Consider the following 230,686-nt stretch of genomic DNA (forward strand, 5'->3'; position numbering starts at 1 on the left):
ACGAATACTGGGTTGAAGCCGAGCTATCAGAGGTTCGCGAGTCAAAAGGACATTGCTATATGGAGTTGGTACAGAAAGACGAGTTTTCCAACACCCCTATAGCCAAAGCATCTGCCAAATGCTGGCGTTCAACATGGAGCATGATTCAACCCCACTTTGAGCGCGTCACCGGCCAGCACCTTCATGCAGGTATGAAAGCGCGACTGAAAGTGTACGCCCAGTTTCATGAGGCTTTTGGCTTTTCCTGGATTGTTACCGATATAGATCCCAACTTCACTTTAGGCGATTTAGCCCGACGCCGTCAGGAGATTATTGCAAAATTGAAGCAAGAAGGCATCTTCGACCTGCAAAAAGAACTTTTCCTCCCCTTATTCTGTCAACGCATTGCAGTTATCTCGAGTGCTTCCGCAGCTGGCTTTGGTGATTTTTGCAAGCAGCTTTCGGAAAGCGGTTTCTGCTTTGAGCCCGTTTTGTTCCCTGCCATCATGCAGGGTGAACAGGTTGAGCAAAGTATTATCGAAGCACTTGAGCATATATATCAAGAGTGCGAAGGCTCTGGAGTAATAGGATATGATGCTGTTGTCATCATCCGTGGTGGAGGTGGAACGGCCGACTTAAGCGGCTTTGACACGTTGGCCTTAGCAGAGCATGTCGCCCAATTTCCCATACCCATTATCACAGGCATTGGTCACGACCGCGACGAATCGGTGCTCGACATGGTATCCCATCTGCGGGTAAAAACGCCCACTGCTGCTGCTGCTTTTCTCATTGAGCGCCTTCAACAGGTCATGAACCGAATAGACCATGCCGAGCAACACATCGCACTGTCTGCCCAAAACAGAATTTCAAATCTGAAACTTCAGTTCTCAAATCTTGCTCAACGTATTCCGCCCCTTTTCTCTTTAGTAAAGACACGCCATGAAGCAAGTTTACAGCAGCTGTCCACCCGACTATCAAACATCCTTTTCAACCGTTTGGAAAAGGAATCTGTCAAAATACAGTCTTACGATACCCAACTATCAAACGCCGTCAGTCAGCAATTGCTAAAAGAACAACATCGACTAGAGATGCTTGAACAACGCACAAAAGCACTCGATCCACAATTACTACTGAAACGCGGCTATAGTATCACCTTGCACAATGGAAAAACAGTCCGCAATCCAATAGAATTGCAGAAAGGTGACGAGATAGAGACAAGACTAGAAAAAGGAATCATCAAATCCGTTGTAAAATGAAATACGAAGAAGCACTTCAACAATTAGAAACCATCGTTCGCAAGATGGAACAAGGCGAGTTTGACGTGGACGAACTCACCGAGCAACTTAAAACGGCACAACAGCTCATCAAGCTTTGCCGCGACAAGTTAACAAAAACTGACGCAGAAATCAAGAAGATTTTAGACAAATGCGAATAAAACAGTAGAAAATTTGGTCATTTCGCTTTTTTCGTCTACCTTTGCGCAACAAATTGTTACAAGAAACGTAAGCAACAACAACAATTGATATGAAGAACTTAGATTGGGCAAATCTGTCTTTCGGTTACATGAAGACAGATTACAATGTGCGGTGTTATTACCGCGATGGTAAGTGGGGCGAGATTGAAGTCTGCTCCGACGAGTATCTGAAACTTCACATGGCAGCCACCTGTCTGCACTACGGTCAGGAAGCTTTCGAAGGTTTGAAAGCTTACCGTTGTAAGGATGGTAAAGTGCGTGTCTTCCGTGTAAAAGACAATGCTGAGCGTTTACAGAGCACTTGCCGTGGCATCCTGATGCCTGAAGTTCCCACCGAGTTGTTTGAAGAGATGGTAAAGAAAGTGGTTCGTTTAAACCAGGAGTGGATTCCCACCTATGAGAGCGGAGCCACACTCTATATCCGTCCGTTGCTCATCGGCACCAGTGCACAAGTAGGTGTTCATCCCTCAAAAGACTATTGTTTCCTTATATTTGTAACTCCCGTAGGTCCATACTTTAAGGGAGGTTTCTCTTCAAACCCTTATGTCATTGTTCGCGACTATGACCGTTCGGCTCCTCTCGGCACAGGTAAGTACAAGGTAGGTGGCAACTACGCCGCTTCTCTCTTTGCCAACAACCTGGCTCACGAGAAAGGCTATGCCTGCGAATTCTATCTTGACGCAAAAGAAAAGAAATACATTGACGAATGTGGTGCCGCCAATTTCTTTGGTATCAAAGACAATACCTATATCACACCGAAGTCAACCTCTATCCTCCCCTCTATCACCAACAAGAGTCTGATGCAGGTAGCTGAAGACTTAGGATTGAAAGTAGAGCGTCGCCCCATCCCCGAGGAAGAATTGGAGACCTTCGAGGAAGCAGGTGCCTGCGGAACAGCTGCTGTTATTTCACCTATTTCTTATATTGACGACCTTGAAACTGGCAAGCGTTACGATTTCGGAGCTCAGCCTGGTCCAATCTCAAAGAAGTTGTTCGACACCCTGCGTGGTATTCAGTACGGCGAAATTGAAGACAAGCACGGATGGACAACCGTAGTGATTGAATAATATCGCTATAGAATATAATAAAAGGACGCAATCCTATGAATCATTCAGGAATGCGTCCTTATTTTTTATAATATGTATCCTATATCTAAAGGATCATCTAAATCTAAAGGCTCGTCCAAGCGTTCCCTGTTCACTCAGCTTCAGCCTCGTCTGCTACATACTTTGGAGAATCACCATATTCATTGGCTTCACGTTTGCCATCAAGACAGCAGAAAATCACTACAATCAGTGAAACGATTGAGAACAGCAAAGATAAAAGTCCAATAATGATAAAAGGAGAGGGATCCTTTTCTATCATCTTTTCCAATCCGTTTGAACCGCTAACCAAAAAAGTGGTCATTATCTGTGTACCAGGAATAAAGATTGCCATATTCATCATTATTCCAAAGGCAAAACTCAAATAGACCCAAATAGCGCTTTTTCCAACATCATGCAATCGACGGGCAGTAGCGCTAAGCCCAAAACACATCACTAAAATTTGAGCAAGTGCCGAAACCATTGGTATAACAGACAAAACGCTGCTCACCACATAATTGACAATCATAATGATGAGCATCCAATACCAGAACTCAGACCGGCGGCTGCGTCCGCTAAAGTCTGTCAATCTGTGAGATGCCAATTTAATAGCATCAGCAAACTCCAAAGTGGGAATAATTTTGTAATTTGACATTGCAGTATATTATTAAAGTTAAGATTCATTGAATGACTATTGCAAAAGTAACAAAAAAAGCGTACCTTTGCAGTCAAATTGCATTTTTTAACTATGGGTAAAGGGAAATTAGCCAAGTTTGCCGACATGGAAACTTACGAGAACGTATTCCAGTATCCGTTCTCAGTAATTTCTGACGTACCTTTTGAAATGAAAGGGCATTGGCACGAACAATATTTTAAGAACAACAATCCCATTGTTCTGGAATTGGGGTGCGGCAAAGGAGAATATACAGTAGAGCTGGCTAAGCTCTATCCTGACATGAACTTCATTGGCGTCGATATCAAAGGAGCTCGCATGTGGACAGGTGCCACTTTAGCTTTGAAAGAAGGGCTAAAGAATGTTGCTTTTCTTCGCACCAGTATTGAGATTATCGACCGTTTTTTTGCTGAGGATGAAGTACAGGAAATCTGGCTCACCTTCAGCGATCCACAAATGAAGAATCCACGCAAGCGACTCACTTCAACCTACTTCATGGAACGCTACCGTCATTTCTTGATTAATAATGGTATCGTTCACCTGAAAACAGATTCTAATTTCCTTTTCACCTATACTACCTACATGGTGGAAAAGAATGAACTACCTGTACTTTTCCGTACCGAAGATTTGTATCACACTGAAGGTATAGACGAAGAGACCCGAAAGATTCTCTCCATCCAGACCTATTATGAATCGATGTGGATAGCCCGTGGACTGAACATCAAGTATATGAAGTTCAACCTGCCTCGTGAAAAAGAATTGCAGGAGCCTGACGTTGAAATAGAACTCGATGACTACCGTTCCTACCATCGTACCAAGCGAAGCAGTCTTGACAAAGCAAAATAAATCATTATGACACTATATCCAAAACTTATTATGGATGCGCTGGCTACTGTAACGTATGCCGGCACGAAGAAAAATCTTGTAGAAAGCGAGATGGTGGCTGATCAGCCCACTGTCACCCCACTCAATCCCCCTGTTGAGGGAATGAACTGGAAGGTGAACGTAGTCTTGCTATTCCCTCGTGACACCGATCCGTTCCTGAAATCTACGGTAAAAGCAGCTGAGGCTGCTATCAAGTATCATTGCGGAAAGGATGTAGAAATCAATATTGAGACCGAATTTAAGACGAAGCCACGTCCTGAAGTAGGCAAACTACTCCCTGGAGTGAAGAACATTATTGCAGTGAGCAGTGGCAAAGGAGGCGTTGGCAAGAGCACTGTATCAGCCAATCTGGCTATTTCGCTGGCTCGATTAGGCTACAAAGTTGGACTACTCGACACAGACATCTTTGGTCCTTCAATGCCCAAGATGTTTAATTGCGAGGATGCTCGTCCGTATGCTGTAGAAGTGGATGGTCGCCAACTGATTGAACCTATCGAACAATACGGGGTGAAACTACTCTCTATCGGATTCTTTGTAAATCCCGAAACAGCCACCCTTTGGCGTGGCGGCATGGCCACCAACGCTTTGAAACAGCTTATAGCCGATGCTAACTGGGGCGAATTGGACTATTTCATCCTCGACACTCCTCCAGGCACCAGCGACATTCACCTCACTCTTTTACAAACATTGGCCATCACAGGCGCCGTCATTGTGAGCACTCCACAGCAGGTGGCTCTTGCCGATGCCCGAAAGGGAATAGACATGTATCGCAATGATAAAGTCAACGTGCCTATCCTTGGACTCATTGAAAACATGGCATGGTTCACTCCCGCTGAACTGCCCGAGAACAAATACTACATTTTCGGCAAAGAGGGATGTAAGAAGCTGGCTGAAGAAATGCAGGTACCCCTCCTCGCACAGATTCCACTTGTACAGAGTATCTGTGAAAGTGGCGACAATGGTGCCCCAGCAGCCACCAACATCGAGACCATGACAGGCCAGGCCTTCCTCAATCTTGCCCAGGCTGTTGTCACAGTAGTGAACCGCCGCAACAAGGAATTGCCCAAGACACAGATTGTTGGTTTAAACAAGAGTGAATGAATAAAAGAATAAAGGTTGACGCTTGGTCAACCTTTATTCTTTTTCATTATTTTGTTCTTGCTTTGCCATTCGCTGTTCTTTCTTCTCTGACAACCGCTCCAGCATATTCTTACGAGATTGGTTAATCTGATGGCGATAGACCATTGTAGCTACAAAGAAATAGATAATTGTATGAATCCAAAGAATACGGTACTCATCAATCACATCATACAAAGAAGCCCCCATAGAGCATAGACGCACATAGGCTCGGGCAGCAAAGGTTGATGGGAAAATCCACGACACGCCTTGCCAGAAGCCCGGGATATTGGATTGCGGCCAACTGACACCCGTCATAAACAAAAGCGGAATTGACACAAAGACCATCATCAGCATAACGTTCTCACGATATTTCACCATACACGAAACCGTCATTCCAAAGAACACACAAGCAAGGGTATATGGCAGCATAATCATAAAGATGGACCATGCAGAAGCCAGATGCGGGAAGTTAAACATGCGCGGAACGGCAATGGTAAGCCAAGTACCCATTACGGCATAAATCATGAAATAGCACAGCGCCTTACCCCAGACAATACGCATCACGCCATGATAGTGACGGCTCACAGGCACGAGCCAACCGTAGCGGCTCTTCTCGCGTGTTGTTCCTGCAGAAAGACCAATGCCCAATGCCATTGTCTGCTGCAGAATAAGGATAAGTACCGCCATCAAAATAGAAGAGCCATAACCGCCAGAAGGATTGAAAAGCGCCACCTCGTCATAATCCAGAGGTTTCGTCGCTATCTCTGCCTCGCGATCCGTATAGCTACCACCCAACTTTTTCTTTAACTCCGTGCCCAATTCCATGCTGACCATCTGGGCCGTTTGGTACACCGCTTTATAGGCCAGCATCAAACTCATGTCACAATAAACACTTACCGTGGTCTGTTCCATACGGCCTAATTTCTCATCGAAATCTGGCGGGAAATAATAGATACCACGAACAAGTTGTCGGGAAATCAGTGATTTTCCTTCATCGATATCCTGCGCATAATAGGCAATTTTCACATCAGGCGAGGCATCGCACATGCGGATAAACTGGCGTGAGAGTGAAGAATGGGAATCATCCACCACTACAACAGGCACCTCACGTACCACCTCATTATTGTATATCCACGAATAGATAAGCGGATAAGCCAATGGTGTCACGAAGAAAAAGATGACCACACCCTCATCGCGAAACACCTGCTTCATCTCTTTCCACCAAACGTAGCAGATATCAACCAATCCTTCGTATGCTTTATGGAATATAGACATAATAGAGCATTGCATTTTTAATCTTCTTCACCACGAGCCAAGGCAACATCATAAAGGCTACCAGCGCCACGAAATGGAACCAAGCCTCCAACAGCGGATAGCCGTTGAACACGCAAATCTGATAGAGCATGAAATAATGGCGCAGAGGAAATAGCCACGACAAACTCTGCAGAGGCGCATCCATCGCCATCAGCGGAAAAGCAGCGCCACACATAGAAAAACTCAATACGCTCCATAGTGAACAGACACTCATGGACATACGCAACGATGGCATCAGTCCGAAGACGAAGATACCGAAACCCTGAGCTGCCAACACCTGCATGAGAGCCAGCAGTACGAGCATAAACGCAGAACCATTGTGAGGGAAGCCTAAGTGCAGGAACACATACCATTCATAGAAGAACACCATAGCCAGATAGACCAACAATTGTGGCAGGAATTTTCCTATCAGCGCTACCAACATGTTTCCGTCGGCCATTTTCACCCATTCCTTTGAAGTATTAAATTTCAACTCATTACCCAATGAATAGGCTGATATCAAAGAAATGAACAACATGAATAGTCCCGGCACCATCATAGTGGTAAGATAGGAATTATAGCTGGACCACGGGTTACTTATCTGATGAAGATCAACAGTGATTGGTTGCAATGCTGTCTGAATCTGAGCATCCGTTGCTCCACGTGCCTTCAGCATAGCCTGTCCCACTGCTGCCGACCCCAGCGTTGAAATGGTCTTCAAGTCCTTCATCACCATAGAACCGGCCGACAGTGATGTATTTGAATAGTAGAATGATATCTTTGGCTGACGGTTCGCCAGCAAATCATCGGTTGTTCCTTTCGGGATATAAAGGAAACCATATATCTCATTGCGCTGCATGGCATTGCGGGCCTCAGCCACACTTGGATAATGAGCCACAACATCCGTCATCTGGAATCCATCCAGTCTGTGTGCCAGCGAACGTGTTGTAGAAGTATTGTCCAGGTCAACAACAGCCACTGGGAGCGACTGAGGCAGTCCTTCGTCGAGCAAGGTTGTGAAGAACACAACTGTCAGCAGCGGGAAAAAGACCATACACATCCCATAGATACGATTATGATGTATAATCTGTATCTCGCGCATCATGACATCAAAGAGTCGTTTCCACATAGGCTCCTTCAGAACTTATATTTCTTAACCCCTACCCTCAGTAGTCTTAGTTTTTAATAATCAAGGACATGCCTGGACGCAGACCTTCAAGTGTCTCAACAGGACGAGCTTTCACCTCGAAAGTCTTCAAATCAAACTGTCCATTAGCCTTGGTAGCTTTCCAAACGGCATACGAGCCCTGATCCTTCAAATAGTACACCTTCATCTTGATGGTCTTGTCGAAAGCGGGTACGAAAGCCTCAAACTCAGTACCGATCTGCATGCCATTCAACTGGTCTTCACGTACATTGAATGTGCCCCACATATCGTCCATCATAGAAATGGTCATAATAGGACTACCCGTTCCCACGAGTTCACCGACCTTAGGATAGATACTGCTCACTTCGCCTTCCATCTGAGCCAGCTGGACAGTCTCACCAATGTAGGAATTAACCTCGGCAACAGCACCTTTTGCACGACTCACCTGAGCCTGGGCGGCCATTTTCTCTTCACGACGAGCGCCGTTGACAGCCATTTCATACTGGCTCTTGGCTGCTTCATAAGTAGCCTCCATTGCCTTGTAGTTGGCATACACCTCGTCACGTTTCTGAGCACTCATCACGCCTTCATCGAACAAGCGCTGTATTCGATTATATGATTTTTCAGCAATCTCCAGACCAGCCTTTGCCTTCTGCAACATCTGATAGGCACCCTGAACCTGTTCCTGACGGGCACCGTTCTGCGCCATCTGCTCCATGGCCGAAGCTGCACTCTCTGCCCCTTGTGCCTGCTGCATCTTGGCCATCACCTCTGGAGCATCGAGAATGGCAAGCGTATCGCCCACTCTCACATAATCGCCTTCTTTCACTCTGATTTCAAGAATACGACCAGGAACTTTACTTGACACACGATATTCCGACACTTCTACCTGTCCCTGAACAAGTTCGGGATCACGGCCTAATGCAAAGAAGCCAATAAGTCCCATTAAAATAACGACAATCACAAAACCGAGGATTGCGTATAAGATATTCTTATGTTGTGTAGTTGCTGACATGATTATTATTGTTTAATTGTTAAAGTTCCTTGTACTTTCTGTAAATCAACGGCGCTCATCAACACATCAATCTGTGCATCTATCAACTGCGATTTTGCCTGAAGCCATGCAGTCTGAGCTTCCATTACCGTTGCAGGAGTGATAACGCCCTCAGCAAATCCCAGGTTTGCCATGCGCAGGTTCTCGTCGGCCTTTTCAACGCTTGTCTTGGCCATCGTCAAACGCTTGTTTGACTCTTCTGCCTTGAAAGCAGTCTGATTGGCCTGCAGTTCAACCTTTTCCCTGGCTTCATCCAATTCCAGCGTAGCAATGGCTGAAGCCCCTTTTGAGGCACGCACCTTATAGGCCACATCGCCCCAGTTCCATAATGGTACGCGAACCAGCACGCCAACATTCCAACAGCCCTTGAACTTTTTCTCAAAACCGTTGTACACGCTTGGATTACTGATGAGATAGCCACCCGTCAAGGCAACCATAGGCAGATTGCCAGCCTTTAGTATATTGGTAGCCTGACGACTCATATCAACAGTATTCTCAAGCATTTTCAGTTCAGGACGATTTGAAATGGCTCCTTCCACATTGAGTTCAGGCAGTACAGTCTCTACGTTCAAGTCATCAGCATTCTCATCGGCCAAGACGATTTCTGAATTCATGGGAAGGCCCACAGTCTGACAGAGAAGCATCTTTGACAGCACCAGTCCATCATTAACCTTCTGGACAGCCATCTCGGCCTCGTTTACCTTCACGCTGACAGTCAATCCGTCACTTCTCGTGGCCACACCTTCAGCAATCATCTTCTGCACATCGCCATCCAATTTCTGCACAACCTCAAGGAAACTCTGAGCAAGGCGTTTCTTATGGTTCAGCGACACAACCTGCCAATAGATCTGGTCAACAGAATAAATCACACTTTGTTGACGTGCCTCCGCAGAGTTGCGGGCAAAATCTTCACCCAAATTTGCCAGTTTATTCAAAGCGACGATACTTCCGCCCATAAACAGCGGCTGAATAGCCATCACCGAACCGGCCCACACATTGCGCGTATCAGTACGGAAAGCATCTACAATCTTCTGTCCTTCGGCATTGATGGCATTTCGGGCAGGATCCATTCCAGACATCACCTGGTTCTGCAGTCCCTTCAGGTCATTACCAACCTTTGCCATTGCTGCGGGCGACAGTCCCATATCCGAAAGAATAGTGGTCACGCCATTATTCAACGAAGTAAGGCCATTGCCTGCCACGCCCACCAAGCCATCGCCCAATCCTGAGAGCGTGGCTTTCTGATCATCGTTCAGGATCGATATTTCCTCGCTTGTAAACTGGTATGTTCCCATAGCCGAGATATGCGGCAGATACTTTGTCCGTGCCGATTTTCTCAGATTTCGGGCAACGTCCTGTTTGATGCGCGACACATCCATCTGCTTGTTGCTACGCAAAGCCATCGCTCGGCAACTGTCGAGCGTCAGCACCTGCTGAGCTGTTGCAGTAAGAGGCATGAGTGTCAGGAAGCATAAAGGCAACAGCCTCAATGCTTTCTTTTCTATTACCTTCTGATTCATTTTCATTAGCATATTGTTTTTAAGTCTCGCAAGTATCTATTTAAAGGTGAAAGTCCGTGAACCGATCATATTTCCGTCAGAGAAGATACTGATGCGATAGTCGCCGGCAGCAAGGAACTCATTCACATTCCAGTATGCAGCCACAGCCACTTCTTCACCAGTGTATTCAACAGATTTTTTCATGGAGTACTCAATCTTCTTATTCTCATAGTCGAAGAGACCACCATTCAAGACAGTACCATTCGGTGTCTGAATCCGTATGTAAACAGTACGCATGCCATTGGCAGCAGTCACATTCTTGGTAATACGGAAGCTCACTTCTATCTGCTTGCAGTCCTTTACTTTCTTAGCAACCTTTCCGCGTTTGTTCAGCAGACTCATATTGATACCTGTGGCATCCAATTGGGCAGCAATAGCAACTTTCTCGCTGAGGGTAGCTTTCTCATTCTGAAGTCCGGCCACCTCACGGTTGCTCTGAGCCAGCTCGCCTCTTATCTGCTGATTCTCATTGCGGAGTGTCTCATTCACCTGATTCAACGAGTCAACCTGACGGATAAAACTACGCAACACCTCGCGAACAGTAGCCAGCTCCTTTTTCAGTCGGGCAATCTCTCGTGCGTCAGCCGCTTTTGTCTGCTTCAACTCTTCCAACAACTGTTGGGTGCGTAATTGTTCCTGTGTCAACTGGGCCACCAGCGAGTCGTTGTTGATCTGAGTCATCATTTCACTATATTGCAAGGTAAAACGCTCATACTCGTTTTCCATCTCCTGCTTGTCCAATTCAGCAAGTTCCATCATCTCCTCGTTCACCTGTTTCTGCTGCTGCAATCCAACAAACGACCATACGGCAACAATGGCAAACAAAACTACAGCCACAACGGCTGCTGCTATCCATATTTTCTTCATCAATTACTATTATTTCTGTAAAAATTGTGTACAAAAGTACATTATTTATAATGAATCACAAAAGAAAAACGAAATAATCCGCAAAAAATATCAATTCTTTTTGTAATAATTCAGTTTTTTGTTCATTTTGTCGACTAAAATTTGGTTGTTTAAAATAAAATAAATATCTTTGCGACAGTAACCTCAAAACAACTATTTTTATGCGCAAAGACAATATTCTTTATCGCGCCTTTGATCTCTACTACGATGGATTCCGCCACATGACTTTAGGAAAAAAACTTTGGGCAATTATTATAATCAAACTTTTTATCATTTTTGCCATACTGAAAGTATTCTTCTTTCCCAATTTCATTGGTCAGCATGCCGAAGAGGGAGAGGAGGATCAGTTTGTTGCTACTGAATTAATAAATCGTTCTACTGCTCACTAACTACAATCTAAGCATATGCAAAACATTATTCTCAACATCGACGCAGGAACCATTGACTGGAGCCGCGCGCAGTTTGCCCTTACAGCTATCTACCACTGGATATTCGTTCCGCTCACACTGGGCTTGGCTGTTATCATGGGCATTGTTGAAACATGCTATTATCGCACTAAGAAGCGTTTTTGGAAAGACACGGCCAAATTCTGGCAGAAACTCTTCGGCATCAATTTCGCCATGGGTGTTGCCACAGGCATCATCTTGGAATTTGAGTTTGGTACAAACTGGTCTAACTATTCGTGGTTTGTTGGCGACATTTTCGGTGCGCCCCTTGCCATTGAAGGCATTCTGGCCTTTTTCATGGAGAGCACCTTTGTAGCCGTCATGTATTTTGGTTGGAAGAAAGTTTCTCCCGGATTCCATCTGGCTTCCACCTGGCTCACCGGTCTTGGTGCCACAATCTCTGCCTGGTGGATTCTCGTGGCCAACGCATGGATGCAAAATCCTGTGGGATGTGCCTTTAATCCTGATACCATGCGACACGAGATGGTTGATTTCATGGCCGTTGCCTTTTCGCCTTTCGCCATCGGCAAATTTTTCCATACAGTAATATCCAGTTGGATAGTAGGTGCGGTATTTGTGATAGCCGTATCTTGCTGGTACCTGATGAAGAAGCGTGAACAGAAGCTGGCTGTCGAGAGTATCAAGATTGCCTCACTGGTAGGCCTTTTCGCTGCGTTGGGCGCTGCCTTCACCGGTCATATTTCTGGTCAGCAGGTGGCTAAGTGCCAGCCTATGAAACTGGCTACAATGGAGGCCCTTTACAATGGTGGCACCGAGCAGGGGCTGACGGCCATTGCCTTGATAAACCCGTTCAGCCAGCCCGACTACGAGCACGAAAAAGAGCCTGCGCTAAAAATCGACCTGCCTTTTGCCCTGAGTATCATGGCTACAAACAGTCCTCATGGATATGTACCCGGCATCAATGATCTGTTGAACGGCTTTACTCGTCCTGACGGTACACAGGAGCCTTCGGTTGAAGAGAAGATGGAACGAGGACGGATGGCTATTCAGGCTCTGGCCAGTTACAGGCGTTCGAAAGCAGAAGGCGCCCCTAAAGATGTGCTCAACTCACAGTTATCTATTCTCAATGCCAACATGGCTTATTTTGGCTATGGATATATTCGTGACAGGAATGAGGTAGTCCCTTCTATTCCTGTGAATTTCTGGGCATTCCGCATCATGGTAGGATTAGGTTGTCTGTTCATCCTTTTCTTTGCAGCCCTTGCTGCTTCTTCATGGAAGTTCCCCAAGAAGTTAATGTCCAGTCGCGACATCACAGCCCTCCCCTCTTGGCACTATTGGCTGGCCATCATCATGGTTCCGCTGGCCTATATAGCCAGTGAGAGCGGTTGGCTCGTGGCAGAGTTCGGGCGTCAGCCATGGACCATTCAGGACATGCTGCCCACCTGGGCTGCCGTAAGCGATTTGCACTCCAGCAGTGTGATCACCACTTTCATCATCTTCCTAGTTCTCTTCACCACCATGCTGGCTGTGGAGATAAGTATTCTGCTCAAGCAAATCAAAAAAGGACCGGGAGCAAACTGATTATTTACCGATAATAGTTTTTAGTTATGATTACATACACCTTTTTGCAACACTACTGGTGTTTCATCGTATCACTATTAGGAGCGCTGTTGGTTTTTCTGCTTTTCGTTCAAGGAGCCAATTCAGTAGCGCGCTCGTTGGGCTATACTGACGAGGGAACGAGACTTGTCTATAATTCCACAGGCAGAAAGTGGGAGTTCACATTTACTACACTCGTCACCTTTGGCGGTGCTTTCTTCGCGTCTTTCCCATTGTTCTACTCTACCAGTTTCGGAGGTGCCTACTGGCTATGGATGCTCATTCTTTTCACTTTCGTCCTACAGGCAGTGAGCTATGAGTTCCAAAACAAGATAGGTAATTTCCTTGGTCCAAAGACATTCCAGTTTTTCCTCACCTTGAATGGCATTTTCGGTCCATTCCTTCTGGGATGTGCCGTTGCCACTTTCTTTGAGGGGTCAAACTTCATTGTAGAGAAAGACAACCTCATTGACGCAAATGCCTTGACACCTGTCATCAGCCATTGGGCCAACGCTTCTCACGGCCTTGACGCCCTTCTCAATCCATGGGTACTGGTGTTTGGACTGGCGGTGATGTTCCTGGCAAGAGTATTGGGTATTCTCTATATTATAAATAATGTGAACGACGAGAATATACGCTCACGCGGCACTGCCCGCCTTATCGGTGCGGCCATCCCCTTCGTCATGCTGTTTGTAACCTATGTGATACACCTGCTACTAAAAGACGGCTTTGCTGTTCATCCCTCTACTGGGACCATCTATATGGAACCCTACAAATATCTGAACAACTTTCTGGACATGTGGTATCTCTTGGCTGGTTTCCTTCTGGGTGTGTTATTGGTACTCTTCGGAATTGCAAGGACTATATTCAGCAAAAAGGACATTTGTGGAATATGGTACTCTGGCATCGGTACTGTTCTCACCGTTCTCTCGCTGTTGCTCTGCTCAGCCTGGAACAATACGGCTTATTATCCCTCTACAGCCGATCTTCAGTCATCGCTGACGCTGACCAACAGCTGTAGCAGTGAGTTTACCCTGCGCACCATGTTCTACGTATCGTTCCTGGTACCGTTTGTACTGGCATATATTGTTTACTGCTGGCACAAGATTGATGCGAAGAAACTTGACCTGGAAGAAATCCAAAACGACCACGCCTATTAACAAGTGGACATCTCTATGAGGACATGTTATTGAAGCGTTTATTTGGTAGTTTAATAATAATGTATTAATTTTGTCGGGCATAATTGCATCCGACATAATTACCAATAATTATCTAAAAAAAAAGAATTTAGAACTATGAAGAGACTATTGTTCATGCTAATGGCCGTGATGAGCCTGACAGCAAGTGCACAGAATGCCGACAGGCTCTATGACGAGGGTAAGAAGCTATACGATGCCAAGAACTATACCGAGGCATTCCCCAAACTAAAGGCTGCTGCCGAGAAAGGTCACAAGAAAGCCCAATACCGACTGGGACGCTGCTACGAGAAAGGGCGCGGAACGGCTGAGAACGAAAAATTGGCTTTCCAGTGGTACGAGAAGTCGGCCGCTCAAGGGTATGCCAAGGCTCAGTACGAGCTGGGCGACTGTTATAAAGACGGCGATGGCGTGGCCAAAGACCGCAAGAAAGCTGTCGAACTGTTCAAGAAGGCTGCTGCCCAGGAATATGCAGAAGCAGAATTCGCACTTGGAAAGGCCTACCTGAAAGGAAAAGGCATTACCGCCGATCAGGCCCAGGCCAAGAAATGGCTGAAGCGTGCCGTTAGCAACGAGAAGGGGGGCAGCGAGATTCTTACTGAACTGCGCAAAGAAGCTGCTGATGGCGATGAAGACGCCAAGGCTATTTTAAAATTATTAGGAAAATAGCGAATTTTTATTCGGTTTGTTTTTCGAAAATCAAGACAAATAAAAATCGCAAACTAGAACGGCGAGATTACGACAATTCACTTATTTTGCCTTAAAAATCCCCGTTCTACTGCAACTGAATACATCTTATACTGCAACTGAATACATCCTATACTGCAACTGTTTTTATCCTATACTGCAAGGTAACGTCTATTGTACCATAACGGAATAACAGTTACAGTATAGGATGAATGCAGTTATGGTATAATAGAAGTTCTATTGCAGCCTATATTCAGGAAGTATTATCCCCAAAAAAGCTCCATTTTGAGCTAAAAAAGCATAAACGCTTAATTATCAATATGTTGCGAATTATTCGCAACACGCTCCATAATTCGCGTGTAGAAGTCCAAAGATGGAGTTGGTGATTTTCGTGCGATTCTCACGCGTTTTGACGTAATAAATATGCAGTAAAGAAGTGCATATACATACACGAAACGTAAAGTTCTGTTAATTCACAGACAACAAACCATTTATTTGTCATTGTAATGCCCTTCCACCTCAACTATCAGCACGGTGACGACATCGTCATAGATGTCATAGATGATGCGGTCATGAGCCGTGACGCGACGAGACCAAGTAATATCATTGCCACCCTTTAATGCCTCAGGATGTCCCGTGCCTGTCCGTGGATGTTGTTCCAGTTCTGGAAGAATCTTATATAGTTTCTTGAAGGCATCTGGATTAGATTTCTTCCACTTCTTTATAATTTTCTGAACTTCTGCTGAGTAATCTATACTGTAACTCATAGTTCATCCATCCATTTCTGCGCTGCAGCTGCATTCTCAAAATGCAATGTCTTACCTTCACGAAACTCCTTCCTGGCCTTCTCTATTTTTGCAGCCAATGCAGGAGTGATTGTCAAGTCACCGTCCTCAATAGGAATGATAGCATATGTCTTCCGACTGCCACGACTGATATACACTTTTTCCCCTGCATCCACAAGGTCGAAAGAGCTGGCCATGTTCTTTCTGAAATCTGAGAATGTTAATGATGTCATAATCGTTGCTTTTATTGTTTCAGGGGACAAAGTTAATAATATTTTGTGAAACCACCAAATAAAATGTACTTTCATGTGTACATTTACATATGAACAAGAACCAAAAAAATCTCCAATTCTCTCATTCCTGCCATAAAACTTCAAGAAGATGAGAATTGGAGAATTTTCCTTATCAGTTATTCAGCTTTTACTTACTCTGCTTTGCAGCTACTAAAGTATAGAAAGCCTGTAAAGCCTCATCAGTGCTCTTAACCTTAATCAGTTCAGTCTTTTCGCCAACAGCCTGACCATTTTCATAACGCTGAATCATGTACTTGCCGTTTTCTTTGTAGATATCACCAGAGTAAGGTGCTTCATTGAACTTCATGGTCTTACCGTCAAAGGTAAAGGTCAAAGCCATTGGCTGATCAATATCAGGGTTCCAGCGATCCTTTGCCCTGGCTTTCAGCTCGGTCTTAAGCAGATGTTCCTTGTCAATGAACTGAATAATATCAATGCCCACCTTTTCGGAAGAATTTTCATCAACCAGATACCAAGTACCAACCAATTCATTAATTGTAATCACCTCAGAAGATTGGCCTCCCTTATCAGAATCGTCATCATCATCTCCACAAGCTACAAATGCAAATGATCCCAATACTAAGCCTAAAATAAGGCTCAAAAATTTAAATTTTTTCATATAGTTGTTTGTTTAAAAGTTAGGTTGCTGCAAATATATAGATTATTATTATAGTCACCAAACTTTTATACATATTTTTTAACCAAGTATAAACGTTTTAACGCTTCAACCTAAATACGACCACTTTAGTTATAGCATTCAAAAATACGTTCCACGCTGTCACGATTCATTTTGGGCGTAAACAGACTCACCAACCAGACAATGGGGAAGCCGCCCAACATGGCTATAGCGCCGCAATTGATGGGATTGATAGGATTGCCGAGCAACATGTTGACAACCGTGAGTCCTACACCCCATACGAAGCAGGCCCATACGGAAGCAGTGGTAACGCCACGCCAATAGAGCCCCAACATGAAAGGAGCGAGGAAGGCACCAGCCAAAGCGCCCCACGAGATGCCCATCAGTTGGGCAATGAACGTTGGCGGATTCAAGGCTATCATCAGCGAAATGACGATGAAGAACACGATCAGCACGCGCATCACTACCACTTTGCGGCGCTCCACTTTCTCTGAAACCTCGGCATCAATCTCACTGTCCTTTACTTCGTCGGGCTCGGCTTTCTTATCACGATAAATCAAGTCGAGGGTCATCGTAGAACTGGAGGTGAGCACCAGCGAGGCCAGTGTTGACATGGAAGCCGAGAGCACCAGCAGTACCACCAGTGCAATCAACACATCGGGGAGTGTGACCAACATAGCCGGCACTATAGAATCGTAGGCTATTTTTCCATTGACCACTACCGGATCGTACAGACGACCGAACCCGCCAAGGAAATAACAGCCACCTGCCACGATGAAAGCAAACACGGTAGAGATGATGGTGCCGCGTTTAATGGCACTCTCATCTGTAATAGAATAGAACTTTCCCACCATCTGTGGCAGTCCCATCGTTCCAAGCGATGTGAGCACTACTACGCCAAGCAATCCCCACGGATCGGGGCCAAACCAAGTGGCAAACATACCGCTACCGGGTTCGACAGAACCGTCGGATGGCAGTTCTGCCAATTTAGAAACGGCAACTGTGAGTCCGCCCTGTGCTGCTATCACAGCCATAATCACCGCCACGATACCAAAGAGCATGATGATGCCTTGAATAAAATCGTTCATGGCGGTTGCCTTATAACCTCCCAGAATTACATAGACAGCCGTGAGCAGTGCCATCAGCACTACGCAGTATTCATAGGGAATGCCAAAGCCCATTTCAAACAATGTTGAGATGCCTTTATAGACACCTGCTGTATAGGGAATCAGAAACACGAAAGCAATCACCGAAGCCACCACGCGCAGCCCTTGGTCATCGAAACGTGTTCCAAAGAAGTCGGGCATAGTGCGCGACTCAATATGCTGGGTCATCAGTTTGGTGCGTCTGCCCAACAACAACCAGGCTAATAACGAGCCTATCACGGCATTGCCAATGCCAATCCATGCACTCGACAAGCCATAGCGCCAACCAAACTGGCCGGCATAGCCTACGAAAACGACGGCCGAGAAATAACTTGTACCGAAAGCAAATGCTGTGAGCCACGGACCTACGGAACGTCCACCAAGAACAAATCCGTCCACACTATTGGCTTGTTTGCAGGTATAGACACCCACACCGATCATAACAATCAGAAAAACAATCGTCAGTAATACCTTAATAACCATATTCAGAACTATGAATTATGCATTATGAATTATGAATTATGAACTATGAACTAAAACGCCACCTGCACTTGTGCCTGCAGCCAGTTATAATCCTTGTTACTAATGTTCTCGCCACAAAGACAACGGGTGTACTGCAACTGTAACCGGCATTTTTTGTAGAACCAGTATTGTACTCCCAAAGTCAGATTGGTCTGATCCCATCCCTCTATCTTTGTGTTGCGGTCATAGGTCTCGCCACTGGCCACCACATCGAGGGCATCGACCACTGGCACACAAACCGTTACATATCCGCCTCGGCTCTTCACATCGCCATCTTCACCTCCCAACCATTCGGCACGCAGACTGGCAGGACGGGCATCCTTGTACTGAGCTGCTGAATAAGCGTGTGTTTTGTATTCCACACCGGCACTATAGCGGTTGCGCTTATAGTTATCGCCCGTCTTCACACCGGGGTTCCATGCTGCTTCGCCCACAGCATTGCCTGTTCCCAGATAGCCCGAACCGACAATACGGAAACCGTCAAAGGGGCGCACTTCCAGTTTTGCGATAAAGTCTTTCTGATTGTTGGCATCTTTTCTGTTAATACCCTGTCCACTCATCAGCGCCAGCTCATAATGCAGGAAGTTTTTAAACAAGTCGCCATAAACCATGAGGCCTTGGTCACGACCATAGTTCACGCCATTCAGGGGATCTGGCCCCTCGCCAGCCAGATAGAGCACAGCCTGTGAATAGACATCAATGAGTTCCAACTGTGTGGGCGACAGAGGATTTTCCATCGTATAGGAATGCTTGAACTGTCCGAAGCGCACGGTTAATGCCTTATCATTCGTAACACGATAGTCGGTATAGAACTCCTGAACAACGCTATTGAAATCGTGCATGAACAGAAAAGACCAACGGTCGGTGATTCTGGCCTTGGCCCAAAGAAGGGTACGCTTCAAGTTATATGAATTCACTTTCTGACTATTCACATCCTGATAGGACCAGCCTGCCTGCGCATAGCCATTGAAAGTGACACGACTGCTAAAGTCCTTCATCCAGTCAATTTCCTGCGACGATTGCTGAGCCATACATTCACTGATGCCAGCGAGTGCCATCATCATAGCCAACGAAGTATTCCTAAAGAGTTTATTCATCCTAATAGGTTATTAGTTTTGTGCTTAAAGTTTGTGGTAACGCATGCAAATATACAACTTTAAATGTAATAATATGCACTTATCCTTGTTTTTTTATCATTTTATTCCAAAAATAGAAAGTTTATGCATATTATTTCCGTGATTCGGAGAAAATGCGTACCTTTGTGGCTCAAAAGCCTTAAAACAATGATTGTTTGCATAGCAGAGAAACCCAGTGTAGCGAAAGACATAGCACGCATCATCGGAGCCACGGCTTCACACGATGGATATATGGAAGGAAACGGCTATCAGGTGACGTGGACTTTTGGTCACTTGTGTGAGCTGAAAATGCCGGAAGACTACACCCCGATGTGGAAATCATGGAGCCTGTCGGCTCTTCCCATGATTCCTGCCCGCTTTGGTATTCGCTTGAAGGAGGACCAAGGTATTAAGAAACAGTTTGCCACGATTGAAAAACTGATGTCGGAAGCTGAGAGCATCATCAACTGTGGTGACGCCGGCCAAGAGGGTGAACTGATTCAGCGCTGGGTGATGCAAAAGGCACAGGCTAAGTGTCCGGTAAAGCGTTTGTGGATTTCATCGATGACCGATGAAGCCATTCGTGAAGGCTTTGCCCAACTGAAAGATCAGGATGAGTATCAGACACTTTATCTGGCCGGACTCTCACGTGCTGTTGGCGACTGGCTGCTGGGTATCAACTGTACCCGCCTTTATACTATTAAATATGGTCAGAACCGTCAGGTGCTATCTATCGGACGTGTTCAAACTCCTACCCTTGCACTGATTGTAAACCGTCAGAAAGAGATAGACAATTTCAAACCCGAACCTTATTGGGTGTTGGCCACCGTCTATCGCGACACTACGTTTACGGCAACATCAGGCAAGTTCACATCGAAGGAAGAGGGCGAAAAGGCTTTTGCTACGATAGAAGGGAAGCCATTCGAAGTGACGAAGGTTGAAAAGAAGAACGGCAAGGAAAATCCGCCATCCCTCTACGACCTGACATCACTTCAGGTGGATTGCAACAAGAAATTCGGTTTCTCGGCAGAGATGACGCTGAACGTGATCCAACAACTCTACGAACAGAAACTGGCCACCTACCCACGTGTGGACACCACTTTCCTTCCCGACGACGTTTATCCGAAGTGTCCGCAAATTATGAATGGTCTGTTCCAAGTACGTGTGGCAGGAACTCCGCTATATGCCGACTTAGTAAAGACTCTTGGTGGAAAGCCTTTGCAGAAATCGAAGAAGGTGTTCGACTCCTCAAAAGTCACCGACCACCATGCCATCATTCCCACAGGCGTCGTACCACAGAATCTGCCTGATATTCAGCAGAAAGTGTACGACCTTATTGCACGCCGTTTTATTTCTGTATTCTATCCTGACTGTCAGTTTGCGCAGACCACCGTATTGGGAAAAGTTGACGAGATTGAATTCAAAGTCACTGGTCGCACCATATTGGATCCGGGATGGCGTGCTGTTTATGCCAAAGACGTTCAGAACGATGACGATGAAAAGAAGCCTGACGAAGAAGAACGCACCCTGCCCTCGTTCACCAAGGGTGAAAGTGGTCCTCACGTTCCTACGCTGACAGAGAAAATGACCACCCCACCACCGTATTTCACCGAGGCTACCCTACTGCGTGCGATGGAGACTGCCGGCAAACTGGTTGACGATGAAGAACTGCGTCGTGCCATGAAAGAGAATGGCATCGGGCGACCATCTACACGAGCCGCTATCATCGAGACACTCTTCAAGCGTCACTACATCCGTAAGGATCGTAAGCGTTTGGTAGCCACGCCTACTGGCATAGAGCTCATCGACCTGATTCATGAAGAACTATTGAAAAGTGCAGAGCTAACAGGTATCTGGGAGAAGAAGCTACGCGATATTGAAGCAAAGAAATATGATGCCCAGGCATTCATAGAGGAACTGAAGCAGCAGGTTTCTGAGATTGTTCGTGAGGTGATTACGGATCCCACCAATCGCCGTATCACGGTAGTTGAAGAACCGAAAAAAGCAACTTCCAAACCTAGCAGCGATTCTTCTGCCGAGGGCGAGCAGAAAGCAGAGAAGCCCAAGAAGAAACGAGCCACAAAGAAGAAGGGCGACATCCAGCAAAAGGCTGTTGAGGCTGCCGAGGCAGTACGTGACGAACTCGTAGGAAAGCCCTGTCCCCTCTGCGGAGAAGGTCATATTATCAAAGGAAAAACGGCTTACGGATGCTCCCGATGGAAAGAAGGATGCACATGGAGACAACCTTTCGCTGCGGAATAACAACTCATTAAGAATCTTCCTAACAGAATTACCACTTTTCGCTATAAAGACAATAAAAGTCTGCCATACATCGTTATTTAATACGTATGCGCAGACTTTTCACCATATTATATATATGTATCATTGCCGTTCTACTAACCGCTTGCGGTGCCGATACGGCAATGAAGAAGGGCGATAAATTCTTTGCCCTTGGCGAATACTATGATGCCGCTGGGCAATATAAAAAGGCCTATACACAGACACGGGCAAAGGACAAACCACTCCGCGGACAACGGGCATTGAAAATGGCCGACTGCTATCGCCGTATTAACTACACGCAGAAAGCGATAGCCGCTTACAACAATGCTGTGCGCTACAAACAAGCGGATTCAACAAGCATTTTCTATTTGGGCAAGCTGCAACTGAAGAACGGCAATTACAAAGATGCTGAAAAGACTTTCACACTGCTGCTCGACTCGATGCCCAACAACCCTTTAGTGAAGAATGGATTGGAGTCGGCACGCATGGCGCCGAAATGGAAAGCTGATGCTGCTCTCTCCGGATATGAAATAAAAAAACAAGAATTGTTTAACTCTCGCCGAGCAGAATTCTCACCCATGCTGGCAGGCGAAGACTATGACCAGTTGTACTTCACCTCTACGCGCAATCAGGCTGTTGGCGATGAACTGAGTGGTATCACAGGTACCAAGCCAAGCGATATCTTTGTGGCCTACAAAGACGAGAAAGGCAACTGGCAGAAGCCGGAAGTAATGGAGAGTGAACTGAACACGGAACAGGACGAGGGCGTAAGTTGCGTAACACCCGATGGCAAGACGATGTACCTCACCGTTTGTAAGTCTGACCCAAGCTATCCCCGTTACGCCAAAATAGCGACCAGCACACGCAGTGACGCTTCGTGGGGAAAGGCGCAGGAGTTTGAGATAACAAAAGACACGCTCTCGCTCTTTGCCCATCCTGCCGTTTCACCCGATGGCATGTGGCTCTACTTTGTCAGCGATATGCCTGGCGGTTTGGGAGGACTGGACATCTGGCGTGCCCAGCTTACTACCTCTGGAATTGGTGCTTTGGAGAATCTTGGCACCCCCATCAACACACCTGGCAATGAGATGTTCCCCACGTTTCGTCCCAACGGCGATCTCTATTTTTCGTCTGACGGACACCCCGGAATGGGAGGACTGGATATTTATATTGCAAAACCCAACGAAGAACCCTCGCCCAACCCCTCCGAGGAGGGGAGTTTGGCTACTTCCTATGGAGGGTCTGCTCCCCTCCTCGGAGGGGTCGGGGGAGGGTTATACACTCTTGAGCACCCCGGTTTCCCATTGAACTCTCAAGGAGACGACTTTGGCATGACATTCGAAGGACTGCACAACCGTGGCTTTTTCTCATCGAACCGTGGCGATGCGCGCGGATGGGATCACATCTACTCGTTTGAGAAACATGAGATAGTGCAAACGGTGAAAGGATGGGTATATGAACAAGACGGCTACGAACTGCCGGAAGCGCTTGTCTATATGGTGGGAAATGATGGAACGAACCAGAAACTAAGTGTAAAAGGCGATGGCTCGTTCACACAGGAGATTCATCCTGGAGTTGACTATGTTTTCCTGGGTACTTGTAGAGGATTCCTGAACCACAAAGAGCAGCTGAAGGTAGATACCGTCAAAGAATCTCAAGAGTACGTACTACAGTTTCCCTTGGCTTCGATTACTGCTCCTGTACTCATCGACAACATCTTCTATGATTTCGATAAGGCCACACTACGCCCAGAATCGACAGAAGCGCTTGACAAACTCATAGCCCTTTTGGAAGAAAACCCGAATGTGACCATTGAGCTTTCGGCACATACAGACTATCGTGGTTCGGCTGCCTACAACCAACGACTGTCGCAACGACGTGCTGAAAGTGTAGTCAACTATCTCACAGAACATGGCATTGCAGCCGACCGTCTGTCGCCAATGGGCTATGGCAAAGAGAAGCCAAAGACCATCAAGAGGAAACTGACCGAAAAATATCCATGGTTGGCAGAGGGTGATGTGCTCACTGAAGAGTTCATCACCGCCCTAAAGGATGAAGAGAAGCAGGAAATATGCAACCAGCTCAACCGCCGAACTGAATTCGTAGTGCTTCGCACCACTTATGGATTGTTCGACAAGCCTGCTGAGGAGACTACTTCTTCTCAGGCATCAGAAGCAAAAGAATAACATAGACGATAACACCACTGAATGCGGTAAAGAAAGTCAGTAGTGCATAAGCAATGCGTACGATGGTGACATCAAGGTCAAAATAATCTGCTAAACCAGCACACACGCCGCCAAGTAAGCGATCTTTCGAAGAACGGCATAATTTCTTTTCCATTTTAATATCGTTTATTTGTTGATTATTTGTTGCAAAGGTGCACATTTTTTTTTAATTTTGCAAACGAATATGCAATTACCTGACAATTTTATTCATCTTATTCGTCCCGTTTTCGGTGAGGAACGCTTCGAGCACTTTCTCAAAGCGCTTGACGAGGAGTGTCCGGTAAGCATTAGAGTAAACCCGAGATTAGTTCATGGGGCACAGGGCACAGGGCATAGTTCTGAAATGCAGTCCAACTCTGAACTATGCACTGTGAACTATGAACTTCCCAACGTTCCCTGGTGTCCTAACGGCTGGTACCTCCCCACCCGTCCCAATTTTACTTTCGATCCCTTATTGCATGCAGGCTGCTACTATGTGCAGGAAGCATCGTCAATGTTTCTTGATGAAGTACTGCGCCAACACCTTCCCAACCGTCCTTTAATGGCTCTTGACCTATGCGCTGCACCAGGAGGAAAATCGACACTGATGCGCTCAGCCTTACCAGAAGGCAGTATTCTTTACAGTAACGAGCCTAACAGGAAACGAGCAAGCATCCTCTTAGAGAATGTTGAGAAGTGGGGGTACGAAAAACATTACGTTACTAATCTCTATCCTAAAGACTATCGGAAGTCGAAAACGAAATTCGACATTATCCTGTGCGATGTGCCTTGCTCTGGCGAAGGTATGTTCCGCAAAGATCCTGACAGCATCAACGAATGGAGCTTACAGAATGTGGAACACTGTTGGCAACTACAACGGGAGATTGTGAATGACGCCTGGCAGTGTCTCGACGATGGCGGTCTATTAATATATAGTACCTGTACTTATAATATTAAGGAGGACGAAGAGAACGTACGCTGGATAAAGGATGAACTGGGAGTAGAGATACTCACTGTAGAGGTGAAGGCTGAATGGGGCATTACGGGTTCACTGCTGAAAGGATTCAACGAGCCGGTTTATCGGTTTATTCCTGGTTTTACCCAAGGCGAAGGTCTGTTCATGGCAGTAATGAAGAAGCTCGGTAGTGAGACTACAAAGGTACGGAAGTGCGTGTCGAGTTCTGTTCTTGAAAAGTCTATTCTCGAGTCTCCATTACCCCACGCCTCTGAATCTTCGAAAGTAGAACTCACCTACCCACAGGCTATTTCCTACCTTCGCGGCGAGGCACTTGTTCTTCCCCCCGACACACCTCGGGGCATAGTCACCGTTACGTTCATGGGACAGTCGCTCGGACCTGTAAAGAATATTGGAAATCGTGCCAACAATCTCTATCCAAAGGAATGGCGCATCAAAAGCACGCACGTGCCAAATGCGTACGAGCCAATTGTCTTACTTCATCATACTGAATAGTAGTAGAACTAGTGAGACTAGAAAAACTAGCACCCCAACGTCCCTCAAGAAGAAACAACAACAAATAAAAAAACATGAAACAATATTTAGAGTTACTGGACCGCATATTGCGCGAAGGCGTGGAAAAGGGCGACCGTACAGGTACAGGCACACTAAGCGTGTTCGGCCATCAGATGCGGTTCAACCTGGAGGAAGGATTTCCTCTACTTACCACCAAGAAACTGCACCTGAAAAGTATCATCTATGAGCTTTTATGGTTCCTGCAGGGCAACACCAACGTACACTGGCTACAAGAACATGGTGTGAGAATATGGAACGAATGGGCCGATGAGCAAGGTGAACTCGGTCCTGTCTATGGACACCAATGGCGTTCATGGCCCGACTATGATGGCGGTTCCATCGACCAGATAAAGATTATCCTCGACCAGTTGAAGAACAATCCGAACTCACGTAGAATGCTGGTATCAGCATGGAATGTAGCAGAAGTAAACAAGATGGCCCTACCTCCCTGCCACACGATGTTTCAGTTCTACGTAGCCCCACCTCGTGAGGAAGGCGACAAGCCCCGTCTCTCACTACAATTGTATCAACGCAGTGCCGACACTTTCCTCGGTGTTCCTTTCAACATTGCGTCTTACGCATTGCTGTGCATGATGGTGGCTCAGGTTTGCGATATGAAACCAGGCGACTTTATCCACACTACAGGCGACACTCACTTGTATTTGAACCATCTTGAACAAGCCCGTTTGCAGCTGACACGTACCCCACGTCCACTGCCCAAGATGCGCATCAATCCAGATGTGAAAGACTTGTTCTCGTTCAAGTATGAGGATTTCCAATTAGAGGACTACGATCCTTGGCCACATATCAAGGCCGAGGTAAGCGTGTAAATAAGAAAACTCGTACCGTTTCTTATAGAAAACAAGAGTGCCATTAGCTTTGGCACTCTTGTTTTTTAATCCGAATTTGGAAAGGGAAATGATTATTGAGCCTTGTAGAAAGGACCTTCCTCAGTCCATCCCTGACGACCATCCTGAATGTAGTAGCGTTTTAGGAACATACCAATATCACCTTTTTCGGGATACATGATTTCAGCCTCATCAGTACCAAGTTCATCGGCATCCAGATCATGTCTTACACCAGAACCGCCATCATACCAAGTCCCCTTAGTCCAGTTCATCACCAGTTTCAAATTAGTTACTGTAAAGGTACCTTCCTTACTTTTCTCTTCCATCAAGACTCGGTTGTCATCTATATAATCATAAAAGCGTTCATAATACTTACATTGGCCATTGTCCTGGAACACATAGCCAGCAGCATGGTGCCCTTCATCAACAGGCTGTCCAGGCTCTCCCCAAATCCAAGTTCCTACAATACGATCATTTATAACAACAGTCGGTTCACCTGATTTGCCATTGTTATCATTAGAATCGTCATCATCACCGCAAGCCACAAAAGCCAGCGAACCTAATACTAAGCCTGCCAAGAGGCTGAAAAACTGAATCTTTTTCATTTCTGTTACTATTAGAAGATTAAACTTTACTGAATAATTACTCTTTGTACAGAGTTTTTAAATAATACGCTTTCTTACCATACGCGAAAATAAGTCATATTAAACGGTGTAAAGTTAAACCTTTTATTACATGCCATCGATTTCATATTCGCAGAAATATCTTTCATATTCACAGAAAAACGTGTCATTATTCATTATTACAAAGATATTCTCATTATTTTCAGCAAATCGGCTAATAAAAGCAACCTAAAACCAATAAAATACCAAAAATAAAAAGGGCGCGCTCGCTGACGACTCAGCTGGCGCGCCTTCACATAATAAGATCAGTAGTCTGTTGAAAAAGGTATTTATATTAAAGGTCAATATTTCGTCAAGAAAGATTTCTATCACTTTTTGTAAAACGGTCCTTCTTCGGACCAACCTTGAGGGCCTTCATGCGTTGGGAAATAACGCTTTAAGTACATCCCCCGAGTTTCCTGTTTTGGATACATTATTATAATTTCGTCTATATCATTAACATTTTCTTCATATCTTCCACTAACTGCATCATAATAGGACACGTGGTTCCATGTGATAACCAGTTTGATACCATTCACAGTATAAGCACCTGTTTCATTCAGTTCGTAATCAAGCTTTTGCGTACCTGGCACTAAAAACCGTTCATAATGAACAACTTTTCCATTGGCCTCGAACACATAACCTGCCGCACAATCAGTTTCTGTTTCTTGTATCTCAGAGCGCTCTCCAATCCAAGTACCAATTATACGATCACTCACATCTATATTATTATCATCGTCGTGACTACAAGCCATTAAAGCCTGTGAGCCTACAACAAAGCCCATTAAGAGGCTTATCAATTTACCTCTCTTTTTCATAGTAGAATAATTTTAGTAATAGTTTGTCGTTTGCAAAGATACAAATAAAAATGTGAAAACTTGTTTATATTTTCGCATTTTTGTCGTTCAAAATCACAATTTTTTCATTCAAATTCACAATTTAGGCTTTCATAATCGTAAAATGGTCATAAAATAGTCAACATTCTCACTAAAATGCCTTACATTTGCAAATATGAAAGCGATTATATTTACAGTAATGCCAATGTTCGTATGCCTGTTTTGGACAGTCATGCTGACAATCTCTTTACGTGAACGTTTCAACAAGGCTCGCGCCCATCTGCTCGTATTCATGATTGTAGCGAGCATACTTTATTGGGGACATTATATATTTTTCAACCATGACAAAGCGTTGGTTCCACTGGCAGACACGCTCTATTCCGTCGCCAACCTGTCGGTTTATCCACTCTACTACCTATATATATGTTCACTCACCAAACGTGATTATACCATTCATCTGCAATGGATGTGGCTAACACCAGCCATTTTTAGTGGTATTATAATTGGTTCGTTGTATCTCATGATGGATGCCACTCAAACCGAGCGATTTATAGAAAACTATCTTTATCGCAATCATTTTGAAGGTATTTCCAACTTGGAAGAGATACAAGCCATCACCCACTCATTGTGTAAATTCATCTTTGCTTTACAGATTATTCCTGTATTTGTATTTGGCTGGCACCACATAAAGAAGTTTAATGAAACAGTAGCAAACACCTATGCCGATACAGAAAATAAGGTGTTAACTCCGCTCCACTCACTGCTCATTTTCTTTGCTGTAACCTCAATAGCCTCGTTTGTGTGCAACCTCATAGGCCGTTACCGTTTTGCCGATTCTATCATACTGCTGGCTATTCCATCCATACTATTCTCTATATTACTTTTCGCCCTTGGGTATGTGGGCTACAAGCAAGAATTCTCTATCACTGACATTGAAAAAGATGAGGTAGAGGCCGATGAATCAATGGTTGAGCAAGCCAATATGCAGGAATTGCGCCAACGCATTGAACAACTCATGCATGACGAACAGTTATTCCGCCAGCACAACATGAAGATTATCGATTTAGTTCATCGCTTAGGCACCAATCGCAATTACATCTATCGTGCCATCAATCTTGACATGGGTATTTCATTCACAGAATATGTCAACCGCATGCGCATCGACTATGCCATCGAGCTCATCAACCAGCAGCCCACTCGCCTACTCTCTGAAATAGGTGAAGAAGCCGGTTTCAGTAGTCCCACGTCATTCTATCGCAATTTCAAACTATACAAAGGCATCAGTCCCAAGGAATACCAACAGAACGTTAATCTTCCCTAACAGAACATTCAATACCACGTTTTTTTCGTAATTTTGTGGCACTGTTATGAAGAATACCCAAAACATTTTCAAAATACTATTGCCCATTATTTTGGGAGGAGGCATTCTCTATTGGATGTATAGAGGTTTTGACTTCCAGAGCATTCGCCATATACTAACCGACGAGATGGACTGGACATGGATGTTACTATCCTTCCCTTTTGGCATTTTAGCCCAAGCCTTCCGTGGATGGCGCTGGCATCAAACACTGGAACCGATGGACGAGCATCCAAGAAAAAGTGTTACCCTCAACGCTGTTTTCCTAAGCTATGCCGCCTCATTGGCCATTCCACGTATAGGCGAATTCACTCGCTGTGGTATTTTGAAACGTTGGGAAGGCATTTCCTTTGCCAAAGCCTTAGGCACGGTGGTCACCGAACGCGCTGTTGACACGCTCATGGTGATACTCTACTCGGGACTGATTCTATTGTTCGAGTTGAGCACCTTTGGCACATTTTTCAAAAAGACAGGCACATCAGTTGACCATATACTGAGTAATTTCTCACTGACAGGATGGCTGGTAACGGGCATTTGCTGCATAGCCGTACTGTTATTACTTCATATACTGCTGGGCCGTCTGTCAATATACAATAAGGTAAGAATGACGCTACACAGTATCTGGGAGGGAGTACTCTCGCTAAAGGGTGTAAAGAACCTTCCTCTATACTTACTTTTTTCCATCGGAATCTGGGTGATGTACTTTCTGCATTTCTACCTTACCTTCTTCTGCTTCGACTTTACCAAGACATTAGGCATCGGCTGTGCATTGGTATGTTTCGTGGTGGGCAACTTCGCCGTCATCGTTCCTACGCCTAATGGAGCTGGCCCTTGGCACTTTGCCGTGAAGACCATGCTCATTCTATATGGCGTTGCCGACGAGCAAGCCCTTTACTTCGTACTCATCGTACACACAATCCAAACCCTTCTGGTCGTTGCGCTTGGCATATGGGCATGGATAAGACTGTCTTTTACCACATACCAGATTCCACATTCAACAGATAATAACTAACCGGTATGTCGAGTGTAGTATGACAAACCTCACACCACATTTCTCATTCCACATTTCACAAATAATATGAACGAAATTCAGAACCTATCCCCAACGTGCATTTGGAAAAACTTCTACGCACTGACACAAGTTCCACGTCCAAGTGGACATTTAGAGAAAATTCAGCAGTTCCTGCTCGATTTTGGCAAGCAGGCTGGCGTGTATGCAGTAAAAGATCCTGCCGGCAATATCCACATGCGCAAAGCTGCTACTCCCGGTATGGAAAATCGTAAGGGTATTATTCTGCAGGCCCACATGGACATGGTTCCACAAAAGACACCTGAGTCTTCTCACAACTTCGAGACCGATCCTATCCAACCATGGATTGACGGTGAGTGGGTGAAAGCCAAAGGAACCACACTGGGAGCCGACAACGGTCTGGGTGTTGCTGCCATTATGGCCATCATGGAAGACAAAACCTTGAAGCACGGTCCCATCGATGCACTGATTACTGCCGATGAAGAAACTGGTATGTATGGTGCCAACGACCTGCCTGAGGGCCAGTTGCAGGGTGATATTCTCTTGAATCTCGACTCAGAACACTGGGGAAAATTCGTTATCGGTTCAGCAGGTGGTATTGATGTTACTGCAACCCTCGACTACAAAGAAGTAGAAACAGACAGCGAAGATGCTGCCGTTCGAGTCACAGTGAAAGGTCTTCGTGGCGGTCATTCAGGCTTAGAGATTCATGAAGGTCGTGGCAATGCCAACAAGCTTCTGGTACAGATGGTACGTGAGTTCATTGAGGAATGTGAAGCCCGTCTAGCCTCTTGGCATGGCGGCAACATGCGCAATGCCATTCCTTTTAAGGCTGAAGCCGTTCTTACCCTGCCTAAGGAGAATGTTGAAGCACTGAAAGAGCTGGCTACTGAATGGCAGAACGATTTCCGCGACCAGTACAAACAAATTGAAACACTGGGCATTGAAGTGACAGTAGAGGAAGTTGACACTCCGAAGACAGAAGTGCCTGTTGAGATTCAGGACAACTTGATCAACGCTATCTACGGCTGCCATAATGGAGTAATCCGCATGATTCCAAGTTATCCCGACGTAGTAGAGACTTCCAGCAACCTGGCTATCATTGACATTGAAGAAGGTAAAGCCTCCATCAAGATTCTGGCCCGTTCAAGTCGCGAGGACATGAAAGAATATATCGTCAACACCCTCGAGAGTGTGTTCAACATGGCAGGGATGAAGGTAGAGACCGCTGGTTCATATGGAGGTTGGGACCCCAATCCCGATAGCGAGATTCTTCACCTGCTGCTGAAGGAATACAAAGAACTGTTCGGACAGGATGGCATCATTCAGGTTGATCATGCCGGACTGGAGTGTTCTGTCATCTTAGGCAAGTATCCTCACCTCGATGTGGTGAGCCTTGGCCCCACGATGAAGTCACCACACACTACTACCGAGCGCGCCCTCATCGCCACCGTAGAGCCGTTCTGGCAGTTGTTGAAGAAAACACTTGAGGACGTTCCCGTTCGCTAAACGGTTCTCAAAGCAAGAAGACATTAAGGAGTTTAGGTTTCTGTCAAGCCTAAACTCCTTTTATTTACTACGCAAACGTTTTCGTACTGTTTACTATAAGGTAATCAATACTGTATTACTTATAATCTATAATTTTGCAACGAGTAAGTAATAATGATATTATTCAACAGTAAACTATCACATGAAAAAAAATTATTTATTAACAATTGCATTGGCGCTATCGATGACCTGTAAAGGGCAAGAGTATAGCGTATTCCATGATGGACTCATTGGCAATATTTCCCCAAAAGGGTGGTTGTTAGAATTCCTTCAACGACAGAAAAATGGACTCACCGGTCACCCTGAAGCGATGGCCTATCCCTACAACTCATGTCTATGGGCAGGAGAGATTCCACGTGTAAACGAGAATCCTGATGCAAAAGACTGGTGGCGTTATGAGCAAACGGCTTATTACACTGACGGACTATTGCGCTTGGGGTATCTGATCAATGACGACTCCTTCATCCAAAAGGGCGAAGAAGGCATCAGTTATACCATTGAGCATGCCCAAAGTAATGGCCGACTGGGAAATTCCAAGATTGAGTCGCTTTGGCCAATGGCAGTATTCTTCCGTGCCATGCAAGCCAACTATTGGAAAACGGGCGACATAAAAATTGTGGAGGCACTGGAAAAGAACTATCTGAGTCTGAACTCCTCACTGCTCACCAATGGGCGCCGCCACATTGTCAATATCGAGGGAATGCTCTGGGTGTATGGCATCACTGGCAACCAAACATTGCTGAACCTAGCAGAAACAGCTTATAACGCTGGTGGATTCGAACTTGATGCCTCTGTAGCCGGTTCGCCATATCTCATCGACATGCATGGCGTTACCTATGCTGAGATGCTGAAAATTCCCCTTTTGCTCTATGCCTATACTGGCAAACAGAACTATCTGGACTTAGCCATGAATGCTGAACGCAAATTGGAACGAGACCATTTGCTGCCCGACGGACTCTATACCAGTGCCGAATACACATTGGGACTCGATGTTGACGTGGCTCACGAAACTTGCGACATCACCGACTACACCTGGTCATTGGGCTACTTCCTGCAAGTAACAGGCGATGCCGAATGGGCCGACCGTTTGGAACGTGCCGTATTTAATGCTGGTTTGGGAGCTATCAGCAAAGACTTCAAGGCACTTCAGTATTTCTCTTCTGTCAACCAGCTCATCTGCACAGGAACATCCGACAACAATGCTTTTAAGCGCGGAAGCACATGGATGGCCTATCGTCCTGTACATGAGACAGAGTGCTGTGTAGGCAATGTAAACCGAATGATGCCCAATTTTGCTTCCCGTCTGTGGATGCGTGGCAAAGATGGAGATATCGTGGCCACACTCTATTCGCCCAACACCACTGCATTTGACATTAATGGAAAGACTGTCACCATTAAGGAAGAAACCTCCTACCCTTTTTCAGATATCATCCGATTCACCATCAACAGTGAAGGTTCAACTGATTTTCCCCTCACCCTCCGTATTCCCGGTTGGTGCAAAGAGGCCAGCCTCAGCATAAACGGACAGGCAGCAAACATAGAACTGACTCCTTCCACCTTCGTCACACTGAACCGTTCATTCAACAACGGTGATATAATTGAGCTGCGCCTGCCTATGGAAGTACGCCTACAACAGGCTGCTGAAGGTCAGGGATGGTATGTAGAGCGTGGTCCATTACTGTACAGTTATGCCATTCCACAGAAGAAAGTTGAGGATACCAAGACCTATTCCAACATGAATGGCAAACATTCTGAGAATCCCGACTTCAAATGCTGGAGCATCACTCCCGACGGTCCTTACAACTATGGTTTTGATCCCTCACTGCTCAACGGAAACAAAATCATCGTTTCTACAAAGACATTGAACGAAGGCTCCTACCCCTACGACTTGGCCAATGCACCTGTAAGCATCACGATTCCTGTTCGCAAGATTCAGTGGAGCGTACAGAATGGACGTAACACGCCTCTGCCTGGCGCTGGAAATGTGATAGCTACAGAAGACACCGAGAACATTACTTTGGTTCCCTATGGCTGCACCGAACTGCGTTTGACTGTTTTCCCTGAAGCTACGGTCAGTGACATTCCCGAAGAGACACTGATTGTAAATCCAGACTTTGAAAAGCTCGATGCCAACACTTACAATGCCGGTGGTGTGGAACACAAAACATGGGTGCCTTATGGATGGAGTGTGCAAGGCCAAATCAATGGTGTGTCATACGGTATCAACAACGATGCCCTTAATCATCATGGCGACAATGTATGCTGGTTTCGCCTACTCCCTTTTTCAGAAAACTTTGAGCTTTATCAGGTAGTCCCTGCCGAAAAACTCGGTGCAGGAACCTATCGAGTTTCTTGTCTTCTGTGGAATAATGTCAATCAGAAAGGCAATTGCCGTCTGTTTGCCAACCAGTCTGTACAGTATTTTGGAAGTCCTCATGAATATATAAACAATCGTGTGAGCGGCGAAAAAGCCACCTACGCCGGTTATCCAGGAACCCCCGATGGTACATTTGAGTTGAAGAATATGCAAGTCCTCGTCACCCTCGCCGAAGGTGAAGACCTACGTTTAGGTATCCGTTCCGACGGCAGAAGGAGTGATGGTACCAGAGTCAGCGATGGTACTGGATGGTTCAAGGTTGACTATTTCAAAATAGAAAAGGTTGCCGATGAAGAGAAGCCAGTAGAGAACACAGGTGCGGCGCCAGTGTTCATTGTCTGCGGACAGTCAAACAGCGATGGTCGCATACCAGCTTCTGACTTTCCCTCCTATCTAAAGACCGACCTCTGCAACTATTGCTACGACGACGGTTCACACTTCCAGAATGGCGTATTCTCACCTTATACCCCTCATACCTACGAGAATGGCCGTACCGATCGCTTTGCCTACGATGCCTTCGTTTATCACTATCTGCAGAAATCACTGCAAGAACCTTTCTATGTAGTCAAGCTCACCTTGGGTGGCACTGCTATTGACCCATCGTGTCCTAATTCCAATAGTGGGCATTACTGGTCGTGCAACCCTTCTTGGTACAACAACCAGACAGCTACTTCTCAAGGAGGCCATTCGCTGATGAAGTCTTTTGAACGCGCATTTGAAGCCTGCAAACAAGAAACTCTCCAAAGCTTGAAGAAAGGCTATGCAGTAAAAGCCATCCTATGGCATCAGGGCGAAGGCGACCGCCAGGCGCAAGGGCCGGCCAACTACTACAACAATCTGAAAACCCTTATTGCCCACATGCGTCAGTTCCTTTTTGAGCAGACGGGCGACCAGCAGTGCCAGTCACTCCCATTCATACTTGGCACCGTTCCTCCTCATAGCACACAATACAATGCCGACGTAGAATCTGCACAAAAGCGCATTGCCGAAGAAGACAGCAACGTATATCTCATCGATTTAAGCAAGCAACCTTTGCTGGGCGACGATCTGCACTTTGGTGTAGAGGCCGGTGAATATTTTGGCAAGAAAGTTTTCCAGCAACTTGCCGCCCTTGACATCTGCGAACTGGTAGAAGAAGAAAAAGCGCTTCCTGAAATCACCAATGAGGTTATGAATAACCCCAATTTTGAATTGGCTACCGACGGTAAAGAGAATCCCCGTGGCAACACCAACCGCGGTATTCCTTACGGATGGCAGTCAGAAGGTACACTCACGGGCAATTCTTTCGGTGTGAACAAAGATGCCTATAATTTCAATGGCAACAATGTATGCTGGATAAACGCCACCCCCATGCCTAATGACTTCACACTCTATCAGACTATTCCTGCCAGCAAACTGGGAAAAGGCACCTATACCCTGACGTGTAAGCTATGGGTTGAGGTAAACAAGAAGACCAACTGCCGACTGTTTGCCAAAGGTTCGAAGAGTGATAAAACACTGGTACAATACTATGGAACAGAGAGCGACTACACCAACCTGTTGACAGAGGGTGAAGAGGCCACTTATGCTGGATTTGCCGGAGGCGAAACAGGTCAGATCATTCTTCGTCCGCTGAGCATTACGCTGAATCTTGACGAAGATGAAGATCTCACCATTGGCATCAAAACTGGCAACATGCGCAACAACCGCCAACGTGCTACCGACAATGCCGGATGGTTTAAAGTTGACTATTTCCGCCTGTTCAAAGAAAACGAAACAGAGCCTACCCACATTGAAAACACCTGTATTCGCACTAAGCATAGCACTTCAACGCTCTACGATCTCATGGGGCGCCCAATAGCAAAAGGCCAGCATCTTACTGCAGGAATCTACATCAATGAAGGACGCAAAATCGTTATCAAATAATTGAAAGAAACAAGAACAAAAAAGTGGGCCGCCTCATTCAGAAGCGGCCCACTTTTTGTTTAGAAAATATCTTTTTGCACTGATATTATTGAATTTCGATGAATTCAATAATTGTTTTCATCTTCATCATCCCATATATCCTGCCTACGAGACTTAGAAGAAGTATCAACATTCTCATCGGTGGTAATAGACACTGTTGGATGTAAAGGATCAGATGCTGCTATACAGTCTTCAACATCTACAGTAAAGCAACAAATATTGGGCTGATTATAACTCTTTTTCATTGCTATTGCCTCCTTGATTATTTCAATACGACCTTCTTTACTTTACCGTCAGACATCTTAACGATGTTCAAGCCTTTAACCAGTTGGTTTTGACGGCCCAGCAAGTCATAGCTTTCAACCATCTTACCACCAGCAGAATACTCCTTGATGCAAGTAGGATCATTTTCATCCCATACGATTGACAGTTCGTGAGCTTCACTTACTGCGTCCAGATATGCGCGGAAAGTATTAATCATACCTTCAGCGGTAGTAATACCAAAAGCAGTACCCGCATCATTCAGTTTGTATTTACCTTCTCCGATTTTGTCTGAAGTAAATGAACCTTTCAGCGTACCTTCATTCAGAGGAGCCGATGCCAACTCTGTGTTGGTATTTACCGTCAAATCCCATGAGCCAGTATAATTGCTGGGGAAGCGAACCAGACAAGGCTCACCAGCCTGAACACTCTCAGCAGTCTTCAACGAAACAGAGGTTGCATTAATTGCATCGAGAACAAAGAGATTGGCTCCTTCAGGCAACTGGCTGGCAGCAAAAGCGAAAGGCAGACAAACAGTATTGAAACCGGCCACGTCGCTACGGCTGTAGTTAATCTCCTGGATGTTGACAGTTACGTTGGTAGGTGTATAGAAGTTCTCCCAGTTGTCATCAATCTTAAGTTCGTTCAGTGCGATAGTGGCACTGTTGTCAGCAACGATGGTAGCGGCAGTGCCGTCCCAGGCATGTCCATATACCTGTGCGCTGGTGTTGAAGGGCAATGGATAAGCGTCAGTGCCGATGGTCTGGAAGAAAGCATCCTCATTCTGATTGTCGTTAGAATTCAGGAAGAAAGCCAAGTTTCCGTTAGCCACATCTGCTGCTGTCAGTCCATCCACAACACCTTGATTTATATTCTCAGTAGCACTCAAGTCAACAACGTTCTTCCAAGCATTCTCATTACCGAAACGGCCGATATTACCACCGTTATGACCAGTAATAGTACCCAAGTTAACAAAGTTCTCTACCGTTCCACGCTCCTGATAGCAGAACAATGCACCCGCATAGGGGAACTCGTGGGTAGAAGTGATGTTACCAAGATTGATCACGTTTTTGATTTCATAAGTAGCCTTATTTCCAGACTCACCACCTACGATACCTGCAGCATCCTGTCCAGATACAGTTACGCTAGCTCCATTTATCACATTCTGAATAATAATCTTGCTACCTTCGTTCTGAGATGCGCCTGCCAGACCGCCGCATTTATTACTACCAATCACAGAGCAAGAAGAATCGATAATCAGGTTTTTGATAGTCACAGGTGAGTTGCCCTGCAGCCATCCGAAGAAGCCCTGAGCCTCTTTGTCTGGACGATTGATTATCATATTCTTGATTTTATGACCTTGTCCATCGAACTCACCCTTGAACTTACAACCGGTTGAAGGACCGATGGGTGAGTGCAGGTTCTCAATATTCTCAAAATCGATGTCGGCCGTCAGCTTAGCCTTAGCCACATAGCTGCCCAATGTACCGCCATTGCCTGTAGCAACAATATTCGAGAACCACTCTACATTACCGGCATTGGCCAGAAGTGTCCATCCCTCACCATCTTCCTCAGCTGGCTGGAAAGGTTTGGTGCAACCATCGTTCTGACAAAGTCCGTTGGTACTGTAATTGTGGGGAGGAATAACGCCTTCACCAGGAGTATTATCATAAATGGTGCCAGGGAGAAGCACGCCATCGCAACGATAGGTGCCGTGAGCATACACCTGACCGCTGGTGCTGAAAGGTACGGGAGCGGCATCGGCAGTTTCGCCCAGGTTCTGATAGAAAATCTGTTTGCCGGCAATCTGATTGATATGGAAAGCCAACTCACCGCTTGCTACAGGATCATCAGAAGTCCAGGAATAGCTGACGTTCTGACTGTTGTTAGCAGCATTCGAACCAAAGTCGTACGAATTGGTTACACTGAAGCCCTCTGCTCGGATAAAACCTCTTTTATTACCATCAACGCTCACTGTACCAGTATTATAGCTATTCTCAACTATATGGCCACTACCATTTGCCCAACCGACAAAAGCACCGGCTTCATTCTTATCGCACAGAATATTACCATGATTGGCACAACCAAAGATAATAGCCTGTGGAGTATCCTGATTGTCCGGGTTACGGCATCCGATGAAACCGCCCGTAGCGCCGGTATGCCCCTGAACATTTGCCTCATTGATACAGTTCTCAATGCGAACCGCACCACCACCAGCTACCTGAGTAACGCCGACAAAAGCAGCCACACGCACTCTTCCTTCGAAATAGCAGCTCTTATCCATAATCATGTTCTTAATTGTAGAACCGCCACGCACCCAGGCAAAGAATCCAATGGCAGTCGGAGTATCCGGAGTATCGTCACTACCATAGTTGAGAACAAGATTTGTGATACGATGACCCTGGCCATCCCAAATGCCATTGAACTTTCTGGCAGCGTTACGACCAATCATCGTATGAGAGACCCCCGTAAAGTCGATGTCGCTCACCATCTTTACATTGGGATTAATGGACTCATTCTGCACATAGTCACCAATCCACTCCACGTTGCCGGCGTTGGCCACCTCATACCAACCATCTACAAGAGCAGGCGCCTGGTACTTGTCGGTACACCCTTCAATGGTACAGATGCCGTTCACGTAACTGTGGTCTCCGTCATGAGCCCATGATTGAACACTCGTTGTCAATGCTCCCAGCACGACAACACATCTAAATAGTCGCTTAGTTTTCATTGTTTTTAGTTTAAAAATCATTATTACTAAAAAAAAACAGGTTTAGGCTAAAATTATGTTTTCGAGGGCAAAAGTAAGAAAAAACGCCAATACACTTTTTCAGAAAATCCAACAGAATACACGTAAACGTTTTCGTAAAATTTTCGTAAACACAGATTCTCAATATGGCATACAATAATTAATTTTGCAGAGGAAATAACCCTATTAGCATGTCTAATAATAGTAAGTAAATAACTAAAAACAATGTTCGTAAAAAGATTATCATTCCTAATGTTGGGCACTCTATTGGCTTTAGCAGCCATGGCCCAGACAGAGATTGCTATCAGCACCAAGCCGTCGGCCGACAGTTTTGTACTGGTAAGCAACACTCAAAAGGCTTCCATCGTAGTGAGCGACAACGATGCTGAAGTAGTGAAAACCGTTGCCCAGTGTCTGGCCGACGACGTTAAAGCCGTGACCGGTCAGCAACTGAGTGTCACCACAGGAACGGCCGATGAGTCGGCTATGACAGTGATAGCCGGCACCATCGGCTCTTCAACACTCATTGACGCACTTATCGCCAATGGGAAAATTGATGTTAGCGCCATCAACGGCAAGTGGGAGACCTACCTGCTGCAACGCACTGGCAACTGGTTGGTAGTGGCTGGTTCAACTCCACGCGGAACCGCTTACGGTCTTTTCGAAATCTCTCGTCAAATGGGAGTATCACCTTACATTTGGTGGGCCGATGTAGCTCCTGCAAAGAAAGAACAACTCTTTGTGACCGGTGAGAAGACCGTTTCTAAAGAGCCCTCAGTGAAATATCGCGGTATCTTTATCAACGACGAAGACTTTGCTTTGTTCCCCTGGGCAGCAAAGGGTATAGACAAAAAGTACAACAACATTGGCCCCAACACCTATGCCAAGGTGATGGAACTGCTGCTTAGACTGCGCGCCAACACACTCTGGCCTGCCATGCACTTATGCTCAGAGGCTTTCTGGGCCAACAAAGACAATCTTCCTGTAGCCAAGAAATACGACATCATGCTGGGTTCAAGCCACTGCGAACAGATGTTGCGCGACAATGAATGGGAATGGCGTCATGCTCCTTGGAACGGTAACAACGATAACTGGAACTATGTGACGAACAAAGCACAGATACAGCAATACTGGGAAGAGCGTGTAGCCGAGAGCGTTGGCTACGACGGCATGTACACCATGGGTATGCGAGGCGTTCACGATTGGGGAATCTCTGGTTATCCTTCAACTCAAGACAAGGTAAGAGGACTGACCGAGATTATCGGTTTCCAGCGCGAGCTGCTGGGCAAGTACTTTGACGATGTGACTAAGGTTCCGCAGTTGTTCATCCCCTATAAGGAAGTGCTCGATGCCTACAACGCCGGTTTGCAGGTGCCCGAGGATGTAACACTCTGCTGGGTTGACGACAATCACGGTTACATCCGCCAGTTGCCACTTCCCAGCGAACAGGCTCGCAGCGGTGGTAACGGTATCTACTATCACCTCAGCTACTGGGGCTCTCCCCACGACTATCTGTGGATAGCCTCTCACTCTCCCTCACTTATCAGCTATGAATTGTCACGTGCCTACGACCAGGGCATCCAGACACTTTGGGTTATCAATGTAGGCGACATCAAGCCTGCAGAGTCTGAATTGGAATTCTGCATGGACTTGGCATGGGACATCAATGCCTGGACTCCTGAAAAAGCAATCGAATACAACCGCTACTGGGCAAAGGAAACCTTTGGTGAAGAACTGGCCGACCGCATTGCTGACATCAAGAAAGAATACTACCGACTGGCTGCCGGCGGTAAGCCCGAACACGTATTCGACATCAAATTCACAAATGCCGAGAAAGATCAGCGCATAGCAGACTACAAGGCTCTTGTAGAGAAGGTCAACGAGGTGAAGGGAAGTGTACCAGCCGAACTGCTGGATGCCTACTTCCAACTGATTGAATATCCTGTGAAAGGTGCTTGCAACATGAACATCAAGACCTTCCGTGCCGCACAGAGCATGGAGTTGGCTAAGGCTGGCGAACGCGACAAGGCATTGGCCTATGCTGCAGAAGCTCGTGAAGCCTTCCGCACTATCAAGGATCTCACCACCTATTATAATAAATCACTTGCTGGTGGAAAATGGGATGGCATGATGAGCTACAAGCCTCGTGACCTGGCTCAGTTTGGAATGCCCGAAACTGCTACGCTCTCAAACATCAACAGTGTGAAGGTGACTGCCAAGCCAGAGCCCAATATCACCGTGATTCCTGCCACACAGTTTGTCAACAGCAAGGGCAACTTCACTACACTTGAGGGTATTGGTGTGAGCGATAAGGGCGTTACCATCTGGCCACTCGACATGACCAAATACAGTACAGCACAGGCCCCCTACCTGGAATATGAGGTTCCTGTAAAAGCAGGAAAGAACACCATCTCGGCCCGTGTACTCCCCACCTTCCCCATCAATACCACCTACGATATGCGCGTGGCTATTAGTATTGACGGCGGAACAGCTCAAACTATTTCCCTGAAAACTACCGCCATGGCAGGCAAGTGGAACCTGACTGTACTGCAGGGCTATAACGACGCCACAGTAGAATATACTGCCGACAAGGACAAGACCATCAAAGTAAAGGTTATGATGCTTGATCCAGGCATCGTACTCAGCGATATTTACGTATCGCTGCCCATCGAGGAAGATAATACACTTACTGAACAGCTAATAAATAACTACGATTTCGAATTGAACCATGATTGCCAGCCCAATGAGGCTGGCAACATTGGTCGTGGGATTCCCTGTGGATGGACTTCAGTAGGCGAACTGAAGAAAGGTGCCAACGGTTTAGACTCTTACGGAGTGAATCAGGATGCAACAAATTTTCACGGCTCCAATGTATGTTGGATCAACTCTGTGCCCATGCCCAATTACTTCGAACTGTCACAGACAATTCCTGCTGAGAAACTTGAGCCAGGCGTATATCGTGTCACCTGCATGCTATGGGTAGAAAACTCCAAAAAGACCAACTGCCGTCTGTTTGCCAACAAGAATGTGCAATATTATGGCTATGAGAGCGACTACACCAACCTGCTTGATCCCGCAGAGATCAACACCTATGCTGGCTATGCCGGAGGTACTACGGAAAATATCGTGCTGCGCGATATGGAAGTATATGTAACAGTGGCCGAGGGTGAAGACCTGACCATTGGTATTAAGAGCAGCAACCGAAAGAATGACGGAACAAAAGCCAGCGACAACTCAGGCTGGTTCAAGGTAGATTACTTTCACATTGAGCGCGTGAGTGAGGCTCCCAAACCTGTAGCCGAAGACCTTGCACTCACCGAAGAACTCATCACAAACTACGATTTTGAATTATATAGCGACCAGGGCACTGTGAAAGAAAATACCTCTGGCGAAACACGCCGCTACACTCCCTACGGATGGAACATCGCTGGCACCTTTCCCGGTCAGAGCTATGGCATCAACAAAGACGCCGCCAATCCCCACAAAACAAACATAGCATGGTGCCTGCCACAAGGCGGGCATTTTCCTGAAGGTTTCGAACTCTATCAGGAGATTCCTGCCGAGAAGCTGAAGGCCGGCCGCTACCTCGTAGAGTGCAAACTTTGGGTAGAAGACAACTATCTGGCCACCACCCGACTGTTTGCCAACAACGATGTGCAGTACTATGGCATGCCCATCGACTACGAGAACAATCTGACCGACGGTGAGACAAACACCTTTGCCGGTTATGTGGGCGGTGTAATCAACAACTTCATTCTGCAGGACATGTACGTCTATACAGATATAGCCGAGGGACAGTCGTTGCGCTTAGGCATCCGTGCTGATGGCCGTCAGAGCGACGGAACCATGCACCCTGAGCAGAAGAACGGATGGTTCAAAGTGGACTATTTCCGCATTCACAAGGTAGATAATGATGGTTCTGTTGATGAGGTGAAACTTCCCAAGGCCAACATCAAAGAGTCCAACCGATGGTACACATTGGGAGGTCTGGCTGTGGAGAATCCCCACAACGGCATCTATGTTCAGCAAGGTGGACGCAAAGTTATCGCAAAGTGATAGAGAATTAAAACTTCTTTAATCAACTATTCTATTAAAGGGCTTAGCACTTCCAACGTGCTAAGCTCTATTCTTTAGGGGGGCTCAATTTGCGCAGTTCAGAAAAACATATTATCTTTGCACTAGCATATACACCAGAAGCAGCACTGCTGCTCGGTCTTGTTGTGTTGTGATTTGCTGAAAAATTAGTATCTTTGCACTAGCATATACACCGATGTTGTCGAAGGCTATGCAATCTGTAAGGTTGTGATTTGCTGAAAAATTAGTATCTTTGCACTAGCATATACACCATAATTGCACAACATCATTATTGTGTGCGAGTTGTGATTTGCTGAAAAATTAGTATCTTTGCACTAGCATATACACCACTTTTCTACGCCATTCCTTGTTTTCAATCGTTGTGATTTGCTGAAAAATTAGTATCTTTGCACTAGCATATACACCTTGAATTGTTTGTGTTCATTAACACGTTTGGTTGTGATTTGCTGAAAAATTAGTATCTTTGCACTAGCATATACACCGAAAGCAGATGTTAATATGTTCTTTAATTGTTGTGATTTGCTGAAAAATTAGTATCTTTGCACTAGCATATACACCATCTTGCCAACGTATTCTTGAGGATGTAGAGTTGTGATTTGCTGAAAAATTAGTATCTTTGCACTAGCATATACACCTTATCTTACTGAGGTCAACGTTCACGATGTGTTGTGATTTGCTGAAAAATTAGTATCTTTGCACTAGCATATACACCCACGCCTTTTTATCTGTGAAGTCGTAAGCGGTTGTGATTTGCTGAAAAATTAGTATCTTTGCACTAGCATATACACCATACATGCGAATGGTAGAATCTGCAAGTTAGTTGTGATTTGCTGAAAAATTAGTATCTTTGCACTAGCATATACACCGGCCATTGCGTATGAGCAGTTGGCGAAAGAGTTGTGATTTGCTGAAAAATTAGTATCTTTGCACTAGCATATACACCCCAGCCTTCCGCGTGAACAACATCATTATCGTTGTGATTTGCTGAAAAATTAGTATCTTTGCACTAGCATATACACCTTATCTTACTGAGGTCAACGTTCACGATGTGTTGTGATTTGCTGAAAAATTAGTATCTTTGCACTAGCATATACACCGTATCAGACTACTGGAAATCCCCTACACCGTTGTGATTTGCTGAAAAATTAGTATCTTTGCACTAGCATATACACCTATCGCCTGCAAAGATATGTTGCGTTCTTTGTTGTGATTTGCTGAAAAATTAGTATCTTTGCACTAGCATATACACCACATCAGCGGCAAAACCTAATGTCCGCCTGTTGTGATTTGCTGAAAAATTAGTATCTTTGCACTAGCATATACACCCATATTCAAAGGAAGGTGAATCATGCTTATGTTGTGATTTGCTGAAAAATTAGTATCTTTGCACTAGCATATACACCCGAATTAAGAGCGGGAGCCACATCGGTTCTGTTGTGATTTGCTGAAAAATTAGTATCTTTGCACTAGCATATACACCTATGACAACATTCACTCTCAACGGAAAACTGTTGTGATTTGCTGAAAAATTAGTATCTTTGCACTAGCATATACACCTTACGTCGTGGTATGCGTATTCTTTGTGATGTTGTGATTTGCTGAAAAATTAGTATCTTTGCACTAGCATATACACCAGAACCCAAGACAGCATTCATGTTAAACTGTTGTGATTTGCTGAAAAATTAGTATCTTTGCACTAGCATATACACCAAATCGTGATCGGAGAAGACACACGATTGTGTTGTGATTTGCTGAAAAATTAGTATCTTTGCACTAGCATATACACCTCTTAGCATTGAGCTTATCAATCTCATCCTGTTGTGATTTGCTGAAAAATTAGTATCTTTGCACTAGCATATACACCCGCACTGACCTTAAAGAGGCCGAGAGGGTGTTGTGATTTGCTGAAAAATTAGTATCTTTGCACTAGCATATACACCATTTTGTTCAGGGTAATGGTGCTTTTGGTGTTGTGATTTGCTGAAAAATTAGTATCTTTGCACTAGCATATACACCGCCGCCCGAATACGTCTGCTAAGTCTTGGTGTTGTGATTTGCTGAAAAATTAGTATCTTTGCACTAGCATATACACCATTATTTAATTTAGTTTTATTAATTATTAGTTGTGATTTGCTGAAAAATTAGTATCTTTGCACTAGCATATACACCTGTTAGTTATTTTAATCTTTATATTTTAAGTTGTGATTTGCTGAAAAATTAGTATCTTTGCACTAGCATATACACCCTTAGCTTTATCTGTTTTACTTTCATTTTGTTGTGATTTGCTGAAAAATTAGTATCTTTGCACTAGCATATACACCACAAATGGTGAAAAAAGCTGGAAACCAGAAGGTTGCAAAGGAAATTAGAAAAGAAAAAATGTATATGCAAAAAAGAGGAGTCTTGCAGAAAAAGCGAGATTCCTCTTTTTAATTGCACCCCCCACGCGCGTACATACTTAGTTCTTGTCAGAACAGCTCTAATTGCTGGCCTGGAGCATTCGTCTGCTGAGGTTTGGTACCATAGAAAATCTCAATGTTACCAAACTGTTTGTCAGTTATGCACATGATGCCAACTTTACCAAACTCAGGAAGTATGGCTTTTACTCGTTTGCGATGCACTTCAGCATTTTCCATACTGGCACAGTGGCGTATGTATATAGAGAACTGAAACATGGTGAACCCATCTTGTATAAGTCGTTTGCGAAACAAAGTGTATTCACGTATGTCTTTCTTTGTTTCTGTCGGTAAGTCAAACAATACCATGAGCCACATAACCCTATATTCACTAAATCGTTCTGCAATCATGACATTTCCGGATAAGCTATTTTTCGTAGTTCACCACTGAAACATTTATAAAGAGAGGCAGTAGTTTGAGAAGTTGCCACCATCAAAGGACTTCGTTTGCCACCAATCACGACATCGAGAGTAGGAATAGACAGTAACTCCGCTTTTATATCTTTAGATAGTTCTACGTCAACTCCATATTGTTCTGTGATTTCATAAACCAAATGATCTACATAAGGCCGATATGGCTCCATTATGTCATCAGCCAGACAGTAGGCATTATACTTATTGTGATGATGAATGCCAAAAGTCGGGAGAAGACCACTGGCCACTAACGAACGAGCTACCACAGCGCGCAATATGGCATAGCCATAGTTCAGAAGATTATTTGGAGCTATGCCCTCTCGGTCTCTAATGAAACCAGGAATATGGCCAAACAGATTCTTCCAATAATAAGCGGCTGCTCGTGCTTCCATATTTTCAGGATCACCACTGCGCACATCATTAGCCCATACCTGCATGCACTTCGTCTCTGCATCGCTGCATTTCTTAAGTACGGCAGCTTGGTTGGCAATCTTATATTGCATGGTCTGTTGCCACAGTTGTTTGCGAAGAGGCTGTGAAGCATCAATTTGGTCTCGGAAGCGTTCGCTTTGGGTTGTGTTACCCACCAATGGAAGGAACAGGCCAACAGGCATGTGGTTAGAGTCGCAAGTGATAACTGCGCTATTGTTTTCTAATAGAGCTTCCAGCGCTCCTTGGGTGATGGTGATTTGTTTATTATCGAGCACTACCACCCCAATGTCCTCGATAGGTCGTGTCACTGTCTGAGCACTCTTGAAATCCTCAGACAGATTAGTAGCTTTCTCTACCTCAGGAAGCTTTATCACCAATTGGGCATCTCTTAGCGAGAGATAAGCAGGATTGCTAAAACATAGGGTCTTTTTAATCATAGGCTAAATAGTAACTAATATTCACCGATTGAAACTATTTGTCCGATATGGTCTATGCGGACCTTCACTATATGTTCTGTGAATGCTAGAGTTTTAAATTGTTGGTATGTCACCCCACGTAGCTTTGATGATACCGTTGTCTCTAAATGATGCCTAAAGATATAATCTCTCACTGCGGAATTTCCATACATAACCTTAGACATCGATTGCACCCTAAATAAATTCGGACTAATCACAGCATAGTTCTCCGGATTGCGATACCAGTCTTCGTCATAATCCAATGGGTTAAATATCATCTTTCCATTGTCGTCATATCTTGGGAATACAAAATACTCATTCTGTTTCATGGTAAAGAGGAACTGCCATCCATCTTCTTTTTTGTATTCTTTGTCAATTATCGGATATCTAAAACCTGCGCGTGATGTCGCCTCAAAGAATGAAACAACCTTTTCGTCTAATTCGTATAATGGTTCTCCATCTTCTCCAAACATCTGTTTATCATTTCTATCTACTTTGGGCTTACGATAAATGGCCACATGGTGATTGTTTCCAGTGCTGACATAATCTGTGGGCAGTTTCTTTCCATCTTTATCAAGAATAAGATTTCCATCTTTATCCCTTTTGTCATGTAGTGCGATGGCATTGCTTATACCAGTTATGGTCACTCGCTTAATGGAAATCCCTTTCTCTTTATTAAGCCATATTGGGTTCTTATCAAGATCTGAGAATGCCTTTTTGCTATCACCTTTATATTGGGCAAGTCGTTCCAGAAGTATTTCCTTTATTCTGCTATCAATAACTTTTTCTATTTTCAGATCTGGCGTTATTTCTTTTCTAATGGTAAAGATCTCTTCATAGGCGATTGTCTTTACTATTTCAGGGACTTTTTCCGGGTGTTCACTATTTGTCCAAACTGGATTCTTTTCTAAACTATTTTTTCCAGTAAATGCTTTCTTAGGATCATCTCCAAACTGATGTAGTCTCTTGATAAGAGCTTCGCGATATGCCTTCTTACAGACAGAGAGAATTTTACTCATGTCGAAAGAAGCGTTTATCTTTTCCTCTCTGAAGACAGGAAGCTGGCTCTTTCCATAAACGGTTTCAAGATGCAGCTGGCCACGAGGTGTTAGTTGAGTGGCACTCTTCGCCCCATTCTTATTCTTCGTAATATTGGTATTACGTGTGGTAACCTTGTTTTTAGCTTTGTTCGAAACAAGGATATGCTCCAGATGCCACCTTGCTTCTGTTCTGAACTCATCAATAGGCATGGGAGCAATAAAACGTAGTCTGCCGTGTCTGTCACGCTGTAGCTCTTTCTTTTCAATAGCATACATTACTTCCGAGCGTTGCTCCTTATCTAGTGTAGCAAGATTAATCTTGTCTAAATCGATATAATCTTCAACGCCCTTTTGCACTCTTGCATTCAGATTGTTCAGATACTGGATATAACTATGTTTCGTGAATGCAATTGTCAAGGCATCCATTGCATGATGGCGATGGTCATTTCGTTTCGTCCAGTCTTTGATGCGAGTAATGCGCTGACCGTCACGACCGATTTTGGTTTCAGTCATTCCGAGTTTATTATACTTATCCCAGTTCAGTTCTTGCATGATGTTTACAAGTTGCCAGTCTTCACGCAAGCGGTCGGTTACACTTCCTGTTGTTGGTACAACGACAGCTACGTATTCTTCGAGAATCTCTCTAGCTTTTTTGGCAATATACTGAGAGTCACGAAGATCACGGTTAATGAATCCACTGGGAATATCAGCTTCCTTCATTAGTAGTTTTTCTCTCTTAGTCTTGCTAATTGCGCCGTTGTTGAATAGGTCTTCTATCTTACTAGAATAATTCGCAGCATACTCTTTACCATAATTACTTTCAATAAAGTCGTAGGCTGTCATATCTCTTTTGTCCAGATTGACTTGACGAGCTTCAAGCGTCTTATTGGAGAGAGAGTCATCAAATAGTTTGGCTTTGGGTATAATATGTTCAATCTCAAATTCTTTTGTAAACAGTTTCTCCTTGGCTATATAAGTATCCGAATACAATGTCTTATAACCATTTTTCTCCAGTTCCAGGTATAACTTATATCGAATAATGTCGTTGCGACTAACGTGTGTAAGGAAGAACGGAGCTTCCTTTAGTATCTTGATGTACTCTTCGTGTAACTTTGTTGTTGCGTTGATTGACTTTGTCATCTCTTCTCGTTCGCGGGCTGACTTTTTGAGTTCACGAGCAAGTTCGACGCGAATTTCATCCGGCTTCCCATATGTAGCAGAAACACTATTGACCACGTTAATCATTTGGTTTAGGATTTTCTCGACGACAGGATTACGCAAACTATTACGTGGCAGAAGGTCTAATTTGTCCTTTAAGACCTTATTGTCTATTTCTTCTTTTGTGAGCGATCTTGCAGAATGACGGTAACCTGCATATTCACAAGCAACACTGTAGTCATTACCATCCCTCATATAGGGAAGAATCTTACGTATAGCTTTAGCACTTAAATTGGCATAGTCAGTCTTAAACACAACATTAGATAAAACCGTAGCACATTCCTTATCTAAACCAAACTGATCAGACAACGTCTTTATCAACTGCTCATTTCCCATAACAGAATCATCTCCCTCAAACGAATAAAGTAGATGCCACAAACGGTATAATGCCTGTTGCTCAATAGCATGCCCGCCTATAGACGAATCAAATGTGAGGATATCAGTATTAAATCCAAGAGCAGAGAAGATTTCCTTAACCATATTGACAACATCGCTCGAGGGCATCTTCGCAAAGTCATATGTGCCGTGTCCCGTCAACTCTATAATAGTTTGATAGGCCTTAAAGAGTTCTGACAGGGTCGTGTTTCCATCCAATGATTTAAAGTTCATATCATACTCATTTGGCTTATCAAATAGTATTCTTAGAACATCTGTTTTTGATAACTTTTCCTTGTAATTTAGCTCTTCAAATAGCCTTTCCTTTTCTTCTTGATATAATGGACGCTTGCCATTTGTGTATGATACCTCTGTGTTAAATAAGTCATGTTGCGCCACAGGCACAACCTTTCCTGATACGATAACATCATTAAGTCTTTGCCAGATCTTAAACTCCTGAAAGAGAGGTGAGGACTTCGGGCATCCCCTTAGTCCAATAGTCTTTTTCTTGGATTTTCCTTTGATGTTAATTGTAATTTGTTTGCTTTCAAATTCACAGAACGAAATAAGTCCCTTTTGTGATTTTAGCGGTCTTTGATAGAAGATGACAACATCTCTGATTTCTTTCCTTAATTCGTCTGTCAACTCTTTGTGATACTGAGCCTGTGTCTCCCAAATCGTTTCAAATTCATTGAGATAGTCTTGCCTATAGAATACCTTGTTTTTCAGACTGAAATTTGAATTCTTTTGTAATTCTGACATCAGGTATTGACCGACAGTCTGCTTGTTGAAGTAAAGGATTTTACTACGGTCGCTAATACCTCCAAGATATCCACTGGCACTGTTGATTTGTCCGTTGATTTCCTGTAGTACAATAGCAAGCTCCTCCAAGTTCATTCTCTGTGAGAGAGCGGATACACGCCACTGGTATGTTTCTATCTTCTGTTCAAACCCTTTGGTCTGCCGCTTGACACCTACAATCATGAATGGCTTTGCACAAATTGCCCATGTCTGGCTTTTGTTCTTTCCATTTAATTCATCTTTCAGCTGATCTGTCAGAATCTCTGGGTAGAATTGTTGCTGTTTATTCCATACCTTATTGAACTCGTCAACAAGGTCTGAGCGATAATACTCAGGAAGATACTTCTTTCCGTTCTGGAGTAGGTGCAAAGATAGCTGTCCGGGTGTTATGTCCTCGTTGTGAAGCTTCATGGCAATCTCCATTCCGTCAATAAGTTGCCCTTCTTCTGTTGATTTGGCTTTGCGGCTGCTTTTAAAGCCGCGTTTCTTGTTTATCTGCAGTAAGATGCGACTAAACTCAGACAAGCTAACTTCTTCAGTTGCAGCCTTTGCCCTTAGCCGATAGGTCTCAAAAGTTGTGCCGTTGCCATGTTCTGACAGAATGGTCTCATCGTTGATAAAACCATGTTGCTTCAAAATGGATATCAAATGGTCACGACGTAACTTGTATCTCTGCAGGTTTCTGCGCATGCTACGCTTTAAGGTCCTATTGGCATTTGTAGTAATGCTCTTACCCTTTTCGAAGTTCATGCTCTCATCTATGGTCAGGGGATTAACTCTGACGCCTAATCGTATGATGGATGACTTTTCTTTGTCATTCTTCTCTTTTTCCTTAACCACTGCCCATCCTATACTATTTGTACCCAAATCGAGGCCAAGAATCTTTTTCATATTTATAGTTTTTTGGTTATTCTGCCACAAAAATACGATTTTATTTCGAATTATTTGGAAGAACAGAAGAAAAACCATATCTTTGCATCACTAATTTTTAGCAAATCACAATAAGGATTATTCCGTTGTGAAAACATTAGGTCCCGGTCCATCGTCCTCAACGGTGGACTTTTTTTTCTTTATCGACTGCCATTTGTTTTAATGCTAATTGAGCAACAGTTCTCATATTTATAACATTGCCTACACAGTACCTTTTGGGCATTGTAAGATTTAATAAGAGATTTAAAAAAATTCGGGGACGAAGCATACGAAAGTGCTTCGTCCCCGAATGATGATTAACTATGATACAAATAGTTACCAAGCTTCTTCCCAAACATTGCCACTTTTAGGCTCTTCGTCCTCGGGAAGAATCAGGTCGTCGTCAAGGCCAGAGGTCGTCAAGTTCGTAACAGACTCGGCCAGAATCTGTTGCTCAATGTCAGCCTCTATGACCTCCATCACGGGCTTCTGATATTCTTGCTTAGGCAAGCGATTAAAATCGATTACTTTCTTTGTCATATCTGAGTTCTCCTTTCTTTACTTCTTGCTCTGGCAAACGTCTCCTTGCGTCGCCGAGCGGATGATTACCTTTTTACCATTCTGAATATAGACACCCTTCTGTGTGGCCTTGCTGATGCGGCGGCCGTCCAGTGTGTAGGTGGCATTGTCGGTGCTGGCTGCTCTGTCAGTGCCAATGGCAATGATGCCCGTGGTCTCGCCGTCGCCAAAGTCTATGCTGAAGGCGCGGGCAAGACTGGCTGTCTCGCCCTTCAGCTGGAAGTAGGCGCGGAAGCCCTTGATATTGGCGGGCAGTGCCGAGGGGTTCAGCAGCGTGTTGCCTGCTGCCAGGAAGAGCACGGCCTTCGTGTTGCCGTCGGGAATGGTCGTTGCGCCCAACGTGGGGATGAAATCGACATCGGTCGAGGTGAAGGGCTGTGCATCCTTGCTCACGATGGCTCCCGTGAAGGGTGCTGTGGAGAGGTCAGTGTTGGCAGCGACCTTCACCAGATAGGGCTTGCCGGCCTCGATGCTGGCAGCATTGGCGAAGTTTAGGGTCAGCGTTCCGTCTGCGAACGTTGCGCTGGTGAGTTCCTTCACGGTCCAGCCCTCGGGGATGGCGGTGCTGAACGGAGCAGCAAACGTATTCCACGAACCTGCCTGCAGTGTGCGCGTCAGGGTGATTTCATATACCTGGCCGTCGTTCTCCGTGAGCCATGCCTGGTTGTCTGTGGCTGTCTCTGCCAATATCTTCGTGTTCTTCGTCCACGTAGCACTGATGGTAACATCGGCATCAGGCATCGTAAGCGTCGTACCGCTCAGTGTTCCGGCCGACGCGGTGTACTGGTCGAAGGAATAGCCCGTAGCAGCGTCGCCGTGGCTCAGTGTGAGGCTCACGTTGTCGGCGCTGCCGGCATAGTACACATCATTATACTTGAGGCCCGTGGCGTAGGCAGTGATAGCACTGACGTCGTACTCTGTGCCGTCACCACTGATGACGAGGCTGGTCACGTCGGTGCCGGCGGTGATGCAGCGCATCTGCTTGGCTTCCTTGATCAGTCTTGATGCTGCGGCCACATCGTTGTAATAGCAGTTTGTGAGGGTTCCAAGTACCTTGCCGCCGACAAACATTTTGTGTCCGCTGTAATTCTGGATGCTGATGGCAGAGGGTGCAAACACGCAGTTGTTCAACGTGGCGGAAGAGCCCGCTTGGGTATAGCCGACCATTCCGCCACCCTCGTAGCCTTTGGCATTGCTGTAGGTGATGCTGCCGGTGAAGAGGCAACCATTGAGGGTGAGTGATTTGTTCTCGTTGACTCTACCTACGAAGGCGCCACCATCAATGTCACTGCCATTGCTTGAACTGATGGCAACCTCACTCCAGCAGTTGGTGATGGTGCTGTTCTCGCAGAAGCTTGCAATGCTTGCAGGACGCAGGCCTGTGGTGCTGATACTACCTGTAATATGCAGGTTCTTGATGGTTGCACCTTGAATACAACCAAACGGGGCTGTGCACTGACCGGAACCGTTTAAGGTCACGTCGAGGGTCTTTCCGTTGCCATCATAGATTCCGCCGAAAGGTTTGTAACTGTTATTTGTGGTACTTGGACCCAAAGTTGTGGTCACGCTGATGTCTTTGGTCTGACTGAAGTACACCCCGCTGTACGTATTGCCATTGTCGACATTTGCTGACAGCGTGTTCCAGTCGGCTGTTGACGTGATCAGATATGGGTCGGCCTCTGTGCCGGCACACTCGCGGTATGTAGCACCAATGGTCACATCGGCATCGGGCATAGTCAGTGTCGGACCGTTGGAGGTAGTATTGGCGAGGGTGCCGCCCGATGCAGTATAGGAGGTGAATACGCAGCCTGTCTTGCTAAAATTCAGGTCAAGCGTCACCGACTCACTATTGCCGGCACAGAATGTGTCGCCATACTTGAGGCCTTTGCCGTAGACGGCGATGCCGCTGACGTCGTAGGTGGTCGTGGCAGCACCGAGGCCGTTGATGATCACGCCGTCGCCGGCAATGATGTTACGAGCCTGCTTACCCTGAACGGTCAGGCTTGATGCTGCGGCCACTTCGTTGTAATAGCAGTTTGTGAGGGTTCCGCTTGCATTGCCGATAAACATGTTGTGACTCTGATATTTTGTGATGGTAATGGCAGAAGGTGCAAACACGCAGCCGTTCAGCTTTACAGTACCTTTTGCCCAGCCGACCATGCCGCCACCCTCGTAGCCATTGGCATTGCTGTAGGTGATGCTGCCGGTGAACAGGCAACCGTTTAGGGTGACTGTAGAGCCAGACTCCGTACGGGCGACGAATGCACCGCAGTCTATGTCTTTGGCACGACTTGACGACAGCGCCACCTCGCTCCAGCAGTTCGTGATGGTGCTGCTCTTGGCGAAACCGGCGATGCTGGCAATGCGCATGCCTGCCGTGGTCTCAGTGCCGGTGATGTGCAGGTTTTTGACGGTTGCATTTTCGATATATCCGAACGGGGCCGACGTGGCATCAGAAGTTGTCACGCTGATGTTGAGGTTCATAGTGTGACCCTGCCCGTCGAAGGTGCCGCAGAAGGGATTCTTCAAGTCATTGCTCGTCCTTGTGGTGATGCCGCTGATGTCGGCAGTCAGCTTCACCGTCTGGCCGCTGTAGGTGCTGCCGTTGTTGATATCGGAACAGAACTTCTCCCAATCGGCTTTCGAGGCAATAATGAAATCGCCCGTTGCATCAGTGGACAGACTGTACTCCTTCACCAAGCGTACTGAGAAACCGAAGGCTCGACTGTTAGTATCACTTAGATCCAGGCCTCCGGCAAAGAACATGCGTTTCGCGTCGGTCGTAGTAGCCGGCGTACTGGACCAATAGAAACCACGGTCGTTTATATTATCGATTGTCGTTCCGTTACGCCAGCCTGCCGCAGGCAGAAATACACAACCGGCGGCCTCAAACGAAGCCCAGTTGCTGCCGGAATATACCGCTCCTGTGTAGTTGTCGGGATAAATAACCATACCCTTCTTTCCATTCACACTCTGATTTAGTGTGTAACTCTTGCCAGCACCTTTGCCGCCATTAACCGTGCGGGTAGTGAGGAGATACGTCCACTCGGCCATGGACAGTGTGCGCCAGCCTAAGCCGATGAGTGCGCCCCAGTCAGACTTCAACGACTCAGAAGCAACTTTGCCGTAGCCGTTGGTGTTATTGGTGGCACTTGAAGAGGTAATGCCATACTTGTTTACCGCAGTCCAGGTGCTGGAGGCTCCCACCCAGCCAAAGAGGTCAACGGTGGCATTCTCGCTGATGTAAGGAGAAGATGCTGTCACCTTGGTGTTGCCTGCGGCGTTGCCGATGTAGTCCCACTGATGCTCGGCAAAGGCCCAACTCCAGTTACTGCCGTTGTAAGTTGCCTGCAGGTTGCCCTGTGCGAAGCTGACCTTCTTAGTGGCGCTGACGCTGAACACACCGTCCAGCAAGTTTTTCTGCGCCCATGTTCCCTGCGTCACTGCCGTAAGAAGCAGGGCGAGAAGCGAAAGAAGTTTTGTTTTTCTCATTGTTTTGTTTTTAAATGATTAAACTTATTTGTTAATGATAAATGTTTGTTTCCTAATGCCTGTCGCCGAATCACAAGGGACAGTCCCCTATCAAAGCTGATGTTTATAAACTGTCGATTGGGATGAGCTGGTACTCCTTCTCCACGTCCACGTCGTCGAGGGCATTCCCACATGCAGGCGCGGAAAAAGGGCGCCTGTAGCCGATTTTAAGGGGGGGGGGGGGGGTAACTATGCCGCTCACCACCAAGCAGTTACGGCCGCTCAGAGTCAGTGTCCGGGCGGTGTCGGGAGTGTGGGGTATGTGGAGGTAGCGGGGCATGAGTGATTTGTTATTCGATTTGTGGGGTTAGATTGTTTGTTTTGAGAGGTAAAGAGAGGGGACTGGGGGCGTGAGAGGTCAGAATAGGTCTGAGTGGGTGCCGGTCTGCAGGAAGAGAAGCGTCAGCTGCGTGTCGCTCTGTTCCCATGTGATACCGTATATGCCATCGCTATAAGCCCATTTCCTTATAAAAGTCCTTTAGCGAGTCGTAATGTGTCACTCTTCCGTGCTTCACGTCGTCCATCGCCTCGCGGTAGCCCGCGGTCTTGGTGACGTCGTACTCCTTGGGCTTGGCATCCTTCTGTACCTTGACAGAGGTGACGCCCATAAGCATCTTGCAGGCCTGCTTCACCTTCGAAACGAGGCTCTCGTCGGGGACTTGTAATACTAACGTTGCCATAATCTATATTGTCTTTTGAATTGTCTTTTATTGTCTGTCTGTAGTTTCGCAGCCTTTCGGCTGACAAAACTGCGGTTGAGCGAGAGCAATGATGCTTGCATCAATTGCCGAGCGTGAGCAGTTTCGCGGCTTTCACGCCGCAAAGGTACAAAAAAATTATACAAAAAACCGCATTTGGGGAGGATATTAACACGATTTCTGTGCAGAATACTATTCAATTTGTCAAGATAAGTTGTATCGCCCACGTTTAGTTTCTTCGGCATTTACCACTGCCCCACCCTATACTGTGTGTGCCAAAACCCATGCCAGGAATCTTGATTTTGGGTGTTATCGCTTTAGAGAGTTCTGAGAGTTCTGAGGATTCTGAATATTCTGAGGATCCTGAGGATTCTGAGGATTCTGAATATTCTGAGGATCCTGAGGATTCTGATTTTTCAGATTATTCCGATAGTTTAGCCGACTTTGGAACATTCTTTCTTTGATACCTCCTTCGGTGACAAAGCGATTTTGCATGGTGATAAGGAGCTTGTGGAGCATGAAAGAGGCCTGATGGATGAGGGTGATACACAGATTGGCAATCTCTTCGTCGTTCATGCGACGGATGGTCTGGCCATAATCCTTGATAATCTGTTGGCTTCTGGCATATTGCCTCATCTTGTCGTATCGGGGATGGAGATTACTCCATTGCTGCATGTCGCGAACTCTAAGGTAGTCTTCATAGTCGTCGAGCAGTTCTTCCAAACTGGCTTTCGCCACGTTGGTTAGCTTAATCTCTGTTTCACTGGACGTAGCTGCCGCCTGGTTTCCTTCTGCGATATTTTGCTTGCCACTGCGTGCTGCTTGTACCATTTGGTCAACAGTCCGATCGCCTTTTTGCAGATAGTGTTGTGTGAAGTAATAGGTGATATCGTAGATAATCTCGGTCACTTTATAGACTCTTAAATGACGATAGTGCCCATGTTGGGGAAGAAAGGTCAAGGGGGAAGAGGACTGAGAGGACTGATTGCTCTGAGTATTCGGAGTGTTCGGAGTATTCTGAATATTCTGATTATTCGGAGTATTCGGAGAATTCTGAGAATTCTGAGAATTCTGAAAATTTTGAGTGTTAGGGTTCATTTTGTGGCTTATAGTTTTTCTGCTACAAAAGTACAATATTATTTCGAGATATTGGAAGAACAGAAGAAAAACCATATCTTTGCATCACTAATTTTTAGCAAATCACAATAAGGATTATTCCGTTGTGAAAACATTCAAGGAGGGGTAGGCAACTACCTCGCCTTTTTTATTAATCCTGGGTACATTATTTTTTCAGTAACCATGGAATGGATTTCAAAAAGCAGTCCACATGGTTAGCTGCTGACTGTCATTCAATTCTTTTTTAATGCAAATTGAGCAACAGTTCTTATCATTTTGGATGATAAGTGGAGGAGCACTGAAACAAATTATAGCTATAATTGCGAAAATTATAGCTAAAATTCAAATAATTATAGCTATAATTTATTTTATTTGTTCATTTATCTCATTGCAATACAATTGAGGTTATTTCCCAATAGAATGAATTTTGGCCATTATTTTCCGAATTTTGGCCAAAATTAAAAAAATAATGGCCAAAATTTAAAATGAATGCCATTATAATGTTCTTTAATTGAAAAAGAATCGCTACCTTTGCACTCGAATAATGTATAACTAAACAACAACAATTATGGACGATTACCCGGCGGATACATGTAAACGTTAGCCAGGGGGACCGGTGGCAAGGCTGCTAATCCCCTTGCCAATATTCAATTAAGAGAGTATATAGTTAACAGTTAATAGTGGAACATACTATTCACTTTTTGCTATTCACTAGTCACTATTCATCATTAAAGGATTAGCAACAATGAAGACTTATTGGAACACCCAGAATGGGCTGAACCAGCTGAGCGAGTGGCAGGAGAACTGCTGGATTCAACTGACATGCCCAACAGAAGACGAGCAACACGAACTGGAAAAGCAGTTTGGCATTCCCGATTATTTCATTTCAGATATTAGCGATACCGACGAACGGGCCCGTTATGAATACGACGATGGCTGGATGCTCATTATTCTGCGCATTCCCTATGTCAAGGAAATAAGAAGCCGCACGCCATACACCACCGTGCCATTGGGTATCATTCACAAGCGGAACGTTACCATCACGGTGTGCTACTACGAAACAAATATGATGATTGATTTCGTGAGCTATCAGCAGAAACGTGCAGTGGGCTTTACCGACCATGTGGATATGATTTTCCGCCTGTTCTACTCGTCGGCAGTGTGGTATCTGAAGCGACTCAAGCAGATCAATTCGCTCATAGACAAGGCCAAACGGAATCTGGACCGGGACGTGAACAATGAGAGCCTGATTGGACTTTCACGTCTGCAGGACTCACTCACCTATTTCCAGACATCTATTCGTGGCAATGAGACCCTGTTGTCGAAACTGAAGTTCAAACTGCAGATTGACGAACTTGATGCCGACCTTATTGAAGACGTAAGCATCGAGATGACGCAGGCCCGAGAAACAACCAGTATATACTCAGACATTTTGGAATCGACGATGGACACCTACTCTTCCATCATCAACAACAACATGAACACCGTGATGAGAACGCTGACCTCGGTATCGATTCTGATGATGTTTCCAACGCTGATTGCCTCATTGTTCGGAATGAACCTGATCAACGGAATGGAGAACCACCCCTTGGGATTCCCATTCGCCTTGGTTCTCTCAGTAGGAGTGTCGGCCTTCGCATGGTGGCTGCTGCACAGAAAGGGACTCGTATAGTGTAGGATTACACCTGTATGATGCCTTATACGGAGAATATAGAACGTAAAATGGTTAAATAATGCAAAATGGCTTTGTTTTTATCTTTATACCTTTTAGCAATTAACCTTTTTTACGTAACTTTGACCGCAATTTATGATTGAACAAAACCATTTCAGTAACTAAAAAGTTAAATGATGGACTCTCAAGAGAATGCCCTGATTAAGGGAGAACAGCAAGAGGAGAAAGTTGAAGCAACTCAGCAGAAAGAAACTGTAGCCGTTGCCGAGACACCTCAAGTGGAAGAAACAGAAGAAAATGCAGCCGCAATGCAGATTGAAGGCGATGCAGCAGTCGGAGAACGCAAGATTTATCAGACCAAGAAAGAGGTCTTGGAGCGCGTGAAAGAGATTGCTCATGCCGACGAAATCCCCCAGAAAGACGAGGTGGACTATCTGAAGACAGCATTCTACAAACTGCACATTGCCGAACGCGAAGCCCAGCAAAAAGCCTATCTGGAGGCTGGCGGCGATCCTGAAACCTATCAGGTGGTTCGCGATGAGGACGAGGAAGCGTTCAAGGCCGAAATGGGCATCATCAAAGAACGCCGTCAGCAGCAGTTCCGTGAGCAAGAGGCTGAGAAAGAGAATAATCTCAAGAAGAAATTAGATATCATTGAGAAACTGAAGGCTATGGTTACCTCGCCCGAGGAAGCTTCCAAGACCTATCAGGAATTCAAGACCCTCCAGCAGGAATGGCGCGAGATAAAGTCTGTTCCGGCTGAGCGTGCCAACGAACTGTGGCGCAACTACCAGCTCTATGTAGAGCAGTTCTACGACCTTCTGAAGCTGAACAGCGAGGCTCGCGAACTGGACTTCAAGAAGAACCTGGAGGCAAAGACCCACCTGTGTGAGGCTGCCGAGAAACTGGCTGAAGAGGAAGACGTGATCAGTGCTTTTCACCAGTTGCAGAAGCTGCACCAGGAATATCGCGAGATTGGCCCTGTAGCCAAAGAACTGCGCGAAGAGATCTGGCTGCGCTTCAAGAATGCCTCAACAGTCATCAACAAGCGCCATCAGCAGCACTTTGAAGATTTGCGTGCACGCGAAGAGGAAAACCTCAAAAAGAAGACCGCACTCTGCGAAAAGGTTGAAGCCATCTGTGCAGAAGAGAGCAAGACCAGTGCTGACTGGGAGCGCCAAACCAAGGAAATTATTGACATACAAACAGAGTGGAAGACCATCGGTTTTGCTCCACAGAAGATGAACGTCAAGATTTTTGAACGTTTCCGTGCTGCTTGCGATTCTTTCTTCGCTGCAAAAGCCGAGCATTTCAAGAACATGAAGGACACCTTCAAGGAGAATGTTGAGAAGAAACGTGCCCTCATTGAGAAAGCCAAGGCATTGCAAGACTCTACCGAATGGCGCTCTACCAGCGACAAGCTGATTGCCCTGCAGAAAGAGTGGAAGACCATTGGCATGGTGCCCAGAAAACTGGGCGACCAGTTGTGGGAGGAATTCCTTGGTGCCTGCAACAAATTCTTCGAGGCCCGCAACGCACAGGGTGCCGACCAGCGCACTGAAGAGCGCCTGAACCTGGAGAAGAAACAGAACGTTATTGAGCGTTTGAAGAAAGCTGCCGAAGAGGGCGGTGACGAACTCCAGGCTCGCGTTCAGCAACTCGTTGAGGAATACAACTCAATTGGCCATGTGCCCTTCAAGGAGAAAGACAAACTTTACCAGAGCTACCACGAAGTGCTCGACAAGTTGTATAAGGAACTGAACGTGAATGTGGCCAAGCGCCGTCTGAGCAAGTTCAAGGACAACCTGAAGCAGGTGGCCGAGCGTGGCGAACAGGCTCTCGACAACGAGCGCACCCGCTTGATGCGCCAGTACGATGCCATCAAGCAGGAAGTGCAGACCTACGAGAACAACCTGGGATTCCTCAGTGCTTCGTCAAAGAAAGGCAATTCGCTGATTGACGAGATGAACCGCAAGGTACAGAAGCTGAAAGACGACCTGCAGCTGGTAAAGGAAAAAATCAAGGCCATCGATGCCGAGAACACTGCACAGGAATAGTTTTTTAAAAGACGATAAAACAAAAAGACTTCCATCGCGAAATGCAATGGAAGTCTTTTTTTGTCTCACGCTATGAGCGCTGCAATTACTGCCTACCGCTCATAGTCAACGAAGGAATAAGGATAGTCGTGACGCTCGTCTGTCTGGTGGTCTTCACGCCACACTTCTTTCCAATCACTATAGTCGGGGAAAAAGGTGTCGGCCTCTTTGGGAGTATCGGCAATCTCTGTAAGGCACAGGCGGTCGGCCTTGTCCAGCAATGAGCTGTAAAGACTTGCACCACCTATTATATATATATGCTCATCGGCCTTGCATGTTGCGACGAAATCTTCCCACGAAGCGAAACACTCACAGCCAGGCAACTCGCCAACACTCTTGGTCAACACACAGTTGCGGCGATTGGGCAGTGCACCTTTCGGCAGACTCTCAAACGTGCGGCGCCCCATCACTATCGTATGACCGGTAGTGAGTTGCTTGAAACGCTTCAGGTCGTTGGGCAGCCAGTAAATCAACTTGTTATTAAAGCCAATGGCCCTGTTACGGGCCACTGCTGCTATGATAGAAATTGTCATAAACTACTATCTTAATAAAAAAATCTACTGTTCCTTTTAAATCATCTGAAGTGATCCCATCAGATAGAGCAGTCCATATCCCAATATCATAGAGATAATACCTATGATGATACCGGTTTTGGCCATATCATTCTGATGAACAAGGTTGGTAGAGAATGCCAAAGCATTGGGAGGAGTTGACACAGGAAGAATCATGGCACTCGATGCAGCGATGGCAACACCAATCAGAACGGTAGGAGTACCGCCAATAGGAGCCAGCTTGTCGCCCATAGCCGTGCAGACCACTGCAAGGATTGGCATGAGCAGGGCTGCTGTTGCAGAGTTTGAAATGAAGTTACTCAACAGATAGCATACTACACCTGAGATGAGCAGGATGATCAGTGGGGAGAAGTCGCCGAAAGGAATACTCTTTACAGCCAATTCGGCCAAACCAGAAGCATTCAAGCCATATCCAAGGGCGAAACCGCCGGCAACCATCCAGATAACAGACCAGTTGATTTCTTCCAGATCATATTTTGTAATAATACCGGTCAAAGCAAAGACCACGAAAGGTACCAAGGCAACAGTATAAGAGTTGATACCAGTCCATTTTTCACAAATCCAGAGCAGTACAGTGATGATGAATGTTATAATCACGATGTAAGTCTGGGTATTTTTCTTCATCTCACCCTCGATTTCCAGTTCTACAGTTTTCTGTGAGAAGGGGAACATGATTCTCAGCAGCCACCAGCCAATAAAAATCAGCACAGCTACCAAAGGCACCATAAACATCATCCACTCACCGAAGCCCAAACCGAGGTTCAAGCCTTCTGGATCGTTCAGATATTTCAGAGCAATAGCATTAGGAGGTGTACCAATAGGAGTACCCATACCACCCAAGTTTGCTGCTATAGGAATGCTCAATGCCATGGCAATACGGCCTTTACCCTCGGGAGGCAACTGCTTGAACACAGGAGTAAGGAAGGTGAGCATCATGGCTGCCGTAGCAGTATTACTAACAAACATTGAGAACAATGCGGTGATCAAAAGGAAACCCAAAAGCACATTCTCACTTTTGGTTCCGAAAGGCTTCAGAAGTACTTTTGCCAACTGGGCATCAAGACCGGTCTTGGTGGCTGCAATAGCCAAGACAAATCCACCGATAAAGAGCATAATCACGGGGTCGGCAAAGCACGACATGATGCCCTTATAGCTAAGCAATGGGCCAACCACCTCTTCATCACACATGAAATTGACACCACTATTTGAAGTAAACAGGAGCATCAACACAATAATGGCAACCGATGTGGCCCACGAAGAAACCACTTCCATCACCCACATCAGTGTGGCAAAAGCAAAAATAGCGATAATACGTTGTTGAACAATGTTAAGTCCATCAATACCAAATGCCGAAGTAGGAAGATTCCACAACAGAAGTGTAACAAAGAGGACAATGAATGCTTGGAAAGACTTCTTGAATACTTTCCCGGGTTGGTATTTCTCCTCCTGACGCAACTTATGATAGGTCTCTACGAGGTGAAATCCTGTAAAACTCTTGAACATAGAAAAATTACAAAAAAATTTAGAATTTATTAGGTCGGTAATAATTTACCTTTAACGGAGTGCAAAGGTACAACTTTTTTTGTTTCTACAAGTTTTATTCCGCACTTTTCATACTTATTCTTCTGGATTTTTATTCAAAAAGCGCGAGAATCGTCACAAACGGTCTTGACACAACACATAAAATAAGGTAAAAAGAACAAAAAGTGCATTCCATTTGATGTTATTCTATCTGTTTTTTTGTAACTTTGCAGCCCTAAAGTTCGACACATTATTATAACGTTATAAAAATACAAAAAAAATGGCAGACGCAAAGAAAATCAAGACTGCACTCATTTCAGTATTCCACAAGGACGGATTGGACGACTTACTCAAGAAATTGAACGAAGAGGGTGTTAAATTCTTATCTACTGGCGGTACTCAGACCTTCATCGAATCTCTGGGCTACGAATGTCAGAAAGTTGAAGACGTTACCACCTACCCTTCTATCCTTGGTGGCCGTGTAAAGACTCTTCACCCCAAAGTATTCGGAGGAATCTTGGGCCGTCGCGACAATGAAGGCGACCGTGAACAGATGGCCAAGTATGAGATTCCTGAAATTGATCTTGTCATCGTTGACCTCTATCCTTTCGAGCAGACCGTTGCCAGCGGTGCATCTGAAGCCGACATCATCGAGAAGATTGACATCGGCGGTATTTCATTGATCCGTGCAGGAGCAAAGAACTTCAAAGATGTAGTGATTGTACCCTCTAAAGCTGAATATAGCGTATTGCTTGACATCCTGAACAAGAAAGGTGCCCAGACCGATATCGAAGACCGTCGCATGTTTGCAACACGCGCCTTCGGTGTAAGTTCGCACTATGATACTGCAATTCACACTTGGTTTGCTAATAAATAATCAGAATGGGATTTTTCAGTTTCCGACAAGAGCTGGCCATGGACCTTGGCACAGCAAACACTATTATCATCTGCGACGATAAGATTGTGGTTGACGAGCCATCTGTCGTTGCTCTGGACCGTCGTACCGACAAGATGATTGCCGTAGGCGAGAAGGCCAAGATGATGTATGAGAAAACTCACGACAATATCCGCACCATCCGTCCTTTGCGCGACGGTGTGATTGCCGACTTCTCTGCCTGTGAGCAGATGATGCGTGGTCTGATTAAGATGGTTCACACCGGACGTCATTTCTTTTCACCATCATTGCGTATGGTAATCGGTGTACCCAGCGGTTCTACTGAAGTGGAGTTGCGTGCTGTACGCGACTCAGCCGAGCATGCCGATGGCCGCGATGTTTACCTGATTTTCGAGCCAATGGCAGCTGCTATTGGTATAGGTATTGACGTAGAAGCTCCTGAAGGCAACATGATTGTTGACATTGGTGGTGGTTCTACCGAGATTGCAGTTATCTCGCTGGGTGGCATCGTATCGAACAACTCTATTCGTACTGCAGGTGACGATTTGACTGCCGATATTCAGGAATACATGAGCCGTCAGCACAATGTAAAGGTGTCTGAGCGCATGGCCGAGCGTATTAAGATTCACGTAGGCTCTGCACTTACTGACCTTGGCGATGATGCTCCTGAAGATTATATCGTACATGGTCCTAACCGTATCACCGCACTGCCCATGGAAGTGCCTGTCTGCTATCAGGAAATAGCCCACTGTCTGGACAAGACCGTTGCCAAGATTGAGAATGCTGTGCTCTCAGCACTTGAGAATACACCACCCGAACTGTATGCCGACATTGTAAAGAACGGTATCTACCTCAGTGGTGGCGGCGCTTTGCTGCGCGGATTAGACAAGCGTCTGGAAGACAAAATCAACATTCAGTTCCACGTGCCCGAAGATCCCTTGCACTCAGTGGCAAAGGGTGCTGGCATTGCATTGAAGAATGTGGATCGCTTCTCATTCCTGATGCGATAAAACTCTGAGTTCTGAATTTGTTATTCATGGACAATCTCTGGTCGTTTATCGAAAATCATTTCCACTGGCTGCTCTTCATCATTTTGGAGGCAGTCAGTGTTGTCATGATATTCAGTTACAACAGTTATCAGGGAAGCGTATGGGTTTCTTCGGCCAACGCTTTCGCAGGCAAAGTCTATGAATGGCAATCAGGCGTAGAGCATTTCTTTTCGCTCACAGACCAGAATGCGATACTCACCCAAAGAAACATCGCACTGGAACATGAGTTGGACTATTTGCGCCAACAACTGACCGACAAAGAGGTTGCCGACAATGGTACAAAAAGCTACACTCCTGGTATGGACAGCGTAATGAGAGAACTTCACCTGATTCCTGCTAAGGTGATAGCAAACTCAGTGACGAACTCGGAGAATCTGATCACTATCGACAAAGGCAGTTCCAACGGTATAAGACCTGACATGGGCGTGATTTGCGGTTCAGGTGTTGTGGGTGTCGTTTACCTGACAAGTTCCCACTACTCAGTAGTAATTCCAGCCTTGAACAAGCGTTCGCGCATCAGTTGTTCCATCCGCGGAAGAGACTATTTCGGCTATCTCACATGGACAGGTGGCGATCCTACGAAAGCCTATGTTGAAGATATGCCCCGCCATGCCAAGTTCAAACGTGGCGACTGGGTTGAGACAAGTGGTTATTCCAGCATCTTTCCCCATGGTGTTGCTGTAGGTAAGATAGAGAAAATCTTCAATTCAAAAGACGGACTCTCCTACAGACTGCAGATAGGATTGTCAACCGACTTTGCCCGATTACGCGATGTATGCGTTATCAATGACAGCACCATGGTAGAACGCATGCGCCTCAATGAGGCCACCAACGATTCGCTGATGCTGATGCCTATAAAAGAATAAGGAACGAAAAGTCTATGAACATCGACACACTGAAACGACTACTGCTCTTCTTCCTGCTCGGACTGACACAGGCACTGGTATTCAACCGCATACTACTCTTTGGTTGCGGAATGCCTTTCTTGTATATTTATTTTGTGCTGATGTTTCCTCGCAGCTACCCGAAATGGGGCATGTTGCTGTGGAGTTTCTGTATGGGCTTGGTGGTCGATATGTTCTCTAACACGCCAGGTCTGGCCTGTGCATCGCTCACCCTGATAGCAGCACTGCAACCCTACCTGCTGGAACTTTTCCTGCCACGTGATGCCGATGACAACATCATACCTTCCGCCCACACACTTGGATGGGATAAGTTTGCATCATTCACTTCTATTCTCACTGTCATATTCTGTGTCACCTTCTTCACACTTGAGGCCTTTACCTTTTTTAACTGGCTTCAGTGGCTTCAGTGTGTAACGGGTAGCGCCATTCTCACTATTCTGCTGATTCTCACACTCGAAAATATCCGAAAGTGAAAGACTACTCACTGGAAAACCGTAAATACGTGATTGGTGGTGTGGCCGTACTCATTGTTGCGGTCTATATCATCCGACTGTTTGTTCTCCAGCTGATGAGTGACGACTATAAGAAGAATGCCGACTCAAATGCTTTCCTAAAGAAAGTCGAATACCCCTCTCGAGGTGTTATCCGTGACCGTAACGACCAGTTGCTGGTGTACAATCAGCCCGCTTACGACGTGATGGTAGTGATGAACGAAGCCAAGGACCATCTGGACACGCTTGAATTCTGTGAGGCTCTTGGTATCACACGCATGGAGTTCGACAGCCGTATGGAAACCATTAAGGACCGTTCGCGCAATCCCGGCTATTCCCGTTTCACAGAACAGATGTTCATGAGTCAGCTCAGCGACAAGGACTTCTCCGTGTTTCAGGAAAAGATGTATCGTTTTCCCGGTTTCTACATCCAACGCCGTAGCATCCGCCAGTATCAATATCCCTATGGCGCTCATGTATTGGGCGATGTGGCTGAAGTGTCGCCAGACGATATTGAGGCAGACGATTATTACCAGCCTGGCGACTATATCGGAAAGCTGGGTGTTGAACGCAGTTATGAGAAACAGCTACGTGGCGAGAAAGGTGTACAGATTTTGCTTCGCGATGCCCACGGCCGTATCAAGGGAAGTTATAAGAATGGTGAACTCGACCGTCGTCCTATACCTGGCAAAGATTTAACGCTGGGTATCGACTATAAACTTCAGGCACTTGGTGAACGACTCATGGAAGGCAAGATAGGAAGTATTGTTGCTATTGAGCCAAAGACGGGTGAGGTGCTCTGTATGATCAGTTCTCCTTCCTACGATCCGAGAATGATGGTGGGCCGCAAACGTTCGAAGAGTCATCGCGAGCTAAGTCGCGACACATGGAAACCGCTGCTGAACAGAAGTATCATGGGCCAATATCCACCGGGCTCTACCTTCAAGACCTCGCAAGGACTGACTTTCCTGAGTGAAGGCATCATTACCCCACAGACGTCCTACCCTTGCTATCACGGCTTTGTATTCAAAGGTCTGCGCGTGGGTTGTCACGGTCACGGATCGCCTCTGCCTTTGGTTCCCGCTCTGAGTACATCGTGCAACGGTTTCTTTTGCTGGGGACTCTACTACATGATAAGCAATAAGAAATACGGTTCAGTACAAAATGCAATGAACGTATGGCGCGACTATATGGTATCCATGGGATTTGGCTACCGTCTGGGTATCGACCTTCCCGGCGAGAAGCGCGGTCTTATTCCCAATGCGCAGTTCTACGACAAAGCCTATAAAGGATCGTGGAATGCATTGACCATTATCTCCATCTCTATCGGACAGGGCGAGGTAAACCTCACACCGCTCCAGATAGCCAACCTCGGTGCTACGATTGCCAACCGAGGCTATTACATCACTCCTCACGTGGTGAAGAAAGTGCAGGGCGAGCCCCTCGACACCCTCTACACCAAGCGACACTATACAATGGCCAAGCGTGAAGCCTACGACTATGTGGTTCAAGGAATGCGCGCTTCAGCACTTGGCGGCACTTGCAGTGCACTGGCCCATTACGATTTCGAGGCATGCGGCAAGACAGGAACAGCTCAGAACCGCGGTCATGACCACTCGGTGTTTATGGGCTTTGCTCCGATGAACGACCCGAAGATAGCGATTGCCGTATATGTAGAGAATGGTGGTTGGGGCGCCACCTACGGTGTGCCTATCGGCGGTTTGCTCATGGAACAATATCTGCATGGCAAACTGTCGGAAGCTTCAGAAGCCAAGGCACAGTCTATTCAGGAAAAACGAATTAACTATGGCACGGACAGTAGGTAGTAGTAATAAAGAACGCGGCGTACTTCGCTCACTTGACTGGTGGACGATTTTCATCTACGTGGCCCTGCTCGTCTTCGGATGGCTCAGTGTGTGCGGAGCCAGTTACACCTATGGCGATACCGACCTCTTTTCTTTGTCAACCCGTTCTGGCATGCAGATTGTATGGATAGGCACCTCACTGATGCTGGCACTTACGCTGCTACTGCTTGACGACAGCTACTACGACACCTTTGCCTATGTCATTTTCGCCATATTGCTCTTGTTGCTCTTTGCTACTATTTTCAATCCCCACTCCATCAAAGGCTCCAGGTCGTGGCTGGTATTAGGCCCGCTCCGACTCCAACCGGCAGAGTTTGCCAAGTTTGCCACTGCACTGGCATTGGCAAAATTCATGAGTAAATACAATTACAATATAAAGAACTGGAAGCACTTCGTCCAGACCATTGCCATCATCCTCACCCCTATGCTCTTCATCGTGATGCAGCGCGAAACAGGTTCGGCACTGGTCTATCTAAGTTTCTTCCTCATGCTTTACCGTGAAGGCATGACGGGAAGTATCCTATTCACCGGAGTAGCGATGGTCATCTATTTTGTGGTAGGTCTGCGATTTGATGAAGTAATGTTGTTTGAGACGCCTACCTCTGTAGGTTCGTTCATTGTATTACTGCTCATACAGATTTTCTCAATATCCATGGTATGGATTTTCTGCCATCAGGAAGAAAAGGCGCTGAACCTGTTAGGCTATAGCATGGGACTGACATTTCTTTGTCTACTTCTTTCTGTCTATGTAATCCCGTTCAACATGTTCTGGATACAGACAGGCATCACAGTAGTGCTGGCAGTTTACCTACTATGGGAAGCATTCAACTCACGTATCCAGAACTACACATGGATAGCCTTGTTTGCACTGGGTTCGGTTCTGTTCTATAACATGACCGACTATGCCATGGACAATATTCTGGAAGCCCATCAGCGCACCCGTATCAACGTTCTTTTAGGACTGGAAGAAGACTTAAGAGGAGCTGGATATAACGTGCACCAAAGTGAAATAGCGATTGGCTCTGGCGGACTGGAAGGCAAAGGATTTCTGAACGGCACACAGACGAAACTGAAATATGTTCCCGAACAAGATACAGACTTCATTTTCTGTACCGTAGGCGAAGAAGAGGGATTTCTGGGGGCTGCATCGGTATTGCTACTTTTCCTCGCATTGATATTAAGGCTCATTCATTTGGCTGAACGACAGATAGGAACGTTCGGACGTGTTTACGGCTATTGCGTGCTGTCCATCTTCCTGTTCCACGTATTCATCAATGTAGGTATGGTATTGGGGCTTACGCCAGTAATCGGTATTCCCCTTCCGTTCTTCTCGTATGGCGGTTCATCATTATGGGGCTTTACCTTCTTGCTATTCATCTTCCTACGAATTGACGCAGGCAGGAACATGAATAGGTTCTAAAAAAAGCTTTCTTATTTCCGCTGAAGCGTAAGACCTACATCGGCAATTCCCGTTACATTCTTTCGGCGCATAATATGACAAACAGCCACATGAAGGGAATCGCCTTTGTGTAGTATCAAGTCTGACAACGGCATTGAGTAATGATAGTGATATACACCCTGACCTTGATAGAATCCATTGTCGTCGGTAATTCGGAAAGTCACGGTATCGCATAGTTGGCGGCCTTCCGGAAGCACTTCCTGTAGAATAATCAGTGCCAGTTCCTGAAAAGGATAGGAAGTGTTACAACGCAGCCCGATCTCTTCGCTATATGCACCATCCTGCGCCAATGAAGGAATGTCAAAGTAGAGCGTGTCTATCTGTTCCCATCCCCACCCGTCAACTGGAGTGTGCTCATAATGGCTATAGATAGTCTTACGGTTACAACTGCCAAAAATCAGTGCAACCGTAAGACTCATGAATAGTAAGAAAAGACTATGCTTCTTTCGGCTCATCTTTTCTTGGTTCCTGAGGTTTATTTCTTTTCTTTCGAGGCTGGCCCTTCGGACCATCTTGATTTCTTGGTGCTTCGTGCCCCTTATGACCATCCTGTCCCTGAGCACCTTCCTGACTCTTGGATGCGTCTTGATTGTTCTGTGGCCGCTGAGCATTTTGTCCGCCCTGAGGTTTCTTCTTCTTTTTCTTCTTTGCCTTATCGAAACGAGTAATGCTGTCGCCTGCCAACAAATCGACAGGACCTTCTTGCTGCTTGGGACGATCCTCGCTATGGAGTGATTCCGGCTTTTCACCCTTACGGTTCATCTCGATGATCTCCTTAGCACGCTCAGCAGTTATTGTTTCCAGATTGGCAGCCAAACGCTTGTCGGTACTATAAGTAATGACTCCAGCCAAGATATCCTTCTTGAACATATAGTAATCGGAATCCAGCGTCTGCAACACAATCTCGTGAGAGGGGAAACGCTTTCCGGCTTCTATATAGTCATCAACCTCATAATTCAGACAGCACTTCAGCTTGGCACACATACCAGCAAGTTTCTGTGGATTGAGCGAAATATCCTGATATCGGGCAGCACCAGTAGAAACAGAAACGAAATTCTTCATCCATGTGGCACAACACAACTCGCGTCCGCAAGGTCCCGTACCGCCAATACGTCCTGCCTCCTGACGTGCACCAATCTGTTTCATTTCAATGCGCACATGGAAAGCTGCTGCCAAGTCTTTAATCAGTTGGCGGAAATCTACTCGCTCATCGGCAATATAGTAGAAGATAGCCTTCTGACCGTCGCCCTGATACTCTACATCGCCAATTTTCATTTGCAGCCCCAGACGTTTGGCAATCTCGCGGCTCTCAATCATTGTTTCATGCTCGCGTGCCTTTGCCTCACGATATTTATCCATATCCACCTGACGAGCAAGTCGATAAATACGCTTGATATCATCGGCCGACTTCAGATTAGCTTTCTTAATCTGCAGTTTCACTAACCTACCAGTCAGTGTCACCACGCCGATATCATGTCCGGGAGAAGCCTCAACGGCCACAACATCGCCTTTCTTCAGTGGCAGACCGTTCACATTATGGTAGTAGCCCTTACGCGTATGCTTGAACTGTACCTCAACCAAATCAGTTGATTCTGCATTGCCAGGCACATCGGCCAACCAATCGTAAGTATTCAACTGACGATCCTGACGACCAATAGCTGCGCAACACAGTCCGCGGTCGCAACCTGTACGTATCTCGTATGTCTTCTGTTTGTCTTCCATCTTCTATATATATATTATAATATGTATAGTATATTGTTCAAATAGTTTATTTCTGAATCAGCAATACGATCATCTGCAAAGCAAAGTCAAAGAATACCACCTTACCATTGGCATTTTGACCAATGTCGCGAATTGCCTTGTTGGTCAAGTCATAGATAGGCAACACATTGGCTTCGTTGATGAATCGTGCGAAATTACGGGCAAAATTCTCTTCCTGCTGTGTCATATAGCGCAATTCAGGATTTTGAAAATTGTACATAAAATTCTCTCTGATCATGCGTAGGAAATACACGAGGAAGCGTTTCTGTTTTTCTCGTCCGTACGCAGCCACCACCTCGCTCCACTTGCGCAGGTCTTTCACCTTACGCTGATAGGCCAGTCGCATCAGCTGGATAAACAAATCCAGGAACGTTTCGTTTTCCGAGCCTACCTGCAACTCCTCTATTGCTTTCTGCCAACTGCCGTTAGCCAATCGGGCTATACGCTGTGCAGCATCCTCACTGATACCGCGGTACTCCACCAATGCCTTTCTTATAGCTTCATTGTCTATACGCTTCACATCGATGCGCTGTACACGGCTGCGAATGGTTTCCAACAACTTGTCGGGTTCTTCACACACCATGATGAACACCGTCTGTGTGGGTGGTTCCTCAATCAGTTTCAGTAATTTGTTGGCACAGGCTATGTTCATACGCTCAGGCAACCATACTACCGACACCTTATAGCCGCCCTGACTTGATTTGAGTGAGAGTTTTCTTACCAGTTCATCACTTTCGCCTGCCGTAATAATAGCCTGCTGATTGGCGGCTCCGATAGCCGTCATCCATTCATCCATCGAGAAATAAGGACTCTTCAACATCAGTTCGCGCCATTCGCTGATGAAATCGTCGCTCACCGGCATGTGCTCACTACCCATGGAAGGTAGTTTGATAGTGGGGAAAGTGAAATGAAGATCGGGATGTTCCAGCTTTTGGAGCATAGGAGATTCTGCGCCACTTTGGGATGAATTACCCAAGAGACAGCAAGCGAAAGCTGTGGCAAGTGCCTTTTTGCCTACGCCCTGCGGTCCGCACAGCATAATGGCATGAGGCAGACGGTCTTCACTCACCATCTGCATTAGGCGCTGCTTCACCTCTTCTTGTCCTATAACCTCATTAAATGTCATTGTACTCTCAATTCTCTCACGATTTCCACCACTGAATCAACTGCTCCGATGGTATAGAAATGAATATCGTTGATACCGTGTTCATAAAGTTCGCGGCACTGCTGAACAGTCCACTTAATGCCTAACCGTTTAGCATCTTCATCTGTTTTGCACTTCACTATCTCACGCGCTAACGACTCGGGGATATCACAATGGAATGTCTTTGGCACCACCGTCAACTGACTCAGTTTGGCCAGCGGTTTAATTCCAGGAATAATGGGAATGGTGATGCCCATCTGACGTGCCTTATCGACAAAGTCAAAATATTTCTGATTGTCGTAGAACAACTGGGTCACTGCATACTGTGCGCCCAATTCCTGTTTCTGACGCAGATATTCCATGTCGCGCTCCAGATTAGGAGCCTCTTCATGCTTTTCAGGATAACAAGCCACGCCTATATCGAACTTTGCGCCAGGACATTTGATAGGTGTACCATCGGCAAAGAAGCCCTCGTTGAAGCGCTGAACCTGACGAATCAGATCGGTAGTATGAGTATGTCCGCCAGGTGTTGGCTTGAACACCGAGTCTTCTTTCGCCTTGTCGCCTCGCAGCAATAGCAGGTCGGTAATACCCAGGAACTGCAGGTCGAGCAATTCATACTCAATATCCTCGATGGTGGCACCACTACAAATAACGTGTGGCTGAACCGGCACTCCAAAGCGCTGTTGAATAGCTGCCGCAACGGCAATAGTGCCTGGGCGACGACGAACGCGCTGACGCTCAAAGCGTCCCTCGCCTACATCTTTATATACATACTCAGAATGGTGGGTGGTGATATTGATAAAAGCAGGATTCAGCGCGCACAATTTTTCTATGTCAGAAAAAAGTTTCTCGGTGCCCATTCCTTTCAAAGGCGGCAATACTTCAAACGAGAACTGACGCAGTTTCTTATCTTGGTTGACTATATTTGCAACGGCCATTGTTATTCTATTTAGCACAATTTGTTGCAAAAGTACGAAAAAAAAACATCATTCACGCAAGAATGCCCACTTTTTGTTACTTCAACGGTTACAAAAGTCTTTGATTTTCTGAAGGTAATCGTCTTTATACAATTTATAAGACAACGCATGCTCTGCCCCTTCTGTGATCCACAATTCTTTGTTGGAAGGCTTAGCAGCATACAGTCGATGCACCATTTCAGTGGGTACAAAGGTGTCGCTACTGCCATGAATAAAAAGCATGGGATATGGGCACTTTTTCACCTGATTCAAAGCAGATGCCTCACCAAAGCTCCACCCATAGCGCAATTTGCACAGCATACTGGTAGTGTACATCAGCGGGAAGGCTGGCAAGCCAAACTGATTTCTCAGTTCACCTGCGAACTCATCCCAAACGCTTGTGTATCCGCAATCATCTACAAAACGAATATCCTTGACAGCTTTTGGCATTGCTTCTGCCGACAGCATCATCGTTGTAGCACCACCCATTGACACGCCATGCACTACCATCGTATCAGCGCTGAAGATAGAAAGCCATCTTAGCATATCCTTTCTGTCAAGCCATCCCATCTGAATGGCATCGCCATCACTCAAGCCGTGAGCATGGATGTCGGGAACCACAACATTGTAGCCCAACTCTTTTTCATAAAGACGTGCCAGGAACAAGAAGTCGATGCTGCAATTCCGCCAACCATGCAAGATGAGCGCAGTTCTGTTGCTTCCCCTATTAACGAAAAATGCATGATGCCGCTCACCCGTTGGCATTGTCACGAATGTATCCTTTAGAGCCTCAACTTGTCGCAGACTGTCCACCCAAGGTCGAGTTTCCGGATATTGCTCGAACAATCTATGGAAACGAGCTGTGGTATCTGTTCGATTCTGAGTAGGTGAAAGAGAATAATCCAACATATAGACCCCACCACCGATGGTAGCCACTATTATAACCATCAACAGTCCGAACAAACTCCAAACGATAATCTTCTTCATAATACTTTATTATTAATTAGGTGCAAATATACAAATATTATTTATATTCTCTGCAAAAGGAGGAATGATTAACGCCATTGCCTCGATGAGACAATGGCGTCATAGCATGGTAAAATATATGGACAATTACTTTTTTACCTTATACAGACGGAACGACATGGCAGGAAGATTATCGTTCAGCACAGTCTGCTTTTTCTTGCCAGTTGTAGTACAATTGACGGTGCTGCTCACAGGTACAATCTTATTGGGATTGCTAAGAGTATTCTCATCGTCCATCGATCCGCTATGCTGCAAGGTCAATGTCTCGGCAGTACGCTCACCTGTCATATCCAGCAGGTTGATGCTCACGGGCTGAGCCTCTTTGGAAGTGTTCACCACTTTAATAATCACCTCGCCAGTAGTCTTATCATACACAGACGATGCGAATAGACCGTTCAGTCCATCTTGTCCGGCAACAGGGATAGCTTTCTTTCCTTTGGGATCTGCAGGATCCTTAGTGGTAAGTTTCAGTACGTTAGTACCCTTGTTCATGGCATACATCTGCTGAACATAGTAACTTACCGACTTGAACATACGAGTGTTGTCATACCAGATCATATCAGGACGCCACTGCCAGCCTTCAACATGAGCAAAGAGGGGTGCATAGGTAGCCATCTCAACGATATCAGCATTGCGCTCAATACCGGTCATAAAGGCTGCCTCATAGAGCGAAGTTTCATAGTGGTTCCACTTTTTACCAGCGCCGTGACAGGCATATTCACCGGCAAAAACTTTCGGTCCTTTGCGGTCGTAGCTGTCATAGCGAAGAGCACCACAATTTGGCCATTTCTTACGATCGCCAGTACCCAAGAACCAAGCTTCAGGACGATAGAAATGTTCATCTACCAAGTCGGCCTTCTGTTCTTTCATGGCTACCCAGCCTTTGTCAAACATCTTTCCTTCAGAATCGGGACCGCTGGTGCCCACAATCTTGATATTGGGATATTTTGCACGAACAGCAGCCACAAAAGGCTTCAAACGCTCAAAATAGGGAGCATCCCACTGCTCGTTGCCAATACCGATATATTTCATATTGAAGGGCTCCGGATGGCCCATATCGGCACGCAGTTTGCCCCATTTAGAGTCAACTGGACCGTTAGCAAACTCAATAAGGTCGAGACAGTCGTCAATAAATGGTTTCAGTTCGTCCATAGCAGCATGGTCGCTCTCCTTACGATTCTGGAACTGACAAGCCAGGCCTACGCTAAGCACGGGCAGAGGTTCGGCCTTGATATCTTCACACAGTTGGAAAAATTCGAAAAAGCCCAAGCCATAGGTCTGGAAATAGTCAGGGAAATAGCGATGGGTAAAGGTGTAGTGCCAACGGTTCTCATTGAGAGGACGGTTTTCTACAGGTCCCACAGTATTTTTCCATTGATAGCGAGTTGCAAGGTCAGTACCTTCTACGATACAGCCGCCAGGGAAGCGGAACACTCCAGGATGCACATCTTCCAATGCCTGTGCAAGGTCTTGACGAAGTCCGTTCTCACGGCCTTTATAGGTTTTCACAGGGAAAAGGCTCACGTGTTCAATATCGGTAGTAGCCTTGTTGCTGCCCCATACGCGCAAATGAGCTTTAGCAAATGATTTCTTCGCCTTGATGACGGTGGTATATTTCTTCCACTCCTTACCGCTCACGTCAACACTGCCACTACCTATTTTCTGATCGTCGCTCATGGTTGCATTGTCAACGAGATCGATATACAGTTTTGCGCTACCGCCTTCAACCACACGGGCCCATACCGAGAAACGATATTCTTCACCAGCTTTCACGCCGATACCGAAAAATCCATGATTCTCAATCATGGTGTGCTTGTCACTATGACCAGAGGGAGCCAAACGAACATAATGGGGATTCTTGTCAAAAGGACCATCGTTCATCACAGTCACCTTGCCAGAGATATCCCATCCAGTGAGACGATTCGGGAACTCGAACGAGCGGTTCTTCACTAATTCTGCATACAGACCGCCATCGGCAGCATAGTTGATATCTTCGAAAAACAGTCCATACATAGTAGGCGAAACGGAAGCACCCATCTTTTTTGTATTCACATCCATCACTTGCTGGGCATGAACAGAAAGCAGAGCCGATAAGGCAAGCGAGCACGAAATAAGTCTAAATTTCATTGTTTTGTTAGCAATTTTGGTTTGATAAGTTTTATTTTTTGTAAGTCATCTCGTGCAAAATTAGTTAAAAAGTATAATCAAAACAAATGATTTTAGAAGAAAAGGTGTACTTTTGTAACTAATTAACGAATAGAATATCATAAATATACTTTGACAATGAAGACAATCCTTGTAGCAGAAGACAATGACAGCAACTACATCCTGATGACTTATATCCTCAAACGCGATTATGAATTCAAACGTGCAAAGAACGGTCAGGAGGCTGTGGACATGGTGAACGAAGGTGGATTTGACCTAGTACTGATGGATATTAAGATGCCCGTCATGGATGGTTTGACCGCTACTCAGCAGATCAAAGATGCTCATCCAGAATTGCCTGTTATTGCATTGACAGCCAACGCTTTCGACAGTGACCGTCAGTTGGCATTAAAAGCCGGTTGCAATGATTTCCTGGCAAAACCTGTGAACAGAGAGAAATGTCTGGCATTGATTAACAAGTTTATCGGTAAATAATCATTACCATACATAAGGATATAAAGAAAGTGGCGGTCATTTGACCGCCACTTTCTTTGTTGTATCACCCTGACGAACCAGATAGATTCCTGGGTGGGATATTTTAAACAGTGTAGTATCGATTAGCGAACGATGAACTTCTTGCCGTTATGGATGTACAGACCCTTCTGAGTGGGCTGTGCAATGCGTACGCCATTCAGGTTGTACCATGCATTGTCATCGTTCTTAACAGTCTTAATGTCGCTAATGGCAGAAGGAGCGTCACCAATTGTCATACCTGCTGCGTAGTAAGCGGTATAATTACTGCTGCTCTTAAAGCGAGTCAGGATTACAGGAGTAACAGCTGTATAATAGTTATCTTCAGCGTTATACAGGAAATAAACGTCAGTAACTTTGCCGTCAGTTCCTTCGCCATTTGACATATAGCCGGTAAGATATGCACTCAGACCGTTTGACAGGTCACCAACATACTGGTTCATGGGGAATACAACATACTGCTTATTCTCGATGGTGGTGAAAGTACCTTTCAGCCAGCTTCCTGGAATTTCTGTAGCGAACAAATTCTGAATATACAAATCATCACCGTCGCGACCAACCTTAACAGTTCCTGTTACTTCTGTTGGCTCTTGAGCATTCTGTGTACCATAGTTACCCTTGAAAGGCATGTCGGTAGTAACAAGGTTCTCAGGAGCAGTTGTTGGAGATGGCTTTGTTCCGAGGAACAGTCCATTGTAGTAATATGCATACTGAGTGGTCTCAGAACCCTTATAGATCATGATAGTTGCAGAGTAGGAATAAGTGTCAGCATCTGCATCATAGTCAAGAGTAAGCTCTTTAGGACCATCTTCGCCACCATAGCCTGCAAAGAAGTGCGGAGTGCCTTCATAAGCGCCTGTATAGGTTACAGGAACGGTGATAGTACCCTTTTCTGCATCGTATGTACCCTTTACCCATGCTTCTGGAATTTGAATGTCAAGTCCTTGGAAATAAAAATCATTCTCCAATTTTGCGATTTTTGCCTTAGAAGTCATGTCCTGACGCTCGTTTCCTACATAGATAGAGAAACTGAATGGATATTCAACAGGTGTGAGTCCCTCTGGCAATGTTACGAGTTCGCCAGTCTCTGCCTCAGGAATGGCAAATTCTGAACCGTCAGTGAGCTCGATTGTAAAGATGTCTTCGGGGAAGGTCCATCCTCCAACGCCTGACAGATAGATTGCCATGCCAATTTCGGCTTTCAGCTGAGTACCTTCCACTTTTCCATACAAATCATCAAGATACTGACCGTCAAAGCCCCACAATGTGAAATATCCGTAATTGCTATTGTAGTACACAGTCTGCTTACCACCAGCAATAGAGAAAGTCTTGTCTGCCTCAATTGCAATATCTACGACCTCACCAAGATCAAAGTTATGGAAATTCCATACGGTAACAGACTTGGCATCTTCGCTCTGTGAGATAAAACAGTTTTGAGTTACCTCGTTACGGTTACCGGTTGGTTCCCCAGTTTCCGCGTCAACTTCAGCAGTCGTATAGCTCATAGAGCCATTTACAGGAGCAAGGAATGTACCATTCATAGCACCATTGATACCAAAATTATCCCCTGTGCCATAGGCTTCAGCCCAAAGCTGGTCGATACTTATAGTACCGTCTTCGTTAGCGGTGCCCGTAAACGCATCAGTACCTGTTTCACTTTCCATATTAAACATAGTAAAGTCACCATAGGTTTCGTGGCTCCATAATGTCTGGCCTGCGGCTATCGTAATGGCTCCCGTTTCAAGGTCAACAGTTGCTGAAATGGGTAAGTCTGTATAATAAGCATTGCTGTTAATGCCATAAATATTGATGGTGTTATTACCAGTTGCTTCAATACGTGCAGGAATACCCTTACGACTAATAGTTGCAGGTACTAACTGGGATTCTTCAGTTTCTTCATCTTGTTCCATATAGTACTGATATGAGCATGCAATATACTCACCTTCCAATTCGCTGGCGGAAGCTAATGCGCGACGAGGGGTAGATTTTTTGAACACCTGCGGCTTGTTTTGAATCTTACCAGTGTACTTCATGGGAGTAACTGTACGCTCCAATTGCGGTTTTGCAAACTGCTGTAATGAAGAAACCTGCATGCGCTCCTTCAGCTGTGCAAATGATGTAACTGCTACCATCACAGCTACAAGCATAAGTAAAAACTTTTTCATAAGCATTCTTTTTAAAAAGTTAATGACCTTAGTTAATTAATATGTAAATTTTAGATTCAAGAATTCATAAGCAATTCCTTTTCTGGCACCTTGTGATGCACCTGTAGGACTACTGAACTTGCAGACAATAATGCCATCTGTACTATAGGTAGCCGCTAATGCGTTGTTGCGTACATAGTTTAATATAGGCATTGCGTTCTCATCGACCTGCCACTCAAATGCCATACGGTAGGCATTCGTGGCCTGAGTAGTAACGGCAGTGGGGTAGTGGCGGTTGCCTGTATTGACGTTATATGCGCTCATCAGACAACGCAGCGTGTATGTCGTTTCGTCTTCTGTCAAATTACCAGGTGAGTATCCTGCCGGAACATAGTACTCCACCATATTCTTGGTACTTGCGTTATAAGTAATCGAAAGGTCCCCTTCGGCCATTAGCCCTTTAATAAGATAGGTGTTCTCTTTCGCGTTATCTGCAACCACAGTGATGTCTTTCTGATACTTGTTACCAGCCTCATCTTCATAGGTTGCCTTGGTGAGAGAGGTGAAAGGCAAATTGGCACCCCATTGGGCGATATTAATGGTCTTTTTGAATTGAGCCGCTTCAAACGACAGCTTGATGCTACCATGACGGTAGTTGCCACTCTCATTGGGATCTACACTAACGGAGTAGCCCTCATCCACTTTTTCTATGTGAATCCAATCATCAGAGACTTCAAAATTGAAGATAATGTTACTCTTGTCAGGAATAATTGCAGATTCATTCATTGACATATCGAAGAGATATGCATCTTTAGCATTGAGAGCAAGTAGCAGTCCATGCTGAGTTGCTGTAACGTTAGCTGTTTTACCATCGTCAGCAGTAAGAACAATCTTGGCTGAGCGTGCTTCCATTGAGGCATTCGGTTGTGCCTTTACGGTTACGGTAGATCCATCGGCTGACAGAGTAATCCATTTGGCATCAGTCGCCGCTTTTACCGTTGAGGTGCTGGCAATAATGCTGCCCTCACCACCGTCTGCGCCGAACAAAACGTCGGCCTTGGTGATGGTCAGTGCTTCAATGCCGTCGTATGTTGCGTCATCTTCGCCACAGGACATTATCGAAGTAATACCTGCCAGCAATACGAGAAAACAGAATATCTTTTTCATATGTGATAGTGTTTCTTAGGGTTATACCATTTATTCTACTCTAACAAGGGTGAACGGTGACTCAAACTGTGTTAAGTATCCGGCACGTCCGTCACCTGTTGGGGGATTGTCAGTAAAGGCATAGGTCCACAACTCATTGTATTCACCACCAGCGAAGGTGATGGTCAGTGGGGTGGTGGCACTGTTCTTACCCTTGAACTGAATGTTTGGGTCCCACGCCATGGCATTGTCGCCAACAGCGATGAGCCAAACGTAGTAGGTGTTGTTAAACATTCCCATGGACTGTGGAGAAATGACAAACGAACCCTTGGTGTACTTATAGTAAGCCGTTACTGTGCCCTCTACGGCGTCGTCGAGATTCTTGATGGTATAACTTGAACCGTCGCCGTTAGCTGTAATGGTACAGATATGGGCGTTTTCAGCTGTGCCCACATAGTACTTGCCTGCCAGGTCTTCATACGAACGCCATCCGTCGGGCAGTTTGCCCACCAATACGCTTGCCTCACTGTCATCGGTAGTGTACGTGTTTTTGCTGGCATCATAGGTAAAGCTGTCGAAAGTGCGCTGACCAATGGTGATAGTCTTATAGAGTTTCAGACCTTTGTTGGTCAGTACATAGGCTGTTGACTTGGTCTCTTCACCGATAGTAATGGAGGCCTGCTGAGTCTCTAAGTCGAGTTCCATGGTCACGTCATCCTTGACAAAAGTCTCATAGAGTTGACCGTCTATAACCTTTTTGCACTCTGTGATATACTGTGCAGGTGTTGTCTGATTACGATAGAGAACAATCTCGTTGCCTGAGCGGTTGCCCTTCAAGGTAATGGTGTTCTTGTCTTCACTGATGTTCATGATAATGAAGATGAAATCACCACCTTTGGCCTCATATTCACCGGCCGATGGAGTAGCATAATAGTGCAGGTACTTGTTGTAGGTGTCAAAGGAAATACAGGGACCATCCTCGTTAGTCATGGAGTATGTGCTGGTCTCAGCGATAGGCTGGCTACTGCTGTCGTAGTCACCATTGACGAAATAGGCAGACACCTGGCTGTCTGTGAATTTCAACACATAGCTGAATCCACCAATGCCTTGCAAGTTGTCCGGATAGTAGTTCATCACCCATCCGTTTTCTGCGCTTGTCAGTACTTTTCGGGCATTATCCAGATATTCCATAGAGCGGATAGAAGCCGACTTTTCAAAGACATCATCCTGATTCTTCAGGCAAGATGACATCAACAGTACGGACATCATCAATAGCAGATATGATATTTTATTCTTGTTCATTATGAGTTCTCCTTCTTTTTTAGTTAGATGCTTTTTTACTGCTCAATGTCAGGTCGGTAAGATCAATTTTACCGCTGGTAATATCAAGTTGGCGACGGAGAATGCAGTCACGCAACTCGTCAAGGTCGATATTCCATACCGTATGCATATAGTCACGGGTGATGTCCAGCTTTTGCTCGATGAGGACACGACCGGTCTGTGTCTGGTCGGCATCTTCTTCCCATTTAGCCTCAGCAGCTTTCATCTGTGCTTCCCACCATTCAGGTGAGTGTGTGACATATACTGACACCATCTCTGCAAAGTCCTCTGCCGTGTTGGTCTGTGCATAGGCACTAATGAAACCACGCTTCAGATATGCCGAGAGATAAGGCTCAGAGAACTGGCTGTCACTGACGTATGAACTGGGAGTTACCTGACGGAAGGCTGTCGGATAATCCTTAGTCTGGTTCAGAATATGTGTAAACTCGTGGTGAATGGTCTTGATATAATAGTGGTTCAAGTTCTCAGCCACATCGTTGCCAAATTCAAAGGCGAAATCACCAGACTCTTTCTCTCCTGCCAAAATAGGATTCAGGTAGGTCAGACCTGACAACAGAATCTTGCGACCTCCCTCGGCAGTACCCAGAATGTATGAACCGTTATTCCTGTATTCCCATTCTCCAATCAGGAAGAACATCTTGGGGAACTGAGAACGGGTAAACTCAATACCAGCAACCTCATTGTAGGTCTCTACGCAGAGATACTTCACCAGATGGGCCATCTTTACTGAGGCCTCATAAGTAGCTGGTACGGTGTAGTAGTTCAAGTCACTCTCAATCTCCTCATAACGGTATTTGAAGTCAATGTTATAGGGATTGCGATAGTTCTCCTCCAACCAGAGGTCGAACTCATTGGGGATATAGTTGTCTACAGAAATGACACTCTCTGACTTGATCTCGTCGTTAGAGCAGGAGACCAGTCCTAATGCCATGATGACAACAGGCAGTATAAATAAAATATTCTTTTTCATAGGTGTCTTCTATTAAAGGTGATTAACTGCTGCATTACCTGCATTGTCTTTTCGTGGATTTGGCGTATAACCAGCCTCACGAACCTTTTGTGGAATCTGAATGGCACGACGTGGGTCATCGACAGTCAGCCAGTCTTTGATGTGATCAGGATTACCAGCGGCATTCATCACACGACGAGGAATCTCAATTCCCCAGCGCTTTATGTCGAACCAACGCTTGCCTTCGTGCAGTGTCTCGTAACGGCGGCAAGCCAGTACCAGTTGGATAATATTCTCCTGTGTAGAACCCTCTTTGTCAATTGTGAACTTAGGATTCAGGTGCTTCTTCAATGATGACTTGATGTCGCCCTTAGGCGTGTTCTGCGCATCATCATATGCATAGGGCAGACCACCGATATATTCATTGATACGATCAATCGTCAGCACATAGCCTTTCTTTTTGCTTGTGTTACGAATCCATACCTGTAGGTCGGCAACAGCCTTGTCATAATCACCAGTCAAAGCATAGGCCTCAGCACGGTTGAGCAGTACTTCGTCGCCGGTGAATGCATTATAGACTGTATGACCGTAACCAATTTGAGCTACAGGATCAGTGTACTCGAAGAGATAAGGCATACGCCATTGCGACCAGGCGTTCATGTTAGAACCTGAGTAGCGCTTAACTTGCATGGCAAACGTTGTGTAGTCGCCTTCCCATATACCAGCCAAAGCACTAATGGTCTCGTTCTGTCCAAGATATTCGCTATGAGAATAGCGATGACCTGTTGAGAATCCACCAAAATAGATACCCTGTGCTGAGTAGGAGGTCAATAACAGAAGATTGCAGTTCAGTGTGGCTTCAATGACGTGGTTGGTGGTAGGTGACTGCTGGAAATCTGATCCGTCAGGCATGTCATTCAATACAGCCCAGTCACGTAACATTGAGGCAGGGTTAGTGCCGAGAACTTTGTTTGCATACTCAATAGCCTTGTCATACTTCTCGTAATACAGATAGAAACGAGTTGCAAAGGCATAAGCTGCATTTTTGTTGAAATGATATTTGGGAACAGTATAATAGCTGTCTCCCACATTGGGAAGAGCTATCTCCAAATCAGCAGCAATATGTGCATAGTTCTCATGTACTGTTTCACGCTGATATTTGGGGTTCAGTTCTTTTTCAGTCTCTGTGACATAAGATACGCCGAGAGCTGATGAGTTGTTTGCGTCGTAATGTGTGGCAAAGACATTTACCAGCATGAAGTGAGCGTAAGCACGGCATAGCAATGCTTCAGCCTGTGCCTCACGGAGTGAAGGTGTTGTGGCGCCCCCCATAGACTCAATGCCTTCAAGTGCCATGTTGGCTGTCTCAATACACTGGTACAAATCCATCCAGTAACGCTCAGGGTCCTGGTTGTCTGTTTCTGTGATATCCGTCCAAGTGTACATCTCGTCCAGAATACGCTCAGTGTTAGGATTGTTGGCACCCATATCGTCAACATTGTCGCTACCATATTCTGTAAATGCCATATGGTCGTGAGTAGGATAGGCTGACACCAGCAGCTTCTGAATCTTCTCCTCTGTGTTTGCCTCTGTACGATTATCCGGCAGCTTGTCAAGGAAATCATCGCAAGAGGTCAGTCCCATGCTCGCTGTAATGAATAATAGTCCTATATATTTTTTCATAATGTTCTTATTTCTTAAATCTTAATGCTAATAATTATGAATTAGAGTCCAAAGCGCAATGTCAGTGTGAACTGCTTGGGCAGAGGCACTGCTACACCACCTGTATTGAAGAACTCAGGATCCTGACCGTTCAGTTTCTTGTCAGCATAGATGAGGAAGAGGTTGGTGGCCTGCAACTTCAACGACAGACTATTCAGGCTGAGTTTGCTAACAAGGTTCTGAGGGAAATCGTATCCTAAAGAAACTTCCTTCATACGAATGAAGTCACCTTTTGCAATACGTTCGGTAGAATAGTTGTAGGCATTGTATGCATAGCTCAGACTAATGTCGTTGCGGTTCTGACGTGAAGATGCGATGACAGGAATTGTTGTCGTCGCCTCATCGCCAGGAACCATCCAACGGTTAGCATATTCCCTAGGCATTGAATTCAGGTCATTATATCTGTTCTTGAATACTGGATCAAGACGTACGACGTTGCCAAATGAATAGGTGACAAACACATTAAGCGTAATGCCCTTATATCGGAAGTTGTTGCCAAAAGAACCGACATCAGTGGGATCAACACTACCGCTATATTCCAGGAATCCCAGTTTTTCCTTGTCCTGTGTCTGGAAATAGATACCCGTGGTAGTGATATTGCCATCCTGATCAAGGAAGGTTGGCAGACCTTCATTGTTCAGACCCATGAAGGGAATAGAGAACAACGAACGTACGGGGTACCCTTCCAGTGCGAAACCAGAGCCGCTAACTAAGTCAATAACGCGCTGGTTATTCTCCAACTCAGTAACCTCATTGTGGGTATGTGAATAAATAATGTTGGTGCTCCATGTGAAGTCCTTGGTCTTGATGTTGGTGGTGTTGATACTCAATTCCACACCATTAGACTTCATAGATGCTACGTTACCGTATTTCATTCCACCCATCTGAGTATTGACAATACCAATCAGATCATAGTTGTTACGCTTATACCAGTCAAACTCAAAGTTGATACGGTTATTGAGGAATCCTAACTGTAAGCCGAGGTTCAACTCATGTTTCTTTTCAAAGGTCAAATCACCATTGGCACGGTCAGACTCCTGAAGTCCGCTTTCGCGAAGACCGGCAGAAGGACGCCAGGGGTTATAGCTGCTGATAACAGGCAGTGAGTTGGTAACCCATGATGGGCCACTCTCTGCAGTTAGTGAATAAGAAGCCTTGAATGTAGCATGACTCAACACATCCTTGAAAACTTTGTTAAACCAAGGCTCTTCGTGAGCATTCCATGCAGCTGATACGTTCCAAGTGGGCAGCCAACGGGCATCGCGGCTCTTACCTAATTTATTAGTACCTTCGTAACGTACGGTACCATTCAGTGTATAGCGTCCCTTATAAGAATATGTAGCAGTTCCGAAGAAAGCGGCGCGGCGCTCATGGGTATTGTTCAGAGTGAAGTAATCGGAGTTGTCCTCTGCACCTTTCTTGAATACTTGATAGGCGTAGTTGGCAATCTCACCAAGACTGTACTGCATACCCCAGCCACGGAACCAGTCTGAAGAACGGTCAATGTTGTTCACTTCTATACCGCCATAGAGGTTTACGATATGCGTATCGTTGGCAAAAGCGTTGTTATAGCTGGCAGTAGTACGGAAATCCCATGCATTCATGTTGTTGGTCGATTTGTTGTAGATACCACCATAAGGAAGTACGCTCACTGGCAAGGCAAAAATGTCGTCCGGATCAGTATAGAGGAACGGGTTGGCATTACGTATGGTTGTAGTGGCCATAGAACGGTATGCCTGAGCCTGGTTGGCTTCGTCCATAATCTGATGGTTCATAGTTGACTGGTTGAACTTATAAGCACCCAGTACAGAAAACTCTAACTGGCGAACCGGCTTGTACTTTAACTCGCCCTGAACGCGCATGTCAAACACGCTGAGGTCAATGTAGTTGTTGTCCAACTCATGCAGAATATTGAATGGTGCATAGTTGCGAGTGTAGAACGTGTTCTCATCTAGTGCACGCGAGGTATTCAAAGCGTATGAATACGGGTTGATGTCAAATGAACGATGTACCTCACCAGAAACAACGTCAACTTCTGATGACAGGGTACCTGGAGCACGCTGCTTACGATAACTAGAGTTCGCAATCATATTGAAGGTCAGCTTCTTTGAAATATTGAACGTGTTGTTCAAATTAGCCGTATAGCGCTCAACCTTAGACTGCTTAGTCCATCCTGGATCGAACATGGCACTTACCGAAGCGTAGGTCTGTGACTTGTCCGTACCAGTAGAGATGCTCACCGAATGGTTGTGCTGAATGCTGTTCGAGAACAGAATGTCGAACCAGTCGGTGTTGCGGAACTCAGCCTGACGGAGATAGTTTGCACGAGCCTCTGCAGTATTTGCCAAACCGAATTGTCCTGAGGTTCGGTCATACTCAGAGAAAAGCTGGTACATCTTACCATATATACCGCTTGAGGCAGCATTAGATGTCTCAGCATAGTTCAGGTAACCCTTCTGCAGCATTTCCTGATAAATAGACATCTGATCCTGAGAGTTCATGATGTTAAAGGTGGAATAGCTCGGTTTCAGACGCATTGTGTATTCACCAGTGTAATTGATGCGAGCTTGTCCGGAACGTCCTTTCTTGGTTGTGATAACAATCACACCAGCCATAGCGCGGGCACCATATATAGAGGTGGCACTACCATCCTTCAGAATATCGAAAGTCTCAATATCATCAGAGTTCAAACCTGCAATAGCACTTGAAATCAGCGTATTGGCATCACCAGAAGACAGGTCGTCAGCACTCACGTCTGTAACATCCTCCATGATGACACCATCAACCACCCAAAGAGGTTTAGAGTTACCATAGATAGAGGTTGCACCACGTATGCGGATTTTGGGCGCTGTACCGAAAGTACCGCTAACATTTTGAACGGACACACCAGCTGCACGGCCTTCCAGTGAACGTGAAACATCGGGCAAACCGCTTAACTTAGCTTTGTCAGCATCAATTTTTGAAGCTGATCCAGTAAACAAGCGCTTATCCTGTTTCACCATACCTGTTACCACTACCTCATCCACCATTGTAGCATCAGAATACAAGGTAATGGTCATACCGTTCTTCGGCGTAACAGTGGTTTCTTTCATACCAATGTAAGAAACCTTGATTTTCTTTCCCTGGGGAACAATAATAGTAAACTTACCATCAATATCAGTAGAAGTACCTGTATTCTTCGTTCCACTGATAATTACTGACGCACCGATAATCGGTTCGCCATCATCATTTGAAATAACAGTTCCTGTGATTTTGTTTTGAGCGAATGCTGTTCCAACAATCAGGAACAGACACGCAAAAAACGCTGTCAATCTCTTTTTCATAAAAAATTATATAGACCTTATTATATTTTGTATTATCGCTATGATTGATGTTTTGATATCTATGCTTTCTTCTTTTGGATAAATCGTATTACACTTTTCAACACTGTTAAACATTTTTAACCGCTTTACAGACGGTGAATATTTGTCACTTTATGTAACAGTTTGCAAAAGTAACAATATTTTTCGAAAGTAGAACGATTTTTTAATAAAAACACAAAAAAAATACCAATTTCTTGGTAAAAGAGCGATTTTTGTTCAAAAATTACACAACTTTTCCACATTTCATTAACACTTTCTCGGAAGCAAAAAGTCATGTAATCTACCATTATTCTTTCGAAATGGTCTGATACTTTTTTAACAGCTATACAAAACTAAGTGCGAGATTGAACAACATCAATCTCGCACTTAGTTTCACCTATTATTATATATATAGGGGTAAGATTTATTTCACCAATACTACAAGATATTTACTGGTGCTCCAGAACTGTTCAGGATTTGTGATACGCAAAATATACTGTTTGTTGGCATCACGCTGCAATGTATAGCTGTTGGCCGGATGAGCGGTGAGCACCTCTGCACTGCGTGAATAAAGTTTGATCTCCTTATCCACTCGGATATCAATCTTGGTGAAGTAGCTCTTGTTGAAGTTCTGTTCCAGCACCTTGCCGTCGTTCAGAATGTTCTGTTCCTTCAGTTCCTTCTTGGTACCAAAAACAAACCATGCTGTATTCAACTGCTTATCCTGTGAAGTGATGGTTTCTGACTTTGAGGTGCTCTCTTCTTTCAACATTGTCACATCCTCATTCAAACCGGCGATGGTCTCGTCCAACTCGGCAATGTGAATATCTTTAGCAGCCAGTTCCTCACGCAAGGTACGCAGCTGGGCATCTTTTTCCTCCAACTGAGCAGTAAGATTCTCGATAGTGCGCTTCAACTGTTCCCCGTTGATTGAACTCTGGCGCAACTGAGTGCGCAGCTTGTTGATCAGTTCACGGTTCTGCTGCATAGTGCTCTGAATGAACTGCATGTTCTCACGGATACGGGCAGCCGAACTGGTACCCTCTCCACGCTGAGCCACCGACACACGTCCCTGAGCTTCAGTGATTTCGCGGAATCCCTCTTCGATATCGTTCAAGGTTCCCACCATATCGTTAATCTCATTGTCCTTCTGGGCAATAATCTGATTCAGCGAATCGCGCTGCTGATCCAGTGCGTTCTGCTGTTGCTTTTTGTTTTCCGTACAGGCAGTCATAGCCATGGCCAAGGCTGCCAAAACAATAATTTTCTTCATAATAAATATGTATTTTCAGATATCTTTCTATTCTTTGTCTTCTTTTTTCTTGCCTTTTTCCTCTTTTCCGGCAAGCACTATAACAATTTCGCCTTTGGGTTCGCGCTCCTTGAAATGAGCTATCACCTCTTCCAGCGTTCCGCGTACGCTCTCTTCGTGCACCTTCGATATTTCCCGGCACACACTTACCTGTCGGTCGGCACCAAACACCTCAGCAAACTGCTCCAAAGTTTTCACCACCCTGTAAGGCGATTCATAGAAGATCATCGTACGTTCTTCTTCCTGAAGCGACAAAAGTTTTGTCTGTCGGCCTTTCTTCTGTGGCAGGAACCCTTCAAAGCAAAAACGGTCGCAGGGCAGTCCGCTGCTCACCAGCGCCGGCACAAAAGCCGTTGCACCAGGCAGGCACTGCACTTCCACTCCCGCCCTCACAGCTTCACGCACAAGAAAGAAACCTGGGTCACTGATTCCCGGCGTACCAGCATCGCTGATCAAGGCCACTGTCTGTCCAGCCAACAGGCGTTGCACCACACCGGCGCTGGTGCCATGTTCGTTGAACTTATGATGCGAAAGAAGATGGTTGTGAATTTCAAAATGCTTCAAAAGGATGCCCGATGTGCGAGTATCCTCGGCCAACACCACGTCTGCTTCCTTCAGGATGCGGACTGCACGGTAGGTCATATCCTCCATGTTGCCGACAGGAGTCGGCACAATGTATAGTGTTCCCATACAGCATGCAAAAATAAGTATTTATTTAATAATAGTCAAAAAACAGACCAAATCTTTGCAATTTTTTATACGTTTTTGTACTTTTGTCTTCTAAAACTCGAAAAACATGTCAGAATATATCACGGGAGAGGCACACCGTCCCGGCAGAATAGAAGTGGTATGCGGCTCAATGTTCTCAGGCAAAACCGAGGAATTGATTCGTCGCATGCGCCGTGCTAAGTTTGCACGCCAGCGAGTAGAGATTTTCAAACCCAGTATTGACGTGCGTTATTCCGAGGAGGATGTGGTGAGTCACGACCAGAACCATATTCTCTCTACTCCCATCGACTCGTCGGCTTCTATTCTCTTACTAGCCAGCGACATCGATGTAGTGGGTATTGACGAGGCACAGTTCCTCGACATGGGCCTCATCGACGTGTGCAACGAACTGGCCAACCGCGGTGTACGTGTGATCGTAGCCGGTCTTGACATGGACTACAAAGGAGTGCCGTTTGGTCCTATGCCAGCCCTTTGCGCCATTGCCGATGATGTCACGAAGGTGCATGCCATCTGTGTACGCTGTGGCAGCCTGGCCTATGTCAGTCACCGCAAGGTACAGAACGACCGTCGTGTCCTCCTTGGCGAGACAAGTGAGTACGAACCACTTTGCAGGGAGTGCTACCAGAAAGCTATAGAAGAGGACGAAGCAAAAAAAATGCAATAAAATTTGGTTATTCCGAAAAAACATATTACCTTTGCACCCGCTTTCCAAGAGGAAGCAATGATCCGCTAGCTCAGTTGGTAGAGCACAACACTTTTAATGTTGGGGTCTTGGGTTCGAGCCCCAAGCGGATCACAAAAGAGAGACTTTTACGGTCTCTCTTTTTTATTTCTTGGTGTTCTCACCCAAGGGTTCTTTCAGTCGCTTCGCTTTGTGAAAGCGAGCAAGCTCGAGCGCGAACCCCAAGCGGATCACAAAAAAGAGGTCTTGATGACCTCTTTTTTGTTTTTATGCCAAAGGGAGGACAAAAGAACAAAAACAGCATGCTAAAAGTCTGTCAACTCTGTCCAGTCCGCAAAAGCATTAAAACAAATTATAGCTATAATTATTTCAACCGTTGTATTTTTTGAAGTCATATATGCATTCCATTACTTGGTAATAGTTATCTTTTCACGACTAAGAATAATAGTTACCATGTTTTTTAGGACCAGAGGTACGAGTCAGTTGTCCTGCTTCTTGTACTCCTGAGGATAGATGCCGGTGACGCGCTTGAAGTAGCGACAGAAGTTGCCTGTGGTGGGGAAACCGAGTTCCAAGGCGGTGGCCTTGACAGACAGGTGAGGGTCGGTGTCCATGATACGCTTGGCCCGGGTGCAGACATGCTGACCAATGTAGTCGAGGGCGGAGATGCCGTGGCTTACCTTGAGGAAGAGCTTGGAGAAGTAGCGGGTGGAATAACCGAGCTGCGCGGCATAGAATTGCACATCGCGGTGCTCGCGGTGGTGCGCCACCACGAGGTCGCAGAAGTGGGCGTAGAGGGCTGCCGTCTGGTTGTCGCGCCACTGCCGGTCCTGCTCCTTCCAGTAGTAGTTCACAAACTCATAGCCCACTGCCAATTGCGTGAGCAACATCTGACGGCGCAGCTGCAGGTCGGTAGTATCGTGCATGGCGATGGCGGCGAGCAGTTTGGCATTGGCCATCACACGGTCGGCCTGCTCGTCGGTGAGCTGACAGGTGGGGGCGCTGTTAAACTTGTAGGAGTCGTGGCTGAAGAGGTAAGCATTGATGTCCTTGAGCAGTTCCGACGAGACGACGGTGCGGGCGTATGTAAAGTCATCGGAGCACTCCACAGCCCGCATGAAATGGCCTGGCATCATGACCAACAGGTTGTTCTTTTCAACCGTTATTTCCTGCATATCATAAACGAAACGTGCCGTTCCTCGCAGACACAGGTGGATGGCTATGCCAGGAAAGGAGAGGTTTGCACCGGGGAAGGCGAAGCCGTGTATCTCGTTGTTCACATCTACCCCCCTCTGCTCAATGTTTTGTATCAGTTTGTTATACTCTGGAAAGGTTCTCATAAGTTGTGTTTCATTACTTTACGGTTGTAAAGTTACGACTATTTTGTGAAAAATGCGCTTTTTTCTTACTTTTTGATAACAAAAATGCGAAAATTGGTAGCACTATTACTATAAAAGGATAATGTAGAAAAGAAAAAGACAGTATCTTTGTACCCAAAATAAGAAATAAGACTAAACTAGAGTATTACATTCATGCCAACACTCGCCCATGCGCTCGGCTATGCTGAGACCTACAGGACGATAACATTTGGCAAATGTAAATGTACTAAAGAGGCACGCGGAAGCTCCATGACGGGCAACTGCGTGCCTCGTGACATATTTGTATAAAAAAAATTAATCGTTTGCACAGTTTCAGAATCATTTTTAGCACATAAAGCGCTACCACCTATTTAATAATATATTACCTTTGCCCGTTGGAAAATAATTCTAATTGATCACAAACGGTGTAACATGAAAGACTATTTACTATCCCTTCACCCATGCAATTCTGTATTGCACACTATTCCGCCCTATTCTATCATGGACATGCGAGCGGGAACCATGCTTAGTTATCCCTCTTTTCTCTGAAAACTTACTAACAAAATAAATAACGATTAAAATCTACCAAAATGAAAAAACTTTTACTTATGATGCTCCTCATAGTGGGAGGAGTGAATGCTGCGAGTGCGTGGGGCGACATGTACCTTGTGTGCGGAGAAAACAACAACTGGAGCACATCAGACAACAATGCTAATTTCAAGTTCACTTGGATGTCTGAAAATAATTACAAGATTATTGTTCCTGGTAGTTATGTAAACTCAGGAAATTGGTATTTCCGGTTTAGAGACACTTCAAGTGATACATGGACAAACATAGGTCCTGCCAGCTCCGCAAATGACGCAGATGTTACAAACACAACTGTGACAACAGATTGGAAAAATTCAAGCAAAGCTTTTTACATAACCCAAAACGCTGATGCGAAATGGGTTTCAATTACTATTTCATGGAGCAATGGAAATAATAATTGGGCTGTCAGCGGAAGCTATATAACCGATTATAACACGATAGCAATTGTTAGTCCGAATGGCTGGGAAAACACTTATGTTTACACGTATGTTCAAGAATCAGCGAGAGACATACCATCTTCAGGAGTTTGGCCTGGCACAAAAATTACAGCCAACAATGGTATTCATATTGCAGAAGTTCCCGCCGGGTCAAAAATTATCATGAACAACGGAACCGGTGGAGAAGGAAATCAATACCCTTCAAACGGAGGATTTGACGCAACCAATAATGGAGTATATGATAGTAATGGTTTACAAACGACAACAAATGTTTCCGTCAGCTCATACGGCGTGGCAACCTTCTGCTCAAATTATCCTTTAGACTTTACAGGCATTGAAGACGTAAAAGCATATACCATTATACGCTCAGACAAAGCAACGGGAGCATTGACAAAAAGTCAGGTAACTGGTAAAGTTGCGGCTGGTACGGGACTATATCTTGAGGGAACTGCTAATGCAAGCGTGGACGTTCCCACCACTATCTATACTGAATCAGCAGGTACCAACAGGCTGGTTGGTGTTACCTCTGACACTAATATCAGTCAGACTGACGGCGACTACACCAACTATATCCTAACCGTTAACAAGGTGGGAGGCGACGTTGCCACGCCTAAATTCTATAAGGTGAATTCAAAAGGCAATACGGTATTGGCCAACAGAGCTTATCTCCAGATTCCTACTGAGCAGGCATCACGCGAGTCGTTCTGGTTCGAAGATGGAGTAATAACCGCTATTGAATCAGCCAAGCAGGAGCAGAGCCTCAATGGCGTAGCCTACAATCTTGCAGGCCAGCGCATCGCCCAGCCAACAAAGGGCCTCTACATTGTGAATGGAAAGAAAATAATTATGAAATAAAAAAGAAAGGAGAAAATACATATGAAAAAGATTTATTCTGCCCCCAAAACGATGATTGTAGGACTGAAAATAGAGTCTTTACTCCAATCATATAGCAATACAGAAGCTGCGGAACGCGCTACATCACTCTCGCGCGGCGGCTCTTGGGATGATGATGAAGAAGAATAATAGATACAGAATACTCTTACAGTACAAAACAATAGCGGCGATGAATCATTATCGCCGCTATTGTTTTGGAATAGAACGAGAATAAAAAATCAAAAAATAACAAGGAAAAACGTATTTATCAAAGGAAAATATGTATCTTTGCAGTTCTTAAACTAAAGAAAAGAGATTGGAAATGGGAAAAATTATTGCTTTAGCCAATCAGAAAGGCGGCGTGGGCAAGACCACTACAACCATTAATCTGGCTGCTTCGCTGGCCACACTTGAGAAATCTGTTCTGGTGGTCGATGCTGACCCACAGGCCAACGCTTCCAGCGGACTGGGCGTTGACATCAAGGAGGTGGACTGCTCCATTTACGAATGCATTATCGACAAGGCTGACGTGCGCGATGCTATCTACACCACCGATATCGACGGACTTGATATCATTCCCAGTCATATAGACTTGGTGGGTGCCGAGATTGAGATGCTGAACCTGCAAAACCGCGAGAAGGTTATCAAACAGTTGTTGGACCCCATCCGTTCAGAATACGACTATATCCTTATTGACTGCTCGCCTTCGTTGGGCCTCATCACGGTGAACGCCCTGACAGCCGCCGATTCGGTGATCATCCCTGTTCAATGCGAATACTTTGCACTGGAAGGTATTTCTAAACTCCTCAACACTATCAAGATTATCAAATCGAAACTAAACCCGAGGCTGGAAATTGAGGGCTTCCTGCTCACGATGTACGACTCTCGCCTGCGCCTGGCCAATCAGATTTACGACGAGGTGAAGCGTCATTTCCAAGAACTCGTGTTCAAAACAGTTATTCAGCGTAACGTCAAACTGTCAGAGAGTCCCAGTCACGGACTACCCGTCATCCTCTACGATGCCGACTCTACTGGTTCAAAGAACCATCTGGCTTTAGCAAAGGAAATCATTAACAAGAACAAATAAATGGCAGTACATAAGAAATATGCAAAAGGAGCGGCCGTATTGGGCCGTGGACTTGACGATATAGGAAACGGCCGCGGACTCGATGCGCTTATCGACACCAGCGAAGTGAGGCCCCAAGGCTCGTCAAACCTGAACGAGATACCCATCAGCCAGATAGAACCCAACCCTGAGCAGCCCCGTCATGAGTTTGACGAGACCGCTCTGAACGAACTGGCTGCCAGTATCCAGATGATGGGTATCATTGCCCCTATCACCCTGCGCCAAGTGGCTCCCGACCGCTATCAGATTATTGCCGGTGAGCGTCGTTGGCGTGCCTCGCAACTGGCTGGACTCACTTCTATTCCAGCCTACATACGTACCGTTGAAGACGAGAACGTGATGGAGCTGGCGCTGGTTGAGAATATTCAGCGCGAAGACCTGAACGCCATAGAAATAGCTTTGGCCTATGAGCATCTGGCTGAGACCACAGGTATGACGCAGGAGAAGATTTCTGAACGCGTAGGCAAGAGCCGTACTGCCGTGACCAACTACATGCGCCTGCTGAAACTGCCTGCCCAGATTCAGATGGCACTGAAGAATCACGAGATTGACATGGGACACGCCCGTGCACTACTGGCACTGGACTCGCCCTCGATGCAGTTGAAACTGTTCAAGGATGTTCAGAAAAACCAATACTCTGTGCGCAAGGTCGAGGAGATGGTTCAGATGCTGAAAAGCGGTGAGGATGTTCAGTTGGCTCACAAGAAAATCGCTTCTAAGGCACAGTTGCCACAGCGATTCAACGAGGCAAAGAAACAACTGTCGGACCTGCTGCAGTCGAAAGTGCAGCTCACCTGCTCGCCCAAAGGAAAGGGTCGTATCAGCATTCCCTTCGAATCGGAAGAAGACTTGGAAAGAATACTGAAAGCGATTGGAAAGTGAAAAGTAAACAGCAACAACAACGACTTCTGGGTATGCGCAGACTGATGTTCTGCGCACTGTTCGTCATGTTGCAAGCCTCGTTCTTCGGTTCCTCGGTGATGGGACAGACAACGGACAACGATTCTATTTTATCACAGAAAGAGGAAAACGATTCAGTATTCTCACAAAAAGAAGGGAACGATTCAGTATTCGCACTGAAAGAAGCAAAAGATTCCTTATATAGCAAGACGGAGGTAAACGATTCTATCGCTGCCGCCGTCAATTCTATGATTAGTGCCCTTCCACTCATGGAATCGACAACAGGAGCGGAAGACCTTAAGCCCAAGCGCCAACCGCGCGACTGGAGCACATGGAGGCCCAATCCGCAGCGTGCCCTTTGGCTGGCACTCGTCATTCCTGGCGGCGGACAGATCTATAACCGCAAATACTGGAAACTGCCATTGGTCTATGGCGGGTTTATGGGATGTATCTATGCAATGTCGTGGAACAGCATGATGTACAAGGACTATCAGCAGGCCTATATCGACATTATGGACGATGATCCCAACACGGCCAGTTATAACAAGTTCTTGCACTTAGGCCGCACTATTGACGACTCAAATATTGAACGGTACAAACAGATATTCAAGAGTCGTAAGGACAAATATCGCCGTTGGCGCGATCTAAGCTTCTTTGTGATGGTAGGCGTCTATGCCATCTCGGTGATTGATGCCTACGTGGATGCGGAACTATCTGAATTTGACATATCCAAAGACCTGACTATGAAAGTACGCCCTTCGGTAATGAGCTCGGGCGTAAGTCGCAACCCACTGTATGCTACGTCGATAGGCGTCAACTGCAGTCTTAACTTTTAAAATCAGAAAATGACATCAAGGAATTATATATATAATATTAAAAGAGGTATTATCGGCAGTCTCATCTTCGGTGCTTTCTGGGGCTTTTCTGTCCCGGCTATGGCACAGTACGAAAATGACGAGATTATCGTGACCGACAGTCAAGGCAATGAAGAAGAGATTGAGTTTCCGGAGGCTATGACCCAAGATTTGGACAGTCTGCTGAGTCTCTACCACTCAAAGACATACCTTTCTGCCGACAACGATTGCCAGACAAGCAATGTGAACCCCACGTTCGACAAAGAGGTTTACATAGACCGTCTGCGCCGCATGCCCACTGTGATGGAGATGCCCTACAATGCTGTGGTGCAGACCTTCATTGATCGCTATGCAGGGCGATTGCGCCGCTCGGTGAGCCTGATGCTGGGTGCCGCCAATTTCTACATGCCTATTTTTGAAGAAGCTCTGGAGGCCTATCAGCTCCCCTTGGAACTGAAATATCTGCCTATCATCGAATCGGCCTTAAACCCTAAGGCGGTATCGCGAGTAGGCGCCACAGGCCTTTGGCAGTTCATGCTTACTACCGGTAAGGACTACGGACTGGAGGTGAACTCACTGATTGATGAACGCCGCGACCCCGTCCGTGCTTCCTATGCCGCTGCCCACTATCTGAAAGACCTGTACAACATCTTTGGCGACTGGAGTCTGGTCATTGCCGCCTACAATTGCGGTCCGGCTAACATTCAGAAAGCCATACACCGTGCAGGAGGCGAACGCACACCCGACGGAAAGTTTGCCGGTGAGAAGGACTATTGGAAGATATACCCATACCTCCCAAAGGAGACACGCGGCTACGTGCCCGCCTTCATTGCTGCCAACTATATGATGACTTACTATTGCGAGCACAATATCTGTCCGATGCGCTGCGAACTGCCAGCTAAGACCGATACCGTGATGGTGAACAGGAATGTGAATCTGAACCAGATAGCCTCAGTGCTCGACATTGATATTGAGATGCTGCGTGCACTGAACCCCGTCTATCGACGCGACGTAGTGCCTGGAGCAACCCACCCCATGCCCATACGGATGCTGCCCAACGATGTGGTGCGTTTCATTGACCTGCAGGATTCCATTTGCAACTATAATGCTGAACAGTTGTTGGGCAAGCGCGATGTGGTAGAAGTGAGCGAGCCTGCTGTCAGCACTACCAGGCGAGGCCGTTCGGCTCGCGGTGGCAGGACTGTCACTGTGCGCAAGGGCGACAATCTGGGGGCTATTGCCCGACGCAACCACACAACGGTGGCCAAGCTGCGCAGGTTGAATGGCATCAAAGGTACCAACATTCGTGCCGGTCAGAAGCTGAGAGTAAAATAAAACGGAGATAATCTGCTAAACAATAAGAAGATAAGCTGGAAAAAACAATAAGGAGGAAAGATTATGGATGATGAAGTAAAACAAAGGGAAGCTGCTGACGAGAAACTTATTAACGATGCCTTTCAGAAACTGCTCGACAGTTATCTGAACTCACGCCATCGCAAGAAAATTGATCTCATCACAAAGGCTTTCAACTTTGCCAAACAAGCCCATAAAGGTGTGCGCCGCCTGTCGGGCGAGCCCTATATCATGCACCCTATTGCCGTAGCACAGATTGTATGCTCGGAAATAGGATTGGGTTCTACGAGCATCTGTGCTGCATTGTTACACGATGTGGTGGAAGATACTGAATACACCGTTGAGGACATCTCAAACATGTTCGGTCCGAAGATTGCCCAGATTGTTGACGGACTGACCAAGATTAGCGGTGGTATCTTCGGCGAACAGGCCTCAGCCCAAGCAGAGAACTTCAAAAAGTTGCTGCTCACCATGAGCGAAGACATTCGCGTCATCCTTATCAAGATTGCCGACCGTCTGCACAACATGCGCACCCTGGACTCTCAGCCAGCCAACAAGCAGTACAAGATAGCCGGTGAAACGCTCTATCTCTATGCACCACTGGCCCACCGTCTGGGACTCTACAAGATAAAGTCGGAACTGGAGAACCTGAGCTTCCGCTTCGAGCATCCGGAGGACTATGCCGCTATTGAGCGCAAGCTGGCCGACACACAGGTGACACGCCACCAATCGTTCGATCAGTTTACAGCCCCCATTGAGGAGATGCTGAAGCGCATGGGACTGAAATATGAGATTCGCGAACGAGTGAAGACGCCCTACTCTATCTGGTCGAAGATGCAGAATAAACATGTGACGTTCGATGAGATCTATGACATCCTGGCCGTCCGCATCATCTTTACTCCTACCAGTCGTGAGGCAGAAGCCAAGGAGTGCTTCAACATTTATGTGGAACTGAGCCAGTTGTACCGCAGTCACCCCGACCGTTTGCGCGACTGGGTGAACCATCCTAAATCGAACGGCTATCAGGCACTGCACGTTACCCTCATGTCGAAACAGGGTCACTGGATTGAGGTGCAGATACGTTCAGACCGTATGGACGAGATAGCCGAGCAGGGACTGGCCGCCCACTGGAAATACAAAGAAGGCGACGAATATACCGAGGACGAGAAAGAGAGCGAACTGAACGAATGGCTGCACACCATCAAGGAGATTCTGGACGATCCGCAGCCCGATGCCATGGACTTCCTCGATGCCATCAAGCTGAACCTCTTTGCCAGCGAGATATTCATATTCACTCCAAAGGGAGAGATCAAGACAATGCCTGCCGGATGTACGGCTCTCGACTTTGCTTTCTCCATCCATACCTTTCTGGGCAGCCACTGCATAGGAGCGAAAGTGAATCACAAGCTGGTGCCGCTGAGCCATAAGTTGCAGAGTGGCGATCAGGTGGAGATTCTGACCTCAAAGTCGCAACATGTATCGCCGCAGTGGTTCAACTTTGTTACCACGGCCAAGGCACGCTCCAAGATTCACGCCATTCTGCGCCGCGACAACCGTGAGGTGCTGAAAAAGGGCGAGAGCATCCTGGAAGAATGGCTGAAGAAGAACGGCATTCGCCCCTCGCTAGCCATTGCCAAGCAGTTGACGGCCTTCCATGATATGCAGCGCCATGAGGAATTCTATCATGCCTTGGGCGACAAGGTGATTCTCTTGGGCGAGAAAGACCTTGACGAGCTGACTGGCAAGAAGAGCGACACCAACAGTGGCGGCGGATGGCGCAAGTTTGTACCCTTTGTGAAATCGAAGAAGAAAGAGCAAGGCGAGCAGACCGAGCTGTTTGTTGTTCCCGACAAGTTCAACCGCAAGAAGCCCATCTTTATCACCGACGACAATATCAGTCAGTATAAGTTCCCCAACTGTTGTCATCCCATTCCCGGCGATGATGTGCTTGGCTATATTGACAATAAGAACCAGATAGAGATTCACAAGCGTGCCTGTCCGGTGGCCAACCGCTTGAAGACCAGTTATGGAAACCGCATTCTCGATGCGAAATGGGACATGCACAAAACGCTGTTCTTCGACGCTACCATCCGTCTGGGAGGTATTGACCGCCGCGGACTGGTGAACGAAGTAACCAGCGTCATCTCACGCCAGATGTCGGTGGACATCCGCAAACTGACCTTCACCACTGAAGACGGCGTGTTCGAGGGTACCATCGACCTTCGTATTCACGACCGCAACGATGTGAAGGAGATTATCGACAAGCTGAAAGAGGTTGACGATCTGAAAGAAATCTCACAGATACTGTAATAAGAGAAAAGCCTTTAGATATAGTAATTGAGGGGAAAAGCCCTCATTTACGGTAACGGGGGGAACTCAGAAAAGGGGAAAAAGGGGGAAAAGAATTTTTAAGTCAAGCCGTCAAGTTCATGCTTCAATGCCTGCAGTTCGTCACGAACACTAATCAGGCGGAAAAGCACATCGGCACGGCGGTCGGCACCGTCACGGTTGGCATGCAGCATCTTCTTGGCTGCGGCCAACTTGAATCCACGCACTTTCACCAAATTGTAGATTAACTTAACCTGTTCAATATCCTTCTCAGAATATTGGCGCACATTTGTACCGCTTACAGTCTTAGGCCGCAACATGGGAAATTCCTTCTCCCAGTAACGTAACGTACTCTCGTTCAGGCCAAACATATCGGCCACCTCCTTGATGGAGTAGTACATTTTCAAGTTTTTGTCGAGGTTAAGTGCCATACGCTTATTTCTTTTTAGTTTACAAAGATACGAAATCTTCAGCAAGCGAACAGCACTTTTTATTTCTTTAACTTAATAACAGTCCTCCCCGTCTTCGTCCCAGAAATTGTTACGACGACTTAAACCTGTATCAACCTCGGTATCAGGATCAATTCCTCCTCCATTTTCTGTTTCTCCTTCTTGTAAATAGGAGCCTGCCAGCAGGGGAACTGCCTTGATAAGCAGTTCCCTTGTGACGGGTTATTGATATGTTTTCTTCATCTGTTTCATACCTTTTAGAGTTACTTTATCACGACCTTCTTACCATTCTTAATATAGAGGCCACGTCCAGCCTTCTCTACGCGTTGTCCCTTCAGGTTATAGAGATGCTCATTGCTGTTGGTGAACAGTTCGAAATCGCTGATATTAGTGGTTATATCAGTTCCATCATCCTCGAAAGCAATGCTGATAGCACGAGCTTCCTCTGAACCTGACATAAACGAGGTAGGCACCTGCAGGTAAGCCTTTTGGGCTCCAAGCGTTGCCGTCTCCGAGGGAGCGAAGAATCCATATTCGCCGTCCACCTTGTTGAGCAGGAAGTTGCTCATGTCGCCAGAAGTCTTGGCAATCGAGCTTGCAGTGAGGTTTGCTTTGAGCATATTCACATAGTAGGCCTGCGAAGTGCTATATGGAATCTTATAGGTCACACCAGCCTCACCCTTCAGATAGAGACCTGTGCCAGCAGGAATGTCATAGACACGTACCAGAAGCACTACTTTGCTGTTCTTGTTATAACCAGCGGCGATGTAAGCTTTGAGTCCACTGCCGGTGAAGTTCAGGTCTTGAGCGCAACTGAAGGTACTCACGCCCTGAGCCAGAGTAATGAACTCCTTCGTAGCGTTGAAGGTAGCTACAACAACCACGTTGCCAGTAACATTATGGATAGTGTACTGCCCGTCAACCACGTATGCAGTCACATCCTCACCGTTCACAGTCAGCGTATTCAGTGTGCGATCCTCGTCTTCGGCAATGGTAATCACCACATCGTCACCATACTTAGGATTCATATTGTCGGCACTAACGCCACCACCCGTGATACTTACGGTATAGGTCAGCTCCGTCCAAGTAGCCGTCACCGTCATATTTTCAGCAGGCATCGTCTCAGGCAGTTCAGGTGTCCATCCTGCGAAGTTGCATCCAGGCTTTGTAGGATCGTCAGGAGCTGTCACCGTGGTCCCGTAGTCTTGAGTGATGGGATCAACAGCAGAACCTCCATTACTATCAAACGTGATGGTGTACTTGTTCACCTGCCAGGTAGCGGTGTAGGCCAGATGACCTGTGCTGCCCTGAGCAATCGTCACTTCCATCATAGCATCGCCCTCGCCATTCAGCTTCCAGCCCTTGAAGGTATGACCCGTCTTGGTGGGGTTGTTCAGCGTGAAGGTTTCGGTCTCGATGGTGTAAGTCGTGGGATTAGCAGGAGTAGCCGTACCGCCATCCATCGTGTACACAATATTATATACAGTAGGTGTCCATGTGGCGGTATATGCCAAGTGGCCTGTGCTGCCCTGAGCGATGGTGACAGTCATCATAGCCTCGCCTACGCCATTGAGCTTCCAGCCTGCGAAGTCATAACCTGCCTTCGTCGGGTTGTTCAGCGTGAAGGTCGTTGTCTCGATGGTGTAAGTTTCGGGGTTCGTTGCCGTACCACCGTTCAGCGTTAAGATCAGGTCGTATTTGATGGCAGAGAACGAGGCGACAACAGTCTGGTCGGCCAGCAGGTTGCTGACGGTGTATTTGCCTTCTGTAGGTGTCTTGGCTTCGCTGTTTACAGTGAAGGTCTTCAACTCATAACCTGTGGCAGGAGTAACGGTGAACACAGCATCCGTCTCGCGGTCGATAAGGGTGGTCTTCGTTTCATTGTTGGTAGAGCTAATATCAGCAACAGCCAGCGTACCATGAGCCGAAGCTGTGATGCTGACCACAAAGCTGGCGAAATTTTTGTGAGCGAACTCCTTCCAGTTATCAGCTGCCTCGTATGCATCCATTGTTCCGCCAGGAACCCACAGCGTGGCATTTTCCAACTCGGTGTCGTTGAAAATACCTTCATCTATTGTGATAGGTGTCAGCCAAGGAGTCTTCACGTTGGTCAACAATCCTGAGATAGGCGCACTGATCTTGGTCACCTTTGAGCCGAACTCTACACTCGTGGCACTGACGAAAATTGGGTTAACCTCTTCTCCTGTCAGTGTCAGGTCACGACCAATGTAAATGGTGGTGGCTGGACTCCAGAAAGGACGTTCATACCATGTTCCTGGCATGATCAATGGAGTCTCGCTATCCTCAATGGTGATGCTGGCCATGCTATTGCAGTTTTGGAATGCAGCATCGCCAATGGTCATCACAGAAGCAGGAATGGTGACGCTGGTTAAACTACTTCCATTAAATGCCTCATTGCCAATGGTTGTCAGTTTTGAAGGCAACGTGACGGATTTTATATGAGTACAATCTTTAAAAGCATTTGTGCCGATGCTCGTCACGTTGCTGCCCATCGTCACCACAGTTTCAGTAACCTCATCTGATTGGCCACATGCAAGAAAAGCCGACTCACCGATGGTGGTTACACCATTGCCAATAATGATGCTTGCCAGTTTGGAGTTACTATAGAACAACGCAGGATTAATGGTGGTTACTTGCGGGCCAAACTCCACACTGGTGGCATCGTAAGTGAGTGGGTTAACCTCTTCTCCTGTCAGTGTCAGGTCACGACCAATGTAAATGGTGGTGGCTGGACTCCAGAAAGGACGTTCATACCATGTTCCTGGCATAATCAATGGAGTCTCGCTATCCTCAATGGTGATGCTGGCCATGCTATTGCAGTTTTGGAATGCAGCATCGCCAATGGTCATCACAGAAGCAGGAATGGTGACGCTGGTTAAACTACTTCCATTAAATGCCTCATTGCCAATGGTTGTCAGTTTTGAAGGCAACGTGACGGATTTTATATGAGTACAATCTTTAAAAGCATTTGTGCCGATGCTCGTCACGTTGCTGCCCATCGTCACCACAGTTTCAGTAACCTCATCTGATTGGCCACATGCAAGAAAAGCCGACTCACCGATGGTGGTTACACCATTGCCAATAATGATGCTTGCCAGTTTGGAGCTACTATAGAACAACGCAGGATTAATGGTGGTTACTTGCGGGCCAAACTCCACACTGGTGGCATCGTAAGTGAGTGGGTTAACCTCTTCTCCTGTCAGTGTCAGGTCACGACCAATGTAAATGGTGGTGGCTGGACTCCAGAAAGGACGTTCCCACCATGTTCCTGGCATGGTCAATGGAGTCTCGCTATCCTCAATGGTGATGCTGGCCAAGCTGCCGCAACTTTGGAATGCAGCATCGCCAATGGTCATCACAGAAGCAGGAATGGTGACGCTAGTGATTCCTGTTTCATAGAAACCGCTGGCTCCAACTGCAGTCACCGCATAGTCTACATCCTCGTAGGTCACACTCGACGGGATGACCAGTGCACTGGTGAAGGTAGCCTCGTCAGCCTTAGCAATTGCAACGTAATGATTTACTTCATCTGTCACCGTATATTTGAAATTACCTTCGGTGAACGTAGTTGGTTCTTGTGCCCATCCGGCTATCGCCGTGAGAACGAACAGGAATGAAAATAGTAGTCTTTTCATAATCTCTTTCTTTTTATTTGTTAATATGATTGTGCAAATAAAGCAAAAAAGGGACATATAGGAACTAACAAAAAGCGCAAATCGACTAACAATTGCAAGAAATGTTAGTCGATTTGCGTCTTTTGTCTCAGTATTCCCTTAGGAAACTTGAGTATCCTTCCACTCCTTAGGTGTCATGCCTAAGTGGGCCTTGAAGGTACGGAAGAACGACATTTCGTTGGCGAAGCCCGATTGCAGCGCAACGGCTGCCACCTTGATGTCAGGCTGACTGACAAGCAACTGCTTGGCATAGTCAATACGGTAGGCGTTGACAAACTGCGAGAAGGAACAGCCACGTGCTGCCTTGATACAATCTGACACGTTACGGCTGTTTGTACCTGCCAGTTCGGCAATGTCGGCCACCTTCAACTCACTGTTCAGATAGGGTTTCTCATTCTCCATCAGGTCGCAGATACGCGCCAACAACAGATTGTCGGGCAGAGTAGAGTCGTCAGGCACAGCAACAGACTGTGGTTTCCGTTTTCTTCTGAGGAGCCATAAAGCGGCGGCACCGCCCGTCAATACGGCAATGAAGAGTAGCGACAGCCAGAGCCAGCCGTTACCGGCCTCTGCCTCAACGTCATCGGTGGTACCAAGGTGGAATCGATACGCAGTAGCAAAAGGAGTGAAATTATTGTCGGTAATGCCGCCTGTCATCAGCAAATCGCCATCGGGCAGAAGAACAGGAGTAGAGAAAGGCAGGGAATCCTGTAGTTCCGTCTCATAGAGAGTAAGGCGAGCGGGCTGCTTGTCGTACTCCACAGCAAGGACATACAGATGGAATCTCTCGTCACGCCCCACGACATAGCCTCGGTGGATAGCACGATCGACTATGACAGACGTGAACCACTCCAAGCGTCCTCCTGCCTTAACGCTCATGGGGATGCTGCAATCGGTAGGCAGCAATTGAAGGTCGGTGCCCTCCAGTTTGGCTATTGCTGCCTCTTGGCTCTTTTTGTTAAGCACCAAGAGCAGATAGGCGTACTGGCACGAATCCCGACTGATACGACTGGCTTCGGCCGGTTTGGGAAGCAGCACGGATATGGGATACCACTCGTTGAACAGCGGCATCTGCGGAGCATCGCCTTTCAAGCGATCCACAACTACCGTATCGGAGTTGAGAGCCATGTTTCCGTCCATACATCCTATGACGAGGGCATCGTCTGAAGCTATCGGGAAGATGAAAGGAGAAGCCCGGAAGACCGACACCGACTTGACGAACTTGTTCTGTCGCGAACCATCGAACACCTCCATGCAGTCTTCCTCGTAAGAGTTGCCACTGATGAGCACACGTCCGTCTGCCAGCAGGGCCGATGAAGGGAAGAAGCGTTTCTTCTCCATGCAGCCGTAGCCCTCAAAAGTGCGTGTCTCAGGATCAAAAAGTTCCACGGAAAAAGTCTGTCCTATGCCTAAGGCTTTCTCATGACCAGCAGCCAGTAGCACTTTGCCCGATGGAAGTGGCTGGCACAAGCCGTGGTCGTGGGTATAGACCATAGGCAACACATGCCACTCACCGTTCTCGAAATACTCGGCGGTGGGCGTGGGTACGAAACCCGAAGTATGACCTCCCATGACGTATGGGATGCCATTAATGACCAGCGTGCTTCCTCCACCACGTGGGATGTTAAGGTCGGGCAGCCGCTCCACCTGCACCTTTTTCACGGTACAGGATATGGAGGTAGCAGCCTGTTGTTGTGCCTTTGCACCCGAGGCGAGCATCAGGAGCAACAAGATAAACAAGGTACGCACGTACATTTCTTATTATTATGCTTTATTACCTGTAGATTTGATGATTAAGAGTCGTTAGAGCCTAATTGTATGCAAAATTACAAAAAATGCATGAGAATGCTTCGCTTATTTGAGAAAAAAGAGTAATTTTGCACGCAAAATTGAAAATAACCCCAATTAATAATGACTGCAAAAGAAATTCGCGACTCATTCAAGAAGTTTTTCGAGTCGAAACAACATGCCATCGTGCCCTCGGCTCCGATGGTAATCAAGGACGACCCGACGCTGATGTTCACCAACGCCGGTATGAACCAGTGGAAGGACATTATCCTGGGAACCCGCGACCCTGAGCCTCGCCGTCGTGCCGATACCCAGAAATGTTTGCGCGTCAGCGGTAAGCATAACGACCTGGAGGAAGTAGGCCACGACACCTACCACCACACCATGTTCGAGATGCTGGGCAACTGGTCGTTTGGTGACTACTTCAAGGAAGGTGCCATCGACATGGCATGGGAATATCTGGTTGATGTGCTGAAACTAAACCCCGAAGACCTTTACGTGACAGTGTTTGAGGGCGATCCCAGCGAAGGTCTGGAGCGTGACGACGAGGCTGCCGGCTACTGGCTGAAGCATGTGCCTGCCGACCACATCATCAACGGCAACAAGCACGACAACTTCTGGGAAATGGGCGATACCGGTCCTTGCGGTCCCTGCTCAGAGATCCATGTAGATAGCCGTACTCCTGAACAGAAGGCTGCTTCTGGCAAGAGCGGTCGCGAGCTTGTGAACCAGGACGACCCGCAGGTCATCGAAATCTGGAACATTGTGTTCATGCAATACAACCGAAAGGCCGACGGCTCGTTGGAGAAGCTCTCCATGAAGGTGATTGATACCGGTATGGGCTTCGAGCGTCTGGTACGCATGCTGCAAGGCAAGCATTCAAACTATGACACCGATGTGTTCCAGCCCATCATCAAGGCTGAGCAACAGATTACGGGTCTGAAATATACTACCTTTGAGGAAGAAACCGAGAATCCTGTCAGCAAAGAACAGGATGACATCAACGTGGCTATGCGTGTATGCGCCGACCACTTGCGCGCCGTTTCATTCTCAATTGCTGACGGTCAGCTGCCCAGCAATGCCAAGGCCGGCTATGTGATTCGCCGCATTCTGCGCCGCGCCGTACGCTATGCCTATACCTTCCTGGGGCAGAAAGAGGCATTCCTCTACAAGCTCATCCCCACCCTCGTTGAGGAGATGGGCGATGCTTTCCCCGAACTGAAGGCTCAGCAGCAACTCATTGCCAAGGTGATGAAGGAAGAGGAAGATTCATTCCTCCGCACCCTTGACAAGGGTATCCAGCTGCTCGACAAAGCCATGGAGCAGTTGCGCCAGGAGAAGAAGACCGAACTGGATGGCGAGCAGGCCTTCCGCATGTTCGATACCTATGGTTTCCCTCTCGACCTAACAGAACTGATTTGCCGTGAGAACGGTTTCACCGTCAACGAAGAGCAGTTCAATGTTGAGATGCAGAAACAGAAAGACCGTGCCCGCAACGCTGCTGCAGTAGAGAATAGTGACTGGGTAGAACTGAAGCCCGGCGAGCAACAGTTCGTAGGCTACGACTATTCTGAATACGAGTGCGAGATACTCCGCTACCGCAAGGTAACTCAGAAGAAGAACGAGTTCTACGAAATTGTTCTCTCTTCTACTCCTTTCTATGGTGAGATGGGTGGACAGGTAGGCGATCAGGGCGTACTCGTTTCTGAGACAGAGACCATCGAAGTGATTGACTCAAAACGCGAGAACGGTCAGACCATACATATTGTAAAGCAGTTGCCAAAGGATCCTTCGGCACCTTTCATGGCCTGTGTAGATACCGACAAGCGCGATGCCTCGGCTGCCAACCATACCGCTACCCACCTGCTCGACTATGCTCTGAAACAGGTGCTGGGCGACCATGTAGAGCAGAAGGGCTCGTTCGTAAGCCCCGACACACTGCGTTTCGACTTCTCACACTTTGAGAAAGTTACTGACGAGCAGTTGCGCGAGGTAGAGCGCATGGTCAACGACATGATTCGTCAGGACCTGCCACGCGATGAGCACCGCGACATGCCTATGGACGAGGCCAAGAAACTGGGAGCCATTGCACTCTTTGGCGAGAAGTATGGCGACAAGGTGCGTGTGATGCGCTTTGGTCCCTCTTGCGAGCTCTGCGGCGGTATTCACGCCACTAGCACCGGTCGCATCGGCTTCTTCAAGATCGTTTCCGAAAGCAGTGTGGCTGCCGGCATTCGTCGTATCGAGGCCAAGACCGGCAAGGAATGCGAAGAACTGCTCTATCAGACCGAGGACATGCTGAAGGCCGTGAAGTCGTTCTTTAACAATGCCAAAGACCTGCAGGGCGTTATCCAGAAATATATTGAGGAACACGACCACATGAAGAAGGAGATTGAGTCGTTCCAGGCTCAGGCCGTTGAGCGCGCTGCTCAGCAGTTGGTCGAGAAGGCCCGTGAGGTGAATGGTGTGAAGGTGGTATCAGCCCATCTACCTATGACTCCTGCTGCAGCCAAGGACCTTGCCTTCAAGGTACGTGCCAATGTAGAGGGTTCACTACTCTGTGTGCTGGGTACCGTACATCAGGACAAGCCACAGCTCACTATCATGATGAGCGACGACCTGGTAAGCGACCACGGTCTGAATGCCGGACAGATGGTGCGCGAGGCTGCCAAACTGATTCAGGGTGGCGGTGGCGGACAGCCCCACTTTGCTCAGGCAGGCGGCAAGAGTGCCGACGGCATCACTGCTGCCATCGACAAAGTGCTGGAACTGGCAAAACTATCATAAAACAGCAACGGCCTCACAACACACTTGTGAGGTCGTTTTCTTATCTTTCTCTTAACCTTTATCCCTCTTCATTTGCACAATTATGAATTATGAATTATGCATTATGAATTGAGAAAGATTTTTCACTCTTCATTCTTCACTCTTCACTCCCCTTGTTTCCACACATCAGACTACAGAGTCGGTCCTGAAAATTGCGGGCCTCCTTGCCGCTCATCACGCCCTGATTGATCACGGCGAAACAGTATTCATGTCCATTGGCAGCCGTGAGATAGCCGGCCAAAGAGATGATGCCCGTCAGTGTGCCCGTCTTTGCACGCACATTGCCTTCGGCTGGTGTGTTCTTCATACGCTTTTTCAAGGTACCATCCTGTCCGGCAACGGGCAGCGAGGGCAACAGGTGAGCATAGATGCCGGGTTGCTGATAGGCATAGCGCAACAGAGCAGTCAGCAACTCCGGCGACACATAGTTATACAGTGACAGTCCACTGCCGTCGGCAAGTCGATACCGATCGCTGTCCAGTCCCAAGGTGTTAATCAACTGTTTCTCCATTGAACGGGCACCAATGGCACTCGCAGGCCTAAGTCCATAGCTGGCAGCCATCTGATAGTACAGACATTCGGCATAGAGATTGTCGCTTTCTTTCATCATGCGAAGCAGCAACTGGTCAATACTATGATGAACGACGGCAAGAGGGATGGCATCCAATGGTGGACGATCTTCAAACACAGTAAGGCTGTCTATCACTATGCCGATATCGGTCAGTTCAACAATAAAACGTTCCAAAAAGTTTGCCTTCCCATTTACCAACAGAGGCGACAGCGTAGGGTTGTCATCGTCCCAGCACCATCCCTCGCCCCAGTGCAGGGTGTCCTTCATCGAACGGTCGGTGACGATAGAGCCACGCAGCGTATCCACCCCCAGCCATCTGAGCCGTTCGGCAAAGTCGCGCAGGTCGGTATGGTCAAACATAGGGTCCATGCCGCCCGTCAGGTAGATATTTCCTGTCAATGTACTGTCCTTCAGTTCGCCTGAATAGCTTAGCGAAGTTTTCAACTGATAGTTGCCTCCCAGATAGTGAAGGGCCGAAACTGCAGTCACCACCTTCATGGTAGAAGCCGGACGCATGGTCTGCCTGTGGTTATGGGTATAGACAGCAGAATCGGCCGTCAGGTCATATACCATTAGTCCCACCTGCGATGTTTCCAACAGCGGTTCACTGGCCAGTAGCGAGTCCAACCGCACCCTGAGACTATCCTGTGCCCACGCACCGACAGTGCAGCAAAGAAAAAACAGCGATATATAGAAAACTCTTTTCATAACTATCTGCAAAAGTACAGAAAAAACAGAAAAACAGCGCCTCATCTCATCAACTTTTTTGCCATCATCGTCTTTCATGCAATAAAAACGGAACAAAGCCCGTTATTTCATTGTATATACAAACAAAAAATCCTACGATGATTGAATACATAAAAGGCGAACTGACCGAGTTGACTCCTGCCATGGCTACAGTTGAAGCAGCAGGAGTGGGTTACGGTCTGAATATCACCCTTACGACTTATTCTGCTTGCCAGAAATACCTTTCTCACCCTGGCAGTGCTGCCAAAGAGCCTGTAAAGCTTTATATCCATGAAGCCATTCGCGAGGACGCTCACGTGCTTTATGGCTTCTATAATAAAAAGGAACGTGAAATGTTCCAGTTGCTCATCACTGTCAGTGGTGTTGGAGCAAACACCGCCCGCATGGTATTGTCAGGCATGAGCGTTGCCGAGTTGTGTAATGCCATTTCCACCGGCAATGCCAAACTGATTCAGGCAGTGAAGGGCATTGGCAAGATGACGGCCCAGCGCATCATCGTTGATCTGAAAGACAAAATCGTAGCACTGGGTATTGCACAAGAGATTCCCGCCGGCGGTTCCATCGCCTCGCCTGTGAACAATGCCGTACGCGACGAGGCTGTGGCAGCCCTCACCATGTTGGGCTTTGCGCCTGCACCCACCCAGAAGGTGGTGGTGGCCATACTGCAGGAACAGCCTGCCCTACCCGTAGAACAGGTGGTGAAACTCGCACTGAAACAGATAAAGTAACTGAAAGTTAAAGGAGTAAAGGTATAGCCTAACGCGCGTAAAATTAGGATTTTCAAAGACTATTTTTTTCAGCATCATCAAGATTCTGCTGAAAAAAATAGTAAGTACTGCATCCATAGCCACACCAATAGCCGATGCCTCCTTGAACATTGGTTCGAACGCCAAGGGGGGAAGAGAAAAACATATTTGTGGAAAGATTCTGATCTTTAAGATAATCGTCCCAAAAATGGAAAGAACACTCATCGACTTGCGCAAACTTTATGGTAAGCAACTCACGATCAGAGAAATAAGGTATATAACTATCTCCGATAAGTTGATGGCCCCTATAGACAGGCACTTCTGTAGGGCCGTCAAGTACAACGTCGTCAATGCTTCCCAAATAAGATCCTATGAACTGACGACTTTGAGTTCCCTCACGAACAAAGAACTGGTAGTAATTCTTCTCATTAGGATTATCGGTAAAACAAGCCTTGATATAGTGGAGTGAGTCCGATCCTTCCACCCTTTCCACTTTGAACGAATCAATCTGAGGTGCCTTCGGTATGGTGGTTGTAGCGGTTGCATAATAGTTGTCATACTCTACCGTGAGATGATATGTTTTTCCCTCTTGACCAATCATATAACCTGTAGTGTAAACATAAGGAGGATAATACCCTTTGTCAAACTTTCCCGTAAGCACAACACTATTTTCGCCATCAGAAACCGTAACCTTAGCCCATTTAACAAGGAATTCCTGATAATCTTCTATACTCTGATACTCGCTGGTAATGGGAAGTGTCGTAGTAATTAAAACCACTGGCGGTTCACCATTTTCTATCCATCCCTCTACGACAAGGGCCGATTCAGTTTGTTCAACACCATAATCATCACTACAGCCCATTAGCCACATGGTGGTAAAACCTATTATGAAAAGACGAAAGAATCTCATAGCTAAAACTTACAATAATAACTGACTGAGGGCAGAACATCAATAGCAAAAGTCACCGGCTTATAGGCAAACTGGACTCCACCCTTGGTACTGACATAATAGAAGAGTTCATTGCGATGGGCTGTAGCATTATAGACTGACAGATTCACACCTTGTTCTTTGAACCATCGTGTGTGCCACTTGTAGTTTACTGAAAGGTCGAGACGCGCATAAGGTTTCAGTCTGCTACCATTATGCTCTCCATAGTCAATGAGGAAATTGGTGTTTATAAATGCAATATGACGGGGGGCGGTGAAGGGAGTACCAGTGGCATAGACGAAGGTTGATCCAAAACTCCAATGTGGGTTGAGCGAGTAACTGCCGACAAACGTGAGTTCGTGGGGTCTTTCATGAGCTGCTGGAAAATATCCTTTCATATTTTCCTCCTCAAAAGTGCGTCGGGCTCGCGTAAACGTATAACTCACCCATCCTGTAATATTACCTGTACATTTCTGTAACATTGCACTGTATCCATAGTTATAACCCTTGCCGTAAATCAGGTTACGCTCAATATCGTAGGTACTGTTAACATAGTCGAGAACTGAACCTTTGTATTCTATCTGGCGATTGATTTGCATATAATAGGCATCAAGCGACAAACGATATCGGCGACCAAAAAGATAGCGAGAAGCACCTGCAGAATAGATATAAGCATACTGGGGCCTACGTTTATCACTGGACGACAACCAAAATTCCGACGGAAGCCCTATGTTTGAGAAACCTGTCTGAAACAGATATTGATGTTTTGTAGAGAAACTGACGGAGAGCAATGTCATATAATCATCGTATAACAAAGCCACAGACGGGTCGGCACTGGTATAAGACTTTTTATCATCATACAGATAGTGACTCCCTTTCAATCCGGCTACCGCCTGCACATTCCCGGCTATTGGCTGCTGATACTCAACGAAGAGCGATGTTTCAAGAGAATTGGTGGTGGAAGTGTGACCATTGCTTTTATTAAAACTCCCATCAGCCTTTAGCGATTGTGGCTCCACGTGATGCATAACACTCTCTATGCCATAGTGCCAGCGACGGTAGTTGGCTGTGCTTTTAAGACCAATGTCAATGATACCGGATAGCAATTGAAAATCTGCATCATTCATTATGAGACTGAACTTGTTGTTGTAGTTAGTCACATAGCCCATAGTATGCATATTAAAGTCTTCCCTACTATCGTAAAACCAATGAAGGGCAGCCATACTGTTACCCCAATGGTCGCCCATTTCGGCCAAATAGTGGGATTCGTTCATCTCAAGCCTATCATTACCGCTATAGGCATCAAGCACCAACAAATGACGGTCGTTAATCCGGTGACTAAGAGTAACATTGGCATCATAGAAAGAATAAAGCAACTGCTGATCATCAGCCTTCAGCCATCGACTATAGAGCAGGTTCATGTAGGAGAGACGTGCAGATGCCGTAAGACCTGTGCGTTGTCCTAATGGTGTGCGGAGGGTGGCTTGTGAGGAGATAAGCCCTAAAGCCAGTTCGCCTCCCAAAGAGTCAGGTCTGTCAATGGGAAGTTCCATATTCAGTTCACCACCAAGGCGGTTTGAGGTACTGCCCAGTGTTGCATTTCTATGAAGCGAGAGCGCTTTGTAGTGTGATGCATTGAAAGTAGAGAAGAAGCCCATCAGATGGCTGGCATTGTAGATGGGGGCACCGCCAATAGAAATCAAATTGTGAGAATTCTCACATCCACGGATATTGATGCCACTCTTATACTCATTATTGGTCTGTATGCCAGGCAGCATCTGTGTGTAATGCAAGGGGTCAGCATTTCCCAATATCTTGGGAAGGTCATCCATCATCTGCATATCCCAACGTATTGAGCCATCACGCTGGGTCTTCACAGAAGATGTATAGTGGAAGCCACGAACGGTAATACTATCTAATGACAAGCTCCACGCTTTTTCTTCCTCTTGCGCAATGGCAGAGAAAGAAAAAGCGCAGAGCATGAATGCAGTCGGAAAGCAGCTTTTGAAAAGGCTACACATCGACATTTTCTCGAAAAACAGAGTGATTATTTATCTTCTTCAATCAGTTTGGCATATTGCTCAACCACACGCTCGAATCTGTCAATGACAGCCTTGAAATCGTCTCTATCAAAGAATGCTTCCATAGAGAGACTGTAAGAAGTGCCATCATAGAACTGCAATACTGGGTCCATATACCAGTAGGTTCGCTCTGTCCAATTACCATTATACCAAGTCATTTTCTTATCTGAGAAGCTCTCAAACTTCACAGAAGCCTGCACAGTTGAGGTGTTATCATAATAAGCATTGAGGGTAGCCAGACTATTAGCCTGCCCCATATATGACTTGAACTTACTTTCTTCATACTTATTATCCTGAGCTTTCTCAAGGTAGCTGGCAAACTTATTGACATCCTGCACACTACCTTGCAGCTGAAGCATGCCCAACACATCAATCTTGGCAAAGGCATTCTTAACTGAGACATTATCAAAATCAGCCTCACTCTCGTTGCTTACCAGTGCCGACAGGTTTGCTTGAGGAATGCCAGACGGATCGGCCGCCACTGATGCCGACAGCAACGGAGTATCATTCTTTGTCAGCGCTACAGATACTGATACCTTTGAATTGGGGGTGTAAGCCACTTGGCTAACATTCACCTTATAACCGTTGTTTAACTCCACCAAGGCAGACAGCGACAAATTACTACTGCTCAGATCGAATTCTTCGCCAGCTATACCAGAGAGATCAATCTTCACTGTGGTCTTCACCACCTGCTTGCCGCCTTGGGTCAGTGTCACCACAATCTGCTCAGGCACACCAATAGTTGCATCGGTATAATCATAATAATTGTTTCTGACATACACTACATCAACATTATTCTCATTAAATAGTGTATTAGAATCATAGTGGCGTTCTTTAAGTTCTCCAATATGTACCTTCTTAACGTTTCCACTTGTAGTCAATTTCAACACACACTCCTGACGATACTGATCGGTAAAGATGAATTCCAAGTCATTAGCTGCACTACGTACCCAACGACCATCCTGAGCTCGGAATTGGCTGCAGAAATTTGAAGCCAACAACAATGCCTTATAGTTAGTCATGATATCTTTATAAATATACATGTACGAATAATCAGAATCTCCATAAGGCCCATAGGTCTCAGTATCAGTTTCAGACACACCCACCATACTACGTGATGCCTTGAAACAATCATCTGCCCATTTTTCCACTTCATCCCACTCATACTTATTCACATAAGTGGAATTGATATAAGTTCCTAGGTCTGCTATGGATTTAAAATCATCAGCTTTAACCTCATCCATCAACCTGTTAGCCACTTTGTCCAAATAAGCTTTCTGCTCGGAAATTGACTTAGCTTTTCCACTTTCAGGACTTTTTTCTTCATTCTGACTGGTTTGTGGATCGTCATCGTCATCCCCACAAGAGTTAAATGTTATGCCCATAGCCATCGCCATCAAGGCAGTAACCAGTAAATTAATCTTTTTCATTCTCAGATAATTTGTTTTTAGTTTACTAATTCGGTTTAAAATAGTTCTACTTTGCAAAAATAAATATAATTACACATAATTCAAAATATATTAGCACTTTTTTTTTGTTTTACCTGTATATTTCATCCTTTATTATTGTATTGACTCTCAAAACGCTATCTATTACTAAGTAACGGAATATATATATGACTTCAAAAAATACAACGGTTGAAATAATTATAGCTATAATTTTCGGAATTATAGCCATAATTTTCAAAATTATAGCTATAATTTGTTTTAATGCTTTTGCAGACTGGATATAACAGACAGACTATTAGCATGTTGTTTTTGTTCTAAAGTTTTCTTTTAATTGTTCAGGACTTTACCGATTTTCTCCCCGAAAAGCAATAAACAGGCCCCGACTGGCGTTATAGAGAAAGTGGGCGCGAATGGCTCACACATTATTTTATACAGAAAAGAGAATTGAAGCGTTTAGCCTATATACTGTGCATCTTACTGAGCATTACGGCCTTAGCCATACCGCCGCAAGATGACAACACCCAGCCGAAGAAGCCTGCGCCAAAAGCGCAGCCTAAGTCGGTGTCCACAGAGGATGAGAGCATCCCCGACTCGCTGGTACACACCCGCTGGCGCATTCAGAAAACCGCACCACTGACTACTGAAGATGCCGACAGCAGTGCGCTGGACTTGCACATGCCGGAGAACATCAAGCTTGAAACGGTGTACAACGATTCGCTGAACCTCTATTTTCTCGGTTCAAAGATGGGCGACTCGTATCTCAGCGCCCCCATCCTCATGACGCCTGAGGAGTATATGAAATGGAGCGAACGGAAGGCCCGACAGGCTTTCTTCCGACAGAAAGATGCCGAGAATGCCGCCGCTAAGGGTAAGGAAAAGTTTGACTTCACCGACATGCACTTTGACCTGGGACCAGCAGAGAAGATATTCGGACCGGGAGGCGTGCGCATCAAGACTCAGGGAACGGCCGAACTGAAACTGGGCGTCACCATGAAGAATGTGGAGAACCCCTCACTGCCCATCCGCAACAGAAAAACTACGGCTTTCGACTTCGACGAAAAGATAAACCTGAGCGTGAACGGCAAGGTGGGCGACAAGGTGAACATGACCTTGAACTACAACACCGATGCCACCTTCGACTTTGACACCAAGAACCTGAAACTGCGCTACGAGGGAAAGGAAGACGAGATAGTGAAACTGGTGGAAGCCGGCAACGTGTCGTTCCCCTCCAACAACTCGCTGGTGACGGGCGCCTCAAGTCTGTTCGGCATTCGCACCGACCTGCAGTTTGGCAAACTGAAACTGCAGACGGTACTGTCGCAGAAAAACTCTACCTCGAAAAGCGTGCAGAGCAAAGGCGGAAAACAGACTACCCCCTTCGAACTCAACGTATCGGACTACGAAGAGAACCGACACTTCTTCCTCTCACACCACTTCCGACAGATGTACGACCGCGCCATGCAGTCGCTGCCCAACCTGACCACAGGCGTCAAGATAAACCGTGTGGAGGTGTGGGTGACCAACAAGAGCGGTACCACGGCCAACTCGCGCAACATTATTGCCTTCACCGACCTGGGCGAGAATGCGTACATCAGCAATAAAAACTGGAACCCTACAGGACTCAACGTGCCCAGCAACCTGGCCAACAACGAGTATCAGACGCTGGTGGCACAGATCGACTCGGCATCTCGCACCTTCGACATCATCACCTCCCGACTGGAGGCCATACCCGAATTTTACGGCGGCAGCGACTATGAGAAGTTGGCTTCAGCCCGACTGCTCTCGCAGAACGAATATACCGTGAACACCGCCTTGGGATATATCTCGCTGAAAACAGGACTGCAGACTGACCAAGTGCTGGCCGTAGCCTATGAGTACACTTATGGCGGACAGACCTATCAGGTGGGTGAATTCTCTACCGACCTGACGCAGACCGACAAGGCGCTTTTCGTCAAATCACTGAAGAACACCAGCAACAACCCCTCTCAGGGCAACTGGCGCCTGATGATGAAAAACGTGTACTACCTGGCCTCAAACGTGGAACGCGACGGATTCCGACTGGACATCAAATACCAAAGCGATACCACGGGTACATATTTGAGTTATCTGCCTGAGGCTCAGCTGAAAAGTACCTTATTGCTTCAGGTGATGGGATTAGACCGACTGGACAAAAACATGAAGCCCCACGCCAACGGTCAGTTTGACTATGTGCAGGGATATACCATCGACAACGGCCGCGTGTTCCTGCCATCGGCAGAGCCCTTCGGCAGTTATCTGCGCAACTACTTGAAACAGAAAGGACTGGAAAGTCTGGCCGACAAATACTGCTTTGACGCACTCTACGACTCTACCAAGACGTATGCCAAGCAGAATGCCGAGAAGAACAAGTTCATCATGACCGGACAGTTCCGCGGCAGTTCGGCCAACGTGATATCCCTGGGTGCCTACAACGTGCCGCAGGGTTCGGTGGTGGTGACGGCCGGCGGTGTGGTGCTGCAAGAAGGCAGCGACTACTCGGTAGATTATTCTGCCGGTGAGGTGACCATTCTGAATCAGAGCATCCTCGATGCAGGAACGAATGTGAACGTAAGTCTGGAGGACAACACCCAATATGGCATGCAGCGCAAAACGATGTTCGGCATCAACTGGGAATATGACTTCTCGAAGAATTTCACCTTGAGCGGCACCCTGCAGCACCTGCAGGAACAGGCCCTCATCACAAAGGTGTCGATGGGCGAAGAGCCGCTGAACAACACCATCTGGGGACTGAGTCTGAACTGGAAAAAGGAATCGCAGTGGCTCACCAACATGCTGGACCGCCTGCCCCTGCTGCACCTCACGCAGCCCTCGCAGATATCGTTCACAGGCGAGTTTGCACAACTTATAGCAGGAAAAGCACGTGGAACACAGGACAATGCCTCGTATATCGATGACTTTGAGAACACGAAAAACCTGCTGGACGTGAGTGATCCTAAAGCATGGTTATTGTCGAGCGTGCCTTTTATGTTCCCTAATCACGACGACAAGGAGACGGTGAGCAGCGGCTACGGGCGCGCCTTGCTGGCGTGGTACAACGTAGATCCCATCTTCACCCGCCGCTCGTCAAGCTTGACCCCAGGCCATATCAAGAGCGACTTGGAACAACTGTCTAACCACTATGTGCGTGAAGTATATGTGCGCGAACTCTACCCCAACCGCGACCAGTCCAGCTACAACGGCGCCACCTCTACCCTGCCCGTGCTCAACCTGGCCTACTATCCGCAGGAACGAGGTCCCTACAACCTGACCACCGACATGAACGCTGACGGAACACTGAAGAATCCAAAGCAGAAATGGGGCGGTATGATGCGACGACTGGAGACAACCGATTTCGAACAGGCCAACATAGAGTACATTGAATTCTGGCTGCTCGACCCTTATATCTATACGCGTAAGAACGGTACGGCAAGCAGTCACGCCGGAGAGTTGTACATCAACTTAGGCGAAGTGAGTGAGGATGTGCTCTGTGACGGAAAGAAATTCTATGAAAGTGGCATGCCCGTAGATGGCACTTCACAGTTCACCACCACACAGTGGGGAAAAATCCCTGTGCAGGCCACACAGACCTACGCATTTGCCACAACCAGCGGTTCACGCCAACTGCAGGATGTGGGATTCAATGGACTGAACAACGACGAGGAACGCCAGTACGGGGCCTACCAACAGTGGCTGAATGCTATCAGTGGTATAGTGACCAACGACTCATTGATTCAGGCTTGGCGCAACGACCCTGCCGGCGATGACTATCACTACTTCCGTGGTAGCGACTTCGACGATCAGCAAATGAGCATCATGGACCGTTACAAGCGCATCAACAATCCGCAAGGCAACTCTCCTGCCAGCGATAATCAGACAGAAAGCTACGATACCAGTTACAAGACTGGTCCAGATGTTGAGGACATCAATCAGGACTTCACCCTGAACGAATACGAACGCTATTTCCAATACCGTATTCCCATCAGCGATGAAGAACTGCAGGCATACAACCGAGGGGCAAAGAGCGCGAAATCCTATATCGTGGACCATCGTGACTACAATGCCAAACTACGTAATGGCGACTCGGCTACTGTTCGCTGGTACCAATACCGTATTCCACTGGCAGAATATCAGGACAAGATTGGTACCATCAATGATTTCACCTCCATCCGCTTCATGCGTATGTTCCTTACGGGATTTGAACAGCCAATCGTACTCCGATTCGGTTCGCTCGACTTGGTTCGCGGTGAATGGCGCCAGTACAAGAAGAGTCTGCAGACGGCTGTGGGAGCAGAGACTGGACTAATGGAGATGAGTGCCGTGAACGTGGAAGAGAATACCGACCGCACGCCCGTAGCCTATGTGCTGCCACCAGGCATCACCCGTGCCACCGATCCCTCTCAGCCTCAGCTTACAGAGAACAATGAGCAGGCATTATGTCTGACGGTGAAGAATCTGAGTCAGAACGAGTCAAAGGCTGTCTATAAGAACAGCAACCTGGACTTGCGCAACTATCGCCGACTCCAGATGTTTGTACACGCCAACAATCTGGTGCCCAACGAAACTCAGTTGGAAGACTACCAGTTGGCAGTATTCATCCGCTTGGGCAGTGACTACAAGAACAACTATTACGAATACCTGATTCCGCTGAAACTGACGCCCGAAGGACAGTATCGCTGGAACGTTCCCAACGACCGTATTCTGGTATGGCCGGAGGAGAACATGCTCGACATCGACTTGCGCATCTTCACCCAACTGAAGAAGGCACGCAACATGGCACGAGCCAATGGCACAGGCAGTTACACAGAGCTGTTCAGCGACTATGACCCAGAAAAGCCCAACAACCGCATCAGTATTATGGGTAACCCCTCGCTGGGAGAAGTAAAGACCATGATTATCGGTGTGCGCAACCTGTCGAATTCAGCTAAATCGGGTGAGGTGTGGGTCAACGAGCTTAGACTGCGCGAAACCAACAATGAGGGCGGATGGGCCGCTTCGGGCACCATGAACGTCCAGTTGTCGGACTTCGGTTCGGTGAACGTAACAGGCCGCTATATCACAGACGGATTCGGCGGACTGGAAGACGGAATCATGCAGCGTAGCACCGACACACAGAAATCGTATGCAGTAACGGCCAATCTGGAAATGGGTAAGTTCTTCCCAGATAAGGCAAAGGTTACGCTGCCAGTTTACTACTCTTACTCGAAAGAGATTATCAGTCCGAAGTACAACCCACTGGACTCAGACATGGAACTTGACGACGCACTGGCTTCGGCAAAGGACAGTCATGAGCGTGATTCTATAGAGAGTATCGCACAGACACGCAATATCACACGAAACTTCTCAGTATCGAATGCCCGTGTGGATATTAAGAACAAAAAGCATCCTATGCCTTATGATCCGGCCAACTTCTCAGTAAGCTATAGCCATGCCCACCGTAAGACTACTGGTGAGACTACCGTTTGGGAAACCGACGACCAGTGGCGCGGTGCTTTGAACTATACCTACTCTCCCGTACTGAAGACATGGGAACCGTTCAAGAAGGTAAAGGGCAAGTCTAAATGGCTGAACTTCCCCAAGGCTATCGGCTTCAACTTCCTGCCACAAAACATTGCCTTCGGCTCAGAGCTTACCCGTACCTACTACGAACTGCAGGAGCGTGACTTGGAGAACACTGTAAATCCGAACCTGCCACTCTCGTTCAGTGAGCAGTTCCTCTTCAACCGTGACTTCCAGTTGCGCTGGGACTTCACCAAAAACCTGCACATGAACTTCCAGTCGGCCACTCATGCCGAGATTGAGGAACCTTACACTCCCATCAATAAGGATCTTTACCCCGACCACTATTCAGCATGGAAGGATTCGGTATGGACCAGCATCAGGCACTGGGGTGTACCCCTCGACTATCAGCAGTCGTTTACCATGAGCTATCAGTTGCCTATCGACAAGTTGCCCATCACTGACTGGGTGAAGACCGATGCCTCCTACAATGCCAGCTACTCATGGCAGCGAGGCACAGAACTAGACGATGGCACCTCACTGGGCAACACCATCTCAAACAACAGCAATCTGACCATCAACGGTGCCTTCAATATGGAGACGCTCTACAATCACTTTGAATTCCTGAAAAAGACCAACGAGCGCTTTAAGAAGCAGAACCGCAGACCAGACGCCAAGAAAAAGCCTAAGCGCCCGGAAACAAAGAATGCCAAGACCAAGGAGGGTGAACAGGCCGCAAAGGACGATGCCAAGGAAACAAAGGCACTGCCCAAGAACAAAAACACCTTCCAGCGTGAGCTGTCGCTACAGGCCGACACGGTGATTGAAGTGATGCACGCCAAGAAATCCAAGCGCCTCATTGTATCGTTCAAGGACAGCAAAGGAAAGGCCGTCAACCTGAAATGGAAGGTGATAGATGAAAACAAGATCAAGGTATGGGGCACTGACAGCATGAAGGTGAAAATCAGCGTGATGCCCAAGGAGCCCTATGAGAACCAGTGGTGGTATTCACCGGCACAATACACCGCCCGACTGCTGATGATGGTTCGCAACATCAATATCTCCTATCGCCAGCAGCGCTCCATGACTCTCCCCGGATTCATCCCCAATGTAGGCGATGCCTTCGGACAGCGCACCGGCAGTGTGCTCTCGCCAGGACTTGACTTCGCTTTCGGACTGGCAGGTGAGAGTTACCTGCAGAAAGCACTCGACAACGACTGGCTGCTCTGCAACGACAGTGTGGCCACACCTTCAACCATGTCGAAAACGGAAGACCTGCAGCTGAAGGCCACCCTCGAGCCTGTCACCGATCTGAAGATTGACCTCACGGCTTCGCGCACCATGACACGCACCAAGAGCGTACAGTTCATGTATGAGAGCTCGCCCACCACACAGAGCGGTTCCTTCAACATGACCACCATTTCTATCCGCAGTGCCTTCGAAGGCATGGGCGACGCTTCCAACGGCTACTACTCGGCCTCGTTCGATGAGTTCCGCAACAAGATAGAAGGGTTCCGCCAAAGGGTTCAGGCACAATACGGAAATGCACGTCCGTCAATCGTCAATGCCGACGGAACACCCGTGGCTGTGAATCCCATCGATCCCTACTCATCGGATGTGCTCATCCCTGCTTTCCTCAGCACTTACACAGCAGGAGGCTCGTCATCGCTCAGCATATTCCCTGCACTGACCCGACTACTGCCCAACTGGACGGTGCGCTATAGCGGACTCTCCAAGCTGCCTTGGATTGCCGACCACTTCAAGAGCGTGAACCTGAACCACGGCTATAAGTCGGTGTTCAGCATCGGTTCCTACAATAGCTATAGTTCGTGGCTCGAGTACATGGGCGACCTGGGTTTTGTGAAGGCAGCCGACGGTAGTTATACCCCCTCTTCGATGTACAACGTCTCTACGGTAAGCATCAATGAGGCTTTCTCGCCATTGTTCGGCGTTGATGTCACATTGCACAATAACATGACCTTTAAGGTGGAGTACAAGACCACTCGTGTGCTGAACCTCTCCATGACAAGTGTACAGATCAACGAAGCACTCTCAAAGGACTGGGTGATTGGTATGGGCTACAAAATCTCCAACCTCAACATCTTCGGCATGGGCAACAGCCGTAAGGTAAAAGGTAGTAACAAGAATAACGGAAAAGACAACAACGATAACAACAAGAATCAGCAACAGTCACGCCAAAGCAACAAGGGTGGCATTAACCACGACCTGAACACCCGCGTGGATGTGTCGTTCAGAAATCAGGCAGCCATCACCCGTGATATTGCCTCAGGAGTTTCATCTGCCAGCAGCGGAAATCAGGCATTGAAGATTTCTTTCTCGGCAGAATACACACTCTCACGCTATCTGAGCATGAGTGCCTACTACGAGCGGCAGACCAACACGCCACTGCTCTCGGCCAACAGCTATCCTACTACCACGCAAGACTTCGGTGTATCACTGAAATTCTCTTTGACCCGATAGTCAGGATATGACTACCTTTGTAGGCAAATAATTAATATACGAAAAAGAAATATTCAATATGATGAACTCTATCACTGAAAAAGAAGGCATTAGAGATGCCAAAGAACTGGGTATGCCCAAGTATATCATCCTGGGTATCCAACATTTGTTTGCCATGTTTGGTGCCACCGTGCTGGTACCTGTATTAACCGGACTTTCTGTGTCGTCAACATTGCTGTTTGCAGGTATCGGCACATTAGTCTTTCATTGTGTTAGCAAGTTTCAGGTGCCTGCCTTCCTGGGGTCCTCATTTGCCTTTCTGGGCGGTTACCTGTCGGTGAAGGCACTCGGCATAGAGCAGGGCATGAGCGAGACGTTGGCTCTGAGCTATGCATGTATCGGTGTTTTCTTTGCTGGGCTTTGCTATTTCGCGATGGCAGGACTCATCAAGTCGTTTGGCATTGAGAAGATACTGCACTTCTTCCCGCCCTTGGTTACAGGTCCCATGATTATCGCTATCGGACTGGTGCTCTCGGGTAGTGCTATTCAGAACTGTACCACTAACTGGTCTTTGGCTATCATAGCGTTGGTAACGGTGATTTTTGCCAGTGTGAGTGGTAAGGGTATCATCAAGATTGTTCCTATTCTGTTGGGCGTGGTGGTCAGCTATCTGACGGCCGTGATAATGGGAGAAGTAGATTTCTCGCCGTTGAGTGAGGCATCATGGATTGGCCTACCGTTCACCAGAGAGCAGACCGTCTTGGCAGTCCTCGACAATATGGATACAACTTTTCTTATCTCTACCATCATTGCCATTATGCCTATTGCCATTGCAACCATCATGGAGCATATCGGTGATATGTGTGCCATTTCCTCTACTGTGGGCAAGGACTTCCTGAAGGAGCCAGGCCTTCATCGCACGCTAATGGGCGACGGACTGGCTACAGCTTTAGCATCGCTGTTCGGTGCCCCTGCTAACACTACGTACGGCGAGAATACTGGCGTGCTGAATCTGACAAAGGTGTTCGACCCTGCTGTCATCCGTTTGGCAGCTTGCTTTGCCATTCTGCTATCGTTCTGTCCTAAGTTTGCCTGCCTCATAGGCTTGATGCCTGCTGCCACGATAGGCGGTGTAAGCCTGATTCTCTACGGTATGATATCGGCTGTGGGTGTACGCAATCTGATAGAGGACAGCGTTGATTTCAATTCTTCTCGAAATGTGTTTGTAGCAGCGTTGATTCTGGTGATTGCCATCGGCGTAAAATATGGTGCCAATGACAATGTATTCATTGGTCCCATTCATTTTTCGGGTTTGGCACTTTCTGCTATCGTTGGTGTGACTCTCAATGCCGTTCTGCCTGGCAAATTAGGTATGAAGGTGAAAAGTGTTCACGGCAAAGAGAAAAAAGAGCAACATTAATAACGCCTTTTATCCAATCAAAATAAAAAGAGGCCGTGTCAAAAGTAACAGACACGACCTCTTTTTTATGATATATAATTAGTGATCTTGGGTTTAGAAATTCCACTTAACGGCCAGTGTGGGGTTGACGAAGAATGTCTTTGAGCTTGTTGGATCTGTATTATATACGAAATTGTTAGAGAACTCCCACTCAGTACCAACGCTGAAATGATTGTTGAAGTTGTACCACAGCTGGGGCTCAGAGAGCACTACGAGACATCCGTGGCCATTGGCTTTCTCACCACGCCAGAAGTCAATAAATCCTGCAAAGGATAGTTTTTTGTCAAGGAAGTTCAATCCCCACACACCTGTTAGCTGAGCACTAGCATAAGAATGTGTATTATTATAGCTTTTTAAGAAATGCTTGTACATCAGCTGCACTGACCATGTCTTTGAGAAGTCGGCAGTGTGTCCGTTATACGCTGCACCGATGAGACCTGCCTGTTGGAAGCTACCGCTCTTGGAGAGTCCGCCATCGTACTCCACGTGGGCTGCGAAAGGAGAATTCTTGCCCAGATTAAATTCACGTGAAATCTCAGTGTAGGCACTCTCTGTGAAATGGCGCGACATATCCACGTCAACGAAATAGAACCAAGAGCCCCACTGGTCGGCCTTGAACTGCTCAAGGGTTACTGTCAACTTCTGGCGACCAGCTTCCTCACCTGTGTATATATTGCGACCAAAGTCGTAGTGTAACTGAATGTTTTGTGCATTGGCGCTCAAGGCCGCAACAGCCATGAGTGCAATCGTCATGATTTTTTTCATATTCTAAAAAATATTATTAAAGATTACAGAAATGCATAGCGGCAAATGAAGAGGATAGCCAGCAGGATGGTTCCCCAGTTGATGTCGTTGCGGGCATCGCGGTCCTTCATGGTGAAAGACAACAGGTGGATGAGTACATAGGAGATAACACCCATGAGGATACCGTCAGAGATACTGTAGGTGAGCGGCATGAGCACGATACACATGAAGCAGGGGATAGCTGTCACATAGTCAGAGAAATCGACCTTACGGATATCGTACATCATCATGACACCTACCAGCACAAGGGCCGATGCCGTAGCCTGACCTGGAATGGAGAGGAATAGCGGAGCAAAGAGCAGAGCCACTGCAAAGCAAAGGGCTGTTACTAGACTGGTAAGTCCAGAGCGGCCACCGGCATTCACGCCCGATGCACTCTCTACATAGGTCGTAACAGTAGATGTACCCAGTATGGCACCAACGGTAGTACCCACGGCGTCAGCCATGAAAGCCTTGTTGAGGTTCTTCACGTTGCCATCGTCATCCACCATGCCGGCACGGTTAGACACACCGATGAGTGTGCCGATAGTGTCGAACATATCGATGAACAGGAAGGTGAGAACCACGATAAACATATCGACAGTGAAAATGTTATGCCATTCAAACTGCCATAAAATAGGGGTAATGGAGGGAGGAGTTGACATAATGCCACCAAAGTGGGTTACACCTAAGGGGATGCCCACAACCGTAGTTACCAAAATACCGATAAGCAATGCACCCGTAACGTTCTTAACCAACAGGGCAGCAGTGAGCAGAATACCAAAGATTGCCAGCAGTACCGCCGGATCACGCAAGTTGCCCATCGTAACGAATGTAGCATCAGAAGGACCTACAATACCTGCACTCTTCAGGCCGACAAAGGCGATGAAGAGTCCAATGCCCGGACTAATGGCACGCCTCAATACCAACGGGATGGCATTGACGATATAACTGCGCAGTCCCGTAATGGTGAGCAGAATAAAAATGAGACCTTCGATGAATACAGCTGTCAGCGCGAACTGCCATGAATAGCCCATAGTAAGCACCACTGTGAATGCAAAGAAGGCGTTGAGACCCATGCCGGGAGCCAGTGCGAAAGGCAGTTTGGCATACAGGGCCATCACTACGGTAGCCACAACGGCAGAGATGCAAGTAGTTGTAAACACGGCCCCCTTGTCCATGCCGGTAGCAGAAAGGATGTCTGGGTTAACGGCCAAAATATAGGCCATTGTAAGGAAAGTAGTAATGCCACCAATGATTTCCTTACGAATAGTCATAGTAGTAGCATCAAATCCAAGCAAATTTAATAAGTTTTTCATCTTGATTAATTTGTATGTAAATGATCTCACTTGTCGTAGGCGTGGACAGGATAGTCGGTTGTAAAGTGCAGTCCACGACTTTCCTTACGCTCTATGGCGAAACGGGTGATGAGATAACCCACATTAATCATATTGCGAAGTTCGCATATGTCACGGGTTGCATGCACACGCTTAAAGAGTTGCTCAGTTTCTTCATAAAGAGTATCAAGACGTACCCAAGCGCGCTTCAAACGAAGGTCTGAACGCACTATGCCTACATAGTTGGACATAATCTCACCCACCTCCTTTACACTTTGGGTGATGAGAACTTTCTCCTCATTAGTCATTGTTCCCTCATCGTTCCATTCAGGCACCTTTTCATTGAAGTCGTACAGATCGACATGCTCAAGCGAGTGCTTAGCAGCAGCATCGGCATAAACGACGGCCTCAATAAGTGAGTTGCTGGCCAAACGATTTCCGCCATGAAGTCCTGTGCACGAGCATTCACCGATAGCATAAAGGCGATCAATGCTTGACTGGCCATTCAAGTCAACCTTGATACCACCACACATATAGTGCGCAGCTGGACGCACAGGAATATAATCGGTAGTGATATCAATACCCATCGACAGACATTTCTGATAGATATTGGGGAAATGACGCCGAGTTTCAGCAGGATCTTTATGTGTTACATCCAAACAAACATGGTCAAGGCCATGAATCTTCATTTCCTTATCAATGGCTCGTGCCACGATATCGCGTGGTGCCAATGACAGGCGCTCGTCATATTTCTCCATAAATGACTCACCATTGGGCAATCGAAGAATGCCGCCATAGCCGCGCATTGCCTCAGTGATAAGGAAAGCGGGATGGGTCTCGCCAGGAGAATAGAGTGCCGTGGGGTGGAACTGTACAAACTCCATATCCTGAACGGTTCCCTTGGCGCGGTAAACCATTGCCTCGCCATCGCCTGTGGCAATAACAGGATTGGTAGTAGTCTGATAAACCGCGCCACAGCCTCCGGTACACATCAGGGTGACTTTCGAAAGGTAAGTATCCACCTTCTCTTCCGGATTCAGGACGTAGGCACCATAACAGTTAATATAAGGTGTACGACGAGTAACCTTGGCACCCAAATGATGCTGGGTGATGATTTCTACTGCAAAGTGATTCTCCTTCACCGTAATATCCGGACAGGCACGCACAGCCTCCATCAGTCCACGCTGAATCTCAGCACCCGTATCATCAGCATGGTGAAGAATACGGAACTCAGAGTGACCGCCCTCACGATGCAAATCAAATGTGCCATCGTCCTTACGGTCGAAATTGACGCCCCACTCCACCAGTTCCCTAATCTGTTCGGGAGCATTGCGCACCACCTGTTCCACAGCAGCCCGATCAGAGATATAATCACCTGCTATCATGGTGTCCTCAATATGTTTGTCGAAATTGTCAACAAGCAGGTTTGTAACACTTGCCACGCCACCCTGAGCAAAAGAAGTATTAGCCTCATCGAGACTTGTTTTGCAAATGATACAAACAGAACCTTTCTTGGCTCTTGCCACTTTAAGAGCATAGCTCATACCAGCTACGCCCGCTCCAATAATCAGAAAGTCGTATTTATAGACCATAGTCTTACGTATGTTTAGCGATGCAAAAGTACATAAAAAAATCGACTTACAAGCCTGTCGTCCTGAAAAACTGCTATTTATCAATAAAAAGCAGAAATGTAATAGGATACCACGAAATAGCCTGTCAGTTCCGTCAACAGAAAGAGTGCGCCACAGCAGTCACCTGTATATCCTCGTAATCGGTTCCAAATAAAAAGGTATAAAAAGTACATAGTCAGACAAGGCATAAAGATCATCATCCTCCAATCCACAAGGTCTCTCATCCACCAGAGGTACAGTCCTATGGGCAACAATCCCTGAACAGCGAGAGCAATGCCTGATGAAACAGGCATTTTCCTGTAAACAGTTCTATTCTTTGCTGTTTCCTCGCTGCGAGCATACGGCATCATCTGAATAATCTGAGCACTTAGCATCTTTGCATATGGATCCACAGCAAGAATGGTCAAGGAGGCATAGACAGGAGGCATGGAATAAAGAGTCAGGAACAGTAACGCCATATATGCGATAAGCGATAATACCCCATAAGTCCCGATATTAGAATCTTTCATAATGCTAAGGATGCGCTGGCGGTCAGTTCCCCCACCGCCGAACCCGTCAAAGAAATCGGCTAGTCCATCCTCATGAAGAGCCCCCGTTAGTAGAATACGACTGATGATAGCTAACACGACAGCCATCTCATAACTAAACACTAATGAGCAACCATAAAGAACGCCTGCCATCACGCCTGCCGTAATCCATCCTGCCAATGGCCAGAACTCGACCACACCTTGATAAGCTTCTTTCGGAGGCTGATAGATTCGCCAAAAGGGTAAACGGGTAAAAAACATCCATGCAGCCCAAAGACGATCGTACCACTTACTTGTTTGTTCATTATTCATAGTCAAAAGTACTTTGTAATCTTAGCAGTATCAAAATTATTCATCTCGTTCATCATACGCACGGCAGAATCGAGAATGGGGAAAGCGCATAGTGCGCCCGTTCCCTCTCCCAGTCGAAGTCCTAATGACAGTAATGGACGAGCCCCCATTGCATCCAGCATTCTCCTGTGTCCGCTTTCATCGCCACAATGTCCAAATATCATATAATATTGTGCTTCAGGATATAGTTGACAGGCAGCAAGAGCGCAGGCCGTCATGATGAAGCCATCTACCAATATGACAATATGCTGTTCGGCAGCGCGAAGCATGGCCCCAATGGCAGTAATCATCTCAAAGCCCCCAAAGTACCAGAGCGATGCTTGTGGTGAAGGGAGTACTGCATTCTCCATTGCCTGGCGAAGTACCTTGTACTTATGTTGTATGCCTGAAGCATCAAGTCCTGCTCCGGCACCAATACACTCTTGAAGAGGAATATGGCAAAACAAACTCATCCATATACTCGAAGGAGAGGTATTTGCAATACCCATCTCGCCTATACAAATCACCTTACAGTCTTCAGCTACACAATCGTCAACCAACGATGATCCTATCTCTATGGCTTGTTCAAACTCTGCTTCAGTCATTGCGGGTTCATAAAGGAAGTTGCGCGTGCCACGGGCTATCTTTTTGTGAATGATTCCGTCAATATGAGAGAGATCGTAATCTACACCCACGTCCACAATTCTCAATTTGAATCCGTGCTGTCTGCAAAACATATTCACCCCGCCACCGCCACGTGTGAAATTAATCATCTGCTGCCAAGTTACCTCACGTGGCGATACACTCACCCTCTCACGCTCAATACCATGGTCGCCACCTAATAACAGATGACAGGGATTAGCCAACGATGGAGTAAGCGTCTGTTGAATCAGACACACCTGCATAGCCAGTTCTTCTAATCGCCCTAATGAATTTTTGGGCTTATTCAGATTGTCTATTTTATCCTGAATGGATATGCGTATGGCCTCATCGGGGCGTTCTATCTTAAAATCTCTCATTGGATTGTTCTATCTTTTAAAAACTCTCATCACTATTCACCTTTCACTTTTACAGGTATTCCGCTAACCATCAGCACCACCTCATCGGCTTTACTTGCCACATACTGGTTCATCCATCCCTGCAAATCTGTAAACTTACGTTGAACAGCATTCTCGCTTACGCCGCCCATACCTATCTCGTTGGTGACAAAAATAAAAGTAGCATCGTGAGCCGTAAACTTATCAAATTCTGTTTTCAATGCCTCTAATGCCATTTCAGCATTCTGTTGTTCAAAGAAGAAATTGGTACACCATAGTGTGATACAATCAATAAGCGCCACTCGCCCTGTCAGGTCGTACTTACTCAGTTGTTTTTCTTCCTCTATGTTTGTCCATTCAGACCCTCGTCGTTCCTGATGTTTTCTAACACGCTGAGCGAACTCTTCATCCCATATATGGGCAGTAGCCACATAAACAGGATTCTTGCTCAATTCGAGTGCCAGCTGCTCGGCATATTGACTTTTACCTGAGCGGGCTCCACCTGTTATAAGTATAATCTTCTTCATAGGCAATAAACAACAATTATAATGACAATAGCAAGAATCTCAGAAATTCGATTCACACAAACAGCTTTTTCCATATCAGCAGTTGTCAATGGTCGGGGATTCTCACCTATATACGGTTTATAGAAGATTTCTCCAAAATAGTAATGCGGTCCGCCAAACTGACAATCGAGGATACCTGCAAGCGCAGCCTCTGGATATCCGCTATTGGGAGAAGCGTGGTTCCGTCCATATCTGCGAATGAACGAAAAAAGAGAACGATGATTTGCGGATGGTGTAACGAAAGCAGAGCCCATCATCAGTAGAGCAGTAAGACGGGCAGGAATATAGTTAGCCACATCATCAATATGAGCCGCCCAACAACCAAAATCCTTATATCTCTCTGTCTGGTAGCCTATCATCGAATCGAGAGTATTTACCATTTTATAGGCCATCATAGCCGGAACTCCGCCAACTGCCAACCAGAACAGGGGGGCAACAACGCCATCACTCAAGTTCTCGGCAAGAGTCTCCAAAGCCGCAGTTCTGATTTCCTGGGCAGAGAGTTCTGATGTATCACGCCCTACGATACGTGCCACCTGCTTACGCCCTTCTTCCAAAGAGCGGTCAACAGCCTTAAATACTTGTTTGACTTCACGGATAAGTGTTGTGCCTGCCAAGCAATAGAAAATGGCTATCACATCAAAGAGAAGTCTCAGACCTGTTTCACCGCCAAAGGGGGATGGGAGCAAAAAAAGCGCCTTACGTATTACCCATGTCACAACAAAAATGAAGGTGATAAGAAAGCAGGCCGTCAGAGCCCCTTTCATTTTACGTGCCCCTCCTTTGTTCAGTCTTTTCTCACTAAAAGAAATCATTTTCCCAAAGCCTACTACAGGATGTGGCAACCATACGGGGTCACCCATCAGAAGGTCAAGCAGCCAACCGACAAGAAGTGCAATCGGGAGAGCGAAGAGTGACAAATCGGTTATTTCCATACCTGTTCCTCCACAATACTCTTTATGGCTGCCACCAATTCATCATTTTCATTGGGTGCCTGTGATGCTACTCGAAAATGATGGGGTGTAAGTCCTTCGAAATTAGAAGCATCCCGAATCAGTATTCCATAATCTTTTGCCAAGCGTTCCTTCAGTTCTGCTGCCGTGCAAGACTGAATTTCACAAAGCATGAAGTTGGTCTTTGTTTCTCTTACGTTAACATAGCCTGTACTTCGAAGCATCTGAACCAGTCGCTGCGCTTCATTCAAATCGGGCTTAAGATTAACACCATTCGTAAGAAGGAATTTTCCTGCCTCAATAGCTAAGGTATTAACCGACCAAGGACGCAAGAACTTACGAATTTCTTCTGTAAGTTGGGCAGAGGCTGTAATGTATCCTATACGCAATCCTGGGATGCCATAGGATTTTGTCAGGGAATGCAACTGAATCACGTTTCCCATTTCTATTGCCTCTCTGACACTAAGCATCGGTGCATCAGTATAATCCTCATACGACTGGTCGATAACCACGAGATGGTATTTCTTTGCCAATTCATCAATATCAGCAATACTAAGCACTTCGCCTGTAGGATTATTTGGATTACAAAGCCAGAGACCAGTCAACGGACTTTGCTGAGGGTACATCGAAAGTGCATCTTTATATTCGCTGAAGGATGGTGCAGGGAGCTGAAAATGATATCGGAAAGTCTGTGCTAACAGATAGATGGCTTCAGTAGCGCCATTGGTCACAACGACACACTTTTCAGAGACGCCCTCTTCTTGGGCTATCATCTTTTCCAAAGACCATGCTTCTGGTTCTGGATAATTAGCTATCAAATCAAGATGAGCAGAAAGATGTGCCTTCAGCGTTTCAAGACCTGCATGATGACAGATGTTCGAACTGAAATTCATTCGAATATTGTCATACTGGTATATATCATCTCCGTGCCCGTTAATCATTATTTTGCAGAATTTGATAGATTCGTGACATATCAACATGCTTGCGCACATGATCAGCCAACAGATCATATTGTTGCTCCTTGAAATCGGCATAGCTCTGCATCACACAATTCTCCTTCACTTTGCCTTTCAACAAATGCTCAATAACGGGAGCATTATCCAGGAAACCATGAATATAGGTTCCAATGCAATGATCTGTTTGAAGAATAGCCTGATCAGTATCGCTTACACCTTGATGGATTTCATAGCCTTGACAGACCTTTCCATCAAACTGAAAGTTCACCTGTCGGGTGGTTTTCTCTGCAGTCATGGTGGTATTTATTGGAAGGATTCCAAGACCCGGCAAACTGACGATTGTCCCCTCGATACCCATTGGGTCGCTAATGCTTTGTCCCAACATCTGATATCCGCCACAGATACCCACGATGGTCTTTCCATCGCGATATGCGCGCTGAATAGCCTGTGCGCAACCATTTCTGCGCAGTTCCAGTAAGTCATCGAGTGTTGCTTTGGTTCCAGGAAGAATGATTATATCTGCCCTACTGATATCCGAAACATTATTAGTATAGAACAGATTCACTCGTGCATCTCGCTCCAGCACATCAAAATCAGTAAAATTTGAGATATGGCGCAATAGCACAACAGCAATATTCACTTTCCCTTCTGCCAACTCATGTTGCTTCTTTTCAAGGCTTACAGAGTCTTCTTCTTCAATATAAATGTCCTTAAAATAAGGGACGACACCCAGAACAGGAATGCCACAGATTTCTTCCAACATTCGTCTGCCATCTTCGAAAAGACGCATATCGCCACGGAACTTATTGATGATGATTCCTTTGATGAGGCGCTTGTCTTCAGGAGTTTGCAAGGCAATACTCCCATATACCGAAGCAAACACCCCTCCCCTATCTATATCGCCTACAAGAATCACATCAGCATTGGCATGCCTTGCCATCGGCATGTTTACGATATCGGTCTCACGCAGATTGATTTCTGAAATACTGCCTGCGCCCTCCATCACAATGGGATTATAGCGAGCCGCCAAGCGATCAAAAGCGTCACAGACTTCTTTCCTAAAGTCAATTACTTCTGAAGTACATTTCTTTCCTTCCTTCTCACTCAAGGAAGAACTTCGAGAAGGTCTTCTCCAATAGTCGTACGCATTCTTGTTTCCAATAGGCTTACCATTAAGCACCACCTGACTGGTATGATCACTTTGAGGTTTCAGCAACAACGGATTCATATCCGTATGACAGGGGATGCCTGCCGCCTCTGCTTGTACCGCCTGTGCGCGCCCTATCTCCAAGCCTTCAGGAGTGGCGTATGAGTTCAGGGCCATATTCTGAGCCTTGAAAGGAGCTGGCAGGTATCCGTCCTGTTTGAAGATACGACAGAAAGCTGCAGCAATAATGCTCTTGCCTACATCGCTACCGGTACCGGCAAACATAATGGGATGGAGCGTTTGTTTCATTCTTTTTCGTTGGCTAATACAAAAAGATAGTCAGACAGTCGGTTCATCATCACAAGGATTGTCTCGTCGATAGCATACTGACGGGACAGCGACCATAACCGACGTTCTACAGTACGAGTTTGCGTACGGGCCAGATGGATAAATGCCGATAGTGTTGAACCATTGCCTGGAACAACGAAGCCACCTTCCTTCTGAGTTTCATCAATTGCTTGTTCCATTTGCTGAGTCAGACGTTCAGTATGAAGTTGACGAGGATTGCTATTTCCTTCTGGCGTTGCCACATGGCTCATAATGGTCATCAGTTCACATTGAATGGCATGAATCAATTCACGAGCTGCCTCATCATCGCCCAATTGCGAACGGACTATTCCCAACTGCGCATTCAATTGGTCAATCTGTCCGTTGACTTCAATACGAAAATCGTCTTTTGCCACTCGCACGCCATTGCGAAGACCTGTTTCTCCCTTGTCGCCTGTTTTGGTATAGATTCGCTTCATAACTGGTACAAATGTGTGTAACTGGCCAATACATTTTTATATTTGAGCACAGGTGTCGGCACTTGGTTTCCCTTAGCGTCATACACCTGAACAATACTTTCTGGCACCTGTCCTAAGAATTGGGTATAGTGAAACTCATGACCTCTATACTCTTTTCCATCGAGAACAAACTGGCGATAACCTAATGAAAGTTTTCTGTCGGCTTTTCGTGCTGAAATGGTATAAGGAAGAACGCCACACATACAGTACTCTCCATTCTCCGGGTCTTCCCTTTCGTCAGTCACAATAGCTTTGCACAGATACATCATTCCGCCACATTCAGCAACAATCCGCCCTCCTTGTTCGGCATATTCCTTGACTGCCTTCCTGCAGCGTTCGTTCTTTTCCAAATCAGCCAAATGTTTTTCAGGATAGCCTCCTGGCAGGTAGAGTAAATCAATATTTTCGAAAGAAGGGACATCCTTTTCAGGGTCAAAGAAACTAACTTTCTCGAACCTATCCAAGGTCTCTTGATAAAGGAAAGAAAAACTCTCATTGTTCCTGGCTATCAATACAGAGTGTGTTTCATTAGAACGCTCGGAGTGTTTAGCCGAAACGCTCGGAGTGTTCAATTGAGATGCTGAGAGCGATAATAATCTTTTCCAGTCAATCTTTGAATCAAGGGTCTGAATCAAAGTCCTATCATCTGATTCTGTTGAGAAATCCAAACCTAAATAGCGCGAGCTCTGTTCAAAGGCTGCTGATTTGGGCAGATAGCCCAGACATTCAACGCCCAAATCGTCACACACCTGCTTAAGCATTTGGAAATGTCTTTCCGAACCTACCTTATTATATATAATACCGGCGAACCGAATATCTTTTTTAAAATTCAGAAAACCCGACAACAAGGCAGCCATGGAATAGGCTGCCGACTTAGCATCGACCACCAACACAACAGGTAAATTCAATAATCTGGCTATTTCATAGGAAGAACCTTTCTCCCGGTCATAGCCATCAAACAGTCCCATCATACCCTCTACCACACATACCTCAGCATCAGCTGCATAGTATTCAAAACACTCACACACATGTTGTGGCGTTGTCATAAAAGTGTCAAGATTTATGCTGGGCCTTCCACATACCGCTTGGTGGAATTTCGTGTCAATATAGTCCGGTCCACACTTGAATGGTTGGACCTTGAATCCCTTTTCGCTCAGCAAAGCCATCAGTCCTCTGACAATTGTTGTCTTGCCAGAACCACTTGTTGGAGCTGCTAAAAGGAATTGTGATTTCACTTTGCAAAAGTACAATTTATTTTCTAAAAAGATTGTTTATTTCCAAAATATTCATACCTTTGCAGCCGAAATGGCAATTAGGTGGCTGTAGTCGCCTAGTGTAAGGGAATCCGGTGAAAGCCCGGAGCTGTACCTGCAGCTGTAACCCCCTTTGAAAAGAATTTGTTAGTATAACGCCACTGGCTAAAAGCTGGGAAGGTATAACAGATTGGGGAAGCCAGAATACCTGCCTTTCAGAGAATTAGTACCCGTGTACAGGAATATACTCGAGGGAAAGCAAACTTGTTTTTATGATAAAAAAGATTGCGACGTTGGCCACCTTCTTGATGGCAGGTCTGACAGCGGAATCACAAACGGTGGAGAGAGAAGACTCACTCCATGAAGTGGTTGTAACAGGTACTGGTACCCAGCACTTGCTGAAGAATGCGCCTGTCCAGACAGAGGTCATCACTCAGAAGATGCTTCGACAGTATGGAGGAAAAAGTCTGGAGGATATTCTCTCTGGTCTTACTGCTTCGTTTGCTTTCAGCGAGGGCGATATGGGTAGTCAGATGCAATTGAATGGTCTTGGCAACAACTATATCCTGATACTCATCGACGGCAAGCGTATTCACGGCGATGTGGGAGGTGAGAACGACCTTGGCCTTATTGATCCACAGAATATTGAAAAGATTGAGATAGTAAAAGGTGCACAGAGTGCGCTTTATGGTAGTGACGCTATGGCTGGCGTTATCAATATTATTACCAAGAAGCATGCCCAAAAGGGACTATTCGTTGACAATAGCACCCGATATGGCTCGCACAACGACCTTCGCCAGCACAACACCTTAGCCTTCTCGCTCGGCCAGTTCTCTTCACAGACAAATTTTCAGATTCAACGAAATGACGGTTGGCAGAACACCAAAGAGGAATTTGCAGAAGCTACGGTGCTTACCGACAGCAAGAACAAGACTGTAAACAAATTCCACAACTGGCAACTCTCAGAACGCCTCACTTATCGGCCTACTCCCCATAGCGAATTATATGCAGAAGGAACTTACTACAAGAAGAACATCCTGCGTCCTCAGGATGGTACACATCCCAGTTGCGATGTCTATACTTACAACCTGCGCTATAACAATGCTTCGGCTGCTATCGGCAGTAAATGGCTATTAGGCAGCAATTCTTCTAAATCCGAGAACCATCATCAGAATACCATCACCCTTGATATTGACTGGAACAAACATGCTTACTACTACGATTACACCCAAAGAACTTACGAATATATCTTGTTGAAAGGCGAGGAATTTGGCAATCTTGACGGAGAATGGTATTCCGTTTTGATGAAACCAGGGCAAAGCAAACTACAGAGCGATCAACAGCGTGTGATGGGACTTTTAAAAGGAGTGTTCTACCTGCCTTATGGCAACACGCTGAATACAGGCATTGAATACCGTTATGACTATCTGAAGGCTCCCGATCGCACAGAAACGGGAACAGCCAGCGACCGTACATCGTCCTTTTATGTTCAGGACGAGTTCAACCTGATGGAATGGCTGAACATTACAGCCGGACTTCGTCTGGTTGACAATCGTAGTTTCGGATTGCGCCTCACGCCAAAGTTGAGTGCCATGTTATCTGCTGGCGATTTCCGTTTCCGCTTAGGATGGAGCCAAGGATTCAAAACGCCTACCGTGAAGGAATTGCACTATCGCTATCTGCATGTTATGGGCAGCAGCACCTTCTTCAATATCGGCAATACTCATCTTGATCCTCAAACCAGTAATTACTATTCTGCTAATATTGAATACCGTGGTCGGAAACTTACTGCTTCCGTCACCGGCTATCTGAACCGACTTGACCACATGATAGCTTTGGTAAACGTTCCTGTAGGCGAGATTCCTTCAGGCATCACCACTGCCTATCTGGGCGATGGAAGCAATAATGTTCAGGCACGCATGTATAAGAATATGGACGATGCCCGCACCTGTGGCATTGATGCCACCCTTTCCTATAAGGTGATGAAAGGACTCACGCTAAACACCGCCTATAGCTACCTTGACACAAAGGCACATCTCTATGACGAGAAGAAAGAACAGATGACTACCGTCACCATCGATGGAACGGCCCACCACAAATGGAGCGCATCGGCTATGTACAGTCATTCTTTTACTCCCACCTATGCCCTTGGCATCAGTCTCTCAACCCGTGGCAGCAGTACCCGATTCTACCAGAACAACCGAAACGGAAAAGCCTTTCAATTATGGCGCATCAACACCACCCATGATATTGGCAGACAAGACCGTATGCTGAGCTACAAGATTGACTTGGGCATAGACAACATCTTCAATTATATTGACCGTACTATGCGCCCCTACCATCTGGGCAACAACACCCCTGGCACTACGGTGTATGGCACATTCGCTATCAAATTCAATTATGGCAAGCGATTTAACAAACATAATTTATCAACAAAACAAAATGTTTACAATGAAGAAAATTAAATCTTTCATGCTGGCAACAATGGCATTTGCATTGGCTGCCCCAGTATTCACATCGTGTGGCGATGATGAAACAAAAGTGGAAACGGTTGAAAAAATTATCGACAACATCGTTTCCGAGTATTCGGTCAACGACAATATGGTGGCCGATCAGAAAGCTAAGTCGGGCAAGAACACAGCCGTGCTGCTGGTAGCCTTCGGCTCTACTTGGAACAATGCCTTTCAGGCTTTTGACGCTACGAAGAAAGCCTACGAGAAGGCTTTTCCTGAAGCCGATGTCTATCTTTGTTTCTCAAGCGACATCTGTATCAACCGTGCCAGCGTAGGTGAGAATACCGATGATGAAGGCAAGATCGTAAAACGTGACTATTACGAACCACGCTATCTGCTGCACGCCATCGGTGCCGCCAAGTACGGCAAAATCTACGTGCAGTCGTTGCAGGTTATCCCTGGAGAGGAATTTGCTGCTGTAGTGGCCAGCGTAAAGAAATTCATGAACAATGGTTTCCTTGCCAACGCTCACCTGGACGACAAGTATTTGTCTAAGTTGGCTGAGGATGAAGCCATCTTCTTGGGTATGCCTCTTTTGAACGACTCTATCGAAGACATTAATGAAGTGGCCAAGCAATTGAACGAAAAGTGCAAGTCAGAAATTTCCGATGGTGTTGTGGCTTTCATGGGACACGGCAATCCCGACAAGTATGACACTTTCAAGGCCAACATACGTTACCGTCAGTTGGAGACTGCTCTGCAGAAACTCAATCCCAACTATTTTGTAGGAACGGTAGATATGGAGAACAACTATAAGCAGGACGTGATGGATCGCATGAAGAAGAAGGGTATTACAAATGGAAAAGTTTATCTGCATGCCCTGATGTCTATCGCCGGCGACCACGCTCACAACGACATGGCTGGAGAGGGTGAAGAGTATTGGGATGAAGAAGACCCCGAGAGCGAGGATAACAGTTGGTTCGAGTACTTCACCAACAACGAATACACTCCTGTTGTTCCTGCCGTCAACAACCATCCACAGGGTCTTCTCGAAATTCCCGGCATCCTGGAAGTATGGATCAACCACACCAAGAATGCAAAATTCCTTGAAGATGCCTACCATAGCATGTATCCTGAAGAGTAGAACTACTTACCTCTATAATATATATTGTGAAGAAACTGATTATTCTTTTTTCGGTGGCACTCCTTTCCGGGGGTGCCGCTTTCTCTCAAATCCATAAAATGGAACATCGCGACTCTTCGGTCGTTAGTCGCACATACAATCTGAACCCTGTTGTCATTACCGGTTCAGGCCATCACCAGCGTCTGAAGTCAACAGCTACGCCCGTCCACGTCCTATCAGCGCAGGAAATTCGTGAACAAGGCATTACCACTTTCGATGCCGCTCTTACACGCATGATGCCACAAGTATCAATGGCCCCCAATAGTATGGGAACCTTTCTTCGTTTAAATGGATTGGGCAACAAATACATTCTGATTCTCATCAATGGTCAGAAACTTTCAGGCGACATCTCCAGTAATGTTGATTTGAACCGAATCAACATGAGCCGGGTAAAGCGCATCGAAGTACTCGATGGTGCAGCCTCATCACTATACGGCTCGGATGCCATTGCAGGTGTCATCAACATCATTACCGACCAGCCTACTGATGCGGTGTGCAGTATTTCCAACGATACTCACGTCAGCGGGCACGGTGTACTGACAGAAAATGTCAATATTGATATTTTCAAGAACGGTTTCGGTTCCTACACTTCTTTCTCTCACGACCGTGCCGACAGTTATCAAAACAACAGTTTGGAATACAAGAAAGGAAGCGATACAGGAACACAACAAACCATTGCTCCTTTTTTCACAGGCTACCGTTCAAACATCATCGGACAGAAATTCACCTATACCCCCCTTCAACAGTTGGCACTGAATGCAGGTATAGACTATTCATACAAAATCACCGACCGTCCAGAGACTCAATCCGACATCACGGGTGGCACCGACTATGAGATGCGTTACAAAGGACTGAGATGGAATTTAGGCGGCATCTACAAATTCACCAAAAGAAATTCTCTGCAAGCCAACTTCACCGTTGACCGTTTCCACTATGGCAAGGAATACGATGTAGAGACCAAGACCAACGCTATTGGCGACTATGTTCAGTCTAAGAAACAACGCTCTATGGAGGGAGAGTTGAGGGCAATTCTCGGATTGAGCAAAAACAGCACCACCATCTTTGGTTCCGACTGGCGAAAGGACTATCTCACAGCCTCTTCAGGCAATATCGACGAGCATGTATATACCATGGCTGTCTTTGCCCAGCACGAGCAAACACTCTTCAAGGACTTTACAGCAACTGTTGGTTTGCGACTCACCCATCACCAAACGTTCAACCAGCACCTCACTCCAAAAGTTGCCATGATGTATGCCCCGGGTAATTTCCGTTTCCGTGCCACCTACTCAGCCGGATTCCGTGCTCCAGGTCTGGACGAACTGTACTATCACTATTTTTCCGTGAATCGTGGCAAACCTCAGATTATTTTCGGCAATCAAGACCTTTCACCCGAGAAAAGCCACTACTTCTCTTTGAATGCCGAATATCGTACCCAGCAGGTTGCTTTCAGCATTACAGGTTATTTGAACCGTATCAGCGATATGGTGGTTCGACAGAACATCGATGTTGACAACGCCTCCATGACCATGCTTCGAAAGGAGTTTCCTGAAATGACTGATGCTCAAGCAGCCAAACTCGAGCGCTATTCGCTCTATACGAATAGTGACAAGGGCGATGTAAAAGGATTTCAGGTAAACATTTCCTCCAACATCGTTCAGGGATTTAATCTCTCTGCCAACTATGTCTATACCTATGCCAGAACCAAGAGCGGCGACGAATGGAACGTATTGGAGCGCAGTATCCGTCATACTGCCACCATTGCAGCCAACTATCATCACAGTTGGGGGAGATATGGTCTGAACATTAATCTGAACGGCCGTTTGCAGTCTAAGACCTACTATCCCGACTACGAAGATGCACCCGGCTATGGTGTATGGAACCTGCATACCACACATTCTTTCGATGTAGCGAAGTGGGCCTTCATCGAACCGAGTATCGGTATCGACAACCTTTTCGACAAGGCCGACCGTCGCATCGACTCCTCTAATCGTAAATATGCCCTATACAGTCCTGGCCGCATGCTGGTAGCAGGGCTGAAAGTGAAGTTTAAGCACTAAACTTTGGCTCTTTGCCATATAAACATTATCTTTGCTCACAATATGGGAAAGATTATCATTGCCGGCATTGGTCCTGGCAGCAAGAACGACATCACTCCCGCCGTACTCGAAGCAGTACGTCAGGCCGATGTGATTGTTGGCTACAAATACTACTTTCAGTTCATCGAACCGTTTGTGCCAGCAAATTGCGAGTGTATCGACACTGGTATGAAAAAAGAGCGAGAGCGTGCCGAACATGCTTTCCGACTGGCAGAAGAAGGCAAGACGGTGGTGGTCATCTCTTCGGGCGATGCAGGTATCTACGGCATGGCGCCACTCATCTACGAGATGCAACAAGAACGGGCTGCCCTTCATTCTTCTGCCGACATCGAAGTTGTTTCTTTACCTGGCATCTCGGCTTTCCAAAAAGCTGCATCATTGCTGGGTGCTCCCATTGGCCACGACATGTGTATCATTTCCCTTAGCGATCTTATGACCCCATGGTCTGTCATTGAACGGCGCATCAAGGCTGCAGCCGTCGGCGATTTCGTAACAGCCATTTATAATCCGAAATCGCACGGACGCTATTGGCAACTATACCGTCTGCAAGAGTTGTTTCTGCAGGAGCGTAGTGCCAACACCCCAGTGGGCTATGTACGTCAGGCAGGCCGCGAAGAGCAGGAAGTGAAACTGACAACCCTCGGTGATTTTGACCCGGAAGATGTAGATATGTTTACCGTTGTACTGATTGGCAATTCGCAGTCGTACATAAGCCTCACCCCCGCCCCCTCTCCAAAGGACGAGGGGCGTAAGATCTTTATTACACCACGCGGGTACTACCGAGAGGAGAAGCAGGAAGACGTAAAGCCCGGCCAGTCTATCATGATGGAAAGCTTCCGCACGATACGTTCCGAGATGCAACATCCTGATGTGCCAACGTGGCGTCTATGGCCGTTGCTGCACGCCATTCATACCACGGTTGACTTCGGCATGGAAGAGTGTCTTTGGATGGATGAACGTGCTACGGAGATACTATATAAAAAGGTGGTTGACGGCAGTCTGAAACATATCGTTACCGACGTCACGATGGCTGCCAGCGGTATCCGTAAGGGGGCTTTGGAGCGACTTGGCATCGAGGTACATTGTTACATCAACGACCCTCGTTCCAAGCAGATGGCAGACGAGAAAGGCATCACTCGCAGTCAAGCCTGCATGCAACTGGCAGCGGAGGAATACCCAGAGGCGTTCTATGTGGTGGGCAATGCGCCAACGGCACTCTTCGAGATATGCGACTTGGTACGTAAAGGCAAGATGCATCCCGTGGGCATTATTGCCGCTCCCGTCGGTTTTGTGCATGTGTGCGAGAGCAAGCATGCCGTCAAGACGCTGCGCCACATTCCCAAACTGATTATCGAAGGGCGCAAAGGCGGCAGCAACCTCGCTGCCACACTCTGCAATGCCATTCTGACCTACGACGATGCAGAGCAGTTAACCCCTGGACGGGATCTATAGTTAGTGAATAATGATTAGTGAATAGTTGTTGCCATGCAGTTCATCGTTATTGGTATCACAGACAATCCTCAACCGTTCTTTCCACCAGAAGTTTTGAACATCATCAAGAACGGGAAAATATTTTCGGGTGGTCGTCGCCATCACGAGATTGTAGCCCCATTGCTGTCTGCCGATGCAGAATGGATTGACATCACCGTCCCTTTGGACAACGTCTTTGATCAGTACCGAACCCTTTCAACACGAGTTATCATCTTTGCCAGCGGCGACCCCTTGTTCTTCGGCTTCGCCAGCACCATCCGCCGCAAGATGCCTGATGCCGAGGTGGTGGTATATCCCACTTTCAATTCACTCCAACTGTTGGCCCACCGCCTGCTGATGCCCTATCACGACATGCGTATTGTCTCGCTCACAGGGCGTCCCTGGCCACAGTTCGACCGTGCGCTTATTGAACGAGCCGAGAAGATTGGCGTTCTAACAGACAAAGAGCATACCCCTGCCGTCATTGCACAGCGTATGCTGGAGTTTGGCTACAAGGACTATACCATGCACGTGGGCGAACATCTTGGCAACCCGCAATTAGAGAGAGTCAGCACATGCACACTCGAGGAGGCTGCAAAGATGGATTTCTCAACGCCCAACTGCGTGATACTATCTACTCCCCTCCATCGCAGGGAGGGGTTGGGGATGGGTCTCCCCGACAGCGCATTTGCGCTACTCGACGGTCGTGAGAAGATGATCACCAAGATGCCTATCCGTTTGTTGACCCTTCAGGCTCTCGACCTCCCCCATCGCCATGTTCTATGGGATATTGGTGCCTGCACCGGAAGTGTCAGCATTGAGGCTCGTCTGCTGTTTCCGCACCTTCAGATAGAAGCCTTCGAGATACGTCCTGAGTGTGAGGCCATCATTCAAGAAAACACACATCGCTTTGGTGCTCCAGGCATCAACATCCACATCGGCGACTTCCTGAAGTACGACCTCTCACCTCTCACTTCCCCCGACGCCGTCTTCATCGGCGGACATGGTGGTCATCTGAAAGCAATCATGGAAAAGGTGCTGACCGTATTGGCCGACGACGGTATCATCGTATTCAATAGCGTCACTTCCCCAAAGGTACCTACCAATAGTCGTGCGCTCTGGGACGAGGCCTGCCGGGACTTAGGACTTCGACAGGGAGAGCCGCTCCATATTCATCTCAACGACTATAATCCTATAGACATACTAACCGCATCTAAATCACATATACAATGAGACAAGACATCGCCATCTACACACTGACGTCCGAACTGCACGACGAGCATGCCGTGACCACCATGACAACAGCTTTTCTGGAGAGTCTGGGAATAGACTATCTGCTGAAAGGCACTGACTATAGCGACTATGGCAGTCATGCACTCAACCTGATATATGTCCGCACAGGTGGAACAGAAGGTATCTTCCGCCGTTTACTGCCAGAACTGCAAAGCAAGAGTCTCCGTCCGTTCTATCTGTTGACATCGGGGAAGAGCAATTCACTTGCCGCCTCAATGGAGATTCTGTCATTCCTGAGACTGCATCATATCGGTGGCGAGATTATACATGGCAACAGCGATTATATGACGCGTCGCATCCAGCTCTTATCAAAGGTTGAAGAAGCCAGAAAGTCTCTTTTTGGCACGCGGCTGGGCATCATTGGTGCACCTTCCGACTGGCTTATCTCCAGCCATGCCGACAAAGCGAAGGTGAGAGAGAGGCTGGGAATAGAACTGATAGACATCCCCATGCAGGAACTGCTTGACGAGATTGGCGAGTCAAAACAGATATACCAGGCACTGAAGGTGCTCATCAACAGATATCAACTGCGGGGCTTTACCCTTCGGTGTTTCGATCTTCTCACCACCGTAAAAGATACGGGGTGCATGGCTTTAGCCAAACTGAACAGTGAGGGATATGTGGCTGGTTGCGAGGGTGATGTGCCTGCCATGCTCTCAATGATGATTGTCCGTTCGTTGTTGGGGGTGTCAGGCTTTCAGGCCAACCCTTCGCGCATCGACCCGGAGACTGGCGAGATGCTCTTTGCTCATTGCACCATACCACTTGACATGGTAGAGCGCTATGAGCTCGACACCCATTATGAGTCGGGCATCGGAACAGGCATACGCGGCTATATGAAAGAAGGCCCCGTCACCATCTTCAAGGTCTCGGGCAATCTCTCACGCCACTTCATCGCTGAAGGTGAACTCGTCCGTAATGAGTCAAAGCCAGATCTTTGTCGCACCCAACAGGTGATACGTCTTGCAGACAAGAGTCTCACCAACAGTTATTTCCTCACAAATCCTATTGGCAATCATCATATCATCATGCCAGGACACTGCCAAGAACTCTTAGAACAGCTTTTAGTAAAATGAACAGAATTGCCATCATACCAATAAGCGAGGCAGGCTGTGCCATCGCTGACACCTTGCAACAACATTTCCCCTCGGCCGACACCGTGAGTCGCAATTCAGTTGCGACATATTGGAACAACTACGACGCCTTCGTGTTCATCGGTGCCATGGGCATCTGCGTGCGCACCATCGCTCCCTGTATCGAAGACAAGCACAGTGATCCCGCCGTTGTTTGTATTGATTCCATGGGCCAGCATGTCATCTCTGTTCTCTCTGGTCATATAGGCGGTGCCAACGACCTGACGCGTCAATTGTCGGCCTTCCTTGGTGCCCATGCGGTCATCACCACCCAGAGCGACTGTGCCGGACTGTGGGCGCTCGACACACTCAGCGACCGCTTTCAGTGGCCCATCGCCAGCAATAACGAGGATATGAACGACTGCATCTTTGCCTTTGTCAACCGCAAGCCTACGGCTCTACTGCTGGAAGCGCGCGATGAGGGCACCGATTATTTAGAGTCTACCAAGCCCGACCATGTCACCATCATCCACAATATCAGCGAAGCCGACCCACAGAAATACAAGTTGCTGATTTTAGTATCTCCTTTCATCCGCAATGCACCCGATGGGATGCTCAAACTTCATTTTGTTCCCATGATAGGAACCATCGGCTTCGGACTGGCCCATCATCCCGACAACTACCATCAGATAAAAGAAGAGATTGACGAGGCTTTTGCTAATCATGGCATCCTGCCTTGCTCCCACCGCTATTGCACCATCGATGTGAAAGCCGATGAACCCTTTGTCAAACTACTCCAAGAGGATTATAAAGCTGAAGTCGTGTTCTTTACAGCCGATGAGTTGGCAATGATTGAGGTGCCCAACCCGAGCACTACTGTGATGAAACACGTGGGTACGCCCAGCGTCTGCGAGGCAGCATCCATTCTGGGTTCTAACCACGGTCAACTCGTTGTTCCTAAGATAAAAGGCAAGAACTGGACAGCTGCGCTGGCCATTGACCAGAAGTATCTTAGACGGAAACTGGGCTTCATCGAAATTGTCGGTGCCGGTCCTGGCGATCCCGATTTAATAAGTGTGCGAGGACGGAAGATGCTGGAGCGTGCCGATTTAATTCTCTATGCCGGATCGCTGGTACCCAAGGCATTGACAGAATGCCATAAGTCTGGTGCCGTGGTGCGTTCGTCGGCCGATATGAATCTTGAGGAACAATGCGCTTTGATAAAGGAGCACTACGACCGGGGGCACTTCATCGTACGTCTGCATACCGGCGACCCCTGCATCTTCGGTGCCATACAGGAACAGATGGCTTTCTTCGATGCTCACCACATGCGCTATCATATCACCCCCGGCATCTCATCGTTCCTGGCTGCCGCTGCCGAACTGCAAAGTCAGTTCACCATCCCCGAGCGCTGTCAGACCATCATCCTCACCCGTGGCGAAGGGCGCACGCCGATGCCCGAGAAGGAACAGCTACACCTGTTGGCCCGTTCACAATCTACCATGTGTATCTTCCTCTCTGCCGCCATTGTCGATGATGTGCAGCGCGAACTGCTTCAGGAATATCCAGAAGACACCCCCGTTGCCGCCTGCTACCATCTCACCTGGCCCGACCAGAAAATCTATCGCGGCACACTGAAGAATCTTGCCAAGATTGTTCACGACAACCACCTCACACTTACCACTATGCTGGTGGTAGGAGAGGCTATTGACAACCGTCATGGACTATCTGCTCTTTACGACAAGCACTTCACTCATCTATTCCGCAAAGGAGAGTGAATTCTTGCATATTCATTCAGTTTATTTTTCGAAAATCAAGACAAATAAAAATCGCAAACTAGAACAGCGAAACAACGAAAATTCACCTTTTTGTAATAAAAACGGCTGTTATACCGCAATAAAATAAGTCTTATACTGCAGTTATTTAATTCCTATACCTCAATCTAAGTTCAATTGAGATATAACTGAATGGTGGTTGCAATATAGTTTTCATTCAGTTGCGGTATAACCACCGTTCTATTGCAGGCGGTATTCAGGGGGAATGAAGGGAAAAGAAACGCCCTTTTTGAGTTACACAATCGTAAATGGTTGATGTTCAGTAAGTTGCGAATAATTCGCAACTTACACTACAATCGCTCATATTTCGCACAGAGAAGTCCAAAGTAGGAGTTGGTGAATTCCGCGCGATTCTCACGCGCTTTAACATCATAAATATGCAGTAAGAAAGTGCATATATATAAAGATTTTGATGAACTATCTTATGGATAATAGTTTGTCTATTCCGAGAGATTTTATTAACTTTGCCACACATTCTTAATGCAAACAACAAAAACATGATACTGGTATTCGGCGGTACAACGGAAGGGAGAAAAGCAGCTGAGGTGCTGGAGGAAAGCGGCTCACCTTTTTTCTATAGTACGAAGACAGGCGAACAGGAATTGTCACTTCATCACGGGCAACGTATAGACGGAGCACTCGATGCGGCGGCAATGAAGGCATTCTGCATGGAGAATGACATCCGACTGATTGTTGATGCTGCCCACCCTTTTGCCTCAATGCTGCACCAGACCATCGCTCAAGTGGCCCAACAGTTGGACCTATCCGTTGTCCGTTTCGAACGTATCTATCCCCCTCGCCAAGAGGACATCGTCTGGATAGACGACTACGCTGAACTGCCCTCAATACTACCTCCTCATTCTTCTTTGTTAGCCACGACAGGCGTCCAGAGCATCAGCAAACTGAAACCGCTGGAGGTCAACAAAGGTATCAAGGTGTATTACCGCATTCTGGAACGGGAATCGTCGATAGCCTCAGCCTTAAAACAAGGAGCAACGAAAGAGCAGCTGTGCTATTATACGAACCCAAAGGACATTCCCGTCAAAGCAGAAGCTATTCTGCTGAAGGAAAGTGGGACAACAGGCGGTTTTGCAGAGAAAGTAGAGGCGGCCAAAGCTCAAGGCATGAGAATTATTGCCCTGAAGCGCCCCGCCATGCCGGCAATGTTTATAACCGTAAATGGCCCGTATGGACTTCGCAGGACTGTAGAAAAGCTACTGCCAGAGTTCTTTCCTTTGCACAGCGGATTGACCACCGGCACCTGTGCTACAGCAGCAACAGTAGCCGCAATAATACAGTTACGGGAAGAAGCACAGCCCACACAGTTGCCACTTCCCACAGAGGTACCGGTTGAACTGCCCAACGGTGAAACCATCATGGTGCCAATAGGGTATGGAGATGGATATGCTTATTGTAAAAAGGAGGCTGGCGACGACCCTGACGTGACGAATGGTATTGAGGTGAGAGCCTACGCAAAGACCAACCCGGAAGTCCTACCTTCGGGAGAGGTTGGAGGAAGACCCTTTCTCCATGTGGGGGCATGGGAAATAGTGGCGGGTGAAGGCATCGGACACTTCACCGTGCCGGGATTCGACTACCCACCGGGTGAACCAGCCATCAACAAAGGACCAAGAGAGATGCTAAGAAGAAACTTGGCCCACCCCCTCCTAAGGGGAGGGAATCCTTTTGAGTTACACGGTCTAACTGAGATATCTCCCCTCCCCTCGGGAGGGGCTGGAGGTAGGCTTCTCCTCTCCATCCCCAATGGTGCCGAAATAGCCCGCAAGACTTTCAACCCCCGATTAGGCATTGAAGGAGGCATCTCGATTATTGGCGTCAGCGGTATCGTTAAACCTTTCAGCGAGGAAGCCTTCATCGGTTCAATCCGCAAATGCATGGTAGTAGCAAAAGCCAGTGGAACCTGTCGGGTTGTCATAAACAGTGGCGGAAAGAGTGAGCGGTTTGTGAAGGCGCTCTATCCCACGCTACCCCAACAGGCCTTTGTGGAGTATGGCAACTACATTGGCGAGACTCTGAAAATTGCCAGTGAACTGAACATTCCACGCATCACCCTCGGAGTAATGCTGGGCAAAGCAGTAAAACTGGCAGCAGGCCATTTAGACACGCATAGTAAGAAAGCTACTATGGACCTGCAGTTTATTGCCCAGATGCTGAAAGAGGCCAATATCAGTATCGACCTGAATGGCATCACACTGGCAAGGGAGCTATGGGAAAGGATTCCGGCCAACCAACTGAAAGACTTCACACAAACCGTCATCGGCCACTGTCGTAAGCATTGCGCTCCACTACTGCCAAAAGGTGAGCTCACCATTTTACTGATAGATGACAACGGACAAATATTCGGGAACTCATAAGAATAAAGAATATACACATCAAAATGAAATACAAAGACCTGTTTATCGATTTTGACGATACACTCTACGACACGCATGGTAACGCTGTCATTGCCCTACAGGAAACTTACGAACAGTTCCAACTGGAACGCTTCTTTTCCAATCCACAGATATTCTATGATGCCTATTGGAATGCCAATATTGACCTATGGACTCGCTATGCAAAAGGAGAGATAACGCGCGACTATCTCATCGTTGAACGTTTCCGCCGACCGCTAAGTGCATACGATATCACTCCCGCCAACGGAAGTTCAGAGAATGGCGAAAAACTAATCGCCACGCCCTGGGAGGAACAGGGCGAGAGTTATTACTTAAAGATGAGTGATGCCTTCCTTAACTTCTGTTCATCAAAACCAGGAGTGATTGAGGGAGCTCACGAACTGATGGACTATCTGAAAGGCCGGGGCTATCGGATGCACATGACGAGTAACGGTTTCCATGAGGTGCAATACAAGAAACTGGCAGCCTGCGGTTTGAAGGACTATTTCGACACGATTATCCTGAGCGAGGATGCCGGAGTGAACAAACCTTCACCATTGTATTTCGACTATGCACTGAAACGTTCAGGAGCTGAGAAAGAAAGTACGCTGATGATTGGCGACAACCTGAATACCGACGTGATGGGAGCTCTCTCTGCCGGCATCGACGCCATGCTGTTCAATCGCTGGAAGGTAGAGACAGCCGACTGTCAGCAACAGCCCACCTTCATCGTTGATAGCCTCAAAGGCATCATCAAAATTCTTTAGTTTAGAAACACTTCAATTTTCCAAACTGAATTTATTCACTCACATCACTCTTCCTGCGACTGAAGATGACGGCGGCAATGACAGGAGCGCCAACAAGTGCCGTAACTGAATTGACAGGAAGAGCGCCCTCGAAACCTGGCATACGGGCTATGAAGTTGCATACAAGGGCAAGAAGAGCACCGCAAAGGGCAGTGGCAGGCATGAGTATGCGATGGTCGCTACTACGGAAAAGGGCCCGTGCCAGATGAGGAACAGCAAGACCGATAAACATGATAGGGCCGCAATAGGCGGTGACAATGGCCACAAGGATGCCACTACTGAGGATAACGAGCATACGCGCCTTTCGCACATTTAATCCGAGATTGGCGGCATAACGCTCGCCCAGCAATAGGATGTTCATGGGTTTGACAAGCAGGAAACTGAGGGGTATCAAAATACACATCAGTCCTACGAAAAGCATCATCTCATCGCCACTGACACGAGAGAACGAGCCCAATCCCCATACCACGAACGATTTCACATCTTCTTCAGGCGCGAGGAATTTCAGCACACCGATAATGGCATTGGCCAAATAGCCTATCATCACACCAATAATGAGCAAAGTGACATTGCCCATCACTTTCTGTGCTACCCAAACAATGAGCAGCATCACAGCAAGTGCACCTATAATGGCTGCTATGGAAATGGCTGCATCGCCCAGATAGCCAAGACGAGAAAGGGCCACGCCGCCTAACTTACCCGACAACAGTACGACAAAAGCCACACCAAGGGCAGAGCCGTTGCTAATGCCTAAGACGGAAGGACCTGCCAGCGGATTGCGGAACACGGTCTGCATCTGAATACCGCTCACGGCCAGACCTGCTCCTGCCACAATGGCTGTGAGTACCTGAGGAAGTCGGGATTTCCAAATGATGTTGGTCCATATCTCATGACTGTCGTCACCCAACAGGATGCGACAGATATCGGCCACTGGAATCTCTACAGACCCAATGAGCAGATTGACTATTGCCATCAGTACAATGGCAACCATCAGTACCAACATCAACGAAATTTTCTTCATCGCAATAATTGATAGTATTTCGGGTGATAATCATCTTCCACCAGTTCAGGATGGAAAATGGCTACGAAGTCTTTCAGCAGCACATCAGGTTCAACAGGCGAAATTTCATAATAGGGTGTCTGCTTCATGTTGCAGTAGATGACCTTGCGCTCCTTGAACGCTTTGAACAACTCGTTGCGGGGTTCAGATGCTTTTAGGGCTTCATAGGAGAACTCATCTGGATAACTGTTCAGAATACGCCAGTAATCGGCATTGGCAGCAAGTTCATACATTTTCTCAAACTCAAAATCTTCACCTGCCGTTTCCTCGTCGTTAACGACATAGACAGCACCGGCATCACGAAATATCTGAGCCAAATAGTTCTTGCCACCCACGGAGTGCCAATTGCCATAATGCATTTCGCCGCTGAACACGGTGGGACGTTCTTCCAACTTGAGGTCTGCGGTTTGGGTCTTCAGTGCATTGTAGCGTTTTTCGATAGCTGAGAAAATATCGTAGGCCTCACGCTCCTTGCCAATGAACATAGCCACAAACTTTATCCACTCTGCTTGTCCCAACGGATCAAGTTCTTTATATCCCAGATGGGGCACCAGCGTAATACCCGATTCCTTGATGGCATCATAGCCTCCGCGCTTGAATGGTGAGATAAATATCACATCAGGATTGGCGGCCTGCACCAACTCGGTATCGATATTGCCTTCCATACCTATTTTGACAATGCGACCGTCTTTCACACGTGCTCTAATATCTTCATTGAAAAGATTTTTCGTACCCGTCAGTCCCTTCACCACATTGTGAGCATTGAGAATGGTGAAGTTTGACAGCTGCAGTGAGGTCATACAAATGGTACTTTTGATGGGCACCTTCACCTTTATATAGCCTTCGGGCACCATAGCATCATCGGTAGTCACGAGAGCAAAATGATAGTCATTCCCTACATCGACCAGTCGAATGCCATGCTGAAGAGTCACCTGATAGCCCGTAGCATACTTTGGACATATCAGGCTGTCTGCCTCTTCATCACCCCCTGAAACAGTTTGATTTTTTTGCTGACAAGAACTGCATATTAGCATGCAGAGCAAAATAAGATTAAAAAAACGTAATCGCTTCATAGTTGGATGCAAAGATACGTATTTTTTCTTTCTTTTTGTTAGGTATCTACAGAAAAATGTGTACTTTTGCAAGCAAATTCGTTTTAACAACAACACAAATATAAAAGAAAATGAAAAAAATCAGAGTAGCCGTTGTTGGATACGGCAACATCGGAAAGTATGCACTTGAGGCCCTTGAGGCCGCTCCCGACATGGAGGTTGCAGGAATTGTACGTCGTCAGGGCGCTGAAAACAAGCCTGCCGAGCTGTCACAGTATGAGGTTGTAAAGGATATCAAAGAGTTGAAGGATGTCGATGTAGCCATCCTGGCCACTCCCACCCGTTCATGCGAAGAGTATGCCAAGCAGATTCTGCCACTGGGCATCAATACCGTCGATTCGTTCGACATACACACCATGATTCGCGACTACCGTCGTAATCTCATGGAACTGAACAAGAAAACAAATACCGTCAGTGTGATTGCAGCTGGATGGGATCCAGGTTCAGACTCAATTGTTCGCACACTGATGCAGAGCCTGGCTCCTAAGGGCCTGAGCTATACCAACTTTGGTCCTGGCATGTCAATGGGCCACTCTGTTTGCGTGCGCTCAAAGGCAGGCGTAAAGAATGCACTCTCAATGACTATTCCTTTGGGCGAAGGCATTCACCGTCGTATGGTCTATGTAGAACTGGAAGAGGGCGCCAAACTGGAAGAGGTAACAGCAGCCATCAAGGCCGATCCTTACTTCTCTAACGACGAGACCCATGTGTTCCAGGTAGAGAGTGTTGACGATGTTCGTGATATGGGCCACGGTGTAAACCTTGTTCGCAAGGGTGTCAGCGGCAAGACTCAGAACCAGCGTCTGGAATTCAACATGAGTATCAACAACCCCGCCCTCACTGGTCAGGTACTGGTAAACGTGGCTCGTGCCTCCATGCGTCTGCAGCCCGGTTGCTACACCATGGTAGAGATTCCAGTGATCGACATGCTTCCCGGCGACAAGGAAGAACTGATCAGCCATCTGGTGTAATCATCCTTTTAGAACAAATATGAGAATGAGGCAGTTCAGTTGAACTGCCTCATTTATTGTCTCCTCCAAGGTATGTATTTAGGAGTAAGACAACAATTGATAACTAATAATTTTTAAAAATGCTTCTTTCTGAAGCTTATTTCAGACGGAAAGTGAAAGGAACTGTATAGTTAACCTTGATGGGCTTTCCTTTGTCCATGCCAGGATTCCATTTCGGCATCAGCTTCACCACACGAAGTGCCTCTGCATCAAGCTGTGGATCGACAGACTTCTTCACCTTCACATCTGTTACATTACCATTTTCATCAATCACTATGTCAATTAGCACACGACCTTCTATTCCCTTTTCCTCGCACTCAGGAGGATACTTGACATTTTCACTAATAAAAGTCACAAAAGCTTCCAAACCGCCGGGGAACTCTGCCATCTGCTCGATATCTTCATGAGCCCCATCAAGTTCAAACTTGACAGGCACCTTGTATCTCACTCTCACAGCCTCACCTTTCTCATTTCGTCCGGGTGTCCATTCCGATAAGAGGTTCATAACACGCAACGCCTCAGAATCGAGCAACGAATCAGCCGACTCTACCACTTCGACATTACTAACTGAACCATCCTTCTCGATAATAAAAGAACAAACGACTCTGCCCTCCATGCCGACTTCTTCTGCATGTACAGGATACTTTATATTCTCACCGATAAAGGCCATCAATGCTTCCTGACCACCAGGAAACTCAGGCATTACGGCACAAGAGTCATAGACCTCATCGGTAACAGCGCCCTGCTTGTTCTGCGAACACATACTCAACCCTATTATTGTGATGGCTGACAGCAAAAAAAACTTCATTTGTTTCATACTATTCTATAACACTTTAAATAAGCACAAAGGAGAGAAGTTAATTCATTCGACTACGAATGTCGTTCCAGTTCTCTAATTGACTTGTCTTTGCTTTACGTTTGTTATCAAACTTGTAAACAAGTTTACACCATACATTCGGATAGTAAGAATTTATCCGAATGTCATAGATGAGTGTCGGACTCATATGAACAGAATGGATTCTTCCCCCGTTAAGAATATCGTTTATGCCAACGGAAGCAATAAAACGCTTACCGAGGTTGCGCTCATAAGAAAAATCAATTTCGACAGTTTTCTGTTCTTGTGTAATATTTGCCTGGAGATATTTCGTCATATAGGAAGTATTTAGCTCAAATATACCAATACGCTCCCATGAGAAACGGTTCACCCAATTAAACAATCCTGTCCAATTTGATTTCAGATTGAACCCGTTTGGATAATAGACATACAAAGCATTAACTCCTGCATCCGTCTGCCACCAAGGGAGAATCATTCCACCATAAGTGTAGGTCAGAAAAAGAATCTTCCTTGTTCCCTCATTTCTTTTCTGTATATAGGTTATCCCATTATCTGTATGTAACGTTTCCACCATGGCATCAGGTGTAAACCAGTATTCGACCGAGAAGTTATGTCCCTTTCTGTCCACTGACAAATTAATCTTATCAGTTAACTCATGCTTCAAATCAGGATTTCCCATACCATAGAGTACATCGGAATAACGTTCCATATACCCCGTAAGGGCCGAGAATGCGGGTCGGCTGATTGTCTTTGAATAATAAGCACTAAAGTTCCACCCATTGTCAGTAGAGTATCTCATAAAGGCATATGGAACCACATCGGTATTGTTGCGTTTTACCTCATCGTTTTCTGTGACATATCCGGACAGAAGGGTATGCTCTACCCTCATGCGGGCAACAGCATAGATTCGCCCCCATTGTTTCTCCACCCCAAGGTAGCCACCACCAATATGTTCGCGATAGTTCCACGTGGCCATCTTCGTCGTGTTTTCTAGCAACATATTGAAGGCAGTCTCACTATAACGCTTGGAAGTTAAATATTCACCACCAATAGTAATTTTCCATCCACTCCCCCAATTCTTTTCAAAGTCAACACGTCCCGAGATATTCTCGGCATCCGCCTTGGCGGCATCGATTTCATTTATGTTATTTGCAGGCAAATTTGTATAGGTAGCAATCAGTTGATTCTCGTTTTGGCTCTTTATTCTGTTATAATTCATCAGCACTTTGAGACTGCTACCCAGCGTATCGACATCCCATTTGTAGGAACCTGCCACATTATAGAAATCACGCTTGCTGGGATTCTGTGTGGTCATATATGCTGTATGCTTGGTTCCATCCGAAAGTGTCAACTCCTCATCGGCTGTACTCACACTGGCTGATGTAGGACTAAGTGAACCATTCACTTCAAAGCTCAATTCGTGGTTCTCTGCAACGTAGAACACTGTTCCTACCGTATAACTGTGTTTCTTATCTGTACCAGACACATCATAAAGATTACTTTTATGAACAGTATTATTGTAAAGAAATTCGTTAGTAATTTCACTATACGACTTTGATCTGCTTTGAATAAATGAATAGTTCACATATACATTCCACTTCGGTGTTCCGAAGAACACACTTGTCCTAGGAATTAATGTATATATGTTTCTGAATTGTGTGCTCGAATACATACTGGCTGTTCCACGAACGCCCAAAAGAAACCTCTTCGTTACAATATTTATAATACAGCCCTGCATTTCTGCGCTATACATACTACTGTGACTTGTTCTCAATTCTATGCGTTCAACGTCACTCGCATTGAGGTTAGCCAAATAGTCTAGGCCAACAACCCTGCCGTTCACCATTACTACAGCAGTCTTTCCCGTATAAGAAATAACATCTTTACCGACAATTACCCCTGGTACATATTTGAGTATATCGACAACCTGCATAGCCTCAATGTTATTCATAAGCTGAGGATTAAATACCACCTTGTCTCCCACATGCTTGGTGAAAGGGCGCTTACCTTTCACAATGACATCAGCATATTCTACGACATCGTCCTCCATCACCAAACGAAGGTTGGCTATATTATCGTTGCAATTCATAACAATGGTCTTATAGCTCACCGATGAAACTTTAAGTAATGCAGGTTTGGGCTGACTCTCGCCAACCTGAAGGCTGAAGCATCCCAGCTCATCTGTAATACAACCGCAAATGAAAAGTGAATCCGCTGTTTGGAGAACGATAGAGACAAATTGTAGAGGCTGGTCTTGGCTATCCACAACGACGCCACTGAAACTTTGAGCCGCTATGGATAATAATCCTCCCCAAAGAGAGAAAAACGAGAACAGCAATCTCTTTACTATCATATATTAATTCTCTTTAGAGTTCTACCTTGATACTATCGGTGGAAAACACGTCATTTGATATAGAATCATTCAAGATAGAATCTTTTTTTAGATGTTCATCAACAGGTAATTTGAAATCTTCCTGCCCTTCCTGAGGAAGCTCACGTGTCATATTTTCAGCACGCTCAATCATATCAAGCAACTGTGGGGTAGGTGTTTTTTCTTCTTTAGCCCGTTCCATAAACTTTTTATAATACTTTTTTGCTTTATCATAGTCCTCCAACAAATAGGCATAGACATTAGCTATATTATAATAGGTGACAACTGTATTTGGATTGTAAGCGATATGCTGTAACCAAGCATCGACAGCCTCTTGGTAATGTTCAGTCTTGTAATTGGCCTCAGCCAACGAAAGAGTAAACGAGCGCATTTGCATAGTATCGGGATATATCAGTTCCTTTGCCATTTCAAGATATTTTAATCCCTCCTCATAGAGCCCCATTTTCAGGCATACTGTTCCTAACCTACTAACGCATGCGTCGTTTTTGAAATCATTGATAGTTGCTGCTTTCAAAAGCAATGAATGTGCCTGCTGCAAACTATCCAATTTTGAATAAGAAAGACCTGTTAGAAAAAAAGTAGTAAATACAGAATCTCCCAAAGCTAATAGGCGTTCCCCAATAACAGTTGCCTTCTCAAACTGAAAATCCATAAAATATGCGTTCTCCAAAGCACGATTCACTTCAATACTCGTAGAATCGACCTCAACATATTTCAATGCACACTCTACACCATTTTGTGGTTGATTGAGTTGGGAAAAGCCTGAAATCAGCTTGGCAACAATCTCTGCATCCATAGGATAACGATTCACAGTCTGCTCTGCCCAATATACCATCGAGGGTATGTTGGACAACTTATGATAGCTGAACACCAACTGGCGAAAGGCCTCATGACTCAAACTATCCTCGTTCATCACCTTCAACAGGTTAATTGTCTGCTGATACGCTACTCGCTGAAAAAAGCAGTTAGCTAACTTCATACGGGTCATCGCACAATCATTCTGTTTAAATGCCTGCTCATAATAACTCAGTGCCTCATAGGTATTGTAACTATTCATCAGGCTATCACCTTTGCACAGAAACACATTTGCAGGTTCCTCCTCCTGACTCCATGACGTTGTCGTTGCACAAAGGGCCAAACTTAGTAAAATAAAATATTTCATTTTTATATCTAAAGAATTAGTCATCTAAAATGATAATGTATGAGATAAAGATCTACTGAATAGCAAAATTATAATAAACATTGCACACTACTAAAAAAAAACAGTGTGCATTTTAGTGTGCATTACATAAACACTTGATTTACAATGTTTTTTAAAAGCTATTCAATAAGTATATTTCACAACACTTTAATTAACTGGTCCCAATCTGTTGGTTTTCCTTTTTTTCCAAAAGCACGCTCATAAAGCCTACGACGCGTTGAAGAAATTGCCTCATCACTACGAATAGTAAGCCGCGCAATGTCACTGGGCTTCATCCCCACCTTGAGTAACAAACAGACATGATAGTCGTGGGAAGACAGGCGACATAGTTCATAGAGACGCTGTCGGAATAAAGGATAGGCACTGAGCACTGCCTGCTGCAGAGCCTCCCAATCACTGTCAGTCATCAGCGTAGTATCACCTCCATTCAGTTTCAATCTTAACAGCTGGTATATGTCAGTATGCTGAGTACTCTGCTCAGTTTCGTGCCTGCGGTCTTCACTCTTTTGCAGGTAATCCACACGCCATTGTCGCAGTTTGTCAATCCTGTAACGAAGAATGACCTGTCGCTGCCGATAGACGCGCACCCAAAGGGAGAGAAGACCGATTATTAACAGACTGACCAACAATACACTTAAAATATAAGTCCATTGACGGCGTATATCAATTTTCAATTTTCTAATGACCTTTTTAGATCGTGCATCCTGATAGCGAGCATGATGTTGCAATATTTGCTTCGTAGTCTGTTCGCCTTTGCGAATCAAAGCATTAGTCTCTTCGTAATTTCTTAGCATTTCCTCAGCAAAATCCAACTCGCCCACACTGAGCCATAGGCGTGAAAGATGCAATTGTGCAAAAGCGCGCACATAGTAAGAACGGGCATAAATCAACCCTGTATACCTTCCTATAGCCATCTTTACCTGTCCTTTCTGCTCAGCTATCCATCCTTCGAAAGCAGTTTCCAGTTCCGCACTTCGTGGCGTTAGATGACTCATTTCTCCGACATAAGTTGAAGGCAATTCGGTCTGCATTTTCATCATCTGATCGTAACGTTTCACATGGTCAATCTTCCTAGTCACTTCTATCTTATCAGTAGGCATATCCTTCAGATAATTGGCAGCTATCTGCCGAGCTTGCTCCAGTTGTCCGTTACTCTCGTAGGCAAAGGCAATACTGCGTAAGCTCTTGATCATTGAGAAGGTGTCTTTACGTAAGGAATCGATAATATAAGCCTGACGAACAGAAGTAATACATTCTTCGGGCAGACTCCAGCGCATAAAGAGGAGTCCCATACGGAAATACGTTTCACGAAGCAGACTGGAATCCGGTTCGTCAAGTAATTGATCAAGAGACTCTTCATAGAGGTCGAGTGCCGTCACTGCATCGCTATCCTCTATGGCAATAGCCTTACTAAGTTGCCGATGTACCCGTTCAAAAGATGGTTCACTATTGTAACAAGAATTAAAAAAGAAAGCGACAGCCATCCATAGAAGAACGGCTGGAAACTTTCGTTTTTGCTGTCTAATGCGATGGTTGCCAGTCATTATTGCTTGTGTTGGAAATAATGATTATTGTTCGGCAGCGGTAAACAGTATCTCTCCAACCGTTGGGTGAATATGCACCATCTGGCGCAGTTGCTTCACAGTTGCTCCACAACACATAAGCACACTGACCTCCTGAATCATGTCGGCACTGTGGGAACCATACGCATGGCATCCCAAAATGCGACCAGCATCGGGTTCAGAGAAAAGTTTTAGCATACCTTCGGTTTCATTCATGGCTACAGCCTTGCCATTGGCACGATGAAAGGCTTTGCGACATTCGTATGCGATGCCTTGCTCCTTCAACTGATCTTCGGAAGGACCTACACAGGCGGCTTCTGGAGTGGTGAAGATGGCGGCTGGACAGTATGAAAGTGGAGAGTGGAGAGTGAAGAGCGAAGAATCTGACTGCGCATTGTTTCCATTCACTATGCTATCAATAACAACTTTTGCCTGAAACTCTGCTGCATGAGCAAGCATCTGACGGCCGTTCACATCGCCGATGGCATAGATGTTGGAGAATTGATCGCTCGGCCCAAAGGGACGTTTTGCTTGCAAAGAATTGATAATTGATAATTGACAATTGACAATTGGCCGATCGGCCCCAAGGGACAAGTGATAATTATCATCTACGGGGATGGCACCGTTGGGAGCGAGAGTAACGCCTATTTTTTCCAGACCTAAGCCTTCGGTACGGGGCTTACGCCCTGTAGCCATCAAGATAACATCGGCATCGATATCGGCAATATTCTCAACGGCCGTTTTCATTTTGAAGGTGATACCTTGTTTTTCAAGATATTTGCGCAGACGCTTGGCGATATCACTATCGAGAGCGGGCAGACACTCCTTCAGAAACTCAATGACTGTTACCTCTGAACCAAAGCGATGGAATACCGAGGCAAACTCCATACCAATCACACCAGCTCCGATAATGACAAGGCGTTTGGGCAGCGTATCAAGATTGAGCAAGCCTGTAGAATCGACAACACGCGGATCATCGAGTCCTTTGATGGGTAGCCATTTAGTTTCTGAACCGGTGGCAATGATTATATTCTTAGCGGTATAGTCATTGACAGTATGGGCATCGACAAACACGCCCTTCTCACGAACCAAGGTGATGTTGGGATGTGTGAGAATGGACTCTACCCCACTACGCAATTGCTCTACCACCTGTGGCATACGTTCACGAGCCTCAGCAAAGGAGGCACTGTGCACATAAGTTTTTGTTGGTATGCACCCCACATTCAGACAGGTGCCACCCACTTCGGAGCCTTCGAACACTACCACCTTCAAGCCTACCTTAGCAGCAAGCTCGGCGGCACGATAGCCACCAGGTCCCGCACCGATGATGATAAGATCAGTACTAATCATATTGTCTCGCTTTTCATCTGACGGAAGGTTGTAACCGGATGTTTAGCAGCCAGTACATCATCAACACGACCAATAGGAGTGTTGTGGGGGGCCGACTTCACAAGGTCAGGATTTTCACGAGTTTCAAGTGCTATCTGGCGCATCACGGCTATAAAACTGTCGATAATTTCCTTTGATTCGTTCTCCGTGGGTTCAATCATCAGACTCTCATGGAAAAGTAAAGGAAAATAGATAGTTGGTGCATGATAGCCATAGTCAAGCAGGCGCTTGGCCACATCCATGGTAGTAACCCCAGTTGATTTATCTTTCAGACCATCGAAAACAAACTCGTGCTTACACACCGTATCGATAGGCAGTTCATAGATATCTTTGAGCGACTCTTTGATATAGTTGGCATTGAGAGTAGCCAGAGGACCTACCTCTTTGATGTGCTCACGACCGAGTGAAAGAATATAAGCATAGGCACGCATAGCCACTGCGAAATTGCCATGATAGGGAGACACTTCAGGAAAGAACTCTTCAAGACCTTTGCGTACACCTACCGGACCAGCACCCGGACCACCTCCGCCATGAGGGGTAGAGAAAGTCTTGTGTAGGTTGATATGCATCACGTCAAAGCCCATATCTCCAGGACGACAAGCACCCAACATCGGATTGAGGTTGGCTCCATCGTAATACATCAAGCCACCGACCTCGTGTATGATTTTCTCAATAACAGGAATTTGCTGTTCGAAAAGACCAAGAGTATTGGGATTGGTCATCATCATTGCAGCGATGCGGGGCCCCTCTGAATTGACAAGATTCTTCAAATCTTCAAGATCCACCAAACCGTCTTTGGTCGATTTTACCTCTGCAATCTCCAAACCGCAAACGGCAGCCGAGGCAGGATTGGTGCCATGGGCAGAATCGGGAACAATGACCAATTGGCGTGCCATATCGCCACGACTCTCGTGATATTTCTTGATAACCATCAGTCCTGTCAGTTCACCATGAGCGCCGGCAAAAGGCTTCAGAGTGAATGCATGCAAGCCTGTGAGTTCACAAAGAGCCTTGCAGAGCAGCGTGCATACAGCCTCAGCACCACGCACCGTTTTTTTCGGTTGCAGGGGATGCAGATTCTGGAACTGTGGCAAAGCAGCCATTTCCTCATTGATTTTGGGATTATACTTCATAGTGCAGGAACCAAGTGGATAGAATCCGTTATCTACACCGAAGTTGTTGGCCGAAAGGTTTGTATAGTGACGCACAACGGTCATCTCGTCACACTCAGGCAGATCGGCCTCTTTTTCACGACACATAGATGCCGGCAACTCGTAGTTTCCAAAATGATTCTTTGGCAAAGAATAGCCACGTCGGCCTGATTGCGAGAGTTCGAATATCAGGCTGCCATATAGTTTATTGTTCATACCAATTCTACCAATTTATCGATTTCTTCTTTAGTACGTTTCTCTGTAACCGCAAACATAATCTGATTATCGGCCACTTTGATGCCGCCAAAGATACCATTATCAACAAAACGACGCTGCAAAGCATCAATATCACCATCATAACGCACAACAAATTCATTGAAGAAAGGCTGATGACAGACTAAGCTGAAACGGCCCGTAGCAACCAGTTGATCGCACAGATAGTGGGCACCGGCATACGACAGTTGAGCAGCCTCTTTCAATCCTTGCTTGCCCATAAGCGAGCAATAAACTGTCACCCAAAGGGCCATCAGACTCTGATTAGAACAGATATTTGACGTAGCTTTCTGGCGACGGATGTGCTGTTCGCGAGCTTGAAGGGTGAGTACGAAGGCACGCTGACCGCGAGAGTCCTGAGTTCTACCTACAATACGACCAGGCATTTTACGGATCAGTTTCTCCGTACAACACATATAGCCTACATAGGGGCCACCCCACTGCATAGGAATACCCAACGACTGTGCATCGCCACAAGCAATGTCGGCACCCCATTCGCCTGGTGTTTTGAGAACGGCAAGGTCGGCAATGATACTGTTTACGATGAAAAGGGCCTTGTGTTCATGAATTGCATCAGCAAACCCACTGTAGTCCTCTACGATACCGTAGCGGTTGGGCTGTTGTACGATCACACCAGCGACACTCTCTTGAGTTGAGAGTTGAGAGCTGAGAGCTGAGAGGTTTGTGACACCATTTTCAGAAGGAATCATCTTCAGTTCTATGCCATGGAAATGGGCATAGGTGTCCAATACGGCTATTGTTTTCGGATCGACAGTTTCGCTCACCAGCACCGTGTTTTGCTTCTTGCCAGCAGCCACAGCCATCATCATCGCCTCGGCAGTGGCAGTAGTGCCATCATACATGGAAGCATTTGAAATGTCCATGCCTGTCAGTTCGGCCATCATCGACTGAAATTCAAAGATATAATGGAGCGTACCTTGCGAAATCTCTGCCTGATAGGGCGTATAACTGGTAAGGAACTCTGAGCGTGAGAGCAGATTGGGGATTACGGAAGGTGTATAATGATCGTAAACACCGGCGCCAGCAAAGCAGGTTAGTTGCTGGTTCATTGAGCCCAACTGCTCAAACAGTTGACGGACCTCCAATTCGCTCATCTCCGAAGGTAACTGATAGTCACCCTTGAAACGAACAGCTTCAGGCACATCGCTATAGAGTTCATCAATGGAACCGATGCCTACAGTGGCAAGCATTGATTCTATATCAGCCTCAGTATGAGGGAAATACTTATAATCCATAGCTATTGTTTTTCACAGAAAGCAGCATAGCTGGAAGCATCCATCAGATTGTCAACCTCAGTCTTGTCAGAGAGTTCGACCTTGATAATCCAGTTCTCCCAAGGATCCTGATTGATTAGCTCAGGCTGATCATCGAGGGCCTCGTTGACTTCAACGACAGTACCACTGACGGGAGAAATCAAATCGCTGGCAGCCTTGACGCTTTCAACGGCACCAAATTCCTCGCCTGCTTCCACATCATCATCAACATCGGGCATATCAACATAAACTACATTTCCCAATGCATGCTGGGCATAGTCGGTGATACCTACGAAACCGAAATTTCCTTCAATTCTCACATACTCGTGCGACTCACTATAGAAGAGTCCTTCCTTTACTGTTGCCATAATTAGGGCCCCCTAAGTTAGGGGGTTAGGGGTCTGAACAAGCGTAATCAGACTATTTAAAAGGTTAGTAATAAAAGGACCTGCGCCTGTTCAGGCCCCTATTATCCCCTTACTTAGAGGAACTAATGCTTATAGTGCTTATCATAGAAGCGTTTCTTCACGACTACACCGGGGAAGGTCTTTTTACGGATCTGTATCTCGACCTCAGTACCCAACTGTGCATACTGGCTGTCGATAAGTGCCATACAAACGCTCTTGTCGGTAGAAAGGGTGTGATAGCCGGTGGTAACCTCACCAATAGGCTGCCCGTCCTTCAAAACGATATATCCATGACGAGGAATCGCTTTATCTTGTAGCTCGATGCCAACGAGTTTGCGCTGGGTGCCTTCAGTTTTCTGCTTCAGAAGGGCTTCCTTACCAATAAACTCTTCTTTATCGAACTTCACAAACATCGTTAGGCCTGCCATCACAGGTGATATCTCTTCTGACAGTTCATCACCATAAAGCGGTAAACCGACCTCGAAACGCAGGGTATCACGACAACCCAGTCCGCATGCCTGCACACCAGCAGCTATCAGTTTGTCCCAACAATCATTTATGTATGCATGTGAAGCATAGATCTCAAAGCCATCTTCACCCGTATAGCCGGTACGGGATATCACGCCAATCCCTGCCTCGGAAGAAGGAAGTTCTGAAAGATAGCGAGCTTCATAGAAATTGAGTTCTGCACATTTCAGCCCCAACACACGCTCCACAACTTCTTCACTTTGCGGTCCTTGAACAGCAATCTGTCCATAATAGCTGGACTTATTCTGCAGATCAATATCGAAGCCGACAGCCTGTTGTTGCATCCATTCCCAGTCTTTATCAATATTGGAAGCATTGATTACTAAGAAAAAGTCCTGTTCGCCCATTTTATAGACCAACAGATCATCTACGGTACCACCATTCTCATAGCACATCATGCCATAGAACACTTTGCCCACAGGAGCGCCTGCCACATCGTTGGTAAAGATGTGCTGAACATAACGCTCAGCATCTTTTCCCTTTACGGTAACTTCGCCCATGTGACTGACATCGAACAGGCCCACCCGTTCACGTACGGCAGTATGTTCAGGAGCTATACCTGCATATTGTATGGGCATGATAAATCCGCCAAAAGGCGACATCAACGCCCCCATCTGCACATGCTTCTCATAGAGGCAGGTGCGTTTCTCTCGTTGTACTGGTTCTTGTCTGATTCCCATTGTTTTAGGTTATGATAATAAGTAAATAATCGGTTATGATATAAGGTGAATAAACTCTTCACGCAGATAAGTCTGTTCCAGGTTCTCAATGCCAGCCACGTCATCGGGCTTCAACACCAGTTCACCTTGACAGAGGGTATTTCGTACAGCCGTCTTAAAAGCGTCTATGTCCAACGACAAATAATCTTTCAACAGTGTGATACGCTGCCGAACACTCTGAATACCTTTCGACTGCAATTTCTCCTTGCTGGGCGTTATGGCGTGAAGCATATTCTCCATATCGGTATCGTAGAGCATTGTAGAATGAACGATACTACTATCGGGAAGATGATAGCAGGCGGTACCGCTCACCTTGCGGTTGCCAATCATGATGTCATTGTGACTGGTGCCTACAGCCTCAATACCTAAATTGCGAAGCACTAACAGCATCTTTCCCATAAAACTGTTGAAAGCAAAGCCCACATTCTCGCCTTTGGTGATATAAGACATCATGATATTGGAACGGTCGGCATAGACGCAGCCTCCCCCACTCTTTCGGCGATAAAGAAGGATGCTGTGTTCACGACAGTAGTCAACATTGACTTCGTTTTCCAATACTTGATTCCTACCAAAGATTACACTGGGCTGCACCTGCCACATGAAAAACAATTCGTCGGTGCCAGCTTCCTTCAGAAGATGACGAGCCACATACTCCTCCATGGCAAGATAAAACGACAACCGTCGTTCAGTATCCATGGGTAGCACTACGTATTTCATGTTAAGGACAAACTTGTTTTAAGGTTAGCCAAATATCACTGCAAATATAGGAAGTTTTTATATACAAACCAAAAGAAAAGACGGCAAATTTACAAAAAATGCTTGCACAGATAAAAAAAAATGTGTTACTTTGCATCTATGTTTTTATAAACACCACTAATATAAATAAATCAAAGACCCGAAATATGAAAAAGCTCTTTACGGCCATTGTGGCAGCTATTTTTGCAGTTCCCTCTTTTGCCCAGATTCACAGCGGCGATTTCTCACTGAACGAGACATCGGTATATTATGGAATCAGGCTTGGTATGAATGCTTCCACTTTCAGTGGCGATGCAGACATGTCAAGACTCGATGCCAAGACAGGTCTCACATTGGCGGGTACTGTGGGTTTGCGGCTGTCGGATGTGGTGACGCCTCTTTTCCTTGAAAGTGGTCTCTACTACACTCAGTATGGCGCAAAGGAGAATAAGGATGAAGTTAATCTGAATTACTTTGAGATACCTATTTTAATAAAGGCCGGTTTCGAGCTTCAGAACGACATGGCCTTGCTGCCCTTTATTGGCCCGACCTTTGGACTGGGTATTGCCGGTAAGACGAAAGGTTATGACGAGAATGGTGATTTCTATAGCAAGTCATCATTCGGAAAAGGAAAATGTCTTCGCCCCGACGCTGCTATCAAGATGGGATGCGGATTTGAATGGAATGTTGTCTATCTGGAATTAGGCTATCGCTTCGGTCTGGCAAATATTTACGACAGCGATGAGTTTACGCTCCACAACAACGCATTCTTCGCCAATATCGGTGTAAATTTCTAATCATTATAAAATACCATCCAAAGGGACATTCCTACAAAGAATGTCTCTTTTTTTATATTTATTTGTTGCACACTATCCAACAAAAAGCTGTTTATCATTGAATAAAGTAACTTTTTTAAAACAATAATTTTGGGATTTAAGACTTTATTACTATTTTTGCATCATACATGATGAATATAACACAAGTTTAATTAAATTTTATCAACATGAAGAGAATCTACTCCATTGCAAAAAGAACAGGACTGTTCTTCTTTGCCACTGCATTTGCTGCAACCGCAAGTGCACAGTTCCTACGCACATCGTATTTGCAGGATGTACCCTACTCACTGCAGATGAACCCTGCACAGGTACCCTCACACGGATATTTTAGTCCGCTGCTCGGTCCGCTCAGTGTTACCATGCAGTCTAACGCCTTTGGATTCCAGGATCTTCAGGATATGTTCGACAAGGGCGAAACTTACTATAAGAGTAACGACTTTATGGACAAGCTGAAGAGTGATAACAGCCTGAACTTGAACATGGCATGGGACCAGATCAATGTAGGTTGGTTCGCAGGAAGCAACTTCTGGAACTTCAGCACAGGAACACGTATAGAGATGGGTGCCTCGATGCCAAAGAGCATCTTCACTTTCATGAACGAAATGAATGGTAACACCCTCGATCAGGATATGTGGAAAAATGGACTGAATGCTGATCTGGCTGGTGAGAAAATCAATATGATGGTCTATCAGGAGGTTGGTATCGGCTTTGCACGCAAGATTAACGACAAACTGACTGTTGGTGCAAAGGTGAAGGCTCTGCTGGGTGTTGCCAATATGGACTTTGAAATCAGTGACATGTCTATCAACACACCTCAAGGTATTGACATTGAGAAAGTCAGAAATATGGATCAGACTTTTGCTGAGGCAAACCTTGACTGGTCAAAGTATAAAGATGGCAGCTATAAAGATGACAACATGTTAACAGCAATTCGTAATGAAATTGGTGCACACGGAAAAGCAGGTATCAAAGTTGGCGCAACAGGTAAGGCATCTATGGGTGGTCTGAAATGGAAATATGCTTCAGACGACGCAGGCAACAACACTTATATTAACGGTGCTGAAATGAATGGCTTCAAAATTTCCGGTTATGGTCTGGGTTTAGACTTGGGCGCAACCTACGAGGTGATGGAAAACCTGAAAGTGACTGCTGCTGTCACCGACCTGGGCTTTATCAACTGGAGCAAGAGCGAGTCAAAGGTAGTTACAGCCGAACTAGACAGATCTTATGATCTTGACAGAGATGAAGGTGAAGGTGGCCTGTATGACTTTGCCAAAGCAGTTGCCAGCAATGAAGTTGTAAACTTCGACATGTTGAAGATGAAGGAAGATGACGGTGACGGATACTCTACTTCACTCTACACCACTATCGCACTCGGCGGACAGTACACCACACTTGACGACAAGCTTGTAGTAGGTGCCCTCTACACCGGTCGTATGGCTAAGCCCGAGAGCGTTCATGAGCTGACGCTGTCAGGTGCTTACAATCTGAGTTCAATGCTGAACGTAGCCGTTTCATATTCTATGATTCAGAGTGCAGGTAAGTCATTTGGTCTTGGTTTGAAGTTCGGTCCTGCCTATATTGGTACCGACTATATGTTCTTCGGCAGCAACACCAAGTGTATGAACCTCTTGGCTGGTCTGAGCATTCCTCTCGGCAAGGGTAAGAAATTCGCTATGTAAAAAACGAGTTTTAAGCAACTGAATAAATAATTCAATTCATAAAACGAAATTCAAACGACTAAAAAAGGCTGCAATCCAATTGCGATTGCAGCCTTTTTCATATTTAATTCCTTCCTACTTTTAGAACTCAGCGCTCTTTGGAGTACGGGGGAAGGGAATGACATCGCGAATGTTCTGCATACCAGTTACGAACAGGATGAGACGCTCGAAGCCGAGGCCAAAGCCTGCATGAGGACATGAACCCCAACGGCGTGTATCGAGATACCACCAGAGGTGAGTCTTATCCATTTCACGGCGTTCTACCTCGCTCATCAGTTTATCGTAGCTCTCTTCACGAACAGAACCGCCAATGATCTCACCAATCTGTGGGAACAACACATCGGTACCCTGCATGGTAGGACCAGGAGCAACAGCTCCCTTGTAACCTACAGAACCGCCATTGGCAGTATCTTCGTTCTGCTTCATATAGAACGACTTGAAGGCACGGGGATAGTCAGTCATGATGACTGGCTTTTTGAAATGCTCTTCAACCAGGTAGCGCTCATGCTCGGATGCAAGGTCATCGCCCCAGTTGCAGGGGAACTCAAATTTCTTACCCTTCTTAATAGCTTCCTGCAGAATATTGATACCTTCAGTATAAGGCAGACGTACAAAGGTTTCCTTCAGTACACCCTCCAAACGCTGAATGAGTGTTTTGTCAATCATCTGGTTCAAGAAGGCAAGATCGTCCTTACAGTTGTCAAGTGCCCATTTCACGCAATACTTGATAAAGTCTTCCTCCAGGTCCATCAGTTCTTCCTGATCGATGAAAGCGACTTCAGGCTCTACCATCCAGAACTCTGCCAAGTGACGTGGGGTGTTTGAATTCTCAGCACGGAATGTTGGACCGAAAGTGTAGATGGCGCCGAGGGCTGTGGCTCCCAGCTCACCTTCCAACTGTCCACTCACTGTCAGTGAGGTCTGCTCACCGAAGAAGTCATCGTCATAGATAATCTTTCCCTGCTCGTCCTTCTTCAGATCATAAAGGTTCTTGGTTGTCACCTGGAACATATTGCCAGCTCCTTCACAGTCGCTTGCAGTAATCAGCGGTGTGTGGAAATAGTAGAAGCCATGATTGTGGAAGTAAGTATGAATGGCCATTGCCATATTGTGACGAATACGCATCACTGCACCGAAGGTATTAGTGCGCAGACGCATGTGAGCATTCTTACGCATAGCCTCAAAGCTCTGTCCCTTCTTCTGCATGGGGTACTCATTGTCACAGAGACCGTAGATTTCAAGAGCTGTAGCCTGAATCTCACTGTTTTGGCCTGCACCCTGACTTTCAACGAGTGTACCTACTGCACAGATGCAAGCACCCGTGGTAATCTGTTTCAGCAACTGCTCGTCAAACTTGGTTGGATCTACCACTACTTGCACATTCTTGATGGTCGAACCATCATTCAGTGCAATAAAGTCAACAGCCTTGGAAGAGCGGTGCGTACGCACCCATCCCTTCACACAGACTTCTTTGCCATATTCCGTGCACTGAAGCACGTCAACGATTTTAATTCGTTTCATTTCGTTATTATTATTTCTAGTTTGACTAGTATAGCTAGTCTGACCAGCCTCATTCATTACTCATACGCACCCATGCGCAGACGGTCCACCTCTTCCTCAGTGAGGTAACGCCAGTCGCCACGACGCAGATTCTTCTTGGTCAGGCCGGCAAACTGTACACGGTCGAGCTTGGTAACCTTATATCCAAGACTCTCAAAGATACGACGCACAATACGGTTCTTTCCTGAATGAATCTCAATGCCAACCTGCTTCTTGTCAACAGGATCAGCATATTCAATTGCATCTGCCTTGATTTCGCCATCATCGAGCATCACACCCTCAGCAATCTGCTGCAGGTCGTGAGCTGTCACGTTGCGGTCGGTATATACATGGTAAATCTTCTTTTTCAAGAACTTAGGATGTGTGAGCTTTGAAGCCAAATCACCATCGTTGGTGAGCAGAAGCACACCAGTAGTGTTGCGGTCCAGGCGACCTACAGGATAGATACGCTCGGGACAAGCGCCCTTCACCAAATCCATCACAGTCTTACGCTGCTGGGGATCCTCACTTGTAGTAACATAGTCTTTGGGCTTGTTCAGCAGCACATAGACTTTCTTCTCCAAAGAAACGGGATCATCGTGAAAGCGAACTACATCGGTACGCATCACCTTTGTTCCGAGTTCGGTAACCACCAGTCCGTTAACGGTTACCACACCTGCCTGGATGAACTCATCGGCTTCGCGACGGCTGCAAACGCCGGCATTGGCAAGGAACTTGTTCAAACGGATGGGCTCATTGGGATCGAAGTTCTGCTCTTTGTACTCAATGCGCTTCTTCATAGAGTACTTTGCATTGGGATCATAATCGGCAGTACGGGGACGGAAGCCGCCCTGACGCTGCTGACCATAACCGCCACGCTGCTGGTAACCGCCGCGCTGCTGACCGTAGCCACCACGCTGCTGACCGTAACCACCACGCTGCTGGTAACCGCCACGCTGCTGGTAGCCACCCTGCTGACGAGGCTGATAACCACCCTGACGAGGCTGATAGCCGCCCTGCTGACGGGGCTGATAGCCACCCTCACCCTGTCCATACTGGCGGGGAGCGTAACCTGTCTGGCCCTCAGCGCCTTCCTGATTATAGCGAGGGCGATAGCCGCCCTGAGGACGCTGTTGAAAACCGCCCTGAGGACGAGGCTGATAGCCACCCTGAGGACGCTGCTGATAATTGTTTGTACGAGGACGATAGCCAGTATGCTGAGCTGCGGGACTCTGCAAACCTGCTCCGAAGCCTTCGGGACGGAAACCGCCTTCGTCATCATTATGCTTATTGAAACTAGGACGTTCGTAGCCTGATGTGGCTGGACGCTGTCCGGTGTGAATGCGCGGACGGGGTGAACGCCCTACAGGTCTAAATTCTTTCTGGAAACCTTCGCGGTCTTGTGCAGTGGACTGTTCCTCCTGCTTGTTTTCATTTTCAAAATCCATAATACTTTTTAAAAAATTAAATTGTTGATAATTGTGTTGATTATTACTCGAGCCTCACGGCCCATTGTTACATTAATAATAGGTTTTTTATATTTATTATTTATTAATTAAACTCCTGTGTAATTCCATGGAGTGATGGCCATCAGTTCCTGCTTCACACTATCGCTCACCTCGAGGGTTTCGATAAAGGCATGAATAGTCTGTTCGGTCATTTTCTCATTGGTACGAGTCAGCGCTTTCAGCGTCTCATAAGGATTAGGATAAGCCTCACGGCGCAGAATAGTCTGGATAGCTTCTGCCACTACAGCCCAAGTATTCTCAAGGTCTTCGTGCAGTTTTCCTTCGTTCAGGATCAATTTGCGCAGTCCTTTCAAAGTGCTCTCAAAAGCAATAACAGCATGTCCCATGGGCACACCTACATTGCGAAGAACAGTTGAGTCGGTCAAATCGCGCTGCAAACGACTTACAGGCAATTTCTGTGCCAAGAATTGTAAAATAGCATTGGCTATTCCCAAATTACCCTCTGAGTTCTCATAGTCAATGGGGTTCACCTTATGAGGCATAGCACTCGAACCTACTTCACCGGCCTTAATCTTCTGCTTGAAATACTCCATTGAGATGTACATCCAGAAGTCACGGTCTAAGTCGATTACGATAGTATTGATACGACGCATGGCATCAAAGATGGCACCCATCCAGTCATAATTTGAAATCTGTGTGGTATATTGTTCACGCTCAAGACCAAGTTTCTCACTCACGAAAGCATTGCCGAACTCTTTCCAATCGTACTGAGGATAAGCCACATGGTGAGCATTATAATTGCCTGTAGCGCCTCCAAACTTTGCTGTAATTGGCGTATCCTTCAGCGAACGCAACTGTTCTTCCAAACGATAAACGAAAACCTTAATTTCTTTTCCCAAACGAGTAGGCGATGCAGGCTGACCATGGGTCTTTGCCAGCATAGCTACGTTTTTCCACTCTTCAGCGTAGTCGTTCAATTGTTCAATCAGTTCTTCAACCAGTGGATAGTACACTTGCTCCAATGCTTCTTTGATAGACAAGGGAACACTGGTATTGTTAATATCCTGAGAGGTTAGTCCGAAATGAATAAACTCTTTGAAAGCTTCCAGGCCTCCGATTTTGTCAAACTCTTCCTTAATGAAATATTCTACCGCCTTTACATCATGGTTAGTCACTTTCTCGATGTCCTTTACTCGTTGGGCATCAGCAGGTGTAAATTGGCGGTAAATGTCGCGAAGACGTTCAAAAAGTTCATGGTTAAAGTTTGCCAATTGAGGCAATGGGAGTTCACACAATGTGATAAAATACTCAATTTCTACACGCACACGGTAACGAACCAAGGCATATTCAGAAAAATACTCGCTAAGCGGTTCAGTTTTTCCACGATAGCGGCCATCAATAGGCGAAATTGCGGTCAGTTTGCTTAATTCCATTCTATTTTACAATACAGATAATTATCCTTTGGGCCGACAAAGTTACAATAATTAATTAAGAATGAAGAATTAAGAATGAAGAATTTTAAGAATAAAAGTACTTTTTTCAAATTTTACAGAAAGAAAAAAGACTGTAACCTTTCGAATTACAGTCTTTTGTTGTGGGCGTTGACGGATTCGAACCGCCGACCCTCTGCTTGTAAGGCAGATGCTCTGAACCAACTGAGCTAAACGCCCTCTTCGTTTTGAAGTAGCTTATCAAGTGTTATTCCTTGTAAGCGGTTGCAAAGGTACGGCGTTTTTTTGGAACCACCAAACATTTTCCAAACTTTTTTCATGTTTTCTTCAAAAAAAGTTCATTTTGCCTGTTTTTAGCCCATTTTCGGGTCTCAAACAAGCACTTTTCTTACTACAAACGGACTAGACACTAACTTCAAACTTACTGAACATTTTCCTCGATGAGCTGGATTTCTACCAAAAAGGTACTGGGGATCTACTCAAAAGGTACTAGGCTTCTACCTAAAAGGTACTGGCTTTCTATCCAAAAGATACTGGGTATCGATCTCAAAGGCACAGGATATTGCATCCATACGGATTAGAAGCAAGCAAACGGATTAGAAACATGCAAAAAAAATTGCCATGCTGTTGTGCAGCATGGCAATATATCATTTTGATTCGTTCAAAATTTAGAGAGCGCTTGAACCACCGCTGTGAGTAGGAACAACAGTAGTAGCAGTGAATTCAGCAAAAACCTTACCGTAGATGGTAGCTTTGAATACCAACGAACCAGAAGTAACGGTTACTTCCCTCATCTCCTGCTTGATTACAACTGTACCATCGCTAACAGCGTTGAAAGCATACTCTTTATCAGCAGTAAACTTAGAAGCACCGAACATGTTGCGAAGTGTACGACCAATAAGACCAGTTGTCTGTCCGTCAAAACCGAAGTTCTCCTTATACTTAATGGTGTTTGCACCAGCCTTCACATCTTCATCAGCGAGTGTTGCATAAGTTGTCTCACCAACACTAACTGTCACCTGCAGAGTGATGTTCCAAATAGAGAAGTGAGGCAGAGTAGCAGAAAGAACTGCAGTCTCCTTGTTGAAGTCCATTGTGGTAGGAGCATCACCTCCCTCATGCTGAAGATCTACGAGAGCGCCCTTAGCCTCAGGAATAGTAACAACCATAGGAATGCTAGGATTGAAAGTTGCACCTTCAGGTGTGCAATAAACAGCATAAGGATTCTCGGTATAAGTCTTATTCTCAACATCTACAATAGGAGTAGAAGCAGGAGCGAACAGAGTCATTGACAAGTTCTGTGTAGTATTGTCAACAGTTGTGCTACCAGGAATGGTTACAGTACCGCTAATTTCTCCTGCGAAAGAGTCATTATCAGTGGTAGCACCAGTAGTTTTGCCAGCTCCATCCAGAGGAGCGATTGGTGAACCAACAGAAATTGCGGTAACAGGAACTGCAACTACAACGAGGTTACGACCATCAGGGAAGTCAATCTTAACTGTCTGAGGAATAATACCAGCACCAGTCAATACGAGGTTCTTACCACTAGCTGCATTCTCGAAGGTGTAAGTCTTCTTATCAGTGCTAATAGTTGTTGCACCTGCACCATTAAACTTCAAGGTAGCGCCTGAAGGAAGAACATCAGACAACTGAGCTACCAAAGTGTTGGGAACATTTACAGTCTGAGGCTGAGGCTGAGGCTCTTCTACATCGCCCTTATGGCATGCAGTGAATGTACCAGCTAGTAAAGCGCAGAAGGCCAAATTTCTAATTAGATTCTTCATTTTCGTTTGTTTTTAATTGTTCTACATTTTATTTAATAGCAACAGTAGCACGACGGTTGTAAGAGATGGGGCTCAGAGTCTGAACGCCACCAGCAGCAACAACTTCGATGTTGTCACGGCTTACGCCCATCTTAACGAGTTCGTTTGCTACAGTCTCAGCACGCTTCTGGCTCAGCTTCTGGTTGTAAGCAGCGCTACCAGTCTTGCTATCGGCATAACCGGTAACAACGAGCTTAGCATTCTTTTCCTTAGCAACATTGGCCAGTTCCTGAACATTCTGCAGATCCTTACGAGAAGCAATCTTGCTCTTGTTGATGTTGAAGAATACAGATACGGGAGCAGCAGTAACTTCCTTAACAGTAACAGTCTGAGCCTCGGGGCACTTGTGATTGTTGATCATATTCTGCAGACGATCGTTCTCAGCCTGTGCGTCAGCCAACTGAGCATTGAGGGCATCAATCTGGCTCTGAGAGAGAGCTTTGAGAGCGTCCACATCAGGAGTCTTGTTCCAAGTAGCCTTACCCAGGTTGAAGGTCAGACCCACCTCAGCAGCGAAGTAACGATCGGTCTGAGCAATTGAGTGACCATAACCAGCATGACCAGCACTTGCATTAGCATAGTCATCATCAGAAACATTGAAGCCGAGGTCGAGGTTCAGAGCAACGTGCTTAGAAAGCTTCCAAGTGTTCAGCAAGCCAATGCTTCCGCCGTGAGCATACTCATTGTCGCTGCAGTTACGCAGAACGCCAACACCAACATAAGGAATCAGGTTCCAAACGCGATTCTCGTTATAACCACAGAAAAGATTGCTCAAGTTGAAGAGCACCTGCTCCTGAAGGTTCCAGAACTTGATAGCATTGTCATCAGCATTATCGGTCAGTACGTGACGGCCCCAGATACCCTGGAACTTAGTGCGCAGACCCAAACCGGGAGTGAACCACTTACCGACAGCTACTGAAGCGCCCAGGTTACGACGATAGTCTGTGAAGGGGCTCTTTTTGAAGTCATTTCCTTTCTCCTCGTTAGAATAGAAAGCGCCGTACATTACGTCAGCTGAAATGAACCAATTACTCCAGAATGAATTAGTAGCTACGCTATACTTCATTTCAGGAGTTTCATTCTGTGCCATACCTGCCACAGAAACGCTAGCCAAGGCCAGCACCATAAATAACTTCTTCATAATAAATATATTTTATAAAACAATCAATAAATATTTCGAAATCATTTGCAAAAGTAGATAAAATACTTTAAACCTCCAACAAAAACGTCCAACAAAATGCCTCAGTACGCTTAAAAAAGATTAAAAATGGACATTTTTCACTAAACAAGGCCACTATTTAGGCCCTTTACCCGAGCAATTGCTCTATATCATTTTGGGGCAAAATAGCCAAGATATTCTTTCCATCTGGAGTATAATTTACATTTGAACAGGTAAACAGTTGATTTACAATATACTCCATCTCTTCATTTGACAGTACCTGCCCCCGAGGAATGGCAGACTGTCTTGCCAAACTGAGTGCCAGTGTCTCATGCAACTGCTCAGTAGTAGCACCTTCTTTCTCGGCAGCATCAGCCACGAGAGCCTTAACCAAGGCCACAGGCGACAGGCCATCTAAATCGGCCGGCATACCAGAAACGGCATAGGATGAACCGCCAAGATTACTCATATCGAAGCCAACAGCCACCAGGTCGGGCATCATCTGTTCTAAAAGTACTGACTCAGCTGCCGACATCTGAACCATTTCAGGGAAAAGCAGTCGCTGGGTGCGACTCTGACTTTTCTTCAATTGCTGTAAATACCTTTCATAACGGATTCTCAAATCGGCTCGGTGCTGATCAATAATCATCAGTCCTGAACGAACAGCTGTCATAATATACTGCCCTTTATACTGATAGTGAGCGGGCGACTTATCTGCCAGCATCTGTTCAGGTACATCCTTTACAGGTATCTCATTGCCGGGGAACAATGTATCTTCGTACAACTGTTGCCATTCATCACTCACCTTTGGCTGCATCGTAGCACGCTTTGCATAGTCGGAAGACATATTTTCCGAACCACCAAAAGACGAAGGAACGCCTACTACCCCACCTGTATTAAAGGGATTGTATGACGGGTTGTATGTAACCTTTGGCATTTCCAGGACCTCTGTTTCCGGATTGAAAACAGGAATCTCCGGTCGTCCTTCAGTATCGAAATCTATGGCAGGCACTTCACAGAAACGACCAATAGCATCTTTGACTGCAGCAGACAGGATTTGCCAAATGCCTTGTTCGTTCTCAAATTTTATCTCCGTCTTGGTAGGATGGATATTCACATCAATATCAGCGGGTGCCACTTCAAAATAGACGAAGTAAGGTACCACCATGCCCTGCGGTATCAGTCGTTCGTAAGCATTGGCCACTGCCTTATGGAAATAGGCATGACGCATATATCGGCCATTCACAAAGAAATAGTTCTGCGTTCCTTTCTTCTTGGCAGCTTCCGGTTTTCCAACGAATCCGGTTATCTTGCATAGTGCCGTATCAACTTCTATTGGCAGCAGGTCCTGATTCAATCTTTTTCCGAACACATCGATGATGCGCTGGCGAAGAGAGCCAGGTTTCAGATTCATCAGTTCCTGTCCGTTGCTATGGAGGGAGAAAGCTATCTCCGGATAAACGAGTACTATACGTTCGAAGGCAGTCAGGATATTACTCAACTCTGTAGCATTTGTCTTCAGAAACTTACGCCGTGCAGGAACATTAAAGAAAAGATTCTCCACTCGGAAATTAGAACCCTCTGGACAGGCTGTCGGTTCCTGCCTTTCGATGCGCGAGCCTTGAAGCACGAGTCGGGTTCCCACTTCCTCTCCCTTCAATCGTGTGGTCAGTTCTACCTGAGAAACAGCAGCCACAGAAGGAAGAGCCTCACCTCGGAAACCCATCGTATGCAAATCGAACAGGTCGTCAGCCTTCCGTATCTTTGAAGTGGCATGTCGCTCAAAGGCCAGGCGAGCATCAGTCTCTGACATTCCTTTGCCATCGTCAATCACCTGTATCAGTGTCCTGCCGGCATCAATCACCACCACTCGTATTGTTTTGGCTCCGGCATCAACGGAATTCTCAACCAGTTCCTTTATCACAGAAGCCGGTCGTTGAATCACCTCACCCGCTGCAATCTGATTGGCCACGGAATCGGGCAGAAGTTGAATAATATCACTCATAGTAGTAATTTCCAAACAATAAAAATAAGAAACAGTAACAACACCAGACACACAAGATTCCAGATGCGCCACCATCCGTAGGCATTGCGTGGTTTTCCAGATCGCCATTGCGACATTTCCTCCATACGTTGGCGGTGGCGATCAATATAGATCGGACTATGGTAGAATCTTCTCGGTTTCTGCATTCTTCTGTTCTATAGCTATCGGCTTATTATGCTGTTCCGGTGTCTGGGTTTGAAATGTATCCGGTGTCAGAGATGCGTCAGGTTTTGATGTCTCAGCATCATCCTTCGGCAAAGAAAGCTTCTGTAGTGGAGCCTCACGTCGTTTCTGAACTTTCAACTCGGTTCCAGCTTTCTTACCTCGCCAAACGAATATATCTTCTTTCGACAGAGGACGGATATAGTCAAACCAAGTAAACCCGCTCAAATAACGCTTCTGTGGAGGAATCTGTGTCATGGGATAAACAACGCCCTCGCTTTTAGGAGTCCAAATACGTTCCAGCTTTTGCCCTTTTAGGAACATACGCATCTCGCTTGTCTCCATTGTCACCATTCCTATATAGCTGCTATCCGATTCGTCAATCGGGTAATAGACCACCAGTACATTATCGACAGCCCTACCCTCACGGATATTTCCTTTTTCAAAGAATGCCAGCATCTCCTTCGATGACACCTGATTGTACATATCCTTCTGATGAAGGTCTTCAATAGAGAAAGCCTGATTGATGACATGAGCACGATCTATAACGGAGTCTTTCATATAGACCTTGATCTCTTCGCCCAACAGTTGCTGGTTGTTATTCCAAATGATGGGATCCTTATAAAGTGTCATGCAAGAATCCTTTTGAATATACACCAAAGAGTCGCAGACGGCCTGAATATCTAAACGGTACGCGCGTACCTTATTGTACGCGTGTATAACACGATACACAGAATCCGTTTCCTTATTATATGTAAACACCTTGAATGTATCGGCATGCATGAACAGAGAATCACGCTGCGAATAGTCAATGGTCACAGCACTATCGGTACACATAGCATACCCCGTCTGGTCGTCATAATATCCATAGTTGCCCGTGAGCATATTTCTATTAACCGTGTCATTATAGACCACATTCACGAACGCCTCACTGACGCCAGTCTGCCCATTATACCATATACTGTCGCCAACGAGCAGTTTGCCATCGTTGTCAATTACCGAACGGTTGAGCAATTGTCCGCATTCAGAGTCAGTATTATAATATCCCAACTCTGAATAGATATGACTAGCACCGCTATGAATGTCAGAAGGACCGATGATATGTGCCAGTTTTGATTCAGTATTATAATAGAGAGAGTCGGTGGTAAGCAGGAAATCCTTGTCGCGCATAGACACGTCATAATAGAAAATAGCCATTTTCGTATCGGTGTGATATTCGCCCCAGTCGCTTACCAGCGTAGTCGTCTTGTCTATCATCTTTCCGCCTTCCATAAAATACCCCATATTCCAAAGGCGGTCGAAATATAGAGAATCAGTATAAAGTGTAGTACCGCGATGTTTCAGTACCACATTCTGAAGTGCCTGCATCAGCTGCTCGTTACCGTCGTAATAGCCATAGTCACTGACCAACGACAGTGTATCGCCCTGATACATTCTTACGTTTCCAAAAGCTTCAAACGAATTTGTTGATTCAAAGAAATTGGCACTATCGCAGAGTAGTCGGGCACCATCGTGCTCGAACTCAACGTTTCCGCGCAGCACCTGTGCATCATTGTTGCGCCAACGTTCATAAAACAGCTCGTCGGCATGAATCAGGTACACACGGTCATCTTTTTCTTTTTTGGCCGCTGCATACACGAAACAGCAACAGAGCGCAAAGAGAAAAAGCTTTATCTTACCCATCCTTGATATTCAAAGTCGCAGTCCCGATAGTTGTCGTTGATACGCACATAAGTGTTCTTTATCTTATCGACAACCCACTTGTGAAGTGCCTCAGCACGGCGTTTTTCCAACACTACATCCTTCATCACCTGAAAATCCTCAGTGATGGTAGCCTTATGTCCTTCCGTGCGACTTTTCAGTTTTGCGATGACACACACCGTCTTACCACGGTCATTAATCATGGTGAAAGGCTTAGAGATCTGTCCCACCTGTAGAGTGTCCACAACCTTTGCAACCTCAGAAGGCAGGTCTTGCAACTGGAACTTAGACGTCTGTCCCTGTCCTGACTGGTTAGCCATCAGACCGCGGTTGTTGCGTGTATTCTTATCGTCTGAAATAAAGGTAGCACCCTCTTCAAAGGTAAACTTCCCTGCTCGTATATCAGTTGCCACTGAATCCAGGCGGGCCAGCGAAGCGTTTATAGACGAGTCGTTCACCTCGGGTTTCAGCAGGATATGGCGCACTTTCACCTTGTCGCCACGCTTGTCAATAAGTTGTATGATATGATAGCCGAACTCAGACTCCACGATTTTTGAAATCTTTTTCGGATCGGTCAAGTTGAAAGCCACATTGGCGAAAGCCGGGTCGAACATGCCACGACCAGTATAGTCAAGCTCTCCACCCTTTCTGGCTGAACCTGGGTCTTCCGAATACAAACGGGCCAAAGTCTGGAAGGTTGACTGTCCACTCATCACGCGATCAGTAAAATCACGCAGTTCGTCCTTCACACGGTTAATCTCTTCTGGAGCCACGGTTGGGGTCTGTGCAATAATCTGCACCTCCACAGTGGTAGGCACGAACGGAATGCTGTCTGGTGAAAGTTCCTTGAAATAGCGGCGCACCTCAGCAGGCGTTACGATAACATTCTTAGCCAGATGCTCCTTCATGCGCTGAATCATCATCTGGTCGCGCAGTTCGTCGTGCATCGCAGCACGAATCTGACTGATACTCTGCTTACGGTACTCTTCCAGTTTCTCGCGCGAACCTATCTGAGAAATCATATAGTCCAAACGGGCTTCTATCTGAGACGAAACCTCCGATTCTGTCACCTCAATACTATCAATGGCAGCCTGATGCAAGAAAAGTTTCTGAACAGCAATTCGCTCAGGAATGGCGCAGTCGGGATTACGCTCCCAGCGTACCCCTTCCATAGCGGCCTGAATGCGCATCACCTCGATATCACTTTTCAGAATGGCCTCATCGCCAACCACCCATACCACCTCATCCACAGTACTTCCAACTTCCGTACTATCGGCAGCATTTACAGTGGTAACCTCTTTTGCCGAAGATGCGATGCCCAGTAAGGGCACCGCCATCATCAGTAAGAGTATTATAGTTCCTGTATTCTTCATTCGTGGTTATTTACAGTCTTCAACACATTCTCATCTACAGTGAAGAGATACTTCTTGCGCAGCTCTGCCACCCACTGTTTTTCCAGTTCTTCCTGATAGTCGGCAACCACCAGTCCACGCACATCAGTATAGTCTTCCGGTCCTTTCTTCAGCACCTTTCCATATACATCATCAAAAGGATAGTCCTTCACCTTGGTCACTGTAGTATCCTTCTTGAATACGATGCTATCCACCAAAGCATTATCGCCTTTCTTAAAGATACCTTTCTCTACACGGATACGCAACACAGAATCGTTGTTGAATGTAGTGCGAAGCTTGTCGGCCCATTTGTCGAAAGCCAGTTTCTTCACACAGTTCTTCACAGCCTGCAGGTCGGCAGCATCCTTCACGTGGTATGCCATACCTTTGAAGCGAGGCTCATCCCAAGCATATTTCTTTTTGTTCTTCTTGAAATACTTAGCCAGTCCGGCCTCATCCTTGGCAGCCTTGTCCCATACCAGCTTATTACTGATTTCATAGAGCAACAGGCCATCGTGGTATTCACGAATCAGGTTCTTAAGGTCAGAATCAGTAGCTGAGAACTCGTTGGCTTTCTCTTCCATCAGCTGAGCCTTTGTCTGAGCGCCGTTGGTAGCTTTCACCAGTTCATCCACCTTCTGCTCGGCAATGCGGTCGCGCAGGTTACGCTGCTCAATAAACTTCAGAATGGCTTCGCGATGGAATTCGAACGGTTCCATCTGCTTACGCTCTTTCACCATAATAATATGATAGCCAAAAGGCGACTGAACCACATCTGAAATCTTTCCTGGTTCCAGCGAGAATGCTACATCCTCATACTCTTTCACCAGTTGTCCGCGCTGAACGAAAGGCAGCAGTCCGCCCTGTCGGGCCGAGCCTGGATCTTCCGACACTTTCTTTGCCAGTTCAGCAAAGTCAGCACCATTTTTCAGGGCTGTATGAATACTGTCTATGCGCACCTTCACGGCAGCCTGTTCCTCGGGAGTAGCCTGCTGGTTCAAGCGCAGCAGGATATGAGCAGTCTGTACCAGTCCGTCAGGACCGATACGCTCTACCGTCTGGTCATAGATGCGGTGGGCCTCAGCCTCTACATCAGCATCCGTAATCAGCAAAGGCATCACCTGCTGGTCGCGATACTGAGCAAACTCATCCTTGAACGACTGCAACGTATCATATTTCTCGTCGAGAGCAGCAGCCACTTTCAACTTGTAGTTGATAAAGAGATCTACATACTCATTAATGGTCTTCTTGTCTATGACACCCTCTGAGTTGTTCTTATTGTAAGAATACTCAAATTCGGAACGGAGCACAGGAACGCCGTTCACCGTCATGATAACGGGATCCTTAACTTGCTGCGACTGAGCCACAACGCCCTGAGCAGATGCCGCCAAAAGAGCGGCCATTAAAACATGTTTCATTGTTATTTATTAATCATTAGGTCTCGAATAGTTGGGAGCCTCGCTGGTGATGGTGATATCATGCGGATGGCTCTCCATCACACCGGCATTGGTGATGCGTGTGAACTTAGCATCGTGCAGCTTTTCGATATCAGCAGCACCGCAATATCCCATACCTGAACGCAGACCGCCAGTAAGCTGATAGATTACTTCCTGAACGGTTCCTTTGTAAGGTACGCGGCCAGCGATTCCTTCTGGCACCAGTTTCTTCACATCCTTTGTGTCTGCCTGGAAGTAGCGGTCCTTTGAACCGTGTTCCATCGCCTCCAGCGAGCCCATGCCACGATAGCTCTTGAACTTACGTCCGTTGTAGATGATGGTATCACCAGGACTTTCTTCGGTACCGGCAACGAGCGATCCAATCATCACGCACGAACCACCGGCAGCCAATGCCTTCACAATATCGCCCGAATAGCGCAAACCGCCATCAGCGATAAGGGGCACGCCTGTTCCTTTCAGTGCGCTATATACGTCATAGACTGCACTCAACTGAGGCACGCCAACGCCAGCCACCACACGAGTGGTACAGATAGAACCCGGACCGATACCCACTTTCACAGCATCGGCACCATTATCCACCAGCATCTTGGCAGCAGCACCCGTAGCGATATTACCTACCACGATGTCGATATTTGAGAAAGAAGCCTTTGCTTCACGCAGCTTGTCGATTACGCCCTTTGAATGACCATGGGCAGTATCAATTACGATAGCATCGGCACCGGCGCTAACCAAAGCCTGCATGCGGTCAAGAGTATCGTTGGTTACGCCTACACCGGCAGCAACACGCAGACGACCCTTTTCGTCCTTACATGCCATTGGCTTATCCTTTGCCTTGGTAATATCTTTATAGGTAATCAGACCAACCAGACGGTTGTCCTTATCTACCACGGGGAGTTTCTCGATTTTATTTTCCTGAAGAATCTGGGCAGCAGCAGTCAGATCAGTCTGCTGATGAGTAGTCACCAGATTCTCTTTTGACATAACTGCTTCAACGGGGCGATCCAAACGACGCTCAAAACGCAGGTCACGATTGGTCACGATACCCACCAAGTGCTTGTCGTCATCGACCACGGGAATACCGCCAATATGATATTCAGCCATAATGTCGAGAGCCTGAGCTACTGTACTTCCAAGGGGAATGGTAATAGGATCGTAAATCATACCGTTTTCAGCGCGCTTTACGATAGCCACCTGACGCGCCTGCTCTTCAATTGGCATATTCTTGTGAATCACGCCAATACCACCTTCGCGAGCTATGGCAATAGCCATCTGGCTCTCTGTCACGGTATCCATGGCTGCCGTTACAAATGGAACGTTCAGCTCAATATTCCGTGAGAAATGAGTCTTCAGCTTCACGGTTTTTGGCAACACTTCTGAGTAAGCGGGAATCAACAGGACGTCATCGAAAGTAAGGCCGTCCATCACAATCTTGTCTGCAATAAATGATGACATATTTTGGTACCTTTAAAAAATTATTGCGTGCAAAGATACGAAAAAGATTGGAGATTGCAGATTGAAGAATGAAGTTTTTGGTTTGCCTTGCCATTTTTTAACCAATCTTCAATTTTCAATCGCCAATCTCCAATCTTCAATTTTTCAAGCTTGTTCTCTCTGCAGCTTACTTGACTATCTTCTTTCCGTTCTGAATGTACAGTCCGTGCGTAGGGGACTTTCCAAGCCGACGGCCTTGGAGGTCAAAGAGTGCATCATTCTCAGTCTTTGTTGCATTTTGACGAGTGTTGACTATACCCAATGGTATCACTTCTTCCGCAAGATCGGTCACAGGAATTAAGAAATAGTTGCAATCATGTACGCCCAGAATGCTCTGCATCTTTGGGCAGCTTGCGGGAAGCGGCAGTTTGTTTACCACCCCATACAGATCGACAACAGGGATGCGCTGTTCATTCTGTATGGCATAAAGAACACGCGCGCCACTATTGTCTTGCAAAGAGTCTAACGTCACATCTTTCACAATGACCACATCACTCAGCCCATTCCCTCCGAACAGTTCTTCAATAGTCACTACTCTATCAGACATATCAAAAGTCTGATTGACAATTAAATGCTCATCATTGGTACGCTCAGTAGGCAAAAGTAGTGGCACTCCATTGTCATCTCCTCTGACACCAACGAGGCTTCCTTTCAACACCATGCCCTTCTTCACATCAAGCTTGGTGTTGCGCAGACAGATGGCCGAACATGCTTCGCCACGGATGTAGATGTCATTTCCGCCCACGAACATCACAGTGTCGTAGAGCATCACCATACGTGCCTCTGTACCCAATTCCAGTTTTCGGAATTCACGAATATCCTGCACCATGGGTATGCCGTCATCGCCACTCACCCCGGCAATATCCTCCAAAGTCTCCGTATCAATATCATCTTCCTTTTGATCCAGTTCATCGAATGTATACACGTGGTCTCCTAACTCATAAAAAGAGCTGCATGTGACATCTCCATCCGATGTACGTTCAGACGGCAACAACAGCGGCATGCCATTATCATCCCCTCTGACACCAACGATGGTTCCTGTCAGCACCATGCCTTTCTTCACATCAAGCTTGGTGTTGCGCAGACAGAGGGCCGCACATGCGTCGCCACGGATGTAGATATCGTTGTCTCCCACAAACATCACAGTGTCATACAGCATCACCATACGTGCCTCTGTACCCAATTCCAGTTTTCGGAACTCGCGAATGTCCATCACAGTGGGTATGTCGTCATCGCCACTTACCCCCGTCGTATTCACTCCTGCCCACCCAAAGAGGGGCAACGCTACAATAAGCAAGCTTAATACTCTTGTTTTCATATGGCTGCATTTTTTAGGGTTAATACTTTTCTTACCTGAAGTCATAATTATAAGGTAAGCCTATTTATTCATTAATAATTTCTTTTTCCCGTCTTTAATATAAAGACCTCCCTGTAGGGGAACTTTCATTAATCGTCCTTGAAGGTCATAATAAGGAGGTTTACCCAGATGAAGTTCTGGATTTGGCGAATGTATCTTTAACAGAGAAGTTGCATTGTTATACAGGACTACTTCGTCTGAGCATAGAACAAGGGTGGGGATGGCACCTTCCAAATCAGCTGTATTTATCAACCCTGTCAAGAGCGATCCTATACCTTCCACCCAGACATCTGTCTGATAGGGAATCTCAACATTCACGACATGAAGGCAGTGTCGTACCTTTCTGTCATTACCACTATCAAGAATAGTATCCGTTACAGCTATCACACGCCATTGCCAACCAAATTTTTCAATCAACTCACCCTTTTCTAGTGAGAAATCAAAAAGAAGCTGACATGTATTTGTAAGCCCGTTATATGTATATACCTTACCATTTTCCTCACCTATCCAAATATTCTGCGGTGTCCATTCCGCAACGGAAGTTTCGTCTTCGTCAGGGACCTGTCTTTCCATCACTCTATTAAAATGAATTCCTTCTATCAAGGTATCGCCACTAAGACACATTTCTCTCTGATACACATCATCGTAGTCAGGATTGACGACTAACTTATACTGATAGCGCCATACTTTCCCTTCTTTCAAAATCGAATCGAAGTTGTCATTTGCAAAGAGTGCTGATGAAAGAAACAATACAATGCCTACAAAGAATAACAGTCTCTTTTTCATAATTATTAATTTTAGATTTTAGTTCTGCAAATATATGATTTTTAGTTTATTAATCCAAATTAAAACGAAGAAAAATCAGAAGAGTTACATATTTTCCCAAAAGTAGCATTAACAACTGAGCCAACAGGAGTGCTAAAAACAGAATTGGTTCGTATAACAATAATACCTCCGTTTAATAATTGCAACTGGCTTCCACTTTGCAACTGAATATATGCATTTGTTATAACGCCGCCATCTATTATTAACTTGCCACCATTCTCTACCGTAATAGTTGTACGTCCAAACATATTTAAGACGTTACGCACTATCAACGTCGCATTCGGCTTTATATTTATATGTGAATATTGACTTTGTTGAGTAGTATACGTTTGGGTTCCATTAATAATTAGAGCTGGCGATTGGTTAGGATTTAAAGATTCCAACACTCCATATTGATTCATCGCTCCTTGAGTATAACTTGCATCGTTACCATCAGGTATATCGGGAACCCATGAAGGGCAAAAAGACGGTTTAGACCCAATCCCCCAAAAATAATAGCCATCACCATCAGCATCTTCGCACACCACATCTGAGTCAGTATACGACATTGTTGTTATGTTTCCTTTCAAATAATAAGGCGTATTCAGATTTGCCGCATTAACATATACGTAAGCATAACCATTATCTCCCCATGAAGTACCCCAACTATTTTTCAAGATCCAAACAGTTTTCCCAATCAAATACGAATGATCAGTACTATTGATTTGTACCCAAACAGTCTCATCTGAAGAACGTATATAAATATAATCTCCTACTTCTATTGTTTTATATCCAACGAGAACGAGAGCATGCCCCCAATCACTAATGCCAAATGTAACTGGGGCTACAAACAATTTTTTCTTTATCGAATCCTCGTTAAAGGAAAGAGATCCGTAGTTTCCTAAGAACACTTCTTCGTCTGGCGAATCACATTTATTACTACAATCACTATTAGTTGCCGTATAAGGGAAACAACCCTCATTGACCACTCCATTATTTTTGATATAGTTCAAAGCAACGCCACGATTTCCGCCAGAACATCCGTTAGAATAAATACACGAGACCAATTGTTGTTCTGACAGATTCATATTCAACTGCTTGTTATAATACAAATTAACATAGGCTTCAAGTGCGCCAATAGCGGAAAAAGCCCAACATGAACCACAGTTTCCTTGATTCTTTACAGATGTCATCCAATTTTTCCCATGTCGATTCCTCCAATCCCAATTATCCACATATAAAGAACGTTCTTCCGAATCGACCTGAATTGTAGAGTTTTCAACACTTGGTATCGCAAATATTCCACCAATATAATAATCAAATCCGTACAATTCCGGTACTTTTCCACCAAACAAATTCTTTTTTTCTTCATAACTCATTTGGCTTAGGGATGTATGACCTGCACGCCATGTCATATTTCTCGCATTCAAATTCACATTTAGCTTATCAATAATAGCCTGAGCCTGTAAACGCTCAATTCCTATCTTTGACTCTCCCCTATGCCTGAGATAGAACAAAGAATCAATCTTAATTGTAGCTCCACGAACTGTCACAATCAATTCCTTGGGACGAATTTTTTCTAGCGATAATGTTTCTATGCAGACATTTTGAAAAGAAGAAGTTCCCGTTTTAGTCAACAAAGGGTAATTCTCATATACCATGTAATCATAGTCATATTCATCTCTCAGTAGAATCCGAACATAACTATTCTCTGAATTTAAAGTTGCTGTCCCCGAAACGGAAAGGCCGTAGACAAAATCATCCACGCATAAAAGTTGAGTTGTATCCTGAGATGTCAACAGCCCAACAGGCACACTCACAGCCTCTCCCTTATTGCCCATTATAAAACACTTTTCTGTGTACTGAGCTAACAGAACCTGAGGAATAAGCATTAATAAACACAAGAAGTATTTCATGATGGTATTCCTATTTCGATAAGATCATTCTTTTCGTATCCACTTCCTTGCCATTGACAACCAGAGAATAAATGTACATGCCAGCAGAAAGCTCGTAGCCATTGATGGTGACACTTTCCATAGCAGCGTCAACGGCTATCTGTTTCTGCATCTTGCCCGACATATCGAAGATATAGATATAGGCATTCATCGCATCTTCGGGCAGCGTAAAACGAATGACGGTGCGCTCAGTGAAAGGATTAGGAGTGTTCTGAGCCAAAGCGGCTGTCTGTGGTAGTAAGGTCTGGCCGGCAGTAGCTGTCATAGTAGGAGCGTTCTTAGTGAGGCCTTCATCATCAGTCCCGCGTAAATCGTCTATCTGCTCCTTCAACTCCTGAATACAGCGGAGCAGAATGGGAACCATCTCTGTGTAATTAACGCTGAGGTAGCCATCCTGACCTTCCGTCACCAGTTCGGGAAAAACTTCTCGAAGTTCCTGAGCTATCAGTCCAATATGACGCTCCTTGCCTGACTTGTCATTTAACTGACGTAGTTTCAAGGTTGTTGCTGAAGCTGTATCAAGATCTACGTATTCATGAGGTTTATAATTATAGGAAATCACGCTCAGATTCTTAATACGAGCTAATGCATTCCCATTTTTAGCGTCATCGAACACTACCACGTTCTCCTTTAGTCTTATGTCGGATGGAGTTATGAAACTTGTTGCAGTAAGACTACCCACAACACGGGTTTCTCCATCAAAGTAGCCTGCATAACGCCCTGGGACATACACTCCCAACACATTGGTTGTGGTTCCAAAAATACCAGCACCATTTTGAGTTCCTTGCACACTACCAAGCACTCCATAGTTATATCCACTAGTTGTACTACCTGCTATGCCTCTGACACCTATTGCTCTCCCAAAATTTTTTGGTATTGGAGGATAAGTATCGCTATTAAAGCCTATATAGTAATTTCTGCCATCATCTACTTTATTGCGAGAGAAAAGATTAAAGTCAAACTGGCTGTATTCGGTGTCTTCTTTATTGCCGATGGCCAACTTTGCATATTGGAATTCGGCGGGAGTCATCACTCCGACCCTTCCACTACTATAAACATTCAACTGAGCATTCAATGTCAAGAAATTGTAGCACAAGCAAAAAGCTACGAAAAGATATTTTTTCATATTCTCTTATTTTTTAAAAGGTGATTTCACAATAGTAGTAGTAGTTGCTGCCGTCATAGAGCTGCAGCTCATAGTCTCCAGTGAGGGTGCTGGGCAATGTTACTGAATCCACATCAGAGGGAGCAACTGCTGAATAGACCTCCTCACCCTCTTCGTCAAGCAGCACAAGTGTAAAAGACGGATGATCTGTCTCAAAAAAAAGAGTGTAATTGCCTAATGCCACATTAGGAGCTTGCAAAGGAGAACGAGGACGTGGAATTCCTTGACCAACAGGAACAACGACTCCTACTTCAAAAGTTATACGCGTCATCGTTCCAGGAATGAATGCAAATGTTGACATACAACAAAGCATTACCAACAATAATAAAAAACCTTTCTTCATGATAATAATTAAAAAGTACGCCACAAAAATAATTACATTCCTTGAATCAAGGACAATTATTTCAGAAGAAAGATGTAACAAAATGTATCAACACAAAACACAATATCTTGATTATCAAATAGTTAACATCTAATTTATCGACATTACTATATTATCAAAATCTTCAGGTTTTCCTTTAATATTGAAGATTTTCTTCAAAAGACGGCTTCGACGGGTAGACACATATTGTGAATAAGTACCCATGATTGTACATATTTCCGCAACTCCAAACTGCATACGAATCAACATACACAGATGTAAATCAGCATCGGTGATACTCTTTCCACGAGTAAGTGTTTGACGGAATGCTGGAAGTTTTTCATCAAACAGCATTTCGAGTGCCTTCCAATGCCGTGTTTTTACTTCTACTGAGGGATGGGTCGTAACATAAAGGAAGAAATCGTATATTTCGTTGTCTCTAAGATTGACAGCAGGTATATTCTGAATACCCAACAAACTCAATAGCTGTTGTTGGTTCTCCAAAAGTTCCTTTTCATATTTTATCCTATACTCATTCAAGGTTGCCGCAGAAAGTTCCTCTTGTACTTTCTGAATTTTCTCAATTTGATGCTCATACTCTTTTGTCAGCCTTTCTACCAACATATTCCTCATGACACGCTGACGGTACAAAATGAACAATAAAACAAGTATTAATATGGCACAGATAGATAATGATACGGTTCTGTTCAAACGAACCTCGTTAGCTTCATTTTCTTTTTGACGCGCAGCTCTCTGATGCACGCTATAATTGTATTGCGAATGCATGCGCTGTAACTCACTAATAGACGACTCACGATAATTCAAAACGCCAGTCTTATAACACAAATCTGCATATTTAGCAACGGAATCACTTTGCCCTGACTTCAGATAAGTAAGATACAATCCTTTGTATGCGCCTTCCAGTTTCTTGGAATCTGTTTCTCCCTCTAAAAGTCTCTTAAAACAAACTATCGCTGAGTCATTTTTATCAATAGCAGAATAAAAAGAGCCTTTGGTATAGTAATAAAAAATATGTCGTGGTGCTTTGTTTTGTCTATCGTAATAGTCAGAATATGTTTCAAAAATATTAATATAATGTAGAGCGTCTTCAATACGGTCAGACTCAACAAAATAAAGGAGTGTAGGCTCAATATAGTTTGCTGCTACCGTCTGTCCATATACACTTTTGGTTATCTCATAAGCATTTAGGTCAGTTATAATGGCTGAATCAACCTGACCTGCCATATAATAAGCTTGGCTTTGCTTTTCAAACGAGACCAACCACATTAGAGTATCATTATCCTTAAGTGCATAGTGCTGACAGAACTTTTCCTCTTCGAGTGCCTCCTGTGGCAGCAGTTGGTCGTAAAACAGTTCTGCCATCTGCCCATGTACTCGGCTAAGCAGACGATAGTCACAATCAGCAGCTGTTGTGTCAGCACAATTAACGGCTTTCTGGAATTCGTCCAAAGCTTCGGGAGCCTGACCACGGTCGCGATAGACGCTGGCCAGCAGGTAATGGGCCTGCATGCGCTCATTGTGTGTGCCGTGGCGGTCCATCCACTCTGTGACGGCAGGCATCACGCTGTCACCGGCCAAAGAGATATAGTTGCGATTCATCGAGTCAACCTCGGTCATGAATCGCAACATACGTTGCCGTTCAGCTGTTGAAGTACAGCCCAGAAAGCCCAGTAAGTGAATGAGACATATATAATGTATAAACTTCATCAGTTGGCCATGTCCGAGATGAACTTGATGCGCACAAGGCGAATCTCATTCTCATCGATATCGGCACCGAACTCGTCGATAGCAGCCTGAAGGTCGTCCTTCTCCTGTTCGCGGAAGAACTCGTAAATATCGTTGATATCATCGGGATCCATAATATCCTCCAGGAAATAGTCGATATTTACCTTATTTCCACTATAGAGCACGATTCCCTCCAACTCGTCGAGCAATTCCTCAAAGTCAATACCTAAAGCATTGGCAATATCATCAAGAGCAATACGGCGATCGATATTCTGAAGTATCTTCAACTTACGCATAGAGTCCTTGGCCTTGGTACGCACACGCAAATCGGCCTGTCGGGTGATTTCGTTCTCCTCACAATAACGCTTAATCAAGTCCACAAACTCCTTAGCGTATGGCTGACGTGTCTTTCCATCGCCTACGCCCTGGATATTCTTCAGTTCCTCAAGCGTGATGGGATATTCGGTAGCCATCTGCTCAATGCTGACATCCTGGAAAATGACATAAGGAGGTCTGTCCAGTTTGCGCGACCACTTCTTGCGCAAATCGTGCAGCATTGACGAGAGCGTGAGGTCAAGGGCACTGATTCCTCCCTCGGCGGGTTCGTCATCCTCACTGAATTCATGGTCGGCAACCACCTGGAAGGATGTAGGAGCCTTCAGGAATTTCTTACCAGCAGCAGTAACCTTCAGCAAGCCATAGTTCTCAACTTCTTTCTTCAGATAGCCCATCAGCAATGCCTGACGAATCACGGGATTCCAAATCTTATTGTCTTCATCCTCGCCAGAACCGAAGGAATCGAGTTCATGATGCTTATGAGCACGAATTTCCTCAGTTTCACGTCCGGTAATAAAATCTATCACGTAATCGGTGCGGAAATTCTCCTTGATATCCAAAATGGCTTTCAGCACGATAACCAGTTGTTTGCTGGCCTCTATCTTCGTCTGTGGATGCAGACAGTTGTCACAGTTATGACAGTTGTCCTGCTCATAGTTTTCACCGAAATAATGCAGCAACATTTTCCGTCGGCAAACACTTGTCTCGGCGTAAGCAGCCGTTTCCTGCAGCAACTGGCGACCGATATCCTGCTCGGCTACGGGTTTCCCCTCCATGAACTTATCCAGTTTCTGGAGGTCTTTATAGCTATAGAAAGCAAGGCAGATGCCTTCACCGCCATCACGACCGGCACGTCCTGTCTCCTGATAGTAACCTTCCAGACTCTTCGGAATATCATAGTGAATGACGAAGCGCACATCAGGCTTATCAATACCCATTCCAAAGGCAATCGTAGCCACAATCACATCTATTTTCTCCATCAGGAAATCATCCTGCGTCTGTGTACGTGTAGCGCTGTCCAAGCCTGCATGGTAGGCAGATGCCTTGATATCGTTGGCACGCAACACGTCGGCCAGATCCTCTACTTTCTTTCGTGACAAACAGTAGATGATACCGCTCTTGCCAGCGTGCTGTTTGATGAATCGTACAATATCCTTATCGATTTCCTTTGTCTTAGGGCGCACCTCATAATAGAGGTTCGGACGGTTGAACGAGCTTTTAAACTCGTCGGCTCCAAGAATGCCCAGACTCTTTTTGATGTCCGTACGCACCTTGTCGGTAGCCGTTGCCGTGAGCGCTATGACCGGAGCCTTTCCTATCTCATTGATAATGGGGCGTATCCTACGATATTCGGGGCGGAAATCATGTCCCCATTCTGAAATACAGTGAGCCTCATCGACCGCATAGAACGAAATCTTACAACTTTTCAGGAACTCTACGTTATCCTCTTTCGTCAACGACTCAGGAGCCACATAGAGCAACTTTGTTTGACCAGCCCGCACATCGGCTTTCACCTGATCGATTGCACTTTTGTTGAGTGAAGAGTTCAGGAAATGGGCTATCCCCTCATGTTCACTAAGATTGGTGATAAAGTCCACCTGATTCTTCATCAGTGCGATGAGCGGTGAGATGACAATAGCCACACCGTCCATCAGTAGCGAAGGCAGCTGATAGCAGAGCGACTTACCGCCACCCGTTGGCATTAGTACAAAGGTGTCGCGTCCATTCAGCAGATTCTGAATGATGGCCTCCTGATCGCCTTTGAACTTATCGAAGCCGAAATAGTGTTTTAGTTCTTTTGTAAGATCTGGTTGCTTAGTCATAGGCTATTTATTGCAAGTGCGACTTATCCAGTTGCTGTTGAGCATACTCGCGCGACACTTCAAATGTTTTTTTCTTTGTCGAGGGCACTTCAAACATTGCATCCATCATGATATTCTCTACGATAGAGCGCAGTCCGCGTGCACCAAGTTTATATTCTACTGCTTTGTCAACAATCAGTTCCAGTGCATCCTCAGCAAAGGTCAGTTTGATGCCGTCCATCTGGAACAGTTTCTCGTACTGGCGCACGATACTGTTTTTCGGCTCAATAAGGATGCGGCGCAGAGCCTCACGGTTGAGTGGATTCAGATAGGTAAGCACTGGCAGGCGGCCGATAATCTCGGGGATGAGACCGAACGACTTCAAGTCTTGCGGCTGTACATACTTCATCAGGTCTTCCTTGTCTATCTTGCGCACGTTCTGTACTGAGTTGTAACCCACGGTATGAGTGTTCAGTCGCTGGGCTATCTTACGCTCAATACCATCGAAAGCGCCACCGCAGATAAACAGGATGTTGCGTGTGTCCACGTGTATATAATCCTGATCGGGATGTTTGCGGCCTCCCTTTGGCGGCACATTGACAACGGTACCTTCAAGGAGCTTCAACAGTCCCTGCTGAACGCCCTCGCCACTCACATCGCGAGTGATGCTAGGATTATCGCTCTTGCGGGCAATCTTGTCTATCTCGTCAATGAACACGATACCGCGCTGGGTAGCCTCCAGATTGTAGTCGGCCACCTGAAGCAGTCGGCTCAGGATGCTCTCTACGTCCTCACCCACATAGCCGGCCTCAGTGAATACGGTAGCATCGACAATGGTGAAGGGAACATCGAGCAGTTTGGCAATGGTTCGAGCCAGAAGGGTCTTTCCCGTTCCTGTCGAGCCCACCATAATAATATTAGACTTCTCTATATCTACGCCATTGTCGTCGGCAGGCTGAAGCAAGCGCTTATAGTGGTTATAGACAGCCACTGAGAGGTAGCGTTTGGCCTCGTCCTGACCAATGATATACTGATCCAGATAGTCTTTAATCTCACGTGGCTTGGGAACCTGCTTCAGTGTAGGCGTATTCCTCGAAGCACCATTCTTTGCCATGATGCCCGACTCCTCCACAATCTCATAGGCTCGTTGGGCACACTCATCACAGATGAAGGCGCCGTTCCCAGAAATGAGCAGTCTGGTTTCTTTCTCACTTCTTCCGCAGAAACTACACTTCTTCATGCTTATTTCCTCGACAGTACCTGGTCAATCATTCCATACTCCTTTGCCTCGTCAGCCGTCATCCAATAGTTACGGTCTGAATCGCTCCACACCTTCTCGTAGTCAGTATGCGAGTGGTCGGCAATGATGGTATAGAGTTCTTTCTTGATTTTCTGAATTTCGCGAGCCTCAATCTCAATATCGCTGGCCTGTCCCTGCACACCGCCCAAGGGCTGGTGAATCATCACGCGACTGTGGGGCAGTGCTGAGCGCTTTCCTTCAGCGCCAGCCACCAGCAATACTGCTGCCATTGAGGCAGCCATACCGGTACAGATAGTAGCCACATCGCTGGTGATGAACTGCATGGTGTCATAGATGCCCAGTCCAGCATAGACGCTACCGCCAGGCGAATTGATATAGATACTGATATCCTTTCCAGGATCGACAGAGTCCAGATAGAGCAACTGTGCCTGAAGGGTATTGGCTGTATAATCGTTTACTTCCGTACCCAGGAAAATGATACGGTCCATCATCAGACGTGAGAACACGTCCATCTGCGTAACGTTCAACTGGCGCTCTTCCAAAATGTATGGGTTCATGTACTGCGCCTGTGTTTTCATCACGTCGTCTAGCACCAGTCCATTCATGCCCAGGTGCTGTGTGGCATATTTCCTGAAATCGTTCATTTTTTATTCTCCTCTTAATTATTATCTAATACAAAGTTAGAAAAAAAAGTCGATACTATTTTCTTTTTTAAGAATTATTTATGATTTTAGTCGTATAATAATAAATGCCACCACCAGTCGTTCTGGTAGTGGCAATTTATTCTTTGAAATGCTTATTTCGTGGAAGTATTATGCTTCCTGCATCATCTTATTGAATTCGTCGAGTGTCACCTCCTTGGTGTTCAACTTCACTACACCTTTCAGGGCTGCAGTGAGCTTCTGGTCGATGGCACGGTCAACGAACTGATCAATATTCTCACGTTTCTTCAGCTGTTCAGCGGCATAGTTGTCGAGCACATCCTCGGGGATGTTGTTCATGCCATACTGAGCAAACTGCTGGCGAATGGCAGCCTTGGCCATCTGCTTCACGTCGTCGTCCTCAACCTTGATGTTGTTGGCAACAACCAGCTGCTCCTTAATCAGGTGCCACTTCAGCTCGTCGATAGAGGCCTTGAAGTTCTTCTCTACAAACTCCTCGCCCTTATCCTTGTTATTGTTCAGCATCACGCGCTTCAGCAGAGCCTCGGGGAAGGTCAGTTCGCCCACCTTCTTCTCAACATACTTGCGAACGTCCTGCAGGAACTTGAAGTCGCTGTTGGCCTCCAGCTGGGGCTTGATCATGTCGGCAATGCGCTGACGGAAATCAGCCTCATCCTTCACGCCCTCACCAAATACCTTCTCGAACAGCTTCTCGTCGATAGCAGCGGGCTGGAAGTGACGGATCTCAGTGATCTGGAAGCTGAAGTCAGCAGTCAGGTCTTTCACCTTCTCCTTATCAACCTTCAGCAGGGCAGCCACCTCAGCATCGTTGTCGGGATAAGCCTTCTTGGGGTTGAAAGTGATGATATCGCCGGGCTTAGCGCCTTCAAACTTCTTGCGCTCGTCGTCGCCCTTCATATAGCTTGGCATCAGCATGCCGCCCTCAGCCTCAATACCGCCTTCGAGGGTATTGCCGTTAGCGTCGAGCTGGCGCAGGTCGCCTTTCAGGGTGTCATTGCCGCTCCACTCCTGAGCCTCAACGAACTCACCGGCCTGCTGTGCAAACATCTGCACCTGGTCCTCAACGAGCTTGTCGTCGGCCTTGATGCTATAGTAGTCAACTTTATCCTTTGCAGTCAGTTCTGCCTTGAACTCGGGAGCCACAGCAATGTCGAACACAAAGGTGAAAGGACCATCCTGTTCGAGGTCCTGAGCCTGCTGTTTCTCCTCGTTGGGAAGGGGCTCGCCCAGCATCTGAATCTTGTTCTCACGAACATACTCATAGAGCTTCTCGCCCAGCAGACGGTTCACTTCGTCAACCTTCACGGCTGTGCCATACTGCTTCTTGATAAGACCCATGGGCACCATACCTGGACGGAAACCAGGCACCTGAGCCTTTTTGCGATAGTCTTTCAGTGTCTTGTTTACTTTCTCTTCATAGTCTGCCTTCTCGATGGTGATGGTCATCAGGCCATTCACTTTGTCGGCAATTTCAAACTGAATATTCATCTTCTATATACCTTATTTAATATTATAATCGAATTTGAGCGTGCAAAATTACTCATAAAAGCCGTAAAAAATGCACGATTACCATTTTTTAACAAGATTGCAGAAGCCTATCCCTCTTCTTCTTTGCGTTTGCGTTCCTCTTCCAATTGCTGGAAGTCTTTCTGGCGTAGCACGAACGAATCGGTGAGGTAGTTTTTGCGCACTATCTCGTTGGCAGCCAGTTCTTCAGGCGATCCATGGAACAAGATTCGGCCTTCGAAAAGCAGGTACGCACGGTTCGTAATACAAAGGGTATCCTCCACATTATGGTCGGTAATGAGAATGCCGATATTACGGTCTTTCAGCTTCCACACAATGAACTGGATATCCTCTACGGCAATAGGATCGACACCGGCAAAGGGCTCATCGAGCATGATGAACTTCGGTTCGATGGCCAGACAACGGGCTATCTCGCAACGGCGGCGTTCGCCACCCGAAAGCTGGTCGCCCTTATTCTTGCGCACTTTCTGCAGACGGAACTCTTTAATCAGGCTTTCCAGCTTCTCCAGCTGGTATTCGCGCGGTTTTCCCGTCATCTCAAGAACAGAGAGAATATTATCCTCGACGGACATCTTGCGGAACACGGAGGCCTCCTGGGCCAGATAGCCGATTCCCGCCCGTGCCCGTTTATAAACGGGATAGTTGGTCACTTCCTCATCGCCCAGATAGATATGTCCGGCATTGGGAATCACCAGACCCGTGGTCATATAGAACGAGGTGGTTTTTCCGGCACCGTTAGGTCCCAGCAAACCCACAATCTCACCTTGACGCACATGAAAGCTTACGTCGTTGACCACTGTGCGCTTGCCATAGCGCTTTACCAAGCCTTCAGAACGCAGTACAATCGATTCTTCTGCCATAATCTGTCATCTAAATCTGTTTCAGAGCGCAAAGGTAGGCATTTTTTCCGATAACAGAATAAACACTATGAAAAAATTACTGATTAAATGAAACGAATAATGGCCAAAATTTTAAAAATAATGGCCAAAATTCTGAAAATAATGGCCAAAATTTTATTCACTACTTCGTATAACTCCCAACTTTTTAATAACTTTGCACCCGCAATTAATATCTTTTTTTTAATGATTATACACAAATGGCTTACCGTTTTCGGACGTTACCTCATTCTGATGGGGCGCACGTTTTCCGTTCCTGAGCGGTTTCGCATGTTTTGGAAACAATATGTCAAGGAAATGGCCCAACTGGGCGTGAACTCCATTGGCATTGTATTGCTTATTTCCTTTTTTATCGGTGCCGTCATCTGCATCCAGATGAAACTGAACATCGAGAGTCCGTGGATGCCGCGCTGGGTGGCCGGTTTTACCACTCGTGAGATTATGCTGCTGGAGTTCTCGTCCAGTATCATGTGTCTGATTCTAGCTGGTAAAGTAGGCTCGAACATTGCCTCTGAAATAGGCACCATGCGCGTAACCCAACAGATTGATGCTCTTGACATTATGGGGGTCAACTCTGCCTGTTATCTTATACTGCCGAAAATCATGGGCATGCTCACCATTATGCCGGTGCTGGTGGTCTTCTCATCGGTGATGGGCATTATAGGCGCCTACGCCACAGCCTATATCGGCCACATCATGCCGCCCGACGACCTTACCGCCGGCCTGCAGCACGATTTCGAGTCGTGGTTTATATGGATGTCTATCATCAAGAGCCTTTTCTTTGCCTTTATCATCTCGAGTGTGCCCTCATATTACGGCTATACCGTTGAGGGAGGCTCAGTCAATGTGGGAAAGGCCTCTACCGACGCTGTTGTATCGTCGAGTGCGCTCATCCTGTTTTCTGATGTATTCCTAACCCAGTTGCTGTCATGATAGAAGTAAAAGAACTAAAAAAATCGTTTGAAGAGCGTTCTGCCGACGGCACTCTGCTGGGACGGAAAGATGTGCTGAAAGGCATCTCTACCCTATTTGAAGACGGCAAGACAAACCTGATTATCGGACAGTCGGGCTCGGGCAAGACGGTACTGATGAAGAATCTTGTGGGCCTCCTCAACCCTACCAGCGGACAGATTCTGTATGACGGGCGCGACTTTGTAAAGATGTCGAAAAAGGAGAAGGTGATGATGCGCCGCGAGATGGGAATGATTTTCCAAAGCGCTGCCTTGTTTGACTCGCTGACCGTACTGGAGAACGTGATGTTCCCCCTCGACATGTTCTCGTCGATGACGCTGCGCGAACGCACCAAGCGCGCCATGGACTGTCTGGACCGTGTGAACCTTGTCGGCGCCGAACAGAAATTCCCCGGCGAGATTAGTGGCGGTATGCAGAAGCGTGTGGCCATTGCCCGTGCCATTGCCCTGAATCCCAAATACCTGTTCTGCGACGAGCCCAACAGCGGACTGGACCCGAAAACCTCGCTTGTGATTGACGACCTGCTGCACAGCATCACGCGCGAATTCAATATGACCACTATCATCAATACGCACGACATGAACTCGGTGATGGGTATTGGTGAGAACATCATCTTCATCTATGAAGGCGAGAAAGAATGGCAGGGCAACTCGTCGCAAATCATGAACTCTACCAACAAGCGCCTCACGGATTTCATCTTTGCCAGCGACTTGCTGAAAGAAATGCGTGAAGCTGTTACCGGGCAGTCGTCAAATAAAGGCTGAACAGACCGTCTATTGCCCAACAACAGGATGAGGGCTGAAATAAATTATAGCTAAAATTTTAAGAATTATAGCTATAATCGTCGAAATTATAGCTATAATTTGCTTTTAAATGAATTGCGGCTAACCACAACAGAATGTTGGATTAGCCGCAATTGCTTATCTATATCTACCATCCTTTTATTCTTTTGGAAATGAACGTTGATAAGTGCGTCATTTCTCTATAGTAGAGGATGACGATTGCAAAGATAGTGCATTGAACGCAAAAGGTGTATTTCAATTTCACATTCACAAAAAAAACGTTCAAAATCGCAAAACTATCGATTTTGAACGTTTTTTGTTATTATTTCATCTTCCACTCACCATTTCGCTCAACCATCGGAACGACGATTTCTTCCTTCAGCGAATCGGCGTAGTCTATGATCATAAACACCTGAACCAGATGCTGGGCCGTATCCATCACTGCCCTACTGGCGGTGATGCCGCGTATGCCTCCATTCTTGGACTCCTGCTGCCGATGAAATTCCTTATATGCCATGAGCAGTTCGTTGCGGTAAGTGGCCGGAAAACTGTCGGCATCGACTCTACCCGCCAAGAAGCCCTCGTAATTGCCTGCCAGCAATTGGTCGTAGCTTTGCTGTGCCGACTGCATGGCAAGTGTTTCGGGAGTATGATCCTTTCCACACTGCACAAAGAGAAGAGTGAAGGCAGCCAACAGCCAGATAAAACACAGTGGCCTCATTTCTGTCGCACAAAGATATTGATGGGCGAACCTGTGAGGGTCCAGTTCTCACGAATCTTATTCTCGAGGAAACGCTTGTAGGGCTCCTTGATGTACTGAGGCAGGTTGGCATAGAAGATAAAGGTGGGAATCTGTGTGTCGGGCACCTGACTCACATACTTGATCTTGATATACTTACCCTTAATAGAAGGCGGCGGAGTGGCTTCAACCAATGGAAGCATCACCTCGTTGAGCTTAGAGGTGCCAATCTTCACCTTACGGTTAAGGTAAACCTGCTTGGCTGTTTCCAGCACCTTAAAGATGCGCTGCTTGGTGAGTGCAGAGGCAAAGATGATGGGGAAGTCAACGAATGGAGCCATACGCTGGCGGATGGCATTCTCGAAGGTATCAATAACCACTTGCGACTTTTCTTCCACGAGGTCCCACTTGTTTACGACTACCACCAGACTCTTGTTGTTCTTCTGAATGAGCTGGAAGATATTCATGTCCTGTGCTTCAATACCACGGGTGGCATCCAGCATGAGGATACACACATCGCTGTTTTCGATGGCACGGATAGAACGCATCACAGAATAGAACTCAAGGTCTTCGGTGACTTTGTTCTTGCGACGGATACCTGCTGTATCAACCAGATAGAAGTCGAAGCCGAACTTATCGTAACGGGTATAGATACTGTCACGGGTGGTGCCTGCAATATCGGTCACAATGTGGCGGTCTTCACCTATAAAGGCATTGATAAGACTGGACTTTCCGGCATTAGGACGGCCCACAACGGCGAAACGGGGAATACCGTCTTCAATATCGTCTTTCGACTTCTCGGGAAGAATCTCCAGCACCTTGTCAAGCAGATCGCCCGTACCGGAACCGGTGGCCGCACTTACACAGAAAGGATCGCCCAGTCCCAGTTTATAGAACTCATACTGTCCGTAATAGTCCTTTCCATCATCGGCCTTGTTGGCCACAAGGATGGTAGGAAGTTTGGCACGACGCAGAATCTGGGCTACATCCATATCCCAGTCGGTCACACCATTCTTTATATCACACAGGAAAAGTACTAAATCAGCCTCTTCAGTGGCAATAATTACTTGTTTTCGAATCTCCTCCTCAAAAACATCGTCGCTATTGACTACCCAGCCACCGGTATCTACTACCGAAAACTCGCGTCCGTTCCATTCGCACTTGCCATACTGGCGGTCGCGGGTTGTACCGGCTTCATCGCTCACAATAGCCTGACGGCTGTTGGTCAGTCTATTGAATAAGGTGGACTTTCCAACATTAGGACGGCCCACGATTGCTACTAAATTTGCCATAATTATAATTATTTGTGGCAAAGGTACAAAAAATATATTAATAATCAATTGATTATCATCCATTTTTACGTATCTTTTGCGTACCTTTGCAACAGCATGCGCATAACTAAAGCGATTTTAAGTATATATTTATATGATAAAGATTACCAAGACATTAGTGACACTGGGACTGGCATCGGTAGTGATGCAGTCGGCCGCACTTGACATGGACGGAATGAACGGAACTACAGCACGTAAGAACCCTCTGTTGGAACAGAGCAAACTGCCTTTCGGCGCTCCTGATTTCAGGAAGATTAAAACATCCGACTACCTGCCTGCCATTGAGACGGGTATTCAGAAACAGCGTGAGATTATCTCTGCCATCGTATCAAACCCCGAAACGCCTTCGTTCGAGAACACCATCATTCCCTACGAGGAGAGCGACGCACTGCTGGACCGAGTGACCAGCATTTTCTTCTGTCTGACAGGAGCCGACAAGACACCGGAGATTGCCCAGACACAGAAAAAGGTGATGCCGATGCTCACAGAACTGGGCAACGACATCTCGTTCAACAAGCTGCTGTTCGACCGCATCAAGTATGTCTATGATCACGAATACGCACAGCTGAAGGGAGAAAACCAGAAACTGCTTGAGACCATCTATAAGCGTTTCGTGCGCTCGGGCGCCCTGCTGCCAGAGGAGAAGATGGCACGCATGAAGGAAATCAACCTGCGCATCTCCGACCTACAGGAAAAATGGGGAAACACGCTGCAGGATGCCACCAACGACGCCGTGGTATGGGTGCAGAACCGCGAAGAACTGGCAGGACTGAGCGAGGCCGACATGGCACAGTGTGAGAAGGATGCGCAGAGCCGTGGCGGAAAGGCGCCCTACTGCATTGTCATTGTGAACACCACCCAACAGCCTATCCTGGCCAGTCTGGACAATCGCGACCTGCGCCGCCGTGTGTTCGAGGCATCTATACACCGTGCTGACGGAACGGGCCTGTTCAACACGTTTGCCATTGTGACAGAGATAGCCCGTCTGCGTGCAGAGAAGGCATCACTGATGGGATTCAAGACTTATGCCGACTATTCGCTGGAGAACACGATGGCCAAGACACCCGAGGCGGTGTATCAGTTCCTGAACCAACTCATCGACGTCTATACGCCAAAAGCGGATACCGAGACAAAGGAGATTGAAGAATATGCCCGCAGAACCATGGGCAGCAGTTTCCAACTGCAGCCCTACGACCGTTTCTACTATTCGGCAAAAATGAAGAAGGAAATGCTGAATATCTCGGACGAAGAGATCAAGCCCTATTTCAATGTGGACAGCGTGCAGCTGAACGGTGTGTTCTATGCTGCCAACAGAGTTTACGGTCTGACATTCAAGGAGCGCAAGGATATTCCCACCTATCATCCCGACATGAAGGTGTTTGAGGTGAAGGATCGCAACGGAAAGACGATTGCCCTGTTCTACAGCGACTACTTCCGTCGCCCCACCAAGCGCGGTGGCGCATGGATGAGCTCGTTTGCAAAACAGAGTCGTCAGCGCAACCAGATTCCTCTCATCTATAATGTTTGCAACAATGCCAAAGCTCCCGAGGGCCAGCCTTCACTGCTCACTTGGGATGAGGTGACTACCCTGTTCCACGAGTTCGGACACGCCCTGCACGGTATTCTCTCCGACTGCCAGTACAACACGCTGAGCGGTACTGCCGTGGCTCGCGACTTCGTGGAGATGCCGTCACAGTTCAACGAGTCGTTTGCCACCATTCCTGAGATATTCGACCACTTTGCACTGCATGCCGTTACCGGACAGCCCATGCCGAAGGATCTGAAAGAGAAGATGCTGGGATCAATCAACTTCCACTCTGCCTACTCGCTGGGCGAGAACTTAGCAGCTACTTGTCTGGACATGGCCTGGCATGTTCTGCCTGAGAGTCAGGTGCCTACAGCTGCCGAGGCAAAGCAGTTTGAAACGGAAGCCCTGCGCCATGTGCATCTGCTGAACTCACAGATTCTGCCACGCTACTCTACTTCCTATTTCAATCATATCTGGGGAAGCGGTTATGCCGCCGGCTACTACAGTTACCTGTGGACAGAGGTACTGGCAGCCAACATTGCCGACTGCTTTGCCGAGCGTGGAGCGTTGAAGCCTGAAGTGGGACAGGACATGCGCAACAAGATTCTGAGCCGTGGCAACACGCTCGACCTGATGCAGATGTTCACCGACTTCACTCACATGAAACAGCCTGACGCAAAATCGCTGCTAAAGGCAAGGGGGATGGAGTAAAAAGAGACTCTCCCCCTACCCCTCCCTGTGAGGGAGGGGAGTAGATAGAAAAGTAACTTATTAATTTGAGGGTTCTTAACTTCTGAAAAAACGGAGAAGTTAGGAACCCTCAAAAATTGGATATTAGTCTTTAAGAACCTGCCGAATGTTCTGCTCACGGTGGCAGATGCGCACTTCGACACCGAACTTCTGATGAATATGCTCGGCTAAATGCTGGGCACTATACACCGAACGGTGCTGACCGCCAGTACAACCGAAACAGAACATCAACGAGGTGAATCCACGCTGGATATATCGCTTCACATGAGCATCGGCCAGCTTATAGACACTATCCAAAAAGGTCAGAATCTCACCATCGTCTTCCAGGAAACGGATAACAGGTTCATCAAGACCCGTCAACTTCTTATATGGTTCGTAACGACCTGGATTATGGGTGCTGCGACAGTCGAACACATATCCGCCGCCATTACCACTCTCATCCTCAGGAATGCCTTTCTGATAGCTGAAACTGAACACCTTGACAACCAACGGACCCTGGGCATCGTACTTTGAGAAAGTGGCAGGACCATCTTTCGGGTGTGCATTATAGGGGTTCAGATCGGTTGTCTTGTAACCATCGGAACGGGTCTGCGCAACAACTTCCAACTGCTGATACTGTGGCAGTTCGGTCAAACGGCGCAGGAGCTCAACCAGATAGGGATAAGGTAACTCGTCGAGTGCCAGCAGCTCACGCAAGTTCTGCATGGCAGGGGGAATACTCTTGATGAAATGCTGCTTGCGCTCAAAATAGCCACGGAAACCATAGGCTCCAAGTACCTGAAGGGTTCGGAAGAAGACAAAAAGGCGCAAACGACGGTCAAAGACATCGCGCTTGGGCATCTCCACATATTGCTGGGCGGCTTCGTAATACTCATCGAGCAGTTCGTGACGAAGCTTGTCGGGATACCTGGCAGAAGCCTGCCACAAGAAAGAGGCCAGATCGTAATAGAACGGACCACGACGACCACCTTGGAAATCGATAAAGAACGGATTGCCCTCAGCATCCATCATCACATTCCTGGCCTGGAAATCACGATAAAGGAAACAATCGCTTTGCTCGGCAATATTACTTTCCTCTTCGGAAGGAGACGATGGAGCTGCGGTGAGATCTTTCGCCAAAAGACGGAAATCGGCTTCAAGCTTCAACTCATGGAAATCAAGTTCGGTGGCTTTCAGAAAACAATACTTGAAATAATTCAAATCAAAAAGCACTCCCTCAACATCGAAAGCCGGCTGCGGATAGCAATTGGAAAAGTCCAATTCACGGGCACCACGAAACTGGACATTGGGCAGTTCACGAATGGTGCGACGCAGCAGTTCCTGTTCAGCCACGGTATAACGTCCCCCAGCCTCACGACCGCCACGGATAGCATCGAAAAGAGATACTGTTCCTAAGTCGGTCTGCAAATAGCGCAATTCATCGCTGCTCACTGCCAACACCTCGGGCACTGGCAACTGGCGCTTGGTGAAATGCTTCGCCAAATAAACAAAAGCATGATTCTCGTCACGACTGGTGCCAATACAACCTATTACACTATGACCTTCATCATCTGTCATACGATAATAGGAACGGTTGCTCCCTGCACCGGGTAATTGTTCACAACGGGCGGGCTCCTTTCCGCACCACTCTCTATATAGAGTTAGAAGACGTTCCATAAAAAAAATGAATATTTATTACTTGTTTGCAAAGTTACAACTTTTCAAGAAAATAAACGCCTGCTATTTTCTCTTTTTTTACGCATATCATCAGTTCGGGGTAATCGATTTGCACATGTTAGACGGGTAATCGACCTGCATCCCCGTTAGACAATATATCTGCTGAGCGTACTAAAACAAAATCGGCTGTCTCACGACAGCCGATTTCTCAAAAACAAACTACTTAAAAACTAATCTACTAAAACAAATCAAAAAAATATCTTTCTTTGCTGCAAAGGTAGGCATTTTCTCGCTCACAGACAAAGTCACTTTGAGTGAAAAATATACAGTAATTAGGCAAATCAACTCTTTTATGCATGTTTTTACATTCATTTTCACGCATTGTAATGTAGAGATTGCAAAAATAAACAATTAAGCACAAAAAAAACGGGAATCGCATCTGGATTCCCGTCTTGATTCTATTGTAATTTATTCAATTACATCATACCTCCCATACCGGGATTACCCATTGGCATAGCGGGCTCTTTCTCAGGTTTGTCAACAATCAGGCACTCAGTGGTAAGGAACATACCGGCAATAGATGCGGCATTCTCAAGAGCCACACGTGATACCTTGGCAGGATCGATAACACCAGCTTGACGCATATCCTCGTAAACATCCTTACGAGCATTGTAACCGAAATCGCCTTCACCCTCACGAACCTTCTGAACAACTACAGCACCTTCGCCACCGGCGTTGCTGACAATCTGGCGCAAAGGCTCTTCAATAGCACGGCAGATGATATTGATACCAGTCTGCTCGTCGGCATTGTCACCCTTCAGACCAACAAGAGCCTGCTGAGCGCGGATGTAAGTGGTACCGCCACCTGCTACAACACCTTCCTCAATGGCAGCACGGGTAGCGCAGAGAGCATCGTCAACGCGATCTTTCTTTTCCTTCATCTCTACCTCGCTGTTAGCACCTACATAGAGAACAGCTACGCCACCTGACAACTTAGCCAGACGCTCCTGCAGTTTCTCTTTATCGTATGAAGAGGTGGTGTTCTCAATCTCAGCCTTAATCTGGTTGATGCGGTCTTTAATAGCCTGACTGTCACCGGCACCATTCACGATAGTGGTGTTGTCCTTTGATACAGTCAGTTTCTCACAGGTACCTAACATCTCGAGAGTAGCCTGTTCCAGTTTCAGACCTTTCTCTTCGCTGATTACAGTACCACCTGTCAGTACGGCGATATCCTCGAGCATAGCCTTACGACGATCGCCAAAGCCAGGAGCCTTCACAGCGCAAATCTTCAAGCCACCACGCAGACGGTTTACAACTAGTGTGGTCAGAGCCTCTGAGTCAACATCCTCTGCAATAATCAGCAAGGGACGGCCACTCTCGGCAGCGGGCTGAAGGATAGGCAGGAACTCCTTGATGTTAGAAATTTTCTTATCGTAGATGAGGATGTATGGATTCTCCATAGCGCACTCCATCTTCTCGCTATCAGTAACGAAGTAAGCTGAGAGATAGCCACGATCGAACTGCATGCCTTCAACAACACCAATGTGTGTGTCGCGGCTCTTGCTCTCCTCGATAGTGATGACACCATCCTTAGAAACCTTGCGCATAGCCTCGGCCAGGAGTTCACCAATTTCCTTATCATTGTTTGCAGAAACAGTAGCAACCTGCTCAATCTTGTCGTAGTTGTCGCCAACCTGCTCGGCATTCTTGGCGATGAAGTTGGTCACGCACTTAACGGCCTTGTCGATACCACGCTTCAAATCCATAGGATTGGCACCTGCGGTAACATTCTTCAAGCCCTCTGATACGATAGCCTGAGCCAGGATGGTTGCAGTAGTTGTACCATCACCTGCATCATCACCAGTTTTTGAGGCAACGCTCTTTACGAGCTGAGCACCTGTATTCTCGAAGTGGTCTTCCAGTTCAATCTCCTTAGCAACGGTTACACCGTCCTTGGTAATCTGCGGAGCACCAAACTTCTTCTCAATAACCACATTGCGACCCTTAGGACCAAGAGTCACTTTCACTGCATTTGCCAACTGGTCAACGCCCTGCTTCATCAATTCGCGGGCCTCAATATTGAATTTAATTTCTTTTGCCATAGTTTTTTTTCTGATTATTCTGAGTATTCAGATTATTCTGAGTATTCTGAATTTTCTGATTATTCTGAATCTTCTGAATCTTCTGAGTATTCTGAATACTCTGATTATTCCGATTATTCTACTATTATTACTTCTCAATCACTGCGAGTACATCACTCTGGCGCATCATGAGGAACTTCTCACCATCAAGTTCGATCTCAGTACCGCTATACTTTCCGTAGAGCACTTCGTCGCCAACTTTCAGGATCATTTCTTCATCCTTAGTGCCTTTACCTACAGCCTTGATAACGCCGCGAAGGGGTTTCTCTTTTGCTGTGTCAGGAATGATGATTCCACCGATTTTCTCTTCAGCCGGTGCAGGAACTACCAGCACACGGTCTGCTAATGGTTTAATATTCATATTGTTTTTTGTTTTGAAATTAATACTAACTGCTACACAAAATGCGAAAAGCGTGCCAAACTGTCCGCACTGACAATTTGACACGCAATTGTTAAAGTCCAATTTCCAAAAGACTAAAGTCCTGAAGCGATGGAATCTAATTCTTCTTTTGATACGCCCACGGCTTTGGCCGTCATGCTGAGATACATTTTCTCAGCAACAGTCTTCCTGCCTGCAGCATTCATCACTTTCACCATCGTATGGAGTGCCTCACGAGCAAAATCCGGATCGCAGGCCAGCATATCATAATCGATATCGAAGCTATATTCGGTTCCCAGATTCTCGAGAAGAGCAATCTGCTGTTCACCGGGAATATCCGTCTTGGCTATATATTCCTCGACTACATCTTGCACATCGGCAGAAAGGTCATCAGAGATATTTGCCATATTGATGAGTGCCTGGGCCAAAGCCAACTGTTTCAGCAAAGGTTTGTCCTGGGTCTGTTCGGCACGTGCGAAAGAGGCACGGATATTCTTTCGCTCAGCATCACCACCCTCAGCCCAGAACTGTTCCATTGCCTCGTTTTCAGTGGTCTTGAAATAGAGTTTCTGAGCTTTCAGACGTTTCTGAAGTCGGCGAGCGCCTGGTTTGAAAGTAAACAGGGTGAGCGTTCCGGAGAAGATGCCACCAGCGATAGGGATAATCTTACCCACCGACTTCACGAATCCATTCTTTGATATCTTTGCTCCTGCCATTTTAGCAATCTGCATAGCAATAGGATAGATAGCTGTTTTGGTAATAGCCAATCTTGGAAGTCGGCCTGCTGCTGTCTTCGCCACTCCTTTTGCCAACTCATTCAATCCCTGTTCGGCCACTTTCACACCCATCATCGTTCCCATAAAGATGGTGAGCATATCTACAGCCTCTTCGCTCAACTCACCTTCTTCATTGCAGAAATCAGGAAATCCATACAGATAGGCAAGTTTCTGTGATACGACTACCACATGGAAATAATACTGAGTCAAATCGCCGGGAATGGTAGCAGCCATTGCCAATCCACCTGGCAGACCAGCTATAGCCGAGCCTGTAGTTGCCAATGCTGTATGTTTATTGATACATGCCGTAGCCACTTCATCTATCACCTTTTCAGGAACGATAGCATAAGGGCGAACGTTTTCCAACATGTCGAGTGTCTGACTGTTGCAGTAAGCTTTCAAGGCTTTGCGCAAGAAAACCGTGCGATCAATTTTCACTCCTGGCATTTTCAGTACTGCTGCCAAAATTCTGTTCCATACCAAAGTTTCTTTTTCCATAGCTATTTGCGATATTTTTTGATTATACTATAGGCAGTATATAGCCCCAGTTCTCCAGCCTTGCTCAAGTCGCTAATACCTGCTTCTGTCTGCTTACGATAGATAGCGCACAAGCCCCTGTTATAGTATGCCTCGGCCAGATTGGCGTCAAGCGTAATGGCTCGAGTAAAATCTTCAATGGCCTGGGCATAGTCCTGTCGCTGGGCATAGAAACAAGCACGATTATAATAGAGGTAGGCATTATTCTCATCTATAGACAGAGCGTGGTTCAAATCGGCCAACACATTGGCATTCTTCAACTCTACGCTTGTGCCTTCTGCAGTAGAAAGTTCGGTGGTCCCGTTTGTGGCCGTGAGGAACTGATTGATGCGCGACTGGCAATAAGCCCTCTGCCATAAGGCCGCCACACTGGTGGTGTCTTCCTGCAGATAGGTGGACAGATCTTCTATAGCGCTCTCATAATTTTGAATGGCTGTAAAGGCTACAGCACGGAGGAAGAGGGTCTGGAGGGTCTGCGTTGTATTACGGGTGGTATTCAGCACCATACTGAGTGAATCAATATAGGCAAAATAGCCTTTCGACTCCGCTTCACTGAAAGTAGGCCTCACATTATTTATATATATGGTACGCGAACGCATCCGTTGATTCACCGCATCGATATTACGGTCGAAAGCCACCATAGAACGCACTTCACTCTTCATGGGTTCAAAGGAAAGAGCGAATAGTGGCTGGAACTCTATCTCGACCTTGCGGTTCTGCACGCGTCCGCGATAGTCGTTTTGATATTCATGCTCCAATTCCTGCTCGTCTTCCACCACCAGGTCACGATATTTCTCAGGCGATTCATCGCTACGTTTTCTCATCTGGCGCTTATCCAATCGTGGCTGTTTGCCATAGAGATGCTTTTCAAGACGGGCTTTATAGACCGTAAATTCATCCTGCTCAGCCTGTTTGATCATACCCAATCGACGATAACAAGCTGCACGAAACTCCAAACCTGTCCAGAAATTTGGAAATTCCTCAATCACTTTTGAATAGTCACGTATAGCGCCCTTCAAATCACCAGTCTTATCAAGCAGAACAGCACGGTTAAAGAGTGCCATCATATTATCGGGTTCTAAACGAAGTACGAAATCAAAATCGATGATGGCCCTATTATCATCGCCCACTTGCGAGCGCAACAGTCCTCGATTGTAATGTCCCAGGAAATTGTTGGGATCAAGGTCAAGAGCGGTATCATAATCAGCCAAGGCTCCACGAAGATTATTTCTATTATATCGTGCCAAGGCCCTGTTCACGTAATTATTGGCATTCTTTGGCAACAAGTGAATAGACTTGTCCAAACACTCTTCACCCTGTTCCCACTCCTCACGCATCAGACATATCATACTCTTGGCTGACCAAGTCTGTCCATCGTAAGGATCTATCTCCAAACTTTTCTCCAAGGAAGCGAGTGCTGCCGTTGTGTCTTTTTTCTGCATATAGACATCGGCCTGCATATTGTAAGCCTGCGAATACCTGCTCCACTTGGTCAGCATGGTGTCTATCTCAAGTAGAGCAACATCGAAGTCTTTATTCTGAATATGACAAAGCACGCGATTATGCCACAAACCGCGGTTTACAGGGTCGTATTTCAAGGCGACACTATAGTCTCTAATAGCTTCAGAATATTTTTTCTGCTGAATACGGGCAATGCCTCTCAATTCGTAGAGACTTACCACATAAGGATTGCGCTGAATAGCTTCGGTACAATCGGCCTCAGCACCGATATAATCATCCAAGCTATATTTGGCGATACCTCTAAAAAACCAAGGTTCGTATAAATATGGCTTGGCCGAGATAGCCTGATTGAAATACTGCATCGACAGCACATAGTCCTCATAGTACAAGGCTGAACGACCGATGGTCAGCAACCTGTCGATATTGTATTGTGCATGTAGAAGTGAAGAGTGAAAAGTAAAAAAAGAAGAATTAAGCAGCGCACTAAAAAGGAAGGCACACGAAATAAGTATGCGCCTATGAACAATTGCGGAAACAAATCTTCCCCTTTTCACTTCTCTTTTTTCATTTTTCCCTTATCACTCTTCCCTTACTTTCTCACTGGCTTGGTCTTGTAACCGCAGCGATAACGGCCCTGTGTAAGAGCCTTCAGTTTGCTACTGATGAGCTGACGGCGCAAGGGCGACACACGGTCAATGAACATCTTACCGTCCAAATGATCAAACTCATGTTGCATTACGCGGGCCAGATAGCCTTCAACCCATTCATCATGAGCATTCAGGTCTTCATCCAGCCACTGTACATGAATACGAGTGGGGCGCACCACTTTCTCGTGGATAGCAGGAAGCGAGAGGCATCCTTCTTCCGACGAATCAGTATTTGTGTCATCGTATTCAAGAATATGAGGATTAATAAAAGCATGGCGAAATCCTTTGTATTCAGGCATATCGTCGCTCAACACATTCAGATCAATCACCACCACACGGATAGCTTTTCCAATCTGAGGAGCAGCCAATCCTATACCGTCTGAATTGTCCATCGTTTCAAACATATCAGCGATGAGCTGCTTCAAATCGGGATAATCGGTAGGGATATCTTCGGCCACCTTGCGAAGCACAGGCTGACCATAAACATAAATAGGTAATATCATAGGAAATCAAAATAGTGGACCTTTTCGCGAACGCATGTAGTCCTCAAGTATTATTGTAGCACTAATCTCATCAACAAGTGCTTTGTTCTGTCTAGCTTTTTTACGCAGTCCACCGTCAATCATAGCCTTATGGGCCAATACTGAAGTGAATCGCTCGTCAAAATAATCAATGGGAATAGCGGGCATCGCTTTTTTCCAACGGTTCACAAACTGCTGAACGCGTGCCAAGTTCTCACTCGGTGAACCGTCCATCTGTCGGGGTTCTCCAATCACGATGCGTTCCACCGGTTCTTTCTCCACGTAATTTTTCAACCAGTCGAAGAGTTCGGAAGTAGAAACAGTCGCCAATCCGCCTGCAATAATCTGCTGCGGATCGGTGACTGCCAATCCTGTTCTCTTACGGCCGTAGTCTATAGATAGGATGCGGGCCAAGGAGAGTAATCTTTATTTTACGTTATAGAGCAACCATGCATCGGGATATGTTCCACGCAGCTGGTCACGGCTCTGAGCGGCTGAAGCCTTATCATCAAACGTTGAAGCCACTACGCGATACATATTACGATCAACATTCTTCACAATCTGAGCTGCATAGCCAGCATTCTTCAGACGCTGCTGCAGTCCCTCAGCGTTGGCAATCACCGAGAACGAGCCAACTACAACGCTGAAATTGCGCAAGCCAGTTCCGCTCACTACAGATACACGCTCTTCGCGTACTGAAATATTATCAACATTGTCAACAACTGTGGTCTGTGTAACAGGACGAGTCTGAACGGGAGTAACAGTCGGAGTCTCAGTAGCTACTTGTGTCTCAATCACTTCAGCAGGAGCCTGAGCTGACTCTGCTGCCTTTGCCTTCTCATAAGCCTGTTTGTAGGCACTTTCCTTTGATTTACATCCAGTAAATACCATTGCGAGGCAAAGGCCTGCGCACAAAATCATGTACTTTTTCATAAAACCTTATAATAGCTATTAGTCAAATTGGTTATAATTATCAATCTATAGATGAAATTTTGTTGCGAAATTACAAAATATCGCTCAAAAACAGGAAATTTACGAGTGTAAAGTACGTTATTTTGCGAAAATACATTCATTTTAACAAAAAATGACAGATTGCACCACTTCTTTACAAGAATAATTTGTATATTTGCTTGCGAAAACAATGCAGAAGTTTCACTTATTAAATCTATCAATTATGAAAAGTTTAGGTTACATTGGCGCCTTTCTTGGCGGTGCTATCGCCGGCGCAGCTTTAGGTATTCTGATGGCTCCTGAAAAGGGAAGCGACACTCGTGAGAAGATTACCGATGCCGTTGACGATTTTCTGAAGAAACACAATATCAAATTGAACCGCAAAGACGTTGGCGATTTAGTTGACGATATTCAAGACGTAACTGAGGATTAAGTTATGCTATCGAGCGACAAGAATGTGGAGACCATTGCACAACTCATTGAGGTGCTAAAACACTACCTGGAGCTACAGGCCGAGTATGGTAAGCTTACGGTTATCGACAAGGTGGTGCGCCTGCTTACGGCGCTTGCCCTTGCTATCCTGTTTATTACCATCCTTGCGGCTTTGCTCCTGTTTTTCTGGCTTGGTATTTCGTTCTGGCTATCACAATTCATTGGTTATGCCAGTGCTTTCCTTGCAGTTGCAGTGGCCCACCTGTTGCTTCTTATCCTATGTTTCATTTTCCGCAAGTCATGGATTGAGCGTCCTTTGGTCCATTTCCTTGCCGACCTTCTGATGAGTTAGCGCTATGGAGAAAACAACCTACAACACCCTTGAAGAGATTCAGCTTCGCCGCAACCAATTGAGCGAAGACATTGAACGCGAAGGCGAACAGATTGCCGTTTTATGGGGCGACCTGTTTAAGAGGAACGAAGACTCTACGCGTGGTGAACAGATTGCTACGCTCATTACCAACAGTATTACAGCTATCGATGCTTTCCTGTTGGTACGCAAACTTATCAAGAACTATAGCGGTATATTCCGCTTCTTCCACCGAGAGGGGAAGAAAAAGAAAAACCGCCGATAGGACGCTTATAAGAAACAAACTAAGTTTCGAGCTATCACTATGCAGTCCATATTTACGCAGGACTTATTCTTTGTCAAATAAGAGCAAGCGTAACTGCATAGCATCGAAATGTTCACTTAGGTAGAACACATGCCCGTCTGTAGATGGCTTATTATTGCTGGTGAAGACGATTACTTTCACACTATCGTTCTTCACCAGTAGTTTTGTTATATCTTCGTGCTTCTCATAGAATTCTTCATCAATCAATATTGCCAAAAATCCATAGGCTTTCACCATCAGCAACCGATGAAGGGCCTGATGCAGATTATCAGCATTAAGCACTCTGATATTCGCGCCAAGAGCCTCTTTCACTCTTAAGAACAAATCGACTTTCTCAGATATGAACAGTAACTTTGGAAGTTCCACCTGTTTATCTTCTGGCATCAACTTCACGTTTACCACCATGTGGGCCTTGTTGTTTAGTTTTACGAAGTGCCCATCCACCTGCACATCAGTATCAGTGATATTATTATCATCGCCCAAGAGTTCCATGCAAGCCTCCAGATTATTGAAACTGACTCCACGTTCAAAGGCTTTAGTTATCACGAAACGTACAGGACATTTCTTGCACACATCATGTTCACCACATTGTCCGGCATCGTGAGCATTTTTGCAGTGCAACACATTGCCCAGAAGGTTTGACGCACCCAAATGCTGCCACTGCTGGTTATAAAAGTTCGTTTTCACCACTTCCATCTTTCTATTCAAAAGGAAAGTGTATCCGTCCTGACATTCTACTAATGTCTGTAACTGCTTATTGCCAAGACGAAGCACCGACAGTCTGTGATACATCCATACAGTACAGCCGAGCAGAACTAAGAAGATAAACGCCAAAAATATATACATCATCGTTTTTAAGTTTTATAGGCACCACATTACAGCATGTGCCAGGAAAAAAAATCATTATTCGTTAGGTGCCGTATTTCTACAGCTATATACTATTGTTCAACAATAAAAAAGGAGTACCGCTGTACTCCAACCTTTGTTAACCTTAAATCTAATACTATGAAAAACACATTGCAAAGGTAGGAGTAAATTTTCAATCTGCAATATTTTACACTAATTATCTTCTGTTTTATAACAAGAATTAACCATTTTCTTTCTTTTTGGTACTATTTTAAAGATTTAAGATTTGTCCGTCATAAGCCAGTTCTACTCCTTCAGGCAGCCTTTTGTTCACCTCTTCATGTTTTCCAATGTCGTGACACATGTGGGTAAGTAAAGTACGCCGGGCCCCTACCCTACGCGCAAAAGCCACTGCATCATCAACCAACTGATGAGAGTGGTGGGGACGGTCAAAGCGCAGAGCATTTACTACCAAAGTATCTACGCCTGCAAGCAGAGCAGCCTGCCCATCATCAATGCTCTTCATATCGGTGATATAAGCAAAACGGTCAAAGCGATAGCCCAATATAGGAAGTTTGCCATGCATCACCTGGAACGGCAGCACATCAATATCGCCCAACCGTATAGCCTTGCCAGGATAGATTTCGTGCAATCCAATAGCAGGTACGCCAGGATATCGGTTCTCGGCAAAACAATAGGGCAACATTTGCAGCATCGCCTTACGGGCTATGGGATCGGCATATACGTTAATCTCCCCAAACTGACAGTAAGGGCGTATATCGTCCATGCCCCCTACATGATCGTAATGAGAATGAGTAATCAAAATACCATCGATTTTCCGAAATGGTTGTGGAAGTATTTGATGACGGAAATCAGGGCCTATATCAACAAGCAAGCGTGTCTGCTCGGTCTCTACCAATATTGAACAACGGGTGCGCTTGTCTCTGGCATCTTCGCTTTTACATACTTCGCATTCGCACCCTATTACGGGCACGCCACACGATGTTCCTGTTCCGAGAAAGGTTATTTTCATTTAGACAATATTTACTTCTGGGTGAATTTCTATGCCAAAACGTTCCAACACATCGTTCTGAATCATCTGACACAAGTTGACTATTTCCTGTCCTGTAGCGCTACCTCTGTTCACCAACACCAATGCCTGCTTGTCGTGTACCCCAGCATGACCAATGGTACGTCCTTTCCATCCGCACTGGTCAATCATCCATCCTGCAGGAATTTTCTCGTGTTCGTCATCCACAAAATAGTGAGGCATTTGCGGATATTCTTTCTGAATGGATTCAAACTTGCTGCGACTCACAACAGGATTCATGAAGAAACTTCCGGCATTGCCCTGTTCTTTAGGATCTGGAAGTTTTGCTTTTCGTATATCTACAATCACCTGCCTCAGTTCTGACGCCGTGGGCTTATCAATACCACGAGACTTCAGTTCCTGCTGTACATTTCCATAATCTATACGGGGAGAGAATTCGTGTTTCAGTCTGTAGGTAACATAAGTAATAAGAAAGCGTCCCTTCCACTCATTCTTGAACCGGCTCTGTCGATATCCATACTGACACTCAGCTGTTGAAAAAGACACTTTTCTACCATTACCTATTTCCACAGCTTCTACCCGTTCTATCAGCTGACATACTTCCATGCCGTAAGCACCAATATTCTGAACAGCCGAGGCACCTACATCACCAGGAATCAGCGATAGGTTTTCAGCACCGTACCATCCGTTCTCCACGAAATGGGCCACCATAGCATCCCATTCCTCACCACTGCCTACACGAACCAGCACATCGTTGCCGTCATCGGACAACTGTTCACAACCGTTGATAGCAGAACGGACTACCGTTCCTTCGTAATCTTTTGTCAGCAACAGATTACTACCTCCACCTATCACCATGAAAGGTTTCTTCAACTCGCATGCCAGCAGTACCGCATCATCCTCTGTAGCATACTCAATATAGCGTTGGCACTTGGCATCTATACCAAATGTATTGTGTTTTAGCAGACTGTAATCAATAAAGCTTTTCATGTTCATTTCCCCCCATTCTTAACTGTTCATTGCTTCTCTTCTTTTCTTCACGTCAGTAACCTTGTAAGTTTCCAACGTCCTCTATGAAGTCTGAAAGTCAATTCAACTTCCATGCCGTTGGCTATGCCTCGAAGGAGAAAAATCTTATAATTAGAAGCGGGATTCTGATGACCATATACAATATTATATATAGTATGGGCAGGCAGATCGGGCTTGAAAGCGTCCCAGAAATCAGGAGTTATCACGCCCTCAATCATTGAGAAGTCATCATCTGGATCAGGTCCTGAAAACTGTATTTGATTGGCCAAACTCTGATGTTGGAATGTCGAATCACTTACGAAATGCTGGTAAAACTGTAGGAACTGAGCATTAGCATTGCGAGGCAGTTGCTGCCAGCGAACCTCGTGCAACATCCATCGCCCACTCTGTCGGCTAAACACAAACTGTTGAACGCGCGCCTTATCCATATCTATACGTTCTACGACAGCCTCAGCCACTGACGTATCGCGTACCAATTCCATCTGTTGTGGAGAATCAAAAATCAGTGTGTAATAGTCCTGGTTGATGAAGAACTTTTCTGTTTTCCATTGACGCTTATTTATTTTCCATTTCCTACCCTCATCAATCATCACGAGTGGAAATGCAGTACGTTCCAACTGCCATCGACTATTGGATGCATAGTTAAAGAAAAAGTCATCGAACAATTCATCAGCCTCTACCGGCACTTGACTATCGGTCTCCAAGGCCGCCAATGAATCAGAGTCCACCGCTGTGCTGTCAGCCTCACAAGTCATCATCGATGCTATTTCGCGTCTTGTTTTCGTACATGCCGTCAGCAGAACGCTCACCAGAATAAAAGCTACCAAGCTTTTTCTCATACTTCCAAACAGGCTATTGTTTCGTTATTTTGGAATGCAAAGGTAGGTATTTTTTTGAATATAGAACAACTAGATAACAATTTTTTATTACCTTTGCACACAGAAAATCAACGTTATGGGTAATATCACAAAAATTGTACTTACAGGAGGTCCCTGTGCCGGCAAGACTTCGGCATTGGTGCGAGTCATTGAGCATTTCTCAAGTCTGGGCTTTAAAGTGTTCACCATTCCCGAAGTTCCCACGCTGTTCACTCAGGCTGGCATGGACTATCTGACAAAGAACCGCGGTTTCTTTTATGAAGGCGAGAAAGCCACCCTTGAAATTCAGTTGGCCCTTGAAGACAAGTTCACCCGTATGGCACAGGAGTTTAAGGAAAACTGTATCATTATCTGCGACCGCGGAACAATGGACATCTCTGCTTATATGTCTCCAGATACCTGGGAAGAGATTACCCGTGCTGTAGGTACATCGTCACCCGAACTGCGCCAGCGCTACGATGCCGTTCTCCATTTGGTGTCGGCTGCCGATGGTGCTGAACAGTTCTATACTACGGCCAACAATGCTTCGCGCAACGAGAGTAACGATGATGAAGGCCTGCGTATAGCCCGTTCACTCGACAAGAAAGTGATTCAAGCCTGGACAGGGCATCCCCACCTGCGTGTCATCAACAACAACGAGGATTTCGACAAGAAGATGAACCGTGTATTGAAAGAAATCAGCGATGTACTCTCACTTCCCCAGCCTATTGTTGATGAGCGTAAATATATTGTTGAAGTTATTGGCTCACTTCCCGATGATTGTACTGAGAGTGAAATTATTCAGTGCTATCTGAAATCTGATGCCGATAGCGAGGTGCGCCTGCGACGCCGTATTTGGCAGGGGAAAGTGGTAAATGTTCACACCACCCGAAAACGCATTTCACCAAAGGAGGAGATTGTCACTGAGCGTCAAATCAACAATAGCCTTTATGAGATGATGCTCGCCTTGGCCGACCCTGAGCGCCAAACCATCCACAAACTGCGTAAAAGTTTTATCTGGAAAGGTCAGTATTTTGAGCTCGATTTCTACAAGGACCAACTTGACGGTCTTGTTATTCTCGAAACGAAGGGCATTACAGAACACAAGTCCGTAAAATTTCCTCCTTTCATTCGAGTTGTTGAAGATATCACCTGTAGCACCAAATACTACAACTATAATTTGGCCAAGAAAGCTTAAGCCAAACGTTCATTCTCTAGCAGATCCTATTTTTCTAAGGCTTCGATTTGTTCGGCGGTTAACCGACCGGATTCAATCCACCGCTGCATAATACTACGAAGACTCTTTTCAAGAGACTCCGTAATTGAATAGTCCCAGGTAAGAGCTTCCTCAGTCGAAACACGAACGCCACCTTTATTACGACTATTATCCAGACAGTAGAGCGTCACTTCTGGATGCTTATTCAGCAGATAGGCAATACGCCCCATGAAGCGTGGATAACAATATATATAATAATAAAGGCTCATAGAACGGTTCGATTTAATCATCCTTCGAATCACATTCTCAAAACCTGTCTCCGGATCGTTATGAACAAAGACTATACTTGCTTTGAACCCACGTTTCATAGCCATATCCAAACGAGTTTCAAATGATGGAATGCTGATAAAAGCACCATCATACACCACACCTGCCTTCTTCGTCATTTCCATTAACTCTGGATTGTTATGCAAAGAGGTCGTTTTGCCGGCACCAGTAGAACCCATCATGTAAACGATGGTTTTATTTCCCCCAGCCTCAGCACGGTCCATCAGTCGGACGAGTACCAGACTGTCTATCTGCCTACTTGCCATGATATAATCGGTCACATTGAGTCCGTTATAGCCAATTGTCTTCAGTTCATCGCGCACATCATCGGGATCAAGAACATTTCCACTTTTCAACATATATGAATTGGCCAAAGAGTCAAGATGTTCTCCAACCCATTTGTATGCGTCATCGCCTTTGATCACGGTATCGGCAGATGCCACCATCTGTACACAGGACAGCAGTGCAACAAAAATAATATCCCTAAAAGACAACTTCATTTCCAGAATCGATAAATAATAATTAATATCTGTTTGCAAAAATAATCAAAAAAAACGAACTGCAAAACAATCTTCATACTTTTTGCTACTTTTTTGCCAAGCACGCTGCCTAGACATCCAGAAAATTTGCTTTTTCACTCACTTAATCGTACCTTTGAAACAGTTTCTTAGGTACTTACGCTCGGAAAAATGCAAATAAATTTGCTTTTTCACTCACTTAATCGTACCTTTGCACCTTGAAATTGCAATTTTTCATAAAAGTATGATACTTGACAAGATAGATGAACTTCTGAAAGAAGTACAGACGCTGAGCGCAAAGAATGCAGAGGAAGTGGAACAACTTCGTCTGAAATATCTCAGCAAGAAAGGCGAAATCACTGCCTTGATGAACGATTTCCGTAATGTGGCTGCCGATGAGAAGAAAACCGTCGGCATGAAAATCAATGAGTTGAAGACACTGGCCACAGAGCGTATCAACCAACTGCGCGAAGAATGCCAAACACAGGAAGGTGGTAATGAGGCTATCGACCTGACTCGCACTCCCTACCCCATTCAGTTGGGAACACGCCATCCTCTTACCATTGTGACAAACGAGATTATCGATATCTTCAGTCGCATGGGCTTTGTATTGGCAGACGGTCCTGAGGTTGAGGACGACCTGCATATTTTTACAAAGATGAACTTTGCTGCTGATCATCCAGCACGCGACATGCAAGACACCTTCTTTGTAAGCCAACACCCCAACGATGTTACTAAGAATGTTCTGCTGCGCTCACACACTTCAAGTGTTCAGGCACGCATCATGGAACAGATGCATACTGAAGACGGTAAGCTTACTGAGCCAATTCGCGTGATTTGCCCTGGTCGCGTTTACCGTAATGAGGCTATCACGGCTCGTGCTCACTGCTTCTTCCACCAGGTAGAGGGTCTGTACATCGACAAGAATGTATCGTTCACCGACTTGAAACAGGTGTTGCTCAGCTTTGCACGCGAAATGTTTGGTGCCGATACGAAGATTCGTCTGCGCCCATCATACTTCCCCTTCACTGAACCAAGTGCCGAGATGGATATCTCTTGCTTCATTTGTGGCGGTGAGGGTTGCGGATTCTGCAAACACACTGGATGGGTAGAGATTCTGGGCTGTGGTATGGTAGATCCTAACGTATTGGAACAATGCGGCATCGATTCAAGCATCTACAGCGGTTATGCGTTCGGCATGGGTGTAGAACGTATCACCAACTTGAAATATCGTGTAAGCGACTTGCGTATGTTCTCAGAGAATGATACTCAGTTCTTGCGCGAATTCGAAGCCGCCGACTAAATTAGAACTCAGCATCGAATTTATAGCCGAGGGTAAGTTGCACAACATTATTGCGCATCTTACCCTCGCCTTTGAATAGGTCGGTAATTCCGAAATTGTAACGGGCATCGAATACGATATTATTGTATTCATAAGAAAGGCCAACGGGTACAGAGAACATAAACTTGCTGAGTTTAGTATCAGGCAGATCCATAAGATTGAAAAGCTCATCCACATCTATCTTCGCTCCGTCAATGCGCACCGATGCCTTGGTACGGAAAGCAGGCTGAACACCGGCTTTTATAGCAAATCCGGGCAACACTTCGGGGGCTACATAGCAATTGAGCATGATAGGAATGTTGGCATAGTCTATATCAAAAATCTCTTCCACACCTTCACTGTTATCCTTTGCGCCCTGGTCAGAATAAAGGATTGCGCCCGACAGACTGAGCATATCGGTCATCTGGAACTCTACCTCCATACCAAAAGTATAGCCGAACTTAGTGCGATTGTAGTCGGTGAGACTGGAGAAGTTCACACCTACGCGGGGCTGAACAGTTACTGAACCTTCCTCACGCTGAGCATACATAACTACTGACACAAACAGAGCAACAACTGCCAAAAATATCTTTTTCATATTGTTTTGATTTATCTATAGTGGTGCAAAGATAATAAAAACAGGCGAAAGTATTCCTTTTTTCTTTGATTTTTCATACAAAAACGAAACGAGCATCCCAATTTCTGCTGCCCGGGAAAAATACAACAATTGAGGATTGCTTGACGATCTGTTGCTACTTAACAGTAATTCTGCCAAATAAAATTATAGCTAAAATTCAAAAAATTATAGCTATAATCCAGAGAATTATAGCTATAATTTATCTTGGTCTTCGTTGACTTGAGTTTTAAGAAAACAAGAAATGAATCCTAATAAAACTCATAGTGAAAGACAACCCATACAATATTTATATATTAATAAATCACTACGCCACCGTTAGGCTGAAGCGTTACCTTTACAACTCCCTTCTTATTGACTTTCAAAGGCTGCTTTGAGAACACCGTAGCCTTTGTCTTCTTATCGACTACATCAATGAGAAGATTGCTAAGTTGATAGTCACTTAAATTGAGGGAAAGTGTAAGAGGCTCTTTCAATGCATTAAGACCGGCAATGTACCATTGACCCGCATGACGACGAGCCATCACAACATACTTACCAGGATAGCCGTCGATGAAACGAGTTTCATCCCACGTGGTAGGCAACTGGCGAAGGAATTCAAGTTCGGTCTGAGGCAATTCCTGAAGGTTGTTGGGTTGGATGCCTACACACTGAACAGCCGACTGATTGGTGAAGGCCGAAGCTATTTCAAACACATCGGTAGTATAGCGCTTATGACGACTTTTATTGTCGCGACTCATAAACTTGTTCAAGAGCACGCCACCCCAATCCATTGAGGCAACAGCATTACGGCAGAAAGGATGCATGGTAAGTTCAAAAGCCTCAGCCTGAGCATGGTGTTCAGTGAAATATACATTTTCGGAAGCCAAAACAGCCTCAGAAGCCACAAAGTTGGGATACATACGCTCCCATCCGCGAGGCAGTGTGCAACCATGGAAAATCACTTGAAGACCATAACGGTTGGCATCGGTGAGAATATCTTCATAGAGACGCATCGTTTCCTGTTTGTCACCTCCGAAGAAATCGACCTTGATGCCTTTCACTCCAATTTTCTTGAGCCAAGCCATCTCACGGTCGCGAGCCACACTGGTGTCCATGCAGTCGCGTGGGCCTTGAGGAGCATCGTTCCACGAACCGTTAGAGTTATACCACAACAGCAGTTCGACTCCTTTCTCCTTAGCATAGCGAGTCAGTTCTGGCATGCGGTCGCGTCCTATCTCAGTATCCCAGTTGGCATCAACCAAGCAGTATTCATACCCCATCTGCCCAGCTAAATCGATAAATGCAATCTGGTCGTCCCAGTTCATCGACTCATCCTGCCAGATAATCCAGCTCCAGGTATAGCGGCCTGACAGATAGTCTTGCGAAGGAGCATATCGAGGTTCCACCACATCGTAGGCCACAGTAGTTTCAACGATGGGTTTGAGTGTCGAACCCACTGTAATCGTGCGCCAAGGGGTGGCACCTGGCAATGAGAAGGAAGCATCGGTTGATCCTACGCCATTGTTCTCTTTCGGCTGAGGGAAAGCAATAGAATAGCCCTCGCCAGCCTTGTAATCGCTCAGGTGAGATGCACAATAGTGACTATCTACTCCTGTCTCTGAGATAAGTACCCAAAGAGAATTATCATTCCGGGAAGGTGTTTTGAACAAGCATGGGAAAGTATAGCCTTGACCGAACTGCGACTTCACGTTGATAGGAGCATCGGGTGTATATTCCTCTTCATAACTGGGCTTTGTTCGCTCCCATCCTGTCCAAGGATCAATCTGCGGACAAAGGAAAGTAGAGGTCTGTTCAGGAAGATTGAATGCGGTCATCTCTTGCTTAATGACAGCACACTTAGGATTATTCTTCTTCGGGCGGGGAAGGATATACCTGAAAGCGATGTCATTGTCGGAAACATTCATCTGAACTGTCATCTGAAAGCCCTTGGCATTGACAAAATCAACATTCATTTGATTAGCCACATAGTGCATCTGCGAGCATTTCACCTGTCTCATCTGATAGGCTTTGTCAATACGCTGCCTACTGGTGCCCTTTAAAGTCAGATTCTTGGTAAAGTCGGCATAATCAGCCTGAAAACCAAGGACAGATGGATTGAGCACGCGCTGACCATCGAGACTCACCGAGTAGGTGGCGCGTCCTCCCTCATCGCTAATTGACACTGTCAGTTTTCCATTTGGTGAAGAAACGTTCACCTCGTCGGCCACAACCATTAAAGGGAATGTGGCAAATAGTAGTGTTAGTAATTTTTTCATTCTGCGGTATTATAATGATTGATAAGTATTCAGACGGTCAATGACAGGAAGAACTATTTCAGATAGCTTTTCCTATCAGGACCTATATAGTAGCCGGGTTCAGGAGGCTGGTTGTAGCCCACATTCTGTGTGGCCACACTATGACGATAGGGAATATCCTGCATCAGGCAGTTAATACGATACTCAGTGGGTAAGGTCGATACATAGATACGAAGCTCAGTTGACTCTCTGTTGCGCACAATGACTTCCTCACGCCAGTCGCCCAGGATATCGGCCGAAAGACAGGGATTTGATTTTGTACCGTTGTTGAACACACCATCAAATTGCTGAATAATGACGTTGGTTTTGTTCTGCCAGTCGTATTTAGCCACCTGTTCATGATCAAGTAACTCACGAAGCAAGTCGCCATCCCACCAGATGCCGAAGTTAATAGAGAGAGGAGTTGCGTCAATCAGTCTTCCTGTAATATCTCTGATACCGTATGTGTCGGTGGACCAAAGCTCTACGCCATAGTTAGTCGGATCAACATCGGCAGCCATAGCCCTTCCTACATCATTATGACTTTTCACCTGGAACACCACTTCTCCTGTACAGGCATCGCGAAAATCAGTACCGTCTCGCTTATTCTCATGACAGTCCCAGATATACAGACGATTTGTATTTGGATCGGCAACAAGATGAATAGCATCTCCATGTCCCATGCCTGTATTGTAAAGTCCGGTACCATCATGATCTACGGCCATCGAGCCATAAGTGATTTCATCGAGTCCGTCGCCGTCAACATCACAAACACGCAGGTTGTGATTACCTTGTCCGGCATAGTCGGACCACGGAAGGTCGTCAGTATCGAAGATCCAGCGATTGGTCAGTTCACTACCATCCCAATCCCATGCGGCAATGACCGTACGAGTATAATATCCTCTACAGAAAATAGCACTGAGAAGACCATTCCTCTGATCGTCAGAATCCTGTTTTTTGTTTCCTAAATATCCTACAGCAGCCAGATAGCGTTCACTACGGTTTCCATAATTATCACCCCAATCGCTGACGTTTCCACGCTCAGGAATATAAGGTTTTGTATCAAGTGCTTGGCCTGTCAGGCCGTCAAAAACAGTGATATACTCAGGACCTTTAATGATATGTCCTTGCTTGTTTCGCCAATTAGCCAACGAATCGCCCAGTGCATGCCCGGTACCGTCAATGGTTCCATCGCCGGTTTTCAGCATCATCTCTGCCTTACCGTCACCGTCAAAGTCGGCCACCATGAACTGTGTGTAGTGGGCACCTGAACGGATGTTATTCCCGAGGTTGATGCGCCATAGTTGTTCGCCATTGAGACGGTAACAGTCAATGAAAGTAGGATTGGTATAACCGGGCTGCGAGTTGTCGCGCGAGTTGATTGGATTCCACTTCAAGAACAGCTCATACTGTCCGTCACCATCAACATCCCCCACACTGGCATCGTTTGCCGAATAGCCCTTTCCTGGGTTTTGAATCTTCAAAGGAATATATCCATAGGGAGCATCTGCACTGAGAACATACGATCCATCCGTCACACCGCCTTTCACTTCATAAACAACATCTCCTTCCTGAGGCGGGTTCTCATCAATGAAGAACGAACCGCCAATAGTGAGCGGACGGGGATTGATGCGCACTCCATTCCGATAAACATTGAATGCCTGTTCGGTACGATCATCACGCAGAATGCGCCAGCTCACAGCCACAGAACCATTATTCTGCCGGATGGCCACTACACCACGATCAAGTTTTTCAGTACACAAATGGGTATAATCGTACCTTGCTTGTCCGAGTGCTATTGAAGCTATCGGCAAGCAAAAGAAGAGAAATAAAACACGTTTCATGTCGGATAGTTAATTGTGTCAATAAAGAAAAAATCCCGTTTCGGTTAATCAACCTACGCGGGATTCATAATGAAAGGAGGAGTGGTACCTCCAGGAATCGAACCGGGGACACACGGATTTTCAGTCCGATGCTCTACCAACTGAGCTAAGGCACCATTTTCTGTTATGCAATCCTTTCGTTTGCGAGTGCAAAGGTACAAATAAAAAAATAACCGACAAAAAGGTTTATCGATTATTTTTCTTAATAAACTATAATTCAAAAATTTAATGCACTTCGTTTTTAGTTAAAATACATTCCTTTTTGCATCAAATTGATTATCTCTTACTGAAGGGGTGTAATTATCTCAAAGCGGATTCCAACCTTGTGCCTTGAGTTCGAACTCCTGATTGTCGCGAGTCACAAGGACGTGTCCGAATTTTTGATCGGTGATATGTCCGATCAGGCGAACATCTTCCATTTCCTTCACTTTATCCAGATCGCCAATGGGAACAGTGAACAGCAGTTCATAGTCTTCACCACCATTCAGGGCACAGGTGGTCACGTTCATATTCATCTCCTCAGCCATAACAGCGGTCTGATAGTCGATAGGCAATTCCTTTTCGAAAATGCGGCACCCTACTCCACTCTGCTTACAGATATGCATCAGTTCTGAACTAAGTCCATCGCTGATATCCATCATTGCCGTAGGACGAACGCCTGCCTTGCGCAGTTTCTTGATAATATCACCACGGGCTTCGGTCTGAAGCTGACGCTGAAGAAGGTATTCCTTTCCTGCGAAATCGGGTGAGGCAAGAGTGGAGAGCTGAGAATTAAGAGTTGTGACTTTTTGATCGTCGCCTTTGGCTTTCGCCTCCGCTATCTTCTTTTGCAACTCGTTATACTGTTCATAGTAAACAGCCTTCTCGCGCTCCAAAAGCTGAAGGCCCATATAGGCAGCACCCAAATCGCCCGACACGCATACCAAATCGGTATCTTTAGCGCCATTACGATAAACGATATCCTCTTTGCGGGCTTCGCCTATACAGGTAATTGAAATGGCGAGTCCTGTATAGGAAGAGGTGGTATCACCTCCCACAATATCAACATCCCATTTCTCACAAGCCAGTCGAAGACCTTCGTAGAACTGTTCCACATCTTCAACGGTGAAACGTTTTGATAGAGCAAGTGAAACGGTGATTTGTCGAGGCGTACCATTCATTGCAAAGATATCGCTGATATTCACCATTGCCGACTTATAGCCTAAGTGTTTCAGGTCTATATAGGTAAGGTCAAAATGCACGCCTTCCATCAGCATATCGGTGGTAACGAGCACTTCTGTGTCGGGATAGGAAAGAACGGCGCAGTCATCTCCCACGCCATACTTTGTTGATTCATTCTTTTTCTCAAGATCTTTAGTCAGACGGTCAATCAGACCGAACTCACCAAGTTTTGCTATTTCCATCTAGTATATATAATATGTGTATTCTCTATCGGACTATAAAATCAATTATCCGACTATTTCTTCCAATCCTCAGTAGGATGTTCTTCGTTGCGTCTCTGCTGTTTGTTGCTCTCAGTCTTTTCAGAGCGTACAATCATTTCGCGCATAATCTCGGTCATTATAGGCTGAGCCTTGTCGGCAGCTTCCTGTACTTCTTCATGACTAACCTCAACAGGATTGTCAAAGCCACCTAGGTCGGTAACCACTGAGATACCGAAAGTACGGATGCCGCAATGATGGGCCACGATCACCTCTGGTACGGTGGACATGCCAACGGTATCACCTCCTAAGGTGCGATACATCCTGTATTCAGCAGGTGTCTCAAATGTAGGTCCTTGCACACCCATATACACTCCATATTGAAGACGTATTTTTTTCTCACGGGCAATCTGGCTTGCCAGTTTGATAAGGGTCGGATCATAAGTCTCGTGCATATCCGGGAAACGCGGACCTGTGGGGAAGTTCTTTCCGCGGAGCGGATGTTCAGGGAAGAAATTGATATGGTCGGTAATCACCATCAGGTCGCCGATTTTAAAGCCTGGGTTCATACCACCGGCAGCATTCGACACAAAGAGCGTTTTAATACCCAGCTCATACATCACACGAACGGGGAAGGTAACTTCTTTCATCGAATAGCCCTCATAATAGTGGAAGCGGCCTTTCATAGCCATTATGTCCACACCGCCCAATTTGCCGAAGATGAGTTTTCCGCTATGGCCTTCTACAGTTGATACAGGGAAATTGGGTATCTCAGAATAAGATATCTCTAAAGCATCAGTTATCTCAGAAGCTAATTGTCCGAGACCTGTTCCTAGAATTATTGCTGTCTTTGGTGTTGTGGTCATCCTTGCCTTTAGCCAGGATGCTGTTTCTAGAATTTTTTCGTACATAGCCTATAATGTTTTGATTAAAATTGTCTTCTTTATCAAGTAGGAATTCTATGCGTACAGGCAGCACATACAAATGCTGGCAAACATCGTCACTGAGACCTGCTACTGCAGATATTCTTGCTGCATCTTTCTCGGTGGTGACGATGCACCGTGGATGGGGCATTGCTTCAAATGTTTCATTGATTCGCTTCACGTCGGCAGGTGTAAACTCATGATGATCAGAAAAACTGAGGGGTGTCAACTCACGAGTCATCGGTGACAGGTCTTCTATCATCTGTCGAGGCGAAGCAATACCGGTGAGCAGAAGCACATGCTGCTGGGCAAGACTATTCAGACTGCGCTTGGCATTCGGGCTCTTTCCATCATCCTTAAGAAGATATAGCCGGTCGTCATATTTCAGTGTTGTAAAGTAAAGACGCTGATAGGGATAGAGGTCCATTGCCTTGGTAATAACCCTGAAGTTCATGGGAGTGAGATTTCGTGGACACTTCGTAACAATCACGATATCGGCACGATTCTTTCCACTGAGCGGTTCACGCAATCTTCCTGCCGGCAACAAGCGGTCGTAGATAATCAAACGATGATAGTCAACAAGCAGGATGTTGATGCCTGGCTTTACATATCGGTGTTGGAAAGCGTCGTCGAGCAGGACCACATCGATGTCGTACGGATAGCTTATCAACTTTTCAATGCCGCGTGCCCGTTTCTTATCGACAGCCACCGTAAGGTCCGGGAATTTCTTTTTCATCTGGAATGGCTCATCACCTATGTCACTTGCTGTTGACTCCTTAGTGGCAACCAGAAAACCGCTCGTTTTCCGCTTATACCCCCTACTGAGTACGGCCACATTCGCTTCATCTTTGAGTAAGCGTACCAGATGTTCTACATGAGGAGTCTTGCCCGTTCCACCAACTGTAATGTTTCCTACAGAAATAACTGGCACACTGAATGCACGGCTTTTCAGAATGCCCATTTCGAAGAGCATATTCCGAAAACCTACCCCCAAGCCGTAAAGACAGCTTAGGGGAGACAACCAGTTATTTATTTTGATGAAATCGCCTTCCATCTACTT

At 46.2% G+C, this 230,686-nt stretch carries 171 protein-coding genes, 3 tRNA genes, 1 CRISPR repeat array and 1 riboswitch (1 of these 176 only partly in view); of the genes, 60 read left to right on the plus strand and 114 right to left on the minus strand.

Going from position 1 to position 230,686, the window contains the following annotated elements; genetic code table 11:
• The 3 genes from xseA to L6475_RS10660 form a co-directional block, all read left to right on the plus strand.
• Positions 1-1,235: the 3' portion of an exodeoxyribonuclease VII large subunit gene (xseA, locus tag L6475_RS10650; protein ID WP_237819828.1), read on the plus strand. It extends 67 nt beyond the left edge of the window; only the last 1,235 of its 1,302 coding nucleotides appear in the window; the start codon falls outside the window, past its left edge; the stop codon is at positions 1,233-1,235.
• Entirely contained in the window at positions 1,232-1,414 is a 183-nt protein-coding gene (gene xseB, locus L6475_RS10655; RefSeq protein WP_237819830.1) for an exodeoxyribonuclease VII small subunit, read from the plus strand. Before xseA ends, xseB begins: the two co-directional genes overlap by 4 nt.
• Before the next feature lie 89 nt (positions 1,415-1,503).
• A complete protein-coding gene (locus L6475_RS10660; protein ID WP_237819833.1) occupies positions 1,504-2,520 on the plus strand; it encodes a branched-chain amino acid aminotransferase in 1,017 nt (338 codons plus the stop codon).
• A 130-nt stretch (positions 2,521-2,650) separates the two neighbouring features.
• Here the strand turns inward: L6475_RS10660 and L6475_RS10665 are convergent, their stop codons facing one another.
• Positions 2,651-3,190, minus strand: coding sequence for a DUF805 domain-containing protein (locus tag L6475_RS10665; RefSeq protein WP_237819836.1), 540 nt, complete (start codon positions 3,188-3,190; stop codon positions 2,651-2,653).
• A gap of 93 nt (positions 3,191-3,283) precedes the next feature.
• Between L6475_RS10665 and trmB the strand changes: the two genes are divergently transcribed.
• Together trmB and L6475_RS10675 are read left to right on the plus strand one after the other, a co-directional pair.
• Entirely contained in the window at positions 3,284-4,054 is a 771-nt protein-coding gene (gene trmB / locus L6475_RS10670; protein WP_237819838.1) for a tRNA (guanosine(46)-N7)-methyltransferase TrmB, read from the plus strand.
• Positions 4,055-4,060: 6 nt separating this feature from the next.
• On the plus strand, positions 4,061-5,194 hold the full coding sequence (locus tag L6475_RS10675; RefSeq protein WP_237819841.1) for an Mrp/NBP35 family ATP-binding protein: 1,134 nt from the start codon (positions 4,061-4,063) through the stop codon (positions 5,192-5,194).
• Between the two features lie 33 nt (positions 5,195-5,227).
• On the opposite strand, the gene L6475_RS10680 is transcribed toward L6475_RS10675, so the two are convergent.
• The 5 genes from L6475_RS10680 to L6475_RS10700 are packed head-to-tail and all read right to left on the minus strand — an operon-like array spanning position 5,228 to position 11,135.
• On the minus strand, positions 5,228-6,487 hold the full coding sequence (locus L6475_RS10680) for an ABC transporter permease (protein WP_237819844.1): 1,260 nt from the start codon (positions 6,485-6,487) through the stop codon (positions 5,228-5,230).
• On the minus strand, positions 6,471-7,634 hold the full coding sequence (locus L6475_RS10685; protein WP_237819847.1) for an ABC transporter permease: 1,164 nt from the start codon (positions 7,632-7,634) through the stop codon (positions 6,471-6,473). Before L6475_RS10685 ends, L6475_RS10680 begins: the two co-directional genes overlap by 17 nt.
• 46 nt (positions 7,635-7,680) lie before the next feature.
• On the minus strand, positions 7,681-8,667 hold the full coding sequence (locus L6475_RS10690; RefSeq protein WP_237819850.1) for an HlyD family secretion protein: 987 nt from the start codon (positions 8,665-8,667) through the stop codon (positions 7,681-7,683).
• A 5-nt stretch (positions 8,668-8,672) separates the two neighbouring features.
• The gene (locus L6475_RS10695) at positions 8,673-10,226 is read right to left on the minus strand and encodes a TolC family protein (protein ID WP_237819852.1); all 1,554 of its coding nucleotides are present in this window, start codon (positions 10,224-10,226) and stop codon (positions 8,673-8,675) included.
• A gap of 36 nt (positions 10,227-10,262) precedes the next feature.
• Positions 10,263-11,135: a hypothetical protein gene (locus tag L6475_RS10700; protein ID WP_370641601.1), complete on the minus strand. Its 873-nt coding sequence runs from the start codon at positions 11,133-11,135 to the stop codon at positions 10,263-10,265.
• A gap of 197 nt (positions 11,136-11,332) precedes the next feature.
• On the opposite strand from L6475_RS10700, the gene L6475_RS10705 reads away from it, so the two are divergent.
• The 4 genes from L6475_RS10705 to L6475_RS10720 all read left to right on the plus strand — a co-directional run bounded on the left by L6475_RS10705 (position 11,333) and on the right by L6475_RS10720 (position 15,045).
• Positions 11,333-11,560, plus strand: coding sequence for a DUF4492 domain-containing protein (locus L6475_RS10705; RefSeq protein ID WP_237819858.1), 228 nt, complete (start codon positions 11,333-11,335; stop codon positions 11,558-11,560).
• 15 nt (positions 11,561-11,575) lie between these two features.
• Complete coding sequence (locus L6475_RS10710; protein ID WP_237819860.1) at positions 11,576-13,162, plus strand: cytochrome ubiquinol oxidase subunit I; 1,587 nt, start codon at positions 11,576-11,578, stop codon at positions 13,160-13,162.
• Positions 13,163-13,191: 29 nt separating this feature from the next.
• Positions 13,192-14,340 (plus strand): cytochrome d ubiquinol oxidase subunit II, encoded by a 1,149-nt coding sequence (locus tag L6475_RS10715; protein ID WP_237824137.1) that lies wholly within the window; start codon positions 13,192-13,194, stop codon positions 14,338-14,340.
• A gap of 135 nt (positions 14,341-14,475) precedes the next feature.
• Positions 14,476-15,045 carry a tetratricopeptide repeat protein gene (locus L6475_RS10720; protein WP_237819863.1) on the plus strand — a complete coding sequence of 190 codons (570 nt, stop codon included), beginning with the start codon at positions 14,476-14,478 and terminating at the stop codon, positions 15,043-15,045.
• Between the two features lie 509 nt (positions 15,046-15,554).
• On the opposite strand, the gene L6475_RS10725 is transcribed toward L6475_RS10720, so the two are convergent.
• From L6475_RS10725 to L6475_RS10745, 5 genes are all read right to left on the minus strand, one after another.
• On the minus strand, positions 15,555-15,830 hold the full coding sequence (locus L6475_RS10725; RefSeq protein WP_237819866.1) for a Txe/YoeB family addiction module toxin: 276 nt from the start codon (positions 15,828-15,830) through the stop codon (positions 15,555-15,557).
• On the minus strand, positions 15,827-16,081 hold the full coding sequence (locus L6475_RS10730) for a type II toxin-antitoxin system Phd/YefM family antitoxin (protein ID WP_237819869.1): 255 nt from the start codon (positions 16,079-16,081) through the stop codon (positions 15,827-15,829). The genes L6475_RS10725 and L6475_RS10730 overlap by 4 nt, the downstream gene beginning before the upstream one ends.
• A gap of 187 nt (positions 16,082-16,268) precedes the next feature.
• On the minus strand, positions 16,269-16,760 hold the full coding sequence (locus L6475_RS10735) for a hypothetical protein (protein ID WP_237819871.1): 492 nt from the start codon (positions 16,758-16,760) through the stop codon (positions 16,269-16,271).
• Between the two features lie 125 nt (positions 16,761-16,885).
• Positions 16,886-18,406 (minus strand): sodium:solute symporter, encoded by a 1,521-nt coding sequence (locus tag L6475_RS10740; RefSeq protein WP_237819874.1) that lies wholly within the window; start codon positions 18,404-18,406, stop codon positions 16,886-16,888.
• A 50-nt stretch (positions 18,407-18,456) separates the two neighbouring features.
• Positions 18,457-19,542: an OprO/OprP family phosphate-selective porin gene (locus tag L6475_RS10745; RefSeq protein WP_237819876.1), complete on the minus strand. Its 1,086-nt coding sequence runs from the start codon at positions 19,540-19,542 to the stop codon at positions 18,457-18,459.
• 186 nt (positions 19,543-19,728) lie between these two features.
• On the opposite strand from L6475_RS10745, the gene L6475_RS10750 reads away from it, so the two are divergent.
• Both L6475_RS10750 and L6475_RS10755 read left to right on the plus strand, forming a co-directional pair.
• Positions 19,729-21,822, plus strand: coding sequence for a DNA topoisomerase 3 (locus L6475_RS10750; RefSeq protein WP_237819879.1), 2,094 nt, complete (start codon positions 19,729-19,731; stop codon positions 21,820-21,822).
• Between the two features lie 86 nt (positions 21,823-21,908).
• Complete coding sequence (locus L6475_RS10755; protein ID WP_237819881.1) at positions 21,909-24,026, plus strand: OmpA family protein; 2,118 nt, start codon at positions 21,909-21,911, stop codon at positions 24,024-24,026.
• On the opposite strand, the gene L6475_RS10760 is transcribed toward L6475_RS10755, so the two are convergent.
• Positions 23,992-24,180 (minus strand): PspC domain-containing protein, encoded by a 189-nt coding sequence (locus L6475_RS10760; RefSeq protein WP_237819884.1) that lies wholly within the window; start codon positions 24,178-24,180, stop codon positions 23,992-23,994. The two genes, L6475_RS10755 and L6475_RS10760, sit on opposite strands and share 35 nt — an antisense overlap.
• 69 nt (positions 24,181-24,249) lie before the next feature.
• Here L6475_RS10760 and L6475_RS10765 point away from each other — a divergent pair, with 69 nt between their 5' ends.
• Both L6475_RS10765 and L6475_RS10770 read left to right on the plus strand, forming a co-directional pair.
• Positions 24,250-25,515, plus strand: a complete 1,266-nt coding sequence (locus L6475_RS10765) for a hypothetical protein (RefSeq protein WP_237819886.1) — start codon at positions 24,250-24,252, stop codon at positions 25,513-25,515.
• A gap of 74 nt (positions 25,516-25,589) precedes the next feature.
• Complete coding sequence (locus L6475_RS10770) at positions 25,590-26,405, plus strand: thymidylate synthase (RefSeq protein WP_237819889.1); 816 nt, start codon at positions 25,590-25,592, stop codon at positions 26,403-26,405.
• A 92-nt stretch (positions 26,406-26,497) separates the two neighbouring features.
• Here L6475_RS10770 and L6475_RS10775 read toward each other — a convergent pair whose 3' ends face one another.
• Both L6475_RS10775 and L6475_RS10780 read right to left on the minus strand, forming a co-directional pair.
• Positions 26,498-27,028: a hypothetical protein gene (locus L6475_RS10775; RefSeq protein ID WP_237819891.1), complete on the minus strand. Its 531-nt coding sequence runs from the start codon at positions 27,026-27,028 to the stop codon at positions 26,498-26,500.
• Between the two features lie 386 nt (positions 27,029-27,414).
• Positions 27,415-27,903, minus strand: a complete 489-nt coding sequence (locus tag L6475_RS10780) for a hypothetical protein (RefSeq protein WP_237819894.1) — start codon at positions 27,901-27,903, stop codon at positions 27,415-27,417.
• A 193-nt stretch (positions 27,904-28,096) separates the two neighbouring features.
• Between L6475_RS10780 and L6475_RS10785 the strand changes: the two genes are divergently transcribed.
• From L6475_RS10785 to L6475_RS10800, 4 genes are all read left to right on the plus strand, one after another.
• On the plus strand, positions 28,097-29,242 hold the full coding sequence (locus L6475_RS10785) for a helix-turn-helix domain-containing protein (protein WP_237819896.1): 1,146 nt from the start codon (positions 28,097-28,099) through the stop codon (positions 29,240-29,242).
• 46 nt (positions 29,243-29,288) lie between these two features.
• Positions 29,289-30,290, plus strand: a complete 1,002-nt coding sequence (locus L6475_RS10790) for a lysylphosphatidylglycerol synthase transmembrane domain-containing protein (protein WP_237819898.1) — start codon at positions 29,289-29,291, stop codon at positions 30,288-30,290.
• Positions 30,291-30,356: 66 nt separating this feature from the next.
• On the plus strand, positions 30,357-31,817 hold the full coding sequence (locus tag L6475_RS10795) for an aminoacyl-histidine dipeptidase (protein WP_237819901.1): 1,461 nt from the start codon (positions 30,357-30,359) through the stop codon (positions 31,815-31,817).
• Positions 31,818-31,998: 181 nt separating this feature from the next.
• Complete coding sequence (locus tag L6475_RS10800; RefSeq protein WP_237819904.1) at positions 31,999-36,138, plus strand: sialate O-acetylesterase; 4,140 nt, start codon at positions 31,999-32,001, stop codon at positions 36,136-36,138.
• A gap of 104 nt (positions 36,139-36,242) precedes the next feature.
• On the opposite strand, the gene L6475_RS10805 is transcribed toward L6475_RS10800, so the two are convergent.
• Together L6475_RS10805 and L6475_RS10810 are read right to left on the minus strand one after the other, a co-directional pair.
• A complete protein-coding gene (locus L6475_RS10805; RefSeq protein WP_237819906.1) occupies positions 36,243-36,422 on the minus strand; it encodes a hypothetical protein in 180 nt (59 codons plus the stop codon).
• 17 nt (positions 36,423-36,439) lie between these two features.
• A complete protein-coding gene (locus tag L6475_RS10810) occupies positions 36,440-39,169 on the minus strand; it encodes a hypothetical protein (protein WP_237819908.1) in 2,730 nt (909 codons plus the stop codon).
• Positions 39,170-39,412: 243 nt separating this feature from the next.
• On the opposite strand from L6475_RS10810, the gene L6475_RS10815 reads away from it, so the two are divergent.
• Positions 39,413-43,243, plus strand: a complete 3,831-nt coding sequence (locus tag L6475_RS10815; RefSeq protein WP_237819910.1) for a glycosyl hydrolase 115 family protein — start codon at positions 39,413-39,415, stop codon at positions 43,241-43,243.
• A 1,626-nt stretch (positions 43,244-44,869) separates the two neighbouring features.
• Positions 44,870-45,603: a CRISPR direct-repeat array (repeat unit 47 nt; unit sequence GTTGTGATTTGCTGAAAAATTAGTATCTTTGCACTAGCATATACACC).
• Positions 45,604-45,750: 147 nt separating this feature from the next.
• On the opposite strand, the gene cas2 is transcribed toward L6475_RS10815, so the two are convergent.
• The 7 genes from cas2 to L6475_RS10850 all read right to left on the minus strand — a co-directional run bounded on the left by cas2 (position 45,751) and on the right by L6475_RS10850 (position 57,099).
• The gene (gene cas2, locus L6475_RS10820; RefSeq protein WP_237819912.1) at positions 45,751-46,089 is read right to left on the minus strand and encodes a CRISPR-associated endonuclease Cas2; all 339 of its coding nucleotides are present in this window, start codon (positions 46,087-46,089) and stop codon (positions 45,751-45,753) included.
• On the minus strand, positions 46,086-47,021 hold the full coding sequence (gene cas1, locus L6475_RS10825; RefSeq protein WP_237819915.1) for a type II CRISPR-associated endonuclease Cas1: 936 nt from the start codon (positions 47,019-47,021) through the stop codon (positions 46,086-46,088). Before cas1 ends, cas2 begins: the two co-directional genes overlap by 4 nt.
• Positions 47,022-47,035: 14 nt before the next feature.
• Complete coding sequence (cas9, locus tag L6475_RS10830; RefSeq protein WP_237819919.1) at positions 47,036-51,364, minus strand: type II CRISPR RNA-guided endonuclease Cas9; 4,329 nt, start codon at positions 51,362-51,364, stop codon at positions 47,036-47,038.
• Positions 51,365-51,718: 354 nt separating this feature from the next.
• A complete protein-coding gene (locus tag L6475_RS10835; protein ID WP_237819922.1) occupies positions 51,719-51,922 on the minus strand; it encodes a hypothetical protein in 204 nt (67 codons plus the stop codon).
• Between the two features lie 18 nt (positions 51,923-51,940).
• Positions 51,941-55,453, minus strand: coding sequence for a hypothetical protein (locus L6475_RS10840; protein WP_237819925.1), 3,513 nt, complete (start codon positions 55,451-55,453; stop codon positions 51,941-51,943).
• Positions 55,454-55,941: 488 nt separating this feature from the next.
• Positions 55,942-56,172, minus strand: coding sequence for a U32 family peptidase (locus tag L6475_RS10845; RefSeq protein WP_237819927.1), 231 nt, complete (start codon positions 56,170-56,172; stop codon positions 55,942-55,944).
• A gap of 327 nt (positions 56,173-56,499) precedes the next feature.
• Positions 56,500-57,099 (minus strand): four helix bundle suffix domain-containing protein, encoded by a 600-nt coding sequence (locus L6475_RS10850; protein ID WP_370641602.1) that lies wholly within the window; start codon positions 57,097-57,099, stop codon positions 56,500-56,502.
• 952 nt (positions 57,100-58,051) lie between these two features.
• Here L6475_RS10850 and L6475_RS10855 point away from each other — a divergent pair.
• Complete coding sequence (locus tag L6475_RS10855) at positions 58,052-58,978, plus strand: magnesium transporter CorA family protein (RefSeq protein WP_237819929.1); 927 nt, start codon at positions 58,052-58,054, stop codon at positions 58,976-58,978.
• A 173-nt stretch (positions 58,979-59,151) separates the two neighbouring features.
• Entirely contained in the window at positions 59,152-61,035 is a 1,884-nt protein-coding gene (locus tag L6475_RS10860) for a DUF349 domain-containing protein (protein ID WP_237819932.1), read from the plus strand.
• A gap of 92 nt (positions 61,036-61,127) precedes the next feature.
• Here L6475_RS10860 and L6475_RS10865 read toward each other — a convergent pair whose 3' ends face one another.
• Together L6475_RS10865 and L6475_RS10870 are read right to left on the minus strand one after the other, a co-directional pair.
• A complete protein-coding gene (locus L6475_RS10865) occupies positions 61,128-61,607 on the minus strand; it encodes a dihydrofolate reductase (protein WP_237819934.1) in 480 nt (159 codons plus the stop codon).
• Between the two features lie 36 nt (positions 61,608-61,643).
• Positions 61,644-63,149, minus strand: coding sequence for a DASS family sodium-coupled anion symporter (locus L6475_RS10870; RefSeq protein ID WP_237819937.1), 1,506 nt, complete (start codon positions 63,147-63,149; stop codon positions 61,644-61,646).
• A 298-nt stretch (positions 63,150-63,447) separates the two neighbouring features.
• Between L6475_RS10870 and L6475_RS10875 the strand changes: the two genes are divergently transcribed.
• From L6475_RS10875 to rodA, 6 genes are read left to right on the plus strand one after another with little or no spacing between them, the layout of a single operon-like run.
• Positions 63,448-64,044 carry an IMP cyclohydrolase gene (locus L6475_RS10875; protein WP_237819940.1) on the plus strand — a complete coding sequence of 199 codons (597 nt, stop codon included), beginning with the start codon at positions 63,448-63,450 and terminating at the stop codon, positions 64,042-64,044.
• Positions 64,045-64,049: 5 nt separating this feature from the next.
• A complete protein-coding gene (locus L6475_RS10880; protein ID WP_237819941.1) occupies positions 64,050-65,072 on the plus strand; it encodes a rod shape-determining protein in 1,023 nt (340 codons plus the stop codon).
• 26 nt (positions 65,073-65,098) lie between these two features.
• The gene (mreC, locus tag L6475_RS10885) at positions 65,099-65,977 is read left to right on the plus strand and encodes a rod shape-determining protein MreC (RefSeq protein WP_237819944.1); all 879 of its coding nucleotides are present in this window, start codon (positions 65,099-65,101) and stop codon (positions 65,975-65,977) included.
• 14 nt (positions 65,978-65,991) lie between these two features.
• Complete coding sequence (mreD, locus tag L6475_RS10890) at positions 65,992-66,489, plus strand: rod shape-determining protein MreD (RefSeq protein WP_237819947.1); 498 nt, start codon at positions 65,992-65,994, stop codon at positions 66,487-66,489.
• Positions 66,486-68,333 (plus strand): penicillin-binding protein 2, encoded by a 1,848-nt coding sequence (gene mrdA / locus L6475_RS10895; RefSeq protein WP_237819949.1) that lies wholly within the window; start codon positions 66,486-66,488, stop codon positions 68,331-68,333. The genes mreD and mrdA overlap by 4 nt, the downstream gene beginning before the upstream one ends.
• Complete coding sequence (gene rodA, locus L6475_RS10900; RefSeq protein ID WP_237819952.1) at positions 68,314-69,792, plus strand: rod shape-determining protein RodA; 1,479 nt, start codon at positions 68,314-68,316, stop codon at positions 69,790-69,792. Before mrdA ends, rodA begins: the two co-directional genes overlap by 20 nt.
• Positions 69,793-69,803: 11 nt before the next feature.
• Here the strand turns inward: rodA and L6475_RS10905 are convergent, their stop codons facing one another.
• The 6 genes from L6475_RS10905 to L6475_RS10930 form a co-directional block, all read right to left on the minus strand.
• Complete coding sequence (locus L6475_RS10905) at positions 69,804-70,286, minus strand: gliding motility lipoprotein GldH (RefSeq protein WP_237819954.1); 483 nt, start codon at positions 70,284-70,286, stop codon at positions 69,804-69,806.
• Positions 70,267-71,553 (minus strand): regulatory iron-sulfur-containing complex subunit RicT, encoded by a 1,287-nt coding sequence (locus tag L6475_RS10910; RefSeq protein WP_237819957.1) that lies wholly within the window; start codon positions 71,551-71,553, stop codon positions 70,267-70,269. Before L6475_RS10910 ends, L6475_RS10905 begins: the two co-directional genes overlap by 20 nt.
• Before the next feature lie 46 nt (positions 71,554-71,599).
• Entirely contained in the window at positions 71,600-72,718 is a 1,119-nt protein-coding gene (locus L6475_RS10915; protein ID WP_237819960.1) for an AAA family ATPase, read from the minus strand.
• On the minus strand, positions 72,715-73,677 hold the full coding sequence (gene metF, locus L6475_RS10920) for a methylenetetrahydrofolate reductase [NAD(P)H] (RefSeq protein WP_237819963.1): 963 nt from the start codon (positions 73,675-73,677) through the stop codon (positions 72,715-72,717). Before metF ends, L6475_RS10915 begins: the two co-directional genes overlap by 4 nt.
• 81 nt (positions 73,678-73,758) lie before the next feature.
• A complete protein-coding gene (locus L6475_RS10925; protein WP_237819966.1) occupies positions 73,759-74,682 on the minus strand; it encodes an alpha/beta hydrolase in 924 nt (307 codons plus the stop codon).
• Positions 74,683-74,808: 126 nt separating this feature from the next.
• Positions 74,809-76,848 (minus strand): alpha-L-arabinofuranosidase C-terminal domain-containing protein, encoded by a 2,040-nt coding sequence (locus L6475_RS10930; protein ID WP_237819968.1) that lies wholly within the window; start codon positions 76,846-76,848, stop codon positions 74,809-74,811.
• Positions 76,849-77,004: 156 nt separating this feature from the next.
• On the opposite strand from L6475_RS10930, the gene L6475_RS10935 reads away from it, so the two are divergent.
• Positions 77,005-77,361 carry a response regulator gene (locus L6475_RS10935; protein ID WP_237819971.1) on the plus strand — a complete coding sequence of 119 codons (357 nt, stop codon included), beginning with the start codon at positions 77,005-77,007 and terminating at the stop codon, positions 77,359-77,361.
• 122 nt (positions 77,362-77,483) lie between these two features.
• On the opposite strand, the gene L6475_RS10940 is transcribed toward L6475_RS10935, so the two are convergent.
• The 8 genes from L6475_RS10940 to rsmI all read right to left on the minus strand — a co-directional run bounded on the left by L6475_RS10940 (position 77,484) and on the right by rsmI (position 90,042).
• Complete coding sequence (locus L6475_RS10940; RefSeq protein WP_237819974.1) at positions 77,484-79,562, minus strand: hypothetical protein; 2,079 nt, start codon at positions 79,560-79,562, stop codon at positions 77,484-77,486.
• A 36-nt stretch (positions 79,563-79,598) separates the two neighbouring features.
• Entirely contained in the window at positions 79,599-80,708 is a 1,110-nt protein-coding gene (locus L6475_RS10945) for a BACON domain-containing protein (protein ID WP_237819976.1), read from the minus strand.
• A gap of 30 nt (positions 80,709-80,738) precedes the next feature.
• The gene (locus tag L6475_RS10950) at positions 80,739-81,989 is read right to left on the minus strand and encodes a DUF4302 domain-containing protein (protein WP_237819978.1); all 1,251 of its coding nucleotides are present in this window, start codon (positions 81,987-81,989) and stop codon (positions 80,739-80,741) included.
• Between the two features lie 19 nt (positions 81,990-82,008).
• Positions 82,009-82,998, minus strand: coding sequence for a putative zinc-binding metallopeptidase (locus L6475_RS10955; protein ID WP_237819980.1), 990 nt, complete (start codon positions 82,996-82,998; stop codon positions 82,009-82,011).
• A gap of 12 nt (positions 82,999-83,010) precedes the next feature.
• Positions 83,011-84,660 carry a RagB/SusD family nutrient uptake outer membrane protein gene (locus tag L6475_RS10960; RefSeq protein WP_237819982.1) on the minus strand — a complete coding sequence of 550 codons (1,650 nt, stop codon included), beginning with the start codon at positions 84,658-84,660 and terminating at the stop codon, positions 83,011-83,013.
• Positions 84,661-84,701: 41 nt separating this feature from the next.
• Complete coding sequence (locus L6475_RS10965) at positions 84,702-88,022, minus strand: SusC/RagA family TonB-linked outer membrane protein (RefSeq protein WP_237819983.1); 3,321 nt, start codon at positions 88,020-88,022, stop codon at positions 84,702-84,704.
• Between the two features lie 442 nt (positions 88,023-88,464).
• Positions 88,465-89,313, minus strand: coding sequence for a hypothetical protein (locus L6475_RS10970; RefSeq protein ID WP_237819985.1), 849 nt, complete (start codon positions 89,311-89,313; stop codon positions 88,465-88,467).
• Between the two features lie 27 nt (positions 89,314-89,340).
• Positions 89,341-90,042 carry a 16S rRNA (cytidine(1402)-2'-O)-methyltransferase gene (gene rsmI / locus L6475_RS10975; protein WP_237819987.1) on the minus strand — a complete coding sequence of 234 codons (702 nt, stop codon included), beginning with the start codon at positions 90,040-90,042 and terminating at the stop codon, positions 89,341-89,343.
• Positions 90,043-90,148: 106 nt separating this feature from the next.
• On the opposite strand from rsmI, the gene L6475_RS10980 reads away from it, so the two are divergent.
• On the plus strand, positions 90,149-90,745 hold the full coding sequence (locus tag L6475_RS10980) for a thymidine kinase (RefSeq protein ID WP_237819989.1): 597 nt from the start codon (positions 90,149-90,151) through the stop codon (positions 90,743-90,745).
• Positions 90,746-90,804: 59 nt separating this feature from the next.
• Positions 90,805-90,877, plus strand: a tRNA-Lys gene (locus L6475_RS10985).
• A 365-nt stretch (positions 90,878-91,242) separates the two neighbouring features.
• Here L6475_RS10985 and L6475_RS10990 read toward each other — a convergent pair.
• Positions 91,243-92,103 carry a helix-turn-helix domain-containing protein gene (locus tag L6475_RS10990; RefSeq protein ID WP_237819991.1) on the minus strand — a complete coding sequence of 287 codons (861 nt, stop codon included), beginning with the start codon at positions 92,101-92,103 and terminating at the stop codon, positions 91,243-91,245.
• Positions 92,104-92,729: 626 nt separating this feature from the next.
• On the opposite strand from L6475_RS10990, the gene L6475_RS10995 reads away from it, so the two are divergent.
• The 7 genes from L6475_RS10995 to L6475_RS11025 all read left to right on the plus strand — a co-directional run bounded on the left by L6475_RS10995 (position 92,730) and on the right by L6475_RS11025 (position 100,562).
• Positions 92,730-94,001 carry a hypothetical protein gene (locus L6475_RS10995; RefSeq protein WP_237819992.1) on the plus strand — a complete coding sequence of 424 codons (1,272 nt, stop codon included), beginning with the start codon at positions 92,730-92,732 and terminating at the stop codon, positions 93,999-94,001.
• 21 nt (positions 94,002-94,022) lie between these two features.
• On the plus strand, positions 94,023-94,169 hold the full coding sequence (locus L6475_RS11000) for a hypothetical protein (protein WP_237819994.1): 147 nt from the start codon (positions 94,023-94,025) through the stop codon (positions 94,167-94,169).
• A gap of 172 nt (positions 94,170-94,341) precedes the next feature.
• On the plus strand, positions 94,342-95,106 hold the full coding sequence (locus L6475_RS11005; RefSeq protein ID WP_237819996.1) for a ParA family protein: 765 nt from the start codon (positions 94,342-94,344) through the stop codon (positions 95,104-95,106).
• Positions 95,107-96,027: a ParB/RepB/Spo0J family partition protein gene (locus tag L6475_RS11010; RefSeq protein WP_237819998.1), complete on the plus strand. Its 921-nt coding sequence runs from the start codon at positions 95,107-95,109 to the stop codon at positions 96,025-96,027. It begins immediately after the preceding gene.
• Complete coding sequence (locus L6475_RS11015; protein ID WP_370641603.1) at positions 96,024-96,881, plus strand: DUF5683 domain-containing protein; 858 nt, start codon at positions 96,024-96,026, stop codon at positions 96,879-96,881. Before L6475_RS11010 ends, L6475_RS11015 begins: the two co-directional genes overlap by 4 nt.
• Positions 96,882-96,890: 9 nt before the next feature.
• Positions 96,891-98,234 carry a transglycosylase SLT domain-containing protein gene (locus L6475_RS11020; RefSeq protein ID WP_370641604.1) on the plus strand — a complete coding sequence of 448 codons (1,344 nt, stop codon included), beginning with the start codon at positions 96,891-96,893 and terminating at the stop codon, positions 98,232-98,234.
• A 63-nt stretch (positions 98,235-98,297) separates the two neighbouring features.
• Positions 98,298-100,562, plus strand: coding sequence for a bifunctional (p)ppGpp synthetase/guanosine-3',5'-bis(diphosphate) 3'-pyrophosphohydrolase (locus L6475_RS11025; RefSeq protein ID WP_237820000.1), 2,265 nt, complete (start codon positions 98,298-98,300; stop codon positions 100,560-100,562).
• Between the two features lie 98 nt (positions 100,563-100,660).
• Here L6475_RS11025 and L6475_RS11030 read toward each other — a convergent pair whose 3' ends face one another.
• From L6475_RS11030 to L6475_RS11040, 3 genes are all read right to left on the minus strand, one after another.
• Positions 100,661-101,011, minus strand: a complete 351-nt coding sequence (locus tag L6475_RS11030; RefSeq protein ID WP_237820003.1) for a MerR family transcriptional regulator — start codon at positions 101,009-101,011, stop codon at positions 100,661-100,663.
• Positions 101,012-101,292: 281 nt separating this feature from the next.
• On the minus strand, positions 101,293-104,685 hold the full coding sequence (locus L6475_RS11035) for a leucine-rich repeat protein (RefSeq protein ID WP_237820005.1): 3,393 nt from the start codon (positions 104,683-104,685) through the stop codon (positions 101,293-101,295).
• A gap of 138 nt (positions 104,686-104,823) precedes the next feature.
• Complete coding sequence (locus L6475_RS11040; RefSeq protein ID WP_237820007.1) at positions 104,824-106,479, minus strand: helix-turn-helix domain-containing protein; 1,656 nt, start codon at positions 106,477-106,479, stop codon at positions 104,824-104,826.
• A gap of 156 nt (positions 106,480-106,635) precedes the next feature.
• Between L6475_RS11040 and alaS the strand changes: the two genes are divergently transcribed.
• Positions 106,636-109,299, plus strand: coding sequence for an alanine--tRNA ligase (alaS, locus tag L6475_RS11045; RefSeq protein WP_237820009.1), 2,664 nt, complete (start codon positions 106,636-106,638; stop codon positions 109,297-109,299).
• Between the two features lie 136 nt (positions 109,300-109,435).
• On the opposite strand, the gene dacB is transcribed toward alaS, so the two are convergent.
• Positions 109,436-110,617, minus strand: coding sequence for a D-alanyl-D-alanine carboxypeptidase/D-alanyl-D-alanine-endopeptidase (gene dacB, locus L6475_RS11050; RefSeq protein WP_237820011.1), 1,182 nt, complete (start codon positions 110,615-110,617; stop codon positions 109,436-109,438).
• Positions 110,618-110,754: 137 nt separating this feature from the next.
• Between dacB and ruvA the strand changes: the two genes are divergently transcribed.
• Positions 110,755-111,384, plus strand: a complete 630-nt coding sequence (gene ruvA, locus L6475_RS11055; protein ID WP_237820013.1) for a Holliday junction branch migration protein RuvA — start codon at positions 110,755-110,757, stop codon at positions 111,382-111,384.
• 52 nt (positions 111,385-111,436) lie between these two features.
• Here ruvA and L6475_RS11060 read toward each other — a convergent pair whose 3' ends face one another.
• The 3 genes from L6475_RS11060 to L6475_RS11070 all read right to left on the minus strand — a co-directional run bounded on the left by L6475_RS11060 (position 111,437) and on the right by L6475_RS11070 (position 115,841).
• Positions 111,437-112,312: a DUF4249 domain-containing protein gene (locus L6475_RS11060; RefSeq protein WP_237820015.1), complete on the minus strand. Its 876-nt coding sequence runs from the start codon at positions 112,310-112,312 to the stop codon at positions 111,437-111,439.
• Between the two features lie 2 nt (positions 112,313-112,314).
• The gene (locus L6475_RS11065) at positions 112,315-114,312 is read right to left on the minus strand and encodes a TonB-dependent siderophore receptor (protein WP_237820018.1); all 1,998 of its coding nucleotides are present in this window, start codon (positions 114,310-114,312) and stop codon (positions 112,315-112,317) included.
• A gap of 65 nt (positions 114,313-114,377) precedes the next feature.
• Positions 114,378-115,841, minus strand: a complete 1,464-nt coding sequence (locus L6475_RS11070; protein WP_237820020.1) for a hypothetical protein — start codon at positions 115,839-115,841, stop codon at positions 114,378-114,380.
• 462 nt (positions 115,842-116,303) lie between these two features.
• Between L6475_RS11070 and sprA the strand changes: the two genes are divergently transcribed.
• Together sprA and L6475_RS11080 are read left to right on the plus strand one after the other, a co-directional pair.
• Positions 116,304-123,854, plus strand: coding sequence for a cell surface protein SprA (sprA, locus tag L6475_RS11075; RefSeq protein ID WP_370641605.1), 7,551 nt, complete (start codon positions 116,304-116,306; stop codon positions 123,852-123,854).
• A gap of 58 nt (positions 123,855-123,912) precedes the next feature.
• Positions 123,913-125,253, plus strand: a complete 1,341-nt coding sequence (locus L6475_RS11080; RefSeq protein WP_237820022.1) for a uracil-xanthine permease family protein — start codon at positions 123,913-123,915, stop codon at positions 125,251-125,253.
• Between the two features lie 93 nt (positions 125,254-125,346).
• Here the strand turns inward: L6475_RS11080 and L6475_RS11085 are convergent, their stop codons facing one another.
• From L6475_RS11085 to L6475_RS11135, 11 genes are all read right to left on the minus strand, one after another.
• The gene (locus tag L6475_RS11085) at positions 125,347-126,057 is read right to left on the minus strand and encodes a DUF5020 family protein (protein WP_237820024.1); all 711 of its coding nucleotides are present in this window, start codon (positions 126,055-126,057) and stop codon (positions 125,347-125,349) included.
• A gap of 23 nt (positions 126,058-126,080) precedes the next feature.
• Positions 126,081-127,394, minus strand: coding sequence for an NCS2 family permease (locus L6475_RS11090; RefSeq protein ID WP_237820026.1), 1,314 nt, complete (start codon positions 127,392-127,394; stop codon positions 126,081-126,083).
• A 26-nt stretch (positions 127,395-127,420) separates the two neighbouring features.
• Positions 127,421-129,004: an L-aspartate oxidase gene (gene nadB, locus L6475_RS11095; protein ID WP_237820028.1), complete on the minus strand. Its 1,584-nt coding sequence runs from the start codon at positions 129,002-129,004 to the stop codon at positions 127,421-127,423.
• An 80-nt stretch (positions 129,005-129,084) separates the two neighbouring features.
• Positions 129,085-129,882 (minus strand): adenosylcobinamide-GDP ribazoletransferase, encoded by a 798-nt coding sequence (locus L6475_RS11100; protein ID WP_237820030.1) that lies wholly within the window; start codon positions 129,880-129,882, stop codon positions 129,085-129,087.
• Between the two features lie 2 nt (positions 129,883-129,884).
• Entirely contained in the window at positions 129,885-130,919 is a 1,035-nt protein-coding gene (gene cobT / locus L6475_RS11105; protein ID WP_237820032.1) for a nicotinate-nucleotide--dimethylbenzimidazole phosphoribosyltransferase, read from the minus strand.
• A 32-nt stretch (positions 130,920-130,951) separates the two neighbouring features.
• On the minus strand, positions 130,952-131,464 hold the full coding sequence (cobU, locus tag L6475_RS11110) for a bifunctional adenosylcobinamide kinase/adenosylcobinamide-phosphate guanylyltransferase (protein WP_237820034.1): 513 nt from the start codon (positions 131,462-131,464) through the stop codon (positions 130,952-130,954).
• The gene (gene cbiB, locus L6475_RS11115) at positions 131,461-132,438 is read right to left on the minus strand and encodes an adenosylcobinamide-phosphate synthase CbiB (RefSeq protein ID WP_237820036.1); all 978 of its coding nucleotides are present in this window, start codon (positions 132,436-132,438) and stop codon (positions 131,461-131,463) included. The genes cobU and cbiB overlap by 4 nt, the downstream gene beginning before the upstream one ends.
• The gene (locus L6475_RS11120) at positions 132,429-133,397 is read right to left on the minus strand and encodes an aminotransferase class I/II-fold pyridoxal phosphate-dependent enzyme (protein ID WP_237820038.1); all 969 of its coding nucleotides are present in this window, start codon (positions 133,395-133,397) and stop codon (positions 132,429-132,431) included. The genes cbiB and L6475_RS11120 overlap by 10 nt, the downstream gene beginning before the upstream one ends.
• On the minus strand, positions 133,390-134,868 hold the full coding sequence (locus tag L6475_RS11125; protein ID WP_237820040.1) for a cobyric acid synthase: 1,479 nt from the start codon (positions 134,866-134,868) through the stop codon (positions 133,390-133,392). The genes L6475_RS11120 and L6475_RS11125 overlap by 8 nt, the downstream gene beginning before the upstream one ends.
• Positions 134,865-135,365 (minus strand): cob(I)yrinic acid a,c-diamide adenosyltransferase, encoded by a 501-nt coding sequence (locus L6475_RS11130; RefSeq protein ID WP_237820042.1) that lies wholly within the window; start codon positions 135,363-135,365, stop codon positions 134,865-134,867. Before L6475_RS11130 ends, L6475_RS11125 begins: the two co-directional genes overlap by 4 nt.
• Complete coding sequence (locus L6475_RS11135) at positions 135,362-136,639, minus strand: cobyrinate a,c-diamide synthase (RefSeq protein ID WP_237820044.1); 1,278 nt, start codon at positions 136,637-136,639, stop codon at positions 135,362-135,364. The genes L6475_RS11130 and L6475_RS11135 overlap by 4 nt, the downstream gene beginning before the upstream one ends.
• A 62-nt stretch (positions 136,640-136,701) precedes the next feature.
• Positions 136,702-136,888, plus strand: a riboswitch (cobalamin riboswitch).
• A gap of 41 nt (positions 136,889-136,929) precedes the next feature.
• Between L6475_RS11135 and L6475_RS11140 the strand changes: the two genes are divergently transcribed.
• The 9 genes from L6475_RS11140 to L6475_RS11180 all read left to right on the plus strand — a co-directional run bounded on the left by L6475_RS11140 (position 136,930) and on the right by L6475_RS11180 (position 151,220).
• A complete protein-coding gene (locus L6475_RS11140) occupies positions 136,930-139,122 on the plus strand; it encodes a TonB-dependent siderophore receptor (RefSeq protein ID WP_237820046.1) in 2,193 nt (730 codons plus the stop codon).
• A complete protein-coding gene (locus L6475_RS11145) occupies positions 139,109-140,254 on the plus strand; it encodes a sirohydrochlorin cobaltochelatase (RefSeq protein ID WP_237820048.1) in 1,146 nt (381 codons plus the stop codon). The genes L6475_RS11140 and L6475_RS11145 overlap by 14 nt, the downstream gene beginning before the upstream one ends.
• 26 nt (positions 140,255-140,280) lie before the next feature.
• On the plus strand, positions 140,281-142,350 hold the full coding sequence (locus tag L6475_RS11150) for a TonB-dependent siderophore receptor (RefSeq protein WP_237820050.1): 2,070 nt from the start codon (positions 140,281-140,283) through the stop codon (positions 142,348-142,350).
• A 42-nt stretch (positions 142,351-142,392) separates the two neighbouring features.
• Positions 142,393-143,841 (plus strand): precorrin-3B C(17)-methyltransferase, encoded by a 1,449-nt coding sequence (gene cobJ / locus L6475_RS11155; protein ID WP_237820052.1) that lies wholly within the window; start codon positions 142,393-142,395, stop codon positions 143,839-143,841.
• 33 nt (positions 143,842-143,874) lie between these two features.
• Positions 143,875-145,092 carry a precorrin-6y C5,15-methyltransferase (decarboxylating) subunit CbiE gene (gene cbiE, locus L6475_RS11160; protein ID WP_237820054.1) on the plus strand — a complete coding sequence of 406 codons (1,218 nt, stop codon included), beginning with the start codon at positions 143,875-143,877 and terminating at the stop codon, positions 145,090-145,092.
• On the plus strand, positions 145,089-146,228 hold the full coding sequence (locus L6475_RS11165) for a hypothetical protein (RefSeq protein WP_237820056.1): 1,140 nt from the start codon (positions 145,089-145,091) through the stop codon (positions 146,226-146,228). Before cbiE ends, L6475_RS11165 begins: the two co-directional genes overlap by 4 nt.
• Positions 146,225-148,003, plus strand: a complete 1,779-nt coding sequence (gene cobM, locus L6475_RS11170) for a precorrin-4 C(11)-methyltransferase (protein ID WP_237820057.1) — start codon at positions 146,225-146,227, stop codon at positions 148,001-148,003. Before L6475_RS11165 ends, cobM begins: the two co-directional genes overlap by 4 nt.
• A gap of 554 nt (positions 148,004-148,557) precedes the next feature.
• Complete coding sequence (cbiD, locus tag L6475_RS11175) at positions 148,558-150,435, plus strand: cobalt-precorrin-5B (C(1))-methyltransferase CbiD (RefSeq protein WP_237820060.1); 1,878 nt, start codon at positions 148,558-148,560, stop codon at positions 150,433-150,435.
• A 23-nt stretch (positions 150,436-150,458) separates the two neighbouring features.
• Positions 150,459-151,220 (plus strand): HAD family hydrolase, encoded by a 762-nt coding sequence (locus L6475_RS11180; protein WP_237820062.1) that lies wholly within the window; start codon positions 150,459-150,461, stop codon positions 151,218-151,220.
• Between the two features lie 31 nt (positions 151,221-151,251).
• Here the strand turns inward: L6475_RS11180 and L6475_RS11185 are convergent, their stop codons facing one another.
• Entirely contained in the window at positions 151,252-152,280 is a 1,029-nt protein-coding gene (locus tag L6475_RS11185) for an iron ABC transporter permease (protein WP_237820064.1), read from the minus strand.
• A complete protein-coding gene (locus L6475_RS11190; RefSeq protein ID WP_237820066.1) occupies positions 152,277-153,392 on the minus strand; it encodes an ABC transporter substrate-binding protein in 1,116 nt (371 codons plus the stop codon). The genes L6475_RS11185 and L6475_RS11190 overlap by 4 nt, the downstream gene beginning before the upstream one ends.
• 110 nt (positions 153,393-153,502) lie before the next feature.
• On the opposite strand from L6475_RS11190, the gene L6475_RS11195 reads away from it, so the two are divergent.
• Positions 153,503-154,402, plus strand: a complete 900-nt coding sequence (locus tag L6475_RS11195; RefSeq protein WP_237820068.1) for a diaminopimelate dehydrogenase — start codon at positions 153,503-153,505, stop codon at positions 154,400-154,402.
• 136 nt (positions 154,403-154,538) lie between these two features.
• Here the strand turns inward: L6475_RS11195 and L6475_RS11200 are convergent, their stop codons facing one another.
• The 10 genes from L6475_RS11200 to L6475_RS11245 all read right to left on the minus strand — a co-directional run bounded on the left by L6475_RS11200 (position 154,539) and on the right by L6475_RS11245 (position 166,889).
• Positions 154,539-155,249: an energy transducer TonB gene (locus L6475_RS11200; RefSeq protein ID WP_237820070.1), complete on the minus strand. Its 711-nt coding sequence runs from the start codon at positions 155,247-155,249 to the stop codon at positions 154,539-154,541.
• Between the two features lie 49 nt (positions 155,250-155,298).
• A complete protein-coding gene (locus L6475_RS11205; protein WP_237820072.1) occupies positions 155,299-157,629 on the minus strand; it encodes an outer membrane beta-barrel family protein in 2,331 nt (776 codons plus the stop codon).
• A gap of 13 nt (positions 157,630-157,642) precedes the next feature.
• Entirely contained in the window at positions 157,643-158,830 is a 1,188-nt protein-coding gene (locus tag L6475_RS11210) for a lipopolysaccharide assembly protein LapB (protein WP_237820074.1), read from the minus strand.
• A 176-nt stretch (positions 158,831-159,006) separates the two neighbouring features.
• Positions 159,007-160,413, minus strand: coding sequence for a hypothetical protein (locus tag L6475_RS11215; protein ID WP_237820075.1), 1,407 nt, complete (start codon positions 160,411-160,413; stop codon positions 159,007-159,009).
• A gap of 24 nt (positions 160,414-160,437) precedes the next feature.
• Entirely contained in the window at positions 160,438-161,781 is a 1,344-nt protein-coding gene (locus L6475_RS11220) for an NAD(P)/FAD-dependent oxidoreductase (protein WP_237820077.1), read from the minus strand.
• A complete protein-coding gene (gcvPB, locus tag L6475_RS11225) occupies positions 161,778-163,187 on the minus strand; it encodes an aminomethyl-transferring glycine dehydrogenase subunit GcvPB (RefSeq protein WP_237820079.1) in 1,410 nt (469 codons plus the stop codon). Before gcvPB ends, L6475_RS11220 begins: the two co-directional genes overlap by 4 nt.
• Complete coding sequence (gene gcvPA / locus L6475_RS11230; RefSeq protein ID WP_237820081.1) at positions 163,184-164,500, minus strand: aminomethyl-transferring glycine dehydrogenase subunit GcvPA; 1,317 nt, start codon at positions 164,498-164,500, stop codon at positions 163,184-163,186. Before gcvPA ends, gcvPB begins: the two co-directional genes overlap by 4 nt.
• Before the next feature lie 2 nt (positions 164,501-164,502).
• On the minus strand, positions 164,503-164,886 hold the full coding sequence (gene gcvH / locus L6475_RS11235) for a glycine cleavage system protein GcvH (protein WP_237820083.1): 384 nt from the start codon (positions 164,884-164,886) through the stop codon (positions 164,503-164,505).
• A 122-nt stretch (positions 164,887-165,008) separates the two neighbouring features.
• Complete coding sequence (gene gcvT, locus L6475_RS11240) at positions 165,009-166,133, minus strand: glycine cleavage system aminomethyltransferase GcvT (protein WP_237820085.1); 1,125 nt, start codon at positions 166,131-166,133, stop codon at positions 165,009-165,011.
• Between the two features lie 33 nt (positions 166,134-166,166).
• Entirely contained in the window at positions 166,167-166,889 is a 723-nt protein-coding gene (locus tag L6475_RS11245; RefSeq protein WP_237820087.1) for a lipoate--protein ligase family protein, read from the minus strand.
• A 185-nt stretch (positions 166,890-167,074) separates the two neighbouring features.
• On the opposite strand from L6475_RS11245, the gene L6475_RS11250 reads away from it, so the two are divergent.
• Both L6475_RS11250 and L6475_RS11255 read left to right on the plus strand, forming a co-directional pair.
• Positions 167,075-167,704, plus strand: coding sequence for a porin family protein (locus L6475_RS11250; RefSeq protein ID WP_237820089.1), 630 nt, complete (start codon positions 167,075-167,077; stop codon positions 167,702-167,704).
• Between the two features lie 206 nt (positions 167,705-167,910).
• On the plus strand, positions 167,911-169,425 hold the full coding sequence (locus tag L6475_RS11255) for a DUF5723 family protein (protein WP_237820091.1): 1,515 nt from the start codon (positions 167,911-167,913) through the stop codon (positions 169,423-169,425).
• A 120-nt stretch (positions 169,426-169,545) separates the two neighbouring features.
• Here L6475_RS11255 and asnS read toward each other — a convergent pair whose 3' ends face one another.
• From asnS to lptB, 22 genes are all read right to left on the minus strand, one after another.
• Positions 169,546-170,985, minus strand: a complete 1,440-nt coding sequence (gene asnS / locus L6475_RS11260; protein WP_237820093.1) for an asparagine--tRNA ligase — start codon at positions 170,983-170,985, stop codon at positions 169,546-169,548.
• Between the two features lie 56 nt (positions 170,986-171,041).
• A complete protein-coding gene (locus L6475_RS11265; RefSeq protein WP_237820095.1) occupies positions 171,042-172,451 on the minus strand; it encodes a pseudouridine synthase in 1,410 nt (469 codons plus the stop codon).
• A gap of 107 nt (positions 172,452-172,558) precedes the next feature.
• Positions 172,559-173,905, minus strand: a complete 1,347-nt coding sequence (purB, locus tag L6475_RS11270) for an adenylosuccinate lyase (RefSeq protein WP_237820097.1) — start codon at positions 173,903-173,905, stop codon at positions 172,559-172,561.
• A gap of 162 nt (positions 173,906-174,067) precedes the next feature.
• Positions 174,068-174,142, minus strand: a tRNA-Val gene (locus L6475_RS11275).
• Between the two features lie 449 nt (positions 174,143-174,591).
• A complete protein-coding gene (locus L6475_RS11280; RefSeq protein ID WP_237820099.1) occupies positions 174,592-175,707 on the minus strand; it encodes a hypothetical protein in 1,116 nt (371 codons plus the stop codon).
• 28 nt (positions 175,708-175,735) lie between these two features.
• On the minus strand, positions 175,736-176,887 hold the full coding sequence (locus L6475_RS11285) for an OmpA family protein (protein ID WP_237820100.1): 1,152 nt from the start codon (positions 176,885-176,887) through the stop codon (positions 175,736-175,738).
• Between the two features lie 166 nt (positions 176,888-177,053).
• Positions 177,054-178,910, minus strand: a complete 1,857-nt coding sequence (gene mutL / locus L6475_RS11290) for a DNA mismatch repair endonuclease MutL (RefSeq protein ID WP_237820102.1) — start codon at positions 178,908-178,910, stop codon at positions 177,054-177,056.
• Between the two features lie 156 nt (positions 178,911-179,066).
• Positions 179,067-180,794: an OstA-like protein gene (locus tag L6475_RS11295; RefSeq protein ID WP_237820104.1), complete on the minus strand. Its 1,728-nt coding sequence runs from the start codon at positions 180,792-180,794 to the stop codon at positions 179,067-179,069.
• Positions 180,782-182,185: a peptidylprolyl isomerase gene (locus L6475_RS11300; protein ID WP_237820106.1), complete on the minus strand. Its 1,404-nt coding sequence runs from the start codon at positions 182,183-182,185 to the stop codon at positions 180,782-180,784. Before L6475_RS11300 ends, L6475_RS11295 begins: the two co-directional genes overlap by 13 nt.
• On the minus strand, positions 182,182-183,621 hold the full coding sequence (locus L6475_RS11305) for a peptidylprolyl isomerase (RefSeq protein ID WP_237820108.1): 1,440 nt from the start codon (positions 183,619-183,621) through the stop codon (positions 182,182-182,184). Before L6475_RS11305 ends, L6475_RS11300 begins: the two co-directional genes overlap by 4 nt.
• Positions 183,622-183,630: 9 nt before the next feature.
• Complete coding sequence (guaB, locus tag L6475_RS11310) at positions 183,631-185,112, minus strand: IMP dehydrogenase (protein ID WP_237820110.1); 1,482 nt, start codon at positions 185,110-185,112, stop codon at positions 183,631-183,633.
• Positions 185,113-185,278: 166 nt separating this feature from the next.
• Positions 185,279-186,469: a hypothetical protein gene (locus tag L6475_RS11315; protein ID WP_237820112.1), complete on the minus strand. Its 1,191-nt coding sequence runs from the start codon at positions 186,467-186,469 to the stop codon at positions 185,279-185,281.
• 60 nt (positions 186,470-186,529) lie between these two features.
• Complete coding sequence (locus L6475_RS11320) at positions 186,530-187,294, minus strand: hypothetical protein (RefSeq protein WP_237820114.1); 765 nt, start codon at positions 187,292-187,294, stop codon at positions 186,530-186,532.
• 59 nt (positions 187,295-187,353) lie between these two features.
• Entirely contained in the window at positions 187,354-189,228 is a 1,875-nt protein-coding gene (locus L6475_RS11325; protein WP_237820116.1) for a C1 family peptidase, read from the minus strand.
• Between the two features lie 10 nt (positions 189,229-189,238).
• A complete protein-coding gene (locus L6475_RS11330) occupies positions 189,239-190,393 on the minus strand; it encodes a tail fiber domain-containing protein (RefSeq protein WP_237820118.1) in 1,155 nt (384 codons plus the stop codon).
• Positions 190,394-190,406: 13 nt separating this feature from the next.
• On the minus strand, positions 190,407-190,733 hold the full coding sequence (locus L6475_RS11335; RefSeq protein WP_237820120.1) for a hypothetical protein: 327 nt from the start codon (positions 190,731-190,733) through the stop codon (positions 190,407-190,409).
• 171 nt (positions 190,734-190,904) lie between these two features.
• Entirely contained in the window at positions 190,905-192,521 is a 1,617-nt protein-coding gene (locus L6475_RS11340) for a lipopolysaccharide assembly protein LapB (RefSeq protein ID WP_237820122.1), read from the minus strand.
• Positions 192,521-194,698, minus strand: a complete 2,178-nt coding sequence (gene recQ / locus L6475_RS11345; RefSeq protein WP_237820124.1) for a DNA helicase RecQ — start codon at positions 194,696-194,698, stop codon at positions 192,521-192,523. The genes L6475_RS11340 and recQ overlap by 1 nt, the downstream gene beginning before the upstream one ends.
• 7 nt (positions 194,699-194,705) lie before the next feature.
• Positions 194,706-195,923 carry an ATP-dependent Clp protease ATP-binding subunit ClpX gene (clpX, locus tag L6475_RS11350; RefSeq protein WP_237824145.1) on the minus strand — a complete coding sequence of 406 codons (1,218 nt, stop codon included), beginning with the start codon at positions 195,921-195,923 and terminating at the stop codon, positions 194,706-194,708.
• Positions 195,920-196,582, minus strand: coding sequence for an ATP-dependent Clp endopeptidase proteolytic subunit ClpP (clpP, locus tag L6475_RS11355; protein ID WP_237820126.1), 663 nt, complete (start codon positions 196,580-196,582; stop codon positions 195,920-195,922). Before clpP ends, clpX begins: the two co-directional genes overlap by 4 nt.
• 168 nt (positions 196,583-196,750) lie before the next feature.
• Positions 196,751-198,109, minus strand: coding sequence for a trigger factor (tig, locus tag L6475_RS11360; protein WP_237820128.1), 1,359 nt, complete (start codon positions 198,107-198,109; stop codon positions 196,751-196,753).
• A gap of 107 nt (positions 198,110-198,216) precedes the next feature.
• Complete coding sequence (gene lptB / locus L6475_RS11365) at positions 198,217-199,008, minus strand: LPS export ABC transporter ATP-binding protein (protein ID WP_237820130.1); 792 nt, start codon at positions 199,006-199,008, stop codon at positions 198,217-198,219.
• Between the two features lie 222 nt (positions 199,009-199,230).
• Between lptB and L6475_RS11370 the strand changes: the two genes are divergently transcribed.
• Complete coding sequence (locus L6475_RS11370) at positions 199,231-199,977, plus strand: ABC transporter permease (protein ID WP_237820132.1); 747 nt, start codon at positions 199,231-199,233, stop codon at positions 199,975-199,977.
• Positions 199,974-200,780 (plus strand): ABC transporter ATP-binding protein, encoded by an 807-nt coding sequence (locus L6475_RS11375; RefSeq protein WP_237820134.1) that lies wholly within the window; start codon positions 199,974-199,976, stop codon positions 200,778-200,780. The genes L6475_RS11370 and L6475_RS11375 overlap by 4 nt, the downstream gene beginning before the upstream one ends.
• Before the next feature lie 340 nt (positions 200,781-201,120).
• Here L6475_RS11375 and L6475_RS11380 read toward each other — a convergent pair whose 3' ends face one another.
• A complete protein-coding gene (locus L6475_RS11380) occupies positions 201,121-201,519 on the minus strand; it encodes a hypothetical protein (RefSeq protein WP_237820136.1) in 399 nt (132 codons plus the stop codon).
• Positions 201,516-202,829, minus strand: coding sequence for a ribosome biogenesis GTPase Der (der, locus tag L6475_RS11385; protein WP_237820138.1), 1,314 nt, complete (start codon positions 202,827-202,829; stop codon positions 201,516-201,518). The genes L6475_RS11380 and der overlap by 4 nt, the downstream gene beginning before the upstream one ends.
• A gap of 133 nt (positions 202,830-202,962) precedes the next feature.
• Between der and L6475_RS11390 the strand changes: the two genes are divergently transcribed.
• Positions 202,963-205,107, plus strand: coding sequence for a M3 family metallopeptidase (locus L6475_RS11390; RefSeq protein WP_237820140.1), 2,145 nt, complete (start codon positions 202,963-202,965; stop codon positions 205,105-205,107).
• Between the two features lie 123 nt (positions 205,108-205,230).
• Here L6475_RS11390 and L6475_RS11395 read toward each other — a convergent pair whose 3' ends face one another.
• The 8 genes from L6475_RS11395 to L6475_RS11430 form a co-directional block, all read right to left on the minus strand.
• On the minus strand, positions 205,231-206,802 hold the full coding sequence (locus tag L6475_RS11395) for an RNase adapter RapZ (protein ID WP_237820142.1): 1,572 nt from the start codon (positions 206,800-206,802) through the stop codon (positions 205,231-205,233).
• A 476-nt stretch (positions 206,803-207,278) separates the two neighbouring features.
• Positions 207,279-208,907, minus strand: coding sequence for a chaperonin GroEL (gene groL, locus L6475_RS11400; RefSeq protein ID WP_237820144.1), 1,629 nt, complete (start codon positions 208,905-208,907; stop codon positions 207,279-207,281).
• A 127-nt stretch (positions 208,908-209,034) separates the two neighbouring features.
• On the minus strand, positions 209,035-209,307 hold the full coding sequence (locus tag L6475_RS11405) for a co-chaperone GroES (RefSeq protein ID WP_237820146.1): 273 nt from the start codon (positions 209,305-209,307) through the stop codon (positions 209,035-209,037).
• A gap of 113 nt (positions 209,308-209,420) precedes the next feature.
• The gene (locus tag L6475_RS11410; RefSeq protein ID WP_237820147.1) at positions 209,421-210,599 is read right to left on the minus strand and encodes a TerB family tellurite resistance protein; all 1,179 of its coding nucleotides are present in this window, start codon (positions 210,597-210,599) and stop codon (positions 209,421-209,423) included.
• Positions 210,600-210,601: 2 nt separating this feature from the next.
• On the minus strand, positions 210,602-212,653 hold the full coding sequence (locus L6475_RS11415) for a tetratricopeptide repeat protein (protein WP_237820149.1): 2,052 nt from the start codon (positions 212,651-212,653) through the stop codon (positions 210,602-210,604).
• Between the two features lie 35 nt (positions 212,654-212,688).
• Entirely contained in the window at positions 212,689-213,249 is a 561-nt protein-coding gene (def, locus tag L6475_RS11420; protein ID WP_237820151.1) for a peptide deformylase, read from the minus strand.
• 6 nt (positions 213,250-213,255) lie between these two features.
• Positions 213,256-213,681, minus strand: coding sequence for a Holliday junction resolvase RuvX (gene ruvX, locus L6475_RS11425; RefSeq protein ID WP_237820153.1), 426 nt, complete (start codon positions 213,679-213,681; stop codon positions 213,256-213,258).
• Between the two features lie 12 nt (positions 213,682-213,693).
• Entirely contained in the window at positions 213,694-214,200 is a 507-nt protein-coding gene (locus L6475_RS11430) for an SPOR domain-containing protein (RefSeq protein WP_237820155.1), read from the minus strand.
• Positions 214,201-214,441: 241 nt separating this feature from the next.
• Here L6475_RS11430 and L6475_RS11435 point away from each other — a divergent pair, with 241 nt between their 5' ends.
• The 3 genes from L6475_RS11435 to L6475_RS11445 are packed head-to-tail and all read left to right on the plus strand — an operon-like array spanning position 214,442 to position 215,285.
• Positions 214,442-214,651 carry a YtxH domain-containing protein gene (locus L6475_RS11435; RefSeq protein WP_237820157.1) on the plus strand — a complete coding sequence of 70 codons (210 nt, stop codon included), beginning with the start codon at positions 214,442-214,444 and terminating at the stop codon, positions 214,649-214,651.
• A 3-nt stretch (positions 214,652-214,654) separates the two neighbouring features.
• Entirely contained in the window at positions 214,655-215,002 is a 348-nt protein-coding gene (locus L6475_RS11440; protein WP_237820159.1) for a phage holin family protein, read from the plus strand.
• A 4-nt stretch (positions 215,003-215,006) separates the two neighbouring features.
• Positions 215,007-215,285, plus strand: coding sequence for a hypothetical protein (locus tag L6475_RS11445; protein ID WP_237820161.1), 279 nt, complete (start codon positions 215,007-215,009; stop codon positions 215,283-215,285).
• Between the two features lie 63 nt (positions 215,286-215,348).
• Here L6475_RS11445 and L6475_RS11450 read toward each other — a convergent pair whose 3' ends face one another.
• From L6475_RS11450 to L6475_RS11465, 4 genes are all read right to left on the minus strand, one after another.
• Entirely contained in the window at positions 215,349-216,173 is an 825-nt protein-coding gene (locus L6475_RS11450; RefSeq protein ID WP_237820162.1) for a hypothetical protein, read from the minus strand.
• 268 nt (positions 216,174-216,441) lie between these two features.
• Complete coding sequence (locus tag L6475_RS11455) at positions 216,442-217,203, minus strand: MBL fold metallo-hydrolase (RefSeq protein ID WP_237820164.1); 762 nt, start codon at positions 217,201-217,203, stop codon at positions 216,442-216,444.
• Positions 217,204-218,211 (minus strand): UDP-N-acetylmuramate dehydrogenase, encoded by a 1,008-nt coding sequence (gene murB / locus L6475_RS11460; RefSeq protein WP_237820166.1) that lies wholly within the window; start codon positions 218,209-218,211, stop codon positions 217,204-217,206. It lies immediately after the preceding gene.
• A gap of 47 nt (positions 218,212-218,258) precedes the next feature.
• Positions 218,259-219,089, minus strand: coding sequence for a DUF4348 domain-containing protein (locus L6475_RS11465; protein ID WP_237820168.1), 831 nt, complete (start codon positions 219,087-219,089; stop codon positions 218,259-218,261).
• 115 nt (positions 219,090-219,204) lie between these two features.
• Between L6475_RS11465 and L6475_RS11470 the strand changes: the two genes are divergently transcribed.
• Positions 219,205-220,305, plus strand: a complete 1,101-nt coding sequence (locus tag L6475_RS11470; protein WP_237820170.1) for an AAA family ATPase — start codon at positions 219,205-219,207, stop codon at positions 220,303-220,305.
• A gap of 26 nt (positions 220,306-220,331) precedes the next feature.
• Here L6475_RS11470 and L6475_RS11475 read toward each other — a convergent pair whose 3' ends face one another.
• The gene (locus L6475_RS11475) at positions 220,332-221,150 is read right to left on the minus strand and encodes a hypothetical protein (protein ID WP_237820172.1); all 819 of its coding nucleotides are present in this window, start codon (positions 221,148-221,150) and stop codon (positions 220,332-220,334) included.
• Between the two features lie 262 nt (positions 221,151-221,412).
• Between L6475_RS11475 and pheS the strand changes: the two genes are divergently transcribed.
• Positions 221,413-222,471: a phenylalanine--tRNA ligase subunit alpha gene (gene pheS / locus L6475_RS11480; protein WP_237820174.1), complete on the plus strand. Its 1,059-nt coding sequence runs from the start codon at positions 221,413-221,415 to the stop codon at positions 222,469-222,471.
• 1 nt (position 222,472) lies between these two features.
• On the opposite strand, the gene L6475_RS11485 is transcribed toward pheS, so the two are convergent.
• The 7 genes from L6475_RS11485 to lpxK all read right to left on the minus strand — a co-directional run bounded on the left by L6475_RS11485 (position 222,473) and on the right by lpxK (position 230,680).
• Entirely contained in the window at positions 222,473-223,087 is a 615-nt protein-coding gene (locus L6475_RS11485) for a porin family protein (RefSeq protein ID WP_237820176.1), read from the minus strand.
• Positions 223,088-223,419: 332 nt separating this feature from the next.
• A complete protein-coding gene (locus tag L6475_RS11490) occupies positions 223,420-225,381 on the minus strand; it encodes a glycoside hydrolase family 97 protein (protein WP_237820177.1) in 1,962 nt (653 codons plus the stop codon).
• A 53-nt stretch (positions 225,382-225,434) separates the two neighbouring features.
• The gene (locus tag L6475_RS11495) at positions 225,435-227,243 is read right to left on the minus strand and encodes a rhamnogalacturonan lyase (RefSeq protein ID WP_237820179.1); all 1,809 of its coding nucleotides are present in this window, start codon (positions 227,241-227,243) and stop codon (positions 225,435-225,437) included.
• Positions 227,244-227,325: 82 nt separating this feature from the next.
• Positions 227,326-227,398: transfer RNA gene (locus L6475_RS11500), tRNA-Phe, on the minus strand.
• A gap of 189 nt (positions 227,399-227,587) precedes the next feature.
• On the minus strand, positions 227,588-228,685 hold the full coding sequence (gene thiL / locus L6475_RS11505; protein ID WP_237820182.1) for a thiamine-phosphate kinase: 1,098 nt from the start codon (positions 228,683-228,685) through the stop codon (positions 227,588-227,590).
• Positions 228,686-228,738: 53 nt separating this feature from the next.
• Positions 228,739-229,614 carry a purine-nucleoside phosphorylase gene (locus tag L6475_RS11510; RefSeq protein ID WP_237820184.1) on the minus strand — a complete coding sequence of 292 codons (876 nt, stop codon included), beginning with the start codon at positions 229,612-229,614 and terminating at the stop codon, positions 228,739-228,741.
• A complete protein-coding gene (lpxK, locus tag L6475_RS11515) occupies positions 229,508-230,680 on the minus strand; it encodes a tetraacyldisaccharide 4'-kinase (protein ID WP_237820186.1) in 1,173 nt (390 codons plus the stop codon). Before lpxK ends, L6475_RS11510 begins: the two co-directional genes overlap by 107 nt.
• Between the last annotated feature and the right edge of the window lie 6 nt (positions 230,681-230,686).

Source organism: Prevotella sp. E9-3 (assembly GCF_022024015.1).
Classification (GTDB): domain Bacteria; phylum Bacteroidota; class Bacteroidia; order Bacteroidales; family Bacteroidaceae; genus Prevotella.

Excerpts from the sequence above, each read along its gene's own strand:
- L6475_RS10705 (WP_237819858.1), top strand. The coding sequence starts at position 11,333 with ATGCGCAAAGACAATATTCTTTATCGCGCCTTTGATCTCTACTACGAT.
- L6475_RS10865 (WP_237819934.1), bottom strand. The coding sequence starts at position 61,607 with ATGACAATTTCTATCATAGCAGCAGTGGCCCGTAACAGGGCCATTGGC.
- L6475_RS10880 (WP_237819941.1), top strand. The coding sequence starts at position 64,050 with ATGGGATTTTTCAGTTTCCGACAAGAGCTGGCCATGGACCTTGGCACA.
- L6475_RS10905 (WP_237819954.1), bottom strand. The coding sequence starts at position 70,286 with ATGAGCCGAAAGAAGCATAGTCTTTTCTTACTATTCATGAGTCTTACG.
- mutL (WP_237820102.1), bottom strand. The coding sequence starts at position 178,910 with ATGAGTGATATTATTCAACTTCTGCCCGATTCCGTGGCCAATCAGATT.
- L6475_RS11200 (WP_237820070.1), bottom strand. The coding sequence starts at position 155,249 with ATGAAGTTTTTTTTGCTGTCAGCCATCACAATAATAGGGTTGAGTATG.
- L6475_RS11300 (WP_237820106.1), bottom strand. The coding sequence starts at position 182,185 with ATGAAGAATACAGGAACTATAATACTCTTACTGATGATGGCGGTGCCC.
- L6475_RS10855 (WP_237819929.1), top strand. The coding sequence starts at position 58,052 with ATGAAGACTTATTGGAACACCCAGAATGGGCTGAACCAGCTGAGCGAG.
- nadB (WP_237820028.1), bottom strand. The coding sequence starts at position 129,004 with ATGGTCTATAAATACGACTTTCTGATTATTGGAGCGGGCGTAGCTGGT.
- L6475_RS11490 (WP_237820177.1), bottom strand. The coding sequence starts at position 225,381 with ATGAAAAAATTACTAACACTACTATTTGCCACATTCCCTTTAATGGTT.
- L6475_RS11375 (WP_237820134.1), top strand. The coding sequence starts at position 199,974 with ATGATAGAAGTAAAAGAACTAAAAAAATCGTTTGAAGAGCGTTCTGCC.
- L6475_RS11455 (WP_237820164.1), bottom strand. The coding sequence starts at position 217,203 with ATGAAAATAACCTTTCTCGGAACAGGAACATCGTGTGGCGTGCCCGTA.
- L6475_RS11085 (WP_237820024.1), bottom strand. The coding sequence starts at position 126,057 with ATGAAAAAAATCATGACGATTGCACTCATGGCTGTTGCGGCCTTGAGC.
- mreD (WP_237819947.1), top strand. The coding sequence starts at position 65,992 with ATGAACATCGACACACTGAAACGACTACTGCTCTTCTTCCTGCTCGGA.
- L6475_RS10785 (WP_237819896.1), top strand. The coding sequence starts at position 28,097 with ATGAAAGCGATTATATTTACAGTAATGCCAATGTTCGTATGCCTGTTT.
- L6475_RS11510 (WP_237820184.1), bottom strand. The coding sequence starts at position 229,614 with ATGTACGAAAAAATTCTAGAAACAGCATCCTGGCTAAAGGCAAGGATG.
- L6475_RS11445 (WP_237820161.1), top strand. The coding sequence starts at position 215,007 with ATGGAGAAAACAACCTACAACACCCTTGAAGAGATTCAGCTTCGCCGC.
- L6475_RS10675 (WP_237819841.1), top strand. The coding sequence starts at position 4,061 with ATGACACTATATCCAAAACTTATTATGGATGCGCTGGCTACTGTAACG.
- L6475_RS11485 (WP_237820176.1), bottom strand. The coding sequence starts at position 223,087 with ATGAAAAAGATATTTTTGGCAGTTGTTGCTCTGTTTGTGTCAGTAGTT.
- purB (WP_237820097.1), bottom strand. The coding sequence starts at position 173,905 with ATGGAATTAAGCAAACTGACCGCAATTTCGCCTATTGATGGCCGCTAT.
- L6475_RS10960 (WP_237819982.1), bottom strand. The coding sequence starts at position 84,660 with ATGAAAAAATATATAGGACTATTATTCATTACAGCGAGCATGGGACTG.
- L6475_RS11450 (WP_237820162.1), bottom strand. The coding sequence starts at position 216,173 with ATGATGTATATATTTTTGGCGTTTATCTTCTTAGTTCTGCTCGGCTGT.
- cobM (WP_237820057.1), top strand. The coding sequence starts at position 146,225 with ATGAACAGAATTGCCATCATACCAATAAGCGAGGCAGGCTGTGCCATC.
- def (WP_237820151.1), bottom strand. The coding sequence starts at position 213,249 with ATGATATTACCTATTTATGTTTATGGTCAGCCTGTGCTTCGCAAGGTG.
- L6475_RS10805 (WP_237819906.1), bottom strand. The coding sequence starts at position 36,422 with ATGAAAAAGAGTTATAATCAGCCCAATATTTGTTGCTTTACTGTAGAT.
- L6475_RS11315 (WP_237820112.1), bottom strand. The coding sequence starts at position 186,469 with ATGAAAACAAGAGTATTAAGCTTGCTTATTGTAGCGTTGCCCCTCTTT.
- L6475_RS11090 (WP_237820026.1), bottom strand. The coding sequence starts at position 127,394 with ATGAAAAACTTATTAAATTTGCTTGGATTTGATGCTACTACTATGACT.
- L6475_RS11285 (WP_237820100.1), bottom strand. The coding sequence starts at position 176,887 with ATGAAGAAGTTATTTATGGTGCTGGCCTTGGCTAGCGTTTCTGTGGCA.
- thiL (WP_237820182.1), bottom strand. The coding sequence starts at position 228,685 with ATGGAAATAGCAAAACTTGGTGAGTTCGGTCTGATTGACCGTCTGACT.
- L6475_RS11040 (WP_237820007.1), bottom strand. The coding sequence starts at position 106,479 with ATGTACGTGCGTACCTTGTTTATCTTGTTGCTCCTGATGCTCGCCTCG.
- L6475_RS11250 (WP_237820089.1), top strand. The coding sequence starts at position 167,075 with ATGAAAAAGCTCTTTACGGCCATTGTGGCAGCTATTTTTGCAGTTCCC.
- L6475_RS11245 (WP_237820087.1), bottom strand. The coding sequence starts at position 166,889 with ATGAAATACGTAGTGCTACCCATGGATACTGAACGACGGTTGTCGTTT.
- L6475_RS10725 (WP_237819866.1), bottom strand. The coding sequence starts at position 15,830 with ATGAGTTACAGTATAGATTACTCAGCAGAAGTTCAGAAAATTATAAAG.
- L6475_RS11080 (WP_237820022.1), top strand. The coding sequence starts at position 123,913 with ATGATGAACTCTATCACTGAAAAAGAAGGCATTAGAGATGCCAAAGAA.
- L6475_RS11020 (WP_370641604.1), top strand. The coding sequence starts at position 96,891 with ATGACATCAAGGAATTATATATATAATATTAAAAGAGGTATTATCGGC.
- L6475_RS11470 (WP_237820170.1), top strand. The coding sequence starts at position 219,205 with ATGGGTAATATCACAAAAATTGTACTTACAGGAGGTCCCTGTGCCGGC.
- L6475_RS10815 (WP_237819910.1), top strand. The coding sequence starts at position 39,413 with ATGTTCGTAAAAAGATTATCATTCCTAATGTTGGGCACTCTATTGGCT.
- groL (WP_237820144.1), bottom strand. The coding sequence starts at position 208,907 with ATGGCAAAAGAAATTAAATTCAATATTGAGGCCCGCGAATTGATGAAG.
- L6475_RS11100 (WP_237820030.1), bottom strand. The coding sequence starts at position 129,882 with ATGAATAATGAACAAACAAGTAAGTGGTACGATCGTCTTTGGGCTGCA.
- L6475_RS11165 (WP_237820056.1), top strand. The coding sequence starts at position 145,089 with ATGAGACAAGACATCGCCATCTACACACTGACGTCCGAACTGCACGAC.
- L6475_RS11025 (WP_237820000.1), top strand. The coding sequence starts at position 98,298 with ATGGATGATGAAGTAAAACAAAGGGAAGCTGCTGACGAGAAACTTATT.
- L6475_RS10925 (WP_237819966.1), bottom strand. The coding sequence starts at position 74,682 with ATGAAGAAGATTATCGTTTGGAGTTTGTTCGGACTGTTGATGGTTATA.
- L6475_RS10690 (WP_237819850.1), bottom strand. The coding sequence starts at position 8,667 with ATGTCAGCAACTACACAACATAAGAATATCTTATACGCAATCCTCGGT.
- recQ (WP_237820124.1), bottom strand. The coding sequence starts at position 194,698 with ATGACTAAGCAACCAGATCTTACAAAAGAACTAAAACACTATTTCGGC.
- L6475_RS10990 (WP_237819991.1), bottom strand. The coding sequence starts at position 92,103 with ATGAGAACCTTTCCAGAGTATAACAAACTGATACAAAACATTGAGCAG.
- L6475_RS10755 (WP_237819881.1), top strand. The coding sequence starts at position 21,909 with ATGCGCAGACTTTTCACCATATTATATATATGTATCATTGCCGTTCTA.
- cbiD (WP_237820060.1), top strand. The coding sequence starts at position 148,558 with ATGATACTGGTATTCGGCGGTACAACGGAAGGGAGAAAAGCAGCTGAG.
- L6475_RS10780 (WP_237819894.1), bottom strand. The coding sequence starts at position 27,903 with ATGAAAAAGAGAGGTAAATTGATAAGCCTCTTAATGGGCTTTGTTGTA.
- lptB (WP_237820130.1), bottom strand. The coding sequence starts at position 199,008 with ATGGCAGAAGAATCGATTGTACTGCGTTCTGAAGGCTTGGTAAAGCGC.
- L6475_RS11405 (WP_237820146.1), bottom strand. The coding sequence starts at position 209,307 with ATGAATATTAAACCATTAGCAGACCGTGTGCTGGTAGTTCCTGCACCG.
- L6475_RS10860 (WP_237819932.1), top strand. The coding sequence starts at position 59,152 with ATGATGGACTCTCAAGAGAATGCCCTGATTAAGGGAGAACAGCAAGAG.
- tig (WP_237820128.1), bottom strand. The coding sequence starts at position 198,109 with ATGAATATTCAGTTTGAAATTGCCGACAAAGTGAATGGCCTGATGACC.
- L6475_RS10660 (WP_237819833.1), top strand. The coding sequence starts at position 1,504 with ATGAAGAACTTAGATTGGGCAAATCTGTCTTTCGGTTACATGAAGACA.
- clpP (WP_237820126.1), bottom strand. The coding sequence starts at position 196,582 with ATGAACGATTTCAGGAAATATGCCACACAGCACCTGGGCATGAATGGA.
- L6475_RS10765 (WP_237819886.1), top strand. The coding sequence starts at position 24,250 with ATGCAATTACCTGACAATTTTATTCATCTTATTCGTCCCGTTTTCGGT.
- L6475_RS10795 (WP_237819901.1), top strand. The coding sequence starts at position 30,357 with ATGAACGAAATTCAGAACCTATCCCCAACGTGCATTTGGAAAAACTTC.
- L6475_RS11065 (WP_237820018.1), bottom strand. The coding sequence starts at position 114,312 with ATGCTCTGCGCTTTTTCTTTCTCTGCCATTGCGCAAGAGGAAGAAAAA.
- L6475_RS11465 (WP_237820168.1), bottom strand. The coding sequence starts at position 219,089 with ATGAGAAAAAGCTTGGTAGCTTTTATTCTGGTGAGCGTTCTGCTGACG.
- guaB (WP_237820110.1), bottom strand. The coding sequence starts at position 185,112 with ATGTCATCATTTATTGCAGACAAGATTGTGATGGACGGCCTTACTTTC.
- L6475_RS11210 (WP_237820074.1), bottom strand. The coding sequence starts at position 158,830 with ATGAAATATTTTATTTTACTAAGTTTGGCCCTTTGTGCAACGACAACG.
- cobJ (WP_237820052.1), top strand. The coding sequence starts at position 142,393 with ATGGGAAAGATTATCATTGCCGGCATTGGTCCTGGCAGCAAGAACGAC.
- L6475_RS11195 (WP_237820068.1), top strand. The coding sequence starts at position 153,503 with ATGAAAAAAATCAGAGTAGCCGTTGTTGGATACGGCAACATCGGAAAG.
- L6475_RS11130 (WP_237820042.1), bottom strand. The coding sequence starts at position 135,365 with ATGAAGCGAATCTATACCAAAACAGGCGACAAGGGAGAAACAGGTCTT.
- L6475_RS11180 (WP_237820062.1), top strand. The coding sequence starts at position 150,459 with ATGAAATACAAAGACCTGTTTATCGATTTTGACGATACACTCTACGAC.
- gcvPB (WP_237820079.1), bottom strand. The coding sequence starts at position 163,187 with ATGAACAATAAACTATATGGCAGCCTGATATTCGAACTCTCGCAATCA.
- L6475_RS11070 (WP_237820020.1), bottom strand. The coding sequence starts at position 115,841 with ATGAAAAAGATTAATTTACTGGTTACTGCCTTGATGGCGATGGCTATG.
- L6475_RS10800 (WP_237819904.1), top strand. The coding sequence starts at position 31,999 with ATGAAAAAAAATTATTTATTAACAATTGCATTGGCGCTATCGATGACC.
- L6475_RS10680 (WP_237819844.1), bottom strand. The coding sequence starts at position 6,487 with ATGTCTATATTCCATAAAGCATACGAAGGATTGGTTGATATCTGCTAC.
- L6475_RS10965 (WP_237819983.1), bottom strand. The coding sequence starts at position 88,022 with ATGAAAAAGAGATTGACAGCGTTTTTTGCGTGTCTGTTCCTGATTGTT.
- L6475_RS11005 (WP_237819996.1), top strand. The coding sequence starts at position 94,342 with ATGGGAAAAATTATTGCTTTAGCCAATCAGAAAGGCGGCGTGGGCAAG.
- cobU (WP_237820034.1), bottom strand. The coding sequence starts at position 131,464 with ATGAAGAAGATTATACTTATAACAGGTGGAGCCCGCTCAGGTAAAAGT.
- L6475_RS10790 (WP_237819898.1), top strand. The coding sequence starts at position 29,289 with ATGAAGAATACCCAAAACATTTTCAAAATACTATTGCCCATTATTTTG.
- L6475_RS10955 (WP_237819980.1), bottom strand. The coding sequence starts at position 82,998 with ATGAAAAAGAATATTTTATTTATACTGCCTGTTGTCATCATGGCATTA.
- L6475_RS10775 (WP_237819891.1), bottom strand. The coding sequence starts at position 27,028 with ATGAAAAAGATTCAGTTTTTCAGCCTCTTGGCAGGCTTAGTATTAGGT.
- rodA (WP_237819952.1), top strand. The coding sequence starts at position 68,314 with ATGGCACGGACAGTAGGTAGTAGTAATAAAGAACGCGGCGTACTTCGC.
- L6475_RS10730 (WP_237819869.1), bottom strand. The coding sequence starts at position 16,081 with ATGACATCATTAACATTCTCAGATTTCAGAAAGAACATGGCCAGCTCT.
- L6475_RS10770 (WP_237819889.1), top strand. The coding sequence starts at position 25,590 with ATGAAACAATATTTAGAGTTACTGGACCGCATATTGCGCGAAGGCGTG.
- cas9 (WP_237819919.1), bottom strand. The coding sequence starts at position 51,364 with ATGAAAAAGATTCTTGGCCTCGATTTGGGTACAAATAGTATAGGATGG.
- L6475_RS11320 (WP_237820114.1), bottom strand. The coding sequence starts at position 187,294 with ATGAAAAAGAGACTGTTATTCTTTGTAGGCATTGTATTGTTTCTTTCA.
- L6475_RS11440 (WP_237820159.1), top strand. The coding sequence starts at position 214,655 with ATGCTATCGAGCGACAAGAATGTGGAGACCATTGCACAACTCATTGAG.
- L6475_RS11030 (WP_237820003.1), bottom strand. The coding sequence starts at position 101,011 with ATGGCACTTAACCTCGACAAAAACTTGAAAATGTACTACTCCATCAAG.
- L6475_RS11335 (WP_237820120.1), bottom strand. The coding sequence starts at position 190,733 with ATGTCAACATTTGCATTCATTCCTGGAACGATGACGCGTATAACTTTT.
- L6475_RS11000 (WP_237819994.1), top strand. The coding sequence starts at position 94,023 with ATGAAAAAGATTTATTCTGCCCCCAAAACGATGATTGTAGGACTGAAA.
- L6475_RS10835 (WP_237819922.1), bottom strand. The coding sequence starts at position 51,922 with ATGACAAAGAAAGTAATCGATTTTAATCGCTTGCCTAAGCAAGAATAT.
- L6475_RS10750 (WP_237819879.1), top strand. The coding sequence starts at position 19,729 with ATGATTGTTTGCATAGCAGAGAAACCCAGTGTAGCGAAAGACATAGCA.
- cas1 (WP_237819915.1), bottom strand. The coding sequence starts at position 47,021 with ATGATTAAAAAGACCCTATGTTTTAGCAATCCTGCTTATCTCTCGCTA.
- L6475_RS11305 (WP_237820108.1), bottom strand. The coding sequence starts at position 183,621 with ATGAAACATGTTTTAATGGCCGCTCTTTTGGCGGCATCTGCTCAGGGC.
- metF (WP_237819963.1), bottom strand. The coding sequence starts at position 73,677 with ATGGCCGTTGCAAATATAGTCAACCAAGATAAGAAACTGCGTCAGTTC.
- gcvT (WP_237820085.1), bottom strand. The coding sequence starts at position 166,133 with ATGGGAATCAGACAAGAACCAGTACAACGAGAGAAACGCACCTGCCTC.
- L6475_RS10845 (WP_237819927.1), bottom strand. The coding sequence starts at position 56,172 with ATGGCAACGTTAGTATTACAAGTCCCCGACGAGAGCCTCGTTTCGAAG.
- L6475_RS11410 (WP_237820147.1), bottom strand. The coding sequence starts at position 210,599 with ATGGAAAAAGAAACTTTGGTATGGAACAGAATTTTGGCAGCAGTACTG.
- L6475_RS11340 (WP_237820122.1), bottom strand. The coding sequence starts at position 192,521 with ATGAAGTTTATACATTATATATGTCTCATTCACTTACTGGGCTTTCTG.
- alaS (WP_237820009.1), top strand. The coding sequence starts at position 106,636 with ATGACTGCAAAAGAAATTCGCGACTCATTCAAGAAGTTTTTCGAGTCG.
- dacB (WP_237820011.1), bottom strand. The coding sequence starts at position 110,617 with ATGAAAAGAGTTTTCTATATATCGCTGTTTTTTCTTTGCTGCACTGTC.
- L6475_RS10915 (WP_237819960.1), bottom strand. The coding sequence starts at position 72,718 with ATGACATTTAATGAGGTTATAGGACAAGAAGAGGTGAAGCAGCGCCTA.
- L6475_RS10930 (WP_237819968.1), bottom strand. The coding sequence starts at position 76,848 with ATGAAATTTAGACTTATTTCGTGCTCGCTTGCCTTATCGGCTCTGCTT.
- L6475_RS10685 (WP_237819847.1), bottom strand. The coding sequence starts at position 7,634 with ATGTGGAAACGACTCTTTGATGTCATGATGCGCGAGATACAGATTATA.
- L6475_RS11370 (WP_237820132.1), top strand. The coding sequence starts at position 199,231 with ATGATTATACACAAATGGCTTACCGTTTTCGGACGTTACCTCATTCTG.
- cobT (WP_237820032.1), bottom strand. The coding sequence starts at position 130,919 with ATGAGAGATTTTAAGATAGAACGCCCCGATGAGGCCATACGCATATCC.
- gcvH (WP_237820083.1), bottom strand. The coding sequence starts at position 164,886 with ATGGCAACAGTAAAGGAAGGACTCTTCTATAGTGAGTCGCACGAGTAT.
- ruvA (WP_237820013.1), top strand. The coding sequence starts at position 110,755 with ATGATTGAATACATAAAAGGCGAACTGACCGAGTTGACTCCTGCCATG.
- L6475_RS11430 (WP_237820155.1), bottom strand. The coding sequence starts at position 214,200 with ATGAAAAAGTACATGATTTTGTGCGCAGGCCTTTGCCTCGCAATGGTA.
- pheS (WP_237820174.1), top strand. The coding sequence starts at position 221,413 with ATGATACTTGACAAGATAGATGAACTTCTGAAAGAAGTACAGACGCTG.
- cbiE (WP_237820054.1), top strand. The coding sequence starts at position 143,875 with ATGCAGTTCATCGTTATTGGTATCACAGACAATCCTCAACCGTTCTTT.
- xseB (WP_237819830.1), top strand. The coding sequence starts at position 1,232 with ATGAAATACGAAGAAGCACTTCAACAATTAGAAACCATCGTTCGCAAG.
- L6475_RS11190 (WP_237820066.1), bottom strand. The coding sequence starts at position 153,392 with ATGAAGCGATTACGTTTTTTTAATCTTATTTTGCTCTGCATGCTAATA.
- trmB (WP_237819838.1), top strand. The coding sequence starts at position 3,284 with ATGGGTAAAGGGAAATTAGCCAAGTTTGCCGACATGGAAACTTACGAG.
- L6475_RS10940 (WP_237819974.1), bottom strand. The coding sequence starts at position 79,562 with ATGAAAAAGTTTTTACTTATGCTTGTAGCTGTGATGGTAGCAGTTACA.
- L6475_RS11475 (WP_237820172.1), bottom strand. The coding sequence starts at position 221,150 with ATGAAGTTGTCTTTTAGGGATATTATTTTTGTTGCACTGCTGTCCTGT.
- L6475_RS10710 (WP_237819860.1), top strand. The coding sequence starts at position 11,576 with ATGCAAAACATTATTCTCAACATCGACGCAGGAACCATTGACTGGAGC.
- lpxK (WP_237820186.1), bottom strand. The coding sequence starts at position 230,680 with ATGGAAGGCGATTTCATCAAAATAAATAACTGGTTGTCTCCCCTAAGC.
- L6475_RS11330 (WP_237820118.1), bottom strand. The coding sequence starts at position 190,393 with ATGAAAAAATATCTTTTCGTAGCTTTTTGCTTGTGCTACAATTTCTTG.
- L6475_RS10910 (WP_237819957.1), bottom strand. The coding sequence starts at position 71,553 with ATGGAAGACAAACAGAAGACATACGAGATACGTACAGGTTGCGACCGC.
- L6475_RS11205 (WP_237820072.1), bottom strand. The coding sequence starts at position 157,629 with ATGATAGTAAAGAGATTGCTGTTCTCGTTTTTCTCTCTTTGGGGAGGA.
- L6475_RS10995 (WP_237819992.1), top strand. The coding sequence starts at position 92,730 with ATGATGCTCCTCATAGTGGGAGGAGTGAATGCTGCGAGTGCGTGGGGC.
- L6475_RS11035 (WP_237820005.1), bottom strand. The coding sequence starts at position 104,685 with ATGAAAAGACTACTATTTTCATTCCTGTTCGTTCTCACGGCGATAGCC.
- L6475_RS11295 (WP_237820104.1), bottom strand. The coding sequence starts at position 180,794 with ATGGGTAAGATAAAGCTTTTTCTCTTTGCGCTCTGTTGCTGTTTCGTG.
- L6475_RS11145 (WP_237820048.1), top strand. The coding sequence starts at position 139,109 with ATGAAGAAAATTAAATCTTTCATGCTGGCAACAATGGCATTTGCATTG.
- rsmI (WP_237819987.1), bottom strand. The coding sequence starts at position 90,042 with ATGGGAACACTATACATTGTGCCGACTCCTGTCGGCAACATGGAGGAT.
- gcvPA (WP_237820081.1), bottom strand. The coding sequence starts at position 164,500 with ATGGATTATAAGTATTTCCCTCATACTGAGGCTGATATAGAATCAATG.
- L6475_RS10695 (WP_237819852.1), bottom strand. The coding sequence starts at position 10,226 with ATGAATCAGAAGGTAATAGAAAAGAAAGCATTGAGGCTGTTGCCTTTA.
- L6475_RS11220 (WP_237820077.1), bottom strand. The coding sequence starts at position 161,781 with ATGATTAGTACTGATCTTATCATCATCGGTGCGGGACCTGGTGGCTAT.
- L6475_RS10875 (WP_237819940.1), top strand. The coding sequence starts at position 63,448 with ATGGCAGACGCAAAGAAAATCAAGACTGCACTCATTTCAGTATTCCAC.
- L6475_RS11435 (WP_237820157.1), top strand. The coding sequence starts at position 214,442 with ATGAAAAGTTTAGGTTACATTGGCGCCTTTCTTGGCGGTGCTATCGCC.
- L6475_RS10740 (WP_237819874.1), bottom strand. The coding sequence starts at position 18,406 with ATGGTTATTAAGGTATTACTGACGATTGTTTTTCTGATTGTTATGATC.
- L6475_RS10665 (WP_237819836.1), bottom strand. The coding sequence starts at position 3,190 with ATGTCAAATTACAAAATTATTCCCACTTTGGAGTTTGCTGATGCTATT.
- L6475_RS11495 (WP_237820179.1), bottom strand. The coding sequence starts at position 227,243 with ATGAAACGTGTTTTATTTCTCTTCTTTTGCTTGCCGATAGCTTCAATA.
- L6475_RS11215 (WP_237820075.1), bottom strand. The coding sequence starts at position 160,413 with ATGACTGGCAACCATCGCATTAGACAGCAAAAACGAAAGTTTCCAGCC.
- L6475_RS11380 (WP_237820136.1), bottom strand. The coding sequence starts at position 201,519 with ATGAGGCCACTGTGTTTTATCTGGCTGTTGGCTGCCTTCACTCTTCTC.
- L6475_RS11390 (WP_237820140.1), top strand. The coding sequence starts at position 202,963 with ATGATAAAGATTACCAAGACATTAGTGACACTGGGACTGGCATCGGTA.
- L6475_RS10870 (WP_237819937.1), bottom strand. The coding sequence starts at position 63,149 with ATGTTCAAGAGTTTTACAGGATTTCACCTCGTAGAGACCTATCATAAG.
- L6475_RS11255 (WP_237820091.1), top strand. The coding sequence starts at position 167,911 with ATGAAGAGAATCTACTCCATTGCAAAAAGAACAGGACTGTTCTTCTTT.
- L6475_RS11060 (WP_237820015.1), bottom strand. The coding sequence starts at position 112,312 with ATGAGATTCTTTCGTCTTTTCATAATAGGTTTTACCACCATGTGGCTA.
- L6475_RS10810 (WP_237819908.1), bottom strand. The coding sequence starts at position 39,169 with ATGAAAACTAAGCGACTATTTAGATGTGTTGTCGTGCTGGGAGCATTG.
- murB (WP_237820166.1), bottom strand. The coding sequence starts at position 218,211 with ATGAAAAGCTTTATTGATTACAGTCTGCTAAAACACAATACATTTGGT.
- L6475_RS11125 (WP_237820040.1), bottom strand. The coding sequence starts at position 134,868 with ATGAAACAAACGCTCCATCCCATTATGTTTGCCGGTACCGGTAGCGAT.
- mreC (WP_237819944.1), top strand. The coding sequence starts at position 65,099 with ATGGACAATCTCTGGTCGTTTATCGAAAATCATTTCCACTGGCTGCTC.
- L6475_RS10970 (WP_237819985.1), bottom strand. The coding sequence starts at position 89,313 with ATGAAGAAAATTATTGTTTTGGCAGCCTTGGCCATGGCTATGACTGCC.
- L6475_RS11010 (WP_237819998.1), top strand. The coding sequence starts at position 95,107 with ATGGCAGTACATAAGAAATATGCAAAAGGAGCGGCCGTATTGGGCCGT.
- L6475_RS11140 (WP_237820046.1), top strand. The coding sequence starts at position 136,930 with ATGATAAAAAAGATTGCGACGTTGGCCACCTTCTTGATGGCAGGTCTG.
- L6475_RS11395 (WP_237820142.1), bottom strand. The coding sequence starts at position 206,802 with ATGGAACGTCTTCTAACTCTATATAGAGAGTGGTGCGGAAAGGAGCCC.
- L6475_RS10840 (WP_237819925.1), bottom strand. The coding sequence starts at position 55,453 with ATGAGAAAAACAAAACTTCTTTCGCTTCTCGCCCTGCTTCTTACGGCA.
- L6475_RS10945 (WP_237819976.1), bottom strand. The coding sequence starts at position 80,708 with ATGAAAAAGATATTCTGTTTTCTCGTATTGCTGGCAGGTATTACTTCG.
- L6475_RS11325 (WP_237820116.1), bottom strand. The coding sequence starts at position 189,228 with ATGAAATACTTCTTGTGTTTATTAATGCTTATTCCTCAGGTTCTGTTA.
- L6475_RS11120 (WP_237820038.1), bottom strand. The coding sequence starts at position 133,397 with ATGATTAACGGGCACGGAGATGATATATACCAGTATGACAATATTCGA.
- cbiB (WP_237820036.1), bottom strand. The coding sequence starts at position 132,438 with ATGGAAATAACCGATTTGTCACTCTTCGCTCTCCCGATTGCACTTCTT.
- asnS (WP_237820093.1), bottom strand. The coding sequence starts at position 170,985 with ATGAAACGAATTAAAATCGTTGACGTGCTTCAGTGCACGGAATATGGC.
- der (WP_237820138.1), bottom strand. The coding sequence starts at position 202,829 with ATGGCAAATTTAGTAGCAATCGTGGGCCGTCCTAATGTTGGAAAGTCC.
- L6475_RS11280 (WP_237820099.1), bottom strand. The coding sequence starts at position 175,707 with ATGAAGAATCTAATTAGAAATTTGGCCTTCTGCGCTTTACTAGCTGGT.
- L6475_RS10720 (WP_237819863.1), top strand. The coding sequence starts at position 14,476 with ATGAAGAGACTATTGTTCATGCTAATGGCCGTGATGAGCCTGACAGCA.
- L6475_RS10745 (WP_237819876.1), bottom strand. The coding sequence starts at position 19,542 with ATGAATAAACTCTTTAGGAATACTTCGTTGGCTATGATGATGGCACTC.
- L6475_RS10735 (WP_237819871.1), bottom strand. The coding sequence starts at position 16,760 with ATGAAAAAATTTAAATTTTTGAGCCTTATTTTAGGCTTAGTATTGGGA.
- L6475_RS11265 (WP_237820095.1), bottom strand. The coding sequence starts at position 172,451 with ATGGATTTTGAAAATGAAAACAAGCAGGAGGAACAGTCCACTGCACAA.
- L6475_RS10760 (WP_237819884.1), bottom strand. The coding sequence starts at position 24,180 with ATGGAAAAGAAATTATGCCGTTCTTCGAAAGATCGCTTACTTGGCGGC.
- L6475_RS10980 (WP_237819989.1), top strand. The coding sequence starts at position 90,149 with ATGTCAGAATATATCACGGGAGAGGCACACCGTCCCGGCAGAATAGAA.
- L6475_RS10950 (WP_237819978.1), bottom strand. The coding sequence starts at position 81,989 with ATGAACAAGAATAAAATATCATATCTGCTATTGATGATGTCCGTACTG.
- L6475_RS11185 (WP_237820064.1), bottom strand. The coding sequence starts at position 152,280 with ATGAAGAAAATTTCGTTGATGTTGGTACTGATGGTTGCCATTGTACTG.
- cas2 (WP_237819912.1), bottom strand. The coding sequence starts at position 46,089 with ATGATTGCAGAACGATTTAGTGAATATAGGGTTATGTGGCTCATGGTA.
- L6475_RS10935 (WP_237819971.1), top strand. The coding sequence starts at position 77,005 with ATGAAGACAATCCTTGTAGCAGAAGACAATGACAGCAACTACATCCTG.